Origin of the sequence: Tepidimonas sp. HKU77, from assembly GCF_049728535.1 — a bacterium.
Lineage (GTDB): Bacteria > Pseudomonadota > Gammaproteobacteria > Burkholderiales > Burkholderiaceae_C > Tepidimonas.
Map to the genome: position 1 here is coordinate 2,456,907 of NZ_CP187300.1, position 224,435 is coordinate 2,681,341.

211 protein-coding genes, 6 tRNA genes, 1 other RNA gene and 15 pseudogenes (2 of these 233 cut by a window edge) are annotated in these 224,435 nt (G+C 65.1%); 151 read left to right on the forward strand and 82 right to left on the reverse strand.

All coding sequences use genetic code 11. The features are described 5' to 3' along the window. On the forward strand, nt 1–522 hold the 3' end of the coding sequence (gene phoR, locus ACPP3B_RS11840; RefSeq protein WP_424859109.1) for a phosphate regulon sensor histidine kinase PhoR. 801 nt of this gene lie to the left of the window's left edge; only the last 522 of its 1,323 coding nucleotides appear in the window; the start codon falls outside the window, past its left edge; it ends in the stop codon at nt 520–522. Between the two features lie 3 nt (nt 523–525). Here the strand turns inward: phoR and ACPP3B_RS11845 are convergent, their stop codons facing one another. From ACPP3B_RS11845 to ffs, 5 genes are all read right to left on the reverse strand, one after another. Next, nucleotides 526–2,226 (reverse strand): hypothetical protein, encoded by a 1,701-nt coding sequence (locus ACPP3B_RS11845; protein ID WP_424859110.1) that lies wholly within the window; start codon nt 2,224–2,226, stop codon nt 526–528. A gap of 116 nt (nt 2,227–2,342) precedes the next feature. Beyond that, a complete protein-coding gene (locus ACPP3B_RS11850) occupies nt 2,343–2,603 on the reverse strand; it encodes a type B 50S ribosomal protein L31 (RefSeq protein WP_424859111.1) in 261 nt (86 codons plus the stop codon). Between the two features lie 96 nt (nt 2,604–2,699). After that, nucleotides 2,700–3,965, reverse strand: coding sequence for a transcription termination factor Rho (rho, locus tag ACPP3B_RS11855; RefSeq protein ID WP_424859112.1), 1,266 nt, complete (start codon nt 3,963–3,965; stop codon nt 2,700–2,702). 244 nt (nt 3,966–4,209) lie between these two features. After that, entirely contained in the window at nt 4,210–4,542 is a 333-nt protein-coding gene (trxA, locus tag ACPP3B_RS11860; RefSeq protein WP_299022777.1) for a thioredoxin TrxA, read from the reverse strand. A 43-nt stretch (nt 4,543–4,585) separates the two neighbouring features. Then, an RNA gene (gene ffs, locus ACPP3B_RS11865) (signal recognition particle sRNA small type) lies at nt 4,586–4,682 on the reverse strand. A gap of 34 nt (nt 4,683–4,716) precedes the next feature. Here ffs and dnaX point away from each other — a divergent pair. From dnaX to ligA, 5 genes are read left to right on the forward strand one after another with little or no spacing between them, the layout of a single operon-like run. Then, entirely contained in the window at nt 4,717–6,354 is a 1,638-nt protein-coding gene (gene dnaX / locus ACPP3B_RS11870; protein WP_424859113.1) for a DNA polymerase III subunit gamma/tau, read from the forward strand. A 35-nt stretch (nt 6,355–6,389) separates the two neighbouring features. After that, entirely contained in the window at nt 6,390–6,722 is a 333-nt protein-coding gene (locus ACPP3B_RS11875) for a YbaB/EbfC family nucleoid-associated protein (RefSeq protein WP_299022782.1), read from the forward strand. 19 nt (nt 6,723–6,741) lie between these two features. Continuing rightward, nucleotides 6,742–7,341 (forward strand): recombination mediator RecR, encoded by a 600-nt coding sequence (recR, locus tag ACPP3B_RS11880; RefSeq protein WP_299022784.1) that lies wholly within the window; start codon nt 6,742–6,744, stop codon nt 7,339–7,341. Nucleotides 7,342–7,376: 35 nt separating this feature from the next. Further along, a complete protein-coding gene (locus ACPP3B_RS11885) occupies nt 7,377–8,477 on the forward strand; it encodes a hypothetical protein (protein ID WP_424859114.1) in 1,101 nt (366 codons plus the stop codon). A gap of 28 nt (nt 8,478–8,505) precedes the next feature. Then, entirely contained in the window at nt 8,506–10,677 is a 2,172-nt protein-coding gene (gene ligA / locus ACPP3B_RS11890; RefSeq protein WP_424859115.1) for an NAD-dependent DNA ligase LigA, read from the forward strand. Here the strand turns inward: ligA and ACPP3B_RS11895 are convergent. The 5 genes from ACPP3B_RS11895 to ACPP3B_RS11915 form a co-directional block, all read right to left on the reverse strand. Further along, nucleotides 10,664–11,014, reverse strand: a complete 351-nt coding sequence (locus ACPP3B_RS11895; protein ID WP_424859116.1) for a hypothetical protein — start codon at nt 11,012–11,014, stop codon at nt 10,664–10,666. The two genes, ligA and ACPP3B_RS11895, sit on opposite strands and share 14 nt — an antisense overlap. 28 nt (nt 11,015–11,042) lie before the next feature. Then, a complete protein-coding gene (locus tag ACPP3B_RS11900) occupies nt 11,043–13,721 on the reverse strand; it encodes a [protein-PII] uridylyltransferase (RefSeq protein ID WP_424859117.1) in 2,679 nt (892 codons plus the stop codon). Nucleotides 13,722–13,757: 36 nt separating this feature from the next. After that, nucleotides 13,758–14,579: a type I methionyl aminopeptidase gene (map, locus tag ACPP3B_RS11905; protein ID WP_424859118.1), complete on the reverse strand. Its 822-nt coding sequence runs from the start codon at nt 14,577–14,579 to the stop codon at nt 13,758–13,760. Between the two features lie 23 nt (nt 14,580–14,602). Then, nucleotides 14,603–14,679, reverse strand: a tRNA-Arg gene (locus ACPP3B_RS11910). Between the two features lie 17 nt (nt 14,680–14,696). Further along, nucleotides 14,697–14,773: transfer RNA gene (locus tag ACPP3B_RS11915), tRNA-Pro, on the reverse strand. 233 nt (nt 14,774–15,006) lie between these two features. On the opposite strand from ACPP3B_RS11915, the gene rimP reads away from it, so the two are divergent. Genes rimP through ACPP3B_RS11955 form a run of 8 tightly spaced genes read left to right on the forward strand, consistent with a single transcriptional unit; the run spans nt 15,007 to nt 25,221 of the window. Further along, nucleotides 15,007–15,600, forward strand: coding sequence for a ribosome maturation factor RimP (rimP, locus tag ACPP3B_RS11920; RefSeq protein WP_299022797.1), 594 nt, complete (start codon nt 15,007–15,009; stop codon nt 15,598–15,600). A 36-nt stretch (nt 15,601–15,636) separates the two neighbouring features. Then, nucleotides 15,637–17,136, forward strand: a complete 1,500-nt coding sequence (gene nusA / locus ACPP3B_RS11925; RefSeq protein WP_424859119.1) for a transcription termination factor NusA — start codon at nt 15,637–15,639, stop codon at nt 17,134–17,136. A 28-nt stretch (nt 17,137–17,164) separates the two neighbouring features. Continuing rightward, nucleotides 17,165–20,047, forward strand: coding sequence for a translation initiation factor IF-2 (infB, locus tag ACPP3B_RS11930; protein ID WP_299022801.1), 2,883 nt, complete (start codon nt 17,165–17,167; stop codon nt 20,045–20,047). Between the two features lie 9 nt (nt 20,048–20,056). Continuing rightward, the gene (gene rbfA, locus ACPP3B_RS11935) at nt 20,057–20,431 is read left to right on the forward strand and encodes a 30S ribosome-binding factor RbfA (protein ID WP_299022804.1); all 375 of its coding nucleotides are present in this window, start codon (nt 20,057–20,059) and stop codon (nt 20,429–20,431) included. Then, on the forward strand, nt 20,428–21,390 hold the full coding sequence (gene truB, locus ACPP3B_RS11940; protein ID WP_299022808.1) for a tRNA pseudouridine(55) synthase TruB: 963 nt from the start codon (nt 20,428–20,430) through the stop codon (nt 21,388–21,390). Before rbfA ends, truB begins: the two co-directional genes overlap by 4 nt. Beyond that, nucleotides 21,387–23,216 carry a translational GTPase TypA gene (typA, locus tag ACPP3B_RS11945; protein ID WP_299022810.1) on the forward strand — a complete coding sequence of 610 codons (1,830 nt, stop codon included), beginning with the start codon at nt 21,387–21,389 and terminating at the stop codon, nt 23,214–23,216. Before truB ends, typA begins: the two co-directional genes overlap by 4 nt. After that, a complete protein-coding gene (locus ACPP3B_RS11950) occupies nt 23,213–24,091 on the forward strand; it encodes a DMT family transporter (protein ID WP_424859120.1) in 879 nt (292 codons plus the stop codon). The genes typA and ACPP3B_RS11950 overlap by 4 nt, the downstream gene beginning before the upstream one ends. After that, complete coding sequence (locus tag ACPP3B_RS11955; protein ID WP_424859121.1) at nt 24,088–25,221, forward strand: enoyl-CoA hydratase/isomerase family protein; 1,134 nt, start codon at nt 24,088–24,090, stop codon at nt 25,219–25,221. The genes ACPP3B_RS11950 and ACPP3B_RS11955 overlap by 4 nt, the downstream gene beginning before the upstream one ends. Nucleotides 25,222–25,234: 13 nt before the next feature. Here ACPP3B_RS11955 and smpB read toward each other — a convergent pair whose 3' ends face one another. Further along, nucleotides 25,235–25,717 (reverse strand): SsrA-binding protein SmpB, encoded by a 483-nt coding sequence (gene smpB / locus ACPP3B_RS11960; protein WP_299022820.1) that lies wholly within the window; start codon nt 25,715–25,717, stop codon nt 25,235–25,237. Between the two features lie 33 nt (nt 25,718–25,750). Between smpB and ACPP3B_RS11965 the strand changes: the two genes are divergently transcribed. The 5 genes from ACPP3B_RS11965 (at nt 25,751) to ACPP3B_RS11985 (ending at nt 31,292) form a co-directional block, all read left to right on the forward strand. Next, a complete protein-coding gene (locus ACPP3B_RS11965) occupies nt 25,751–26,200 on the forward strand; it encodes a type II toxin-antitoxin system RatA family toxin (protein ID WP_299022822.1) in 450 nt (149 codons plus the stop codon). A gap of 1 nt (nt 26,201) precedes the next feature. After that, nucleotides 26,202–26,519, forward strand: a complete 318-nt coding sequence (locus ACPP3B_RS11970; RefSeq protein ID WP_299022824.1) for an RnfH family protein — start codon at nt 26,202–26,204, stop codon at nt 26,517–26,519. 88 nt (nt 26,520–26,607) lie between these two features. Beyond that, on the forward strand, nt 26,608–28,080 hold the full coding sequence (guaB, locus tag ACPP3B_RS11975) for an IMP dehydrogenase (RefSeq protein WP_299022826.1): 1,473 nt from the start codon (nt 26,608–26,610) through the stop codon (nt 28,078–28,080). A gap of 27 nt (nt 28,081–28,107) precedes the next feature. Next, nucleotides 28,108–29,724, forward strand: coding sequence for a glutamine-hydrolyzing GMP synthase (gene guaA / locus ACPP3B_RS11980; protein ID WP_424859122.1), 1,617 nt, complete (start codon nt 28,108–28,110; stop codon nt 29,722–29,724). 287 nt (nt 29,725–30,011) lie between these two features. Next, nucleotides 30,012–31,292, forward strand: coding sequence for a tyrosine-type recombinase/integrase (locus ACPP3B_RS11985; RefSeq protein ID WP_424859123.1), 1,281 nt, complete (start codon nt 30,012–30,014; stop codon nt 31,290–31,292). Here ACPP3B_RS11985 and ACPP3B_RS11990 read toward each other — a convergent pair. From ACPP3B_RS11990 to ACPP3B_RS12000, 3 genes and pseudogenes are all read right to left on the reverse strand, one after another. Next, nucleotides 31,201–31,434: pseudogene (locus ACPP3B_RS11990) on the reverse strand (helix-turn-helix transcriptional regulator); the annotation flags it as partial. The gene ACPP3B_RS11985 and the pseudogene ACPP3B_RS11990 sit on opposite strands and share 92 nt — an antisense overlap. 36 nt (nt 31,435–31,470) lie before the next feature. Then, nucleotides 31,471–33,234: an ATP-dependent helicase gene (locus ACPP3B_RS11995; protein ID WP_144327683.1), complete on the reverse strand. Its 1,764-nt coding sequence runs from the start codon at nt 33,232–33,234 to the stop codon at nt 31,471–31,473. Next, nucleotides 33,234–33,857, reverse strand: coding sequence for an AcaB family transcriptional regulator (locus tag ACPP3B_RS12000; protein ID WP_144327684.1), 624 nt, complete (start codon nt 33,855–33,857; stop codon nt 33,234–33,236). Before ACPP3B_RS12000 ends, ACPP3B_RS11995 begins: the two co-directional genes overlap by 1 nt. A gap of 471 nt (nt 33,858–34,328) precedes the next feature. Between ACPP3B_RS12000 and ACPP3B_RS12005 the strand changes: the two genes are divergently transcribed. The 24 genes and pseudogenes from ACPP3B_RS12005 (at nt 34,329) to ACPP3B_RS12120 (ending at nt 49,137) form a co-directional block, all read left to right on the forward strand. Then, a tRNA-Asp gene (locus ACPP3B_RS12005) sits at nt 34,329–34,401 on the forward strand. Between the two features lie 756 nt (nt 34,402–35,157). Further along, nucleotides 35,158–36,015, forward strand: coding sequence for a PD-(D/E)XK nuclease-like domain-containing protein (locus ACPP3B_RS12010; RefSeq protein ID WP_424859124.1), 858 nt, complete (start codon nt 35,158–35,160; stop codon nt 36,013–36,015). 10 nt (nt 36,016–36,025) lie between these two features. Next, nucleotides 36,026–36,244, forward strand: coding sequence for a hypothetical protein (locus ACPP3B_RS12015; RefSeq protein WP_424859125.1), 219 nt, complete (start codon nt 36,026–36,028; stop codon nt 36,242–36,244). Nucleotides 36,245–36,262: 18 nt separating this feature from the next. After that, complete coding sequence (locus ACPP3B_RS12020; RefSeq protein WP_132963481.1) at nt 36,263–37,501, forward strand: IS256 family transposase; 1,239 nt, start codon at nt 36,263–36,265, stop codon at nt 37,499–37,501. A 390-nt stretch (nt 37,502–37,891) separates the two neighbouring features. After that, entirely contained in the window at nt 37,892–38,965 is a 1,074-nt protein-coding gene (locus tag ACPP3B_RS12025; protein WP_424859126.1) for a recombinase RecT, read from the forward strand. Nucleotides 38,966–39,198: 233 nt separating this feature from the next. Then, nucleotides 39,199–39,576 carry a single-stranded DNA-binding protein gene (locus tag ACPP3B_RS12030; RefSeq protein ID WP_424859127.1) on the forward strand — a complete coding sequence of 126 codons (378 nt, stop codon included), beginning with the start codon at nt 39,199–39,201 and terminating at the stop codon, nt 39,574–39,576. A gap of 15 nt (nt 39,577–39,591) precedes the next feature. Beyond that, entirely contained in the window at nt 39,592–39,828 is a 237-nt protein-coding gene (locus tag ACPP3B_RS12035; RefSeq protein WP_424859128.1) for a hypothetical protein, read from the forward strand. Beyond that, a complete protein-coding gene (locus tag ACPP3B_RS12040; RefSeq protein WP_424859129.1) occupies nt 39,821–40,075 on the forward strand; it encodes a hypothetical protein in 255 nt (84 codons plus the stop codon). Before ACPP3B_RS12035 ends, ACPP3B_RS12040 begins: the two co-directional genes overlap by 8 nt. A gap of 133 nt (nt 40,076–40,208) precedes the next feature. Continuing rightward, nucleotides 40,209–41,276: a DUF7146 domain-containing protein gene (locus ACPP3B_RS12045; RefSeq protein WP_424859131.1), complete on the forward strand. Its 1,068-nt coding sequence runs from the start codon at nt 40,209–40,211 to the stop codon at nt 41,274–41,276. Between the two features lie 12 nt (nt 41,277–41,288). After that, nucleotides 41,289–41,540: a hypothetical protein gene (locus ACPP3B_RS12050; RefSeq protein ID WP_144327692.1), complete on the forward strand. Its 252-nt coding sequence runs from the start codon at nt 41,289–41,291 to the stop codon at nt 41,538–41,540. Nucleotides 41,541–41,789: 249 nt separating this feature from the next. After that, nucleotides 41,790–42,320: a hypothetical protein gene (locus ACPP3B_RS12055; protein WP_424859132.1), complete on the forward strand. Its 531-nt coding sequence runs from the start codon at nt 41,790–41,792 to the stop codon at nt 42,318–42,320. 4 nt (nt 42,321–42,324) lie between these two features. After that, complete coding sequence (locus ACPP3B_RS12060; RefSeq protein WP_144327694.1) at nt 42,325–42,507, forward strand: hypothetical protein; 183 nt, start codon at nt 42,325–42,327, stop codon at nt 42,505–42,507. A gap of 82 nt (nt 42,508–42,589) precedes the next feature. Beyond that, nucleotides 42,590–42,781, forward strand: coding sequence for a hypothetical protein (locus tag ACPP3B_RS12065; RefSeq protein WP_144327695.1), 192 nt, complete (start codon nt 42,590–42,592; stop codon nt 42,779–42,781). A gap of 395 nt (nt 42,782–43,176) precedes the next feature. After that, the gene (locus ACPP3B_RS12070) at nt 43,177–43,539 is read left to right on the forward strand and encodes a coiled-coil domain-containing protein (RefSeq protein WP_424859133.1); all 363 of its coding nucleotides are present in this window, start codon (nt 43,177–43,179) and stop codon (nt 43,537–43,539) included. 112 nt (nt 43,540–43,651) lie between these two features. Further along, nucleotides 43,652–44,506, forward strand: coding sequence for an ArdC-like ssDNA-binding domain-containing protein (locus tag ACPP3B_RS12075; protein ID WP_424859134.1), 855 nt, complete (start codon nt 43,652–43,654; stop codon nt 44,504–44,506). Next, nucleotides 44,499–44,777: a hypothetical protein gene (locus tag ACPP3B_RS12080; protein ID WP_409786003.1), complete on the forward strand. Its 279-nt coding sequence runs from the start codon at nt 44,499–44,501 to the stop codon at nt 44,775–44,777. The genes ACPP3B_RS12075 and ACPP3B_RS12080 overlap by 8 nt, the downstream gene beginning before the upstream one ends. Continuing rightward, the gene (locus tag ACPP3B_RS12085) at nt 44,774–44,980 is read left to right on the forward strand and encodes a hypothetical protein (protein ID WP_409786005.1); all 207 of its coding nucleotides are present in this window, start codon (nt 44,774–44,776) and stop codon (nt 44,978–44,980) included. The genes ACPP3B_RS12080 and ACPP3B_RS12085 overlap by 4 nt, the downstream gene beginning before the upstream one ends. Beyond that, complete coding sequence (locus tag ACPP3B_RS12090; protein WP_409786007.1) at nt 44,977–45,168, forward strand: hypothetical protein; 192 nt, start codon at nt 44,977–44,979, stop codon at nt 45,166–45,168. The genes ACPP3B_RS12085 and ACPP3B_RS12090 overlap by 4 nt, the downstream gene beginning before the upstream one ends. After that, the gene (locus tag ACPP3B_RS12095) at nt 45,134–45,820 is read left to right on the forward strand and encodes a hypothetical protein (protein ID WP_409786009.1); all 687 of its coding nucleotides are present in this window, start codon (nt 45,134–45,136) and stop codon (nt 45,818–45,820) included. Before ACPP3B_RS12090 ends, ACPP3B_RS12095 begins: the two co-directional genes overlap by 35 nt. Before the next feature lie 89 nt (nt 45,821–45,909). Further along, the gene (locus ACPP3B_RS12100) at nt 45,910–46,503 is read left to right on the forward strand and encodes a JAB domain-containing protein (RefSeq protein ID WP_409786011.1); all 594 of its coding nucleotides are present in this window, start codon (nt 45,910–45,912) and stop codon (nt 46,501–46,503) included. A 421-nt stretch (nt 46,504–46,924) separates the two neighbouring features. After that, nucleotides 46,925–47,173, forward strand: a complete 249-nt coding sequence (locus ACPP3B_RS12105; RefSeq protein ID WP_424859135.1) for a hypothetical protein — start codon at nt 46,925–46,927, stop codon at nt 47,171–47,173. Between the two features lie 162 nt (nt 47,174–47,335). Further along, nucleotides 47,336–48,154: pseudogene (locus ACPP3B_RS12110) on the forward strand (sigma 54-interacting transcriptional regulator); the annotation flags it as partial. 55 nt (nt 48,155–48,209) lie between these two features. Continuing rightward, the gene (locus ACPP3B_RS12115; RefSeq protein ID WP_424859136.1) at nt 48,210–48,578 is read left to right on the forward strand and encodes a YbaN family protein; all 369 of its coding nucleotides are present in this window, start codon (nt 48,210–48,212) and stop codon (nt 48,576–48,578) included. 85 nt (nt 48,579–48,663) lie between these two features. Continuing rightward, nucleotides 48,664–49,137, forward strand: coding sequence for a universal stress protein (locus ACPP3B_RS12120; protein WP_424859137.1), 474 nt, complete (start codon nt 48,664–48,666; stop codon nt 49,135–49,137). A gap of 216 nt (nt 49,138–49,353) precedes the next feature. Here ACPP3B_RS12120 and ACPP3B_RS12125 read toward each other — a convergent pair whose 3' ends face one another. From ACPP3B_RS12125 to ACPP3B_RS12170, 10 genes are all read right to left on the reverse strand, one after another. Further along, nucleotides 49,354–49,899, reverse strand: coding sequence for a TetR/AcrR family transcriptional regulator (locus ACPP3B_RS12125; protein WP_424859138.1), 546 nt, complete (start codon nt 49,897–49,899; stop codon nt 49,354–49,356). 63 nt (nt 49,900–49,962) lie between these two features. Then, nucleotides 49,963–50,307, reverse strand: coding sequence for a hypothetical protein (locus ACPP3B_RS12130; protein ID WP_424859139.1), 345 nt, complete (start codon nt 50,305–50,307; stop codon nt 49,963–49,965). A gap of 192 nt (nt 50,308–50,499) precedes the next feature. Further along, nucleotides 50,500–51,723, reverse strand: a complete 1,224-nt coding sequence (locus ACPP3B_RS12135) for a DUF3322 domain-containing protein (RefSeq protein ID WP_424859140.1) — start codon at nt 51,721–51,723, stop codon at nt 50,500–50,502. Beyond that, nucleotides 51,720–55,133: an ATP-binding protein gene (locus ACPP3B_RS12140; protein ID WP_424859141.1), complete on the reverse strand. Its 3,414-nt coding sequence runs from the start codon at nt 55,131–55,133 to the stop codon at nt 51,720–51,722. The genes ACPP3B_RS12135 and ACPP3B_RS12140 overlap by 4 nt, the downstream gene beginning before the upstream one ends. Beyond that, nucleotides 55,126–55,785: a DUF4194 domain-containing protein gene (locus ACPP3B_RS12145; protein ID WP_424860193.1), complete on the reverse strand. Its 660-nt coding sequence runs from the start codon at nt 55,783–55,785 to the stop codon at nt 55,126–55,128. The genes ACPP3B_RS12140 and ACPP3B_RS12145 overlap by 8 nt, the downstream gene beginning before the upstream one ends. 54 nt (nt 55,786–55,839) lie before the next feature. After that, on the reverse strand, nt 55,840–57,312 hold the full coding sequence (locus tag ACPP3B_RS12150; RefSeq protein ID WP_424859142.1) for a DUF3375 domain-containing protein: 1,473 nt from the start codon (nt 57,310–57,312) through the stop codon (nt 55,840–55,842). A 3-nt stretch (nt 57,313–57,315) separates the two neighbouring features. After that, the gene (locus tag ACPP3B_RS12155; RefSeq protein WP_424859143.1) at nt 57,316–58,941 is read right to left on the reverse strand and encodes a hypothetical protein; all 1,626 of its coding nucleotides are present in this window, start codon (nt 58,939–58,941) and stop codon (nt 57,316–57,318) included. Next, nucleotides 58,938–60,269: a restriction endonuclease subunit S gene (locus ACPP3B_RS12160; protein ID WP_424859144.1), complete on the reverse strand. Its 1,332-nt coding sequence runs from the start codon at nt 60,267–60,269 to the stop codon at nt 58,938–58,940. Before ACPP3B_RS12160 ends, ACPP3B_RS12155 begins: the two co-directional genes overlap by 4 nt. A 53-nt stretch (nt 60,270–60,322) precedes the next feature. Next, on the reverse strand, nt 60,323–62,419 hold the full coding sequence (locus ACPP3B_RS12165; protein ID WP_424859145.1) for a restriction endonuclease subunit M: 2,097 nt from the start codon (nt 62,417–62,419) through the stop codon (nt 60,323–60,325). Nucleotides 62,420–62,433: 14 nt separating this feature from the next. After that, nucleotides 62,434–62,640, reverse strand: a complete 207-nt coding sequence (locus ACPP3B_RS12170) for a helix-turn-helix domain-containing protein (RefSeq protein WP_424859146.1) — start codon at nt 62,638–62,640, stop codon at nt 62,434–62,436. Nucleotides 62,641–62,782: 142 nt separating this feature from the next. On the opposite strand from ACPP3B_RS12170, the gene ACPP3B_RS12175 reads away from it, so the two are divergent. Next, nucleotides 62,783–63,448 (forward strand): DUF3489 domain-containing protein, encoded by a 666-nt coding sequence (locus ACPP3B_RS12175; RefSeq protein WP_424859147.1) that lies wholly within the window; start codon nt 62,783–62,785, stop codon nt 63,446–63,448. 91 nt (nt 63,449–63,539) lie between these two features. Further along, nucleotides 63,540–65,036, forward strand: coding sequence for an IS5 family transposase (locus ACPP3B_RS12180; protein WP_424858771.1), 1,497 nt, complete (start codon nt 63,540–63,542; stop codon nt 65,034–65,036). Nucleotides 65,037–65,294: 258 nt separating this feature from the next. Here ACPP3B_RS12180 and ACPP3B_RS12185 read toward each other — a convergent pair whose 3' ends face one another. The 7 genes and pseudogenes from ACPP3B_RS12185 to ACPP3B_RS12215 all read right to left on the reverse strand — a co-directional run bounded on the left by ACPP3B_RS12185 (nt 65,295) and on the right by ACPP3B_RS12215 (nt 69,820). Then, complete coding sequence (locus ACPP3B_RS12185; protein WP_055424142.1) at nt 65,295–65,618, reverse strand: helix-turn-helix domain-containing protein; 324 nt, start codon at nt 65,616–65,618, stop codon at nt 65,295–65,297. After that, nucleotides 65,602–65,985, reverse strand: a complete 384-nt coding sequence (locus tag ACPP3B_RS12190) for a type II toxin-antitoxin system RelE/ParE family toxin (RefSeq protein WP_072756620.1) — start codon at nt 65,983–65,985, stop codon at nt 65,602–65,604. The genes ACPP3B_RS12185 and ACPP3B_RS12190 overlap by 17 nt, the downstream gene beginning before the upstream one ends. Further along, complete coding sequence (locus tag ACPP3B_RS12195; protein WP_424859148.1) at nt 65,985–66,404, reverse strand: DUF6362 family protein; 420 nt, start codon at nt 66,402–66,404, stop codon at nt 65,985–65,987. The genes ACPP3B_RS12190 and ACPP3B_RS12195 overlap by 1 nt, the downstream gene beginning before the upstream one ends. Continuing rightward, nucleotides 66,397–66,606, reverse strand: coding sequence for a hypothetical protein (locus ACPP3B_RS12200; protein ID WP_241925296.1), 210 nt, complete (start codon nt 66,604–66,606; stop codon nt 66,397–66,399). The genes ACPP3B_RS12195 and ACPP3B_RS12200 overlap by 8 nt, the downstream gene beginning before the upstream one ends. Before the next feature lies 1 nt (nt 66,607). Next, complete coding sequence (locus tag ACPP3B_RS12205) at nt 66,608–67,084, reverse strand: crossover junction endodeoxyribonuclease RuvC (RefSeq protein WP_424859149.1); 477 nt, start codon at nt 67,082–67,084, stop codon at nt 66,608–66,610. 138 nt (nt 67,085–67,222) lie between these two features. Continuing rightward, a pseudogene (locus ACPP3B_RS12210) lies at nt 67,223–69,028 on the reverse strand (phage/plasmid primase, P4 family); the annotation flags it as partial. A gap of 63 nt (nt 69,029–69,091) precedes the next feature. Next, a complete protein-coding gene (locus tag ACPP3B_RS12215; RefSeq protein WP_424859150.1) occupies nt 69,092–69,820 on the reverse strand; it encodes a TorD/DmsD family molecular chaperone in 729 nt (242 codons plus the stop codon). Between the two features lie 211 nt (nt 69,821–70,031). Between ACPP3B_RS12215 and phnC the strand changes: the two genes are divergently transcribed. The 4 genes from phnC (at nt 70,032) to ACPP3B_RS12235 (ending at nt 73,396) form a co-directional block, all read left to right on the forward strand. Next, nucleotides 70,032–70,874, forward strand: a complete 843-nt coding sequence (gene phnC / locus ACPP3B_RS12220) for a phosphonate ABC transporter ATP-binding protein (RefSeq protein ID WP_424859151.1) — start codon at nt 70,032–70,034, stop codon at nt 70,872–70,874. 42 nt (nt 70,875–70,916) lie between these two features. After that, nucleotides 70,917–71,900 (forward strand): phosphonate ABC transporter substrate-binding protein, encoded by a 984-nt coding sequence (gene phnD, locus ACPP3B_RS12225; RefSeq protein WP_424859152.1) that lies wholly within the window; start codon nt 70,917–70,919, stop codon nt 71,898–71,900. Nucleotides 71,901–71,961: 61 nt separating this feature from the next. Continuing rightward, a complete protein-coding gene (phnE, locus tag ACPP3B_RS12230) occupies nt 71,962–72,774 on the forward strand; it encodes a phosphonate ABC transporter, permease protein PhnE (RefSeq protein ID WP_424859153.1) in 813 nt (270 codons plus the stop codon). 19 nt (nt 72,775–72,793) lie between these two features. Beyond that, entirely contained in the window at nt 72,794–73,396 is a 603-nt protein-coding gene (locus ACPP3B_RS12235; RefSeq protein ID WP_424859154.1) for a phosphonate degradation HD-domain oxygenase, read from the forward strand. 10 nt (nt 73,397–73,406) lie between these two features. Here ACPP3B_RS12235 and ACPP3B_RS12240 read toward each other — a convergent pair whose 3' ends face one another. From ACPP3B_RS12240 to phnG, 8 genes are read right to left on the reverse strand one after another with little or no spacing between them, the layout of a single operon-like run. Continuing rightward, entirely contained in the window at nt 73,407–74,546 is a 1,140-nt protein-coding gene (locus ACPP3B_RS12240; RefSeq protein WP_424859155.1) for an alpha-D-ribose 1-methylphosphonate 5-triphosphate diphosphatase, read from the reverse strand. A 37-nt stretch (nt 74,547–74,583) separates the two neighbouring features. Continuing rightward, the gene (phnL, locus tag ACPP3B_RS12245; protein WP_424859156.1) at nt 74,584–75,345 is read right to left on the reverse strand and encodes a phosphonate C-P lyase system protein PhnL; all 762 of its coding nucleotides are present in this window, start codon (nt 75,343–75,345) and stop codon (nt 74,584–74,586) included. Nucleotides 75,346–75,355: 10 nt separating this feature from the next. Further along, entirely contained in the window at nt 75,356–76,150 is a 795-nt protein-coding gene (gene phnK / locus ACPP3B_RS12250) for a phosphonate C-P lyase system protein PhnK (RefSeq protein ID WP_424859157.1), read from the reverse strand. Beyond that, a complete protein-coding gene (locus ACPP3B_RS12255) occupies nt 76,140–76,601 on the reverse strand; it encodes a GNAT family N-acetyltransferase (RefSeq protein ID WP_264892049.1) in 462 nt (153 codons plus the stop codon). Before ACPP3B_RS12255 ends, phnK begins: the two co-directional genes overlap by 11 nt. Further along, entirely contained in the window at nt 76,588–77,457 is an 870-nt protein-coding gene (locus ACPP3B_RS12260; RefSeq protein WP_424859158.1) for an alpha-D-ribose 1-methylphosphonate 5-phosphate C-P-lyase PhnJ, read from the reverse strand. The genes ACPP3B_RS12255 and ACPP3B_RS12260 overlap by 14 nt, the downstream gene beginning before the upstream one ends. After that, entirely contained in the window at nt 77,454–78,623 is a 1,170-nt protein-coding gene (locus ACPP3B_RS12265) for a carbon-phosphorus lyase complex subunit PhnI (protein WP_424859159.1), read from the reverse strand. The genes ACPP3B_RS12260 and ACPP3B_RS12265 overlap by 4 nt, the downstream gene beginning before the upstream one ends. 1 nt (nt 78,624) lies before the next feature. Further along, nucleotides 78,625–79,359 carry a phosphonate C-P lyase system protein PhnH gene (gene phnH, locus ACPP3B_RS12270; protein WP_424859160.1) on the reverse strand — a complete coding sequence of 245 codons (735 nt, stop codon included), beginning with the start codon at nt 79,357–79,359 and terminating at the stop codon, nt 78,625–78,627. Next, nucleotides 79,359–79,847 (reverse strand): phosphonate C-P lyase system protein PhnG, encoded by a 489-nt coding sequence (gene phnG / locus ACPP3B_RS12275; protein ID WP_424859161.1) that lies wholly within the window; start codon nt 79,845–79,847, stop codon nt 79,359–79,361. Before phnG ends, phnH begins: the two co-directional genes overlap by 1 nt. Nucleotides 79,848–79,870: 23 nt before the next feature. Between phnG and phnF the strand changes: the two genes are divergently transcribed. From phnF to ACPP3B_RS12295, 4 genes are read left to right on the forward strand one after another with little or no spacing between them, the layout of a single operon-like run. Continuing rightward, the gene (phnF, locus tag ACPP3B_RS12280; RefSeq protein WP_424859162.1) at nt 79,871–80,698 is read left to right on the forward strand and encodes a phosphonate metabolism transcriptional regulator PhnF; all 828 of its coding nucleotides are present in this window, start codon (nt 79,871–79,873) and stop codon (nt 80,696–80,698) included. Next, a complete protein-coding gene (locus tag ACPP3B_RS12285) occupies nt 80,688–81,380 on the forward strand; it encodes a DUF1045 domain-containing protein (protein ID WP_424859163.1) in 693 nt (230 codons plus the stop codon). Before phnF ends, ACPP3B_RS12285 begins: the two co-directional genes overlap by 11 nt. Continuing rightward, the gene (locus tag ACPP3B_RS12290) at nt 81,377–82,033 is read left to right on the forward strand and encodes a phosphonate metabolism protein/1,5-bisphosphokinase (PRPP-forming) PhnN (protein WP_424859164.1); all 657 of its coding nucleotides are present in this window, start codon (nt 81,377–81,379) and stop codon (nt 82,031–82,033) included. Before ACPP3B_RS12285 ends, ACPP3B_RS12290 begins: the two co-directional genes overlap by 4 nt. A 9-nt stretch (nt 82,034–82,042) precedes the next feature. Continuing rightward, nucleotides 82,043–82,207, forward strand: a complete 165-nt coding sequence (locus tag ACPP3B_RS12295; RefSeq protein ID WP_424859165.1) for a DUF2905 family protein — start codon at nt 82,043–82,045, stop codon at nt 82,205–82,207. A gap of 711 nt (nt 82,208–82,918) precedes the next feature. Here the strand turns inward: ACPP3B_RS12295 and ACPP3B_RS12300 are convergent. Continuing rightward, a complete protein-coding gene (locus ACPP3B_RS12300; protein WP_424859166.1) occupies nt 82,919–83,893 on the reverse strand; it encodes an IS5 family transposase in 975 nt (324 codons plus the stop codon). A 232-nt stretch (nt 83,894–84,125) separates the two neighbouring features. Between ACPP3B_RS12300 and ACPP3B_RS12305 the strand changes: the two genes are divergently transcribed. Next, on the forward strand, nt 84,126–85,625 hold the full coding sequence (locus tag ACPP3B_RS12305) for a transposase (RefSeq protein ID WP_424859167.1): 1,500 nt from the start codon (nt 84,126–84,128) through the stop codon (nt 85,623–85,625). 352 nt (nt 85,626–85,977) lie between these two features. Here the strand turns inward: ACPP3B_RS12305 and ACPP3B_RS12310 are convergent, their stop codons facing one another. Both ACPP3B_RS12310 and ACPP3B_RS12315 read right to left on the reverse strand, forming a co-directional pair. After that, complete coding sequence (locus ACPP3B_RS12310) at nt 85,978–87,861, reverse strand: alkyl/aryl-sulfatase (protein ID WP_424859168.1); 1,884 nt, start codon at nt 87,859–87,861, stop codon at nt 85,978–85,980. 220 nt (nt 87,862–88,081) lie between these two features. Beyond that, nucleotides 88,082–89,129: pseudogene (locus ACPP3B_RS12315) on the reverse strand (IS30 family transposase). A 99-nt stretch (nt 89,130–89,228) separates the two neighbouring features. Between ACPP3B_RS12315 and ACPP3B_RS12320 the strand changes: the two are divergent. After that, complete coding sequence (locus ACPP3B_RS12320) at nt 89,229–90,179, forward strand: LysR family transcriptional regulator (protein ID WP_424859169.1); 951 nt, start codon at nt 89,229–89,231, stop codon at nt 90,177–90,179. Here ACPP3B_RS12320 and ACPP3B_RS12325 read toward each other — a convergent pair. Further along, the gene (locus ACPP3B_RS12325; protein ID WP_424859170.1) at nt 90,164–90,493 is read right to left on the reverse strand and encodes a hypothetical protein; all 330 of its coding nucleotides are present in this window, start codon (nt 90,491–90,493) and stop codon (nt 90,164–90,166) included. The two genes, ACPP3B_RS12320 and ACPP3B_RS12325, sit on opposite strands and share 16 nt — an antisense overlap. Nucleotides 90,494–91,064: 571 nt before the next feature. On the opposite strand from ACPP3B_RS12325, the pseudogene ACPP3B_RS12330 reads away from it, so the two are divergent. The 5 genes and pseudogenes from ACPP3B_RS12330 to ACPP3B_RS12350 form a co-directional block, all read left to right on the forward strand. Next, nucleotides 91,065–92,084 (forward strand): annotated as a pseudogene (locus tag ACPP3B_RS12330) (putative bifunctional diguanylate cyclase/phosphodiesterase); the annotation flags it as partial. A gap of 57 nt (nt 92,085–92,141) precedes the next feature. After that, entirely contained in the window at nt 92,142–92,714 is a 573-nt protein-coding gene (gene pgsA, locus ACPP3B_RS12335) for a CDP-diacylglycerol--glycerol-3-phosphate 3-phosphatidyltransferase (protein WP_424860194.1), read from the forward strand. A gap of 181 nt (nt 92,715–92,895) precedes the next feature. Next, on the forward strand, nt 92,896–93,168 hold the full coding sequence (locus ACPP3B_RS12340; protein ID WP_424859171.1) for an HU family DNA-binding protein: 273 nt from the start codon (nt 92,896–92,898) through the stop codon (nt 93,166–93,168). Nucleotides 93,169–93,196: 28 nt separating this feature from the next. Then, nucleotides 93,197–93,272: transfer RNA gene (locus ACPP3B_RS12345), tRNA-Val, on the forward strand. Nucleotides 93,273–93,416: 144 nt separating this feature from the next. After that, nucleotides 93,417–94,484, forward strand: a pseudogene (locus ACPP3B_RS12350) (SurA N-terminal domain-containing protein); the annotation flags it as partial. A 51-nt stretch (nt 94,485–94,535) separates the two neighbouring features. Here ACPP3B_RS12350 and ACPP3B_RS12355 read toward each other — a convergent pair. From ACPP3B_RS12355 to ACPP3B_RS12385, 7 genes and pseudogenes are all read right to left on the reverse strand, one after another. Continuing rightward, nucleotides 94,536–94,901 (reverse strand): annotated as a pseudogene (locus tag ACPP3B_RS12355) (hypothetical protein); the annotation flags it as partial. Next, nucleotides 94,898–95,413, reverse strand: a complete 516-nt coding sequence (locus tag ACPP3B_RS12360) for a DUF6511 domain-containing protein (RefSeq protein ID WP_126539530.1) — start codon at nt 95,411–95,413, stop codon at nt 94,898–94,900. The gene ACPP3B_RS12360 and the pseudogene ACPP3B_RS12355, both read right to left, overlap by 4 nt. An 11-nt stretch (nt 95,414–95,424) precedes the next feature. Continuing rightward, on the reverse strand, nt 95,425–96,054 hold the full coding sequence (locus tag ACPP3B_RS12365; protein ID WP_126539528.1) for a hypothetical protein: 630 nt from the start codon (nt 96,052–96,054) through the stop codon (nt 95,425–95,427). A 3-nt stretch (nt 96,055–96,057) separates the two neighbouring features. Then, nucleotides 96,058–96,912 (reverse strand): ATP-binding protein, encoded by an 855-nt coding sequence (locus tag ACPP3B_RS12370; RefSeq protein ID WP_126539526.1) that lies wholly within the window; start codon nt 96,910–96,912, stop codon nt 96,058–96,060. A gap of 10 nt (nt 96,913–96,922) precedes the next feature. Further along, nucleotides 96,923–97,528 (reverse strand): hypothetical protein, encoded by a 606-nt coding sequence (locus ACPP3B_RS12375; protein WP_424859172.1) that lies wholly within the window; start codon nt 97,526–97,528, stop codon nt 96,923–96,925. A 292-nt stretch (nt 97,529–97,820) separates the two neighbouring features. Continuing rightward, complete coding sequence (locus tag ACPP3B_RS12380; RefSeq protein ID WP_424859173.1) at nt 97,821–98,300, reverse strand: hypothetical protein; 480 nt, start codon at nt 98,298–98,300, stop codon at nt 97,821–97,823. An 11-nt stretch (nt 98,301–98,311) separates the two neighbouring features. Next, nucleotides 98,312–98,575: a helix-turn-helix transcriptional regulator gene (locus ACPP3B_RS12385; protein WP_008648927.1), complete on the reverse strand. Its 264-nt coding sequence runs from the start codon at nt 98,573–98,575 to the stop codon at nt 98,312–98,314. Between the two features lie 178 nt (nt 98,576–98,753). Here ACPP3B_RS12385 and ACPP3B_RS12390 point away from each other — a divergent pair. Both ACPP3B_RS12390 and ACPP3B_RS12395 read left to right on the forward strand, forming a co-directional pair. Next, nucleotides 98,754–99,611: pseudogene (locus ACPP3B_RS12390) on the forward strand (transposase); the annotation flags it as partial. A gap of 683 nt (nt 99,612–100,294) precedes the next feature. Then, a complete protein-coding gene (locus ACPP3B_RS12395; RefSeq protein WP_424859174.1) occupies nt 100,295–101,791 on the forward strand; it encodes an IS5 family transposase in 1,497 nt (498 codons plus the stop codon). A gap of 211 nt (nt 101,792–102,002) precedes the next feature. On the opposite strand, the gene ACPP3B_RS12400 is transcribed toward ACPP3B_RS12395, so the two are convergent. Both ACPP3B_RS12400 and ACPP3B_RS12405 read right to left on the reverse strand, forming a co-directional pair. Continuing rightward, nucleotides 102,003–103,400, reverse strand: a complete 1,398-nt coding sequence (locus tag ACPP3B_RS12400; protein ID WP_198410697.1) for a coniferyl aldehyde dehydrogenase — start codon at nt 103,398–103,400, stop codon at nt 102,003–102,005. Between the two features lie 73 nt (nt 103,401–103,473). Then, nucleotides 103,474–105,114 carry a GMC family oxidoreductase gene (locus ACPP3B_RS12405; RefSeq protein ID WP_126539542.1) on the reverse strand — a complete coding sequence of 547 codons (1,641 nt, stop codon included), beginning with the start codon at nt 105,112–105,114 and terminating at the stop codon, nt 103,474–103,476. A 148-nt stretch (nt 105,115–105,262) separates the two neighbouring features. Here ACPP3B_RS12405 and ACPP3B_RS12410 point away from each other — a divergent pair. Together ACPP3B_RS12410 and ACPP3B_RS12415 are read left to right on the forward strand one after the other, a co-directional pair. Further along, nucleotides 105,263–105,658 (forward strand): annotated as a pseudogene (locus ACPP3B_RS12410) (transposase); the annotation flags it as partial. Continuing rightward, nucleotides 105,657–105,920: pseudogene (locus tag ACPP3B_RS12415) on the forward strand (transposase); the annotation flags it as partial. The pseudogenes ACPP3B_RS12410 and ACPP3B_RS12415, both read left to right, overlap by 2 nt. 5 nt (nt 105,921–105,925) lie before the next feature. Here the strand turns inward: ACPP3B_RS12415 and ACPP3B_RS12420 are convergent. Genes ACPP3B_RS12420 through ACPP3B_RS12430 form a run of 3 tightly spaced genes read right to left on the reverse strand, consistent with a single transcriptional unit; the run spans nt 105,926 to nt 108,311 of the window. After that, on the reverse strand, nt 105,926–106,414 hold the full coding sequence (locus tag ACPP3B_RS12420) for a hypothetical protein (RefSeq protein WP_424859175.1): 489 nt from the start codon (nt 106,412–106,414) through the stop codon (nt 105,926–105,928). After that, nucleotides 106,411–107,808, reverse strand: coding sequence for a recombinase family protein (locus ACPP3B_RS12425; RefSeq protein ID WP_424859176.1), 1,398 nt, complete (start codon nt 107,806–107,808; stop codon nt 106,411–106,413). Before ACPP3B_RS12425 ends, ACPP3B_RS12420 begins: the two co-directional genes overlap by 4 nt. 29 nt (nt 107,809–107,837) lie before the next feature. Further along, complete coding sequence (locus ACPP3B_RS12430; protein ID WP_424860195.1) at nt 107,838–108,311, reverse strand: DUF2924 domain-containing protein; 474 nt, start codon at nt 108,309–108,311, stop codon at nt 107,838–107,840. Between the two features lie 1,234 nt (nt 108,312–109,545). Here ACPP3B_RS12430 and ACPP3B_RS12435 point away from each other — a divergent pair. Together ACPP3B_RS12435 and ACPP3B_RS12440 are read left to right on the forward strand one after the other, a co-directional pair. Then, a complete protein-coding gene (locus ACPP3B_RS12435; RefSeq protein WP_201739292.1) occupies nt 109,546–109,815 on the forward strand; it encodes a type II toxin-antitoxin system RelB/DinJ family antitoxin in 270 nt (89 codons plus the stop codon). A gap of 90 nt (nt 109,816–109,905) precedes the next feature. Beyond that, nucleotides 109,906–111,219, forward strand: a complete 1,314-nt coding sequence (locus tag ACPP3B_RS12440) for an RNA-guided endonuclease InsQ/TnpB family protein (RefSeq protein ID WP_424859177.1) — start codon at nt 109,906–109,908, stop codon at nt 111,217–111,219. Nucleotides 111,220–111,313: 94 nt separating this feature from the next. On the opposite strand, the gene relB is transcribed toward ACPP3B_RS12440, so the two are convergent. From relB to ACPP3B_RS12470, 6 genes are read right to left on the reverse strand one after another with little or no spacing between them, the layout of a single operon-like run. Next, nucleotides 111,314–111,523, reverse strand: a complete 210-nt coding sequence (gene relB / locus ACPP3B_RS12445; protein ID WP_424859178.1) for a type II toxin-antitoxin system RelB family antitoxin — start codon at nt 111,521–111,523, stop codon at nt 111,314–111,316. Continuing rightward, the gene (locus ACPP3B_RS12450; RefSeq protein WP_161595443.1) at nt 111,495–111,755 is read right to left on the reverse strand and encodes a WGR domain-containing protein; all 261 of its coding nucleotides are present in this window, start codon (nt 111,753–111,755) and stop codon (nt 111,495–111,497) included. The genes relB and ACPP3B_RS12450 overlap by 29 nt, the downstream gene beginning before the upstream one ends. Beyond that, nucleotides 111,745–112,398 (reverse strand): uracil-DNA glycosylase, encoded by a 654-nt coding sequence (locus ACPP3B_RS12455; protein WP_424859179.1) that lies wholly within the window; start codon nt 112,396–112,398, stop codon nt 111,745–111,747. Before ACPP3B_RS12455 ends, ACPP3B_RS12450 begins: the two co-directional genes overlap by 11 nt. Next, nucleotides 112,358–114,253, reverse strand: coding sequence for a phage integrase family protein (locus ACPP3B_RS12460; RefSeq protein WP_424859180.1), 1,896 nt, complete (start codon nt 114,251–114,253; stop codon nt 112,358–112,360). The genes ACPP3B_RS12455 and ACPP3B_RS12460 overlap by 41 nt, the downstream gene beginning before the upstream one ends. Further along, nucleotides 114,253–114,507 carry a hypothetical protein gene (locus tag ACPP3B_RS12465; protein WP_424859181.1) on the reverse strand — a complete coding sequence of 85 codons (255 nt, stop codon included), beginning with the start codon at nt 114,505–114,507 and terminating at the stop codon, nt 114,253–114,255. The genes ACPP3B_RS12460 and ACPP3B_RS12465 overlap by 1 nt, the downstream gene beginning before the upstream one ends. Beyond that, nucleotides 114,504–115,478, reverse strand: coding sequence for a ParM/StbA family protein (locus tag ACPP3B_RS12470; protein ID WP_424859182.1), 975 nt, complete (start codon nt 115,476–115,478; stop codon nt 114,504–114,506). Before ACPP3B_RS12470 ends, ACPP3B_RS12465 begins: the two co-directional genes overlap by 4 nt. 672 nt (nt 115,479–116,150) lie before the next feature. On the opposite strand from ACPP3B_RS12470, the gene mobI reads away from it, so the two are divergent. The 5 genes and pseudogenes from mobI (at nt 116,151) to ACPP3B_RS12495 (ending at nt 120,070) form a co-directional block, all read left to right on the forward strand. Beyond that, nucleotides 116,151–116,648: a conjugative transfer protein MobI(A/C) gene (gene mobI, locus ACPP3B_RS12475; protein ID WP_424859183.1), complete on the forward strand. Its 498-nt coding sequence runs from the start codon at nt 116,151–116,153 to the stop codon at nt 116,646–116,648. A 675-nt stretch (nt 116,649–117,323) separates the two neighbouring features. Continuing rightward, entirely contained in the window at nt 117,324–117,629 is a 306-nt protein-coding gene (locus ACPP3B_RS12480) for an H-NS family nucleoid-associated regulatory protein (RefSeq protein WP_424859184.1), read from the forward strand. 173 nt (nt 117,630–117,802) lie between these two features. Continuing rightward, on the forward strand, nt 117,803–118,672 hold the full coding sequence (gene trfA, locus ACPP3B_RS12485) for a plasmid replication initiator TrfA (RefSeq protein WP_424859185.1): 870 nt from the start codon (nt 117,803–117,805) through the stop codon (nt 118,670–118,672). Between the two features lie 537 nt (nt 118,673–119,209). After that, nucleotides 119,210–119,599, forward strand: a pseudogene (locus ACPP3B_RS12490) (PD-(D/E)XK nuclease domain-containing protein); the annotation flags it as partial. Between the two features lie 66 nt (nt 119,600–119,665). Next, on the forward strand, nt 119,666–120,070 hold the full coding sequence (locus tag ACPP3B_RS12495) for a hypothetical protein (RefSeq protein WP_424859186.1): 405 nt from the start codon (nt 119,666–119,668) through the stop codon (nt 120,068–120,070). Nucleotides 120,071–120,617: 547 nt separating this feature from the next. Here the strand turns inward: ACPP3B_RS12495 and ACPP3B_RS12500 are convergent. Next, nucleotides 120,618–121,577 (reverse strand): annotated as a pseudogene (locus tag ACPP3B_RS12500) (IS481 family transposase); the annotation flags it as partial. 177 nt (nt 121,578–121,754) lie between these two features. On the opposite strand from ACPP3B_RS12500, the gene traD reads away from it, so the two are divergent. The 23 genes from traD to ACPP3B_RS12615 all read left to right on the forward strand — a co-directional run bounded on the left by traD (nt 121,755) and on the right by ACPP3B_RS12615 (nt 141,924). Beyond that, entirely contained in the window at nt 121,755–123,215 is a 1,461-nt protein-coding gene (gene traD / locus ACPP3B_RS12505; RefSeq protein ID WP_424860196.1) for a conjugative transfer system coupling protein TraD, read from the forward strand. Between the two features lies 1 nt (nt 123,216). Further along, entirely contained in the window at nt 123,217–123,720 is a 504-nt protein-coding gene (locus tag ACPP3B_RS12510) for a thermonuclease family protein (RefSeq protein WP_424859187.1), read from the forward strand. Nucleotides 123,721–123,746: 26 nt separating this feature from the next. Beyond that, a complete protein-coding gene (locus ACPP3B_RS12515; RefSeq protein ID WP_424859188.1) occupies nt 123,747–124,688 on the forward strand; it encodes a S49 family peptidase in 942 nt (313 codons plus the stop codon). 81 nt (nt 124,689–124,769) lie between these two features. Continuing rightward, nucleotides 124,770–125,309 (forward strand): DUF4400 domain-containing protein, encoded by a 540-nt coding sequence (locus ACPP3B_RS12520; protein WP_424859189.1) that lies wholly within the window; start codon nt 124,770–124,772, stop codon nt 125,307–125,309. Nucleotides 125,310–125,316: 7 nt separating this feature from the next. Further along, nucleotides 125,317–125,928 carry an EAL domain-containing protein gene (locus ACPP3B_RS12525; protein ID WP_424859190.1) on the forward strand — a complete coding sequence of 204 codons (612 nt, stop codon included), beginning with the start codon at nt 125,317–125,319 and terminating at the stop codon, nt 125,926–125,928. Nucleotides 125,929–126,064: 136 nt separating this feature from the next. Next, a complete protein-coding gene (locus ACPP3B_RS12530; RefSeq protein WP_424859191.1) occupies nt 126,065–126,457 on the forward strand; it encodes a lytic transglycosylase domain-containing protein in 393 nt (130 codons plus the stop codon). A gap of 26 nt (nt 126,458–126,483) precedes the next feature. Continuing rightward, the gene (locus ACPP3B_RS12535; RefSeq protein WP_424859192.1) at nt 126,484–127,089 is read left to right on the forward strand and encodes an OmpA family protein; all 606 of its coding nucleotides are present in this window, start codon (nt 126,484–126,486) and stop codon (nt 127,087–127,089) included. Then, nucleotides 127,086–127,277: a hypothetical protein gene (locus ACPP3B_RS12540; protein ID WP_424859193.1), complete on the forward strand. Its 192-nt coding sequence runs from the start codon at nt 127,086–127,088 to the stop codon at nt 127,275–127,277. Before ACPP3B_RS12535 ends, ACPP3B_RS12540 begins: the two co-directional genes overlap by 4 nt. Beyond that, nucleotides 127,274–127,570, forward strand: coding sequence for a TraA family conjugative transfer protein (gene traA, locus ACPP3B_RS12545; RefSeq protein ID WP_424859194.1), 297 nt, complete (start codon nt 127,274–127,276; stop codon nt 127,568–127,570). Before ACPP3B_RS12540 ends, traA begins: the two co-directional genes overlap by 4 nt. Nucleotides 127,571–127,583: 13 nt before the next feature. Continuing rightward, nucleotides 127,584–127,880, forward strand: a complete 297-nt coding sequence (gene traL, locus ACPP3B_RS12550; RefSeq protein ID WP_424859195.1) for a type IV conjugative transfer system protein TraL — start codon at nt 127,584–127,586, stop codon at nt 127,878–127,880. Nucleotides 127,881–127,901: 21 nt separating this feature from the next. Next, nucleotides 127,902–128,183, forward strand: coding sequence for a hypothetical protein (locus ACPP3B_RS12555; RefSeq protein WP_424859196.1), 282 nt, complete (start codon nt 127,902–127,904; stop codon nt 128,181–128,183). Continuing rightward, nucleotides 128,180–128,773 carry a TraE/TraK family type IV conjugative transfer system protein gene (locus tag ACPP3B_RS12560; RefSeq protein WP_424859197.1) on the forward strand — a complete coding sequence of 198 codons (594 nt, stop codon included), beginning with the start codon at nt 128,180–128,182 and terminating at the stop codon, nt 128,771–128,773. Before ACPP3B_RS12555 ends, ACPP3B_RS12560 begins: the two co-directional genes overlap by 4 nt. Beyond that, complete coding sequence (locus ACPP3B_RS12565; RefSeq protein ID WP_424859198.1) at nt 128,745–129,422, forward strand: TraK domain-containing protein; 678 nt, start codon at nt 128,745–128,747, stop codon at nt 129,420–129,422. Before ACPP3B_RS12560 ends, ACPP3B_RS12565 begins: the two co-directional genes overlap by 29 nt. Next, nucleotides 129,415–130,716 carry a TraB/VirB10 family protein gene (locus tag ACPP3B_RS12570; protein ID WP_424859199.1) on the forward strand — a complete coding sequence of 434 codons (1,302 nt, stop codon included), beginning with the start codon at nt 129,415–129,417 and terminating at the stop codon, nt 130,714–130,716. The genes ACPP3B_RS12565 and ACPP3B_RS12570 overlap by 8 nt, the downstream gene beginning before the upstream one ends. A gap of 6 nt (nt 130,717–130,722) precedes the next feature. After that, on the forward strand, nt 130,723–131,475 hold the full coding sequence (locus ACPP3B_RS12575; RefSeq protein WP_424859200.1) for a DsbC family protein: 753 nt from the start codon (nt 130,723–130,725) through the stop codon (nt 131,473–131,475). Continuing rightward, on the forward strand, nt 131,472–132,023 hold the full coding sequence (gene traV, locus ACPP3B_RS12580) for a type IV conjugative transfer system lipoprotein TraV (protein WP_424859201.1): 552 nt from the start codon (nt 131,472–131,474) through the stop codon (nt 132,021–132,023). Before ACPP3B_RS12575 ends, traV begins: the two co-directional genes overlap by 4 nt. A 7-nt stretch (nt 132,024–132,030) precedes the next feature. Then, nucleotides 132,031–134,589, forward strand: coding sequence for a type IV secretion system protein TraC (gene traC / locus ACPP3B_RS12585; protein WP_424859202.1), 2,559 nt, complete (start codon nt 132,031–132,033; stop codon nt 134,587–134,589). Between the two features lie 88 nt (nt 134,590–134,677). Next, a complete protein-coding gene (locus ACPP3B_RS12590; RefSeq protein ID WP_424859203.1) occupies nt 134,678–135,343 on the forward strand; it encodes an antA/AntB antirepressor family protein in 666 nt (221 codons plus the stop codon). Nucleotides 135,344–135,356: 13 nt separating this feature from the next. Further along, entirely contained in the window at nt 135,357–135,746 is a 390-nt protein-coding gene (locus ACPP3B_RS12595; RefSeq protein ID WP_424859204.1) for a hypothetical protein, read from the forward strand. Nucleotides 135,747–135,752: 6 nt separating this feature from the next. Continuing rightward, entirely contained in the window at nt 135,753–136,577 is an 825-nt protein-coding gene (locus ACPP3B_RS12600; protein WP_424859205.1) for a conjugal transfer protein TraF, read from the forward strand. A gap of 13 nt (nt 136,578–136,590) precedes the next feature. Beyond that, nucleotides 136,591–137,994, forward strand: coding sequence for a conjugal transfer protein TraH (locus ACPP3B_RS12605; protein ID WP_424859206.1), 1,404 nt, complete (start codon nt 136,591–136,593; stop codon nt 137,992–137,994). A 4-nt stretch (nt 137,995–137,998) separates the two neighbouring features. Further along, nucleotides 137,999–138,205, forward strand: coding sequence for a hypothetical protein (locus ACPP3B_RS12610; RefSeq protein WP_424859207.1), 207 nt, complete (start codon nt 137,999–138,001; stop codon nt 138,203–138,205). Further along, complete coding sequence (locus ACPP3B_RS12615) at nt 138,202–141,924, forward strand: conjugal transfer protein TraG N-terminal domain-containing protein (RefSeq protein ID WP_424859208.1); 3,723 nt, start codon at nt 138,202–138,204, stop codon at nt 141,922–141,924. The genes ACPP3B_RS12610 and ACPP3B_RS12615 overlap by 4 nt, the downstream gene beginning before the upstream one ends. On the opposite strand, the gene istB (ACPP3B_RS12620) is transcribed toward ACPP3B_RS12615, so the two are convergent. Beyond that, entirely contained in the window at nt 141,905–142,669 is a 765-nt protein-coding gene (gene istB / locus ACPP3B_RS12620; RefSeq protein ID WP_045786199.1) for an IS21-like element helper ATPase IstB, read from the reverse strand. The genes ACPP3B_RS12615 and istB (ACPP3B_RS12620) overlap by 20 nt on opposite strands. Then, nucleotides 142,666–144,311: pseudogene (gene istA / locus ACPP3B_RS12625) on the reverse strand (IS21 family transposase). Before istA (ACPP3B_RS12625) ends, istB (ACPP3B_RS12620) begins: the two are co-directional and overlap by 4 nt. A 278-nt stretch (nt 144,312–144,589) precedes the next feature. Here istA (ACPP3B_RS12625) and ACPP3B_RS12630 point away from each other — a divergent pair. The 7 genes from ACPP3B_RS12630 (at nt 144,590) to ACPP3B_RS12660 (ending at nt 151,947) form a co-directional block, all read left to right on the forward strand. Next, nucleotides 144,590–144,943, forward strand: coding sequence for a hypothetical protein (locus ACPP3B_RS12630; protein ID WP_424859209.1), 354 nt, complete (start codon nt 144,590–144,592; stop codon nt 144,941–144,943). Between the two features lie 96 nt (nt 144,944–145,039). Further along, nucleotides 145,040–146,284, forward strand: coding sequence for a TolC family protein (locus ACPP3B_RS12635; protein WP_424859210.1), 1,245 nt, complete (start codon nt 145,040–145,042; stop codon nt 146,282–146,284). Beyond that, nucleotides 146,281–146,859: a hypothetical protein gene (locus ACPP3B_RS12640; protein WP_424859211.1), complete on the forward strand. Its 579-nt coding sequence runs from the start codon at nt 146,281–146,283 to the stop codon at nt 146,857–146,859. The genes ACPP3B_RS12635 and ACPP3B_RS12640 overlap by 4 nt, the downstream gene beginning before the upstream one ends. Next, nucleotides 146,856–147,986, forward strand: coding sequence for an efflux RND transporter periplasmic adaptor subunit (locus tag ACPP3B_RS12645; RefSeq protein ID WP_424859212.1), 1,131 nt, complete (start codon nt 146,856–146,858; stop codon nt 147,984–147,986). The genes ACPP3B_RS12640 and ACPP3B_RS12645 overlap by 4 nt, the downstream gene beginning before the upstream one ends. Before the next feature lie 16 nt (nt 147,987–148,002). Then, nucleotides 148,003–151,125: an efflux RND transporter permease subunit gene (locus ACPP3B_RS12650; protein ID WP_424859213.1), complete on the forward strand. Its 3,123-nt coding sequence runs from the start codon at nt 148,003–148,005 to the stop codon at nt 151,123–151,125. Nucleotides 151,126–151,183: 58 nt separating this feature from the next. Next, nucleotides 151,184–151,558: a hypothetical protein gene (locus ACPP3B_RS12655; RefSeq protein WP_424859214.1), complete on the forward strand. Its 375-nt coding sequence runs from the start codon at nt 151,184–151,186 to the stop codon at nt 151,556–151,558. Nucleotides 151,559–151,593: 35 nt separating this feature from the next. Continuing rightward, nucleotides 151,594–151,947, forward strand: coding sequence for a DUF3147 family protein (locus tag ACPP3B_RS12660; RefSeq protein ID WP_424859215.1), 354 nt, complete (start codon nt 151,594–151,596; stop codon nt 151,945–151,947). A gap of 636 nt (nt 151,948–152,583) precedes the next feature. Here ACPP3B_RS12660 and ACPP3B_RS12665 read toward each other — a convergent pair. The 5 genes and pseudogenes from ACPP3B_RS12665 to ACPP3B_RS12685 form a co-directional block, all read right to left on the reverse strand. Continuing rightward, nucleotides 152,584–153,543 (reverse strand): annotated as a pseudogene (locus ACPP3B_RS12665) (IS481 family transposase); the annotation flags it as partial. Between the two features lie 241 nt (nt 153,544–153,784). Continuing rightward, a complete protein-coding gene (istB, locus tag ACPP3B_RS12670; RefSeq protein ID WP_045786199.1) occupies nt 153,785–154,549 on the reverse strand; it encodes an IS21-like element helper ATPase IstB in 765 nt (254 codons plus the stop codon). After that, on the reverse strand, nt 154,546–156,192 hold the full coding sequence (istA, locus tag ACPP3B_RS12675; RefSeq protein ID WP_424859216.1) for an IS21 family transposase: 1,647 nt from the start codon (nt 156,190–156,192) through the stop codon (nt 154,546–154,548). Before istA (ACPP3B_RS12675) ends, istB (ACPP3B_RS12670) begins: the two co-directional genes overlap by 4 nt. Nucleotides 156,193–156,282: 90 nt before the next feature. Further along, nucleotides 156,283–156,687 (reverse strand): hypothetical protein, encoded by a 405-nt coding sequence (locus tag ACPP3B_RS12680; protein ID WP_424859217.1) that lies wholly within the window; start codon nt 156,685–156,687, stop codon nt 156,283–156,285. Nucleotides 156,688–156,936: 249 nt separating this feature from the next. Then, on the reverse strand, nt 156,937–158,067 hold the full coding sequence (locus tag ACPP3B_RS12685) for an RNA-guided endonuclease InsQ/TnpB family protein (protein WP_424859218.1): 1,131 nt from the start codon (nt 158,065–158,067) through the stop codon (nt 156,937–156,939). A gap of 327 nt (nt 158,068–158,394) precedes the next feature. Between ACPP3B_RS12685 and ACPP3B_RS12690 the strand changes: the two genes are divergently transcribed. Further along, nucleotides 158,395–159,891: an IS5 family transposase gene (locus ACPP3B_RS12690; protein WP_424859219.1), complete on the forward strand. Its 1,497-nt coding sequence runs from the start codon at nt 158,395–158,397 to the stop codon at nt 159,889–159,891. Between the two features lie 11 nt (nt 159,892–159,902). Here ACPP3B_RS12690 and ACPP3B_RS12695 read toward each other — a convergent pair whose 3' ends face one another. Then, entirely contained in the window at nt 159,903–160,385 is a 483-nt protein-coding gene (locus ACPP3B_RS12695) for a hypothetical protein (protein ID WP_424859220.1), read from the reverse strand. A 511-nt stretch (nt 160,386–160,896) separates the two neighbouring features. Here ACPP3B_RS12695 and ACPP3B_RS12700 point away from each other — a divergent pair. From ACPP3B_RS12700 to ACPP3B_RS12710, 3 genes are all read left to right on the forward strand, one after another. Further along, the gene (locus tag ACPP3B_RS12700) at nt 160,897–161,115 is read left to right on the forward strand and encodes a hypothetical protein (RefSeq protein WP_424859221.1); all 219 of its coding nucleotides are present in this window, start codon (nt 160,897–160,899) and stop codon (nt 161,113–161,115) included. A gap of 252 nt (nt 161,116–161,367) precedes the next feature. Further along, entirely contained in the window at nt 161,368–162,684 is a 1,317-nt protein-coding gene (locus ACPP3B_RS12705; protein ID WP_424859222.1) for a hypothetical protein, read from the forward strand. After that, the gene (locus tag ACPP3B_RS12710) at nt 162,681–163,604 is read left to right on the forward strand and encodes a nuclease-related domain-containing protein (RefSeq protein WP_424859223.1); all 924 of its coding nucleotides are present in this window, start codon (nt 162,681–162,683) and stop codon (nt 163,602–163,604) included. The genes ACPP3B_RS12705 and ACPP3B_RS12710 overlap by 4 nt, the downstream gene beginning before the upstream one ends. On the opposite strand, the gene ACPP3B_RS12715 is transcribed toward ACPP3B_RS12710, so the two are convergent. Beyond that, complete coding sequence (locus ACPP3B_RS12715) at nt 163,564–164,694, reverse strand: RNA-guided endonuclease InsQ/TnpB family protein (RefSeq protein WP_424859224.1); 1,131 nt, start codon at nt 164,692–164,694, stop codon at nt 163,564–163,566. The two genes, ACPP3B_RS12710 and ACPP3B_RS12715, sit on opposite strands and share 41 nt — an antisense overlap. 184 nt (nt 164,695–164,878) lie before the next feature. Further along, nucleotides 164,879–165,304, reverse strand: a complete 426-nt coding sequence (locus ACPP3B_RS12720; protein ID WP_424859225.1) for a helix-turn-helix domain-containing protein — start codon at nt 165,302–165,304, stop codon at nt 164,879–164,881. A gap of 52 nt (nt 165,305–165,356) precedes the next feature. On the opposite strand from ACPP3B_RS12720, the gene ACPP3B_RS12725 reads away from it, so the two are divergent. From ACPP3B_RS12725 to ACPP3B_RS12775, 11 genes are all read left to right on the forward strand, one after another. Beyond that, a complete protein-coding gene (locus ACPP3B_RS12725; RefSeq protein ID WP_424859226.1) occupies nt 165,357–165,641 on the forward strand; it encodes a hypothetical protein in 285 nt (94 codons plus the stop codon). Further along, on the forward strand, nt 165,641–166,120 hold the full coding sequence (locus ACPP3B_RS12730) for a FlhC family transcriptional regulator (protein ID WP_424859227.1): 480 nt from the start codon (nt 165,641–165,643) through the stop codon (nt 166,118–166,120). The genes ACPP3B_RS12725 and ACPP3B_RS12730 overlap by 1 nt, the downstream gene beginning before the upstream one ends. 65 nt (nt 166,121–166,185) lie before the next feature. Further along, nucleotides 166,186–166,623 (forward strand): S26 family signal peptidase, encoded by a 438-nt coding sequence (locus ACPP3B_RS12735; RefSeq protein ID WP_424859228.1) that lies wholly within the window; start codon nt 166,186–166,188, stop codon nt 166,621–166,623. Between the two features lie 2 nt (nt 166,624–166,625). Further along, on the forward strand, nt 166,626–168,902 hold the full coding sequence (mobH, locus tag ACPP3B_RS12740; RefSeq protein ID WP_424859229.1) for a MobH family relaxase: 2,277 nt from the start codon (nt 166,626–166,628) through the stop codon (nt 168,900–168,902). Nucleotides 168,903–168,973: 71 nt separating this feature from the next. Continuing rightward, entirely contained in the window at nt 168,974–169,600 is a 627-nt protein-coding gene (traW, locus tag ACPP3B_RS12745; RefSeq protein ID WP_424859230.1) for a type-F conjugative transfer system protein TraW, read from the forward strand. Then, nucleotides 169,584–170,642, forward strand: coding sequence for a conjugal transfer pilus assembly protein TraU (traU, locus tag ACPP3B_RS12750; protein ID WP_424859231.1), 1,059 nt, complete (start codon nt 169,584–169,586; stop codon nt 170,640–170,642). Before traW ends, traU begins: the two co-directional genes overlap by 17 nt. Beyond that, nucleotides 170,639–171,352: a type-F conjugative transfer system pilin assembly protein TrbC gene (gene trbC, locus ACPP3B_RS12755; protein WP_424859232.1), complete on the forward strand. Its 714-nt coding sequence runs from the start codon at nt 170,639–170,641 to the stop codon at nt 171,350–171,352. The genes traU and trbC overlap by 4 nt, the downstream gene beginning before the upstream one ends. Continuing rightward, on the forward strand, nt 171,352–172,593 hold the full coding sequence (locus tag ACPP3B_RS12760) for a hypothetical protein (RefSeq protein ID WP_424859233.1): 1,242 nt from the start codon (nt 171,352–171,354) through the stop codon (nt 172,591–172,593). Before trbC ends, ACPP3B_RS12760 begins: the two co-directional genes overlap by 1 nt. After that, nucleotides 172,593–174,206: a conjugal transfer protein TraN gene (locus ACPP3B_RS12765; protein WP_144327713.1), complete on the forward strand. Its 1,614-nt coding sequence runs from the start codon at nt 172,593–172,595 to the stop codon at nt 174,204–174,206. The genes ACPP3B_RS12760 and ACPP3B_RS12765 overlap by 1 nt, the downstream gene beginning before the upstream one ends. A 32-nt stretch (nt 174,207–174,238) precedes the next feature. Then, a complete protein-coding gene (locus ACPP3B_RS12770) occupies nt 174,239–174,961 on the forward strand; it encodes a hypothetical protein (RefSeq protein ID WP_424859234.1) in 723 nt (240 codons plus the stop codon). After that, entirely contained in the window at nt 174,961–175,377 is a 417-nt protein-coding gene (locus ACPP3B_RS12775) for a hypothetical protein (protein WP_424859235.1), read from the forward strand. Before ACPP3B_RS12770 ends, ACPP3B_RS12775 begins: the two co-directional genes overlap by 1 nt. On the opposite strand, the gene ACPP3B_RS12780 is transcribed toward ACPP3B_RS12775, so the two are convergent. Beyond that, complete coding sequence (locus ACPP3B_RS12780) at nt 175,366–176,466, reverse strand: tyrosine-type recombinase/integrase (RefSeq protein WP_409786276.1); 1,101 nt, start codon at nt 176,464–176,466, stop codon at nt 175,366–175,368. The two genes, ACPP3B_RS12775 and ACPP3B_RS12780, sit on opposite strands and share 12 nt — an antisense overlap. Nucleotides 176,467–176,547: 81 nt before the next feature. On the opposite strand from ACPP3B_RS12780, the gene dusA reads away from it, so the two are divergent. Further along, a complete protein-coding gene (gene dusA / locus ACPP3B_RS12785; RefSeq protein WP_299019796.1) occupies nt 176,548–177,594 on the forward strand; it encodes a tRNA dihydrouridine(20/20a) synthase DusA in 1,047 nt (348 codons plus the stop codon). Here dusA and ACPP3B_RS12790 read toward each other — a convergent pair whose 3' ends face one another. Beyond that, nucleotides 177,595–178,242 (reverse strand): GntR family transcriptional regulator, encoded by a 648-nt coding sequence (locus tag ACPP3B_RS12790; protein ID WP_299019798.1) that lies wholly within the window; start codon nt 178,240–178,242, stop codon nt 177,595–177,597. It abuts the gene before it with no gap. A 173-nt stretch (nt 178,243–178,415) separates the two neighbouring features. Between ACPP3B_RS12790 and scpA the strand changes: the two genes are divergently transcribed. Genes scpA through ACPP3B_RS12845 form a run of 11 tightly spaced genes read left to right on the forward strand, consistent with a single transcriptional unit; the run spans nt 178,416 to nt 191,996 of the window. After that, complete coding sequence (gene scpA / locus ACPP3B_RS12795; protein ID WP_424859236.1) at nt 178,416–180,566, forward strand: methylmalonyl-CoA mutase; 2,151 nt, start codon at nt 178,416–178,418, stop codon at nt 180,564–180,566. After that, the gene (meaB, locus tag ACPP3B_RS12800; protein ID WP_424859237.1) at nt 180,563–181,624 is read left to right on the forward strand and encodes a methylmalonyl Co-A mutase-associated GTPase MeaB; all 1,062 of its coding nucleotides are present in this window, start codon (nt 180,563–180,565) and stop codon (nt 181,622–181,624) included. The genes scpA and meaB overlap by 4 nt, the downstream gene beginning before the upstream one ends. Then, nucleotides 181,618–182,406 (forward strand): hypothetical protein, encoded by a 789-nt coding sequence (locus tag ACPP3B_RS12805; protein ID WP_424859238.1) that lies wholly within the window; start codon nt 181,618–181,620, stop codon nt 182,404–182,406. The genes meaB and ACPP3B_RS12805 overlap by 7 nt, the downstream gene beginning before the upstream one ends. 9 nt (nt 182,407–182,415) lie before the next feature. Next, nucleotides 182,416–183,948, forward strand: a complete 1,533-nt coding sequence (locus tag ACPP3B_RS12810; protein ID WP_299019164.1) for an acyl-CoA carboxylase subunit beta — start codon at nt 182,416–182,418, stop codon at nt 183,946–183,948. A gap of 19 nt (nt 183,949–183,967) precedes the next feature. Further along, nucleotides 183,968–186,019, forward strand: coding sequence for an acetyl-CoA carboxylase biotin carboxylase subunit (locus tag ACPP3B_RS12815; RefSeq protein ID WP_424859239.1), 2,052 nt, complete (start codon nt 183,968–183,970; stop codon nt 186,017–186,019). Next, a complete protein-coding gene (locus ACPP3B_RS12820) occupies nt 186,016–186,480 on the forward strand; it encodes a VOC family protein (RefSeq protein WP_424859240.1) in 465 nt (154 codons plus the stop codon). Before ACPP3B_RS12815 ends, ACPP3B_RS12820 begins: the two co-directional genes overlap by 4 nt. A 1-nt stretch (nt 186,481) precedes the next feature. Next, nucleotides 186,482–187,849 (forward strand): adenosylmethionine--8-amino-7-oxononanoate transaminase, encoded by a 1,368-nt coding sequence (bioA, locus tag ACPP3B_RS12825; protein WP_299018585.1) that lies wholly within the window; start codon nt 186,482–186,484, stop codon nt 187,847–187,849. Further along, nucleotides 187,815–189,017, forward strand: coding sequence for an 8-amino-7-oxononanoate synthase (bioF, locus tag ACPP3B_RS12830; RefSeq protein WP_299018587.1), 1,203 nt, complete (start codon nt 187,815–187,817; stop codon nt 189,015–189,017). The genes bioA and bioF overlap by 35 nt, the downstream gene beginning before the upstream one ends. Further along, nucleotides 189,014–189,742 carry a dethiobiotin synthase gene (gene bioD / locus ACPP3B_RS12835; RefSeq protein WP_424859241.1) on the forward strand — a complete coding sequence of 243 codons (729 nt, stop codon included), beginning with the start codon at nt 189,014–189,016 and terminating at the stop codon, nt 189,740–189,742. The genes bioF and bioD overlap by 4 nt, the downstream gene beginning before the upstream one ends. Next, entirely contained in the window at nt 189,739–190,779 is a 1,041-nt protein-coding gene (gene bioB / locus ACPP3B_RS12840) for a biotin synthase BioB (RefSeq protein ID WP_424859242.1), read from the forward strand. The genes bioD and bioB overlap by 4 nt, the downstream gene beginning before the upstream one ends. Beyond that, complete coding sequence (locus ACPP3B_RS12845) at nt 190,776–191,996, forward strand: cytochrome P450 (protein WP_424859243.1); 1,221 nt, start codon at nt 190,776–190,778, stop codon at nt 191,994–191,996. The genes bioB and ACPP3B_RS12845 overlap by 4 nt, the downstream gene beginning before the upstream one ends. A 44-nt stretch (nt 191,997–192,040) precedes the next feature. Here the strand turns inward: ACPP3B_RS12845 and rsxB are convergent, their stop codons facing one another. From rsxB to ACPP3B_RS12860, 3 genes are all read right to left on the reverse strand, one after another. Next, the gene (rsxB, locus tag ACPP3B_RS12850) at nt 192,041–192,733 is read right to left on the reverse strand and encodes an electron transport complex subunit RsxB (RefSeq protein ID WP_424859244.1); all 693 of its coding nucleotides are present in this window, start codon (nt 192,731–192,733) and stop codon (nt 192,041–192,043) included. Further along, nucleotides 192,730–194,115 carry a polyhydroxyalkanoate depolymerase gene (locus tag ACPP3B_RS12855; RefSeq protein WP_424859245.1) on the reverse strand — a complete coding sequence of 462 codons (1,386 nt, stop codon included), beginning with the start codon at nt 194,113–194,115 and terminating at the stop codon, nt 192,730–192,732. The genes rsxB and ACPP3B_RS12855 overlap by 4 nt, the downstream gene beginning before the upstream one ends. A 119-nt stretch (nt 194,116–194,234) precedes the next feature. Next, nucleotides 194,235–195,431 (reverse strand): amino acid aminotransferase, encoded by a 1,197-nt coding sequence (locus tag ACPP3B_RS12860; RefSeq protein WP_299018349.1) that lies wholly within the window; start codon nt 195,429–195,431, stop codon nt 194,235–194,237. A gap of 134 nt (nt 195,432–195,565) precedes the next feature. On the opposite strand from ACPP3B_RS12860, the gene uvrB reads away from it, so the two are divergent. The 13 genes from uvrB (at nt 195,566) to ACPP3B_RS12925 (ending at nt 207,711) form a co-directional block, all read left to right on the forward strand. Continuing rightward, complete coding sequence (uvrB, locus tag ACPP3B_RS12865) at nt 195,566–197,644, forward strand: excinuclease ABC subunit UvrB (RefSeq protein WP_299018351.1); 2,079 nt, start codon at nt 195,566–195,568, stop codon at nt 197,642–197,644. A 59-nt stretch (nt 197,645–197,703) separates the two neighbouring features. After that, nucleotides 197,704–198,357, forward strand: coding sequence for a LuxR C-terminal-related transcriptional regulator (locus tag ACPP3B_RS12870; RefSeq protein ID WP_424859246.1), 654 nt, complete (start codon nt 197,704–197,706; stop codon nt 198,355–198,357). Then, the gene (locus tag ACPP3B_RS12875; RefSeq protein WP_424859247.1) at nt 198,354–200,303 is read left to right on the forward strand and encodes a sensor histidine kinase; all 1,950 of its coding nucleotides are present in this window, start codon (nt 198,354–198,356) and stop codon (nt 200,301–200,303) included. Before ACPP3B_RS12870 ends, ACPP3B_RS12875 begins: the two co-directional genes overlap by 4 nt. A 131-nt stretch (nt 200,304–200,434) precedes the next feature. Then, on the forward strand, nt 200,435–200,968 hold the full coding sequence (gene iscR / locus ACPP3B_RS12880; protein ID WP_299018358.1) for a Fe-S cluster assembly transcriptional regulator IscR: 534 nt from the start codon (nt 200,435–200,437) through the stop codon (nt 200,966–200,968). Between the two features lie 37 nt (nt 200,969–201,005). Continuing rightward, nucleotides 201,006–202,226 carry an IscS subfamily cysteine desulfurase gene (locus tag ACPP3B_RS12885; protein ID WP_299018361.1) on the forward strand — a complete coding sequence of 407 codons (1,221 nt, stop codon included), beginning with the start codon at nt 201,006–201,008 and terminating at the stop codon, nt 202,224–202,226. A gap of 31 nt (nt 202,227–202,257) precedes the next feature. Then, nucleotides 202,258–202,650, forward strand: a complete 393-nt coding sequence (iscU, locus tag ACPP3B_RS12890) for a Fe-S cluster assembly scaffold IscU (protein ID WP_299018363.1) — start codon at nt 202,258–202,260, stop codon at nt 202,648–202,650. Between the two features lie 80 nt (nt 202,651–202,730). Further along, nucleotides 202,731–203,054: an iron-sulfur cluster assembly protein IscA gene (iscA, locus tag ACPP3B_RS12895; protein ID WP_299018366.1), complete on the forward strand. Its 324-nt coding sequence runs from the start codon at nt 202,731–202,733 to the stop codon at nt 203,052–203,054. Then, the gene (gene hscB / locus ACPP3B_RS12900; protein ID WP_299018368.1) at nt 203,047–203,574 is read left to right on the forward strand and encodes a Fe-S protein assembly co-chaperone HscB; all 528 of its coding nucleotides are present in this window, start codon (nt 203,047–203,049) and stop codon (nt 203,572–203,574) included. The genes iscA and hscB overlap by 8 nt, the downstream gene beginning before the upstream one ends. A 27-nt stretch (nt 203,575–203,601) precedes the next feature. Next, complete coding sequence (hscA, locus tag ACPP3B_RS12905; RefSeq protein WP_424859248.1) at nt 203,602–205,497, forward strand: Fe-S protein assembly chaperone HscA; 1,896 nt, start codon at nt 203,602–203,604, stop codon at nt 205,495–205,497. Continuing rightward, on the forward strand, nt 205,498–205,836 hold the full coding sequence (fdx, locus tag ACPP3B_RS12910) for an ISC system 2Fe-2S type ferredoxin (protein ID WP_299018372.1): 339 nt from the start codon (nt 205,498–205,500) through the stop codon (nt 205,834–205,836). A gap of 14 nt (nt 205,837–205,850) precedes the next feature. Beyond that, complete coding sequence (dnaQ, locus tag ACPP3B_RS12915) at nt 205,851–206,579, forward strand: DNA polymerase III subunit epsilon (protein ID WP_299018374.1); 729 nt, start codon at nt 205,851–205,853, stop codon at nt 206,577–206,579. A gap of 38 nt (nt 206,580–206,617) precedes the next feature. Continuing rightward, nucleotides 206,618–206,692, forward strand: a tRNA-Val gene (locus tag ACPP3B_RS12920). Nucleotides 206,693–206,844: 152 nt separating this feature from the next. Next, the gene (locus ACPP3B_RS12925; protein WP_424859249.1) at nt 206,845–207,711 is read left to right on the forward strand and encodes an AMP-binding protein; all 867 of its coding nucleotides are present in this window, start codon (nt 206,845–206,847) and stop codon (nt 207,709–207,711) included. A 5-nt stretch (nt 207,712–207,716) separates the two neighbouring features. Here the strand turns inward: ACPP3B_RS12925 and ACPP3B_RS12930 are convergent. Beyond that, nucleotides 207,717–208,888 (reverse strand): IS3 family transposase gene (locus ACPP3B_RS12930; RefSeq protein WP_424859250.1). Its coding sequence is split into 2 segments (ribosomal slippage): nt 207,717–208,633 and nt 208,633–208,888, totalling 1,173 coding nucleotides; the frame shifts between segments, so codons are not numbered across the junction. A gap of 51 nt (nt 208,889–208,939) precedes the next feature. On the opposite strand from ACPP3B_RS12930, the pseudogene ACPP3B_RS12935 reads away from it, so the two are divergent. The 7 genes and pseudogenes from ACPP3B_RS12935 to zapE form a co-directional block, all read left to right on the forward strand. Then, a pseudogene (locus tag ACPP3B_RS12935) lies at nt 208,940–210,031 on the forward strand (AMP-binding protein); the annotation flags it as partial. A 168-nt stretch (nt 210,032–210,199) separates the two neighbouring features. Next, nucleotides 210,200–211,165 (forward strand): IS481 family transposase, encoded by a 966-nt coding sequence (locus tag ACPP3B_RS12940; RefSeq protein WP_424859251.1) that lies wholly within the window; start codon nt 210,200–210,202, stop codon nt 211,163–211,165. A 218-nt stretch (nt 211,166–211,383) separates the two neighbouring features. Continuing rightward, entirely contained in the window at nt 211,384–211,755 is a 372-nt protein-coding gene (locus tag ACPP3B_RS12945; protein ID WP_424859252.1) for an ArsR/SmtB family transcription factor, read from the forward strand. Nucleotides 211,756–211,954: 199 nt separating this feature from the next. After that, on the forward strand, nt 211,955–214,837 hold the full coding sequence (locus tag ACPP3B_RS12950) for a 2-oxoglutarate dehydrogenase E1 component (RefSeq protein ID WP_424859253.1): 2,883 nt from the start codon (nt 211,955–211,957) through the stop codon (nt 214,835–214,837). Nucleotides 214,838–214,928: 91 nt separating this feature from the next. Beyond that, complete coding sequence (gene odhB / locus ACPP3B_RS12955) at nt 214,929–216,212, forward strand: 2-oxoglutarate dehydrogenase complex dihydrolipoyllysine-residue succinyltransferase (RefSeq protein WP_424859254.1); 1,284 nt, start codon at nt 214,929–214,931, stop codon at nt 216,210–216,212. A 19-nt stretch (nt 216,213–216,231) separates the two neighbouring features. Next, on the forward strand, nt 216,232–217,659 hold the full coding sequence (gene lpdA / locus ACPP3B_RS12960) for a dihydrolipoyl dehydrogenase (RefSeq protein WP_424859255.1): 1,428 nt from the start codon (nt 216,232–216,234) through the stop codon (nt 217,657–217,659). Nucleotides 217,660–217,671: 12 nt separating this feature from the next. Beyond that, a complete protein-coding gene (zapE, locus tag ACPP3B_RS12965; RefSeq protein WP_424859256.1) occupies nt 217,672–218,811 on the forward strand; it encodes a cell division protein ZapE in 1,140 nt (379 codons plus the stop codon). An 11-nt stretch (nt 218,812–218,822) separates the two neighbouring features. Here zapE and ACPP3B_RS12970 read toward each other — a convergent pair. The 3 genes from ACPP3B_RS12970 to ACPP3B_RS12980 form a co-directional block, all read right to left on the reverse strand. Further along, a tRNA-Ser gene (locus ACPP3B_RS12970) sits at nt 218,823–218,913 on the reverse strand. A gap of 28 nt (nt 218,914–218,941) precedes the next feature. Further along, nucleotides 218,942–219,856, reverse strand: a complete 915-nt coding sequence (locus ACPP3B_RS12975) for an SPFH domain-containing protein (RefSeq protein ID WP_299018385.1) — start codon at nt 219,854–219,856, stop codon at nt 218,942–218,944. A gap of 34 nt (nt 219,857–219,890) precedes the next feature. Then, complete coding sequence (locus ACPP3B_RS12980; protein WP_299018387.1) at nt 219,891–220,316, reverse strand: NfeD family protein; 426 nt, start codon at nt 220,314–220,316, stop codon at nt 219,891–219,893. Between the two features lie 142 nt (nt 220,317–220,458). Here ACPP3B_RS12980 and ACPP3B_RS12985 point away from each other — a divergent pair, with 142 nt between their 5' ends. Together ACPP3B_RS12985 and ACPP3B_RS12990 are read left to right on the forward strand one after the other, a co-directional pair. Beyond that, the gene (locus ACPP3B_RS12985) at nt 220,459–222,756 is read left to right on the forward strand and encodes an Orn/Lys/Arg decarboxylase N-terminal domain-containing protein (RefSeq protein WP_424859257.1); all 2,298 of its coding nucleotides are present in this window, start codon (nt 220,459–220,461) and stop codon (nt 222,754–222,756) included. 144 nt (nt 222,757–222,900) lie between these two features. Further along, nucleotides 222,901–223,125, forward strand: a complete 225-nt coding sequence (locus ACPP3B_RS12990) for a YdcH family protein (protein ID WP_299018391.1) — start codon at nt 222,901–222,903, stop codon at nt 223,123–223,125. Nucleotides 223,126–223,158: 33 nt separating this feature from the next. Here ACPP3B_RS12990 and ACPP3B_RS12995 read toward each other — a convergent pair whose 3' ends face one another. Next, a complete protein-coding gene (locus tag ACPP3B_RS12995; RefSeq protein ID WP_299018393.1) occupies nt 223,159–223,749 on the reverse strand; it encodes a C40 family peptidase in 591 nt (196 codons plus the stop codon). A gap of 139 nt (nt 223,750–223,888) precedes the next feature. Between ACPP3B_RS12995 and ACPP3B_RS13000 the strand changes: the two genes are divergently transcribed. Continuing rightward, nucleotides 223,889–224,435 carry the 5' portion of an isochorismatase family protein gene (locus ACPP3B_RS13000; protein WP_299018395.1) on the forward strand. Its footprint extends 47 nt past the window's final position, so 547 of the gene's 594 nt are visible here — the first part of the coding sequence; its start codon is at nt 223,889–223,891; the stop codon falls past the right edge of the window.

Sequence of the window (224,435 nt, forward strand, 5' to 3'; positions counted from 1 at the left end):
CGACTGGAGGGTAGCCCCGCGCCCGATGACTCGCAATGGGTGGACGTGGCCGACCTGTTGGACGAGGCGTTTGCCCAAGCGCAGGCGCTCGCTGGCGTGCTGCACGCCGGACGCCAGCAGCTGGCGCGGGTGCCGGGACCGGCGGCCGAAGTGGCGGGGGCGCGCAGCGAACTGCTCAGCGCCTTGGGTAATCTGCTCAGCAATGCGGTGCGCTACACCCCGGCCGACGGGCGGGTCGAAGCGGGCTGGCGGCTGTTGGGTGAAGGTGATCTTGAGTTTTTCGTCACCGACAACGGCCCCGGCATCGCCGCCGAACATCTGCCGCGCCTGACCGAGCGGTTTTACCGGGTCGACCGCAGCCGTTCGCGCGACAGCGGTGGCACGGGGCTCGGACTGGCCATCGTCAAGCACGTCGCCCAGCGACACGGAGGCCAGCTGCTCATCGACAGCACGGTTGGCGTGGGCTCCACCTTTCGGCTGCGCTTGCCACCAGCCCGCGTGCGGGCCCGGGATCTTGGCTGACGTTCAGCGCCGCTCGAATACCAGCCACCGCTCGCGGTTTTCGCGCAGGCGGGGCACCTCCGTGCGCAGCCGCCAATCGGCGATGTCGATGACTTGCACCAGTGAAGGGTAGTCGCGGGGGTTGACCACCAGCAGGCTGCAGCGCTGCCCGCCGGGTTGCCCAGCGCGCCGCACCTCGAGTCCGCCGTGATGCTGCAAACCGGCGATACGGGCCGCATCCAGCCCGTGCACAAGCACGCAGTCGCCAGCGGGCACCAGCGCGGCGATGCGCTGCGACACCGGGGCCTGGCCCATGCCATGGTTGAGCATCGGCAACCATAGGGTCATGAGCAGCAGCCAGTTGAGGACGGATCCTGCGGCCGAGAGCACGACGCTCTTCCAAAGGGCTGGGCGATGGTGCCCCAGCCGCCATACCACCACGCCCAACCAGGCCAGTGTGGCCGTCAGGGCAGGCAGCCACAGGGCCCAGTGCGTGGTGGGCTCGAAGCCCGGCAGCAGGCGCGCGACGTTGGCGGCTGGCTTCGGCGGCACGCCCGTGTGCACCGCAATCCAGATGATCCAGATGATGAGCGCGGCGCCCGTGAAAAAAAGCACCGCGAACCAATCGATCAGCGCGCTGACGCTGCGGCGCAGCGTCGGCAGGGCAAAGGCGGCCAAGCTGGCCAACGGCGGCAGGGCCAGCAGCAGCGTTCGGTCGTCTCCCGCGTCGAGCCAGGTTGCCACCAGCACGATGACCACCAGGGTCGCGGGCCAGCCGATGTGCGGCTCGCGCCAACGGCCGCGCCAGCGCCACAACGCCCACAGGGCAAACGCGGCCGCGGGCCACAAGAACCATCCCAACAATCGTCCGTAGCTGAGCCAAGTCGCCGGCGTTGTCCAAACCTCCCAGCGCACAGCCGTCCATTCCCCTGTGCGGCCCGCGGCGTTGGCCAGCACCCATGCCGCGGCCAGGGCCGATAGGGTGCCAAGCGCCGCGCCCCAGCGAACGGCGCGTCCGAGCGGCACTCGGTGCCACCACAGCAGGGCGGCGGCGCTGATGGCCAACAGCACCCATGGGGCACCCGACAGCGCCAATCCCCACGCCGCTAGCCACCACCACGCCAGCACCCGCGCGGCGTGACCAGTGCCGGGGGTGTCGTCGATCGCCAGACCGCGCACCACGGCGTAGTGCAGCAGCGCGACAAAGGCCAACTGGGCTGCGGCGGGCGTGACCTCGTGCGCGGGCAGGGCCAGCCCCAAGGTGGCCACCAGCGCCAGCAGCGCGCCGTCGGCCAGTGCGCGGGCGTAATCGGTCGGCCGCGCCTCACCGCCAAACGCCAGCGCCACGGGTTGTGCTGCGGGCTGGCGCGCGAGCCGGTACGTGGCGTACCACGTCGCGGCCAAGGTGCCGAGCAGCAGGGCCACGAATGGCACGCGTGCCGCCAGCTCGGCGGGCAGCGGTAACGATTGCATGGCCAGTGCCCCCAGCCAATAGGGCAGCCACGCCAGGGGCGAGGCCGGCTCGCCCAGTACCTGCGGTGTCCACCACGGGCCGCCGCGCACCATGTCGATCATGACCGCGAATGCCGCCAGATCGTCGGTGCGCCAGGGATCGCGCCCCAGAAAGCCCGGCAGCACGTAGATGGCGATCAGCAGCCACGGGACCCAGCGCGGCAGGCGCCGGGCAGCCTGTTCGGTGACGAGAGCAGGGGTGGATTGCAGCACGTTGGGTGATGGCGGCAAGGGCTGGCGACAGGCGTTAGCCTACACGGGGCAGGCAACAAAAAAGCAGCCTCGCGGCTGCTTTTGTCGTGAGCGCCCGCTGCGGGAACGGCAGCCGGTCAGGACGGCTTGCCCGCGCGCGCATAGCGGTTGCGGAACTTCTCCACGCGCCCACCCATCGTGTCCACGCTCTTTTGCGTGCCCGTGTAGAACGGGTGCGACTCGCTGGAGGTTTCCAGCTTGAACAGCGGCAGCTCGCGGCCGTCGTCGAGCTTGATCGTCTCTTTCGTGTTGGCGCACGAGCGGATGATGAACTGGCTGCCGTTGGACAGGTCCACGAAGCAGACTTCGCGGTAGTTGGGGTGGATGCCTTCTTTCATGATCGCTTTCCTAATGCAGTAGCCACGGCCCGGCCCATCCAGGCAGCACTTGCTGCAAAGCTTGCCATTATACCTTGTCGAATCGACCGCGGTACCTCAGCCGCCGCGCCGCATGAGCTCGAAGAACTCCTGGTTATTCTTGGTCTGCTTCATGCTCTTGAGCACCATCTCCATCGCCTCGATTTCGTCCATGTTGTAGAAGAACTGGCGCAGGATGCGGGTCTTTTGCAGAATCTCGGGCGGCAGCAGCAGCTCCTCGCGGCGGGTGCCGCTGCGGCTGAGCTGGATCGAGGGGAAGACGCGCTTTTCGTACAGGCGCCGGTCGAGGTGGATTTCGCAGTTGCCGGTGCCTTTGAATTCCTCGAAGATCACCTCGTCCATGCGGCTGCCGGTGTCCACCAGTGCGGTGGCGATGATGGTGAGGCTGCCGCCTTCTTCCACGTTGCGTGCGGCACCAAAGAATCGCTTGGGTCGCTGCAGCGCGTTGGCGTCCACGCCGCCGGTGAGTACCTTGCCCGACGACGGCAGCACGTTGTTGTAGGCACGCGCCAGCCGCGTGATGGAGTCGAGCAGGATGACCACGTCCTTTTTCAGCTCGACCAGGCGCTTGGCGCGCTCGATGACCATCTCGGCCACGTGCACGTGGCGTGCGGCCGGCTCGTCGAAGGTGGAGGCGATGACCTCGCCGCGCACGGTGCGCTGCATCTCGGTCACTTCCTCCGGGCGCTCGTCGACCAGCAGCACCATCAGCGTCACCTCGGGATAGTTGCTGGTGATGGCGTGCGCGATGTGCTGCATCATGACGGTTTTGCCGCTCTTGGGCGGCGCCACGATCAGCGCGCGCTGGCCTTTGCCGATTGGGGCGATGATGTCGATGATGCGGCCGGTGATGTTTTCCTCGCTCTTGATGCCCTCACGCTCGAGCTTCATGTGCTCTTTGGGAAAGAGCGGCGTGAGGTTCTCGAACATGATCTTGTGCTTGTTCTGCTCGGGCGGCAAGCCGTTGATCTTGTCGAGCTTGTTGAGCGCGAAATAGCGCTCGCCGTCCTTGGGGATGCGCACGTCCCCCTCGACCATGTCGCCGGTGTGCAGGTTGAAGCGCCGGATCTGACTGGGCGAGATGTAGATATCGTCGGTGCTGGCGGTGTAGCTGGCCGTCGGATCCCGCAAGAAACCGAAGCCGTCGGGCAGCACCTCCAGCACACCGTCCGCGAACACCTGCTCGCCTGCCTTGGCGCGCTTCTTGATGATCGCAAACATCAGCTCCTGCTTGCGCATGCGGCCGGTATTCTCGATCTCGAGCGCCTCGGCCATCTTGAGCAGCTCCGAGACGTGCAGGGCCTTCAGTTCATTCAAGTGCATGGAAATCGACTCCAGACAAGGGAGTGTGCTTGGTGGCTGCGTGGCAGTGGATGCGCACGCGCCAAGACGACATTGGGGAAAACCAACAACGGCCGGAACCATACCGGCGCAATCGGTGCCCGCACGGCTGGTTGGCTACCAACCGGGGCCGGCAGCACGTGGGGCGCTGCCTTTGACACGGATTATGACACCAAACACCCCGGGCAGCCGCACAGAGGCGCCCGCGGTTGGCTGTGCGGCGCTATCAGGCCAGGTACGGCTCGATGAAGGCGGTGAGCTGCTGTTTGCTCAGCGCGCCCACCTTGGTGGCGGCGAGTTGGCCGTCCTTGAACAGCATCAACGTGGGAATGCCGCGAATACCATACTGCGCGGGTACCGTGCGATTTTCATCCACGTTGACCTTGGCCACTTGCAGTTTGCCAGCGTAAGCGGCCGCGATCTCGTCCAGGATGGGCGCGATCATGCGACAGGGGCCGCACCACTCGGCCCAGAAATCCACCAATACCGGCGTCGTCGACTTCAGGACGTCGGCGTCGAAAGTGGCATCGGTCACGTGTTTGATCAGGTCGCTCGCCATGGTGGATGGGCCTCGGGTCGTCGTGTTCGTGTCGAATGTGAGAGGTGACGAGCCTTGACCCCGGCACTGGCTACGCGGTTAGGGCTGCTTGGTTCCCCACCTGACCCGGTTGGCCGCTTCACCATGCGGGAAGGCCCGTCACCCGCCATTGTATGCGACGGATAGAATGCCCGCATGTCGTATTTGGTGCTGGCCCGCAAATATCGCCCCAAAACCTTTGCCGAAATGGTGGGGCAGGAACACGTGGTGCAGGCGCTGGGCAACGCGCTGCGCGCACGGCGGCTGCACCATGCGTACCTGTTCACGGGCACGCGTGGCGTGGGCAAGACGACGGTCTCGCGCATCTTGGCCAAGTCGCTCAACTGCACGGGGCCGGACGGAAGGGGTGACATCACCGACACGCCGTGTGGCGTCTGCGATGCCTGCCGCGAGATCGACGCGGGCCGCTTCGTCGATTACACCGAGCTCGACGCGGCATCCAACCGCGGCGTCGACGAAGTGCAGGCCCTGCTGGAGCAGGCCGTCTACAAACCGGTGCAGGGGCGCTTCAAGGTCTTCATGATCGACGAAGTGCACATGCTCACCAACACCGCCTTCAACGCCATGTTGAAGACGCTGGAGGAGCCGCCGGAGTATCTGAAGTTCGTGCTCGCCACCACCGACCCGCAAAAAGTGCCGGTGACGGTGTTGAGCCGCTGCTTGCAGTTCAACCTGCGGCCGATGGCGCCGGAGACGGTGGCCCAGCATTTGCAGCAGGTGCTCGCGCGCGAGGCGATCGCGGCGGAGCCGGGCGCGGTGCGGCTGCTCGCGCGCGCGGCGCGAGGCTCGATGCGCGACGCGCTGAGCCTGACCGATCAAGCCATCGCCTTCGGTGCCGGGCGTCTGGCCGAGGCGGACGTGCGCCAGATGTTGGGGGCGGTGGATCATGGTTACGTCCTCGGCCTGTTGCACGCGCTCTCAGCGCGCGATGCACGCGCGCTGGTGGCCGCCGTCGACGACCTGCGTGTACAGGGGCTGCCCCCCGCGGCGACGCTGGAGGAGATGACGGCCATCCTGCAACGCTTGGCGGTGCTGCAGTGGACGGGGGAGGCCGCCGTCGACGACGCCGACGACGCACGCCTGCCGGCACTGGCGGCTGCCTTGCCGGCCGATGTCACGCAACTGCTCTACAGCCTGTGCCTGCATGGGCGTGCGGAGTTGGGGTTGGCGCCAGACGAGTACGCCGCGCTGACCATGGTGCTGCTGCGCGCGTTGGCGTTCATGGGTGAGCCGCCCCCGTCGGTGGTCGCCTCCGTGGCGCTCGAGGCACCGGCGGAAAAAAAAACACCGCCAGCGCCGCCCCCCGCCCTTGAGCCGGCCGCCGCGGTCGCGCAAACGTTGGTCGGCCCCGCCGTCGACTCGCCGCCGCTGGGGGACGAGTGGGAACGCATCGTGCTCGCGCTGGTGGCGGGCGGGCACGTGCAGGCGCTGGCGCGGGAGCTGGCGCTGCAGTCCGAGTTGGTGGATCGGCAGGCGCACGCTTGGCGCTTGCGCGTGCCCCAGGGCACACTGGCACAAGACACGCCGCGCGAGCGCCTGCGTGTGGCGCTGGCCCAATACCTGGGGCTGCCCGAGGGATGGCAACTGGCGGTGGAGGTGGGCCCCGCGCCCGACTCGCCCGCGCAGCGGCGTGCCGCTGCGCGCCAGGCACGCCAGCAAGCGGCCGAGGCCGCCATTCAGGGCGATCCGCTCGTGCAGTCTTTGATGCGCGACTGGGGGGCGACCATCGTCCCTGGTAGCATCCAGCCCGTCGACGGCGACCCCGCCGTCTGAACCCATCGACCCCCTTCGAGAGAAAGCACTGACCCATGTTCAACAAAGGACAGCTCGCCGGCCTGATGAAGCAGGCCCAGGCCATGCAGGAAAATCTCAAGCGCGCCCAGGAAGAACTGGCGACGATGGAGGTCACCGGCGAATCTGGCGCAGGACTGGTCAAGGTCGTGATGACCGGCAAGCACGACGTCAAGCGCGTCACCATCGACCCCAGCCTGTTGAGCGATGACAAGGAAATGCTCGAAGACCTGGTGGCCGCCGCGTTCAATGCGGCGGTGCGCAAGGTCGAGGAGACGACCCAAGAACGCATGGCCCAGGTGACCGCTGGCATGCCCGGTTTGCCCGGTGGCATGAAGTTCCCGTTCTGAGCGGACGCGACCGCTGCCCATGGGCAAGTCCGCGTCGCGGCGGCTCGAGCAGCTCATCGCAGCCCTGCAGCGGCTGCCGGGCGTGGGCGTGCGCTCGGCCTCGCGCATGGCATACCACTTGTTGCAGCACGACCGCGACGGCGCGCTGCAGCTCGCGCACGCGCTGCAGGCTGCGGCCGAAGGCGTCCAGCACTGCGCGCTGTGCCACACGTTTTCGGAAGAGGCGATTTGCCCGACCTGCGCCGACCCCACACGCGATGCGGGGCTGTTGTGCGTCGTCGAAACGCCGGCCGACCAGGCGGCGCTCGAGCGCACCGGCGCCTACCGCGGGCGCTATTTCGTCCTGATGGGGCGGCTCAGCCCGCTCGACGGCATTGGTCCTGACCACATCGGCGTGCGGCCGCTGCTGGAGCGCTTGCAGAGTACGCCACCGGTGCAAGAAGTGATTCTGGCCACCAGCTTTACCGCCGAGGGAGAGGCCACCGCCCACGTGGTGGGACAACTGGCGCGCGCTCTGGGCCTGAAAGTGACCCGGCTGGCCCGCGGCGTACCCGTGGGCAGCGAACTGGAGTATGTCGACCTCGGTACGATCGCGCACGCGCTGGCAGACCGGCGCTGACGCCTCCCGGCGGGTGCGGGAATACCCGCTCCGGGATGACCCTGTCGGGGCAGATCCCGATGCGCGGCCCCGATGCCGCGTCTTATCCTGTACGGACATCGTCGCCCGCGCGAGCGGGCGGCATCAGCCGGGGCGGCGACATGGACAGGCGGGGTTGTTTGCGTGTGCTGGGGGGGGCGGTCGTCACCACGACGCTGCCGCCACGTGTGCGGGCCGGGGCAGCAGCCCCGGTGTCGGTGCAGTGGGCGCTGCACACACCACTGGCGGCCCTGCCGGTGCGGCTGGCCGAGCGGCTTGGTTACTTCGCCGCCGAGGGGGTGGCCGTTGCGCTGGCGCCGCACGGCTCGGCCTCAGCGGCTGCACTCGACCCCGACGCGGTCCGGGTTCACGCCGGTGCCTTCGACTTCGTGTTGCGCCAACAGCTGCATGGGCAGCCCGAGCAGGCATTTCTGGCGCTGGTCCGTACGCCACAGCTTGGGTTTGGTTGGCGCCATCCGGCACCCGCGCAGGGTCAAGGGCTCGCCGCGGCGCCCGTGCGGGTTGGCGTGCTGGCGGGTGACCGGATGGCACCTGCGATCGCCGCCCTGGTGCTGCAGGGACAGGGGGTCGCGCCGGGGCAGGTGCAGTATCCGACGCTGGGCGACGTGGCGCATACACAAACGCTGCTGGCATCGGGCACCATCGACGCCGTCTGCTTGGGCGACCCGATGCTGACCCAGCTGCAACGCCAGGGCGCCATCCGTCTGGTGGCCGACACCCGCCACCCGTCGGACAGTCAGCGCTTGCTCGGTGGCCCGGTCTTGTGCGCCTGCCTGAGCGCACCCGAGCCGCAGGTGCGCCGCCACGGCGCCGAGCTGCAGTCCGTCGCCCGTGCGGTGCGGCGTGCGTTGCGCTGGCTGCAGACCGCGGGGCCGTCGGATCTGGCGCGCCACGCCGACCTGGGCGGCTTTGCGGGTGATCCGAGCCTTTTTTTGTCCATTTTGATGCACACGCGGGGGGCGTTTTCACCCGACGGTACGCTGGAGCCACAGGCCGTGCAGCAGGTACTGCGGGTGCTGTACGCGCAACCCCAGGGCATGGATTACGATTCACTCGACCCCACGCGCCTGTACACGACCCGATTGCTGCCGACCTGAGCCGCTTTCGGCGCCGATAATCGGGTCCGTGTCCGCCATCCCGCTTTTCACTGCTCCTGTGCCATCCGATCTGTTCACTTCCGCGAGCGCCGAGGGCGCGACCCACCCTTCGGATGACCCCGAATGGCAGCGTGTGCAGGCGCTGCGCCGCCTGCTGCACCACCACGCGTGGCGCTACTACGTGCTGGACGACCCCGAAATTCCGGACGCCGAGTACGACCGCCTGTTGGCCGAACTGCAGGCGATCGAGGCCCGCCACCCGGATTGGGTGACACCCGACTCGCCCACCCAGCGCGTCGGCGCGCCACCGCTGGAGGGGTTTACCACCGTGCGGCACGCAGTGCCGATGCTCAGCATCCGGACCGAAACCGATACCGACCCGGCCGCTGCGCTGGCATTCGATGCGCGCATCCGCAAAGACCTCGGATTGGGGCCTGACGACCCACCGGTCGAGTACGTGGCCGAACCCAAGTTCGACGGCCTGGCCATTGGGCTGCTGTACGAGCACGGCGTGCTGGTGCGGGCCGCCACGCGCGGTGACGGTGAGACCGGCGAGGACGTGACACAAAACATCCGCACCATCGGGCAGATACCCCTGCGGCTGCGGGGGGCGGGAGTGCCAGTGCCCCGCCTGGAGGTGCGAGGCGAGGTCTACATGCGCCGCGATGCGTTCGAGGCCCTCAATGCCCGTCAGCGTGAGCGCGGCGAAAAGACCTTCGTCAATCCCCGCAACGCGGCCGCGGGCGCAGTGCGCCAGCTCGATCCCACCGTGACGGCATCACGCCCCTTGAGTTTTTTTGCCTATGGCCTGGGAGAGGTGAGCCCGCCGACGCACGGTGGCCCCGACTTTCGCCGCCACTGGGACGTCTTGTGCGCGTTGCGGGACTGGGGATTTCCGGTATCCGACTTGGCGCGCCGCTGTGCGGGCGGTCAAGCGCTGGCCGACTACTACCGTGACATCGGGGGCCAGCGTGATGCCTTGCCGTTCGACATCGACGGCGTGGTCTACAAGGTCGATCGGCTCGACTGGCAACAACGGCTGGGCTTCGTTACCCGCGAGCCGCGCTGGGCGATCGCGCACAAATACCCGGCCCAGGAACAACTCACGCGCGTGTTGGCCATCGACGTGCAGGTCGGGCGCACGGGCAAGCTCACGCCGGTGGCCAAGCTCGAGCCGGTGTTCGTCGGCGGCGTCACCGTCACCAACGCCACGTTGCACAATGCCGACGAGGTGCGACGCAAAGACGTGCGCGTGGGCGACACCGTGATCGTGCGACGCGCCGGCGACGTCATCCCCGAGGTGGTGGCGGTGGCGCCCCCGTTGCCGGAGCCGCGGGGCGCGCCGTTCGAGATGCCCACTGCCTGCCCCGTCTGCGGCAGCGCCGTGGTGCGTGAGCCGGGCGAAGTGGATCACCGCTGCAGCGGCGGGCTGTTCTGTCCCGCCCAGCGCAAACAGGCCATCCTGCATTTTGCGCAGCGGCGCGCCATGGACATCGAGGGCCTGGGCGAAAAACTGGTCGATCAACTGGTGGATGCGAACCTGGTGCGCAACGTGGCCGATCTGTACCGGCTGGGCTTGAACGCGCTGGCAGCGCTCGATCGCATGGGAGAAAAGTCGGCGGCCAACCTGCTCGCGGCGATCGAAGCGTCCAAGTCCACGACGCTGGCGCGTTTTCTGTTCGCGCTGGGCATTCGGCACGTGGGCGAGAGCACGGCGCGCGACCTGGCGCGCCACTTCGGTCGGCTCGACGCGATCATGGATGCGTCGGTAGACGAGCTGCAGGCGGTGCCCGACGTCGGGCCCGTGGTGGCGCGCAGCATCCACACCTTTTTTGCGCAGCCGCACAACCGCGAAGTGGTCGAGCAGTTGCGCGCCTGCGGCGTCCACTGGCCCGAGCACGAGGTCACACCGGCCGCCACACCGCTGCCGCTGGCGGGCAAGACGTTTGTGCTGACCGGCACGCTGCCCACGCTCACACGCGACGAAGCCAAGGCCCGCATCGAAGCCGCGGGGGGGAAGGTGGTGGGATCGGTCAGCCGCAAGACCGACTGGGTGGTCGCCGGTGAGGCCGCGGGCAGCAAGCTCGAGCGTGCCCGAGAACTGGGCGTGCCCGTGCTCGACGAGGCGGGGTTGCTCGCGCTGTTGGGCGAGGCGCCCAAGTCGACGCCCGCGCCCGGAGCTGGCATCAGTCCTGCTTGAAACGGTAGTGGTCGCGGTTGAGGACGGCGGCCACCGCCGTCACTTCCTCGGGCCACAGCTGCAGGTTGAGTATGCTGTTGCACTGCTCGACCATACCGCGTAGCAGGCCCGGGGTGTTGATGCGCCCCAGCGGCCGGTAGATCGCGCTGCCGTCGCCGCCAACCTTTTCCGCATGGCATTGGGCGCAACGGTGCTGCTGGATCAGCTTCTCGCCCTGCGCGAGGTCGGCGTCCCGAAAAATGGTGGGCACGTCGGCCCGTACGCCGGTAGCCGCCGCCAGAGCAAGCCCTAGCACCCCGCATACCGCCCGCGCTGCCGAGAGGGTGTCGTGTCGCATGGTGCCTCCTTGAGCTGTCGTCCGTGCACTATACGGCGGAACCCGCTGCGTCGTCCAGTACCGCCATCAAGTCCTGGGTGAGCTGGGCTTGCTCGCGCGCGACATGCAGCGTCGGCCCCGTGATGACGAAGGTGTCCTCGACCCGCTCGCCCAGTGTCGTGACCTTGGCCAGCTGCACCTGAACCCGGTGCCGCATGAACACCCCTGCGATGCGGTAGAGCAGACCCTTGCGGTCGCTGGCGGACACGCTCAGCAGCCAGCGCTGCCCGCGTTCGTCGGGCTGTAACTGCACCCGGGGCACGACCGGAAAACTGCGCACCCGCCGCGAGACGCGGCCGCGCCCTGGCGTCGGCAATGGGGCCGCGGGATCGAGCGCGCGCGGCAAGCCGCTTTCCACCAGTGCGACCAACTCGCGGTAGTGTTCGGACAAGGTTTCGGTGGCGACCTGGAAGGTGTCGAGCGCACAGCCGTCGGCAGTGGTGTGGATCTTGGCGTCCAGAATCGAGAAGCCCGCTTGGTCGAAATAGCCACAGATGCGCGCGAACAGCTCGGGCTGGTCGGCGCAGTACACCAGCACCTGCAGCCCTTCGCCCGCAGGTGAGAGGCGCGCGCGCACGATGGTTGGCGGGAAGGTGCTACTGGTCTGCGCCAGTGCGCGCGACAGGTGGCGGGTGTGCCAAGCGATTTCGTCGGCACTGTGCCGCATGAAGTAGCCCACGTCCAGCCGCGACCACAGGGCCAGGTGCGCCTGATGGGGTAGGGCATGCAGGGCGAGCGCGGCCAAGGCTTCACGCTTGCGCGCCTCCACCTCGGCATGGGGGTCGGGGGCACCGCCGCCCAGCACCCGCAGCGTGACGCGGTACAGGTCTTCCAGCAACTTGGCCTTCCAGCCGTTCCACACCTTGGGGCTGGTGCCGCGGATGTCGGCCACGGTCAGCAGATACAGCCCGGTCAGTCGCCGCTCGTCCCCAACCAGGCGGGCGAAGGCGCGAATCACCTCGGGATCGCTGGTGTCCTCCCGTTGTGCCACGTGGCTCATGGTCAGGTGCTGCGCGACCAAAAAGCGAATCAGCTCGGCGTCCTCGCGCGCGATCCCGTGCTGGCGGGCAAACACCATCACGTCGCGCGCGCCGATGACCGAGTGGTCGCCGCCGCGGCCCTTGCCGATGTCGTGAAACAGCGCGGCCACGTACAGGATCCACGGCTTGTCCCAGCCGGCGGCGAGCTGCGAGCAAAACGGGTATTCGTGCGCATGCTCTGGCATGAAGAAGCGCCGCATGTTGCGCAGCACCATCAGGATGTGCTGGTCGACCGTGTAGACGTGGAACAGGTCGTGCTGCATCTGCCCGACCGCGTTGCGAAACGGCCACAGGTAGCGCCCCAGGACGGAGGTCTGGTTCATGAGCCGAAAGGCATGAGTGATGCCCTGGGGCTGCTGCAGGATGCGCAGAAAGGTCTGGCGATTGACCGGATCGCGCCGAAATGCCGCGTTCATGATGGGGCGGGCGTTATAGAGCGCGCGCAGCGTACGCGCCGATAGCCCCTTGATGCCGGGGGTCTGCTGGTAGAGCAAAAAGGTTTCCAAAATGGCGTGCGGTTGGTGCCAGTAGAGGTCGTCGCTGGCCACCTCCAGCATGCCACCCCGGTCCAGAAAGCGCTCGTTGATGGGGCGCAGGGGGCCGACGCCGTGCTCATCGCGCTCGAGCCGCTCCTGAATGTTGAGCAGCAAAATCTGATTGAGCTGCGTCACCGCCTTGGCCGCCCAATAGTAGCGCCGCATGAAGCGCTCACTGGCGCGGCGGGCATGGCGTGCCGACTGCTCGCGGCTCCCCTCGGCGCCCAGCTGCGCCTCGATACCAAAGGCCTGCGCCAGCGCGGTCTGCAAATCAAAGACCAGCCGATCCTCGCGTCGACGCGCCAACACGTGCAAGCGGGCGCGGATCAGGCTCAAGAGTGCCTCGTTGGCCTTGAGCTGGCGCGCCTCGCGGGCGGTGGCCAGGCCGCGGCGCGCCAGCTCGTCCCACGTGCTGCCCAGCCCCGCCGCTTTGGCCACCCACAGAATGACCTGCAGATCGCGCATCCCACCGGGCGACTCCTTGCAATTGGGCTCTAGGGCATACGGGGTGTTTTCGTAGCGCTGGTGGCGCTGTTGCATCTCGAACTGCTTGGCACGGCAGAATGTCAGCGCATCGATCTGTTCACCCAACGCGCGTCCGAGGGCTTCGAACTGGCGCCGATCGCCAGCCAGCCAGCGGCTTTCCAGCAGCGCGGTCTGCACCGAAATGTCGTTGGATGCCTCGCGCAGGCAGTCGGCCACCGTGCGCACGCTGGAACCGATCTCCAAGCCCACGTCCCAGCACTGTCCGATGAAGCGCTCGACCGCGCTCTGCCAGGGGGGCGGGGCGTCGGTGCTGGTGTGGTCGGGCAACAGCACGAGCACGTCCACGTCGGAGTACGGAAACAACTCGCCGCGTCCATATCCCCCGACCGCCACCAGCGTCAGCGCGTGGGGTAGGCCGGCGCCGGTCCACAAACGGCGCAAGGTGTCGTCAGTCAGGCGGCTGAGGCGCCGCAGCAGGCTGCGCACCCCGCGTGAGCGCACGTCCAGCGACTCGATGGCCTGCAGAATGGCCGCCTTTTGCGTGCGGTAGTGCTGGCGCAGCGCCGCCAACGGCGCCTCAGGCAGGGGTGCAACGGTGTCGGTCATGGCCCAGTGACAAGCAAGACCGGGGCCAGCCCACGCTCAGGCCGGGGCGGACTGTACGGCCGTGACGAACGCCGGCGGGGCAGGGGTGCCAGCCGATTGGGTGAGCACCTCGTAGCCGTTCTCCGTGCACAGCACGGTGTGCTCCCACTGCGCCGACAGCGACCGGTCGCGCGTGACGATGGTCCAGCCATCGCCCATTTCGCGGATGTCGCGGCGGCCCTGGTTGATCATCGGCTCGATGGTGAAAGTCATACCCGGCTGCAGCTCCATGCCAGTGCCGGGACGGCCGTAATGCAGCACCTGGGGGTCTTCGTGAAAGCGGCGGCCGATGCCGTGGCCGCAGAATTCGCGCACCACGCTATAGCCAGCGCTTTCGGCATAAGTCTGGATCGCGTGGCCGATGTCACCCAACCGCACGCCCGGGCGCACCATTTGGATGCCCTTCCACATCGCTTCATACGTGACCTGGCACAACCGCCTTGCGTGGGGCGCAACCTCGCCGACGAGGAACATGCGACTCGTGTCGCCGTGCCAGCCGTTCTTGATGACGGTCACGTCGATATTGACGATGTCGCCTTTTTTGAGCGGCTTGTCGTTGGGGATGCCGTGACAGACCACGTGGTTGACCGACGTGCAAATGCTCTTGGGGTATGGCTGGTAGCCGTTGGGAGCGTAGTTCAGCGGCGCGGGCACGGCCTGCTGCACGTTCACGATGTAGTCGTGTGCCAGCCGATCGAGCTCGTTGGTGGTGATGCCGGGGCGAACGTACGGGGTCAAATAGTCGAGCACCTCTGCGGCCAGCCGTCCGGCGAGTCGCATGCCTTCGATGCCGGCGGCATCTTTGATGGTGACGGTCATGTCGTGAAATAGAGCTGTTGCGCTGGCCCGTCCGGAGGGGCTCGAACCCCCGACCCACGGCTTAGAAGGCCGTTGCTCTATCCCGCTGAGCTACGGACGGCAGGGGTGTGAATGCATTGGTCGGAGCGAAAGGATTCGAACCTTCGACCCTCTGCTCCCAAAGCAGATGCGCTACCAGACTGCGCTACGCTCCGACGTCGAAGCCCGCATTGTAGCGGCTTGGGCGCACCGCGGCGGCGCCGGGGTGAACGGGCCCCAAGCCGGGGATGATGCATTTCGGAGCATGGGGTGTTAGAATAGCTGGGTCACGACCGAATGGGCGGGTGCATACCGGCCCATTTTTTTTGGTCGAACGTCCAATCACGATGGGTGGCAAGCGTGGGAGCGTGATCAGCGCGCTTTCCCAGAAAGGGCAGATACGAATCGCATGAGCTGGCAGCAGGTGGTCGAGCAGACGGTCGTTGGACTGGGGTACGAGTTGGTGGATCTGGAGCGGTCCGCCGGCGGGCTGCTGCGCGTGACCATCGACTGGCCGTGGGATGCGGCGCAGCCGCAAGAGCGCTTCGTGACCGTGGACGATTGCGAACGCGTCACGCGCCAGCTCCAGTACGTGCTGGAGGTGGAGGGCGTCGATTACCGGCGCCTGGAGGTCGGCTCGCCCGGTATCGACCGCCCGCTGCGCCATGAGCGGGATTACGAGCGCTTCGTGGGCGAAGTCGTCGATCTGTCGCTGCGCACACCGATCGGGGCGGCGGCTGCCGGTGCGGTGGCGCCGACGCGCAAGAAGTTCCGTGGCACCTTGCGCCGTGGCAGCCAGCCGGGTACCTGGCAGCTCGAGCTGATCGACGAGGCGACGCCGTCTGCGCGCGCCAAGCCGACCGGCAAGCCACAGCGGCGCGTGGCGGACCTGGCCACCGTTCAGGTGCTGGGTTTTACGCTCGACGAGGTGCGCGAGGCGCGCCTGGCGCCCATCGTGGATTTCAAAGGGCGCCGCCCGCGCGGCGCCCATGATCCCGCTTGAAACGAATACGCAGGCAGTGAAAGGCAGGCCAGAACAATGAACCGCGAAATGTTGATGTTGATCGATGCCATCTCGCGCGAGAAGAATGTGGAGCCGCGCGTCGTGTTGGCAGCGGTGGAGTCGGCCCTTGCGTCGGCGACCAAGAAGCTGCTCGGCGGCGAGGTGGACGTGCGGGTGTCGATCGATCCGGACACCGGGGCGTATGAAACGTTCCGGCGCTGGAAAGTGGTGCCCGACGAGGCCGGCCTGCAAAACCCGGACGCTGAGGAGCTGTACTCCGACGCGGTGGAAGACCATCCGGGCATTCAGGTGGGCGACTACATCGAAAAGCCGATCGAGAGCGTGCCCATTGGCCGCATTGGCGCCATGGCCGCCAAGCAGGTCATTCTGCAAAAGATCCGCGATGCCGAGCGAGAGATGCTGCTCAACGACTTCCTGTCGCGTGGCGACCGGATCTTCGTTGGTACCGTCAAGCGGCTCGACAAGGGCGACGTCATCGTCGAAAGCGGCCGGGTTGAAGGCCGCTTGAAGCGCAGCGAGATGATCCCGAAGGAGAACTTCCGTACGGGCGACCGGGTGCGTGCCCTCATCATGGAGGTGGATCCCACGCTGCGCGGCGCGCCCATCCTGCTGTCGCGTGCGTCGCCGGAGTTCATGATCGAGCTGTTTCGCCAAGAAGTGCCTGAGATCGAGCAGGGGCTGCTGGAGATCAAGGCCTGCGCGCGTGACCCAGGCAGCCGCGCCAAGATTGCCGTGCTCTCGCACGACCGACGCATCGACCCGATCGGCACGTGCGTGGGCGTGCGCGGCTCGCGCGTCAATGCGGTCACCAACGAGCTCTCCGGCGAACGCGTGGACATCGTGCTGTGGAGCGACGATCCTGCCCAATTCGTCATCGGCGCGCTGGCGCCGGCCAACGTGCAGTCGATCGTGGTCGACGAAGAACGGCACGCGATGGACGTGGTGGTCGACGAAGAAAACCTGGCCATCGCCATCGGCCGCGGCGGGCAAAACGTGCGCCTGGCGTCCGAGCTGACCGGCTGGAAAATCAACATCATGACGGCCGAAGAGTCGGCCCAGAAGCAGGCGCAGGAGCGCCAAGCGCTGCGCGAGCTGTTCATGAACAAGCTCGACGTGGACGAGGAAATCGCCGACATCCTGATCGAAGAAGGCTTCACCAGCCTCGAGGAAGTGGCCTACGTGCCGCTGCAGGAAATGCTGGAGATCGAAGCCTTCGACGAGGACACCGTCAACGAGTTGCGCGCACGCGCCAAGGACGCGCTGCTGACGATGGAGATCGCCAAAGAAGAAAGCGTCGAGGAGGTCTCGCAGGACCTGCGCGACCTGGAAGGCATGAGCACCGACCTGATCGCCAAACTGGCCGAAGCCGGTGTGCACACACTCGACGACCTGGCCGATTTGGCGGTCGACGAATTGATCGAAATCACGGGGCAAAGCCGCGAAGAAGCGACGGCCCTGATCATGAAGGCGCGCGAGCACTGGTTCGCTGGTGATGCGTCGTCCGCGCGTTCGTGAACGGCCCAGCCGAGGAGAAGGACCCCCTATGTCGAGTAACACCGTCGCCGAATTCGCTGCCGAACTGAACAAACCCGTCTCGCTGCTGCTGGAGCAGTTCGCTGCCGCTGGCGTGGACAAGCGTGCGGGCAGCGATTCCGTGACCGAAGCGGACAAACAGCGCCTGCTGGCCTACCTCAAGGCGGCCCACGGCACCCAGGGTCAGGAGCGACGCAAGATCACCCTGACCAAGCGTTCGACCACTGAGATCAAGCAGGCCGACGCGTCGGGCAAGGCGCGCACGATCCAGGTCGAGGTGCGCAAGAAGCGCACCTTCGTCAAGCGTGACGACGAGACCGAGACGCGGGCACCGGAGGTGTCGGAGGCGGAGGAAGCGGCGCAGGCGACGGAGCTGGCGCGCCGCGAGGAAGAGGCGCGCCTGCAGGCCGAGCGCCTGCGCCAGGAAGAGGAGGCGCTGGCCCGCCAACGTCGCGAGCGTGAGGAGGCCGAGGCCCGCGCTGCCGAAGAAGCGCGCCTGGCGCGGGAGGCCGCCGAGGCGCGCGCCCGTGCCGAGCGCGAGGCGGCGCTCGCGCGCGCTCGCAACGAAGCCACCGCCACCGCCGATGTGGCGCCAGCGGCGGCCGAGAAGGCGCCCAACCCGTCCTTGAGCGACGCGGCGGCGCAAGAGGCTGCCGAGCGCCAAGCCGCGCAGCAGGCCGAGCAGGCCCGGCGTGAAGCCGAACGTGCCGCCGAGGAGGCGCGCGCGCGCGAGCTGGAAGAGCGCCGCCGCAAGGCGCTGGCCGAGGCGGAGGCGATTCGCGCCATGATGGCCCAGCCGCGCAAGGTGCTGGTGGCCAAAAAACCGGAGGAGCCCAAACCCGCGGCCGAGGCAAAACCCGGCCTCAAGGGCACGCTGCACAAACCGGCCGGCACGCCCGCGCGTCCGGCGCCGGCACCGGCTGCGCCTTCGGCCAAGAAAGAGGTCAAATCCGAAGCCTTGTCGTCGTCTTGGAAGGACGATGCGGCGAAGAAGAAAGAGCTCAAGACCCGGGGTGACAGTGGCCCGGCTCGTGGCGGCAGCAACTGGCGTGCCGGCCCCAAGGGCAAACCCGGCCGCGGTGGGCGCGACGAGCGCGATGGGCGCGGCCCGTCGTCGCCCGCGACGGCCGAGCAGCGTGTCATCGAGGTCCACGTGCCCGAGACCATCACAGTGGCCGAGCTGGCACACAAGATGGCACTCAAAGCGTCCGAGGTCATCAAGCAGCTCATGAAACTGGGCCAGATGGTGACCATCAACCAGTCGCTGGACCAGGATACGGCCATGATCGTGGTCGAGGAGCTGGGGCACAAGGCCATCGCCGCCTCGCTGGACGACCCGGAGGCGTTTTCGGAAGAGGAGGCCGTGCTGTACCAAGGCGAGCCCAAGCCGCGCCCGCCGGTGGTCACGGTCATGGGTCACGTGGACCACGGCAAGACGTCGCTGCTGGACTATATCCGCCGCTCCAAGGTCGCTGCGGGCGAAGCCGGCGGCATCACGCAGCACATCGGCGCCTATCACGTGGAGACGCCGCGCGGTGTCATCACCTTCCTGGACACGCCGGGCCACGAGGCGTTTACCGCCATGCGCGCGCGCGGCGCCCAGGCCACGGACATCGTGATCCTGGTGGTGGCCGCCGACGATGGCGTCATGCCGCAAACGCGCGAGGCGATCAAGCACGCCAAGGCGGCAGGGGTGCCGATCGTGGTGGCGTTGACGAAGATCGACAAGCCCGACGCCAACCCCGAGAAGGTCAAGCAAGAGCTGGTGGCCGAAGAAGTCGTGCCCGAGGAATACGGCGGTGACTCCCCCTTCATTGGGGTGTCGTCCAAGACCGGGCAGGGCATCGACGAGCTGCTGGAAAACGTGCTGCTGCAGGCCGAGGTGCTCGAGCTCAAGGCCCCGGTGGACGCCAAGGCCAAGGGGTTGGTCATCGAAGCCCGCCTGGACAAAGGCCGCGGCCCGGTGGCCACGGCGTTGGTGCAATCCGGCACGCTGCGCGTGGGCGACGTGGTGCTGGCGGGCCAGACGTACGGCCGGGTGCGCGCCATGCTCGACGAAAACGGTCGCCAGGTCAAGGAAGCGGGCCCGTCGATCCCGGTCGAAATCCAGGGGTTGGCGGAGGTTCCGCTGGCGGGCGACGACTTCATGGTCATGGCCGACGAGCGGCGCGCGCGCGAAATCGCCACCTACCGCGCGGGTAAGTACCGCAGCACCAAGCTGGCCAAGCAGCAAGCGGCCAAGCTGGAGAACATGTTTGCCGACATGACCGCGGGCGAGGTCAAGACCCTGCCCATCATCATCAAGGCCGACGTGCAGGGCTCGCAAGAAGCGCTGTCGACGGCGCTGCTCAAGCTCTCCACCGACGAGGTGCGTGTGCAGTTGGTCTACGCGGGCGTGGGCGGGATCAGCGAGTCCGACGTCAACCTGGCGATCGCCTCCAAGGCCATCATCATCGGCTTCAACGTGCGCGCCGATGCGAATGCGCGCAAGTTGGCCGAGTCGGCCGACGTCGAGATCCGCTACTACAACATCATCTACGACGCGGTCGACGAGATCAAGGCGGCCATGGCCGGGCTGCTGTCGCCCGAAAAGCGCGAAGAGGTCATCGGCATGGCCGAGGTGCGCACGGTGTTCGTGGCGTCCAAAATCGGCACGGTCGCCGGTTGCATGGTCACCCAGGGCTACGTCACGCGCTCGGCTCATTTCCGGCTCATCCGCGACAACGTCGTCGTCTACACGGGCGAACTGGAGTCGCTCAAGCGCTTCAAGGACGACGTGCGCGAGGTCAAGGAAGGCTTCGAGTGCGGCATCAAGCTCAAGAACTACAACGACATCAAGGAAGGTGACGTGCTGGAGTTCTTCGAGATCAAGGAAGTGGCGCGCACGCTGTAAGGAGCCCACATGCCCCCCCGCAAAGGTCCACACCGCAGCCACCAAGTGGCCGACCAAATCCAGCGCGACTTGAGCGAGCTGATTGCCCGCGAGCTCAAGGACCCGCGCATCGGCATGGTCACTATCCAGTCGGTGGAGGTGACGCCCGACTATGCGCACGCCAAGGTGTATTTCAGCGTCTTGGTGGGCGATCCGGCAGAGACCGAAGAGGCGCTCAACCAGGGCGCGGGTTTTCTGCGCAACGCGCTCTTCAAGCGTCTGCACATCCACACCGTGCCGACCTTGCATTTCGTGTACGACCGCAGCATCGAGCGCGCCGCCGACCTCAACGCCCTGATCGCCAAGGCGGTGGCATCGCGCGGCAAGGACGAGGACCCCGCATGACCGCCGAGCCCCGTGCACGGGTGCCGCGGCGCCCCGTGCATGGGGTGCTGCTGTTGGACAAGCCGCTGGGGCTCAGCGCCCAAGCGGCGGTGGCCAAAGTCAAGTGGCTGCTGGCAGCCGAAAAAGCGGGCCATACCGGCACGCTCGATCCGCTGGCCACGGGCCTGCTGCCCATCTGCCTGGGAGCCGCCACCAAGCTGGCCCAGGTGCACCTGGACGCCGACAAGGGCTACGAGGCGGTGCTGCGTCTGGGCGTGCGCACCCGCACCGGCGACGCCGAAGGCGAGGTGGTGGCGCGCGCGCCGGTGGATCCCGCGCTGCTCACGGCCGAACATCTGGACCGGGTGGCGCGGCGCTTCACGGGCGAGATCGAACAAATCCCGCCGATGCACAGCGCACTCAAAAAAGACGGGCGTGCCCTGTATGAATATGCCCGTGCCGGTGTCGAGGTCGAGCGCCCTGCGCGGCGCGTGACCATCCACGCGCTGACACTCGCCCCCGTGCCCGACGACCCGTCGGCCCTGACGCTGCGCGTGCGCTGCAGCAAGGGTACCTATGTGCGCACACTGGCCGAGGATATCGGCCAGGCGCTGGGGTGCGGCGCGCATCTGATCGCGCTGCGGCGTACCGCTACGGGCGGACTGAGTCTGTCCGACGCCATCACGGTCGATGCGCTGCAAGCCCTGCCACCGGACGAGCGGCGGTGCGCCGTGCGGCCGCCCGAGGTGCTGTTGCACGGCTGGCCCGAGATCGTGTTGAACGAGCGGGAAGCCGCGCGGTTTTTGTCGGGCCTGCGCCGTCGTGGCCCATGGCCCGACGCGGCGCATGTCGCCGTCTTCGGGGAACGCCCCCGTGCTTTGCTGGGCATCGCCCATTGCCAAGGGGGTGAGCTCATCCCCGACCGGCTGCTGACCCCCATCGAAATTGCCCAATGGCTGACCCAAGTTTCCCCATCATGAGCCGACCCATTCGCAACATCGCCATCATCGCCCACGTCGACCACGGCAAAACCACGCTCGTCGACCAACTGCTGCGCCAAAGCGGCACCTTCCGCGACAACCAACAGATCGGTGAGCGCGTGATGGACAGCAACGACCTCGAGCGCGAGCGCGGCATCACCATCTTGGCCAAAAACTGCGCCGTGCGTTGGAAGGACACGCACATCAACATCGTTGACACGCCCGGCCACGCCGATTTTGGCGGCGAGGTGGAGCGCGCGCTGTCGATGGTCGATGGCGTGCTGCTGCTCATCGATGCGCAGGAGGGGCCGATGCCGCAGACGCGCTTCGTCACCAAAAAAGCGCTGGCGCTCGGGCTCAAGCCGATCGTCGTCGTCAACAAGGTGGATAAACCCGGCGCGCGCCCGGACTACGTCATCAACGCCGCGTTCGATCTGTTCGACAAGCTGGGGGCCACCGACGAGCAGTTGGATTTTCCGGTGGTGTACGCCTCGGGCCTCAACGGCTGGGCGTCGCGTACCGAGGGTGAGCCCGGGCAAGCGTGGGGGACCGACATGGCCCCGCTGTTCGAGACCATCGTGCAGCACGTACCCGTGCACCAGGGCGACCCGAATGCGCCGCTGCAGCTGCAGATTTCGTCGCTGGATTATTCGTCGTACGTGGGGCGCATCGGGGTAGGGCGCATCAACGCAGGCACCATCCGCCCTGGCATGGAGGTGCTGGTGTGCGAAGGCCCCGACGGACCGCGCCGCAAGGGGCGCATCAACCAGGTGCAAACCTTCCAGGGCCTGGAGCGCGTGCTGGCCGACAGTGCCGGCCCGGGCGACATCGTGCTCATCAACGGCATCGAGGACATCGGCATTGGCGTGACGGTGTGCGACCCGCTCGATCCGCGTCCGTTGCCCATGCTCAAGGTCGATGAGCCGACGCTGACGATGAACTTCTGCGTCAACACGTCGCCGCTGGCGGGCCGCGAAGGCAAATACGTCACCAGCCGCCAGATCTGGGACCGCCTGCAGCGCGAGCTGCAGAGCAACGTGGCCCTGCGCGTGCGCGAGACCAGCGAAGACGGGGTGTTCGAAGTGTCGGGCCGCGGCGAGCTGCACCTGACCATTCTGCTGGAAAACATGCGCCGCGAGGGCTACGAGCTGGCGGTGTCCAAGCCGCGCGTGGTGTTCCAGGACATCGATGGCGTGCGCCACGAGCCGATCGAGCTGCTCACGGTGGATATCGAGGAGCCACACCAAGGGGCGGTGATGCAGGCGCTGGGCGAGCGCCGCGGGGAGCTGGTCAATATGGAGCCGGACGGGCGCGGGCGCGTGCGGCTGGAGTACCGCATTCCGGCGCGCGGCCTGATCGGGTTTCAGACCGAGTTTCTCAACCTCACGCGCGGCACGGGCCTGATGTCCAATATCTTCGACGGGTATGAGCCGTACAAGGGTGAGATTGCCAGCCGCAAGAACGGCGTGCTCATCAGCCAGGACGATGGCGAGATCGTGGCGTACGCGCTGGGCAAGCTCGACGACCGTGGGCGTATGTTCGTGCGCCCGGGCGATCCGGTCTACGAGGGCATGATCGTGGGCATCCACAGCCGCGACAACGACTTGGTGGTCAACCCGGTGCGCACCAAGCAGCTGACCAATTTCCGCGCCAGCGGCAAGGACGACGCCATCAAGCTCACGCCGCCCATCGAGCTGACGCTGGAGTACGCGGTCGAGTTCATCGAAGACGACGAGCTGGTCGAGATCACGCCCAAGAGCATCCGCCTGCGCAAGCGCTACCTGAAGGAGCACGAGCGCAAGCGCGCCAGCCGGGACGCGGCATGACGCTGCGTCACGGCCAGGCCGTCGTGTTGATGGTGGCGGTCGCGTTGCTCTGGAGCACGGCGGGTGTCGTCACGCGTCAGCTCGAGCAGGCGCAGGCGTTCGAGATCACGTTCTGGCGCAGTGCATTTACCGCGCTGTCGCTGGCGGTGATCCTGCCTGTGTGGCAAGGCGCTGACGTCTGGCGCCGTCTGATCGGCAGCGGCGCCGCGCTGTGGTTGTCGGGCTTGTGCTGGGCGGTGATGTTTACCGCGTTCATGGTCGCGCTGGCGCTGACCAGTGTGGCCAACGTGCTCATTACCCTCGCCGCCGGGCCACTGCTGACGGCGCTGGTGTCGCGGCTGTTCTTTGGTCAGCGGCTACCGCCGCACACCTGGGCTGCGATTGCGGTGGCGGGCGCGGGTATTGCCTGGATGTTCGCCCAACAGCTCGGCAACGGCGGTTGGCTGGGCAGTTTGGTGGCGCTCGGTGCACCGTTGGGGGGCGCGTTCAACTGGAACCTGGTGCAGCGCAGCCAGCGCGAGGGGCAGGGGGTCGATCTGGTGCCGGCGGTGCTGCTGGGGGCGTTGCTGTCGGCCGCCGTCACCCTGCCGCTCGCGTGGCCCTGGCAGGCCAGTGCGCACGATGTGGCCTGGCTGGCCGGGCTGGGGCTGTTTCAATTGGCGCTGCCTTGCGTGCTGGCCGTGGTGTGTGCGCGCGTGCTCAAGCCGGCCGAGGTGTCATTGCTGGCGTTGCTGGAGGTGCTGTTTGGCATCTTGCTGGCGTGGATCGGCGCGGGCGAAGTGCCGTCGCCCGCCGTGTGGCAAGGCGGCGCGCTGGTGCTGGGGGCCTTGTTGGCCCATCTGGGCTGGACCTACCGGAAGGAGACCTTTTCATGACGGCGAGTTGGAGCGATTTCATCCAAGCGGAGCGCACGGCCAATGGGGTGGGGCGCATCACGCTGAACCGCCCGCGCGCGCTCAACGCGCTCGATCTGGACATGGTGCGGGCGTTGACGGCGACCTTGCTGCAATGGCGCGATGACCCCGAGGTGCGCGCCGTGGCCATCCGCGGCATGGGGCGGGACGGGCCTTTCGGCGCTTTTTGTGCCGGCGGGGACATTCGGTTCTTCCACCAGGCGGCGCTGGCGGGCGACGCGCGGCTGGAGGATTTCTTCACCGAGGAATACACGCTCAACCACCTCATCTTCACCTACCCCAAACCCTATGTCGCATTCATGGATGGCGTGGTCATGGGCGGCGGCATGGGGATCAGCCAGGGGGCGGCATGCCGCATCGTCACCGAGCGCACCAAAATGGCGATGCCGGAGACGAATATTGGTCTGTTTCCAGACGTGGGCGGCGGGTTTTTTCTGAGTCGCTGCCCCGGGCACGTGGGCGAGTACCTGGGCCTGACCGGTGCCGTGATCGGCGCACCGCAAGCGCTGGCTTGGGGCTTGGCCGATGTGGTCGCGCCCGCCGACGATCTGCCGCGCGCCTGGGAGGCGCTCGCCACCCTCGACGCGGCCACGCCGCCAGCGTGGCTCGCGGCATGGCAGGAGTGGATGGCGCGTGCCGGCTGGCAGCCAGCGCCCGCGCAGCGCACGGTAGCGCCCCTGCCCACCGAGGTGGAGTCGGCCTTTGGCGAGCCGACGGTGGCGGCCATTGTGCAGCGCCTGCAGGCCGCCGACACCGAGGCGGCCCGCCAGACCAAAACCCTGCTGCGCCAGCGCAGCCCGTTGATGCTGCACGTGGTGCTGGCGCAGATTCGCCGCGCGCGCCACCTGTCGTTGGCCGATGACCTGCGCCTGGAGCGCGACTTGGTACGGCATTGCTTCCATCCGCTGCACCTGGGGCGCACGCCCGCGCAGAGCGAGACGGTCGAAGGCATTCGCGCGCTGGCCGTCGACAAGGACCATCAGCCGCGCTGGAACCCCGGCTGCATCGAAGACGTCACGCCCGAGATGGTGGCGCCGTTTTTCGACAGCCCCTGGCCCGCGCATGCGCATCCGCTGCGGGCCTTGGCGTGAAGCGCGGCGGGCTTTAGCGCAGCCGGTGCTTCATCGCCCGCTCGACCTCGCGTTTGCCCTCGCGTTCCTTGATCGTGTCGCGCTTGTCGTGCTGCGCCTTGCCGCGCGCGAGCGCGATCTCGCACTTGACCTTGTTGCCCTTCCAGTGCAGGTTCAGCGGCACCAGGGTGTAGCCTTTTTGCTCTACCTTGCCGATCAAGCGCCGGATTTCGGCTTTGTGCATCAGCAGTTTGCGCGTGCGGTCGCTGTCGGCGCGGATGTGAGTGGAGGTGCTGCGTAAGGGGTGGATGAGGCAGCCGATCAGAAACAGCTCGCCGTCGCGCACGACCACGTAGCCCTCGGTGATTTGCACCTTGCCTTCGCGGATGGCTTTGACCTCCCAGCCCTGCAGCACGATGCCGGCCTCGTAGCGCTCCTCGATGTGGTAGTTGAAGAACGCCTTTTTGTTTTCGGCGATGCGGCTGGCAGTGTGGGCGTGGGACGGCTTGCTCGGCATAGAAACTACAATCCAGACAGGGCCGACGATTGTATGAAACCGAAAACCGTACGCAAGTCCGTGCTCGTCTGGCACAGCCCGCACGAAATGTTCGAGCTGGTCAGTGACGTGGAGCGCTATCCCGAATTTTTGCCTTGGTGCGATGCCGGCCAAGTGCTCGAGCGCACGCCGGACGGCATGGTCGCGTCGATCGGGATGCACTTTGGCGGCGTGCACAAGCGCTTCACCACGCGCAACGTGCACGAGGCCGACCGCCGCATTCACCTGCGCTTGGTGGAGGGGCCCTTTTCCGAGCTGGAGGGGGTATGGGAGTTCCAGCCCGTGGGCGACGGCACCCAGCGCGCCTGCCGCATCGAGTTCACGCTGCGCTACGGCTTTTCCAGCAGCGTGCTCGCCGCCCTCGTGGGGCCGGTATTCGATCGCATCGCCAACACCTTAGTCGACGCGTTCGTCAAGCGCGCGGACCAGATCTACGGGGCCTGAGGTGCGTGTCACCGTCGTTTGGGCGCCCGCGGCGCGCACTGTCCAGGAAGCAATGCTGGAGCTGCCGGAGGGCACGACCGCTGCGCAGGCGCTGGCCCACACTGGCTGGGCCGATGCGCAGGACGTGGCGCAGCGCGACCCGCGCGCCTTGAGCGTGTGGGGCCGCGCCGTGGCTCGTGATGCGCCCCTGCGCGACGGCGACCGGCTGGAAGTCACTCGGCCCCTGCGCGTCGACCCCAAGGTCGCCCGACGCGAGCGGTTTGCCCGGCAGGGCGCGCGTGCCCCGGGGCTGTTCGCGCGGTCGCGGCGCCCGCGGTGATCGAGGTCGATCCGGTCCATCCACGGGCCGCCTTGGGTCTTGGGCCGCGCAAGTGGCCGCATACAATAGCGCTTTTGGAGCCAACCCCATGCGCCTGCTCGGAAAAGCGTTGACCTTCGACGATGTGTTGCTGGTCCCCGCGTATTCGCAAATCCTGCCCAAGGATACGTCACTCGCCACGCGCCTGACGCGCGACATCACCCTGAACCTGCCACTGGTGTCCGCCGCCATGGACACCGTCACCGAGGCGCGCTTGGCCATCGCCATCGCGCAAGAAGGCGGTATCGGCATCGTGCACAAAAACCTGTCGGTGCAGGAGCAAGCCGCTCACGTGGCCAAGGTCAAGCGCTACGAGTCTGGCGTGTTGCGCGACCCAGTGGTCATCAGCCCTGAGACGACCGTGCGCCAGGTCGTTGAGCTGTCGAACGAGCTGGGCGTATCGGGCTTTCCGGTCGTCGAGGGTGGCAAGGTGGTCGGCATCGTCACCGGTCGCGACTTGCGCTTCGAGACGCGCATGGACATCCCCGTGCGCGAGATCATGACCCCGCGCGAGCGGCTGATCACCGTGCCCGAAGGCACCACGCCCGAGGCGGCCAAGGCGTTGCTCAACAAGCACAAGTTGGAGCGGCTGTTGGTGGTCAACGACGCCTTCGAGCTCAAGGGGCTCATCACGGTCAAGGACATCACCAAGCAGCTCAACTTCCCCAACGCGGCCCGCGACGAGAGTGGCCGCTTGCGTGTCGGGGCGGCCGTGGGTGTGGGCCCCGGCACCGAAGAGCGCGTCGAGGCCCTGGTGCGCGCGGGCGTGGATGTGATCGTGGTCGACACCGCCCATGGGCACAGCAAAGGGGTGCTGGACCGGGTGCGCTGGGTCAAGCAGAACTACCCCCAAGTGCAGGTCGTGGGCGGCAATATCGCCACGGGCGAAGCGGCGCGGGCCCTGGTGGAAGCGGGGGCCGATGCGGTCAAGGTGGGCATCGGCCCCGGTTCGATCTGCACCACGCGTATCGTGGCCGGCGTGGGTGTGCCGCAGATCACGGCCATCGACAACGTGGCCCAGGCCCTGAAGGGCACGGGCGTGCCCCTGATTGCCGATGGCGGCATCCGCTACAGCGGCGACATCGCCAAAGCACTGGCCGCTGGCGCCCACGCCGTGATGATGGGCGGCATGTTTGCCGGCACCGAAGAGGCACCGGGTGAAGTCATCCTCTACCAGGGCCGCAGCTACAAGAGCTACCGTGGTATGGGCTCGATCGGCGCCATGAAGGCGGGCAGCGCCGACCGTTATTTCCAGGAAAACGACGAAACCGCCAACCCCAACGCCGACAAACTGGTACCCGAGGGTATCGAGGGGCGGGTGCCGTACAAGGGTTCCGTGGTGGCCATCATTTTCCAGATGGCGGGCGGTATCCGCGCGGCACTCGGCTACTGCGGTTGTGCCAATATCGATGAGCTGCACCAAAAGGCGGCCTTCGTGCAGATCACGGCCGCGGGCATCCGCGAGAGCCACGTGCACGACGTGCAGATTACCAAGGAAGCGCCCAACTACCGGCTCGACTGATCACTGGCTCGACGGATGGCCGCCCCGATGGCACACGACAAAATCCTCATTCTCGACTTCGGCTCGCAAGTCACCCAGCTCATCGCGCGCCGCGTGCGCGAGGCGCACGTGTATTGCGAGGTCCATCCGTGCGATGTCAGCGACGACTGGGTGCGGGCCTATGCAGCCGACGGGCGGCTCAAGGGCATCATCCTGTCGGGCAGCCACGCCAGCGTGTACGAGGTGGATGACCGCGCGCCCGATGCGGTGTTCGAGCTCGGCGTGCCGGTGCTGGGCATTTGCTATGGCATGCAAACCATGGCCCAGCAACTGGGGGGCAGGGTCGAGGGCTCGCCCACGCGCGAGTTTGGCTACGCCGAGGTGCGTGCGCGTGGCCACACCGCACTGTTGCGCGATATCGCCGATTTCCACACCCCCGAGGGCCATGGCATGCTCAAGGTGTGGATGAGTCACGGCGACAAAGTGGTTGAGATGCCGCCGGGCTTCAAGCTCATGGCCAGCACCGATGCCTGCCCGATCGCCGGCATGGCCGACGAGACGCGGCGCTTCTATGGCGTGCAGTTCCACCCCGAGGTCACGCACACGGTGCAAGGGCGCGCGATCCTGGAGCGCTTCGTGCTCGACATCTGCGGCGCGCGGCCGGACTGGATCATGCGCGACCACATCGAGGAAGCGGTGCAAGCGATCCGGCAGCAAGTGGGCGACGAGGAAGTCATCCTGGGACTGTCGGGTGGCGTGGACTCGTCGGTGGCCGCGGCGCTGATTCATCGCGCCATCGGCGACCAGCTCACTTGCGTCTTCGTCGACCATGGTCTGCTGCGGCTGCACGAGGGGGACATGGTGATGGACATGTTCGCCGGCAAGCTGCATGCCAAGGTCATCCGCGTGGACGCAAGCGACCTGTTTTTGCGCGAGCTCTCGGGCGTGACCGACCCGGAGCAAAAGCGCAAAATCATCGGCCGACTGTTCGTGGACGTGTTCAAGGCCGAAGCCGAAAAACTCAAGGCCGCGCGCCCCGGCTCCAAAGGCGCGCAATGGCTGGCGCAGGGCACCATTTATCCGGATGTGATCGAGTCGGGCGGCGCCAAGAGCAAGAAGGCGGTCACCATCAAAAGCCACCATAACGTGGGCGGCCTGCCCGAGCAACTGGGGCTAAAGCTGCTGGAGCCGCTGCGCGACCTGTTCAAGGACGAGGTCCGCGAGCTGGGCGTGGCGCTGGGCTTGCCGCACGACATGGTGTACCGTCACCCGTTCCCCGGGCCGGGCCTGGGGGTGCGCATTCTGGGCGAGGTCAAAAAGGAATACGCCGACTTGCTGCGCCGGGCCGATGCCATCTTCATCGAAGAACTGCGCTCCACCATCGAGCCGCACAGTGGCAAGCCGTGGTATGACCTGGTCAGCCAGGCGTTTGCGGTCTTTTTGCCCGTCAAGAGCGTGGGCGTCATGGGCGATGGCCGCACCTACGACTACGTGGTGGCGCTGCGCGCGGTGCAAACCAGCGATTTCATGACCGCCGACTGGGCCGAGCTGCCCTACAGCCTGCTCAAGCGCGTCTCCAGCCGCATTATTAATGAAGTGCGTGGCATCAACCGTGTGACATACGATATCAGCTCAAAGCCGCCGGCGACGATTGAGTGGGAGTGAGTAGAGGTCTTGCGGCGACTGGCGAAAACAAGCAACAAAGGCCCTGTAAATCATTGATATACAAATAGAAATCGTAAAATTTTCTAGCAAGGTCTGGCAGAGTCGAGCAGAGGCAAGCGGGCAATTTTTGCTGGCATTCTTGCTGGCATCACAAGAGCTGATAACATCGCGTTCAACGGATACCATCAGCCACGCGCAGGGCTCGTGATGGTATCGGAACACGCTAACACGTTGATAAAAAACGAAAAAACGCATGGATTCAGCGTTCTTTCGGTGATGGTATCGACATGCTCTCCGACACCAGACTTCGCAACCTCAAGCCCAGGGAGAAGCCATACAAGGTCGCCGACCGTGATGGTCTGTATGTGGTCGTCACACCCAAGGGGACGATCTCCTTCCGCTACAACTACCGGCTCAATGGTCGCCAGGAAACGCTGGTGCTTGGCCGTTATGGACCCGATGGCATCACACTAGCCGAAGCGCGGGAGCGGCTCCTGGCCGCAAAGAAGCTGGTCAGCGAAGGCAAGTCACCGGCGCGCCAGAAGTCCAGGGAGATGCAAAAGATCAGAGACGCCGAAACGTTCGGCGCGTGGGCTGATCTGTGGCTCAAGCATTACCCGATGGCGGAGTCCACGAGAGACATGCGCCGGTCGGTCTATGAGCGTGACCTGAAGGAACCATTTGGCCGGCTCAAGATGACGGAGATCAGCCACGAAGACCTTCGGGCACTGTGTGACAAAATCGTGGCACGGGGTGCGCCAGCAACAGCCGTTCATGCGCGTGAGGTCGTCCACATGGTGTATCGGTACGCGCTGGATCGCGGGCATCGTTATGAAAACCCCGCCGAACTCGTGCGGCCTACATCCATTGCGCGTTTCGAACCCAAAGACCGAGCGCTGACCCCACAAGAAATCTGGCTGCTCTACCAGTACTTGGAGCGCGTGTCAACCGCGCCGACCATCCGCTTGGCGGTCAAGTTGCTGCTGTTGACGATGGTCAGGAAGTCGGAATTGACCGAAGCGACGTGGGACGAAGTCAACTTTACCTTGGCGACCTGGACCATACCAGCGGAACGGATGAAGAGGAAGCGTCCGCACGTGGTGTACCTGTCCCGCCAGGCATTGGATATTTTCGTTGCCCTCAAGACGTGCGCAGGCGGGTCGCGGTACGTCTTGCCGTCGCGCTACGATCCTGACATTCCAATGAGCAAGGCCACGCTGAATCAAGTGACGACTCTTGCGTGGAAGGCGGCGCAGCAAGATGGACAGCCGTTGGGAAAGTTCTGCGTCCACGACTTACGGCGGACCGCCTCGACCCTGCTTCACGAGGCCGGATACAATACGGATTGGATCGAGAAGTGCCTCGCCCATGAGCAAAAGGGAGTACGAGCGATTTATAACAAGGCTGAATATGCCGAGCAGCGGCGCATCATGCTTCAGGACTGGGCTGACATGATCGACCGCTGGGTACAGGGCGACCCGGCGCTTTGGGCCGTTGTGCCGCCGCCTTCCTCGCCTCTATCCATGCTTCGACCTCCCTCAAGTCCCACGCCACTGATCGCGGAGTGAGGGTGAATCGTCTCGGAAATTCACCGCGCTTTTCCATATCGAAAATCGTCCGATCCGATAACGGAACGATCTTTAGAAGCTGCTTGCGGTTGATGAGCACCTTCCCAGGGATTTTGAGTTCATCTTCTCGAATGGTGCGCATATTATCTCCGTTACATTCCGATTCTTGCCAGAAAATCTAGGCCACCCATTTAGCATTTTGTGGGGCAAGGGTGCTCGCTTTTGAGTCATTGCGGCCCAACTCGGCTTCCTCCAGAAAGCGAGAAGGCGGGCCTTCCTCCACGGCACTGCTGACCACCAACCGGTTTTTCGCCCGAGTCATGCCCACATACATCAAACGGCGTTCGTCTTCCTCGTCGGAATCGGCGTGAGGCAAGGTGCCATCCTCGCAACCGACAATCCACACGCTGTCGAACTCCAGACCCTTGGATGCGTGCAGGGTCATGATGTGCACATGCGGTGCCCGCCTGCCAGCGGGGCTGGATCGCGTCACGAATGCCAATCGCTGTGCCAGCGAACCGCTCAACTTGATGAGTGCACCTTCGAGCTTGCGAAGCAGGGATGCTTGCGGGGGCGTGCAGTACTCCGCCAGAAATGCGGCGACGCCATGCACCACCAGCGACGCTCGATCTTTGCTCGATTGCTCGCGCCATGCGATCATGCCCATGCGCAGGCCCATCAAGAGCTTGCGGGTGGCATCATCGCTGGCGTGTTCCACGGCAGCATGGAGGCGGGCCACACAGCCACCACGCGAGCGTCGGGAGTGGTCATTGATCCATCCGGCCTGCACACCACAAAACGACAGCGCGTTGGCAATGCCCGTCCAGGAATCATCGAGCACGGATCGCAGCAGCCCACACAGCACGCTGCCGATGGAGTGCTCCCACACGCTCTTACCCCCGGAGCGGGCGAACTCGACGCGAGCGCCCGACAGGCCGACCTCGACCGCATCGAGAATATTGTTCGTTCTGGCGAGAACCGCCCACTGGGTGCCTCGCGGACTCTGGCGGATGGCGTCCACCACCATATCGACCTCGCTCCAGCGGTCGGGGCAACGAATCACCCGAATCTCGCCGTTGTCTTGCCGGTGCGCGATGATTTTCTTGGCTGCCCGATGTTGGTTGTGGGCAATCAGCCGCGCCGCATGGTCCAGGATGTTGGCTGCGCAGCGGTAGTTGATCGGAAGCGTGGTTTCGGTTGCCGACAGCGCCGTCGTGACCCTTTGCAAGCCCGAGTAGCCCAAGGCTTGGCGAAAGGCATACAGGCTTTGGTCATCGTCGCCCACGAGAGTGACTTCGGTGCCAGCGCGGCCATGAAGCAACACCCACTCCATCTGCACCTCATCCATATCCTGGGCTTCATCGACCAGCATCCAGCGCACAGGCAGCGGAGGCAGTTGCCCGCTGGCGATGCGCTGCACGCACGCCAGCAGCAGGTCGGCAAAATCCATGGCGCCTTCGGACGCCAGCAGGTCTTGGTAGGCACGAAACACCGCCTCCTGGGTGGCGTTGGCAAACGGTGCTGGGTACAGGCGGGCCTTCGCGGCGTCGATGGCGCGCACCAGGTCATCGAACGGCTCTTCGCTGCCGTGCTGTTGCCAGCAGCGACGCAGCAGGCTCACGCGCTCCCCTTCAGCGAGCAAGCGCGGGGGCTGGCCCCCTGAAGCGCGTCTCAGGTGCGCCAAGGCCAAAGAGTGAAAGGTGCCCACGGCCAACCGCTTGGCGTGGGCTTCTCCGCACGAGGCGAGGATACGCGAGCGCAGTTCCTGGGCGGCGTCTCGCGTGAACGTCACGGCACAAAGACGGCCCATGTCATGGCTGGCAAGCAACCGTGACGCCCGCTCGGACAGCACCCTCGTCTTGCCCGATCCGGGGCAGGCGAGCACGGTGCAATGACCGCTTGCCTCGACGGCTCGTGCTTGATACGGGTTGAGCACTGACACTACGCGGCAGCTTGTTCGGGATCGACGGCCTTGATCTCGCTGGCCGCCCCTTCTGCAACCTGAACATCGCCCGCTGCATCCTTCTTGCGCGCGGCGATCATGGCTCGGTTGGCGATGCTGCGCACCGAGCCAGCCAGACGGAGCAGGCGGCGCTTCCACTCGTAAATGCTGGCCGAATAGGTGCTGTCTGGGATCACGCCCGACAGCCACAGCGCATCGAGCTTGGAGACCAGTGCATCGAACTCGCGCACGATGCCGACATAGCGCACGGCGCGAGGGGAAGTGATCTTGGCCTCAATGTCCTTTGGATTCGAGTATTCGATACCAGCGAACTCGATACCGTTATTCTCGGCGACTTTTTCCAGGCGGGCGATCTCTGCGCGAATATCCTCGAACGCCTTATTCATCCGCTCGTCGATGATGCCCTCGACTTCGCGCGCTTGCTCTTCGGTGCCGACGATGCGCAGCACGACCGACAGAGAAAAGATTGCATTCGCGCATGTCTCGAATCCACGCTCGAACACTTGCTGTGCGTGGAAGGACTGAAGACGAACTTTCTGGATGAAATACGGGAGACTTTTGCGGTTGTCGGGGGTGTTTCGAGGTGGTTCCTGGGCTGCCATGCCGTGCTCCTTCGCTGATCTTGGCGACAATATCGTACCCAGAGCAGGGCCTTGTGGCTAGTTCCGAAACGCGACCAAAAATGTCACGATTAGAGACTTGACACCGCTGAGCGCCGGTGTAGCATGATCACATCGTTTCGTTGTGCCTAGTGCCGCGAGCGTGTCCTAGCTGGGGACCCTAAACAATCAGCATCAAAGACACGCCGACCGCACCATGCGTGGCGGCGAGTAGAGAAAAGAGAGGGGCGCATCTCGCCCGACCCTGATCCACGGGACATTGTGGTGATGGCTTGGGCGCGAGACCGTAAGACCTCGCCTTGTCCGTTATGAGCGGACGAGGCTTGAGGCAGCGCGCCCCGTGAGCCTGCGTGAAGGGGTTCTCCAAAGAACGGCGGGCGGCTTGGAAGGCCGCCAGCGGACGGTATCCGTGCGTCTGACAAACGCGCATGGCGGATACCAGTTCGTCCGTTGGGGGCGGTAGCTCAATTGGCAGAGCAGCAGGTTGTCACCCTGGCTGGTGCGGGTTCGAATCCCGTCCGCTCCATTCCCCAGACACCACGGGTGCTGTAATATTGGCACCGGCAATAAGGCAGACACATCCGCTGTCAGCGGATGGGGTGACAGCCCCTTCCCCAGAAGGGGTTTGCCGAATAGACTGGGAGCGACGCCCCGCATGTCGGGGCGTTCGTTTGTCCAGGAAGATTTCTCAACCCTGCGGGGGCCGTCACGCTCCCGCAAGGGGCCGTGGTGCCTCCGCGTTTTCTTGGAGGCCATCATGGCACTTGTCATCGTAGCTTGCTGCATCACCGGCTGGGTTCTCTCGCGCCCGATCGTTCGGGCGCTGGGACTCCGGTAAGCAAAAGCGTCTGCGGGGCAATCCCGCAGGCCACAGACCCTTGCAGATGGGGTTTGCGGCCTGCGGGGTTGTCCGGGCGCGCGAAAAGCCGGGCAGCCTTGCGGGTCAGTCCATCTACCCAGCAAGGAAACGCCATGACACTTTTGATCCTCTCGATGTGCGCAGTCTCGGGATACGTCATCAGCCGCCCGATCGTTCGGGCGCTGGGACTGCGCTGATTGAGTCGGGCGCCCCGTACCAGATACGGGGCTTCCCAGGGCATGCTGGAACAAGTGTGCCGTGGAAAGCCAGCTTTGTTGCTCCTGGGTAACCATGAGCCACATGGCGGTAGCTGGCCGCCCTAAACAAACAGCACCAAGGTTGCTCGCGCAAGCGGGCATTGTGTTCAACCCCTGCGGGGCATCTCATCCCCGCAAGGGGATAGGTGTCTCCAGGGATATTTCCATGGAGACCAAAATGAAGATTGAAAACGTAGGCCTGCTATCCATGCCGGCAGGCCAGTACCACGCCTGCCCTGCGGTGGGCCACAGTGGGCTGGTGCGCATCATGCGCAGCCCGGCCCACTACCAGCATTACGCCACAAACCCGCCTGAGCCGACACCGGCGATGGAGTTCGGCACGGCGGTGCATACCGCCATCCTAGAGCCGGACAACTTCGCGCGCGACTACGTAGTCGCGCCGAAGTTCGACCGGCGAACCAAGGAGGGCAAAGCGGCAGCCGAAGCCTGGGAGGCAGCGAACGCGGGAAAAACCCCGCTGACCGCCGACCAGATGGCCGCCATCGAGCAGATGGTGGCGTCCATCAGGGCTCATGCCGGTGCTGCACGGCTGCTTTCCAACGGCCTTGCCGAAATGTCCGGCTTCTGGGTTGACCAGGAGACGGGCATCGAGTGCAAGTGCCGCCCTGACTTCCTGGCGGAGGCGGAAACCTGCCCGGAGCAGGTGACAGCGATCGTCGATGTCAAAACCTGCGTGGACGCCAGCGCCGAAGGGTTCTCGCGAGCCATCGCGACCCTGGGCTACGACGTGCAGGCGGCGTTCTACCAAGACGGGCTCAAGGCCCTGACTGGTCGAACCATCCCGTTCTACTTCATCGCCGTCGAGAAGGACGCGCCCTACGCGGTCGCGTGCTACAAGGCGAGCGACGAGGTGATCGAGATCGGTCGGGCAAAGTACCGCGCAGCGCTTCAGCTTCTGAAGTGGTGTCGGGACAACGACCAGTGGCCGGGCTACCAGCCAAACGGGGAGATCGAAGAGATCAACCTACCGCGCTGGGCAGCCAACTTCGACGCGGATGCGTAGAATGGGTAGCATGAACTTGCCACTCGAAATCTACGACCTGCTTGAGCGGCGACTTGGGCGCGACGATGCGATGGCGGTTGCCAAGAGCATCGAAGCGTCCTTGACACACATCGAAGAGCGTAGCCGGGAGATGGCGGTTCAGCGAAAGATCGAGGCGAAAGAAGAACTTCGCATCGAGCTGCGCAGTGAACGAGGGTGTCAGGATTTTTGTGTGAGGGGCCTACCATGACGACTTCCAGGAGCCCCCATGCCACGCAAGAAGACCACCCCCGCCGCGAAGCCGGACGCCATTCTTCCCGACGAGCTGCTTGAGAAGCTGATCCCCGGACCGATGGACGCCGCCGGCGTCGAGGCCGTGTTCCAGAAGCTGAAGAAGGCCGTGATCGAGCGCGCCTTGGGGGCTGAGCTGGGCGTGCACTTGGCCAGCCCCGAGGGCGGCTGCGGGAACCATCGCAACGGCCGCAGCGGCAAGACCGTGCTGACCGACGGCGGGCCGCTGCGGATCGAGGTGCCCCGCGACCGGGCCGGCAGCTTCGAACCGCAGCTGATCCCGAAGCATGAGCGCCGGTTTGCCGGCTTTGACGACCGGATCATCTCGATGTATGCCCGCGGCATGTCGGTGCGCGAGATTCAGGGCCATCTGGCCGAGATGTACGCCATCGAGGTGTCAGCGGAGTTCATCAGCGCCGTCACCGACGCGGTGATGGCCGAGGTGGGGGCCTGGCAGGCCCGGCCGCTGGAGCCGATGTACCCGGTGGTGTTCTTCGATGCCCTGCGGGTGAAGATCCGCGAGGACGGCGTGGTGCGCAACAAGGCGGTGTATCTGGCCTTGGGCGTGCTGCCGGACGGGACCCGCGACATTCTGGGGCTTTGGATCGAGAACACCGAAGGCGCGAAGTTCTGGATGAAGGTGTTCAACGATCTCAAGACCCGCGGGGTCACGGACCTGCTGATCGGCGTGGCCGACGGCCTGAAGGGCCTGCCGGAGGCACTGGAGGCGGTGTTTCCGGCCACGACCCTGCAGACCTGCATCGTGCACCTGATCCGCAACAGCCTCGACTATGCGAGCTGGAAGGACCGTAAGGCGCTGGCCGCGGCGATCAAGCCGATCTACACCGCACCGAGCGCGGAGGCCGCCGAGCGCGCGCTGGACGCGTTCGAGGCAGGGCCGTGGGGCCAGCGCTTCCCGACCGTGGTCGCGGCCTGGCGGCGGGCGTGGAGCCGGGTGATCCCGTTCTTCGCGTTCCCGCCCGAAGTGCGGCGGATCATCTACACCACCAACGCCATCGAGAGCGTGCATTCGCGGTTACGCAAGATCATCAAGAGCCGCGGGCACTTCCCAAGCGACGAGGCGGCCACCAAGCTGATCTGGCTGGCCTTGCGCAACATCACCGCGGACTGGAAGCGGGCGAGCAAGGAGTGGAAATCGGCGATGAACCAGTTCGCGATACTATACGGCGACCGCTTCACCCTCGCACCACGCTGAACGACACGAGGACAGATTCAGAAACCGCCCCACACACAAAAAACAGGACATCCCCCAGTGAACTCGCCACCAAGGAAGACCTGCTTGCCGTCAAGGAAGACCTACTTGCCGTCAGGGAAGACTTGGCTAAGCCCGAAGGCTCGCTCAGGGAAGACTTGGTGAAGTTGGACAAGAAGTTCTCCATGTACTTCTTGACGACAATCTTCACCGTGATCTTCCTGAACCAAAACGCGCTGGAGTTTCTGGCGCGCATTCTCGGCCTGATCAAGTAAGGCCAAAGGCCGCGAGCGCTGCCAAGGCGTCTCGCACATTTTCAACCCCGAGTCGGGACACACTGTTGGTCCCGACGGGGGCCATGGTGTGTCCTTTTCTTTTCTCAAGGAGCACATCATGGCTTTGCAAGCACTCAAAAACATCAACCGCGCCCAAAGCGCTGTCGAGGCGCCGAAGGATAAGGGCTTCCCGGCCTTGTTGGAAAAATACAAAGGGGAAATTGCAAGGGCGCTGCCCAAGCACATCAACCCCGACCGCATGGTGCGGATCGCCTTGACGGCGTTCCGCATGACGCCGAAGCTGGGAGAGTGCGATCCCCGCTCCGTATTTGCGGCGGTCATCCAGTCCAGCCAGCTTGGCCTGGAAGTGGGCCTGATGGGCGAAGCCCATCTGGTTCCCTTTGGAGACCAGTGCCAACTCATCCCCGGCTACACCGGGTTGATGAAGCTGGCGCGGCAAAGCGGCCTCGTGCAGGACATCTACGCGCACGAGGTGCGCGTAAACGACAAGTTCACGCTCAAGCTCGGGCTGGAGCGTGGCCTTGAGCACGAGCCGCTCACCGGGCCTGGCGGCTTCCCTGCATCTGACGAGGAGCGCGGTGATGTCGTCGGCTTCTATGCCGTCGCCGTCTTCAAGGATGGTTCTCGTACCTTCGTGGCGATGAGCCGCAAGGAGGTCGAGCGCATCCGCGACAACTCGCGGGGCTATCAGGCCGCCAAGCGGTTCAAGAAGGAGTCGGTGTGGGACAGCGACTTCGTGGCGATGGGCTTGAAAACCGCCATTCGGCGGTTGTGCAAGTTCCTCCCCAAGTCTCCCGAGCTGGCAACGGCCCTCGCGCTCGATGCGGTGTCCGAGCAAGGCAAGGCGCAAAACCTGAATCTGAACGATGTCATCGACGGCACCTACGCCCCGGTGGTCATCGATGAGGAAACGGGTGAGGTGCTCGAAGAGAGTGCCAAGCCAACGCCTGTCGCTGCTGAAGCGAAGAAGGACGCGCCTGCGGCGCAAGCTGCGGCGCCGACCGCCAACGGCAAGCTCACCGCCGCCATCAAAGCGATGGAGGGCGCCAAGACGATTGAAGCCTTGGATGAGGTGTACATCCGGGCCGAAGTCGAACTGGAGGGGGCTGATCTGGAGGCGCTGATGCGCGAATATCGTCGCATCAAGGCCAACATCGACAGCCTCATCTAATCCATTCCCCTCGCGCCGAAAGGTGCGGGGGATTTTCAAAGCGGCGCGGCGCGTTGCTCTGAAAATCCTCTGCGCTCCGTAATGGACGCGGGATGAAGGTAGCTGGCCTTCTCAAACAAACAGCATCAAGCAGGCAGTCGGGCAACCGGCTGTCATTCAGAGACCGGCGGGAAACGCCATGTTTCCCGCCAGGGGGCATGGTGTGACCGCCTTTTCTTCAAAAGGAGTCTGTCATGTTGAACAAGGTCCAACTCATCGGCTACCTGGGCGCGAATCCTGAAACCCGGTACACGCCGGAAGGGGAGGCGATTGCCCGTGTCCGTATCGCAACCTCCGAGACATGGAAAAAGAACGGCGAAAAGCACGAGAAAACCGAATGGCACAACCTTGTGTTTTTCGGCAAGCTCGGAGAAATCGCCGACAATTACCTGAAAAAGGGTTCCCTTATCTATGTCGAGGGCCGTCTTCACACGCGCTCTTGGGACAAGGATGGGGAAACCCGCTACACCACCGAGATCGTCGTCGAGAGCATGAAAATGCTCCCCGGCGGTCACGGCAAAGCGGACGATGCGCCTGCTCAACAGGCCGGCGTCGAGGAAGGCCCGTTCTGATGGAGGGTGGCGAAGATGATCATCAACGTCACTCTACCAGCGTGCTGGGCTTCGGCCCTGATCGATGGAGATTGGTCAGGGTTGGAGTTCTACGACCAGGATGAGGCGCTACGCGCCAAGGCGTGGCAACTCGAATCGGGTCTCCATGTACTCTCGTGCAGCGAACAAGCGTTCATGGCGCGGTTCGAGGGCGTCTTGACGGAGTGCCTGGAGTACCAGTGCGCTCCGGCAAAGGAGGTGTGTCATGTCTGACTACACGCCGCCCTCGCCGACCCAGTTCAACGCTGCCCTAGAGCGTATCGAGCGTGGTCTGGCCACGGTAGAAGATGCGGACCTCATCCGGCGCTATGTCGCCGAGATGGAGGAAGTCATCAACTACTACGCCAGTTGCCTCGCGGATGCGAGGGAACTGCTGAGACTGGAGCGCGCATCAAGCGACCGTTACCAGCGGGCGCTGAATGAGGCGCTCAACTCGGGGTCGGGGGCCTATATCCCATGACCCACCAACCCCAGCCGGGGAGTCCTCTCCGGCTGGGGAGGCTCTTCGGCTGGTTTTATTCAACCCTGCTGCGGGGCATCCAAGAGTGCCCTGCGGGGTGCTCCTGGATGTCTCGCAACAGAAAGGAGCAACCATGAAAGCCGAAGAGACCAAAGCAATGGCGCGTGGGCAGTGGGGGGGCATCCTTGCCACCCTCGCGCCGCAACTGCAACCCGCCCTGGAGCGCAAGGGCCGTCACGTCCCATGCCCTGTGCATGGGGGAAGGGACGGCTTCCGCGTATTCAAGGACGTTGATGAGACTGGGGGAGCAGTCTGCAACACCTGTGGGGTGTTTGCGGACGGGTTCGCCACGCTGATGTGGGCGAATGGTTGGGATTTCTCGACTGCCCTCAAAGCGGTCGCCGAGTGCCTCGATGGCCGAGCGCAACGTGTGCCCCCTCGACCGTCCGTGGTTCAGCGGCCAGAGAGCGATGACGAGCGGTTGCGCCAAGCGCTCAACCGGGTGTGGAGCGAGTCGGTACCGCTGTCCAATCGAAGCGCGGAACCGGCCCGTCTGTATCTGGCACGGCGCGGAATCTCCGTCCCGCCGCCCGAGGTTCTCCGGTTCCATCCATCGCTGGCGTACCACGACGGCGACAAGGTGGTCGGGACATTTCCTGCCATCATCGCAATGGTGTCCGGCGCTCAAGGGAATCCGGTGACGATTCACCGGACATACCTGACCACGGACGGCAAGAAGGCGCCCGTCGAGTCGCCAAAGAAGCTGATGAGCTACCCGAAAAACAGGAAGCTCGTCGGCGGAGCGATCCGGCTGGTTGATCCGGGTCCTGTGCTCGCCGTCGCCGAAGGGCTGGAAACGGCCCTGGCGGTGATGGAAGGAACGGGGCTTCCGGTATGGTGTGCGGTCAACGCATACCTGCTGGAGCACTTCGAAGCGCCACCAGAGGTGCGCCGTGTCATTGTCTTTGCGGACAAAGATCGGCCAACCGCCCAACACCCCGGAGGCCACGGACAAGAAGCCGCCAGGCGGCTTGTCCAGCGCCTGTGGGCCAACGGCATCAAAGCATCGGCCATCGTTCCAGCGGGGGAGATTCCGTCGGGCCAGAAATCCCTGGACTGGCTCGACATCCTCAACCGCGACGGGGCGCAGGCCTTTCCAAGCCTGCAATCCATCGATGCGCGGGTGCGCAAGGCGGCGTAAGGAGGCGGAGCCATGTACGGTGCCGTCAACTTTCGTTGCATCAACACCGAACCCGGCGCGGGCACGGCATTCGCGCCACCTGCGGGATTCGAGGGCGATGCCCAAGCGTATGCGCGGTACATGCGCGAGCGCTGGAAGTCCGACCCCGGTGTCCGGCAGCACGTGGCCGTGGCTGGCCGCAGGCTGGTCAGGGGCGACGAAGTGGTTTTCGTGGGGCGCTACGCTGATGAGGCAAGGCGCATCGCGAAGGCCGCTTGGTGCTAAACTTCAAAGCAGGCCCGCCGCCAAAGGCGGGTCTTTTCAGAGCGCGTTCTGAGTCGAGCGCGCTGCGAAAAGACGGTTTTTCTGCTGTCGGTTATGCCGATGGTGAAAAAGTCCTAGCTGGGGACTCTAAACAATCAGCATCAAAGCGCTGCTTGGGCAACTGAGTAGCATCATCAACCGCCCCTGCGGGATGCCTTCGTCCCGCAAGGGGTGAAGCGTCTCCAGGGGTTTTTCACTTCTGGAGACATCATGACTCAAACTCTCATCCTTCTCGCTGCCGTCAGCGGTTCTGTTCTTTATCTCGTCGACAAAATTGCTGCGCTCATCAAGCGCGGCAAGGAGACGAAGGAAAAACGGAGCGAACAGCAGTTGACAGAAGTCCTTCGCCTGAAGGACGCAAAAATCGAGGAACTCCAAGCCCGAATAAGGTTTCTGGAGTCTTCCTTGAGAGACGTGCGCCGTCAACGCGCCGAGCAAATCGCCAGCAGTGCCCGCCCCGCGCGGCCTGCCGATCCGGTTGCTCGGGAGGCCGAGGACAAGGCCGAAGAGGCTATGGCCCAGGCAAGAAACCTGGCCTTAGCGGCCATCGATGCGTCGGGGCGCGAGAAATCGCGCCTCATCGCTCAAGCCCGCAAGCTCGCTGAGCGGGCCAATGAGTATCGCCGCGTTGCGCGCGGCGAACTGCCAACACCCGATCAAGTCCAGGCGCAAGCTCAGGGCTCGATTGGGAAACAAGGCAGCGCTGGGGCTGCGCAGTTCGAGGTTCTTGGCGGGGAGTAACGTCATGCGCTACTACGTCGCTGAGTTCAAGGACGGCAAGCCGATCTGCGTCATCTCCGGTCTCGGAAAAAACCGGGGCCGGTGGGACGCCGACCACTCCAGGTCTGCTGCATACCGTCACGCGCGCATCCTGCGTCAGGAAAACCCCGGCAGGGTGTTCCGCGTGATTTCCATGAGCGTGAAATAGACGCTTTCATCAACCCGGCTGGGGGCGACCTTCACCCCCGGTCGGGGGTGGACGTGCCCAGCTTCTTCTTTAGGAGACAGCAATGGGCATTCTTTTCGATATGGCCGCCTTTTACCGGTGGCTGGAAGAGGCTTCTGAACGCGAGCTATTGGCCCGACGGGATGAGGCGCTCAACATGGAAAACCGCATCAGCGATGTCGATCTCAAGAGTGATTTGCGTCGCTTGGTGCGGATGATCGAGGAAGAGTTGGTGGCTCGGAAGTTTCGAGTCTGAAGCTCTTACGCCGCCCTTTTGCCAAGATGTCGGAAGCATTGCCGCTTCCACTGAAAACGGCAAGCAGGGCGGCGGCCTCGTAGTTTGTCTTGGCCTTGTGCTTGACTCTCGCCAACGCAAGGTCAAAGGCTTCCGCTCGCGACAGTTCGAAAAGCTCGCAGAGCCGATCAAACTCGTCGTGATCGAAGGCCCACGGCTGGTTGAACAGGAGTCGCTTCTTGCGCTCCAGTTCGACCTTGCCGCCCTGGATGACCGTGAAAGCGCGTCTGTGTGGTCTGACCATGCGGCCAGTCTAGCACGGTTGCTCATGACAACCCATGCGGGGGGCGATCCCACGTCCCCGCAGGGGTGTGGGCGCCTTCCGTATCCAACGAAGGAGTCCTACAATGACGGGTATGTTCGCCTTTGACACCCTGGCCTTCGCCAAAAAGCTGCGTGGTGCCGGTTACACCGACGCGCAGGCTGAAGCGCTGGCTGAGGCACAGGTCGAGGTGTTCCAGCGCATGCTGGAATCCACGCTCGCCACCAAGGACGACATCAACGAGGTCAGAGCCGAGATCAACGAGGTCAGAGCCGAGATCAAGGGCCTCAAGACCGAGATCGGTCAGGTCAAGACCCAGCTTCAAAGCGAGATCGGTCAGGTCAAGACCCAGCTTCATGGCGAGATTGCTCAAGCAGTCAAGGACATGAAGATTTGGTTCGGCAGCATGCTGGTAGTGGCCGTCACGGCCATCGCCACGTTGACCAAGGTCCTGTGACCTGAAGCACGAGCGCTGCCAAGGCGTCTCGCACATTTTCAACCCCGAGTCGGGACACACTGTTGGTCCCGACGGGGGCCATGGTGTGTCCCATTTTTCTTTGGAGACCACCATGGAAAAGACCAACAACCGCCCCGACTGGGGCAAACTGTTCCAGGCCGCCCTGCACGAGCCCGGTCGCTTGGGTTCGCACTACCGTCTGTTTCATCGCTACAGCCTGGGCAACCAGCTCCTGGCGGTGGAGCAGATGGTTGATCGCGGTATCCCTGTCGGCCCCATCGCCAGCTTCAACGGCTGGAGAAAGGCCGGGCGCGTTGTCCGCAAGGGCGAGCGCGCCATCGCGCTGTGGATGCCCATCGTCAAGAAGGAGGTTGTCCACGGGGACGACGGAACGGAGAAAGAAAGCGTGCGCCAGTTCTTCATCATGAAGAACAACTGGTTCGCGCTGTCTCAGACCGATCCGTTGCCGGACGCTGAAAACGCCTGCGCCGACGCGCCAGACGCCCCCCAGTGGGACAAGGCGCAAGCGCTGGCGAAGCTGGGCATCAAGGAGGTAGCTTTCGCGCACCCCGACGGTAACTGCCAGGGATTCGCCCGCCCGCATCTTTCCGAGGTGGCAATCAACCCGCTGGCCGCGCTGCCGTGGAAGACGCTTTTCCACGAGATAGCGCATTGCTTGCTGCACGGCAAGGAGGCGGAAGCCGAGTTCGTGGATAGCGGTTACATCGACCGCTCCATCCAAGAAGCCGAGGCCGAAGCTGTTGCCATGCTGTGCTGCGCCACGCTGGAGTTGCCCGGTATCGAAGAAAGCCGAGGCTACATCCAGCACTGGTTGATCGGCGCAGACCGTGAAACCTTCCTCAAGAAGTCGGCAAGTCGGGTGTTCTCGGCGGCGGACAAGATTCTCAAGGCCGGAAGCGCAAAAGCCAACGAAGCCTCGCAAGAGGGGGAGGTGGGCCATGCGTGAACAGTGGCTGATCGAGGATCGCGTTCCTGGAGCGCACATCGGCTACCGGGCCATCGTGGACGCGGAGGGGTACACCATCTGTGAGCCATCCCCGATGGGTGAGGCCAACGCCCGCCTGATCGCGGCGGCCCCGGACCTTTTGGAGGCCCTCGAACGTCTGCTGGTCGAAGTGGAGGCGATCTATGACCGCCAAATCTACGACCGAGACGGAAAGATTGCTGCTGCCATGCAAATGGCGAAGGCGGCGATCAAGAAAGGGGGTGCGGCATGAGCACGCGCCAATCGCTGTACCCCATGCGGGATGCCGACGACCGGCTGATCGCGGCGGCGCCTGCACTACTGGAGAGCCTTCGGGAGCTTCTGGAGTGCATGGACGACGAGGTTCCGGTGTTCGTACTGGAAAACCCCAAAGTCGATGCGTGCCTGGAACGGGCGCGCTCGGCGATCAACAAGGCAACTGGAGGTGAGTCATGAAGCGCAAACTCGATTTCCATCTCGTGGAGAGCGACGGGCTGCTTCTGATTCAGCCCAAGCCTTGGGTCGGGGAGCAGTCCCGTGGGGCATCGGTGTTGACTGGCGTCTTGCGGCTGCTGCTGCGGGTGCGCGACATGATGGTGAGGGGTTGCCATGAACGCTCCGCCGATCATTCGGCTGCCCGCTGAGCAGTGGGGGAGACTGTCTGAGGTCAACTCCTGCCAACTGGCCGCCGAGCACCGGGGCAAGCCCCCGGTGCCGGTGCGGGTGGCGGAGTATCGTGGCTGTCTCTACACAGTGTTTTCTGTGTTGTGGGGCAGCTACGGGGCCGATCCGGAACCCCGCGTAGATGCGTGGCGTCTGCTGCCGCTGCCTTTGTACGAAGGCAAAACGACGACCGCGTACCACGATGAGGAAGCGATCCGCGAAGGTCGTCGCCAACGCGGAGACCACACCGGCCTCATCGTGTCGGTCGGCGGCAAGCCGATGGTGTGCGCGCAGCGGGTGTGGTTCTACGTGGACCCGCCCACCACGCGCCCCATGACGCTGGCCGAGGCCGAGGACTACGACGCCCAAAGCCGTTCATCTGGCTGGCGGTCGTTGTGGTTTCGCGGCAAACAACCAGAGTGGTACTCGTTGCGCGGCCATCCCGTGGCCGTGTACCGGGGCCACGTAACGCTAGGCACGGACCACGCGGTGTTGTTGTGGAAAAAAGCAGACGGAGACGTCCGCGAGCTATCCATCCATCGCAGCGTGGCCCTGGAGCCTGTGAGTCGGCTGCCGGAGCGCCAGGCGTGCGCGGGGAATCCCGTGCTCGCTGGGCAACTGGCGCTGTTTTGAGACGCCCGTACACGCGGGCGAACCATCCCCACGGGGGCATCACTTGCCCCTGTGGGGCAGTGGTGCCCCTTTTCATTCAAGGAGGCACCATGAAAGACTTGTCCAACGCCGACCTGCTGGCCGTGCTGGTGGGGCAGGAATTGGCAACTTCGCTGGCCAACCGACCCCTTGCCGAACTGTTTGGCTTCACCAAGCCAAGGCAGACGGCATTGAACGAAACACCTGCGACCTACATCGTCCATCCGGCCCTGGTGGCGGCAAAGGAGCTTTTCGTTCGCTGCATACGTGAGCGTATGGAGAGCGAAGACCTTTGCTTCTCGTCGCCGGAGACGGTCCAGGCGTTTTTGTGCGCCAACATTGGGCACTTGGAACACGAATCGTTCTGGTGTCTGTGGTTGGATGCGCAACATCGCCTGATAGAGGCCGGGGAATTGTTCCGCGGCACTCTCAGAGAATCAACCGTTCATCCTCGGGAGGTCGTGAAGAAGGCGCTGGCCGTCAACGCGGCGGCAGTGATCTTCGCGCACAACCACCCGTCCGGGATGATCAAGCCATCGCGGGCCGATGAAGTGATAACCGCAAACCTTAAGCAAGCGCTTGCGCTTGTGGATGTTCGGGTGCTGGATCACTTCATCGTCGGCGGAAACAAAGCGATGTCCTTCGCAAAAAATGGGTTGCTATAAGACCTCACCGCGCTTCGGCGCGGTTTTTTTTGCGCCTGTTCCGCGGGATGCTCGGCAGCGGTCGCCGCCGTCGGACCGGGGTTGTTCTGGCCAGAGCCGTTGCCGAGTCAGAGCGCCTTCGCCGACTCGTCTCAGTGGGGACGGTCTGGCCGAGACGGCGCCGTTGTCCACAGATTTTGTGGACAAGTTCTCCAGCACCGAGCGCAACCCCCATGGACAAGAGGGTGAGCGCTGGTTTGCTCAAAAAATGAGCACTCGGCGGGACGCTGCATTCATGATAACTGTCATTATCATGACTGCTATTTTTTGCGTGCAACTCGGCCGATCCAGAAATCCGGGGAGAAAAATCAAGGCGAGACAAGGACTTGGAAAGCCACTTGACGGCTGCTAGCATCGCGCCATGCACCAAGGAGCACGCGCGATGGAAATGATCACTCGACAGCAAGCCGCCGACCGGCTGGGCGTGCCCGCGGCCTGGATCGATGGGATGATCGAGGCAGGCGAGCTGCAATACCACGAAGGACCGGACGGCAAAGTCCTCGTCGATGCCGAGGACATCCAGGCGCTGAGGGGAGCCAGCGAGCCGCCGACCGTGCCGTCGCTGTCTCACGTTCGCGCCATGCTCCGGCGCGTCATGGGCGGCCCCGATAAGGTCGAGCAAGGCCAATAACCGACTGCGCCTGTTTTGCGTGTGGCCGTCCACGTCGGGGGACGGTCACGATCTTGCGCGCTTCTTCGCCTGCGCGCGGCGACATCTCCAACCCGACGCGCCCACCCCCTCGCCGCACTCATTCCCCCACGAACCGCCCGTTTGGTCTGGCTAAACACAGCGGTGCATGTGAACTGCGCCGCCCTGCCCGAATCGCTGGCCGAGAGCGAACTCTTCGGCCATGTGCGCGGTGCCTTCTCCGGCGCCACCACCGACCGCCCGGGCCGCTTCGAGGCCGCTGACGGCGGCACCCTCTTCCTCGACGAAGTGGGCGAGTTGCCCCTCACCGTACAGGCCAAGCTGCTGCGCGCCCTGCAAAACGGCGAGATCCAGCGCCTGGGCACCGACCGCCCGCGCCGCGTGGACGTGCGCATCATCGCCGCCACCAACCGCCAGTTGCGCGACCAGGTGCGCGACGGCCATTTCCGCGCCGACCTCTACCACCGCCTGTCCGTCTACCCGGTGCCCATCCCGCCGCTGCGCGAGCGCGAGCAGGACGTGCTGCTGCTCGCCGGCCGCTTCCTCGAACTCAACCGCGCCCGCCTGGGCCTGCGCAGCCTGCGCCTCACCCCCGCGGCCGAGGACGCCCTGCTGCGCTACCCCTGGCCCGGCAACGTGCGCGAACTCGAGCACGTGATCGGCCGCGCCGCGCTCAAGGCCGTGAGCCGCGGTGCTGCACGCCAGGACATCGTGAGCCTGCCCCCCGAACTGCTCGACCTCGACGGCCCCGAGGCGGCCTCGCCGGGCGCCCCGCCCTCGCCGGCGGCCCCGGCGCCTGCCGAGCCGCTGCGCCCTCTGCGGGAAGCGGTGGCGTGCTTCGAACGTGAACAGATCGCACGGGCCCTCCAGGCCCATGGCGGCCAGTGGGCCGCGGCCGCCCGCACCCTCGGTCTGGATGCCAGCAACCTGCACAAGCTCGCACGCCGCCTGGGGATGAAGTGAGCCCACCCCGTCCGGGCTACCATCGGGCCCACCTCCGCCCGTGTGAGCGCTGCCGATGATCCGACACACCCGCCTCCTGCTCTGGCGCACGCTGGCCAGCGTGTCGCTGCTGCTGGGGCTGGTGGGCGTGGTGCTCCCGGTGCTGCCCACCGTGCCCTTCCTGCTGTTGGCCGCCTGGGCCGGCGGACGTGGGTGGCCCAGCCTGGAGGCCCGGCTGCTGGCCCACCCGCGGCACGGCCCCGTGATCCGTCAATGGCGCGAGCGCGGCGCCGTGCCCCGCCGGGCCAAATGGCTGGCCACGGCCATGATGCTAGGCAGCGCCACCGTCCTCTGGTGGAGCCCCGTGGCGCCCTGGATACGCGGCGCGGTTTACCTCGTCTTGCTGGGCGTGGCCCTGTGGTTGTGGCGCCGCCCCGAGGCCTGAGCGGGGCCTGCTTGATCCCCCTCTGGGCAGGCAAGGGGCTTCTGGGGTAGAAAGGACGCACACCCACAACACCCGGGAGAGCATCATGAAGATCCTGCTGCCTGTGGACGGCTCCGAGCTCTCGCTGTGGGCCGTGCGCCATGCCGTCGAACTGGCCCGCAGCGGCTTGCAGGCCCGCTTCGTGCTGGCCAACGTGCAGGAGCCGCCCACCCTGTACGAGGTGGTCACCGTGCATGACGCCGAGGTGCTCGAAGGTGTGGCCGAGGGCGCGGGCCGTCATGCCCTGGAGGGCGCCGAAACGCTGCTGCGCGAGGCCGGGCTGCCCTTCGACAGCGAAATCGCCAGCGGCGACCCGGCCCACACGCTCATCGAGCTGGCCGAGACCCATGGCTGCCAGGCCATCGTGATGGGCGCCCGCGGCATCGGCGCGCTGCGCGCCGGCCTCTTCGGCTCCGTCTCGCGCGCAGTGCTCGACGACGCCCCCGTGCCCGTCACCATCGTCAAACCCCCCGAACCCGACGCGGCCGCCGAGGCGCTGGACGAGCCAGGCGTGGATTGACGGGTCATCGCGGGCAGTGACGGCCCATTCAACGATGAGCAGACGCTCACAAGCGGCACCGTGGTCGATGCACCCCTGATTGCCGCACCGGCTCCACCAAGAACAATAGCGGCGAGCGTGCCCCCGAAATGCATGTCTGACCTGCCGCCCGAAATGTCCAGTTCTTCACGCCAAAGTCAACAGACCGCTTCGCTGCAAGAAAGGACCGGTGTCCGTTCATGACGCGCTTGCCAGCAGCGCGCGCAACTCGGCTTCGATCGCGCGCCATCGCTGCTTGTTCATCTTCACCAAGCCGAAGTGGCGCAGCATGAACGCGCCTTCGGCAGCCAAGAATGCGATCCAGGCGCGGCGCTGCTCGGCGCTCGTGTGATCGAGTCCGGTCAGCCGTTCCCGATACCACTGGCGCACGCCCTCCAGATCTCGCGGCGACTGCAGCAGCGCAGCCAACAAGCCGGCGGCCTTGGCGCTGGAGAGGTCGTCGGATCCGAAAGTAGCAGCCACGTGGGCACGCACCTTGCCGATGGTCGAGGCGTCGGTGCCCGTCATCTCGCGATAACAACGGTCATAGGCCTGCCCGAATCGCTCGAACAGCGCATCGATCAATGCCGCCTTTGTCCTGAAGCACGACTGGACCCCCCCTTTGCTGATGCCTGCTGCCTGGGCCACGGCATCGATGGTCAGTGCCGAGGCCCCGTGTCGCCGGACCAACATGTCTGCGGCGTCGAGCACCGCCTCTCGGTCAATGGAGCGGGGGCGGCCCATGCCATCGCCTCCTGTCGATATCAATACGGTCGTATGATAACGGCGACACCCCACTCTGAAGCCTCACCGATCGATCCCATGCAAGCTGCCGCTCATCCCTCCTGGGGGCGTCGCACCTGGCCCGTGGCCCTCGTGGGCTGGGTGGGCGTGCTCGCCTTGCTGGGCCAGCCGCTGCCCGCCGTGCCCGCGGATCTGGCCGCACAGTGGGCCGCGCTGCCGCATTGGGCCCAGCGGGCGGTCTTGATCGTCCAGCCCGGGCTGCTGGTGCTGGCCGCCAGCGCGGTGGGGGCGGCCGTGGCCCATCGGGTGGGCTTGCGCAGCGCGCTGGCCGGCACCGGTGCCTGCCCGCGTGGCCAGACATGGGCGGGGGTCGCGCTGCTCGGCGCGTGCGTGGGCGGTCTCGTGCACGGGCTGGATCGGCTCTGGGCGCCGCACTTGGGCACGGCCTGGCTGGCCCTGGCGCACGCCCAGTCGGCCCAGCCCAGTCCCCCGTGGTGGATCGGCCCGCTTTATGGGGGGCTGGCCGAGGAGGTGATCGCGCGCTGGGGCCTTCGGTATTGGTGGCGGGTAGTTTACCCAGCGGAAAAGCGGCTCCCGAGCTTACGAGCGAGGGAACGGGGCCACGGGGGCTCCCGAGGGGAGACAGGCCAGTCGATCGCACAACCAGCCAAACCCCACCCGCTCCTGCTCCAGACGCAGCCGGGGCTGGTGGCGATCGAATCGGAGGTCGTCATAGACCGCCGTCTCCTCGGCCGTGAGACGCGCCAGGTCGTGGCGCGCAGGGTCGGGCTCCTCGCCCCAGTGCAGGCGGTGGGCAAGGAGAGTCTCACGGTCCATGAGGAAGGACGCCGCGTGCGGAAAGTAACCACGCAGATGGTCGAGGATGGCGAAGCCGTGGGTGTCGATGTCGCCCCAGTAGTGCAACTCGCATCGATGCAGCCACGAGGCGCGCGCTAGCGGTTCCCAACCGTAGCCTGCACCGAAGACGACGATGGCACCCGCAGCCGGCGGGAAGGCGAGGAAGTTGGTCTCGTTCTCGGTGATGAAGACGCGCCGGGCCGGTAGCGTCAACGCCGCGAAGCTCGCGGCGTCCAGCGTGATGTCGGGCAGGCTCTGCGGTGAGGATAGGCAGCCCGGAAGGCTGGGCAGCGATGGGTCGAGCAGACGAAACCGAATCCGGACGGGCTTGTCGAGGAAGCCAAATCGGCGCGCGAACTGCGCGACGCCGGTCGCGTCAAGCTCGATGACTTCGGGTGGCAGAGCCAGGTCCAGCAACTCGGCCAAGACGCCTCGGTGGCCCTCGATGAACTTGCTGTCCACGCCGGGCACGTCAACCTGGCGCAGGTACACGCCCGGTCGAGGATGGGCCTGCAGCCATGCGACGACGGCCAGCAGACGCCCCCAGCGGTCGGCCAAGGCCAGCGCCTGCAGCGGCCGCCGAGACAACCAGGCCAGCAACACGGGCTGGGTGGCGGCCGTCTGCTGCCACACGGCCTCGAACCGCTGTGCCTGGCGTGCCTTGCCGATGAAGGCCAAGGCGTCCTGCAGGGTGTCGAGCCAGACGGCCACAGGAAGCCGCTGCGTCCCTTGGACGCGGTGATTCCACTCGCGCCATTCGATTCGGACCTGAGGGGTATCGGCGATGGCGCGCACCCATTCACGAACGGCCTCGAAGCGGTCGGACAGGTCGGCAGACGACGGGATTTTAAGATTCAGGCGCAGCGGCCACAAAACGGTGTCCGTCACCGCCGCGCGCAGCAAGTCGCCCCGATCCCACAAACGTTGGACCTGGGCGCGCAGATCGGCAGGCGTGGTCCAGCTCATAGCGCCGCGCCGTCTCCGGCGGCTTGGGATTCGGCCATCCCGTCCACGGTATCTGCCGCTTTCTGCGCCCGGTACTCCTCGATCGACAGGCAGCGCAGCCGCGAGTCGCGCCCGCCCTCGTTGTGCACGAAACCCACGCTGGCCACGAAGGGCTCGATGATGTGGATCTTCTGCAGCGGCGTGACGATCAACAGCTGCAGCTTGAGCTGCTGGAACAAGCGCAACCCGTACTGCGCCGACTCGTCCGATCCGCGCCCGAAAGCCTCGTCGATCACGACGAAGCGGAACGACCGCGAACGAACGGCGCCCCACTCCAGCCCGAATTGGTAGGCCAGGCTCGCGGCCAGCACGGTGTAGGCCAGCTTCTCCTTCTGACCGCCCGACTTGCCGCCCGAGTCCGAATAGTGCTCGTGCTCGGCCCCGTCGGCGCGCCAGCGCTCGCTGGCCGAGAACAGGAACCAGTTGCGTACGTCGGTGACCTTGGCGGCCCAGCGCCGGTCGGCGTCCGACAGCCCTTCACGACCTCGGAAGCGGTCGATGATGGCCTTGACCTGCAGGAATTTGGCTTCCGAATACTGTTCGTCGGCCGAGCCCGTCATCGCGCCCTCGGTGCACGCCCGCAAATCCTGCTGGAAGTCGCGGATCTCCGCATCCGGGCTGGGCTGGGCCACCAGCTTGATGTACCGGCCGGGGTTGTAGTCGATGGCCTCAAGCGACTGGTTGATGAAATCGACGCGCTCCTTGATCGTCTCGCGCTCGCGGGCGAGCTGGGCGTTGAAATTGGCGATCTCGTTGATCGTGTTGACGTTCAATAGCTCCTTGAAGCGCGCCTCGAATCGCGGCAGGTCATCGCGCTTCAAGCCGTCGAGCATCCGCTCGTATTCCGGCAGCGCCGCCAGTGCAACGTCCATCTCGACGGTCTCGGCCTTGAACTCCTCCTTGAAACCGCGCATGGCATTGACGATGCGCTCGGTGAGCCGCGCCAGGCGCTTGTCCTCGGCGTCGATGTGCTGCTGCAGCCGTTGGCGCACCTCCTGCTCGCGGTTGTCGCAAGACTCGACCGACAGTTGATGCTCGCCCAGCGCCTTCGAACGATATCCATCCAGGTGCTCGATCTGCTCCTCCGTCAGCGGCGAGTCGTTCCAAATGTGGACCGTCTGATTCCGCAGTTCCTGCGCCGTCGCATGCTTGGTTGCGACCTCAGCGCGTTTGTCTCGGGCCTCGTCGCGCTTGCGTTCCGTTTCCGCGAGCCGGCCTTGCGCCGCTTTGAGCTGGTGCCCCAGCTCTTGCAGCGTGTTGGATGCGGCTTCAAGCCGCACGCGCTCCTCGGCGAGCAGCGCGATCTGGCGCGCCGGGCTCATCCAGTCTATTTCGGCAAAGCGCGTGAACTCTTCCAGCTTGCTCAGTGCCTCCAGCCGCCCCCGCAGCTCGTTGCGCGCTTGCTGGATCTCGCCCAGGCGCTGCCCAAGTGTGGCGAGCCTTGCCTCCAGACGCTCCCGCTGGTCTCGCAGGGCCCGCAGCTTGTCGGCATTGCTCCAACCGAGCACATAGCGGCTGCGGTCGTCGATCCGGCTGCGGTCGTCCTTCTCGTGGCGACCGCTCGGGTCCTTGATTTGCCCTGCGCGCGTGATGGCGCGCGCCTCACGGCGAAACTGCTCTCCGGTGTCGCAGCAGGCGACGTCGAAGCGACTCCGAAGCTCCTGTTCCAGCCACTCATAGTGGGGTGAATCGGTCTTGATGGCGAGCTTGCGCACCAGCGACTGCGGATGCAGCGCCGCGCTTTGCACCGGCTTTCGCGGACGCACATGGAAGTACACCAGTCGGGCGCCGAGATGTTGGCGGTCCACCCAGTCCGCCACGGCCTGGTAGTGCGCATCCGGCACCAGCAGAGCAAGACCAAAGCCGCGCAGCAGCCGCTCGGCGGCGCCTTCCCAATCGCGCTGGTCGTCACGCACCTGGATAAGTTCGCCCGCGAAAGGCAGCTCGTCCTCGCCGATGCCCAACGCCGCGCACAACGCCTCGCGAATGCGAGCTTGGGCGGCGTCGATGTTGCTCTTGCGACGCTGGAGACTGTCGATCTCGTCGGACAAGGCCGCGTGCTCTTCGCGGCCCTTGCGAAACGCGAAGTCCTCCTCGCGCTCGCGGTTGTCCAAGTCGGCGATGCGCTCGCGCAAGTCTTCGGCACGCTGGGCAATGCTTTGCTGTTGAGCGAGGAAGCCGGCTTCATCCCCCGGCGCCGTCTCGTCGATGCGCGTCAGCAAGTCGCGATAGCGGTCGGCGCGTTGCTTGCGTTGCGCTTTGTCCTGCTCAAGACGGCGAATCTCTGCTGCCAGTTCCTCCAGGCGATCGCCGCCGTTGTCGCGCAGGGCGCGTTCCAGACGGCCGACCTCGATGCGCTCGGCTTCGCGCTGGGCGTCGAGACGCTCGATCTGCGCATCCAGCCTGGTTGCATCCTGCGCCAGCAGGTCAAGCCGGCGGTCCAGCAGCTCGCCCTTGAGCTTGGCGAAATACGGTCGCAGCTGATCGCGCGCCTCCCGCAAGCCCTGAATCTCGGCGGCCAGCGACTGATGACGATGGCCATCCTCGATCAAGGGCGTGAGCATCTCCACCTGCCGCTTGGCCTTGAGCACCGCCTGATGCGCCCGGTCCAGATCGTCGAAATGGCGGATCAGCGCCTCGATGCGTTGCCCCGAGTCGAAGGGCTCCAGCATGTGGCTGCGCACGAAGTCGGTGAGATTGCCCACCGACTTCATCGAGACGGTCTGGTGGAACAGTTCAAGGGCCTGTTCATGCTCGATGCCGAAGCGTCGGCGGAACCAGGCGCCATAGGGCGGGAAGCTGTCGAACAGCTCGCAGCCGGCGCCGCGCAGCTTCTTGCGCAGGGCGCCGATGTCGCTGCCGAAGCCGCTGAAGTCCTCGGCGATGGCCAGCGCCCGCTCGGCGGTCACGAACAGGCGCGCCGGCTGGCCCTGCGGGTCCTTCAGCCAGAACACCTGGGCCAGCGTCACGGCCTGATCGTAGCCCTCATTGCGGAAGACGCTGAGGATGACCGAGTAGCTCGACGCATCGCGCAGCGCCACAGGCTTGGCCGTGCCGGTCACCTCGTTGCGCTCGCTCTTGTAGTGGCCGAGCACGTAAGAGCGCAAGGAGCGCTCGCGCGCATCCGCCCCGGCGGCCTTGTTGTAGGCCACGCGATGTGCTGGCACGAGCAGGGTGGTGATGGCATCCACCAGCGTAGACTTGCCCGAGCCAATGTCGCCGGTCAGCAGGCCATTGCGTCCGGCCAGCGCCAGCCGCCAGACGCGCTGGTCGAAGGTGCCCCAGTTGAGCACCTCCAGCCGGTCGAGCCGAAAGCCCACCCGGCTGTCGTCGGCGACGAAGTCCAGCCCGAGCGTCGGTGCCTCAAGCATCGGCCTTCTCCTGACGGGCACCAAGACCCGCGCCGCCCGACAGCGCCGTGCGGTAAACCTCCAGCCGCGCATCGAAGTCGGCCAGCCACTGCGCATCCACAAAAGCCTTGAGAATGCGCCGCACTTCATAGCGGCCCGGGTCTTGCGCGCTGCCTGCCGCGGGCTTGAGCCGGCGCAGGAAGCCCAGATCCACCACTTTGGTGATCGTCGCGTCCACCTGGTCCATCAGCCGGGCCTCGTTGGGGCCCTCGGGCAGGAACACCCGCATCATCTCGGCGATGTCCTCGCGCGCGAGCACCAGGCGCGTGTCACCGCCACCCGCATCGAACTCGGCCAGGCGCTTGCGCAGCAAGGCCAGCATCAGGCTCACCGAGTAAGACAGCGGCCGGCGTGCCACCAGCCGCGGCAGGCGTGGCGCGCCCTCCGCTTCGTCGGCGTCCGGGCGGCTCTTCAAAAAGGCATAACCCTCGGCCTCGTCCAGCACCAGATCGAGCAGCAGCACCGCGGCCTGTTCGCGCACCCGCGCCTGCAGGCGCAGCAGGCCGGCCCACAAGCGCTCGTCATCTTCGCGATACAGCACGCCCTTGAGCAACTGCACCATGAGCTGCGACAGCTCGGGCACTGCGGCTGGCACGCCGGGCGGCGTGCCCATCGGGCCGTCGTCATCGAGCGCTTCGTTCATGTTCCTCATTCCCTGCGGCGGACATCAGCGCGTGAAGATCACGCGGGGCAGGCGTGCCGCGCGCATCACGGCGTGGCCCGCAGCATCGGTGCTCTGCCAGCGAATCGTCTCGGGATGGCTATCGTCCACCACGACTCGCCAACCGTTCGCTGTCTCACTGCCATCGGTAGCATGGGCCAGCTCCAGGTAGGCCACCAGCTCGGCCAGGCCCTGGCGCAGCGGCTCGGCCTCCACCAGTTCGCGCAGGGTCACCTGCGGGCGATGGCGCAGCGCGGCTTGCACCGTGGCGCGCAGGCGGGCTTTGTCCACGACGATCTGATCGAACAGGCGTGCGGTGTCAACATCGTCATCACCGGCCAGCACGGCGAGATCGGCCAGACGCGGCTTCAGGCTCGGGGTGAACAAGGGCCGCTCCAGCGGCAGTTCGATGTCGGCCCCCATCGCGTCGATATGCATCACCGTACCGACGGGGGCGGTATCGCGCAGGGCCAGCGCCTGGGTCTCGATGCTGCGCAACAGATCCAGGATGCGGCGGTTCTCCAGAAAGGCCCGGTCGTCGAGGAAGCGGCGCAACTGCTGCGAGAGCATCGCCACCGTGCGCTGCGTGTGCTCGCCGGCCTCCAGCCAATCGTGGTGCACGCGGCGGGTGCGCGGATCGGGTTTCAGTTCTGCCACGGCGGGAAGCCGCAGCACCTGGTCGAGCCGCTCGGAGAGCTCCTCATGCCGACGGCTGGACATCAAAAAGTCCCAGAAGGCGCGGAAGCTGCGGCCCTGGTCGGAGTCGCCGATGGCATCACGCTCGCCCATGATTTCATCGAGCAGCGCGCCCTTGCTGCCCTCCCACAACGCGATCTTCTCGCGCACCTTGCGGTCGAGCCCGCGGAAGTTGTGCTCCACCTCGCGGAAGTCGGCCAAGAGCTCGCGCGCCAGTTGCTGGAACTGCAGGAAGCGGTCTTTGACCGCCGTGTCGTCCAAGAGCGGCATGTCACCGGCCAGCACGCGGGCGATTTCGGCGTCCAGTTCGTCGCGCTTGGCGCGCAGGTCGGCCACGCGCTTGATCGGGTCGGCCTCGGTGCCGGCACTGATCTGCTCCAAGAGCGCGAACAGCGTCAGCAAGCGCGACTCGGTGCCGACGAAGGGCCGCTCGGTGAGCGACACCAGCCAGGCGATGGCCTTCTCGGTGGCCGGCGTCAGATCGAACTGCGCCTCGTCCGTGCCCGGCTTGTAGAACTTGCGCAACCAGCCCTTGTCCGGCGCGGCCCAGTCGTTGAGATACTCCCGCGCCGCTTTAGGGTAGGCTTCTGTCCCCAGTTCCTCGCGTAAAGAGTAAAGCTCGTCCTCCAGCGCTTCGGCCAGATCGGCCTCGCTCATCACGCGCACGTTCGGCGTCACGAACACCCGGTGCAGGAAGCTCGCCACCAGCGGCGCATGCGGCGAGGCCAGCAGCCGCCAGGCGGGGTGGCGGTCGCGCAGGGTGGAGAGGGTGGCGTGGTCCATCGATCATGCGCCCATGCCGCTCAGCCCATAGAAGATCTCGATGCTCTCGGTCAGGGCCTCCTCCAGCTGACGCGTGCTGTCAAAGCGCAACTGCTGCCAGCTCTTGAGGTTGAAGCCGATGTCGCTTTCCAGCTCGGCGCCGCGCGCCTTCTTGTCGGCGATGAGGATGAAGTTCTCTTGCGCCTGGCCCTTGCCCCGGTTCAGCCCCATGAGGTAGCCGATCTCGTGGTAGACGTTGCGGTTGCCAAAGCTCAGGTCGGCGATCAACAGCCCGCAGCCCTCAATCACCTTCAGGATTTCGTCGTCGATGGTGTAGCTGTGGCCCTTGTTGAACTGGTCGATGCGAATCTCGCGCAGCCGGATGTCGAGTTGGTGCTTGTCGTTGATCTGGCGCACCGTCTTCTTGATGGTCTCGAAGGTTTCCTTCGTTTCCTCGCGGAAGGCCATGGAGATGAAGATCTGGCGCTGGCGCGCGGTGAGCACGCTCTCGAACACGTCCACCAGGCTTGCCGCGTCCACGGCCTGCGTGCGGCCCAGGTGGTAGTGGTAGCCCAGGCCGCGCGTGGTGGTGGCCGGGCTCAGGCGGTCGATGCGGTTGGTTTCGATCCAGCGGGCAAAGGCCGCGAGTTGCCGCCCCTCGTTCTTGAGCGCGAAATAGACGAAGGCCGTCAGCACCCCGTGGCAGCCCGCCTCGCGCAGCGCCGCGCGGGTCGGCTCGGCGTAGTGCGCGTTGACGGCGATCAGTGCTTTGCGGATGCGATCTACCTCGCCCTGCAAGCGCGCGGCATCGGCCTCGCTGGCCACCGCCTGCTTGGCCGTGAGGAACTGCGCCAGCCCCAGGGCCAGCGTGTGCCGGTTCTCGAAGTGTTGGCTCAGGCCCCCCAGGAAATCGGCCTGGAACTGCGGCAACAGGTGGCGCGCCAGCCAGTAGGCAGGGCCGAAGCTCGGTCGGGTGAGCAAGTCCTCGTCGCTGAACAGGGCGTCCTCGCCGGTTTGCAGGATCAGGCGCAGGTTCTCCTCCGAGGTCAGCGGGATCTGCTTGGCGTTGATGTTGTGGAAGACCACCTTCTCGAAGCGCCGCTTTTCGGTCGGGTCCTGGTGCAGCACGAGGCAAAATGGCGTCTCCAGACCCCAGGCGGCATCACCGGGCTTGAGGTCGCGCGCCGCGCTCAGGCGGTGGTTGCCGTCGATGCGGAACAGCCGCAGCCCATCGTCGCGCCCGAGCTGTTCCTCGGGGATCTCCAGATAGGCCAGCGTGGGCGCGGCGCTGCCGCCCACCACCTCCAGCCCCTTGGGCAGCTTGGTCTTGACCACGCGCACGGTCAGCCCGTCCACGTTGGACTTGAAGGCCTTGCCCGCGTGCAGGTCCGCCAGCGCTTGAACGTCCCTGGCCTTGCCCCGTGCCTTGGCATAGTCGTAGGCCAGCGCGGCCGACAGCACCACCTCGGGGAAAAACAGAAACTGCTGGTCGGCCAGGAACTGTGCGATCTCGCTGCGGTGGGTTTCGATCAGGTTGCGCTGATAGGCTGGGTCGAAGCGCGAGCAGCGCGCCAGCTCGCCCAGCGGCGCCACACCGCGGATGACGGTGAAGCCGCCCAGCGAGGTGTGCAGGATGCCGGAGAGGATCATGCCGTGGCTCCCTGGAGCAGTTGTTGTTCGAAGCGTTCGCGGGCTTGTTGCCAGACGGTTTCGGCGTGGGCGCGCAGACGAGCCGCCTCAAGCTGGCAAGCCGTGGCTTGATCCACGATGCGCTGCTGCGTCGGCATATCGGCCAGCGGAATGAGCAGATTCACCACATCCTCGTTGGCCAGCCGGGGGTGGGTGTTGCCGGTCATCATGTGCTTGGTCTGCGCCACGATGAGTTGCGTGCGCATCACCACGGCCAGATAGGCGGGCAGCAGCGCGCTGCCGTCACGCACCCGCATCACGTGGAACTCGGTCGAGCACACCCCAGCGAAAGCCGCGAGCCAGACTTTATTGAGGTAAGGGCGCAGACGGCCATACAACACGTCTTGTGGTTCGAAGGCAAAGCACTGCCCGGCGGCAGACTCCACAGCATCGGTCAGCTGCCCGGTGTGGCTGGCCACCGAGGCCAGCCCGATGTAGCGCTGGCTACCCGGTGTGGCCACCAGTTGGCGCTCGAAGCTCACCAGTTGGCCCAGGGGCGCGTTCGACAGTTGGCGAATGGCCCGCAGCGCCGTCATGCGCTCGGGGTGAAAGTAATCGGCCGACAGCGTGGCCGACTGCTTGGCCAGCCCCAGCCGGATGGCGTAGGCCGCTTGAGTGGGCGGCGGCACATCGGGCAAGCCCAGCAGTCGACACACGTGCTGGTCGATCGAGCCCAGCAGACGCTCCGCCTCCGCCAGCGCCCGATCCCGCTCGGCGCGGGCGGCGTCGAGTTCGGCGACAAGGCGGCGTTGGACATCGATGGGGGGAACGGGGATTTCCAACTGCTCAAGAAACGACGCCGGAACGCGCTGATGCCCTGATGATCCGGTAAATGCCGCTTGGGCTGCATAGAGCAAGCGCGGCATGGTGAGCAGGGCCCAGAGGAACGAACACGAGACATCTTCGGCTGCTCTGATGACGTGAAACTCCGTCGATCCGAAACCAAGGCCGTTTACCAAGCCATGCACCACAGCAGCCTTGCCGTTTTGCATGCACGGTGTGATCTTGGCCCACAACACGTCGCCGTCCTGGAAACTGGTATAGCCCTTGCGCACTTCGGCGAGGGGCCTCTCGCTATGGGTAAAACCTCCTGTTCGCTCTTCCACTGCTTCCATGGGAATGAAAGAGACCGTGGCCTCTTCAGGCAAATGCGACAGATCAGTCTTGGGGTTGACACCCGCCACATCGGGCGATCCGAGGCGCTTAATGGGCCATGGCGCTGCACTCAGCGCCTGCCGCAGTTGCTTGAGCGCCATCACCTGCGGACTGACGGACAGCGCTTGCTCCACTGCTTCCCCCCGCCTCACCGCAAAGCAAACCGCTTGCCCTGCGGGGGCGGGGGTCAGACGAAAAAAGGTTCGGGGCTTGTCTTGAAGGCCGCGTACTGGCCCAGCAGGCCGCTGCCGGGGATGACCTCGCGGTGGCGCTCGATCCAGCGCCCGGGCTTCTTGCCCTCGCCGGGCACCCAGTCGAAGCTCACTTTCCAGTCGAACAGGTCGCAGCGCTGGCGCTCCACGCGGCTGAGCCCCGGCACTTCGCTCAACACCTCCACCTGGTAGGTGGTGCGGCCGGTGGCGTCGTAGCCGATGTTCTCGGCCATGGCCATGAAGATGGCTTCGTCGTCGCTGGCGGGCTGGCCGGGCTGGCGCTTTTCCAGGAACACCACGCTGCTCTTGACGCCGGCGCCGAAGTGGGCAAAGGCAAACTGCGGCAGGCTCACCACGGCCAGCACCTTGAAGCGCTCCAGCAGCCAGTCGCGCACGCCTTGCAGGCTGGCGTTGGTGAGCAGGCCGTCGGGCAGCACCACGGCGGCCTGGCCGCCGGGTTTGAGCAGTTGCCAGATGCGTTCGCAGTAGATGACTTCGGTCTTGACGCTGGCGCGCTGCTTGATGGCCTTTTTGCCGGCCTTGGGGTCGGCGCTGTCGTCTTCGGGGTCGTCCTCGTCTTTGCCGCCGCCCTTGCCCACGTAGCGCGAGAGCTCGTAGCTCTTGAGGTAGCTGTGCAGCTCTTCCTTGATGACGGCGCCAAAGGGCGGGTTGGTGGGGATCTTGCTGAAGCCCTTGCGCTCGTCGCGGCGGAACACGTCTTCGATGCGGCCGGTCTCGGGGTTGAACTCGGTGTCGCGCTGGATGCCCATGATGCGCGCGAAGGCGTCGTTCTTGAGGGCGAGGGCGCCCAGCGGTTCCAGCGCGTCGTGGCCGATGACGTTGGTGTGCCCGTCGTCGTGCACGATCATGTTCATCTTGGCCACGCGGGCGATTTCTTCGTTGATCTCGATGCCGAAGAGGCGTTTTTCCGCGAAGCTGTGCCAGTAGTTGAAATGCTCTTTGCTGTCTTCGTCGTAGTACTGGCTGGCGAGCTTGCGCACGTGGTCCAGCGCGTGCAGCAGGAAGCCGCCTGAGCCGCACGCCGGGTCGATCACGTCGTCGTCGGCGCGGATGTCCAACATCTGGATGGCGAAGGCGATGATGTTGCGCGGCGTGAAGTACTGGCCGAAGTCGCCCTTGAAAAAGCCGTCCATGAACTGCTCGAAGGCCACGCCCTTGGTGTCCAGGTCCGTGGCGGTGAGGTTCACGCCCTCCAGGTGCAGCACCACGTTCTTGAGCGTGATCTCGTCGATCTTGATGTCTTCGTTGAAGACGTCGGGCTCTTTTTGCCGCTCGATGGCGTACAGGGCCTTGATGCGCTCGGCCAGGCGCTTGGGCGTTTCGAAAGTCTTGACCTGGAAGGCGTAGGGCTCACCCTTTTTGCGCGGCGTTTTCTCGTCGCGGGTCTTCAGGAAGATGAGCTTGGTCAGTTCGCCAAAGGCCATGGGGGGCGACAGCCGCCCGCCGCCCCACAGGGTCTGGTGGCACTTGCGGATGGTCTTGATCAGGTCGTCGCGGCTGACGGCGGCGATGTCGGGCTTGCCGGGGGCCTTGTGGTAGTACTTGTATTCCTCGGGCTTGCCGTACTGCGCGGGCAGGTCGGCAATGATGTTGGCCTCGCGCTCGAGCACGCCGAAGCGGTCGGAACAGTCGAAAAAGGCTCGTGTCTGCCCGGCGATGACGCCCACGTACTCGGCGCGGAATTTGTGCGCATGGCCGTTGCCGAAGGCTTGTTCGATGGCCTGCTTGAACTCGGTGTCGGTGACGGCATCGCGCTTGCACTCGATCACGGCAAAAGGCTTGGTGCGCGCCGCGTCGCGAAAGACCACCAGGTCGGCCCGGTCGACCGGGGTGCGGTCGGGCACGGTGACTTCCACGCCGATGCACTCAGGCACGTAACCGTATCGGTAGATCAATTCTGCGTAGTACGCGGCACGGACCTTTTCCTCCGGGTCGGACCACTTTTCCGCGACATTCACCGCCACGTAGCGAATCTTCTCGGTCTTGCCGCTGGCGATGAGCTGCAGGTGACCATCCGCGATGGCGCGCTGGACGAGATCGTTGATTTCCATGTTCGTGATGGCCTTCAGTTGGTTTGTTTATGGGTGTCGGCGGCTTCATCCGCGCCCCCGGCGCGCACCCAGTCGTCCACTTCGGACAGCTTGAACTTCCACAGACGCCCGACGCGGTGCGCCGGCAGCCCGCGGTGTTCCCGCCAGCGGTACACGGTGTCCTTGGCCACGCCCAGGTGTTGCGCGACCTGCTCGACGGAAACCCACGGTTCTGTGGTCATGGTGTCCGCGCTTGCCAACTGGAAGCGCCTCAGGTGGATTAAACCGGATGAAAGTCTATCAGCTGGGAAATGCGCTCCCAAGCTTGGCTTCGGGGCGGAGCTGCGCGTGAATCGGGGCGTAGCGATCACTCCGGAGGCCCCCATGGACACGACCCCCAAGCTCACCCCGACTCAAGCCCTGCTGCTACGCACTGCCGCCCACCGCGCCGATGGACAAGTGATTCCGCCTGAGACGCTGCGCGGTGGCGCACGGGTCAAGGTGCTGACTGCGCTGCTCGATCGTGGCTGGATCGAGCCCGCCGACGGCTACCACGTGCTGACCGACGCGGGCTACGCGGCCATCGGCCAACAGCGGCCTGTTCCGCCGGATGGCGTCGCGAAGTGCGACACCACCGACGACCTCCAACTTCTGGAGGGCATCCCGGTGCGCCCTGGCACCAAACTCGCCGCGCTGGTGGTAGCGCTGCGCCGCCCGCAGGGGGCAACCAGTCTGCAACTGATGCTGGCGACCGGCTGGCAGCCGCATTCCGTGCGCGGCGCGATCTCGGGCCTGCTGCGCAAGCGCCTGGGCCTGAACGTGGTGCTGACGCACAACGCAGCCGGAGAGCGGGTGACCGCATCGGCTGACGGTCAGCCGCGCCGCAAGGGGTCGGAGTTCAGGTCCGGCCCTTGGGGTACGCACGACGTGCGTACCCTGGCCGTCCTTCCGGTCGCTGGCCGTGGCGGCAGCGCTGGCCTGCAAACCGCAAACCCTGCAAACCTCGGTTTGCAGTCTGACGCTAGAAAGTCGCCCCTGAAATATTCATAACCTCATGATTTTTCTTGTGTTATTGTCTGTTTGCGAGTACAATTTCCCCCAGATTTGATGGTCTGATGCGCCGTTTTCTGGGAGTTTTGCGATGTTTGCCTGCCCTGCCACCGAGGACTTCTTCCGCGCCCGGCTCGATCAGATGATCGACCTGCGCCATCCGCTGGCGGTGTTGTCCTCACGCATGCCGTGGCAGGAGTTGGAAGCAAGGCTGTCGCACCTGTTCATGCGCAAAGCGCGCGCAGGTGTCGCGATGCCCGATCTGGACCTCTTTGGCGAATCTCCGGTGCGCGCAGCTCGGGCGTCCAACGCAGGCCGACCCCGCGTGCCGCTGCGCGTGATGATCGCGCTGCTGTATCTGAAGCACGCCTTCAACGAGTCGGACGAAGGGGTGGTCGAGCGCTGGGGCGAAACCCCCACATGGCAGTTCTTCTCGGGGCGGGCGTACTTTGAACATCGCCGGCCGTGCGACGCCACGACGCTGGTGAAGTTTCGCCGGCTGCTGGGCGAGGAGGGGGTGGAAGAACTCCTGGCGCAGACGATCAACGTGGCGGTGGAAACCGGACTCATCAAGCCGCAGGAACTCAAGCGCGTGGTGGTGGACACGACCGTGCAGCCCAAGGCGGTGGCCCATCCGACCGACAGCCGGTTGCTGCAGACCGCACGCACCAAGCTGGTGGAGGCGGCCAAGGCCGCCGGCATCGCCTTGAAGCAGACCTTTGCCAAGGAAGGCAAGGAGCTGGCCCGCAAGGCAGGACGCTATGCGCACGCGCGGCAGTTTGCGCGCATGCGCCGGGTCATCAAGCGTCAGCGCACGATCGTGGCCAGGCTGCAGCGCGAGATCGAGCGCAAGGCCAGCCGCCTGGGGCAGGCCATCCAGAGCGCTCTTGGCCACACCCTCAACAAGGCGGCGCGTCTGGTGGCGCAGACTGCCAACCGAAAGACCGCCGACGGGACTCGAAAGCTCTACGCCTGGCACGCGCCGGAGGTGGAGTGCATCAACAAGGGCAAGGCCCGCTGCCCTTACGAGTTCGGCGTCAAGGTCGGCATTGCCAGCACCCTGAAGCACAGCCTCATCGTCGGAGCCCGGGCCTTCCATGGCAACCCCTACGACGGGCACACGCTGCAAGCGCAGCTGGAGCAGGCCACGATCCTGATGCAGGACAGCGGCATCAAGCCCAACACGGCCTATGCCGACTTGGGCTACCGCGGGGTGGAGGCCGACATTGCGGATGTGCGCCTGGTGCACCGCGGCAAGATCAAGCGCCTGACGCACGAGGAGCGCAGACTGCTCAAGCGCCGCCAGGCCATCGAGCCGGTCATCGGGCACTTGAAGCAGGATCACCGCATGGACAGGTGCCACCTCAAGGGCGAGCAGGGTGACCGGCTGCACGCGGTGCTGTGCGCGGCGGGCTACAACATCCGCTGGCTGCTGCGCATGATCGCCAACAAGGGCGTGCCCTTCTTGAGGCGAGCTTTTTTGCGCCTCATTGCGGCCGTGCGCCTCATCGGCCGGTGGCTCGCCCAGCGGCGGCCAACCGAGACCAGTGGCGCCAACCCTGCCCAGCTGCGGCTAAGGGCGGCGTGAAAATGAATTTTTCAGGGACGACTAGAAAAGCGCCGCGCTCGCGCCCCCCGCATGGGCTATTGGCCAGGAAGGACCCGTCGATGCCCGGGCGGCTTCCTCGACCGACGCCGCTGTCCAGAAGTTAGCCGAGATACTACCCCTGATCGGCCTGCTTTGTTGCACCCCTGAACGACCCCGGATTTGCATCCAGTCCGAAACTGTCTGTCAGCGCGCCCTGCGTTCATCAACGTTGCGCATGGGTTTGGAAGAGCTACCCCATCAGAGCACCGCCTCCAGCCCCTTGCGTTCGATGAGGTCGAGCAGCTTCTGCGAGGGACCGCTGGGCTTCTTGTCGCCCACTTCCCACTTGCGCACGGTCGAGACGCTGGTGTTGAGGACCGATGCCAGCACGGCCTGACTCAAGTGCAGGCGTTCGCGCAAGGCGCGCACTTTCTCAGCGTCGTATTCATGCACCGGCTCCAGGCACAGCGCGTCGTACTTGCGCATCTTGCGCTTGTCGATGAAGCCCAGGCGATGCAGGTCGCGCGCCGTTTCGTGAACGGCTTCGAGCAGGCGGCTCTTGGACTTAGGCTCGTTTGTCATGGCAAATCTCCTGCAATGTTCCGTCGGCAACGGATTCATCCAACTGGCGCGCGGGACGGGCCAGCAGATCGGCGGCCAGATCCTGCAGCGCTTCCAGTTCCTCGTCATCGATGTTGGCCCGCTCGTTTTTCTCGAAGCCGTAGACGAAGAACCAGCGATCGCCCTTGTTGGTGGCGATCAAGGTGCGCGCGCCACCACGCTTGCCGCGGCCAGCCAAGCCCACGCGCTTTTTCACCACGCCACCGCCCAGGTCGGCATCGATGAGGCCCGCGGCCATCTCCTCGACCGCTTGACACAACCCGGCGTCTGTCAGTTCGGTCTTGCGCATCCAACGAGCGAAGTGGCGCGTCTTGAAGACTCTTCTCATTAGCGAAGTATGCCACTTAGTGGCACCATGTGTCGAGAAGTTCCTTGCTCTCCGTTCAGACGGTCGGCCACGATCGAGAGCGCCCGCTGCCACCGCCGCCAGGCGGTGGTCCGGTCGCAGCCGAAGCGGGCGCAGATGTCGCGCCAGCGGTGGCGCTCGGCGCGCATCCACACGAGATGCCGTTCCTCTTCCTCCAGCCACAAGACCCAGCGCATGGTCTCGAGCATCCGCTCGATAGCCTCAGGGCTGGGCGGGAAGCGCCGGATCGCCGGTTCGGCCCCCAGCGTCTCCCAGGGCATGCGCCGGATCGCGGGCCAGGTGTTGAAGTAGCCCTGCACGCGCACGGGCGGCAGGCGGTGGGCGGTGATGGCCGCCTCCCGGAAGCGTTCGTCCACACGCTCGACGGTCCACTCAGCCATGGCGCGCCTCCCGTGCACCGTAGAGCCGCTCGCCGATTCGGCGGATCAGCTCGCGCTCCGTCCAATCGAGCCGGTCATCGTCGAGGCAGACGACGAGCAGGCGTTGCTCGCGCCAGCCGCGGCGTTTGACGGCCTCCACGTCCATCGGCTCGGGCTGCAGGCGCCCCAGCGGGCAGCGGTAGCGAGGAGTCGGGATGTCCATCTCACGCCTCCTGCGCCGCGTCGTGATGCTGGATGGCCCAGTGCAGCAGGGCCAGCGCGTCGGCTTCGTTGTCGTCGGTGGGCAGGTAGCCGCGCGCACGCACGGCCGCCATCATCTCGTCCTTGCTCGCATTGCCCTTGCCGGTGGCGTGCTTCTTGATCGTGCCCACCGGCACGCCCTGGTAGGGAATGCCGTGGTGCTCGCACCAGGCCGTGAGCGTGGCGAGGAACCCGCCGTAGGCGTGGGCCGCGTCGGTCGAGACGTGGCGGCGCACTTCCTCGAAGTACAAAAACTGAAGTTCAGAAACCGATGTCTGAATTTCAGAAATCCAACGGCCAAAGCGCAGGTAGCGCATGCCGCCGCCTTCGAAGCGCTGCGGCTTGAAGGATTGGCTGCCGCTGGTGATTCGGCCCGTGCGGTCGCGCAGCGCCCAGCCGGTGGTGGTGCCCAGGTCGAGGGCCAGAATCGTTGCTGTCATCGTTGCAGTCCTTCGTTCGTGTTCTCATGCCGGTGACCGAAGGTGACCGCCGTGGGGAATATCCCTTCCGCCCGCGCGCGCGTACGCGCGTAAAGAGACTCAATCCTTGGACGGGTCACCTTCGGTCACCGTGGGTGGTCAGTCGTCGCGGTACGGCAGTCGGGTGCCGTAGTCCTTGGGCTTGAGGGCCAGGCCCGCCAGGGCCTTGACGCCGCCGTGGATGCGCGTGCGCTCGAAGCCGCGGTTGGCCAGTTGTTGCGCGAGCCAGCGGCTCGTGCCCACGTACTCGCCGCGCCGGCCGGCCCAGTCCTGCCAGCGCTGGAACACGTCGGCCACGGCCACGCGGGCCTGCGGGTGGCGCTGGGCCTCCTCGTCCAGGAAGTCGCCGACGGCGTCCTCCTCGTCGAAGTACTCGGCGGTGGCCGACACCACGCTGGCCGGGGGCTGGAGCCCCTCGCGCTGCCAGGCCAGACACCCCTCGACCGCCCACGCGAGGATCCCGTCGCGCTCGGCCAGGAGCTTGTCGGTCAGCATGGCGTCGCGCCGCTCGGGCGGGATGGTCACGGTGAAGGGGATCAGGTGCAGCCGGCGCTTCATCGCCTCGTCCACGTTGCGGATCGCGGGCTTGTGGTTGCCGGCGATGACCAGCTTGAACTGGGGCGTGTACTCGAAGAAGTCCTGGCGCATGAAGCGCGCCGAGACCTTGTCGCCGCCGGTGATGGCCTTGACCTTGGACTCGTTCCAGCGCCGGCCTTGCTCGGTCTCGATGGAGGAGACGAAGCGCGCCCCGCGCAGGCCCGCCAGATCGGTCGGATGCCGGTCGCCGCGCGCCTCCATGAAGGTGTCCATCGGCGCGCTGGTGGCGTAGTCGCCGAGGATCGTGGCCAAGGTGTTCACGAACACCGACTTGCCGTTGGCGCCGGTGCCGTAGAGGAAGAACAGCGCGTGCGCCGCCGTCGAGCCGGTGAGGCAGTAGCCCACCATGCGCTGCAGGTAGGCCTGCAGGTCGGCATCGCCCCCGGTGACGTCGGCCAGGAACGCCCGCCAGCGGGGGCAGTCGCCGCGGGGCGTGGCGGTGGCGAGCTTGGTCATGCGGTCGGCGCGGTCGTGTGCGCGCAGGCGGCCCGTCCTGAGGTCGACCACGCCGCCTGGGGTGTTGAGCAGCCAGGGATCGGCGTCCGACTCGGCGGTGGTCGCGGCGTGGCGTCGGTCTGCGCGAGCCAGGCGTTCGACGCCGCCGACGGTGCCGGAGGTGGCCAGCTTGGCCGCCAGCTTCGGGTTGTCGGCCTGGAGGGCCGCGTGTCGGCAGACACCGCGGATCAAGTCGGTGGCCGCCAGCGTCTCCTCGTTGCGCCAGCGCCGACCGTCCCACACCAACCAGCGGCCCCAGGCCGCCACGTAGCGCCAGTCGCGGTGGTAGCGCCGGGTGAAGGCCAGCGCCAGGGCATCTTCGGTACCCCACACCGATTCGTCCGCGCCGATCACCGGCTCGCCGGGGTCCGCAATGTCATGCACCTGCACACGCGGACCGTGGGCGAGGAAGGCCGCGACGTCGAAGCCCTCCATCACGGCGTCCGCCGCGTCCCAGCCGTCCGCCGCTTCCTCGGGCGGGTACAGGATGTGGCAGGTCTTCGCGCCCGCCGACAGAATCGCCTGGGCCGCCTGCACGGCGTACTCCCAGCCCGGCTTGTCGCGGTCAGGCCAGACCAAGACGGCCTTGCCCGCCAGCGGCGACCAATCGGTCTTGTCCACGGGCGCATTCGCCCCGTGCATCGCGGTGGTGGCCACGATCCCGAGCTCGATCAAGGCCTGGGCGCATTTCTCGCCCTCGACCGGCACGACCTGGGCGGCGTCCTGGATCCCCGGCTGGTTGTACAGCGGCCGCGGCGTGGGCCCCTTCGCTGGCGGCGGCGACGGCCAGGGCCGGCGCGCATACCGCGGCCCCGAGAAAGGTGCGTCGGTGCACCAACGCCGGGGGGGCGGCGGGTGCCGGGGGATGGCGCGATGTCATGGTCCTTCTCCTGCGGCAGGCACCGGGTCGGACAGCGGGGATTCATGCCGCCACCCCGATCCGTCCTCCAGCATCCCGAACGCCTCGGTCTCGATATCGAGGAAGGCCCGCTCGAAACGCGCGACGGCCGCGTAGAACCCGGCATCCGGTGCTTGCTCCATGTCGTTCAGGCACTCTGCGTACCAGGGTGCGAGGTGCCGATCGAAGAACTGGCGCTGACGCTCGAGGGGGCGCGCCGGCACGGTCCCGACACCGGTGATGAGGACCCGCATCGTCGCGCACAGCGCCGCGAGGTGGTCTTCGGGCTCGCCGACATGGCGCGCACGCGCAAGGCCCAGCGCCCGCAGGTCCGCGCGCAGGTCCGCAAGGGGCTGATCCATCATGAACCCGCTGCGGTAGACCGAGGCATAGGGATTGAGCCGCGGCGTGCCGATCGAGACGAACAAGGCGTCGAATGCGTCCGCCACTGCGCGGGCCGGGGCGCGCGCAGCCCCGCACAGCGACCGCCACGCATCAGCCAGGACGCTGCCGGCGGGGCGAAGGTCCTGCATCGAGGCCAGCGCCTGCAGCAAGGCCGCGTCGGCGGGGGCGCTCAACAGCCGCGCGGCAAGGCCGTAGCAGTCGGCCCGTCCCTGTTCGACGGGCGAAAGCGGCGGCGCGATCGGTGCCTGCGTGTGCGGCGGGGCATGGACCCCGCTGCGAAGGTCGGTGCTCGTGCGGTGCATGGGTGGCACAGCCGAGCAGATGGCGTTCCCGCTCCGCCCTCGGGGTCGCCTGTCCGCCTTGGAACTGGCCTGGCGCGGAGCCGGCGGGAGGTCGGAAAGACCTACCGTGTAGATCTTGCACGGCCGTTGTCATCGCCCGGTCATGCAAGGTTCATGGACCGGTCATGGGTCGTCTAGATAATCTGCTGCGACGTCCACCCGGAGGAAATCCATGCACGACACGGTGATCGAGGTGCGCGGCCTGCGCAAGACGTTCGGCGACTGCTGCGCGCTGAAGGACGTGGACCTGACCGTGCGGCGCGGCGAGATGGTCGCTCTGCTCGGTGCGTCGGGCTCGGGCAAGTCCACGCTGCTGCGGCACCTCTGCGGGCTGCATCGGGGAGACGAGGGCAGCGAATCGCGCGTGGTGGTACTGGGGCGCCGGGTGCAGCAGGCCGGGCGGCTCGAGCGGGACGTGCGCCGCACGCGGGCGGCCATCGCCACGATCTTCCAGCAGTTCAACCTGGTCGAACAGTTGCCCGTGATGCACAACGTGCTGGTCGGCGCGTTCAACCGCCTGCCGCTGTGGCGCACGGCGCTGAGGCGCTTTCCGGCGCACGAGCTGGAGGCGGCCTGGCTCGCCTTGCAGCGCGTGGGCATCGAACGCTGCGCGTGGCAGCGGGCCTCGACGCTGTCCGGCGGGCAGCAGCAGCGGGCGGCGATCTCGCGCGCCATCGTGCAACGGGCGCAGGTGATCCTTGCCGACGAGCCCATCGCCTCGCTCGATCCGGAGTCGAGCCGCAAGGTGATGGAGCTGCTCGCGCGACTCAACCGCGAGCAGGGCACCACGGTGGTCGTCTCGTTGCATCAGGTGGACTTCGCCTTCGCCTACTGCCCGCGCACGGTGGCCTTGCGACACGGCCAGGTCGTGTACGACGGGCCGACGGCGCAGCTGAGCCGCCAGAGGCTGATGGAGCTGTATGGCACGCAGACCGAGGAGCTGTTCTCCCACCGGGTGGGCGCGCTGCCGGGTGCCGCCCCCCAGTCCGCGGGCGCACTCCAGGCAGCCGCCTGATCCCGCCCGCATTCCACTCACCCCTTGTTCGAGGAGACGACCATGGACCGCCGCGCCTTCACCCTCACCGCCGCCGCGCTGTCGCTCGGCCTGGCCGCCAGCGCCAGCGCCAGCGCCCAGACGGGCGAGATCAGCTTCGGCATCATCTCGACGGAATCGTCCCAGAACCTCAAGCAGGCCTGGCAGCCTCTGCTGGAGGACATGAGCCGGCGCACCGGCTTGAAGATCAACGCCTTCTTCGCGCCGGACTACGCCGGGATCATCGAGGGCATGCGCTTCAACAAGGTGCACCTCGCGTGGATGGGCAACAAGTCGGCGATGGAGGCGGTCGACCGCTCCGGGGCCGAGGTGTTCGCCCAGACCATCTCGGTGGACGGCTCGATGGGTTACTACTCGCTGCTGGTCACGCACAAGGACAGTCCCCTGAACTCGCTGGAAGACGTGCTTCGCCAGCGCCAGGGGCTCACGCTGGGGTTCGGCGACCCCAATTCCACGTCGGGAACCCTGGTGCCCGGTTACTACGCCTTCCAGCAGCACAAGGTCGATCCGCTGAAGGACTTCAAGCGCGTGGTGCGGGCCAACCACGAGACGAACCTGCTCGCCGCGGCCAGCCGGCAGGTGGACGTGGCCACCAACAACAACGAGGCCATCGAGCGTCTGAAGCTGACCAACCCGGCCAAGGCCAAGGACATCAAGGTGATCTGGAAATCACCGCTGATCCCCTCCGACCCGCTGGTGTGGCGTGCGGACCTCGACCCGGCCGTCAAGGCCAGGCTGCGCGAGTTCCTGCTCGGCTACGGCAAGCAGGACGAGCGCGAGCAGGCCATCCTCAAGGTGATCGGCTTCGCCGGTTTCAAGGCATCGAGCAACGCGCAGTTGCTGCCGATCCGCCAGCTCGAACTGGCCCGCGAGCGCAACCGCGTCGAGAACGACTCGTCCCTGTCGGCCGAGGACAAGCAGAAGAAGCTGCAGGAGATCGACGCCCGCTTGGCGGAACTGCAGAAGCTGGTCGCGAGCGCCCGGTGAGCCGCCTGCAAGGCGACGGTTGCGGGCGCGGCATGGACCGCCGGACCAGGAGCTGCCAAAGATGAGCATCACGCACACGCCGCCCGTGGCCGGGGCGCGCCTTGCCGTGCCCGCGCCACCACGCGCCGGCTGGGGACGGCCGGCCTTGTGGGCGCTGTTGCTCGCGGTGCTGGCCGGGTCGTGGCAGGGGGCCGACATGCGGCCCCTCGACCTATGGAACGACTCGGGCAACATGGGCGAATACCTGCGGGGGTTCTTCCCCCCGGACTTCCGGGAGTGGAAGCACTACGCCACAGAACTGCTCGTGACCTTGCAGATCGCCGTGTGGGGAACGGCACTTGCCGTGACCTGCGCGGTGCCGCTGGGCCTGCTCGCCTCGTCCAACATCGTGCCGTGGTGGGTGTACCAGCCGGTGCGTCGCCTGCTCGACGGGTGCCGTGCGATCAACGAGATGGTGTTCGCGCTGCTCTTCGTCGTCGCCGTGGGCCTCGGCCCCTTTGCCGGCGTCCTCGCGCTGTGGGTGCATACGACCGGGACGCTGGCCAAGCTCTTCTCCGAGGCGGTGGAGGCCATCGACCCTCAGCCCGTCGAAGGTATCCGGGCCACGGGAGCCAGACCGATCGAGGAGATCCTCTACGGCGTGCTGCCGCAGGTGATGCCGCTATGGATCTCGTACTCGCTGTACCGCTTCGAGGCCAACGTGCGTTCGGCGTCGGTGGTCGGCATGGTCGGTGCCGGCGGCATCGGCATGGTGCTCTGGGACGTCATCCGAGGATTCCAGTACGGGCAGACCGCCGCCGTGCTCATCATGCTGATCGTCGCGGTGTCGCTGATAGACCTGGCGTCGTCGGCCCTGCGCAAGCGGCTCATCTGACATCCGATCGGAGGCCACCATGCCTTCCCACTCCATCATCGAGCGCATCGACAAGCTGTACCGGCTTCACGGCCAGCGGCTCTACGGCGGTGTGCAGGCGGAGGCGGTGACCGCGCTGGAGCATGCGCTGCAATGCGCGCAGCTGGCCGAGTGGGCCCACGCGGACGACAGTCTCGTTGCTGCGGCCTTGCTGCATGACGTCGGGCACCTGCTGGCGGGAGGCCACACGCCCGACGGCGAGGACGACCAGCACGAGATGCTGGCGTCCGCGTGGCTGTCGCAGGCCTTCGACGCCGACGTGGTCGAACCGATCCGCCTGCACGTGCAGGCCAAGCGTTACCTCTGTACCCGCGACACCGCATACCACGACAGCCTCTCGCCCGCCTCCCGGCATACGCTCGTGTTGCAGGGAGGGCCGATGAGCGAGGCCGAGGCCCAGGCCTTCGAGACCCTGCCGCACGCCGACGCGGCGGTCAAGCTGCGCCGCTGGGACGACCTGGCGAAAGTTCCGGGCCGGCCCACCCCGTCCCTGGACTACTACCTGGTCGTGCTGGCCCGTCTGGTGCAGGACGAGGTCTTGGGCGGAGGCTGGTCCACCGCGGACGGACTGAGCGCGCTTTGACCCGCGCCCTTCAGGCCACGCGCACACCCGCCCGCCAGACCCAGCGCACGACGGGGTGGTCGTGCACCTCGCGTGCACGCACGAGGTCGGCTCGCAAGCCAGGCGCGATCTCTCCCCTGTCCACGAGGCCCGATGCCCGCGCGGGGTTGCGGCTGACGGTGTTGATCGCCTCGCTGAGCGTGTGGCCGCCTTCGCGATGCAGCTTCCATGCGGCGGTCAGCAGGCTCGCGGGCACGTAGTCGGAGGACAGCGCGTCGAGGACGCCGGCACGGGCCAGATCCAGTGCCGCCACGTTGCCGGAATGCGAGCCTCCGCGCACGACGTTCGGCGCCCCGGCGATCGTCGCCAGTCCCCGCGACTTGGCATGGCGCGCCGCCTCCAGCGTCGTCGGGAACTCGCTCATCGACGCGCCCAGCGCGACCGCCTCTTCCACGTGCTCGACCGTGGTGTCGTCGTGGGTGGCGAGCGCGACGCCACGCTGCCGCGCGAACTCGGCGAACCAGCGGCGGTTCGGCGCCGCGTGTCGCGTCTGGCGTTCCGGCGCCGCCCGCAGCTCGGCCTCGAACTTCTCGGCGCTCCAACCCTTCTTGCCGGTGTAGTAGATGCGGGCGTGCTCCACGTCGCTCCACTGGCGCTGGCCGGGGGTGTGGTCCATCAGCGAAATGAGCCTGAGCCGGGGGTGGGCGGCGAAGGGCTCGAACAGTTCGCGCGCGTTGGGTGCAGGCAGCTCGCAACGCACGTGGATCAGGTGTTCGGCGCGCAGGGCGCCCGCCGTCTCTAGCCGGTCGAGCACCCCGAGCAGCTCGCCCTGGTCGCGGGCACGGAAACCCTCGTCGTAGGGGTCGCCGACGCCGATCGCATCGAACACGGTCGTGATGCCGGCCGCCGCGACCTCGGCGTCGTGCGATTGCACTGCCGGCTGTACGGGGAAGTACACGCGCGGGCGAGGCATCATATGACGTTCGAGGTTGTCGGTGTGCAGTTCCACCAGGCCCGGCAGCAGGTAATCGCCTTCCAGGTCCACCGCACCGGGCACGCAGGTCGTGCCGCTGTCGATCGCGTCGATGCGTCCGTCGCGCACCCGTACCGTGCCCGAGATCACCTCGTGCGCGAGCACGACGCGGGCATGCGTGAGCACCAGTTCGGTCATGGGGTTCCTCGAGGTTCGGCAGGCCGGTCCAGGCCCATCATAGGGTGAGGGTGCGCGTGGCGACGCGGTCGCGCACGTCCTCGTCGTGGAAGATGCCGACGATGGCCGCGCCGCGCTCGCGCGCCTGGCGGATCAGGTCCACCACCACCTCCCGGTTCGCTGCATCGAGCGAGGCGGTGGGCTCGTCCAGCAGCAGCACCGGGGTCGGCTTGACGAAGCCGCGGGCGATGTTGACGCGCTGCTGCTCGCCGCCGGAGAAGGTGGAGGGCGCCAGTGTCCACAGGGCGCGGGGCACGCGCAAACGCTCCAGGAGCGCGGCGGCACGGGCGCGTGCGTTCTCCACGTGCTCGTCGTAGCGGGGATCGTCCACGTCGGCCGCGTCGCCCAGCACCAGGCCTTCCAGCAGGCGCTCGGCCACGACGTCCAGTGCGGGCACCCTGGGCACCGCGCGCAGGAACTGGCTCACGTAGCTGACCGTCGATCTGCGCAACGCCAGCACTTCCTGCGGTGTGGCGCGGGCAAGGTCGAGGTAGCGCGGCGCGTTCCCATCCACGCGCACCGCCACGCGTGCGCCGGCACGGCCGTCGTCCTCGCAGCCGTAGTTGCCGTAGAGGCACTTGAGCAGCGTGGACTTGCCGCGTCCCGATGCGCCGACCAGCGCGACGCATTCACCGGCATGGACCTGCAGTGACACGTTCTCGAGGACGTCGAGACGCCGACCGCCCTGCAGATGCAGGGTGAAGCGCTTGCTCAGGCCCTGCACGTCGATCACCGGCCAGGCGTGCGTTTCGATCTTCATGTCCGCTCCTTCAGGGCACGACCACCGACGACACCAGCAGCTGCGTGTACTCGTGCTGGGGGTCGTCGAGGACGCGGTCCGTCAGGCCGTGCTCGACGATACGGCCCTGCTTCATCACGACGATGCGATGGGCGAGCAGACGCGCCACGCCCAGGTCGTGCGTGACGATGATGGCGGCCAGGTGCATGCGCGCGACCAGCAGCCGGATGAGGTCGAGCAGGCGGGCCTGCACCGACACGTCCAGGCCGGACGTCGGCTCGTCCATGAGCACGAGACGCGGTCGCGTCACCAGATTGCGGGCGATCTGCAGCCGCTGCCGCATGCCGCCGGAGAAGTCGCGCGGCAGGTCGTCGAGCCGGCCCGCGTCCAGTTCGACGCGCCGCATCCAATGTTCGGCCTCGGCGCGCAGGTGCCCGTAGTGGCGCACACCCAGCCCCATCAACCGCTCGCCGATGTTGGCCCCAGCGCTCACGCCCATGCGCAGGCCCAGGTGCGCCTGCTGGTGCACGTAGCCCCACTCGGTGCGCGCGAGGAGCCGCCGCTGGGCTTCGCCGAGGGCGTGTACGTCGAGCCATCGGCCGTCGCGCGCCCGGTAGCGCACCTGGCCCTCGTCCGGGCGCTGCAGGCCGGCGATGCACGACAGCAGGGTGGACTTGCCCGAACCCGACTCGCCCACCACCGCCAGCACCTCGCCCGGGTGCAGCTCGAGGTGTGCATCGCGTACCGCCCAGTGGCGGTCGTACCGTCGGCCCAGCGCTCGCACCTGCAGCAAGGGCTCGGTGGCGCAAGGGCTGTCACCGTGCATCGATCGTCACCTTGAAGCTGTAGCCGTGGCGCTCGAAGCCCAGGCCCTCGTAGAAGGCATGGGCGGCGGTGCGCGACTGGTTGGACGACAGCGCCAGCTTGTAGCAGCCGGCGGCGCGCGCCTGATCGAGGGCATGCTCCATCATCCGGCGCCCGATGCCCAGCCCCTGTGCATCCGGATGGACGGCAACGTCCTCGACCAGGGCGGAGGGCGAGCAGCGGTGGCCGAGGTTGGGCAGCACGATCATCGCGTAGGTGCCGACCGCCTGGTCCGCCGTCTCGGCGATCCACAGGTGGTAGTTGGGATAGCGTTGCATCGTCTCGAAGGTGGCACGGGCCTGCCCCTCGTCGTTGGTGCCCGGGGCGTCGAGCCCTGAGGCCTCGTACAGGGCCAGGATGCGCGGCACATCGTCGACGGTCGCGATGCGCAGGCGGATGTCAGTCGCGGTCATGGGCGGCCTCCCTTCGTTCGCGGCACCAGTCGGTGTCCGAGCAGGCCCACAGGCGCTCGCCATGGGCCAGGACCATCTCGTCCAGGTAGCTCGTCGTGCAGCCGCACAGCGCGCAGGCATGGCCCTGCGGCTCCACCCGGAATGGATGGTCCTCGAAATCCAGGCTCTCGACCCTCGTGTAGGGTGGCACCGCGTAGATGCGCTTCTCGCGCCCAGCGCCGAAGAGCTGCAGGGCCGGCATCATGTGCATCTTCGGGTTGTCGAACTTGGGGATGGGCGAGGGCGCCATCACGTAGCGGCCGTTGACCAGCACCGGGTAGTCGTAGGTGGTGTCGATGCGTCCCCATTGCGCGATGTCCTCGTACAGCTTGACGTTCATCAGCCCGTACTCGCGGTGGGCGTGCAGCTTGAGCGTCTCGGCGCGGCGGGGCTCGAGGCGGTAGAGCGGCTCCGGCTGCGGCACCTGGTAGACCAGGATCTGGCGTTCAGTGAGCGGCGCCTCGGGAATGCGGTGGCGCGTCTGGATCAGCGTCGCCTCCCGCGTGCGCTCGGTGGTGCGCACGCCCGTCGTGCGGGCAAAGAAGTGGCGGATGTTCACCGCATTGGTCGTGTCGTCCGAGCCCTGGTCGATGACCTTGAGCACGTCGTCGCGTCCGATGACGGCGGCCGTGACCTGGATGCCCCCGGTGCCCCAGCCGTAGGCCAAGGGCATCTCTCGCGAGCCGAAAGGCACCTGGTGGCCGGGGATGGCGACCGCCTTGAGGATCGCACGGCGGATCATGCGCTTGGTGCCCTCGTCGAGATAGGCGAAGTTGTAGCCGGCAGCCGGCGGGGCGAGTGGCGGTCGGGCGTTCATGCGGTCGGCTCGATGGCAGGGGTCGGGCCCGCAGCAGGCGCGGGGGCGTCGGCGGCAGCGCAGGCAGGCGAGCGGGTCTCGGGGGCTCGCGCGCGCAGTCCGCGCACCAGCTGCAGTTCGCTTTCGAAGGTCACGTAGTGAGGCAGCTTGAGGTGCTGCACGAAGCCCGAGGCTTCGATGCTGTCCGAGTGCGAAAGCGCGAACTCCTGGTCCTGCGCCGGGCTGGTGAGCTCCTCGCCGAACTCGTCGGCGCGCATGACCCGGTCCACCAGCGACATCGCCATGGCCTTGCGCTCGCTGCGACCGAACACGAGGCCGTATCCGCGCGTGAACTGGGGAGGCTGCTCGGCACTGCCGGTGAACTGGTTGATCATCTGGCACTCGGTCAGCACGACCTCGCCCAGCTCGATCGGAAAGCCCAGCTCGTCGGGCGTGAACTCCACCGCCACCGCCCCGACGCGGATCTCGCCCGCGAAGGGGTGGGTGTGCGCATAGCCGCGCTGCGTCGAATAGGCCATGCCCAGCACCCAGCCTTCGTCGCCGCGGGCGAGCATCTGCAGCCGCCCTGCACGGGGCATGGGGTAGGCCGGCGGCTCGCGGGTGATGTCGGGAGGCTGCGGATCGCCGTCGCTCGGTGTGAGCGGCTCCACCAGGCCTTCCGCGGCGAGGGCCTCGAGGGCGCATGGCATGGCCTCGGACAGGGGCTCCCCGGCGGCCACGGCGATCTTCTCGCCGTGCGTGGGCGGTGCCTGGTCGGACGCGCGGAGCAGATCGAAGTCCAGCAAACGTTGCGTGTAGTCGAAGGTGGCTCCCAGCAACTGCCCGCCAGGCAGGTCCTTGAAGATCGCCGAGACGCGGCGGCTGGCGCGCATGCGTTCGGTGTCCAGCGGCTCGCCGTAGCCGAACCTGGGCAGGGTGGTCCGGTAGGCCCGCAGCAGGAACACCGCCTCGACCACGTCGCCCTGCGACTGCTTGAGGGCCAGTGCGGCCAGCTCGCGGTCGTACAAAGAGGCCTCGCCCATCACGCGATCCACCAGCAGCCCGAACTGAGATTCGATCTGCGCGACCTCGATCTCCTGCTGCGCCGGATCGCCCCGGCGGGCGGCGGCGAGCAACCTGCGTGAAGCTTCGATCGCGGACTCGCCACCCTTGACTGCGATGTACATCTCAGCGGCTCCTTTGCACCACGGTCGAGCGCGGCACCGCCGCGATCTGCCCGCCGCAGGTGAAGATGATGTCCACGCCCCGAGGAAAACCCGCTTGCAGTTCCTCGCGCGCCCGCCAGAAGGCCAGGCTCAGCCCCCCCACCGCCAGCCACCTGGCGTGGCGAACTCCCGGGCCCGAGAGCCGCACCCACGGCGTGGGGTCCGCGTCCTCGGGGTGCGCCGGTGGCGCTGCGGCCGCCGCGTCCTCCTCGATCGAGACGATGGAGGGCGCCTCGACGACCAAAGTGGCGCCTTCCTGCGGCGCCTCGTCGCTGCCGCGAGGTAGGCCGAGCAGCAGGGCCTCGGCCGCCGCGTGCGCGGGCGCGAGCGCGTACTGTGACTCCTCGGCACGAGGTACCACCCGCATGCCGGTGTGGAAACGACCGAACGCGAGCACGCCCTCGAGCACTTGCGACGGCGCGAACGCGGGACTCAGCCAGACGGCGGTGTCTGCATCGGCCACGGTGAGCAGTATGGCGGAGGTCGCCACGCCCAGGCCGATCGGATGCGCCAGTCCGTCGCGCGTGCCGGCGTCCAGAGCCTGGAGGCAGCCGGGCCGTGCCATCGCTTCGAGCAGGCAGCGGAAGGTGGTCTGGCTGCCGTGCACCGGATCGGCGAAGCCGCGCGGCAGCGCGGCCGGCGCGCTGGTGCTCCCCGCGTGGGCCGACGCAGAATGGGTGGTCAGGGCGGCGATCATCAGCTGACCTCCGGATGCAGGGTGAAGAACTCGACGCGGCTGGGCGCGACCGCGGCTCGCTCGCGTGCATGGCGCTCGGCGGTCTGCGCCTGCAGGGGTGCGATCACCTGCCGCCACACGTCCGCCTGCCAGGCGGGCTGCTGCAGGCAGGCGTCCACGCAGGCGATCCAGTGCGCCCTTTCGGCGTCCCGGCCGAGGACGTATCCCACGCCCACGCTGGCGTGTCCGTCCGGCCCGCAGAGCGTGAGGGCGCAGCGCGTGACGGTCGCCTCGCCGAGGTTGAAGCGGTCGCCCGTGTTGCCGATGCGGCCGCGCAGCATCACGAGGCCGTTTTCCGGCGGGCGCAACCACTGCCCAGGGTGACGCCTTGCCAACGGCGCGGCGTGGCGCTCGAGCGCCTCGCGGCTGGAGCGCGCCAGCACCGACAACCATTGGCGGCGCGCCTTGGCGTCGCAGCGAAGAACGGGGGACGGGGAGGGCTCTGACATGGATCGGTCATCTAGACGACTCTATGATGTCGCCCAGTGTGCAAGCCATCGATGACAGTTTGTTGAAGCTCGATCCTCCTGCGACCCGCATGCTCCACGACCCAGCCCTGACCCTTGCGGCCGACACCGAGCCGTCCCTGCCGCGCTGGCAGCAGATCGCCCAGGCCCTGCGCGACGACATCGTGGCGGGCCGTTTCCTGCCCGGCGAGCGCATGCCCAACGAACTCGTCCTGGCCGAGCGCTTCGGCGTCAACCGCCACACCCTGCGCCAGGCGGTCAAGGCCCTGGCCGACAGCGGCTTCGTGCGTGTCCTGCACGGGCGCGGCACCTTCGTGCGCGAACTGGTGCTGGACTACGCCTTGCAGCGGCGCACCCGGCTCACGCAGAACTTGGCCGAGTCCGGCGAGCGCGCGCAGCGCGAGCTGCGCCATGCCGAGGTCGTGGCGGCCGGCACGTGGGCAGCGCCGCTGCGTCTGCAAGCGCGCGAGAAGGTCGAGGTGCTGCACACGCGGGCCATCGTGCGCGGGCGGGTGATTGGCGTCAGCGTCAGTGCCTTCCCGTGGCGCCGCTTCGAAGGCGTCGCCGCCGCCTTCGCGCAGACGGGCTCGGTGACCGCTTCCCTGCGGCGCTATGGCGTGAGCGACTACACCCGCGCGCGCAGCGTCGTCTCATGCCGCATGCCGACCGCCGACGAGGCCGACGCACTGGCGCGCCCGACCTCGGCCCCTGTGCTGGTCGTGGACTACGTCAACGTCGACGCGCAGGGCGTGCCGGTGGAGGCGGGCACGACGCTGTTCGCCTCGGACGCGGTGCAACTGAGCGTGAGCCCGGAGGACTTCCATGCGGATTGAGTCCGCGCACCGTCTGGCCGTGTACTACGCGCCGCCTGCGGACCATCCCCTGTGGGATGCCGGCTGCACTTGGCTGGGTCGCGATGCGGCGCAGCCGCAGCGGGCCTTGGTGCCGGTGTGCGCGTGGGCCGCGGCGCCCCGGCGCTACGGTTTCCACGCCACGCTCAAGCCCCCGTGCCGGCTGCGGGAGCCGGCGCGGGCCTCCGCCTTCGTGGAGGCCGTCGCGCAGCTGGCGTCCACCGTCGAGCCCTTCGAGATGCCGCCGCTCGATGTGGGCTGGTTGGGCGACTTCATGGCCTTGCGTCCCCGCGAGCCCTTCGACGGCGCGCACCCGATCGTCGCGCTCGCCCGGCGCTGCGTGATCGACCTCGATCCGTGGCGTGCGCCGCCCTCCGAGAGCGAGTTGCGCCGGCGCGAGCGGGGGTTGACGCAGCGGCAACAGACGCTGCTCCAACGCTACGGCTACCCCTACGTGCTGGACGAGTGGCGGTTCCACATGACGCTGACGGACGGCCTCGCTCCTTTGCCTGCCTGGCGTGATGAACTCACCGTCCGCGCACGGCGGCACTTCGCCGCCGCACTGGCCCGACCGCTGCATTGCACGGACCTTGCGATCTTTGCGGAGCCGGCCGCAGGCGAGCCTTTCGTGCTGGTGCAGCGTTGTCCGCTGGGGACGCGATGAGCGAACGCCCGCAGCTCACGGCGCGAGGCGCGGGCCGGGACGCCACCCCGATGCCGGCCCTGGGCGACGGCGAACGCCTGCTGTACGTGATGGGGCCTTCGGGGGCCGGCAAGGACAGCGTGCTGGCGGCCGCACTTGCCATCCTGCGGCGCGAAGAGCCGCTGCGGCTGGCGCGGCGCACGGTGGCCCGGCCGCACGGTGGCGCGAGCGCGGCAGACGAGACGGTCAGCCTGCCGGAGATGCGGCGGTGGCTGTCCGAAGGTGAGTTCGCGTTGCACTGGGAAGCCCATGGCTGCCTCTATGGCATCCGCTGGGCGGCGCTGGAGCCGTGGCTCGCAGGGGACTGGGTCCTCATCAACGGCTCGCGGGCGCATTGGCTGCGTTGGGGCCCCCAGGTGCCGGCCGCGCACAGCATCTGCATCACCGCGCCCGAGCACGTGTTGCGCGAGCGGCTGCTGCGCCGGGGCCGGGACAGCGGGTCGCAGGTCGAGGCGCGCATGGCCCGCTATCGCGAGTTCGAGGGGCTGCCCGCGGACCTGGTGCTGCGCAACGAGGGCGACGTGGCCCGCACCGCCCAGGCCTTGGTCGCCTGGTGGCGCGGCCTCCTGGACGGCAAGACCGGGCGGGCAGCGAGGGCTCGCTCGGCTGCGTAAGATGCCCGCATGCAGCGGTTGCTCATCGTCCTTGGCGTGCTTCTCGTCCTGGCCGGGCTCGCGTGGCCGTGGATCTCCCGCCTGCCGTGGGGCCGGCTGCCCGGCGACCTTTCGGCCAGCGAACCAGGCGCTTTGGCGCTCGTGGCGGAATGCGCAGGCAAACCCCTTGCGTGAGTAGCCCAGTGTGGCCACAAAGAGGAACACCCGTACCGACTCGCCGCCGATCATCACGCGCGTCTGCCCAAAGTCGATCTGCATTTGCTCACCCGGCGCGGTCTCGAAGCGGATCGTCGCACGGCGACTCGCTTCGAGTTCCTGGCGGAACCCTCGGCACGCGCGCTCGACCGTGCGCAGGCTCGTGTCGATCCCAAGCTCCTTGCTCAACTGCTGACGCACCACGTCGCAGTTACCCCGGTGCTGCAGGAAGCGCTCCCGCAGCCATGCTTCATGACCGACCAAAACGCCGGTGCGCTGTGGCCGCTTATACGGCACCGGCCCACCCGCGTTCAGATACCGCCGCACCGTGTTGCGCGCGACGCCCAACGTCCTGGCGATCCGCTTCGCGCCCCACCCCGACTGCCCCAAGCGAACGATCGTCGTGATCGCTTCCGGCTCCAACATCTCCTGCACTCCGCAAACCACACGGCGCACAGGATCTACCTCAATGTGCTTCGTTTCCAACGATGGCCTCCTTGCGAACGAGGGGGTCAGTTCCTCGTGTCGCTAGGGGGTCAATTTACGGTGTCGCCTGACACCTAGGGAAACGCTGATCAAGTTGCAGCAGGGGTAGCGATGCGGGCTGTACGGGCTTGGGCGGCACGATTTTGCTCGCTCTGGCGGCCCCTGCGGGCCCGTTTTCGGGCCACCTGGCCCGCATTGGGCGCACTATGGGCGCACCAACGCCGGCACGCGCCGCGCGGCCATATACAGATTGACCATCGCTAGCGCCGTGAAGACGCGGTTGGCGTTCTTGGCGAGTCCGCGGTAGCGCACCTTGACGAACCCCCACAGGCGCTTGAGCACGTGAAACGGGTGCTCCACGCGCGCCCGAGCGCGGCTCTTGGTGCGGTTGCGCAGCCGCTCGGCCTCGTCCTGCCCGTCGGGCTTGCGCACGCGCCGGTTGGTGAAGTCGCGCGCCTGGGGTGCTGCCGCCTTGATGATGTCGCGGCAGCCCTGGTAGCCGCGGTCGCCGTAGACGCGCTTTTCCGCACCGTGCAGCAGATCGGGCAAGGCATGCTTGTCATGCACGTTGGCACTGGTGACCACGGCGCTGTGCACCAGCCCGGTCTTGCTGTCGGCACCCACGTGCACTTTCATGCCGAAGTACCACTGCTTGCCCTTGCGCGTCTGCTTCATCTCGGCGTCGCGCTGCTGCTCGGCGTTCTTGGTCGAGCTCGGCGCGGCGATGATGGTGGCGTCCACGATCGTGCCCGCGCTCAGGCGAAGCCCTCGCTCCTGCAGGATGCGACCCACCTCGGCGAAGATGGCCTGACCCAGATGGTGACGCTCCAGCAGGTGGCGGAACTTGAGAATCGTGGTCGCATCGGGCACCGGCTCGCGCCCCAGGTCGATGCCGGCGAAGGCGCGCAGCGCCGCCGAGTCGTACAGCGCTTCCTCGCACGCGGCGTCAGCCAGGTTGAACCAGTGCTGCAGCAGGTGGATGCGCAGCATGCGCTCCAGCCCGATGGGCGGGCGGCCGTTGCCGGGCTTGGGGTAGTGCGGCTCGATCAGCGCCACCAGCCGCGCCCACGGCACGATCGTCTGCATCTGGGCCAGGAATGCGTCGCGGCGCGTAGGCTTACGAAAGCGCTCGAATCCCGCCGACGCATCGGCCGCCGCTGCCAAGGTCATCTGCTTCATCGTCATCCTCGCATCCCGCGTCGACACCTTCAACGCACGCAACTACGATACGGTGGACTTGATCAGCGTTTCCCTAGGGTGAACGACGGACTCCCGCCGGGGCTGGCCTACCCCAACCGGCTGCACCCGGTGGAGGGCCATCTTCTTGCACCCACAAGCCCGACCGAAGGGCGATGGCGAGTGCAGGGCGATGCTGGGACGGTAGAGGTCCCCATCGAGTCCTCTGCATGCCGTGCACGCCGCCCGCCAGCCCGGTTCCTTACCCGGCTTGGCCAGCCGGCTCCACTACGAACGCCACCGACCGGAGCAGACCACGCTGTACCGCCTGGTCCAGCAGCATGCGGCCAGCTTCATCGCCCACACCGAGGCCAGCACGGACGCCGAGTTGCCGCGGTTCATCAAGGACGAGTTCGACGCCTTCCTCGAGTGCGGCATCCTGGCGCATGGATTCCTGCGGCTACGCTGCGGCGAGTGCGGCCACGACAAGCTGCTGGCCTTCAGCTGCAAGCGCCGGGGATTCTGCCCCTCTTGCGGCGCCCGGCGCATGTCGCAGACCGCTGCGCACCTGGTCGACCACGTCATCCCGCACGTGCCGGTGCGGCAATGGGTGCTGTCGCTGCCGATCCCGCTGCGCGTGCTGCTGGCCGCGCAGCCGGAACTGGTCACGCCGGTGCTGCAGGTGGTGCAGCGCGTGGTCACGCGACATCTGCTGCGGCAGGCGGGGCTCAAGGCTGACGAAGGTCACGGCGGCGCCGTCACGCTGATCCAGCGCTTTGGCTCGGCCGCCAACCTCAACATCCACCTGCACTGTCTGGTACTGGACGGGGTGTACTGCTGCGACGCCGATGGTTCGCCGGCCTTCATTGAGGCGGATGCGCCCACCGACGACGAATTGCACGCGCTGCTGCAGACCGTCATCGCCCGGCTGATGAAGATGCTCACGCGCCGGGGCGTGCTGGTCGAAGACATGGGCCAGACCTACCTGGCCGAGCCGGATGCCGACGGCGAGGAGGCGCGCACGCTGCGGCCGCTGCAGGCCGCGGCCATCACCTACCGAATCGCCTTCGGGCCGCGCGCCGGGCAGAAGGTGCTGACCCTGAGAGGCGCGATGCCGCGCGAGGACTGGGCCCGCCAGCCGCTGTGCGCCGACATCGACGGATTGAGCCTGCACGCCGCGGTGCGGGTCGAAGCCCATGACCGCAAGCGGCTGGAGCAGCTGTGCCGCTACATCACCCGGCCGGCGCTTTCCGACGAACGGGTGCAGGTCAATGCCGCCGGGCAGGTCGAGCTGAAGCTGAAGACACCGTGGCGCGACGGCACGACGCATCTGGTCTTGAGCCCGCTGGAGTTCATGCAGCGGCTGGCGGCGCTGGTGCCGCGGCCGCGGCTGCACCTCATCAGGTTCCACGGCGTGCTGGCGCCGAACGCCAAGCTGCGGGCGCTGGTGGTGCCGCAAGGCCCGCCAGCGCAAGCACAGGTGGCAACCGAGGCCGCCGCCGCCGAGTGCGAAGTCCAGACCGTCCAGGTCCGGCCGCACCACATCAGCTGGGCGCGGCTGCTCAAGCGCGTGTTCGACATCGACATGCAGCACTGCCCGAACTGCGGCGCCGGGGAACTGAAGATCATCGCGGCCATCCTGGAGCGAGCGGTCGTCGAGAAGATCCTCAGCCATCTGGGGCTGGATCCGCAGCCGCCACCCCGGGGACGGGCGCGCGAGGCAGGGCAAGACTGAAGCTGCCTGAGCCGCGCCGGCCGTCACAAACACCTCGCCCCAGGCCCTCAGGCTGCCCTGCCAGCGGCAGCCAGGATGGCGCTGCGCCGCATGCCGGGGCGATGCCCACGGACTCAGGGTCAACCCTGATACCAAGGCCCAGCGAGCCCCGAGCGATCCGTCAGGGGCCAGGCCGAATCACGACAAGACGATGTCGCAGCCGTCAGTTCCAAGCCATCCAGGCCGGTATCGGCCGGCCACCCATGCATCAGTCGGGCTTTCCAGAGGCCAGAGGCAGGCCAGAGGCCGTTTGAAATTCCTATGCGCCGCGCGCGGCGTGGTGCCGATCACCCCGGCTTGATCAGCGGGGCACTCACCGCGTGACGATCGGGAACACCCCCGTCGGCTTGTCCAGCAATCCGAAGAAGCGCCCCAGCGCCAGGCGGCTGCCATCGATGCTCGTTTCATTCGAGGTCAGCAGCGCCATCGCGCCGGCCTGGCCCGTGACCATGCGGATGAAGAAGGGGTGCGTGACCGTGAGCGTGGCGTCGGCATCGGCCACCGGCTTGGCGGGGTCGATGGCCTCGTGGCGCAGCACGCCGTTGGCCACGCGCAGCACGTAGGCCTGCTTCAGGTCAGAGAAGACCATCTTGATCGTCAGCTTGCCGTCGCCCGCTTTCTCGGCGTTCAGCGAGGCGGCCATCGATTCCAGAAAACGCTCGATGGGCGTGTGCTGCAGCAGGTCGGCAAACGCCACGCGCGACTGCGCCTGCGTGGGCGGGCCGTCGCGCAGCTCCAGCGCGCCGCTGAGGTACACGTTGCGCCACGACGCCGACTCGGCCAGGTAGCCCAGTTGCTCGAAGCTGCGCGCCAGCAGCTCGCGCGAGGCGGTGTCCTTCGGGTCGGCATAAACGGCATGCTTGAGCAGCTCGGCCGACCAACGGAAGTCGCCCGCGTCAAAGGCCTTCTGCGCGGCGGCGCGCAGCGCATCGGCCCCGCCGGCCAGCGCCACGTAGCGCTTGGCCGCTTCAACCGGCGGCAGCGGGTCCAGGTTGGCCGGGTGAGCGTCGTACCAGCCCAGGTAGTACTGGTACACGGCCTTGACGTTGTGCTTGACGGTGCCGTAGTAGCCGCGCACCGCGAAGTCTTGCTGCAAGGCGGTTGGCATCTTCAGGGTCTCGGCGATTTCAGGCGCGGTCAGGCCCGCGTTCATGCCGCGCACCGTCTGGTCGTGGATGAACTGGTAGGCGTCGCGCTGGTGCTCGATGAAGCGGCGGATGCGCTCGGCGCCCCACACCGGCCAGTGGTGCTGGGTGAAGACCACCTCGCTGCCTTGCACCTGCGCCAGCGCCTCGTTCAGGTAGCCGGCCCAGCGCGTGGCGTCGCGCACCTTGGCGCCGCGCAGCGTGTAGAGGTTGTGCAGCGTGTGGCCCATCAGCTCTGCGCCGCAGTAGGCCTTCAGGTCAGGCAAGGCGAAGGTGAACTCCGAAGGCGCCTCGCTGCCCGGCACGTTGAAGAACACGAAGCGCACGCCGTCGATCACGTGCTCTTCCCTGGGCTTGTGCACCAGCAGCGTGGGCGGCAGGATGCCGACGCGCCCGAACGGCACGGCCTTGCCCAGGCCGTTGTCGACCACGCCGGTGGCGTTGGCCGGCAGGCGGCTGCCGTACATGTACATGGCGCGGCGGGCCATGGCCGTGCCCATCAGCACGTTCTCTCTGGTGGCCTCTTCCATGAAGCCGGCCGGCGCCACGATGGGCACGTTGCGGGCCTTGGCCTCCTCGGCCGAGATCACGCCCAGCACGCCACCGAAGTGGTCGACGTGGCTGTGCGTGTAGATCACCGCCGAGACCTGCTGCGCGCCCAGGTGCTGGCGCGCGAAGGCCAACGCCGCCGCAGCGGTTTCGCGCGAGGTGCCGGTGTCGACCACGATCCAGCCCGTCTGGCCCTGGATCAGCGTGATGTTGGAGAGGTCGAAGCCGCGCAGCTGCCAGATGCCTTCGCGCACCTTGAAAAGCCCCGTCTGGTTGTTGAGCCGGGCCTGGCGCCACAGGCTGGGGTTGACACTGTCCGGCGCAGCCTCGGCCTGCAGGAAGGCAAAAGCGTCGTAGTCCCAGATGACCTGGCCGGCTTCGTTGCGCACCTGGCCGCTGGGGGCCGCGATGAAGCCGCGTCGGGCGTCGTCGAAGTCGCTGGCGTCGGCGTGTCGGAGCTGCTGCGCCACCTCGGCTTGCGCGCGCTGCACAGCCGGGTGCACCGGGCCAGTCGATGAGATGGATGCCGTACCGGAGGTGGTGTCGGAGGAGCTGCAGCCAGCCGTGATCAAGCAAAGGCCAGCGAGCAAGCTGACGGGCAGGGTGCAGGATCGAAGCGCCATGTATGTCTCCAAAGATGTGACGAGTCAGTCGGCATCCTGGGTCATGCTCAATCATGTGTCAAATGCATGGCGGTGTCAAGCACCAAGTGCAACGGTGGAATCACTGAAGGGAGCTGCTGGCTTGGGTGAGCTTCTGCAGCATGGCCTGGTAGACGGCGATCGGAGGGTAGAAGCCGTGGATGGCACGCGGGCGGTTGTTGAGCCGGTCGGCGATCGCATCAAGCTCCTCCTGGCTGTAGACCGACAGGTCCGTGCCCTTGGGCAGGTACTGGCGCAGCAGGCCGTTGATATTCTCGCAACTGCCCCGCTGCCACGGACTGCGCGGGTCGCAGAAGTAGACCCGGATGCCGGTGGCCTCAGACAGCTCCGGGTGGCGCGCCATTTCCTTGCCGCGGTCGTAGGTCAGGGTCTTGCGCATCGGCTTGGGCATCTTGCGCAGCTTGGCGGTGAAGCCCTCCAGGGCCGAGGCTGCGGTGGCGTCCTTGAGTTTGGCCAGCATCACCAGACGCGAGCTGCGCTCCACCAACACGCCCACCGCCGAGCGGTTGGCCGCCCCTTTGAGGAGGTCGCCTTCCCAGTGCCCAGGAAAGGCCCGATCGTTGGCCTCGGGCGGACGCAGGTGGATGCTGACGGCCTCGGGCAGCTGACCGCGCCGGTCCTGACCTCGAGACCGGGGCATACGCTTGGCCTGCGCACGCCGCAGGCAGGCGATGAGCTCCTTGCGCAGCTCACCGCGCGGCATCGCGTAGATGCAGTTGTAGATGGTCTCGTGCGAGACGCGGCGATCCAGATCGTCGGGCCACATGCGCCTCAAGTGTGCCGGCAATCTGAGACGGCGACCAGCCCTCCAGCAGGAAGTGATGCACCACGCCGAAGAGCACCCCATCCTGGCGCAGCTTGGGGCGGCGGCGCTTGAGCCGCATCACGCAGGCGCGCGCACCAGCCGCGCGCGCATCGTAGGTGCCGCTGCTCGCCGGCACGAAGGCCAAGCGCTGCGGCCAGTCCAGCGCTCGCCGGATCTCGCGCGTCACCGTCGACGGCGAGCGTTGCAGCGTGCGGGCAATGCTGCGAGCCGAGCAGCCCTGCTGCAGCATGATCATGATGGTGGCGCGCTCTTCGGCGCTCAGGTGCTGGTAGTGGGTTCCCATGGGTCGGCGGCAGGGTCAGGTGCAAGGAAGATCAGGGGTGTTGCACTTGATTATTGACTCCGCCCATTATTCTCATTCTATTGATGAGTGGAGTGCATCGTGATTGATCTCAAACGCCTGCGCCACCTCACCGCGTTGGTTCAGCATGGCAATTTCCATCGCGCGGCGGAGGCCTTGCATCTGACCCAGCCAGCCTTGTCGAGAAGCATCCAGGCGCTAGAGGCTCACGTCGGTGCGCCGCTGCTGATGCGTCACCGCACAGGGGTGGAGCCCACTGAACTGGGGCGGCTGATGCTGCGCCATGCCAGCGAGCTTGAGTGCCAGGTCCGCGACCTCGACCGCGAGCTGCGCCTGGCCAAAGGCCTGGCGCTGGGGGAGCTGAGGGTGGGCGTGGGCCCCTGGGGGGGCTCGGTGCTGGTCGGCCCGGTGGTGGGTCGGCTGAATGCGCAGCACCCGGGTCTGCAACTCAAGCTCGTGCTCGCCCCCTGGCGGGAGCTGCCCGAGCGCGCCCGCGCCCGCGAAGTCGACGTGGTGCTCGGTGAACTGCGCGAGATCGAGCAGCTGCCCGATTTCGAATGCGCGCCCCTGAGCACGCATGCGGTGTGTGTCGTCGCCCGGGCCGACCACCCGTTGACGCGTCGGCCCCGGCTGCGTGCCGCCGACCTGTTCGACTGGCCCCTGGCCGGACCCCACCTGCCCGACGACGCCTTGCAGACACTGCTGGCCCTGGCGCAGACCGCAGGGGTGCCGGCCGAGCGCCTGCGGCCCGGTTTGCTGGGCGTGACCTGCGACAGCTCGGGCATCCTGCGCGCGGTGCTGCAGCAAAGCGATGCCTTGTCCTTCATGCCGCGTTTCATGGTTGACGAGGACCTGCGTTCAGGTCGGCTGGTGAGCCTGCCCATTCCCGGCTTGACGCCGACCGTGCGGTTTGGCGCGGCCTGGTTGCGGGGGCGGGTGCTGGGCGGGGCCGGCGAGAAATTCGTGGCCTTGCTGCACGCGCACGATGAGGCCTTGCAAGGGGCCTCGGCCTGGGCTCACTCGTCGCCTTGACCGATGGCGCCACCGAAGGCGCGGGTGAACGCCGCCCCGAAGGCCTCGGTGCCGCTCAACGACAGGCTCACCGTCACCCAGTTGCTCTCTTGGCTGACCTGCAGGTCGTGGCACCAGCTCGCGCCGTCGTCGAGGTCGCCCGGGCCATCCGGGAAACGCCGCTCGGCCCAGGCCAGCACCGCCTGCGCCTCGGCGTGCACCTCGGCGTGGCGCTCGGCCGAGGTCGACGCCAGGGCGTCGAAGGTGTGCACGCCGTCCGTGTCGGTGCTGGCGTCGAAACTCAGGAAGGCGAGGTCGGGCGGGGGAGCAGGCATGGGGCGAATTTGTACCACCCCGTGGCCCACCTGCCCTCAATTTGCCGCCAGCCTGGGCCGATATCCACCCATGGCTTCTGAACCGACCCCCACCCCCTCTGCCGAGCCCGCTGCGCCGGCCGCCCCGGTTTTGCTCGATCCGGCCGTCAAGCGCGGTTGGTTGCGCGCCACGCGCGTGACCGTGGTGCTGACCGTGGTGTTCTGTCTGCTCCTGACGGGCTTGCGCTGGCTGGACGCACAACGACAGGCCCGAGCGGTGGGCGCTGCCGTGGTCAACCTGGTCGATGCCGCCCAGGGTGTGACGTCTGTCACGCAACCGGTGGTCGCCGCCGCCGTCGAGCCGCAGGTGTCGGTGCAGTCGGTGGCCCATTGCCCTGCCAACACCCCGGGGCAGTGCGAAACGCTTTTTGCCCGCGACGGCGCCACGGCCTGCGCGACGGGCTTCAGCCTGACCACCCTGTGCACAGCCGTGCCTTCGCTTTCGCGACCGGAAGACGCCGTTCGGGTGGGCTTTGCCTTGGGGGCCACCTGGCTGGCCGCGGCCGAGCAGGCCGTTGCCTGTCTGGTGCTCATGGTCGGGGTGTTGCTGGCCTTTGCCCGGGTGCGCACCTCGCGGGCCTCGTCGGCCACCAGCCAGGCGTCGGCGCCGGCCGAGGGCGCCGCCCCAGGGGGAGGGCCCAAGTCCAACGAGCGCGATGCGCTCACGGGCCTGCTCAACCGTGTGGCCTTCGAGGCCGCCCTCAAGCGCCACAACGAGGCCGAGAACCTCAGCGCCCTTGAAGTCGATGGCTGCCTGATGTACTTCGACCTCGACCGCTTCAAGCTCATCAACGACACCTATGGCCACATCGCCGGCGACACCGTGCTGCGCACCGTCTCGCAACGCCTGCGCTACACCCTGGGTGGCGGGGTGCTGATCGGTCGCCTGGGGGGTGACGAGTTCGCCGCCCTGATCACCGATGTGTCCTCGAAGGGCAACATCGAAACCATCTGCCGCGTGCTCATCGAGCAGGTCTCCAAGCCCATTCCCATCGACGATGTCAAGGAATGGGTGGGCCTGAGCATCGGGGCCTACATGATCAAGCGAGGCACGCTGACGGTGGGCGAGATGCTGCACCGCGCCGACCTGGCCATGTACGAGGCCAAGCGCGCCGGCCGCGGGAGGCTGGTGTTCTATCACGAGTCCATGGAAGACTCGGCCCGCAGCCGCGCCCAGATCCAGGGTGAGCTCAAGCAGGCCATCGATGCACGCCAGTTCTTCCTGGTCTACCAGCCGCAGTTCGACGGCAAGGACCAGATCCGTGGTGTGGAAGCCATGGTGCGCTGGCGTCACCCGGTGCGTGGCCTGATCCCGCCGGATGAGTTCATGTCGATCGCCGAACAGAGCGGCCTCATCGTGCCGCTGGGCAAGCACGTCATCGGCCTGGTCTGTGAAGACCTCGTGAACCTGCGCAAGGAGGGCCTGGTGCTGCCTTACGTCAGCCTCGACGTCTCGATGCGGCAACTGGCCGACAAGGCCCTGGTCGAGGACCTGCAGGAAACCTTGCAACGCCACGGCCTCACCGCCGCCGACCTCGAGTTCGAGGTGACCGAAGGCACGACCATGGTCGGTCAGGTCAGCAAGGAAAACGCCACGCTGCGCCAGTTGCTGTTCTTCAATCTGCCCACGCTGCTGACCTGGGCGCGCATCGTCGCCATCCCGCTCATCGTCGGCATCTATGCGCTCGACCTGCCCGCCGCCCATGCCAACCTGATCGCCACGGTGCTCTTCATCGTGGTGGCCTTCACCGACTGGCTGGACGGCTGGCTGGCGCGCCGGCTCAACCAGACCTCGTCCTTCGGCGCCTTCCTGGACCCGGTGGCCGACAAGTTCCTCGTCTGCGCGTCGCTGCTGATCCTGGTGCAGCTCGGCCGCGTGCATGCCATCCTGGCGCTGATCATCGTCGGCCGCGAGATCGCCATCTCGGCCCTGCGCGAGTGGATGGCGCAGATCGGCGCGTCGGCCAGCGTGGCGGTGCACATGCTGGGCAAGGTGAAGACGGCCGCGCAGATGGTGGCCATCACCTTCCTGCTCTACGACGGCCGTCTGGCCGGCGCGATCGACACGCGCGCCTGGGGCACGGTGCTGCTGGTCATCGCCGCGGTGCTGACCATCTGGTCCATGGTCTATTACCTGCAGCGCGCGCTGCCGGCCATCCGCCGCTCCGCGGCCGGTCGCTAAAGCGGCGGATACCGGCCAGCTTCCCAGGGCAAGCGGGCCAGGCACGGCGGCATAGAATCGGCGCCGCATTTGCGCCCGCAACCGGCCGTCCTGTGCCGTCACGTGCGGCCCGCACACCGGTGCGCAACTCCGTTCAAGTCGTAGCCGCGCGCCCCGCGCGGTGTCCAAAGAGGGTTTCTTCGTGAACAAGTCCGAGCTGATCGAACACATTGCCAAGCAGGCCGACATTTCCAAGGCGGCCGCCGCGCGCGCGCTGGACGCCGTGATCGGCGGCGTGAAGGTCACGCTGAAGAAGGGCGGCAGCGTGTCGCTGGTCGGCTTCGGCACCTTTGCCGTGACCAAGCGCGCCGCGCGCACCGGCCGCAACCCGCGCACCGGCGATCCGGTCAAGATCAAGTCGGCCAAGATCCCCAAGTTCCGTCCGGGCAAGGCGCTCAAGGACGCGCTGAACTGATCTCTTGTTTTCGTCACCGGTTTCGGCCGGGTGCTTAGCTCAGCTGGTAGAGCGGCGCCCTTACAAGGCGTAGGTCGGCGGTTCGATCCCGTCAGCACCCACCAGGCCCCGCAGCAGCGGCGGGGCGGCGGCAAGGTCGGTGGCCCAGGCCCCTCCAGCGGGCCTCTCCAGGCAAGGCGGACCCCGGTTCGCCTTCGCTACTTCTTGAGCCAGGCGTGCGCCTCCAGCGGCACGTGTGAGGTCCTCCGATGTTCAGTTTCGTGCGCAACAAGACGCGAGTGGTGCAGGTCGTGATGTTCGTCCTGCTGGCCCTGATCGCGGTGTCATTCGTCCTGGGCGGACTGGAGGGCTTCCTGCAGTTCCGCAGCAAGGACAAGGGCCTGGCCCACGTGGCCGGCCAGCCGATCACGCAGTCGGAGTTCGACAACGCGCTGCGCCAGCAGGCCGACGTGGTGCGCCAGCAGATGCCCGGCATCGGCGCGGCCTTCTTCGACACGCCCGCCTTCAAGCAGCGCGTGCTCGACGACCTCATCCGCCAGCGCGTGCTGCTGCATGCGGCGCAGGACCTGCGCCTGGTCACGCCCGATGCGCGCCTGGCTCGCCTGATCGTCTCCGACCCGCAGGTCGCTCCCTACATCAAGCCCGACGGCAAGTGGAACACCGAGCTGCTGGCCGCCGAGGGCCGCGACCCGCTGACCATCGAGGCCCTGCTGCGCCAGCAGTACTCGCTGCGTCAGGTGCTGGCCGGCATCGCCGACACCGGCATGGTGCCGCAGGCCGCCAGCCGCGTTGCGCTAGACGCCGTCTTCCAGCGCCGCGAGGTGCAGATCGCCCGCATCGACGCCCAGCCCTTCGCGGCCCAGGTGCAGCCCACCGAGGCCCAGCTGCGCGCCTACTACGACGCCCCGGCCCATGCCGCGCAGTTCCAGGCGCCCGAGCAGGCCAGGGTGGAGTACTTGGTGCTGGACCAGGCCTCGCTCAAGAGCGGCATCAAGCTCGCGGCCGAGGACGTCAAGGCCTACTACGAGCAGAACGCCGCCCGCTTCGCCTCGCCCGAGGAGCGCCGTGCCAGCCACATCCTCGTCAAGGTGGATTCGTCAGCCACGCCGCAGCAGCGCCAGGCCGCGCAGGCCAAGGCCGAGTCGCTGCTGGAGCAGGCCCGCAAGGCGCCGGCCTCCTTTGCCGAGCTGGCCAGGAAGAACTCCGACGACGTCGGCTCCGCACCCAACGGCGGCGACCTGGACTGGTTCGGCCGCGAGGCCATGACCAAGCGCTTCGAGGAGGCTGCCTTCGCCCTCAAGCCCGGGCAGATCAGCGACGTGGTGGAGACCGAATTCGGCTACCACATCATCCAGCTCACCGGCGTGCGCGGCGACGAGCACCCCATCGACGTGGCCCTGCAGGCGCCCGTCGAGCGCCGAGAAGCCGAATTGCTCCCCCGCGTCGTCGCGCGTGCGCAACTCGAAGCCCGCCGCGCGCAGCCATCCGACCATGCAGTCCTCGATGACGTGGCCGCGATCGAAGACGCGCAGCAGGCGGCCGTCGGTCTCGCGACCCGGATCGACCGGGGCGTCGGCAAACTCGTACTGCAGCGCGCGCTCGCAGGCGACCCCGAGGCGCGAGGCGCCCAGGTAGGTGCGGCGAGGCTGCGCCGCGCGAGACTGCTGCAGCCCGGCGTCGATCAGCGCCGTGATCTGACCCGACAGGCTCTTGGAGGCGTTGAAGTCCATCATCGCCGCGCCTCCTTGGGTGCTGCCGTGCGTGCCGTCTGCGCTTGAGCCTTCGGCTCCTCCCACGGCAGGTCGTCTTCCAGATCGGCGAAGGGATCGGACACCGGGCGCTTCAGCCCGCGCACCGGCGGGTACTTGGTCGCCTCGTGGTGCTCGACCATCGCGTCCGTGTAGCAGGTGACGATGGCGTCGATCACCTGGAGCGCCTCGGCCTCGGAATACTCGCCCAGCGGCTTGTCGAAGCCGATGCTTTCTGCCGCCGCGCCGAAGGCCTTGAGGCACTTCCTCATCGCGGCCAGTTCGACGTCAGACGGATCGATCATGGCCACCTCCGTTTTGGACGTGCGTCCTTCCTGCACGCGCAGCCACTGGCCGTAGAGCGCGTGAAACGCCTGCTGGCAACGCCGCGAGCAGAACACCCAGTCGATCGGATAGCGCCGGGCATCGCCCACCGGATGCCGAAGGTCCGAGTGGCCGTAGCCGCGCGCCTGTCGTTTGCAGACCCAGCACTTCACTGGCCCTCCTCTCACTGCGCCCAGGCGGGCTTACCCGGCACGGCGGGGGGTTGCGGGGCGGCTGGCGCAGACATCGCACGGGGCGGGGTGAGCGCCGCCGGCGCACCGCTGGAGCCGCTGCCAGGGTTCTTCGGCGGCACGCCCATCAGGCGGGCATACTCCGGGTGGTCGGGCTCGACGGCGCTCTTGACGACGTTCTTCAACTCGCCGCGACCGTCCTTCTCGACGTCGATGCGGGCGAGGAACTCGATGCCGTCGAGCTCGTGGAAGCCCTGGATGCGCCGCGCGGCGGCGGCCTGCGGCCCGTTGTCCTGGGGATGGACGTTGCGGGCGCTGTTGAGGATCGCGCGCACGAAGCTGCGGCCCATCTGGCCCCAAGCCGGGCCCTTCGGGGAATGCAGGCCGATGTTGCTCCAGAGCTTGCGCCGGGCGTACTCGCCCTCCAGCACGACGAACTCGGCCGCGAGATACACCGAGCCGGTCTCAAAGCTCTGCGTGGCGTAGCCGCCGGTCCACCCCTGGGCCGGGTCATCAAAGCCCCCGGGCTTGAGGGTCATGCGCACGCGGGCGAGCGTGCCCTTGGGGATGAGGTCGAAGCTGGTCTGTTGTTCGGCGTCGTTGAAGTCGTTCCAGGCGGTCATGGATCACTCCTTGGATGCGTTGAGGTCGGTTGAATGCGACAAAGCGCTGGCGTGTGCTGCGGCAGTGCGGCCGAGGCACTTGGCAATGAGCTTTCCGAGGTGGGGTTCTTCGATGGGGGCAAGCCGTCCCGAGCGGTCCTTGCTCGGGAAGCCCCAGGGGTTGTCCGCGCCGGTGACGAACGCGCGGTATGGCGTGCCGTCGTCGGCCTTCAAGATGGCCAGCGTGATGACTTCATCGAGCACACCAGGCAGCTCGGCCGAGGTCTTGGCGCCTTCGAGCTGCAGCTGGTAGATGCGGCGGTTGAAATCGTCCAGCTTCTCTTCCAGGATGCAGACGTAGATGACGTGCTTGTCCCTCACGTGCTGCAGGTGCGTGAGGGCGCCGATCATCTCGGTGCCGAGCAAGCCATAAGCGCCCCGGGTGTCGGGCTTGCCGGTCTTCTCGGAGAATGCGGCCGGCTGGGTCTTGCACCAGGCCAGGCACATCCGCGAGAGCACGGTCAAGGAATCGACGAAGTAGGTGTCGTACTTGGCCAGCTGCGCCGGGTCGCCGTACTTCTGGCAGACGTGATCAAAGTGGGCCTGCGAGAAGGCCTGCTCGGGTGTGGCGCTCGGGCTGGGTCCTGCCAGGAACACCACCAGGTCCTTGAACTCCGGCCAGGTGCGCGGGCGCAGGGTGTCCCCGCCCCAGTCGAGGATGGACAGATCGCCGGCCTCGGTGTCCACCAGTAAGGTGCGTTCGGCATCGAGCGTGCGGATCTGGGAGGTCTTGCCCACCCCGGGCGCACCGACGAGGGCGACCTTGGCGCAGCGTTTTTCGACGAGTCTTTCGTTGGCCGTCACGATAGGCAATGGCATGGCCGACTCCTCATTCGAACGAGACGACCGTGAAGCGGCCGAAGGTGGGACGGAAGTCACCCACGCCGATGAGTCGGCCTGCCATGTCCAGGCTGTCCTTGATCCAGGCACGGTCGAGGTATTCGGGCAGCACCACCATCAGATCGAACTCGGCGCGCCAACCCGCACGCATGGCAGGCCGCACCCGATTGACGCCCGCGCGTTGCACCACCACGCGGCGGCGGTCTTCGTAATCCCAGCGGTCGGTCCCCAGGCTGGCCAGGTGGGTGAGCGAAACCACGCCGGCCTTGGTGATGTCCTGCGCCGATTTGCGTGGACTCCTGGGGTCCTGCTTGAACTTGGCCGCACCGATCAGCGCCTGTCGCAGATACTCCCCGGGCAGGCACAACTGGCCCTGGTTGTCGCGATAGACGTAGCTCTCGATGTCGTCGGTTTTTTTGGCGGCGCTGTTCTTGGTGGCCTTGGCCTTGGCGTCGACGGCCTCGCAGTTCCAGCGGTGGAACAACAAGTCCGCCACGCCTTCGATGACGACACGGACGCTGTACGGCGCCCCCGTCAGGATCGCCGACTCGGCACCGTTGCCGAGCGCATCCTCGTTTCTCAAAAGGGTTTTCATCGTCGAATCTCCAGAAATCGAAAGTTCCTTGCCACATCGGGCCCAGCCTTGCCTAGCCACGCCAAGCCAGTCCGAACCGAGCCCAGTCACAGTTCGCTTGGGCCTTGCCGCGGCTTGCCCCGCCATGCCATGCCACAGCGCGCCGAGCACAACCCGGCCATTGGCTTGCCAAGATCAAGGACGTCACGAGGATGAAGGGGCGTCATCACGCCACCTCCTTCAGCCGCTCGGCGACACGGGGCGGAATCGAATTCCGGCCCTTCTCTTTCACTTTCAGTTCGGTGGGCATGGTTCAGTCCTCCGAGGTCAAGGTCAGCCGAAACGTCGGCTTGCCGGGCTTGACGGTGCGCGCCGGCTCGAACTGCGCGCGCAGCGCCGCGGGCCAGTGGTTGAAGCGGGACTCGGACACCGAGTACTCGACATCGAGGTAGTCCTCGACGCGCTCGCCGGCGGCGGCGATGCGCCGGGCAATCGCCGCCAGTTGCACCTGGTCCCAGGACACGCGCTTCGGGACATCGATCGTCACGCGAAGCAGCCCGTCCTTCAGGTGCACGACGCCGAAGTCCTTGCCCGCCTCGAGGCGGGCAGCACGGGCCTGCTCGCCGTAGGCGGCCTCCAGCGCAGCGTCGAACTTGGCGCGGGCCTGCTTGAGCCAGGCGAGCGCTTCGTCCAGGTGGCGGCTGATCTCGGCCTTCTGGGCGGGCGGAAGTTGAGCCAGCTGGCCGACGGACATCGCGGCGATGTCGGCGGGGTAGAGGGTCAAATCGCTCATCGCATCCCCCTTCAGCGCGCCGCGCGCTCGGAGGTCGAGTCGTGCAGGGCACCACGCTCGAACTCGATGACCGACTCCAGGGGGTAGCTGACGCGCTTGGACAGCTTCAGGTAGCGCGGGCCACGCCCTTCGCTGCGCCAGCGCTGCAGGGTCTTGGGGCTCAGGCCCCAGCGCTGCGCGAGCTCGTTCTCGTTGAGGACCCGACGATCGCCGGGAGACAGACCGTTGATCGCATCGACCGGCGACCGGGTGATGGTGCTTGCCGTTGTCGGCATGGAAGCCTCCTATGACGCTGTTGAGGAACAGGTGTCATTGCAGGCTTCGGGTGGCGAACATACGAGGGACGCAATGGCGAACCACGCGCAAACTTCGGGTTCGCCAATCCGCACGCGTCCATGCCAAAACGGCGAGCACGCGGCTCGCCGTTCTTGGGGACAGGGGGATGGTCAGCGGCCCACATCGGCGCAACTGACGGAACTGGCCGGCACCATCGCGCATCGCGTGTGCCGGCACCTGACGCGCAAAGGCTGGCTGGAAGGCGAGGACGAATCCGTGTTTCTGTCCGACAGCGCGGGTAGCGACGACGGCATGGACGCGCTGCGGATGAGTTCGATCACCTACCGCATCGCCACCGGTCGCGACGCTGGCCGCAAGGTCGTCACCCTGAAAACGCTACCCGGTGATGCGGGTTCTCTGGACGGCGACGCCGGCAAGGTCGGCGGCTTCTCGCTGCATGCCGGCGTGGCCGCGGAAGCACACGAGAGCCACAAGCTCGAAAAGCTGTGCCGCTACATCACGCGCCCGGCGATCAGCGAGCAGCGGCTGTCGATCTCACCGCAGGGTAGGGTGCGGTATCAGCTCAAGACGCCGTGGCGAAATGGCACCACGCATGTCGAATGGGATGCGGTGGACTTCATCGCCAAGCTGGCGGCACTGGTCCCGCCACCTCGCGCGCATCTCACCCGCTTCCACGGCGTATTCGCCCCGAATGCAAACCTGCGCGCGCAGGTGACGCCATCGGGGGGCGGCAAGCGGCCTGCGGGCGATGCGGCGCCAGTGGACGTCAGCGCCCACGACGAGCCGCGCAGCCCCGAGCAGAAGCGCCGTGCGATGAGCTGGGCGCAACGGCTCAAGCGGGTCTTTTCCATCGACATCACCACCTGCGCCCACTGCGGCGGCGCGGTACGGATCGTCGCCAGCATCGAGGAACCCACCGCCATCCGCGCCATCCTCGCCCACTTCGAGAAACACGGCGCGCTGGAGCAAGCGCACTGCCGGCCCGCAGCGCGCGCCCCGCCGCCGGCCGCGTGACGAGGTGCCGGCCACTCAACCGGAAGCGAAAGCAGAATCCGATCCGATGCGGCCACGACCCCGCAGGGCTGCGCTCGGCCCTGTGCCGGGATTCGGTGAGAAATGGCTACGCACTGAGCCGCTGCGTGGCCCCGCGATGTCGAAAACCCACGCATGAACCCCCGATCTGTGCCCGATCTGTGCCCAAAGCGGCGCTTGCGCGGCCGCTGCCTACCCGCCAGACTCGCCAAAAAGGGCGGTTGAACTTCCTATACCCGGTGGAAATTCTCGGCACGCGAGCCCGCCAATCCGTGGAATTCTCGTTTGCATTCTCGTCGAATACAGACCAGAATTATCCCCGGCGGTCCGGGAAGACCGCCAATCAGAACCTATCCCACGTGGATACCTCTCTGTTCTGATACCCACAACCCGTTTGAGCCCGCGTCTCCCCGCGGGCTTTTCTTTTCCCTCGCCGCTCGTGCTCGCCAGCGCGCCGCACGGACCGATCGAACCGCCTTCTTTGCCGATATCAAAACAACCGAACTCGGAGGAGTCCGAAAGAACGAACGTTTCGGCGCGCGCAGCTAAATAGTCGCCCCTGAAATATTCATAACCTCATGATTTTTCTTGTGTTATTGTCTGTTTGCGAGTACAATTTCCCCCAGATTTGATGGTCTGATGCGCCGTTTTCTGGGAGTTTTGCGATGTTTGCCTGCCCCGCCACCGAGGACTTCTTCCGCGCCCGGCTCGATCAGATGATCGACCTGCGCCATCCGCTGGCGGTGTTGTCCTCACGCATGCCGTGGCAGGAGTTGGAAGCAAGGCTGTCGCACCTGTTCATGCGCAAAGCGCGCGCAGGTGTCGCGATGCCCGATCTGGACCTCTTTGGCGAATCTCCGGTGCGCGCAGCTCGGGCGTCCAACGCAGGCCGACCCCGCGTGCCGCTGCGCGTGATGATCGCGCTGCTGTATCTGAAGCACGCCTTCAACGAGTCGGACGAAGGGGTGGTGGAGCGTTGGCGCGACACGCCGCGCTGGCAGTACTTCTCGGGTCTGGCCTACTACGAGGACCGGCTGCCGTGTGACGCCACGACGCTGGTGAAGTTTCGCCGGCTGCTGGGCGAGGAGGGGGTGGAAGAACTCCTGGCGCAGACGATCAACGTGGCGGTGGAAACCGGACTCATCAAGCCGCAGGAACTCAAGCGCGTGGTGGTGGACACCACCGTACAACCCAAGGCGGTGGCGCACCCCACCGACAGCCGCTTGCTCGAGACCGCGCGCACCAAGCTGGTGCAAGCAGCCAAGCAAGCCGGCATTGCACTGAAGCAGACCTTTGCCAAGGAAGGCAAGGAGCTGGCCCGCAAGGCTGGGCGCTATGCGCACGCGCGGCAGTTTGCGCGCATGCGCCGGGTCATCAAGCGCCAGCGCACGATCGTGGCCAGGCTGCAGCGGGAGATCGAGCGCAAGGCCAGCCGCCTGGGGCAGGCCATCCAGAGCGCTCTTGGCCACACCCTCAACAAGGCGGCGCGTCTGGTGGCGCAGACTGCCAACCGAAAGACCGCCGACGGGACTCGAAAGCTCTACGCCTGGCACGCGCCGGAGGTGGAGTGCATCAACAAGGGCAAGGCCCGCTGCCCTTACGAGTTCGGCGTCAAGGTCGGCATTGCCAGCACCCTGAAGCACAGCCTCATCGTCGGAGCCCGGGCCTTCCATGGCAACCCCTACGACGGGCACACGCTGCAAGCGCAGCTGGAGCAGGCCACGATCCTGATGCAGGACACTGGCATCAAGCCCAGCACAGCGTTTGCCGATCTGGGCTACCGCGGGGTGGAAGCCGACATCGCGGATGTGCGCCTGGTGCACCGCGGCAAGATCAAGCGCCTGACGCAGCAGGAGCGCAAGCTGCTCAAGCGCCGCCAGGCCATCGAGCCGGTCATCGGGCACTTGAAGCAGGATCACCGCATGGACAGGTGCCATCTCAAGGGCGAGCAGGGTGACCGGCTGCACGCGGTGCTGTGCGCGGCGGGCTACAACATCCGCTGGCTGCTGCGCATGATCACGAAGAAGGGCGTGCCCTTCTTGAGGCGAGCTTTTTTGCGCCTCATTGCGGCCGTGCGCCTCATCGGCCGGTGGCTCGCCCAGCGGCGGCCAACCGAGACCAGTGGCGCCAACCCTGCCCAGCTGCGGCTAAGGGCGGCGTGAAAATGAATTTTTCAGGGACGACTAAATACTTCACAAAATTTTCGGGCAATTATCACAAAACCAACCCTCGCGAACGGGACCGCCGGTGCATTCCATGCCCATCCAGGCGGCAACGATCGCGAGCGGCGCCCGGCGAGCGCGCCGGCGCGTTTTCGAACGGGAGCGATAGGAAGGGACGTCCGCCCCGGTTTCAGGGCGGACACCGCGGGGCCTAGCGGATGAAGAGCCGATAGATCAGCTTGTTGACGAGACCGTACGGCGGATAAGCGAAGCGCGCGCCGTTGAAGCGCGGCTTCACGTACACGCTCTTGGCGTGCGAGAAGGTCAGGAAACCCTCCTTGCCGTGATAGCGACCGATACCCGACGGGCCGATGCCGCCGAAGGGCAGGTCGTCCTGGGCAATGTGCGAGAGCGTATCGTTGATGGAGACACCGCCCGCGTGCGTCTGCTCGAGCACCCGCCGTTGCCGCTGCTTGTCGTAATCGAAGTAGTACAGGGCCAAGGGGCGCGGATTGCGCCGCACGTACTCGAGCGCCTCGTCGAGACTGTCGTAGGGCACCACGGGCAGCAGCGGCCCGAAGATCTCCTCCTGTCGCACCAGCATGTCTTCCGTGGTGTCGAGCAGCAGCGTGAGCGGCAGCTTGCGCACGTCCTCCAGTTTCTCGGAGGCGGGGTTGATCTCGACGATACGCGCCCCCTTCTCGCGCGCGTCGCGCAGATACCTCGTCAGACGCTCGTACTGCCGGTCGTTGACGATGGCGGTGAAGTCCGGGTTGTCGCGCAGCGTTGGGTACATGCGCGAGACCCGGCGCTGGAAGGCCTCGACGAACCCGTCCACCCGGTCCGCGGGACAGAGCACGTAGTCCGGGGCGATGCAGGTCTGCCCGGCGTTGAGCGCCTTGCCGAAGGCGATGCGCTCGGCCGCGTGATCGAGCGGGACCGTGTCCGAGACGATCGCCGGCGACTTGCCGCCGAGCTCGAGGGTGACGGGGGTGAGGTGCTCGGCGGCGGCGCGCATCACCTGCCGCCCCACCGCCGTCGAGCCGGTGAAGAGCAGGTGATCGAAGGGCAGGCGCGTGAAGGCCTGCGCCACCTCCGCCTCGCCATGCACCATGGCGACGTGATCCTCGGGGAAGACCTCGCCCAGCATGGCCTCGAGGGTCTTGTTGGTGGCCGGGGTGAACTCGGACACCTTGATCATCGCCCGGTTGCCCGCGGCCAGCGCGGTCGCGAGCGGCTCCAGCACCAGCTGGATCGGGTAGTTCCAGGGCGCGATGATGCCCACCACCCCCAAGGGCTGGTACTGGACGAAAGCCTTGGCCGGCTGGAAAGCGGCCCCGACATGGCGCCGCTCGGGCTTCATCCACCGCCGGACGTTCTTGAGCTGGTAGTTGATCTGGCTGACCGTCGGCATGATGTCCGCGAGCATGGTCTCGTCGCGCGAACGGCAGCCGAAGTCTTCGTTGACGGCATCGGCCAGGCGCCCCTGATAGCGCAGGATCGCCGCCTTGAGCCGACGAAGGTTCTCGCGACGAACCTCGGCCGACGGCATGGGATCGCGGTCGAAGGCTCGCCGCTGGCTCTGGAAGACCTCCTGCATGCGGTCCATCTCGGACCGCGTCCGCTGGGCGTTCAGCGCCGTCACGCTCATCGTCGTTCCTCCCGCCAATCCACAGGTTCCCTCACTGGGCCGCCGCGACCGCCACGGTCGCGCTCGGCTCCCGGCCGCGCTTGCGGTCCTCGAGAATCATCTCCGCGCCCTTCTCGGCGATCGCGATGGTGGGCGCGTTGGTGTTGCCGCCGACGAGCGTGGGCATGATGGAGGCGTCGATGACGCGCAAACCCTCCATTCCGCGCACCCGCAGGCGCTCGTCGACCACGGCCGAGTCGTCCTGTCCCATCTTGCACGTCCCCACGGGGTGGTAAATGGTGTTCGCCTTCCGGCGCACGAAATCCCGGATCTCGTCGTCGCTCCGGACCCGTTCGCCGGGGAAGATCTCCGCCCCGCGGTAGGGATCGAAGGCCGGCTGAGCGAGCACCGCCCGCCCGACCTTGACCGCGCGCACCATCTTCTCCATGTCCTCCGGCGCCTCGAGGTAGTTGGGCTGGATGTGCGCCGGCTCGGCCGGGTCGGCGCTATTGAGCGAGATGTAGCCCCGGCTCTTCGGGCGGAGCTCGCAGATGTGCAGCGAATAGCCGTGGCCGAAGAGGAAGGGCAGGTTCAGGCCGTGGTTGTCGAGGCGCATCGCCGTGAGGTGGAACTGCAGATCGGGTATGGCCTGGTCGTCGCCGCTGCGCACGAAACCGCCGGCCTCGGCGCCGTTGGTGGCGAACATGCCCTGGCGCTTGCGCAGGTACTCGAACAGCGCGAAGACCCCCTTGTACAGGGAATCCAGGGCGAACCCGTACGAGACCGCCTTGCGGCACTTGTGCACGATCATGACATCGAGGTGATCCTGGAGGTTGCGGCCGACCCCCGGCAGCGAATGCCGGACCTCGATGCCGTGCCGCCGCAGCTCCTCGGCCGGCCCGATGCCGGAGAGCATCAGGAGCTGCGGCGAGTTGATGGCGCCCCCCGAGACGATCACCTCGGCGGCGGCGCGCAGGGTCTGCCGGACCCCGCGACGCCGGAGCTCGACCCCCACCGCGCGCCTGCCCTCGAGCAGGATCCGCGTGACCAGCGCGTCGGTGACGATATCCAGATTGGGACGGCTCTCGGCCTCGCGCAGGTAGGCCTGCGCCGCGCTCCAGCGCCGGCCGTTCTTCTGGGTGACCTCGTAGAGGCCCACCCCCTCCTGCTCGGGACCGTTGAAGTCGTCGTTGCGGGGATAGCCGGCCTGCACCCCCGCCTCGACGAAGGCCTTGGAGAGCTCGTTGGGCTTGCGCAAGCGGGCGACGTTGAGCGGCCCGCCGGTGCCGTGGTATTCGTCGCCCCCGGCCTCGCGGTTCTCGGCCTTGCGGAAGTAGGGCAGCAGCTCCTCGTAGCTCCACCCCCGGTTGCCCAGCTCGGCCCAGTGGTCGTAGTCCCAGCGGTGACCGCGGGTGTAGATCATCGCGTTGGTGGAGCTCGAGCCGCCCAGGGTCTTGCCGCGCGGCCAATAGAGGCGGCGATTGTCGAGATGGGGCTGTGGCTCGGTGTAGTAGCGCCAGTTCAGCTTGCGGCTCCACATCAGCGACAGGATGCCGATCGGCGTGTGGATGAGCGGGGACTTGTCCTTGGGCCCCGCCTCGATCAGACACACCCGCACGCTCGGATCCGCGCTGAGCCGGTTCGCCAGCACACAGCCCGCCGAACCCGCGCCGACAATGATGTAATCGTACATCGGCCTCCTCCTCCCATGGGGTATACGGATTTAAGGACACGCTGAACAAATCAGCATTTTACTGGAAATGAGCGAGAGTGACCGCATCCCTTGAGGGTGTCAGGATTTTTGTGTGAGGGGCCTACCATGACGACTTCCAGGAGCCCCCATGCCACGCAAGAAGAACCCCGCTGTCGCGAAGCCGGACGCCATTCTTCCCGACGAGCTGCTTGAGAAGCTGATCCCCAGACCGATGGACGCCGCCGGCGTCGAGGCCGTGTTCCAGAAGCTGAAGAAGGCCGTGATCGAGCGCGCCTTGGGGGCTGAGCTGGGCGTGCACTTGGCCAGCCCCGAGGGCGGCTGCGGGAACCATCGCAACGGCCGCAGCGGCAAGACCGTGCTGACCGACGGCGGGCCGCTGCGGATCGAGGTGCCCCGCGACCGGGCCGGCAGCTTCGAACCGCAGCTGATCCCGAAGCATGAGCGCCGGTTTGCCGGCTTTGACGACCGGATCATCTCGATGTATGCCCGCGGCATGTCGGTGCGCGAGATTCAGGGCCATCTACCCGTTGCGCTTCCTGTTCGCCAGCAAGCCTGAGGCGATCGGCCCGGTGCTGGGCATCGTGCATCGTGTGATCGCCGGTTGGCTTGCCGATCAGGCCGGCGTGCCGCGGGATACGGCGCAATGCGGTGCGGTGACCCTGATCCAGCGCTTCGGCAGCGCGCTGAACCTGAATGTTCACTTCCACATGCTGTGGCTCGACGGCGTGTACGAGGACACCACCGAGCGTCCGCAGCGCAAGCCGCGCCTGCACCGCACCCGTGCGGCCGGTCACTGGGCCGGTGGCGGAAAACCCAGCAGCCGGCGCTGTTCGGCCCATTCGCGGGGCAGCAGATCGTGCCGGCCACGCAGGGTCTGCAGGTTCAGATGGCGGGGCTGGCGTCCGTCCAGGATGGCCTCGACGATGTCGGGGGCCAAGAGGGTCAGGCGCAGCACCTCGGCCACCCAGCCGGGCTCCAACTTCAGGGCGCGGGCCAGGTCGGTCGTCGTGGGATAGCGCCCCTCCTCGAGCAGCCGCTTCCAGTAGAAGGCCTTGCCGAGCGTCTTGATCATCGGCGCATCCAGGCCGCCCGCGGTCGCAGCGGCGGACTCGGGCGTCGGCGGGATCAGGAGCTTGCGGTTCTGGCGGCGCTTGATCGTCAGCGGCACCAGCGTGACGCGCTGGCCATCGCTGACGTAGCTGCGGGCATCGGTTCCGACCTCGACGCGGATCGCGCGACGGCGGGAGTTCGGCGTCGGATCGGGAGGCGACCGGGTCATGCCAAGACCTCCTCGGCAGGCGTGCGGCACTCGCCGACCAAGGGATGCGCGCCGATCTCGGGCCCCAATCCCAGCCAGCCGTCCTCGCGCCACAGGATGTCGATGCCGTGCTCGTGCATCTGCACGCGCTCGATCAGCAGCCGCGCGATGCGTTGCTGCTCGGCCGGAAACAACTGCGCCCACACATCGCCGATGCGTCGCATCGCCACCACCACCTGCGCTTCATCGAGGGCAGCACCGGCCGGGTGGCGCTGGCACGCCCGCCAGGTGCCGATCAGCACCTCCGGCGCCGAGAGCGCCGCGTGGATCTGCGTCAACACCGCGTTCTCGATCTCGGCCGCGGGCAGATGCCCGACGTCCGGGGCGTCCGGCGCCAGGCTCGCGCCCGCGTTGCGGCGCTTGTGCAGGTAGGGGACGTAGTAGCGGTAGGTGCGTCCGCTCTTCTTCTTGACGAAGGTGTGCAGCATGCGCTGCCCATCGGGCGCGAACAGCAGCCCCGCGAGCAGGGCCGGATGCTTGGCGCGGTGCTCGCGCGGCGCCTGCTTGCGGCGCGCGATGAACGCGTGCGCGGCGTCCCACAGGTCTTGCGGCACGATCGCTTCGTGTTGGCCGGGATACCACGTGCCGTGGTTGCGGATCTCACCCAGGTAGATGCGGTTGCGCAGCAGCGCGAAGATGAACTGCTGGTCGATGGGTCGGCCCGTGCGCCGGCGCCCGCCTTGGGTCACCCAGGCCTTGGTGGTGTGCCCCTCGACCGCCATCTCCCGCACCAGCCGTGCAGCCGAGCCATGCTCGGCGTAGCGCCGGAAGATGTCACGCACGAGTGCGGCCTCGCGCTCGTTGACGACGAGCTTGCGATCGACGACGTCATAGCCCAGCGGCGGCATGCCGCCCATCCACATGCCCTTCGCCTTGGAGGCGGCGATCTTGTCGCGGATGCGCTCGCCGGTGACCTCGCGCTCGAACTGCGCGAAGGACAGCAGGATGTTGAGCGTGAGCCGCCCCATCGAGGTGGTGGTGTTGAACTGCTGCGTGACCGAGACGAAGGAGACGCCGTTGCGGTCGAACACCTCCACCAGCTTGGCGAAGTCCGCGAGGCTTCGCGTCAATCGGTCGATCTTGTAGACGACCACGATGTCGATCCTGCCGGCCTCGATGTCGGCGAGCAGCCGTTTGAGCGCCGGGCGGTCGAGATTACCGCCGGAGTAGCCGCCGTCGTCATAACCCTCCTCGACGGCGATCCAGCCCTCGTGGCGTTGGCTGGCGATGAAGGCCAGCCCCGCGTCGCGTTGGGCCTCCAGGCTGTTGTACTCCTGGTCCAGTCCCTCGTCGGTGGACTTGCGGGTGTAGACCGCACAGCGCCTCGATGGCGTGACGGGACCAGGCGTCGGCATGGTCGACGGGGATGCGGGCCATCGTGATCTCATGCCGGCTCCTTCTGGCCGTGCTTGGTCTTGAGGCCGAAGAACGCGGGGCCCGACCAAGGCGTGCCGGTGATGTGGCGGGCAATCGCCGTCAGGCTCTTGAACCGCTGCCCCTGATACTCGAAGTCATTGGGCCCGCGCACCAGCACCCGGTGCTCGACGTCGTCGAAGATCCGTGTGAGCACGGTGCCCGGCAGCAGCCGATTCGCGTCGTGGCGAAGCTGGCGCGGCAGGATGCCCGTCTCACCGATCTCCTCGAGCTTGCGGCGGGTCGCGGGCTTCAATCCGCCGAAGGCGCGCTCCTGGATTCGGTAGGCGAGCCGGCTTTCCAGCCAGGTGCGGTGGTGATGCTTGGGCCGCTCCTCGAAGTACTCGTCCCACAGCGCCCAGAGGCTGTCCATCGACAGGTGGGGCAGCTGCGCGACGCGGGCGGCGACGGTGGTCGGGTCTGCAGGGCTTGCGTGTGTCCTCATCGGCGAACTCCTCGTGCGTGATCGGGGTTCGCATTCACGCGCTGTGGCCCGCACAAGCCAAGGCCAACCGAGTCGCTGTCGGTGGCGATATGGCCAGATGGCGGAAAGGGGCGTGCGCGCAGCCGCAGCAGGGCGCAGGCCAGCAGATCGACGATCTCTTGGTGCGCGTGCCGAGGCCGATCGGCCTCGGGAGCCAGGACGAAGGGTTCGGGTTCGTGCATGGTCGGCGTTTTGATGGAAAACGCCGCTCATGCTAGGAATCGAGGGATCTCGGCGTAACGTGTTTGAGAGGGAATGCGCGATGCCAGCGAACCAGGCGCTTTGGCGCTCGTGGCGGAATGCGCAGGCAAACCCCTTGCGTGAGTAGCCCAGTGTGGCCACAAAGAGGAACACCCGTACCGACTCGCCGCCGATCATCACGCGCGTCTGCCCAAAGTCGATCTGCATTTGCTCACCCGGCGCGGTCTCGAAGCGGATCGTCGCACGGCGACTCGCTTCGAGTTCCTGGCGGAACCCTCGGCACGCGCGCTCGACCGTGCGCAGGCTCGTGTCGATCCCAAGCTCCTTGCTCAACTGCTGACGCACCACGTCGCAGTTACCCCGGTGCTGCAGGAAGCGCTCCCGCAGCCATGCTTCATGACCGACCAAAACGCCGGTGCGCTGTGGCCGCTTATACGGCACCGGCCCACCCGCGTTCAGATACCGCCGCACCGTGTTGCGCGCGACGCCCAACGTCCTGGCGATCCGCTTCGCGCCCCACCCCGACTGCCCCAAGCGAACGATCGTCGTGATCGCTTCCGGCTCCAACATCTCCTGCACTCCGCAAACCACACGGCGCACAGGATCTACCTCAATGTGCTTCGTTTCCAACGATGGCCTCCTTGCGAACGAGGGGGTCAGTTCCTCGTGTCGCTAGGGGGTCAATTTACGGTGTCGCCTGACAAGCCTCGGCAGCCCATCGTCGCGCGGGCCGATCGTTGTACCGCCAGCGAACCGCCCGTGACTCTGCTGGACGAGACGGCGGCATAGCTGTATCGCCAGTGAACCGCCAGTGAATCACCAGTCGCAGCCGCGCCCGGCTCCATGTTCAACTGCTGCACCGTCTGTGCACTGCCAGTGACCTACCGCACTCTGGGCGGAGGGGCTTGCCGAGTGCTCGGTCAAGAATGGGGCGGCTTGCATCGTAGTCACAGTGTGACTACAATATCGGCATATGAACCTTTGCCTGGAGTTCATCATGAGCACCGCCGATACCTACGTCCGCGCCCGCATCGACACCAACACCAAGGAGCGCGCTGCTGACGCGCTCAAAGCAATGGGCCTGTCCATCTCGGACGCCATCCGCTTGCTGATGCTGCGCGTAGCCGATGAGCGCCGCTTGCCCTTCGACGTGAAAGTACCCAACGCCACCACGCGCAAGGCTATTGCCGAGCTGGAAGCGGGCAAGGGCAAGAAGTTCGCCAACGTGGATGATCTGATGGCGGATTTGCATGCGGACGATTGACCTGGTGCGCGGCAGGCCTCGGCCTTCAGGCCGGGGAAGGATAGCGCGGACGCCGTAAGCGTCCCATAGGCCAAGCGTATCATTTCGCCCATGCAACGTCTGCAAGCCTTCAAATACGAACTGATGCCGAGCGGCGAACAGCAGCGCCAGATGCGCCGCTTTGCCGGGTCGTGCCGCTTCGTCTACAACAAGGCGCTGGCGTTGCAGAAGGAACGCTACGAGCAAGGCGAGAAGAAGCTCGGTTACGCCGGCCTGTGCAGGCTGCTCACCGAGTGGCGCAATGGGCCTGAAACGCCGTGGCTGGCCGATGCGCCTGTGCATCCGCTGCAACAGGCGCTGAAGGATCTGGAGCGCGCCTACGCCAACTTCTTCGCCAAGCGGGCCGGTTTCCCGCGCTTCAAGAAGAAGGGCCAACACGACAGCTTCCGCTATCCCGACCCGAAACAGATCAAGCTCGACCAGGCCAACAGCCGCATCTTCCTGCCCAAGCTCGGCTGGCTGCGCTATCGCAACAGCCGGGAGGTACTGGGCGAGATCAAGAACGTTACTGTGAGCCTGTCGTGCGGCAAATGGTTCGTGTCGATCCAGACAGAGCGTGAAATTCAAGCCCCAGTGCCCAAGGCCACCAGTGCCGTGGGCATCGACATGGGCGTGACACGCTTCGCCACGCTCTCAGACGGCACGTTCTACGCGCCGCTCAACAGTTTCAAGCGGCACGAAACCGCATTGCGCAAGGCGCAGCAGGCGATGAGCCGCAAAACGAAGTTCAGCAACAACTGGAAGAAGGCGAAAGCCCGCGTCCAGAAGATTCACGCCCGGATCGGTAACGTCCGCCGCGACTACCTGCACAAGGCCACGACCACGATCAGCCAAAACCACGCGATGGTGTGCATCGAGGACTTGCAGGTGCGAAACATGTCCAGGTCGGCGGCAGGCACAACCGAGAATCCGGGCAAGAATGTTCGGGCCAAGTCCGGTCTGAACAAAGCCATCCTCGACCAAGGCTGGTTCGAGTTCCGCCGACAACTGGACTACAAGCTGGCATGGGCCGGCGGGCATCTCATCGTCGTGCCGCCGCAGAACACGTCGCGGACGTGCCCGGCCTGCGGCCATGTGTCGGCGGACAACCGCCAGGCGCAAGCCCGGTTTCTGTGCGTCGAATGCGGTTTCGAGGAAAACGCCGATCTGGTCGGCGCGATCAACATCCTTTCTCGCGGGATGCAACTGTTGCGAGACGAAGGGCAGGACACGCCGCACGCTTGCGGTGGGATGGAGGCGCTTGCCTCTGTCAGCCCGGATGGCCTGTGGATCGAACCGCACAGGCGGTCGGAAGCAGGAACCCACCGAAGCGACTCATTCCGGCTCGATGCCGGGGTGAGCGCCGTAGGAATCCCCCGACTTTAGGCGGGGGAGGATGTCAACAACGTCAGTGCGCACCACCGGGTGCGCCTGGGCAGCGTCCAGACCGGCCAAGTCGCGCTTGGCCTTGTCGTCGATCTCAATCCGCCAGGCCAACATCGCGCTCCACTTCTTCCAGCGTATGGGTGCGGCTGCGGCCTGCACGGATGTCGATCAGGCGTTGCTCTGCAAGGTACAGGTCTTCGAGGTCGTCCAAGTGCTCAAGAATGGCTTCGCGGGCATAGAACGTCTTGGTGCGTCCGGTGGCCTTCGCCAGTGCTTCAAGGCGGGCTTCCACTTCGGCGGGCATATTGGCATCCAACCGCCACGGACAGCAGACGGTATCCGTGCCGCTCACGCACGCGAGCAAGGCGCTCGACCTCTGCCAGCGCCCGTTGTTCGTCGTCGAACACCTGGCGTTTCGTCCCTCCTCGCCGGTTGTAGAGGCCATACCAGCGCCGATGCAGCACGAAGGCTCCGAACAGGTCGCGTTCCAGCCACATGGTATAGCCACGCCGGTCGGTCCTGAACTCAAGCAGCATGCGATAACTCCAGGCATTCGACGGCCAGTTCAACCTGCTCCTTACCAATATCGCACCACCTGCGCCCGTCGAGCGCCTTGCGGTTCCAGGCCATGCCGGATGTATGAGGCATCGGAACGGCATAGACGGGGCCTGCGACGTGCAGCAAGTGGCGGATGGCGGGTTTGAGAGCATCGTGGGCATCTTTCGCCAACACCAGTGCCGACGCGCGCGAGCGCTCGATTTGCCACCACAGCGCGCCGCTGCCAAGAAAAACCTCCGTGGCCGTTGTGCCAACCAGCAGCAGTACACGAGGCCGGCACATCAGCAAGAACTCGCCCAGTTTGGGCAGGCAGTTGGCGATCTCGTGGCGGCCTGGCGCGCGGTTGTTTTCAGGACGACACCGAACGATGTTGGCAACGCCGTAGTCGCGATTGCGCTCCAGTCCGTGCTGCACGAGCAGGGCATCGAGCACGCGCCCGGCCTGCCCGACGAAGCCTTCCCCGATTTCGTCTTCCTCGGCGCCAGGTGCCTCACCGATTGCCAGCAGTCCGCCAGGTGGACAAGGGGTCGGCTGCACGATGCAACGGCGGCTCAAAACAAGCCGTTCGCACAAGCGGCACTCAGGCGCGTGACTCGACCTCGATCCATAGTCGTTCATCATCGGTCTCCGTGTAAATGCTGGTGGTCGCCAGACTCGCGTGACCCAGCAGTTTTTGCACGAGGTTGACGGGCACGCCACTGGAGGCCAAATGAGCGCCGCAGGTGTGGCGCAGCCAGTGCACTGTGGCCCGCTCAAAGGCTTTGGCTTCCTGCTCCAAGCCTTGTGCAACCAGTTGTTGCGCGGCGTCGTGAAACACCGCCCGCAGCATCTTGTACAGTGCGCTGCCGCTGACCGGCGCCAGGCTGCCAAGCCGGGTGATGAGCGGCGTGTCGGCAGGGTTGCGAAGGGGGTCGGCATCGAGTCCGCGCCACGTCAGGTATTGGCGCAGTCGATCCACGACCGCCGTGGGGACGGGAACCGCACGCCATCGCCCCCCTTTGCCTAGCACCTTGAGCATCCAGCGCATACCCAAATCGTCTTTCAGCGGCATGGTGTAGAGTCGGCCCACGGTGGCATCGACCAACTCCGACAGGCGCAAGCCCGTAGCGTGAGCAAAGGCAAGCACGAACTGCATCCGCGCCACTGCCTCGCTGGCTGGCATGGCGTCGATGTGGGCCATCAGATACTCCCACTGCGCCACAGAGAACACGCGGGACAGCTCGACATCTGGTGGCGCATCCCCGCTTGCCGCTAGCTTGCGCCCCACGGCGCTCCAAGGGTTGAACGCGCAGTACTGAACCTGCACCAACCATTCGAACAGACTGGAGACAACCGTCAGCGCCTGGCGCACGCTGGTTGCCGACAGCGGGCCATCGAACGGACGCCACTCGGGGCTGAAGCGCGGCGTGTTGCGCTTTCCGATCCATGCCGACTGGGGTAGTCGATACGGCCAGTGCTCAGGATCGGTGCGGCCCAGCGCTGAGAGCCAATCGCGGTAGGCCGCGCAGTCCTCGACGGTGAGGTCGGACAGCGCTTTCTGGCGCTCGATGACCGCCCAAAGCAACAACCGTTCCGCCTCCTTGCGGTACGCACGCAGGGTGTGCGGGCTGCCCGACTTGGTGGTCAGCCAAGCATCAATGGCCTGCTGGTCGTTGCCGGCCTGAATCCGGGGTGGTCCAGGATAGCGGTTGGAAGCCGCTTCGCCCGACAGCGACGAAGGCACGGCCAGCGCCTCGATGGGCACGATGGCCGTCTCCCTGGCGCGTAATGGGACGACTTCTGCTGAGGGTTTGTGGCGTGCAGGCGCGCAGGCGTAGGAGGGCAGGGGGCCGACCGATGCCTCATAGCCCCGAAGCCACTCGACGATGCGCTGGGCGCCCTTTTCGCCGAGTTTGGGAACGGTCGTCCACCAGCGCTGGCCCCGCCGACGGATGCGCTCGATGAGGTCGGCAATGGTGACGATATTTGCGCCCGCCAAGCGCTCGGCCAACGTCTCATCGAACCACGCCGACACGGGGTCAGCGGGCACGGGCTCAGTGGTCAGCAGGCGCTCGATCACGTCCAGGGCGCGCAACTGCCGCTCGATGAGTCGTTGGCGCTGTCGGGTCTTGCGGTCAAGCACGCTTGGGAACGTCTGCACGTATAGCCGAATGAGCTCGTCCTCGCGGTAGAACCCATCCGGGTCGTGCGCTTGGCGAAAGTCCTCCAGCGACGGCGGCAACGATACCGCACTCGATGCCGTTCGAGGCGCCAGGTGCAAGCGCAGCAGGCGCGCTTCGCCTTTCTTCCCATGCCGCAAGGCCGCTTGGCTGAACGTGTCGCGCAACCACGCCAGCGTGGACTTGGCAACCCGCAAATCGAGGCCCGTTTCCAGATACCGATCCGCCAGCGCCTTGAGCTCAAGGCCCTGAAGCCACCCCCGGTAGAACGCGACGTGGTGTCGCCCGATCCTGCGATCACGGCGCGATCGTTCCATCACAAATCCTCGCCGAGCGACTTGGCAAAGCTCACTGCGCGCCCGGCTCGCACTGGCGCGGTATCGGGAGCCTTTTCGGCTGGGGCCGGGTTGTCGCGCGGACGGGGGGCGGCACCGGTCGCGAGCGCCGCCAAACCCAGCGTTGCCAGCGTGCGAATGCGCTCCGCCCGCATGCGAGCGGGAATATCCTTCAGTGCCGCGAAGAGCTCGGGGCTCGATGGCGTCACTGTAAGGACGACGCGAATCCCGCTCACAGCGACATCCCCATCAGCCAAAACCCGCGCGCGTTGGCATAAACCGGCTCCTTGGGGGAGACGACACGAAGCCGTGGAAATGCGGATTGAATCGCCGCCCGGAAAAACCCCGCCCCACCGCCAACCAGTACGACAAGATCGAATCCGCTGCCTTCCGTGCGCAATGACTTCAGCAGCGCTTGAGTCACCACGTCGCCAACGGTTTGGGATGCCTGCTCCAGATAGGGGGCTAGTTCCACACGTTGGCCCAACACCAAAATGCTGCTCTTGCCTGCACGCATGGCGTTTTCGAGCGCCTCTGTCGCAACGGTTGCGCCATGATCCTTCGCCATCAGTCGCGCGGCTTCTTCCAGCACGACCGAAGACGCATTGAGGCTGGTTCCCGAGGAATGGCGGTGCAGGTCTTTGTTGGCGATGACCACCCAGTCCACGGAGAAGAATCCGGGATCGACCACGAGAACGCGGGCATCTTCGATGTCGGCGTCTTCCTGGGAGATGTAGTCCAATAGCCCCCCCACGGGTTGAGGGATGACTTTGACTTTGCGGACGTGAATAGAGCGCTTTGGCGTGACTTGATGATCGCCTTGCATTTGTTGAGTGAGCGCGGCCCTGCGTTGGTCATCGAGATACTGTGACACAGGCAAGCCCGTGACCAGCGCATCGATCGTGTCCATTTCCGACAACAGCAAGCCAGCGTGAAAGAGCGCCTTGTACGACGGCGTAGCAGGATAGTCAGCGTGCAGCGAGCGGCTCCACATTGCGGCGCGGTCCGGTGAGACGCCCGCGACGAACTCCTGCCCATCGACTTGCACATGAAGAAAGTCGTCCTGGGCACGCTCGTCGAACCGCGAACCAAACCGATCTGCGGGCGCGGCCCCGGCTGGGCGCAACAGCGTGCGGGGCGTTTGCGCAGCATTACCCGCTGCGAGCTTGAGGTTCGAGTAACCAATGTCGATTCCGATGACGTTCACTTGCAACTCCGTGATCAATACCCAATCGAAAAACGCCTTCCGGTGTCAATGCCAGAGGCACTGCACTGTCAGTGAACCACCAGTGAACCGGGGCGACCAGCGCTGGCTGCTCCTTGGTCACGACTGCACCGGCAGCGCACCGTCAGTCAACAATAGCAGGACATTGACCAAAAAGCTAGTTCGAAATGCGACACGTAGAGCCTCGATTACGACAACACTTGGACGCGCTCTTGGTGTAGATTATGTTCTGTCCGCGCTTCCTATCCATTCGAACAAGGAATCGCCGACAGGTCGCCAGAGGAAGGCGGCGCGGGCAGTGCGGTTCACCGGTTCCTCTCCATTCGAATGGAGAGGAAAACGACGCGGTTTTCTAAAGTATGAAGGGAACGGTATGGTTCATCGGTTTGAGCGCGGCATAGCGGGCGTTCGCAGCACGGGATGCGACCGGCGGCTACGTTCCTCTTCATCCAAAGAAGGAATCGCAGACAGGTCGCCGGAGGGAGGCGGCGCAGGCAGTGAGGTCCGCCGGTTCCTCTCCATTCGAATGAAGAGGAAAGAGCGACATGTTCCTTTAGTGTGTACGGAAAGAGGTGCCTATCGGCTCGTGATGCTCGGCGCCCTATATAAGGAATCGATGAGTGCTACCTATCTGGTAAAGAAAGGAGACTGGCTGTGAGCGACAAGCATGACCTGGAGGCCGTCAAGGCGGCCCTGGAAGGCTACATGGAAGAGCTATACCGCAGGGCGACGGCTGCGGCGGAGGGCTACTACGGCTTCAAGAACGAGCGCAACCCACAAACGGATTGGCCGAAGAAGAGCTCGCTCAAGCCTCGGGTTCGGCAGCTTGGGAACTCCATCGCGATGGAATGGTATGACAAGCGCTGGTATGGGTCTGCACAGAAAGGAAACCGCAGGCCGTTCGTTACCTACATCGCAAAGCCAAGGGGTGCCGTCAACTACACCATGAGCAAGCTGCTGGGGTACGCCCAAGACTGGGAGCGCGACAAGGTGATCGAGACGGAGATGGAGTTTGCGAAGATTCGACACGAGGCGGCCTGTGTGATGAAGGCGCTCACCTATGTTCGCAAGGCCATGCAGCACCCGAAAACCCCGAGCGTTGCTGCCGACGAGGACAAGCAGCCCGCAAAACGGCGGGCGGCGGCTTCATAACCTGGCGCAGCGATGGTGTGATGTCTGGATAAGCCTATAACAGGGCATCCGATGATGGAACGATGGTGTTCTGCGATAACGAGCCTCTCGATCCTTGGCTTGGCTCGCTTTGTGTTGAGGTGGGCCGCAACCGGTGCTACAAACGAGCATCGCCCCGCTCCACCGACGAAACACGGTCGCCCATGGCGCGCCATTGTCTATGGGAAGTGCGCCGAACTGCTTCCGCCTGCATCTGTTCGAGGGATCGGTCTGAGGCGGGACGGGATATTTTTCGCTGTTGGCCGAACCATCGACATAGCAGGCGACCGCTGGATGCCGCTGGCCTTCGATGAGGCCGGCATCCTTGTTACCCATCCCCGCTGGTGGGATGCTGGCTACGTATGGCGCATGCAGCCGGTTGGTTTGCGCCAATCGGCTCTCGCCGTGTTAGACGTGGATCGAGAGCCGGAAAACCCGTGGCCACCGTCCGAGTGGCGCTGGCTGCTCCAGCGACTTGATCTGTAGTGGCTGCGCTGGACGGGACCGCTTTTCGTAGTCCTCTCCAGCGATGCTGATACCTGTTGCTTGCACGAGACGCAAGGCCATCCCTTGATACCCGTGCCATTTGTTATCAGTTGCATCCGTCTGTTTGGTGCGCCTATAATCGCGCCGTGTCAAACAACAGTAGGAGTATCTATGCCGACATACCAAGAACTGAAGGCCCAGGCTGAGGCGCTGCTTCAACAGGCAGAGGAACTGCGCAAGCAAGAGTTGCGTGGCGTGATCGCTGAGATCAAAGCCAAAATGGCCGACTATGGCATCACGGTAGAGGAGCTGGCGGGCACTGCCGGTCGTGGCCGTGGCCGTGGCAAGGGTGTACCGAAATACCGAGGGCCGAACGGCGAAACCTGGTCGGGCGGGCCTGGCCGCAAGCCTGCATGGGTGCAGCAGATTTTGGCCGCAGGCGGCGACATCGAGCGCTACCGCATTCAGCCCGCTTGATTCTGGGTGGATGCGAACGGGAAAGCCGGGCGATGCTCGGCTTTTTTGTTGTGCGTACTGCGCCGCTGGAAGCAATAACCGTGCCAGAATCCAGAAAACCCTGTTCTCATAGACGACACGAGAGGGCGTTTATCGGAGCAGGTTTTGAGGCGTTGGTTTGCTAGAAAGGAGGGATGGATGATCCCGCGCAAAAACCGCAGAGCACGGACGATGGTAAGAGCGACAAGCCTGCGGCGGGTAGCCTCGAAGCCAAGCTCCATCAAATACTCTCCCGCCACGAGCAGCAACTGATCGATGCTGGACTGCCCGTGACCACCGATGGCAAGCCCCTGCCCAACCACTTGCTGAGGTCGGCCCTGTTCGGCGTCACGGCCAAAGTGTTCCGCCGAGAGCAGGAAATCGCCTCGGTGGATGGCATCCGCGTGTACATCGCGCGTGGCTACCGTCCTACGCAAGCCCATCTCGACGTGTGGGAGCACTGTCTAGCCCTGGCGGGCAAGCAAGGCACGGGCAAACAAATCCGCTTCAGCGCCTACTCGTTTCTCAAGGCGATAGGTCGAACGCCCAACGGTGGCAGCGAGCGCAAGTGGCTTCACGAAGCACTGCTCGACCTTGCGGGGTGCATCATTCGCGTATCCGACGGGCGCTACAGCTACTTCGGGCCGCTGCTCGAAGAGGGCTTCAAAGACGAAAAGACCGAGCAGTACGTCATCAAGGTCAACCCCCGCCTGGCGGTGCTCTTTGCAGGGAGCAACTGGACGGCGCTGGACACCAAGCAGCGCGCTGCCCTGCGGCGGCATCCCCTGGCCCAGTGGCTGCATGCGTTCTACTCCACGCACGCCAAGCCGCACACCTACAAGGTCGAGACCATTCAGCGGCTGTGCGGCAGCGAAACCGAGGAGCTCTGGAGGTTCCGGCAGCTTCTGAAGCGCGCGCTGGACAAGCTGTCGCAGGCGACGGGGTGGTGCTGCTTCATCGACGAAGATGACGGCGTGGTCGTCCAGAAAAAAGCAAAGACCATGCCAGACCCCCTAGAGGGATAGCGGGTAGGTCAAAAATCGCTAGTTATCCACAGCGTATCCACAGAAGCGCAGTTATCATGAATGCGACTAGAGGGATAGCGGGTAGCGACTAGAGGGATAGCGGGTAGGTTTGGGGGGGGCATTTAGAGGGATAGCGGGTAGGGGGTAGAGGGATGGCGGGTAGAAAAGTAGAGGGATAGCGGGTAGAAAAGTAGAGGGATAGCGGGTAGGTTGGGGGCTGTGGAAAACATATCTAAGTCGTTGAAATATCAGGCGAAAAAAGTTTGCGCCGAGGCCCCCTAATCTTTCTATAATCTTTCTATAATCTAAAATGACTCAAGGAATCGCCAATCGCGTTCGGCACACCTTGCAGACCAGACAACCGTCGTGCTTCTACAATGGCCCGCAGAGCCACCAGATCGCGCTAGGAGCCTTCGACGAAGAGGGGCGGCTACCTCGGGCTCTACCAGCAAGAAAAAAACGCTCACACGGCCTCTACGCAAGCCGAAAGCCAAGGCTGCCCCCTGATCCTGTAGGTCGGTCTCGACGCCCGAAGACGTCGCGAACGAAGGCCGCATCGGCCTGACGGTCAAGCTCCCTGATCGCATCGACCTGTTCGAGCTCAAGGTGGTCGAGCCGCAGCCCGAGGGCAAGGCGCCGGCGCAACTCAAGGCCAAGGATTACGCGGCCAAGCATCGCGCAGCAGGTGCCCCCATCCGCCTGGTCGGCACCAAGTTCAGCCGGGAAAGCCGTCGTGTTGGCAGGCGGCCCCGAGCACAGCGGTTATCGGGTGGGCAGCCACTCAAAACCGTTGCTTGCGCTTTTGTCTTCGCGAACAGCCACGGCCAGGTCGCCTGTTCGACCTTTTGGCGCCGCAAGCGCTGCCAAGCACGGAAAACGCCGGGTTTGTACCAAAACAGTGCACCGAGCGTCTCGTTTTCGATCTAGCCAGACGCTGTGATGGTGCGTATCCTTCTTGGTACAGCGCCAAGCGCTGAACACAGGACGCTAAAGATGGATGCAATGGATAAACAAACCGGTATTTGGACTTATGCGGGAAGCCCCGAGTTGGTGTCTGTCGCTGTGGAGTGCGGCACTCCAGAGTCGGGTGGCTACGTGTTGGCGATGCAGCTCAGCAACGGCAACATGCGCCTAGCTGCCACGCGGCACCCGAGCAAATACCTGTCTGCGTGGAAGCATGGCGTTCGCCAATATGGCGCACCAGAGGTAACGCGAGTGTATGTTTCCAAGCCCTACATTCGCTACGAGCCGATCAAGAGGATGATCGCTGAATCGCTAAAAGACTTCAAGGTGGAAGAATCGGATCAATACCATATTGATGCCGAGACACTGGAATGCAAAGCAGGCGAAATACTCGAGTCGGTGAAACAATATGCCGAAGCCAAAAATTATCCGTGACTGGTTGGCGGCAATGGTCACCGGGTCATTGATCGCAGCCTCACAGGCGTCGGAGCGCGACGCGAGCATGCCGCGCGCGGCCATCGACCGGGAACAGCGCGCCGCCATGCTGCAAGCGGCGTATGCCTGCAACCGTCCCGATAAAAGCCCACAGCAGCAGCGCGAGTGTGAAGCGCTCTACGAGCAACTGCGCAGGCAAATAGCCCAGCGCACGGCAGACGCGCACATGCAAGCGCGCCCGCACGTGGACGCCTTGATCAAGCAATTGCCACAGCGGTAAAGCGCGATGTTCGAGTCGGTTGACTTCGAGGAACCGTGGCGCCCGGTACACGAATGGCCGATGGCCTTGTCGTGGTTGGCTGCCTCGGCCATAACGCTGGCAGTGACTGCAACGTTGCCAGTGCCGAACAAGGCCGGGGTACTCGCAGCCATCGGATGTCTTGGTGTGGCTGCCTGGCGGACGAAGCAAGCGCTGGAGCGCAGCCACGCTCGCAAGCGCGCCGTCGAAAAGACCCGCAAGCAATTCATCACGGCCAAAGACCTGACTGTCAGGTCCCGGACGATTACGTGGTTTGAAGATGAAAAGATCGGGGCGTTGAGCGTACCACTTTTTCAAGGCCTCCAGAGGTGTTATGTGTCCGATTGCCTTCTGGGGTAAATGATGGTTGTACAGCCAAACATAACGGGTCAAGGTAGTCTCGAGGTCCTCGGCGCTGTTGAAGTGATGGGTGGCAAGGACCTCGGCAATACGGCCGTTGAAGCGTTCGACCATGCCATTGGTCTGAGGGTGTCTGGGCTTGGTGAGGCGATGCTCGATGCCAAGGGCCTGGCAGAGCTGATCGAACTCGTGCTTCCCGGACGGTGCGCGCGCGCCTGAGGCGAAGAGGCGATCCGTGAACTCCTTGCCGTTGTCGGTGAGGATGTGCGTGATTCTGACCGGGCAGGTCTTGTGCAAGGCCTTCAGGAAGCTTCTGGCCGCGGCTGCGGTCTTGTTTGGCTTAATCTGGATGAAGACCCAACGGGTGGCGCGGTCAATGGCGACGAAGAGATAACGCCTCTGATGTTCGTCGGGCATCTGCGGCAGGTACTTGACGTCGATGTGCAGGTAGCCCGGCATGTAGGTCTTGAATGGCTTGGAAGCAGGCGCATCCTTGGCTTCACTGGGCAGTTGGGATAGGCCATGGCGCTTGAGCAGACGATACAGCCCAGAACGTGAGGCCCGGGGGTTGATGAACTCCCGTGTGACCACCAGCAGATCGTCAAGGGGTAGCTGGAGGGTCTTGCGCAGCTCCACCACCAAAAGCTCCTGCGCCGGGGTGAGCGTCGTCTGCAAACGATGCGCGGTATGCGGGCGATCTTCCACAAAGTCCCGACGCTTCCAGCGGCGGATGGTGTCTTCGGATACGCCCAACTCGGCTGCCAAGGCCGCAACCGACAAGGACGAGGACTGGATGTAGGCGCGGGTGGCGGGGGTTGTGGTGGCGTTTTTGTGTAGGCGAATAATCATGGTTGAGCGCTCCGGAGGTTGTCGATCAGCTCTCGCATCACTGCGCGACTAACGAAGAGTGCACGACGCGAAGGATCTATGCAATCGTCCGGAACCCTACACCTGACGACAAAGCTCAAGGAAGGCCGTTTTTGGCTGGGCCGGGGCTTTACCTGGACCGACATCGAAGCGCGCAAGATGCACGCCCTCATCGGCAAAGGGGTAGCGGAGACCTTTGGCAAGGAGTTCATCAGTGACGGGGCGCACTGGCTCCACGGGCTCGCTAGAGAAGAGGACGTGTACGCCGAATTGTCGCTGCTGGAAGGGCACACGCTCATCGTTGGCAGCACGGGGGTGGGCAAAACCCGCTTGTTCGACTTGTTGATCGGCCAGGCGATTGCGCGGGGAGAGCCCGTCATCATCATCGACCCCAAGGGCGACCACGGCCTGGCTTCCAACGCCCGCAAGGTGTGTGAGGCGCTTGGGCAGCCGGATCGGTTCGTCTATTTCCACCCTGCCCATCCTGAGAAGTCCGCTTGCATCGATCCCTTGCGCAACTGGAACCGCAAGACGGAGCTCGCAAGCCGGATCGCGGCGCTGATTCCCTCCGAAACGGGCGCAGACCCGTTCACGGCCTTCGGCTGGAAGGTGCTCAACGATATTGTCAACGGCCTCATCGCCACTGGACAGCGCCCCAATCTCGTGCAACTGCGGCGCTACGTCGAGGGCGGGCCGGACGACCTGTTGCTCAAAGCGCTGCGGCGGCACTTCCGCGAGCGTGTGAACGACTGGGAAAGCCGCATCAGCGGTTTCGTCAAGCAGTACAAGGGCAATCAGCTACTCGCCTACATCAGCTTCTACAAGCAGGTCGTCATCCACGAAGCCCAAAACGTCGATCTGGACGGCTTGATCTCGACCTACGAGCACAACCGCGAGCACTTCCAAAAGATGGTGGCCTCGCTCATTCCCATTCTCTCCATGCTGACGAGCGATCCGCTGACGGAGCTCCTGTCACCCGATTTCGAGCCAGGGCACGACCGGGTGGTTACGGACATGGCGCGCATCATCCGCGCCGACAAGGTGATGTACGTGGGTCTGGACTCGCTGGCCGACTCGACGGTGGGCAGTGCCATTGGTTCCATTCTGCTGGCCGACTTGACGGCAGTTGCTGGCGACCGCTACAACTACGGCATCAACTCGATCAAGCCGATCAATGTTTTCGTGGATGAAGCAGCGGAAGTCATCAACAACCCCACCATCCAACTTCTGAACAAGGGGCGCGGGGCGGGGTTTCGAATGGTCATCGCCACGCAGACATTCGCTGACTTCGCATCGCGCCTGGGAGACGAGAACAAAGCGCGCCAGGTGCTGGCGAACACCAACAACAAGATCACCTTGCGCGTGCAGGATGCGGAGACGCAAAAGTACATCGCGGATGGTATCCCAAAGATCAAGGCGCGATCGATGATGGTGCGCTATGGTCACAACGTGGACACCGCCCTTCACGATACCTACAGCGCGTCTTATCAAGAGCAAGCGATGGAAGAGGAAGCGGACCTGATTCCGCCAGCGATTCTGAGCGAACTGCCGCCCCTGCATTACTTTGCAAGACTGTCCGGGGGGCGTACAATAAAGGGGCGCATTCCGATCTTGGTTTGATATGTGGGCGAAAGTTTTACCGATCGCAGCATTGCTACTGGCATCGGCTGGCGCCGGTGCCACGCCGATTACTCTGAAAGGACGGATCGTTTCCGTCCATGACGGGGATACCGTCACGCTGTTGGATCGTAACTGGAAGTCACATCGAATCCGTCTGTCCGGTATCGATGCGCCAGAAATCGGACATGGCCGTGACCAGCCTTCACAGCCGTTTGGGCAGGCGTCCAAGCAATCGCTGGCGGAACTGGCCTTCGGCAAGGAAGCCGATGCGGTTTGCGAACAAACCGACCGCTACGGGCGGCAGTTGTGCACCTTGTATGTCGATGGGCGAAACATCAACATCGAGCAAATCAGGCGCGGCATGGCCTGGGCCTACGAGCAGTATTCCATCGCGCCAACCTACCATCTAGAGCAAGCAGAGGCAAGGGCATACCGGCGCGGCCTTTGGCGCGACGACAACCCGCTGCCTCCGTGGACATACCGACGACTCAAGGTCAGTCATTGAGAATCGCGAAACGAATCACAACGAACATGCAGCCCGCCATTCAGCAGGAATACTACGATTTGGCACTCAAAGAGCTACGCCGCCGTCGCCGCATGCGCTGGCTGCGCAACATGGCCCTTGGATTGGCGGCTGTGTTCGTGGCTGCGCTTGGCGTGCAGATCGCGCGCGAACGGGCTGCGCCCCCATCGGGCCGGGTAGTCCCCGTCGTTCGGGTTGGAGGGGAGATCGGTGCGGCCATCGATCTACAGGATTTGACGGCGCGCGTGGAAAAGGCTTACGAAGTCGCGCGCGCCTCGGAGACCGGAAAGAAGGTACTGATCCTGTCCATCGACTCTCCCGGGGGCGATCCGACCCTGGCGCAGCGCATCAACGCGCGCCTGCGCTACCTGCGCTCGAAAAACCCTGATGTACGGGTGGTGGCGGCCTGCGAGCGGATGTGCGCCTCGGCGGCCTACATGATCGCCATACAGGCCGACGAAGTGATTGCGGGTCCGTATTCGTTGGTGGGCTCCATTGGCGCCGTCATCACGGCCTTCAACGTCAGCGAGGCGCTGGCAAAACTGGGTGTTCAGTACAAAGCCTACGGCTCGGGAACATCGAAGGCCATGCTCAACCCGTTCGTTCCGGCGACACCGGGCGACGAGGCCAAGGCACGGCAGCTCGTCGAGACGCTGGGGGCGTTTTTCGTCCAAGAGGTGCGGCAGCGCCGCAAGCTCGATGACTCGGTTGCCATCGACAGCGGTGAGGTCTGGACGGCGGCGGATGCGCTCAAGCTCGGGCTGATCGACCGCGTAGCCGTCGTCGAGGATGTGGCGTTTGGCGATCTCGATGGTGCCGCCCCGCTCATCATCGAAAACCCCAAGCCATACCCTCTTGGCCCGCTGGTGCGCACGGGACTGACGACATTGATGGACTGGGTGCTGGCGCGCGTTGCCGCATCGGCGACGGATGTTGTCGCTCGCCAGTAATCGCGCAAGGAAGGCAGCATGGCCGGTAGAGCGCATACCCAGCAGTCCCAACAGTGGGCAGGGATGTTGGCGGTACTCATCATGGCTGGCCTGGTCGCCGCATGGGCGCTGATTCCGTCTGTCGTGCTGGAGCAGACATGGCAGGCCGAGCGCGCCCAACTCCGCGCTTGGGCGGGGGAGAGAACGGAGCACTGGATCGCCACCCAGGCCCTGCCAGCCATCGCTCGCATGGCAGAGGATGCCGTAAAAACGGCGGGCGGCCTGGGCAGCAGCGGCATCGAGCGCTGGCTTGCAGATCGCACCTACGCCAGCGTGCTTTGGTTGAGCATCGTGACGTACCGCGCGTATGCGCTCGTGATGTGGCTGCTGCTTGGTATCCCGCTGCTGCTCGCCGCAGCAGTGGATGGTTTTTACGTGCGCGAAATCCGAAAAAACGCCTTCATCTCACAAAGCCCGATTCGGCACAAGATCGGTGTGCACTTCATGCGGATCGTCGGCATTGCGGCAGTCATCTGGCTGATGTTGCCCGTCCCCATGCCGCTGATCGTGGCGCCCACGGTCTTGCTGTTCAAGGCGCTGTCGATATGGCTATGGATGGGCAACCTGCAAAAGCGCCTGTAAGTTACGCATGGATCGCGCCAAGATTCAGCCGATTGTCGATTCGGAAACGCACGAATTGGTGGCGCTGGAAGTTCTGTCTCCGTATCCGGTGCCGTTGCACGATCCGACAGCGATGATCGAGGTCGATCTTGCGGCACTCAGACATGCGGCGCTACTCAGGCAAAAGCTGGGTATTCGGGTGCATAGCAACATCGAATACTCGACCATTCTGGAAGCATGGGAAGAGGTGATCCCGTTTGCGCCATCGGGCGTCGTGCTGGAGCTGGTAGAGAGAGGGGCTGCGCTAGAACGAGAGCGGGCGGTCGCCAAAGTACTGGCCTCGATGAGAGAGTGGCGAAAGGGCGGGGGGCTCATCGCCTTCGACGACGTACCAATGCGCGACGGTAAACTGTTGTCGATGATTGGCATGGTGCAGCCCGACTTCGTGAAGGTGGAAAGCCTGCGCGGTATCGCGGTTCTGCGCGCGCTCAGCGGCGGCGCAACGGTCGTCGTCGAGCGCATCGAGACCCGGCGGCAGGCGAAGCGGGCGAGAGCGGCGGGCGCGGACGAGCTACAAGGCTTTTACTTCGACCGCGTGCAAGCTATTCCGACCGCCAACTGTGGTGCGCTGTCGGAATAAAGCACCCAAGAGCGGCGAGACGGGCGGATGTTGCTAAACGAGACATTTGCTGTCGCTTTTTGGGCAAGACTTTTGGCGCGCGATGGGCTAGCATAGGCGCATGTGCTGCTATCGATGGTCTCTGGCTTTGCCCCTCTTGTTTGCGGCGCTCACGACGCGCGCCGCATGCTTTGAAGAGGCGGCGGCCCGCTATCAGGTGCCGGTCGCTCTACTCAAGGCGATTTCGAAGATAGAGTCGTCCGGCAATCCGCGCGCGCTCAATCGAAACCGAGATGGCAGCTACGACATCGGGCACATGCAGATCAACAGCCGCTGGCTGCCGGTGCTAAGCAAGCACGGCATCCGCGAAGTGGACCTGTGGGATGCCTGCACGAATACGCACGTGGGCGCATGGGTGCTGGCGGGCAACATTCGCCGCTATGGATATACCTGGGAAGCGATTGGCGCCTACAACGCCGCCAGCCCGGACAAGCGCATCGTGTATGCGCACAAGGTTGCACAGGTTCTCAAGAAGTGGGGTCACTTGTGATGTTCAACTGGATGTGGATGTGGGGTGTGAGCGTTGTTACCGTGCTGTCGGGCTGCGCCAGTCAAGTAACGGTGGAGCCAACTCCCCAAACTCATCAAAAGAACGAGAGACTCATCGAATGGGTGGGTGAGCGTTGGGCGTTGTGCGATGAGCCCGATTGCCCCCAGCGCACGCCGAAGACGGTGGAACTGCTGGCGCAAGCGCCCGTCATGCCGCGCGTCTCGATGCCCACGAAAACGCCTGAGCGCCCAGCGGTGCCGCCGGTGGAGCGGCAACAGCAAGAACAACGGCAGCAACCGCCAGTGGTGGTTCGGTTTGCCTTCGCGAAGGCGGACATGGTGGGAGATTGGCGGTCGGCCATCGACGCCATCGCCGAAAGCGTGCGGCCCAACGACTTGCTGCTCATCAAAGGGTACACCGACGACGTAGGGGGAGCGGCCTACAACGACCGGCTGGCATTGCGGCGAGCCGAAGCGGTGGCCGACGCTCTCATGCGTCGAGGCATCAAGAATCCGATGCAAATCGAGGCGCAGGGCAAGTGCTGTTATATCGCCTCGAACGCCACGGAGCAAGGGCGCGCAGAGAACCGTCGCGCGGAAGTTCACTTCGTCAGCAAAGGAGATCGCATGTGATCGCAAAAACCAAACAGGCCGTGTACGACATGCTCATCGCAGCGGCGTTCATCACGATGGGCGTGCTGCTGCCAGGATCGCTACTCGACAGCGGGTTTGAAGCCCACATAGGCGGCATCGCCTTGGGGCTTGGAATCGGCTGGTTCTTGAAGTCTTACATCCAACACTCGAAAGGAGTTCAACCATGAAAAACCTCAACCGCAACATGAAGCTCGCCCTGTTCGGTGCTGCGCTCTGCCTGATGGCGGGTGGCGCAATGGCCGGCACGACCGGCACCGAGTTCCAATCGCTCTACACCTGGATCAACAACGTGGTGACCGGATATTTCGGTCGAGCGGTGGCGGTGGCGGCGGTAGGCATTGGAGCGATTCTGTCGATCGCGCGGGTCAATCCCATTCCGATTCTGGCGGGCGTCGGCTTTGCGATTTTCTTGCAATACACCCCAACGATCATCACCGGCATCTTGACCGCTCAAGTGTGACGGGAGCAATGGCGTGAACAGCGACGAAACCGGGTACATTCCAAAATCGCTCGATGCGCAAGAGCGTTTCCTGTGGTGGGAAATGGATCAAGCCATCATCGCCATCATGCTCGTGGGCATGGGTGTCATTGCGGGAGCCATGCTCATCGGGCTCGCGGCGGGCGCGGCGGCGGCCTGGCAATATGGCCGGCTGAAAGCTGGTCGTCACCCCAAGTTTGCGGTTCACGCCATGTATTGGTGGCTGCCGAGCGGACTCTTCGTCAAGCCTCGGGTGACGCCGCCGTCCAACGTTCGATACTTTTTGGGTTGATGTGACAAAAGGAGGGTTTCCATGAAAAAAGCCATGATCGCTGCTGCTGTGATGTCCGCGCTGGCCGCCACGGCATATGCACAATCACAGGAAACAAAGAAGGACGTGCAGCGTGACGTGTGCAGCGCGCGCATTCTGCACTCGATGGCGACTTCGAACTATCGGCTGTCGTGTCTGAACCTCAACGAAATCAGCATCGACAATCTGCTGCGCGCCGGGTATCGCGTCACGGCCACCATGACCCTGCCTGGCAGCGACCGGCATGAGTCGTACATTTCGCTGTTCGTTGAGAAATCGCAATGATTTTCAAGGAATACACGGACCGCATCGCCAACGCGAGCGCGGAAATCCGCTTCTTGCGTTGGCTGGCTGGCGGACTGGCAGCGCTGGCGCTGCTGCTGGTCATAACCACACTCCGACTGATCGGGTCGGAGCGGGTGGTATTGCTGCCGCCGGAGGTCAACCGCACCATGTGGGTGTCCGGCTCACAGGCGTCAAAAGAATACCTGGAGGAAATGGGATTCTGGTACGCGGGTCTGGCACTCAACATCACTCCCGCAACGTCGGAATACCAAAACAGCCTGTTCCTCAAGTTTGCGGCCCCCTCGGAGTACGGGCGGCTACAAGCCGAAATGGGCGCGCGCGCAGAGTTTTTGCGTAAAAACAACGTCTCGACCCAATTTGCAGTGCGCAGTATCTCGGTCGATGCACCGAACAATCGCGTGGCGCTCCACGGCACGTTGTACACATGGACCTCTGACAAAAAGGCGGGGGAGCGAAGCGCGGTGTACATGGTGGGGTTCAAGTTGATCAACGGGAGACTCTATGTTTCGGATTTCAGGGAAACATCCGACCAGGATCCTTTTGGCGGCACTGCTGCTGGCCGGACTTGAGGTACGCGCGGCCCACGCGGCCCAAGTGCTGACGGGAAAACCGGACGACACGCTCAGCGCCACCGTATCCCGTACCGAGCCCACGCTTATCCGCATCGAGGACCAGCGCATACGTCGCGTCTTTGGTGCCGAGGGCGACTTCTCGGTGGTCGCGGACAAGGACGCGGGCACGGTGTTTATCCAGCCCACGACGGACAAGACCGCGTTCAGCGTTTTCGTGGCGGACGAAGCAGGCCGAACCTGGCGTCTGCTGCTGGCGGTAGCGGACGGGCCGTCGGAATCGATCCTGATCAAAGGTCGCTCGACACCCGCGATGGCAAAGACGGCGGGCCGCGCGGCAAGCCGTGTGCAAGCGATCAAGCAAACCGTGTTGGCGCTGGAGTCGAGCGACGAGGGCGGATTTGACGCGCGAGAAACCAACGAGCTCGTGCCGCTATGGAAAGAGGCGATGTTCGTCCTCGTGAAAGTGGTCAACGGCCCTCTGCGCGGCGAGAAGTACTTGCTGACCAACGTATCGGACAAGCCGATGGTCATCGACGAGCGTGAGCTATACCGGCGCGGCGTGCTGGCGGTATCGGTCGAGCGCCCGGAACTCAAGCCTGCTGAGACGACTGCGGTGTACGTGATCTCGGAGGCATCCCATGATTGAGCGCGCATCAACGCCGCTGTCCGAGCGACTCAAAACGATGTCGCCGAAGGCGAAGCAGTATCTGATGCTGGGAACGCTTGGCACCGTGTTCCTTGGCCTCGTCTTTGGCAGCGTCGCAGTATGGAATGAACAGCCCTCTCTGACGCCGCAGACGCCAACGGATGCGGCCACGACCAAAAACATCGCCGCTCCCGGCTCCCAAGTCGATCCGCGCGACGTCTGGATGGCGCAATCCTCGCAGCAGATGAAGGAGATGGATGCCGTCATCCAAGAACTTCGCCAAAAGCTGCAAGAGGTCGAAAACAAGCATGCCGCGTCGGCTGAGCCCAATCCGTCGCCCCAGCCGCCCCTTTTGCCTTCCTTGCCCCCGCCACCCCCGCCACCGGCGCCGGCACCGGCACCGGCACCGCCCGCACCGGCGGCGCAAGCGACTTCGCCTGCGCAACCGGAGCCTGTTGCGCCCGTACCCGCTCCCGTCGCGCCACCCAAGCCGGGAATCGCCGTCTTTGAGGTAGGGCAAGCCGACGTCAGTGACAAGCCGGCCACTGGGCAAGCCGGACAGCAGGGCGCTCAGGACGCCCCGGAGCAAGGCAAAACCTACATTCCCTCCGGCTCCTTCATGCGCGCAGTGCTGCTCGGCGGGCTGGATGCGCCGACTGGCGGCCAGGCGCAAAACAACCCCTGGCCGGTTCTGCTGCGCGTGCAAGACCACGCCTTCCTGCCCAACCGCTTTCGGGCCAAGGTCAAGGAGTGCTTTCTTCTTGGCTCAGGGTACGGCGACATCAGCTCCGAGCGCGCCTATCTTCGCCTGGAGTCGCTGTCGTGCGTCCTCAACAACGGGGAGGTGGTCGATACCGCTGCCAAAGGATATGTGGTCGGCGAAGACGGCAAGGCAGGCATGCGTGGCCGACTCGTCAGCAAGCAGGGGCAGGTGCTGGCGAATGCGCTCCTGGCAGGCGTCGCATCTGGCATTGGACAGGCGTTCCAGCAAAGCGCGACGACCTACTCGACCAGCCCCCTGGGATCGATCGGGACGGTGGAGTCCGGCAAGGCGCTACAGGCGGGCGCGGGCGCGGGTGTCGGCAAAGCGCTCGATCGCCTCTCGCAGTACTACATCAACTTGGCAGAAAAGATGTTCCCGATCATCGAGGTCGATGCGGGGCGCGTCGTGGATGTGGTGCTGACCAAAGGGATCACGTTAGGACTGAACCCGAGCGCCGATGAGGGCGACTTCACGGACATCTGGAAGCGTGGCCGCCAGATCATGCGTAAATCCTTGAATCCATTGGAGTAATTCGCAATGAGCAAGAACGCTGTGAAACGTTGGTTGGTTTCGGCGGTGGCGCTGGCCGCTGCAACGGCAACCCTTGCCAATCCGGCGCTGGTCGAGCGCCGTCTTGGCGAGCAATATCCCGCCACCAAGATCACGTCGGTGCGCGAAACCCCCGTCAAGGGCATCTATGAAGTGGTCATGGGCCGCAACATCGCCTACACGGACGAGACGGGGCGCTTCATGATTTTCGGACACCTGTACGACATGAAAGAACAGGTGGACCTCACGGCGCAGCGGCAAGACGAGATCAACCGCATCGATCCCTCCATCCTGTCGCTCGGCGATGCAATCAAAGTCGTCAAGGGCAAAGGATCGCGGGCGTTGTATGTGTTCTCCGATCCCAACTGCCCCTACTGCAAGCGCCTGGAAGCCGAGCTCGCCAAGCTCGACGATGTGACCATCTACACCTTCCTCTATCCCGTGCTGGGCAAGGATTCCGAGCAAAAGTCACGCGCCATCTGGTGCGCCAAGGATCGCGCGAAAGCGTGGAGCGACTTCATGGAGGGGGGCAAGCTACCGGCTGCGCCATCCGCCGAGTGCAGCGACCCCGTGCAGCGCAACATCCAGCTTGGGCGGGAACTGGGCATCAACGGCACCCCCACCATCGTGTTTGGCAACGGCGCCATCGCTGCGGGCCTGTTGCCTGCGGCGGAACTGCAACGGCGGCTGTCCGACAGCGCGGCGCAGCGGGTCAGCGCCGCCAAAGGGGGTGGGCGATGAAAACGTTGCCGTGGGCCGTCGTGCTCAGTGGTGCTGTGCTGTCCGGGTGTGCCAGCACCATGTCCGGGCTAGACGGCGACACCAAGTTCGCTTGCAAGGCCCCCGAGGGGGTCAGTTGCGCCTCGCTGTCGGGCGTGTACGCCAACGCAATCGCGGACAACCTCCCCGGGTTGCGCAAAGACAAGCCCGCGCCGACGGTGGCGCAGCAGACGCCAAGCCCCATCCAGGGTCGTGCGCCGTCTTCTGGCGAGCCGATCCGCACCGCCCCCAAAGTGCTGCGGCTGTGGATCGCGCCCTGGGAAGACGCCGACGGCGACCTGCACGACCAATCCTACGTGTATGTGGTGGCCGATCCGGGCCGCTGGGTGATCGAACATAACCAGCGTCGCATCATCGACCGCTACCGGCCTACTTTCATCCAGCCCCAAGCAAAGAAGGAAGCACCAACGCCGCCATCCAGCGCAACCACGGTGAACACACCAGCGGGAACCGTGGTTCTGCCTGGCGCCCAGGGATACGGGCCGATGCCGCCAACGGATTCGGAGTGATACCGCCATGTTGGACGCGCTCAAATTGCTGTTTTTCGGCGAACGCTTCGCCCCCGCCGATGCCGTGCCGCGCTCGCTGCTGGAGAGCATCGCGCAAATCCCGCGGCTGACGGGCCTGCTGCCCTACCTGGGCTGGATGCCGCAAGAAAAGCTCTTCGTGCTCGACAACGGCGCGTTCGGGCAGTCGGACGAGTACAGCTTGGGCTTTTGCATCGAGACCATGCCGCAAACCGGCGCCAACGAAGAGATGGAGCGGGTGCTGGCGAGTCTGTTCATGTCGTGCCCGCCGGGAACGGGGATTCAGATCACGCTATACGCCACACCGCACATCCTGCCCGTGCTGCGGCAGCAGGCCAACATGCTGCCCGTCGATCCAGACCGGGACGACAATGCAGTGGATCGAAGAAACAAAAACATCTACCGCGCCCTGGCGCGCCGTCGCATCGACCACTACCTCAAGGGGACGAGCAAGTCGCTGTTCAGCCATCACGTGTACCTGCTGCGCGACTACCGGTGCGTCATCTCGATCACGATGCCGCTGCATCCCGACAAACCGGCGGATGTAGAAGAGGCCATGCGCATCCGGGAAAGCGTGCATGCAACCCTGCGCTCGGCGCATCTACCCGGCACGGACTGGGGGCCGCAGGAACTTATCAACTTCGTCGCGGACTTTTTCGACCACGAGCGCATCTTTGGTCGGGGTGGCGACCGCGTATTGGATTACGACGACACCAGGCCGCTGCGACAACAGGTCTCCAACCTGGAAGTGGCGTCCGCCGTGGCCGACCACCTCATCAAGTTCCAAAAGGCCGGGCAAGAAGAAACCGCGCTGCAATGCTTTTCCGTGCGGCAGTACCCCAAGTACTACCGGCTGGGCGCGATGGGTGCCCTCATCGGCGACTACTACCAACTGGCGCTCGCCATCCCTTGCCCGTTCCTGATCACGATGGGGGCCATCATCCTTGACTACGAGTCGGCCCGCACCAAGGCGCAGATGAAGGCCGCGCGCGCCACGCAAGCCGCCGGTTCCTACATGGCCCACTTCCAGCCCGACCTACAAGACCGCAAGCGCGACTGGGACATGGTGCTGCGGGCATTCGACAACGGGCGCAACGTCGTTCAGATGTACCACCAGATGGTGCTGGTGTCGCGCCTGGAGGATGCCTCGCGCAGCGAACACGCGGTGCGGGCCGTCTGGCGCGCGCGTGGCTTCGATCTTGCCAAGGACTTCTACCTCCAGCACCAGGCGCTGGTGGCGGCCATGCCGTGCACGCTAACCCCTGGGTTGCAGAAAGACTTGCGCCTCTTCGGGCGCGCGGGCACCAAGACGGCAGACAACGCCGTCATGACCTCGCCGCTCATCGCCGAATGGAAAGGCACCGAGACGCCCATGATCACCCTGTTCGGGCGGCGCGGGCAGATCATGACATTCGACCTGTTCGACAACAAGGGCGGCAACTACAACTTCGCGGTCGCCGCGCTGTCGGGGTCGGGCAAATCGGTGTTCGTCAACGAACTGGCGTTTCGCTACATGGGGGCGGGCGCCAAGGTGTGGATCGTCGATGTTGGGCGCTCCTACCGCAACCTGTGCGACCTGATCGATGGCGAGTTCATCGAGTTTTCTGATGAGCGCAAAAACACCATCTGCCTGAACCCGTTTTCCATGATCGTGGACATCAACAACGACATGGAAATGCTGCTGCCACTGCTGGCGCAAATGGCATCCCCTCGGGAGCCACTGGACAACTACAGCTACTCGGCGCTCGCGGCGGCCACCAAGCGCGTGTGGGACACCAAAGGCAAGCGCGCCACCATCACCGACGTGTACGACCTGCTCAAGACCGGACGGCTATCGGACGACGCCGAGCACGAGCGCGACCTTGCCCGTCTGGCGACGTCACTGGAGCCCTACACGCGCTACGGCGTCTATGCGAGCTACTTCGAAGGCGAAGCCAATATCCAGTTTCACAAGAACTTCGTCGTCCTCGAACTCGAAGAACTCAAGAGCAAGAAGGACTTGCAAGCTGTCGTGATGCAACTGATGATGTATCGCATCACGCAGGAGATGTACTTTGACCGCTCACGCCGCAAGCTCGTCATCATCGACGAGGCGTGGGACTTGATGGGCAGCGGATCGAGCGCTTCGTTCATCGAGGCCGGCTACCGACGCGCGCGCAAGTATGGCGGCGCGTTCGGCACCATCACACAGTCGGTCGAGGACTATTACAAAAACGAGGCCACCAAGGCCGCCATTCAGAACGCCGACTGGCTATTTCTGCTCAGGCAGAAACCGGAGTCGATCGAACGGCTTGGCAAGGAAGGCAAGCTGCATGTGGACGAGTGGATGAAGCGCCAGTTGTCCAGCGTCACGACCGAGCACGGGCACTATTCGGAGATATTTGTGCACGGCCCTGTTGGATCGGGTGTGGGCCGCCTCATCCTCGACCCCTTCTCGATGATGCTTTACTCGACGCGGGCCGAGGACTTCCAGGCGATCAAGGCGCTCAAGGAGCAAGGGGCGTCGCTGGTCGATGCCATCGATACCCTGCTGGCGCAACGAGGCTGACGGTAAAGAGAGCATTTTGTGACCCGTTTAGGGTATCGATTCCGGCCACTGGTTTTGCTATCTTCGATAGCGCTGGAAGGAAAGCCTGATGTCAGACAACACTCCTGTTGCGCAAGCGCCCACGGGCGACCTCATACCGGTCTTCGTCGGCTGCATCGGCGGCGTCGAGCAGTACGTCTGCAACGCCCGCGATCTACACGCCTTCCTTGAGATTGGGAAGGACTTCACGACGTGGATCAAGGACCGCATCGAGAAGTACCAGTTCGTTGAAAATCAAGACTTTGGGGATTTTTCCCCAGATTTGGGGAAAAATCCCCGAGGCCGTGGGCGCCCCAGTTCCGAGTACCAGCTAACCCTCGACATGGCAAAGGAGCTGTCGATGGTGGAGAACAACGACAAGGGGCGCATGGCCCGACGGTACTTCATCGAGTGCGAGCGTCGGGCGCTGGCCGGGGCGGTTGCGCGCGAACAACTGCCACTGGAGGTTGAGGAAGCGTGCGAGATTCGGGCATGGCGGCTGGCTGAAGAATGGCGCAGCATGGGCGCAGCGCTGCTCGGCCCACATCCACGGCCTGAAAACGTCGAGACCCTATGGATGGCTGCGGGCACGGTCAAGGCGCGCGCGAAGGAGCGCCTCGTCACGCTGTCGAACGACATGCTCAAGAAGGGGCACGGCGCGGCCAGGGTATCGGCCTGGATTCTCAACTGGCAGCCCCCTGGCTACTCGACTTGGAACCAGGTTTCGTGGCACTGAGCGAAGGGGGGATATGAAAGGCCACATCATCACCTGGGCGCTCTCGGTCGCGTCCGCATGTCTCGTGGGCTGGGCATGGGTGTACACCCACCCGACGCCCAAGCTGGCTGCCGTCAATATCCAATCGCTCGTTCACGAGCACACCCAGGCACTGACGGCGGCCATCAAACCGGACACCCCGAAAGAACAGCAGGAAGCCGCCATCCGGCGCGCTGCCGAGTTCGGCCAGCACCTCGATGCCGCACTGGCGGTCACGGCCAAGGAATGCGGCTGCGCCATCGTCAACGCAGCGGCGATCGTGGCGATGCCGAGTGCGGCGCAACCGATTGCAGACATCACGGAGCAGGTGCGGGCACGTCTTCAGCCCGGCCTGCCTGGCGCATCCAAACGTGCCGGGGGGTAAGCGGTGTTGGCAGGCATCAACGACAGAGGGGGTGTCGCCGTGCTGCTGGCGGGCGTGCTCGCGCTGCTGGCGGGCGCGCTCCCGGCGCGCGCGGCCATCGACTACCCGTCTGCCTTCGCCTGCGATGCCGCCAAGTTCAACTGGTACTGCGACGAGGAACCGCAAAAGAAGCCAGACGCACCAGCCAAGCCGCAAGCGAAGGCCCCAAAGCAGAAACAGCCCGACCAGTCCACAGCGTTGCAACGGCTGGAGGCCCTACAGCAGCGCCTAAAGGAGGCGCGCGCCAAGGCCGTTCTGGAACCAACGCCTGAGCATGTGGCCGAGTACATCCGACTGCAAAACGAAGTTGGGCAGATGGCGGGGGTGTTTTCCGATGTATGGCGGCGCGTGATTTGGCAAAACCCGGAGCTCAACTACGAACTCAAGCGCCCGGTCAACAATGCCGCCATCGACACCTACAACAAGGAGCGCTTCAAGAAGGAGATGCGGGCGCTCGACGCCATCAAGAAAGAGTGGGGGATATTCTTCTTCTTCCGCTCCGACTGCCCGTTTTGCCATCGCATGGCACCGACCTTGCGCTTCCTGAGCGACACATACGGTTTGACTGTTTTCCCCATCAGCATCGATGGGCGCGGCATCCCCGAATATCCCAATCCGCAGCCGGATAACGGATTGGCTGAGCGCCTGTCGGTGAAGAGCGTTCCCATGCTTGTGCTGGGCAACCCCAAGACGAAGCAGTTGATTCCGCTGGGTTCTGGCGTGATTTCGGCTCAAGATGTCATTGAGCGAATCTACATCCTGACCAGCACGCGCCCAGGTGACCTCTACTGAGAAAGGACGGCCTATGTTCAAGAAAGCCCTCGTTGCCGCAGCGGTGTCACTCGCTCTGACTGGACCGGCTTCGGCAAACATAAACTCCGAGATGCAGTCTTTTTTCAACGAACTTGGCGCATACGGAAACGTATCTGGCCCGCAGATACTAAAAGGGCAGACGGGCACCGCATTCGCTGGCGGCAGCCTGTACATGCGTGCGCCGCAGCGCAACTACAACCTGTTTAGCCTGGCCCCGCCCAGCGTCAAAGCCGGATGCGGCGGCATCGATCTGTTTGCCGGGTCGTTTTCTTTTTTGAATGCAGAGCAACTGACCGCGTTATTGCAGAACCTGGCAAACAACGCAATCGGTGTGGCGTTTCAGCTTGCCATCGAGTCCATTTCACCAGAACTGGCGGGATTGCTGAAGTGGGCGCAGGATCAAGCATCCAAGCTCAACAATTTCAACCTCAACTCGTGCCAGCTTGCCACGGGCCTTGTCACGGCAGCATGGCCGGATCAGGAAGTGGCGCAGCGCTACGCGGCGAAATCGGGGCTTGACCCGGCCTACAACTTTGCATCCGACTCCTGGAAGTCGCGCTGGAACCTGTTTACCCAGCCACCTAGTACTACCAACGCCCAGACGAACACCCAGATCAACGCCGACGCCCGCAACAAGGAGCGTCTGGCAGATGTCAATGTCGTGTGGCAGGCACTCAATCGGATCAATATTGGCGACTCGGAAATGAAGGAGATGATGATGAGCCTGGTGGGCACCGTCATCATCCGGCGCAACAAGAGCGACGACAGCAAACCCGACATTCAGTTTCGCGGGCCGCCACAGAAACTCACATTCAAGGACTTCATTGGTGATCCGGCCAGCGCCTCGACGACGATCAAGGTGATGAAGTGCCCAGACTATGATTGCCTCAATCCTGGGGAAGCCAGCACCACGGCATTGTCGTTCGCCAAATACTCGCGAGACAAGCTACAGGGCATCGTCGCAAAAATCAACTCACGCACGGCGAACACCCTGACGGCGGATGAATACAAGTTCCTTCAGGGGACATTTGTTCCGGTTTGGAAAATCGTGACGATGGGCGGAGGTCTATCCGAACCGATGGTGGACAGTATGTCTCAACTGATTGCGATGGACTTGGCGTTTTCGTTCTTCAACGAGGTGTCCAAGGAGCTACAGAAAGCGCTCTACAACAACAAGAGCACCGATTCGACGGTCGCCAAAGAAAACCTTGAAAAAATGAGCCAACGCCTGGCGGAGCTGCGACAAGAAGCGCACGCCATGATGACAGCGGAAGCCGCCAGGGTAAGCACGCTGCTCAATATGCAGCAGTCTGTCGCGCGCATCCATACCGAGCTACGGCGCGGCCTCTCCGAGCCGGTGCGGGTGTCGATGCAGGCGTTCCCTGGCGCGCGGTGATGCCATGTGGATACAGCGCTGGGCCAAGGCGCTGCGTGAGCCGCCTGGCAATCCGCGTCCAATTTTGGTGATATTCGGCATTTTGGTTTTGGCTTCGTCGGCAGAAAGCGACCCAATCTTCGGCCTTTTGTTTTGGTGTGGAATTGGATTGCTCATCGAGTGGACGCTGCGCGTGGAAAAGAAACACGAAAAAAGGGGTGATGGCGAATGAGCATCGCATATGAGGTTTATTCGTACTGGAACATTCTTGAATTGGAGGGGGCATTCAATGCCATCGCCTCCCTCACCAATAGCAACAATTTCACCGGTCTGCTGCGGGTATTGGCGCTTATTGCCATCCTGTCGCTAGCGCTGGCGGTGCTGGCTGGCCGAGCGCGGCACGAAGATTTCTGGCGCTGGGTGGTCATGGTGGCCCTGGTCAACGGGTTGATGCTCGTGCCCAAGACCAACGTCATACTCGTCGATAAGACGGGGGCAGAGCCCAACCGAACGGTCGCCAATGTCCCGATTGGGTTGGCAGCGCTGGCGCACGGAGCCAGCACGATTGGTGACTGGCTCACGCGCGCTTATGAGACGGTGTTTTCCCTGCCGGATGACCTGAAGTTCCAAAAACGCGGCCTCATGTTCGGGCATCGCATCCTCGAAGAAACCCAGGTCATGTCAACCGACATGGTAAGTGGCACGTGGCAGCGGGACTTCCAGGAATACATGCGCGAGTGCGTGGCCCCTGACCTCATCAGTGGATACCTGTCCATCGACACGCTGCGCAAGTCCACCAATCTTTGGGCAGCGCTGGGCAACACCAACCCGGCTCTCTACGTCACGCTCTCGACGACGGGAACCGTCGCGTGCTCGCCGACCGCGTACCAGGATTTGACCGACAGGCTCAACAACGCAGTGGTTCCGGCCATCATCACGAGCTACGGGCTAAAGCTCTTTCCGGGTGATACGCAGGCAAACGCCAAGACGCAAAACGCCATCGTCACCGCATACAGCCACGGCCTGGGGACGGCCAGCACCGCCCAGAGCATCGTCCAGCAGGCGGCGATCCAGACCGCTTTCGTGCAAGCGTACTGCGGGCTGTTTGCGCAGGCGGGGGACAGCAACCGCGCGGCCCTGTGCTACTCGGTCGGCATGGGGGCCTACCAAACCAACCAGACCTACGAAGTTCTCGCCAAGATCGCCGAGTCATCGATGCCCAAGCTCAAGTCGGCCATCGAGATCATCCAGTACGCGATATTCCCCATCATCGTGGCGTTTGCCGTCGTGGCCGGCCATCTGTCGATCCCGGTGCTCAAGACCTATGCGATGAGTCTGGTATGGGTTCAGCTCTGGCCGCCCTTGTACGCCGTGGTGCACTACATCATGACGGTCAAGATGCAAACCTACCAAAACGCGCTTGGCGCGGCGGCGGCAACACTCGAAGGGGCGGGGCAGCTCGTGAGCATGGCGGTATCCGACCAAGCGGTCGCGGGAATGCTGGTGGTTGCGATCCCTCCGCTGGCAGCGGCCCTCGTCAAGGGGGGCGAAGTGGGATTGCAAGCGGTCGCAGGCCTGGTCAGTGCGCCCCGCACGGCGGAGCGTCAGGCAGCCGATGTTGCCAAGGGCAACGAATCTGTGGGACAGTGGCGCACAGCCGGTATGGTGGAATACTCGACCACGCCCACACCCGTATTGGCGCACCGGAACGCGGACGGGTCATTTACCTACGCGAATCCAGACGGGTCGGCGACGTTCAACGTTGGCACGGCGCTGGATAGAGCGTCGTTCCGTGTCTCATCCGCAGGCCGTGAAGCGCGGGCGCTCACACAGCAATCGGAAACGGTGGAGACGGCGGCCATCTCACAGACGCTGAGCGCTGGCCGGGAAATCGCGGCGGCCTACAGCCGCGTGGGGGACTTTGTCCGCTCGCACGGCAAAGGGGCAAGCAGCGGAACCGGCTATACGGACAGCGATGCGGCCCGCATCAGCAAAGCGTACAACGAGGCCCAAGATGTGGCCCGGCGTTTCGCCACGAAACATGGCCTGACCGAAGAGCAGTCGGCGCAGTTACTGGGCTCGGTACAAGCCAGCGCCGGACTTGAAGCCCTTGGCTCCGGCATGGCCGCGCAAGCGAAGTTTATTGGTAACGCTAACGCAGCGGAATCCATCGGCAAAGACAAGGAAAACGCCTTCAAGGAAGCCTTGGCGTTCCAGCAGGCGATGGAGCGCGTGCGTCAAGTGGCGCGCGAGGAAAAGTTCAACACTGGCGAAACGTCGGAAGCCAAGGCGATGCGCGGCGTAAGGGCAAGCCTGGACGAGGCCAAGCGCCAGTCGGATCAGGCGGCGGCCAACTGGCAGCAATCCTTGGCATACAAGGAGCTGGCGGGATATGCCCGCGAAGGATCGCTGACCGTCGATCAAGACTTGACCAATCGCATCATGGATCGCCTCGCCACGGAGAGAGCCACCATCGACGGCCACACCTACAACGGATTCCGCCGGGATGAAGTCGATGCCCTCATGCGCACGAACAGTCCTGAGATGAGGGCGCTCGTGGATCGCATCGCCAGCGAAGAAACCGCCAAACTGCTGCAAGAGCGATATGGCAACCTCAAGTCGCCAGAGGATGTGCGCGCCTTCTTCAAGCAGGGCCTGAATCAGGTGGACGAACGAGACGGTGTGGCCGCTCAAGGCAAGCAGTGGCTGGGCGATGTGCGGCAACAGGGGAAAGCGGCAGGCGTTGACCCGGACAAGAGCGTCACCAGCCGTCTGCCAGGGCGCGTCAACGAGCAGATCGGCAAGGTCGAGGCAGGTGTCAACCAGGGGCGGACACACGTGGGCGGCGCCGGACAAGGACTACGGACGAACGTAGAAAACGAACTCAAAGACCCATCGTTGGCGGCCCGCGCGGCGTCGAATGCGTCGAACGCCATTCTTCCGAAAGGTACAGTATTCCTTCTCGACAAAATCGGCATGGCCCCCGGCTCGTTTGCGCAGCGCACGGCACAGAATTACGAGGGAACGGCGTGGCAGGCGGCGGGTGAAACGTTTCTATTCGCGGCAACGACTGTTGCCGGGGGGCCTTTGGGCAGAGCCGCAGGCAAAGCCGCCGCACCATTTGTCGGACGAAAAGCGATACGCGAAGCCGAGGAAAAGATCATCGCGGAAAATGCAACCAAATCAGTTGGGTACCATTACCCCGGTTTGGTGCAACTGGAAGCACAACAAGCGGGCAGGGAAAAACTCGCCGAGATCAGTGCTGCTGCGGCACGGGATGGACGCTTATTAGGCGTCGGCGCAGGCGCCGTAGTCGGCAATTATGCTGCTGAGAATTGGCAAAAGCCCGTGGTGCTGCTTCAGGGAGCATGGCAGCAAGGTGAGCAATGGGCGTCTGGATTGCTCCCTGGGCAACCCCAGCAACCGCAGCGCACTGAAGCGGGCCTGCCGCAACCGCAACCCCAGCAGCGCACTGAAGCCGGTGCGGTGCAGCAGCCGCAGCGTGCCGAAGCGGGCCTGCCGCAACCGCAACCCCAGCAGCGCACTGAAGCCGGTGCGGTGCAGCAGCCGCAGCGTGCTGAAGCGGGCCTGTCGCAGCCGCAACCCCAGCAGCGCACTGAAGCCGGTGCGGTGCAGCAGCCGCAGCGCGCTGAAGCGGGCCTGTCGCAGCCGCAACAACCGCAGCAGCCGCAGCGTGCTGAAGCCGGTATCGGGCAGCAGACCGAGCAGCGCACTGAAGCGGGCCTGCCGCAACCGCAACCCCAGCAGCGCACTGAAGCCGGTGCGGTGCAGCAGCCGCAGCGTGCCGAAGCGGGCCTGCCGCAACCGCAACCCCAGCAGCAGCCGCGCATTGAGCAGCCGCAGCCCCCGATGGCCACCCCAAACTGCCCCACTTGTGGCCGGTCAAACTGCTCCAGGCAGGACGGTCGAATTATGAGGCTTCAGGGCTGATGGCGATGCGCGCGGCGGCCTCCTTGAGGCGGTAGCTCTTGCCCTCGAATTCCAGCATCGCGCAGCGGTGCATCAGGCGGTCCAGGATGGTGGTGGCCATGGTGGCGTCGCCCAGATACTTACCCCAGTCCTGCACCACCCGGTTGGAGGTCACCACGATCGACCTGCGCAACTTGTAGCGCTGGTGCACGATGGCCTGCAACACCTCGGCGGCGTGCTCGCTGATGCGCCGCGCCAGGAACAGGTCATCCAGGACCAGCAGGTCGGGCTGCACCCACTCCTTGAGCAGTGAGCCCCGCTCGGTGGCATTGCCCAGCGCGTAGCGGCCAAACTCGGTGTCCGCCTCCAGATAGCGCACATCGTGACCGGCCAGCGTGGCCTGGTAGGCCACCGCCTTGGCCAAGTGGCTCTTGCCCGTGCCGGGCTTGCCCACGATCAGTGCATTGGCGCCCTCTGCGATGAACTTGAGCGTGTGCAGCTCAAAGCAGGCCGATCTGGGCAGCTTGGGGTTGAAGCGCCAGTCAAAGTCGGCCAGCGTGACCTTCTCATCCAGCCCCGAGCGCTTGTAGCGGCGCTCCATCAGGCGCGTTCGGCGCCGGTCCAGCTCGTCTTGCAGCATGGCGGCGAAGGTCTCCAGGAACGGCTCCTGGCTGGCCTGGGCCTGCATCACGCGGGTCGACAGGGTCTCGGCAATGCCCGAGAGGCGCAATTCGCGCAGCGCGCGTTCGATCTCGGCCAGGTTCATGCCAGGCTCCCCGGTGCGGTGGTGGTGGCAGCGGTGGTACTGGATACGGTTGCCGTGGCCGTGGCTGCGGCGTGCGCGAAGAGATCACCGTACTCATCGACATCGCGGATGAGCCCGTGCTGCTGGGTCAGCTCTGGGGTGGTGAGCACCGCGCCGTTGTCGCGCTGGCATGGGCTTCAATGGCGGCGAGCGCCTGGGCAAAAAGACCCTCGCTCAAAGCCAGCACGCGCTTGTAGCTGTAGATGCCCTGCTCCAGGGCCTGGGCACAGGCGGCGTTGACGCAGTGGGCCGGGTAGCGCCGCACCAGAGCCACGATGCCCCAGAGCTTGCGCTGCCCGACCCGCCCCTCGATGGCAAAGAGCAGCTCACACAGACGGGCCGCATGTTCGCCGATCTCGCTGGCCTGGCGCAGGATGTAGCGGGTCTCGCGCGAGGGGTTGAACACCCGCTCGTCCTGGGGCAGCACGACAGAGCCAGGACGCTCGGCCTTGGGGTGGGTGCGCAGCAGATCGCCCGTGCTGGCCTCACGGATCTCGATGCGCTGGGCGTAGATGCGCACCAGCACCTTCGATCCGATGGCCGCCGGGCGCGCGGCGTAGCTGCTGTGCGCGACGCGCACGCAACTGTCATCGCACACCGTGCGCTCGACCTCGCTGAAATACTGCATGCCCAACAGCGGCAGCGCCTTGAGGTAGGCGCGTTCTTCCTCGAACATGGCCTGCACCTGGCGCCGCTCGGTGCCGTGGATGCGCTTGGCCGCCCAGTTCTTCTCCCAGTGCGCCAGGAACTCGTTGTGGGCCTCGATGGACTCGAAGCGCCGGCCCTTCAAGGCCGTGGCCTGGGTGTGGCCGATAGCGTGCTCGACCGTGCCCTTGCGGTTGGGGTCGCGTACCCGGGCTGGGTCGGCCACCACATGGTAGTGCGCCAGGGTGGCAGCGTAGACCTTGTTGAGTTCGGGTTCGTACAGGTCGGGCGTGATGACGCCTTCCTTGAGGTTGTCCAGCACCACGTACTGGGGGCAACCACCAAAGAAGCGAAAGGCCCGCTCGTGCAGCTCGGCCCAGATCTGGTGGCTGGACTTCCAGACCACGCAGCGAAAGCTTGCCCGCGAGTAGCGCAGCGTGGCCACGAACAGGCGGGGTTTGCGGTACCGATCAGAACCCGGCACCCGGGTGGGAGCGCCTTCGCCGTAGTCGACCTGCATCTCCTCGCCGGGCAGGAAGCTCAGGCGGTCGAACTGCTCGGGCTCCTTCTGGCGCAGTCGGGCCACGAAGCGTTTGACGGAGTTGTACTGGCCGGCAAAGCCGTGCTGGTCGACCAGGTCCTGGAAGATGGCCATGGCGTTGCGCTTGAGACGCAACTGCGCCTGGATGAACTCACGGTGGGGTTCGCACAGGGAGGAAGCCAGTGGCGCAGGGGCAACAGCAGGAGCCGGTGGCCGGGGTGGGGCAGTTTGACTGGCCACCGCCTCAGAGCCGGTGGCCACCCCGGGGCAGTTTGCCCGTTCGGCCGCAAAGCGTTGCTGGTAGGCGCGGATGGTGTGACGGGAGATACCTGTGACCCGCTCGATCTCTCGCTGGCTGGCGTTGGCCTCCAGCAGCGTCCATATGGTGGTTTGCAAGTGTGGCTTCAAGACGTTCACTCCGGTGGTCCCCTCGTTGGTGAGGGGGTGAAAGTAACGTCCTGCCTGTCGGCCAGCGGGCGACCAACATGCCAAGCTCAATGCATCAGGTCACCACTGGTCAGGTGGAGCAATTTGGGTGGCCATAAGTGGAGCACTTTGGGTGGCCGCCGGGGCCTCGTGGACATGTGCACAGGCCGGCCAGCGGCCTGCACACATGCCCACCGGGCTCGACGACCAGGAGTCATTGTGACTGTTGGGTTCCACACGAAATGACGAAGAGCCGGTACACTTCCCACATGCCTCGCCGGCTTGTCGCCTTCATTCTCAGTCTCGTGCTGTCCTGCTACGGCTTCGCCGCCGTGGCGAAGGCGCTCGTGCTGACAAGCGGCGATGACCACGCCGTGGCGCACCTGCTGGAGCAGGCCCACCACCACCACGACGACGGCAGCGTGCACGTCGATGACAGCGACGAGTCGGTGCAGCACGTGATGGTCGACCAGTGGCTGGGCGCTCCAGCCATGCCGGCAGAGCCTCCCGCACTGCCGCACCTGCGCTTGGTCGCCGCGTCGCCCCCCGACCATTCCATCTCACGCATACCTACGCCCTACCTCGAAGGGCCCAGGCGACCTCCACGCTCCTCCGCTGACTAGGCTTCAAGTCGCGCTGCGGCATCGCGCCGCAGTGACTTTGGTGTCGCGCCTTCCCGTGCCGCTTGGCGCTGGAGGGCCACGAGTCAACGGAACACCGTGAAACCCCTTCTTGCACGGGCCGTGCGCAGCTTGCGTGCGATACCTCTTGCGCTGGCCGTCCTCGCTGCCAGTGCTCAACAGCCGGCGCCTTCGGCCTCTGCGCTGCGCACAGCTGTGGACGCGGCATGGCAACGCGCCCAGGAAGCCGCCGAGGCACAGGGCCAGGTTTTAAGGGCCGAAGCCAGTCGAGCAGCGGCCTCCAGCCTGTTGCCGGCTGTCCCGGCGATCGAGCTGTCGCACCGCGATGAGCGGTGGCTAGAGCGCGCGCCGGGCGCCGGCCGCGAAACCGAGCTGGCTGCGGCGCTGCCCTTGTGGATGCCCGGGCAGCGGGCCAAGCGGACCGCGGCCGCTGAAGCGCAAACCGCCATGGCCCAGGCTGCTGCCGCCTTCAGCCGTTGGCAGATTGCCGGCCAGGTGCGCGAACTCGCGTGGCGGGTCGTCGGGGCGCGGGCAGAGCTGCGGCAGGCGCAAGCCCAGCGGGACATGCTTGAGCGGCTGGCCGCAGACGTGGACCGCCGGGTCCAGGCCGGTGACCTGGCGCGTTCCGACGCGCTAGCCGCCCGGGCCGAAGCGCTCTCGGCAGTCGCCTCGGTGCGCGATGCGCAACTCCGCCTGACCGAGCTGGAACGGCAGTGGGTGGTGCTGGCGGGCATGCCGGCGCCGGCCGCAGAACAACTGGACGAGCCTGTGCCGGTCTCAGCGGCGGGGACTGGGTCTCACCCACATCTGCAGTTGGCCGAACGCCAGGTCGAGCACGCCCAACGTCAGCAGGCTGCAGTCGCAGCCGACCGGCGCGACCCGCCGGAGTTGCTGCTGCGCTACCGCCAGGAAGCGGGCGGTGTCGATTCACAGGCCCGCAACAGCGTCGGTGTTGGCGTGCGAATTCCGCTGGGCGGTGACGTGCGCAACCGGCCGCTGGAGGCCGCGGCGTCCTCCACGCTGCTGGTCGCGCAGCGGCAACTGGAGGTCGTCCGCGCCCAGGTGGACGCCACCCTGAAACAAGCCGAGGACGCCCATGTCGCCGCGCTGGAGCGGCTGGCTGCCGATCGCCAGCGCCATGCGCTCGTCAGCGAGCGGGCGGCGCTCGTCCAGCGCGCCTTCAACGCCGGCGATCACAGCCTGCCGGAACTGCTGCGCGCGCTGGCTGCCTCCGCCGCGGCCCAAGCCGACCTCGAGCGCTCACAGGCGGCGCTCGGCTTGGCCCGTGCACGCCTGCTCCAAGCACAAGGAATCACCCCATGACCCGCATCTCCGCGCGGCGCTGGCTCGCCGCCCTGTTGCTCGCCCCGTGGCTGGCATTGGCCGCGCCCGGCGCGCATGGCCCCAACGGTGAACACCTGGACGGTCCTGGCGGCCACGCCCATGGTCCCGCCACCGACGCACCGCGCGTCGAAGCGCACTCGGACCTGTTCGAACTGGTTGCCACGCTGGCCGATGGAGAGCTGTCCCTTCTGATCGACCGCTACGCCACCAACGAGCCGGTGCTGAACGCCAAGGTAGAGGTGGAAGCCGGCAAAGCCAAGGCGGTGGCGAAATTCCACGCCGACCACGGCGACTACGCGGTGGCAGACGAGGCATTTCTGAAGGCGATCTCGCAGCCCGGCGAGCACCCCTTGGTCATCACGATCACCGCAGCCAACGACAACGACCTGCTCGATGGCGTGCTGAAGGTGACGCCGGCGGAGCACAAGGATCACGCTGCCGCGACCTGGCAGAGCTGGGCGTGGGCAGTCGGGGTGCTGGTGGCGGCCGTGCTGCTTGGCCTTGTCTGGTGGTCCCGCAGGCGCGGGTCTTCGTTGTCCAGGAGCGCCGCATGACCTGGTTGCGTCGTAGTCCCCGCGGCTTCGTGCTGGTGACGCTGGTGTCCCTGCTGACCGCCGCGCATGCGGCTCCCGGCGCCCACGGACCAAACGGCGAGCACTTGGACGGCCCCGCTGCGTCCACCGGCTCCGGGCTGATGCGGCTGCCCGACGGTAGCGTCAACGTGCCGAAGCTGGCGCAGCGCCGGATGCAGCTGCGCACGGTGCTGGCGCCGATGTCGCAAGCCGCCGCCACGGTGGAGCTGAACGGCCGGGTCATCGTCGATCCGAACGCCGGTGGCCGTGTGCAGGCGATCCATGGCGGCCGGGTCGAAGCCGGACCACAGGGACTGCCGGTGGCCGGCCAGGCGGTCAAGCGCGGCCAGGTGCTGGCTTATCTGCGCCACCATGCCGAGCCGTTTGCCGAAGCCAACCAGCGTGCGGAACTGGCAAAACTGCGCGCCGACCGACAGATCGCCGAGCAGCGGGTGCGGCGGCTTGAATCGCTGGAAGGCACGACGCCGCGCAAGGAGATCGAGGCGGCGCGGGCCGAGCTGGCCAGCCTGAGGGCACGCGAGGCCAGCATCGGCGGCAGCCTGCGTGCACGCGAAGCGGTCGTCGCGCCGGTGGCGGGCGTGATCGCGCGTGCCGATGTGCAGACCGGCCAGGTCGTCGAGGCGCGCGAAACGATGTTCGAGATCGTCGACCCGTCGCGGCTGATGGTCGAGGCGACGACGGCCGATCCGGGGCTCGCCGGCCGCCTGCGCAGCGCGCAGCTTGCCGGGTTGCCGGCCTACCGGCTGCAGCTGGTAGGCGCGGCAGCCTCGTTGCGCGAAGGTGTGCTGCCCCTGACCTTCAAGGCCACCGCGCCAGCTGGCACTGTGGCGCTGGCGGTTGGTCAGCCGGTCACCGTGATCGCGCAGCTCACCGAACAGGTCAAAGGCGTCGTGCTGCCGGCGGCGGCCGTGGTCCGCAGCCCAGCCAACGAACCGGTGGTGTGGATCAAGTCCGGCGCCGAGCGCTTCATCCCGCAGCCCATCGAGGCCCGCCCGCTGGACGCGAACACGGTGATCGTGACCCGAGGCCTGGCTCCCGACAACCGCGTGGTCGTGCAGGGCGCGGCCCTGGTCAACCAGATCCGCTGAACGGCACGGGGCGACGATGTTCAACTGGATCGTTCGTGCCAGCCTGGCCAACCGGCTGTTTGTGCTGGCGGTGGCCGTGCTGTTGATGGCCTATGGCGCGCTCACCGCCACCCGCACGCCGGTGGACGTGTTCCCCGCGCTCGACAAGCCACTGGTCACGGTGCTGACGGAGGCCGGCGGCATGGCGCCCGAGGAGGTCGAGCAGCTGGTGACCTTTCCGATCGAGACGGCGCTCAACGGCATGCCGGGCGTGACGCGCGTGCGCTCCACCTCGGGTGTGGGTCTGTCGATCGTCTATGCCGAGTTCGATTGGGGCACCAACCAGTACCTGAACCGGCAACTCGTCGCCGAGCGGCTGGCGTTGGTGCGTGAGCAGCTGCCGGCCGGCATCGCGCCTGTCATGGGCCCGGTGTCGTCGATCATGGGTGAGGTGATGCTGGTCGCGTTGCCGATCAGCGCCCCTGCAGGGGCCAAGGTGGCGCCGGCCACGCCGATGCAGGCGCGCGAGTACGCGGACTTCGTGCTGCGCCCGCGGCTGCTGTCGATTGCCGGGGTTTCGCAGGTGATTCCGATCGGTGGCGAGGTGCGGCAGCTGCGCGTGGAGCCCGACACCGCGCGGATGGCGCAGTTCGGCGTGACGCTGCAGCAGGTCGAGGACGCGCTGCGCGGGTTCGCGGCCAACGCGGGCGGCGGCTTCATCGACCTGCACAGCCGCGAGTACCTGATCCGGCACATCGGCCGCACCACGCGGCCTGAGGACCTGGCCGGCGTTGCGGTCGCCTTCCGCGAGGGACGGCCGATCCTGCTGGAACAGGTGGCCGCCGTGCGCTTTGCGCCAGCGCTCAAGCGCGGCGACGCCGGCTACAACGGCGCACCAGCAGTGATCGTCAGCGTGCAAAAGCAGCCCACCGCCGACACGGTGAAGCTCACCCGCGAGATCGAGGCTGCACTCGCCGAACTGCAACCCGGCCTGCCGCCAGGCCTGGCCGCGCCGAAGGTGCTGTTCCGCCAGGCCGACTTCATCCGCGCCTCGATCACCAACGTGGCCGAGGCCTTGCGCGACGGCGCGGTGATGGTGGCGATCGTGCTGTTCGCCTTCCTGCTGTCGGCCCGCACGACACTGATCTCGCTGCTGGCGATCCCGCTGTCGCTGGCCGTCACCGCCTTGATCTTCAAGCTGCTGGGCCAGTCGATCAACGTGATGACGCTGGGCGGGCTGGCGATCGCGATCGGCGAGCTGGTGGACGACGCGGTGGTCGACGTCGAGAACATCGTGCGGCGGCTCAAGCAAAACCGGGTGGCGGCCCAGCCGCTGCCGGTGCTGGAGGTGGTGCGTCAGGCCAGCGTCGAGGTGCGCTCGGGCATCGTCTACGCGACGCTGATCGTCGTGCTGGTGTTCGTGCCGCTGTTTGCGCTGCCGGGCATCGAGGGGCGGCTGTTTGCACCGCTGGGCATCGCCTACATCGTCTCTATCCTCGCGTCGATGCTGGTGTCGATGACGGTGACGCCGGCGCTGTCGGCCTACCTGCTGCCGAAGATGAAGCGGCTTGAACACGGCGACAGCCCGCTGGTGGCATGGCTGAAGCGCCGCGACGAGCGCCTGCTGGTGTGGTCGTTTCCGCGGGCTCGCCTGTTGATTGGTGCGGCCGCCGTGGCCGCTTTGATCGCGGCGGCCAGCGTCCCGTTCTTTCCACGCAGCTTCCTGCCGGCATTCAACGAAGGCTCGCTAGTGCTGTCGCTGCTGTTGAACCCTGGTACCTCGCTGCAGGAAGCCAACCGCATCGGCGCTGTCGCCGAAAAGCTGATCGCCGAAGTGCCGGAGGTGGTGCAGGTCGGCCGCCGCACCGGGCGCGCCGAGCTGGACGAACACGCCGAGGGGGTGCACTCGGCCGAGATCGATGTGGACCTGAAACGCTCGGAGCGCGGCCGCGAGGCGGTGATGGCGGACATCCGCGACCGGCTCGCGCAGCTGCCGGCCGCGGTGGCCATCGGCCAGCCGATTTCCCACCGCCTGGACCACTTGCTGTCCGGTGTGCGTGCACAGATCGCGCTCAAGCTGTATGGCGACGACGTGGACACGCTGCGCGGCGTCGCCGAGCAGCTGCGGCAACGGCTCGGCACGGTGCCCGGGCTGGTGGACCTGACCGTCGAGCGGCAGGTGCTGATCCCGCAGATCAAGCTGCGCATCGACCACCGCAAGGCCGCGCAGCTTGGGCTGTCCCCAGGTCAGGCGGTCGAAGCGCTGCAGACGCTGACCGACGGACGCGAGCTGGCCCAGATCGTCGACGGCGCCCGCCGCTACGAGCTGGTGCTGCGGCTGCCCGACGAGCGCCGAGGGCCGAAGGACCTGGCCAACCTGGTGGTGGACACCCCCGCTGGCCGCGTGCCGGTGTCGAGCTTCGCCTCGGTCGAGGAAGGTGACGGTCCGAACCAGATCGGCCGCGAGAACGGCCGCCGACGCATCGTCGTCTACGCCAACACCGACGGCTCCGACATGAGCCGGGTGGTCGGCGACATCCGCCGGGCGGTGGCCGAGACCAAGCTCCCCGGCGGCTACTTCGTCAGCCTGGAAGGCCAGTTCCAGGCACAGGAGCAGGCCACCCAGCTGATCGTGCTGCTGTCGCTGGTCTCGCTGGCGCTGATCTTCCTGGTGCTCTACACCCGCTACCGCTCCGCGGTGCTGGCCGGCGTCATCATGGCCAACATCCCGCTCGCGCTGATCGGCAGCGTGCTGGCGATGTGGATCGCCGACGTGAGCCTGTCGGTGGCCTCGATGGTGGGTTTCATCACGCTGGCCGGCATCGCCACGCGTAACGGCATCCTGAAAGTCAGCCACTACATCAACCTGTGCAAGTTCGAAGGCGAGACCTTCGGCCAGCCGATGATCGTGCGCGGCTCCTTGGAGCGGCTGACGCCGGTGCTCATGACGGCGCTGGTGGCGGCCTTTGCGCTGACGCCGCTGCTGCTGGCCGCTGATGCGCCCGGCAAGGAGATCCTGCACCCGGTGGCGGTGGTGATCTTTGGCGGCTTGATCAGTTCGACACTGCTGGACACCTTGATCACGCCGCTGATGTTTGCCGCCGTGGGCCGTCGTCCGTTGGAGAGGCTGTTGCAACGCGAGGACGCCGAGGCGTTCTGAGGCATGAATGGGCCAACGCAGCGACGCCTTAAAGACGCTGCCAAGAAGGAGAAATCGCATGAACAGACTGCTGAACACCCTGGCCGCCGCCGCGGCGGTGCTGGCCCTGAACACCGCGCACGCCCACGGACCTGGCGAGGCCAAGCACGGCGGGATCGTGCAAAGCGCGAACGACCTGGGCTTCGAGCTGGTGGCCAAGGATGGCAACGCTACGCTGTACGTCGAAGACCATGGGAAGCCTTTTGCCGTTCAGGGCACCACCGGCAAGCTGACCGTGCTCAACGGCAGCGACAAGAGCGAGGCAGAACTGACGCCGGCGGGTGACAACAAGCTGGAGGCCAAGGGTGTGAAGCTCAACGCCGGGGCGAAAGTGGTGGCTGCCTTGACGTTGCCGAGCAAGAAGGTGGTGACGGTCCGCTTCACCGTGAAGTGACTGGACACGACGGCGGAACAGCGGGAGCAGACGCGATGGGCTGGATTGCGGTGAAGTACCTCATCACGGCCGCGGTGGTCGTGCTGGTCTCCGAAGCTGCCAAGCGCAGTGACCGGCTAGGGGGTCTGATCGCGGCCCTGCCGCTGGTCACCATCCTCACGCTGATCTGGCTGCAGGTTGAAGGACGCCCGCCCGCGCAAATTGGCAACCACGCGAAATACACCTTCTGGTACGTGCTGCCGACGCTGCCGATGTTCCTGCTGTTTCCTGCGCTGCTGCAGCGGCTGGGCTTCTGGCCCACCTTGGCCGTCTCCGCGCTCGTGACGGTCCTGTGCTTTGCTGTTCTGGCTTGGGCGGTGCGCCCCTTCGGCATCGACTTGCTGCCGTGAAAGGGCCAGCGCCCTTATCTGCATTTACCGTGGATCTTCCAACCCTGATCTGCTTCATTTGCGCGGGGACACAAGCGCTTCCGTGCCGACGATCCTTGCCCGCAATTGACGGGATGGAGCGGTGCGCCGCTAATTGCGAGTGACGCGCGATCCGTGCTCATTGAACTTCCGCTTGCCGACGTGTGGGTCGTAACGGGCGTCGAGCATGTCAGTGCTAAGGTAAAGCAGGGCGATGACCTCACCTGCGCGGCTTGGCATACAGCACTCCAGCATCTCGTATTGGTCTGCGTCCAAGTTCTCAAACCACACTTCGGCCGGCTGTTTGCCCGGGCTTGGGTGCGGTTTACCATTGCGCAGTAGGTCGTACGCGAAGCTGTCGTCATCTAGATGCTGTCGAAGCCACCAGCGCCCATTCACGTCCGCAGCAACCTTTCGCCAACGAAGATCGCCATGCGCTCCATAACATGCAAGGATGACTGGCAGCGTGTTGATATCCGCGATTCGCATGCAGGTCGCCAAAATGCTCGTCGCGAACACCTCCGACAAATCCTCGATCTCGCGAAAGCCAGGGTTACCCAGGGCCCTAACGCGGGGGTTGAACATCGAGGTGGGCATCAACAGATGAGATGCGTAGGTGTCAGGTCCCGGACGATTACGTGGTTTGAAGATGAAAAGATCGGGGCGTTGAGCGTACCACTTTTTCAAGGCCTCCAGAGGTGTTATGTGTCCGATTGCCTTCTGGGGTAAATGATGGTTGTACAGCCAAACATAACGGGTCAAGGTAGTCTCGAGGTCCTCGGCGCTGTTGAAGTGATGGGTGGCAAGGACCTCGGCAATACGGCCGTTGAAGCGTTCGACCATGCCATTGGTCTGAGGGTGTCTGGGCTTGGTGAGGCGATGCTCGATGCCAAGGGCCTGGCAGAGCTGATCGAACTCGTGCTTCCCGGACGGTGCGCGCGCGCCTGAGGCGAAGAGGCGATCCGTGAACTCCTTGCCGTTGTCGGTGAGGATGTGCGTGATTCTGACCGGGCAGGTCTTGTGCAAGGCCTTCAGGAAGCTTCTGGCCGCGGCTGCGGTCTTGTTTGGCTTAATCTGGATGAAGACCCAACGGGTGGCGCGGTCAATGGCGACGAAGAGATAACGCCTCTGATGTTCGTCGGGCATCTGCGGCAGGTACTTGACGTCGATGTGCAGGTAGCCCGGCATGTAGGTCTTGAATGGCTTGGAAGCAGGCGCATCCTTGGCTTCACTGGGCAGTTGGGATAGGCCATGGCGCTTGAGCAGACGATACAGCCCAGAACGTGAGGCCCGGGGGTTGATGAACTCCCGTGTGACCACCAGCAGATCGTCAAGGGGTAGCTGGAGGGTCTTGCGCAGCTCCACCACCAAAAGCTCCTGCGCCGGGGTGAGCGTCGTCTGCAAACGATGCGCGGTATGCGGGCGATCTTCCACAAAGTCCCGACGCTTCCAGCGGCGGATGGTGTCTTCGGATACGCCCAACTCGGCTGCCAAGGCCGCAACCGACAAGGACGAGGACTGGATGTAGGCGCGGGTGGCGGGGGTTGTGGTGGCGTTTTTGTGTAGGCGAATAATCATGGTTGAGCGCTCCGGAGGTTGTCGATCAGCTCTCGCATCACTGCGCGACTAACGAAGAGTGCACGACGCGAAGGATCTATGCAATCGTCCGGAACCCTACACGTAGGTATCGGCCTCCTTCTCGAGGAGGACATCCGAGGCCCAGTTTTGGTCAGGATCGTCGACACGGCATCGACCCCGATGGCCACCCCAAACTGCCCCACTTGTGGCCGGTCAAACTGCTCCAGGCAGGACGGTCGAATTATGAGGCTTCAGGGCTGATGGCGATGCGCGCGGCGGCCTCCTTGAGGCGGTAGCTCTTGCCCTCGAATTCCAGCATCGCGCAGCGGTGCATCAGGCGGTCCAGGATGGTGGTGGCCATGGTGGCGTCGCCCAGATACTTACCCCAGTCCTGCACCACCCGGTTGGAGGTCACCACGATCGACCTGCGCAACTTGTAGCGCTGGTGCACGATGGCCTGCAACACCTCGGCGGCGTGCTCGCTGATGCGCCGCGCCAGGAACAGGTCATCCAGGACCAGCAGGTCGGGCTGCACCCACTCCTTGAGCAGTGAGCCCCGCTCGGTGGCATTGCCCAGCGCGTAGCGGCCAAACTCGGTGTCCGCCTCCAGATAGCGCACATCGTGACCGGCCAGCGTGGCCTGGTAGGCCACCGCCTTGGCCAAGTGGCTCTTGCCCGTGCCGGGCTTGCCCACGATCAGTGCATTGGCGCCCTCTGCGATGAACTTGAGCGTGTGCAGCTCAAAGCAGGCCGATCTGGGCAGCTTGGGGTTGAAGCGCCAGTCAAAGTCGGCCAGCGTGACCTTCTCATCCAGCCCCGAGCGCTTGTAGCGGCGCTCCATCAGGCGCGTTCGGCGCCGGTCCAGCTCGTCTTGCAGCATGGCGGCGAAGGTCTCCAGGAACGGCTCCTGGCTGGCCTGGGCCTGCATCACGCGGGTCGACAGGGTCTCGGCAATGCCCGAGAGGCGCAATTCGCGCAGCGCGCGTTCGATCTCGGCCAGGTTCATGCCAGGCTCCCCGGTGCGGTGGTGGTGGCAGCGGTGGTACTGGATACGGTTGCCGTGGCCGTGGCTGCGGCGTGCGCGAAGAGATCACCGTACTCATCGACATCGCGGATGAGCCCGTGCTGCTGGGTCAGCTCTGGGGTGGTGAGCACCGCGCCGTTGTCACCGCTGGCATGGGCTTCAATGGCGGCGAGCGCCTGGGCAAAAAGACCCTCGCTCAAAGCCAGCACGCGCTTGTAGCTGTAGATGCCCTGCTCCAGGGCCTGGGCACAGGCGGCGTTGACGCAGTGGGCCGGGTAGCGCCGCACCAGAGCCACGATGCCCCAGAGCTTGCGCTGCCCGACCCGCCCCTCGATGGCAAAGAGCAGCTCACACAGACGGGCCGCATGTTCGCCGATCTCGCTGGCCTGGCGCAGGATGTAGCGGGTCTCGCGCGAGGGGTTGAACACCCGCTCGTCCTGGGGCAGCACGACAGAGCCAGGACGCTCGGCCTTGGGGTGGGTGCGCAGCAGATCGCCCGTGCTGGCCTCACGGATCTCGATGCGCTGGGCGTAGATGCGCACCAGCACCTTCGATCCGATGGCCGCCGGGCGCGCGGCGTAGCTGCTGTGCGCGACGCGCACGCAACTGTCATCGCACACCGTGCGCTCGACCTCGCTGAAATACTGCATGCCCAACAGCGGCAGCGCCTTGAGGTAGGCGCGTTCTTCCTCGAACATGGCCTGCACCTGGCGCCGCTCGGTGCCGTGGATGCGCTTGGCCGCCCAGTTCTTCTCCCAGTGCGCCAGGAACTCGTTGTGGGCCTCGATGGACTCGAAGCGCCGGCCCTTCAAGGCCGTGGCCTGGGTGTGGCCGATAGCGTGCTCGACCGTGCCCTTGCGGTTGGGGTCGCGTACCCGGGCTGGGTCGGCCACCACATGGTAGTGCGCCAGGGTGGCAGCGTAGACCTTGTTGAGTTCGGGTTCGTACAGGTCGGGCGTGATGACGCCTTCCTTGAGGTTGTCCAGCACCACGTACTGGGGGCAACCACCAAAGAAGCGAAAGGCCCGCTCGTGCAGCTCGGCCCAGATCTGGTGGCTGGACTTCCAGACCACGCAGCGAAAGCTTGCCCGCGAGTAGCGCAGCGTGGCCACGAACAGGCGGGGTTTGCGGTACCGATCAGAACCCGGCACCCGGGTGGGAGCGCCTTCGCCGTAGTCGACCTGCATCTCCTCGCCGGGCAGGAAGCTCAGGCGGTCGAACTGCTCGGGCTCCTTCTGGCGCAGTCGGGCCACGAAGCGTTTGACGGAGTTGTACTGGCCGGCAAAGCCGTGCTGGTCGACCAGGTCCTGGAAGATGGCCATGGCGTTGCGCTTGAGACGCAACTGCGCCTGGATGAACTCACGGTGGGGTTCGCACAGGGAGGAGGCCAGTGGCGCAGGGGCAACAGCAGGAGCCGGTGGCCGGGGTGGGGCAGTTTGACTGGCCACCGCCTCAGAGCCGGTGGCCACCCCGGGGCAGTTTGCCCGTTCGGCCGCAAAGCGTTGCTGGTAGGCGCGGATGGTGTGACGGGAGATACCTGTGACCCGCTCGATCTCTCGCTGGCTGGCGTTGGCCTCCAGCAGCGTCCATATGGTGGTTTGCAAGTGTGGCTTCAAGACGTTCACTCCGGTGGTCCCCTCGTTGGTGAGGGGGTGAAAGTAACGTCCTGCCTGTCGGCCAGCGGGCGACCAACATGCCAAGCTCAATGCATCAGGTCACCACTGGTCAGGTGGAGCAATTTGGGTGGCCATAAGTGGAGCACTTTGGGTGGCCGCCGGGGGCCGCAGCAGCCGCAGCGTGCCGAAGCGGGCCTGCCGCAACCGCAACCCCAGCAGCGCACTGAAGCCGGTGCGGTGCAGCAGCCGCAGCGTGCCGAAGCGGGCCTGCCGCAACCGCAACCCCAGCAGCGCACTGAAGCCGGTGCGGTGCAGCAGCCGCAGCGCGCTGAAGCGGGCCTGTCGCAGCCGCAACAACCGCAGCAGCCGCAGCGTGCTGAAGCCGGTATCGGGCAGCAGACCGAGCAGCGCACTGAAGCGGGCCTGCCGCAACCGCAACCCCAGCAGCGCACTGAAGCCGGTGCGGTGCAGCAGCCGCAGCGTGCCGAAGCGGGCCTGCCGCAACCGCAACCCCAGCAGCAGCCGCGCATTGAGCAGCCGCAGCAGCCGCAGGTACAGCCGCTCTTCGCGGATCAGGGAACCGTCTTCGCGGGGCAGTCTGGCAGATCAAGCATAGAGAAACTGTTGGGCGGCCAAAAAGCAACGCCGCCACAGGCGCAACCTGCGGCGGCGCAGCAGCCAAGCATCAAGACCGAGGATTTGCCGAAACCAAGGTCAACTACCCCCGACTGAAGTCGGGGGCTTGTCCCTGTACTACGCAACCAGAAGGTCCTGATGCGGTTCCGAGACTTTAGGCGTATTGACAGACGCCCTGGCGAGGCAACGGATGTTCCTCGCCGCGTTCACGTCTGCGTGGTCGGCGTGCCCACAGGCCACGCAGCGAAACTCCGTTTGCGATGGGCGGTTGGCTTTGGATACATGCCCGCAAACCGCGCACGTCTGGCTGGTATAGGCAGGGTTGATGTAGACGACCTCAACGCCTGCCAGCCTGGCTTTGTATTCGACAAATGCACGAAGTTGCGCAAAAGCCCACCCACCCATCTTCGCCCGCTGCGCCTTGCGAAACCGTGTCCGGTTGCGGATGCCCTTGAGTTTCTCCAGGGCAAGCCCGCGACCGGTGCCTTTGGCCTTAGCAACGAGCGATTTGGCTATGCGATGATTCTCGTTGGCGCGAAATCTCCTTTCCTTCCCGCTCAAGCGCTTGAGCTTGCGCCGGATGTTCTTCGGACGCATGCCTCGCCGCTTTTTGGCAGAAGCAGCCCTCTGGAGACTGGCGCGCAGTGTGTACTGCCTACTCCTGACGGCTTCGACCGCATCGCCGCTGTAGTGCTGCCCGTCGCTGTCGGTGGCGATATTGGCCACTCCGAGATCGACGCCGATGAAGTCGGTCGTTGGCGGCTTGGTGCCGTCTGGCAGATCGACGGTCACAAGCAGGAACCACTTGCCATCCTTGCGCAGGACGAGATCACATTGCCCCTTGGCGGCGGTAAACCGTTCTTGCTGATACTTGCCCATGACCATGGGCACGAGAATGCGACCCGAGAGCGTCAAAAGCGACACGCGGTCAATGCCCTTGAAGCTCATCAACCGCTGGTCATAGGGGACAGCGGCAAGCGGACGAAACTGCGGTCGCTTGGACCTGTCCCGCTTGTAGGCTTCGCAGACTTGCGCAATGCAGCGCACCGCCATCTGGGCCGACAGCCCGAATCTCTCGCGCAACTGAGCGTAGCAGAGCTTTTGCAGCAGGATTTTGTTGGCGGTCTTTCTTGCAAACGCCTCGCCGGCCAACCAGTTGGCTGCTTCGTTGAAGGCGCGCATGGTCGCCTCGAGCAAAGCGGCTTGCTCCGAGGTAGGCAGAAGCTGCGTCTGCAAGGTCAGTTTCATGCCTATAATTATAGGCGGATTGGTTCAATATGTCAACCCATGGAGCAGCGCTTCCTCCCCCGACTGAAGTCGGGGGCTTCCGCGCCGGTGATGCTGTGAACAAATCGTTAGCTCGATACTCGGCCTCGACACTCAAGATCATTGCACAGGCTACCAGGGAAGATCGTGATGTCTTCAGGGGGGACATTTTTGTTCTTCCTGTTTTCCTTATTTGGTCGCCCCTGAAATATTCATAACCTCATGATTTTTCTTGTGTTATTGTCTGTTTGCGAGTACAATTTCCCCCAGATTTGATGGTCTGATGCGCCGTTTTCTGGGAGTTTTGCGATGTTTGCCTGCCCTGCCACCGAGGACTTCTTCCGCGCCCGGCTCGATCAGATGATCGACCTGCGCCATCCGCTGGCGGTGTTGTCCTCACGCATGCCGTGGCAGGAGTTGGAAGCAAGGCTGTCGCACCTGTTCATGCGCAAAGCGCGCGCAGGTGTCGCGATGCCCGATCTGGACCTCTTTGGCGAATCTCCGGTGCGCGCAGCTCGGGCGTCCAACGCAGGCCGACCCCGCGTGCCGCTGCGCGTGATGATCGCGCTGCTGTATCTGAAGCACGCCTTCAACGAGTCGGACGAAGGGGTGGTCGAGCGCTGGGGCGAAACCCCCACATGGCAGTTCTTCTCGGGGCGGGCGTACTTTGAACATCGCCGGCCGTGCGACGCCACGACGCTGGTGAAGTTTCGCCGGCTGCTGGGCGAGGAGGGGGTGGAAGAACTCCTGGCGCAGACGATCAACGTGGCGGTGGAAACCGGACTCATCAAGCCGCAGGAACTCAAGCGCGTGGTGGTGGACACGACCGTGCAGCCCAAGGCGGTGGCCCATCCGACCGACAGCCGGTTGCTGCAGACCGCACGCACCAAGCTGGTGGAGGCGGCCAAGGCCGCCGGCATCGCCTTGAAGCAGACCTTTGCCAAGGAAGGCAAGGAGCTGGCCCGCAAGGCAGGACGCTATGCGCACGCGCGGCAGTTTGCGCGCATGCGCCGGGTCATCAAGCGTCAGCGCACGATCGTGGCCAGGCTGCAGCGCGAGATCGAGCGCAAGGCCAGCCGCCTGGGGCAGGCCATCCAGAGCGCTCTTGGCCACACCCTCAACAAGGCGGCGCGTCTGGTGGCGCAGACTGCCAACCGAAAGACCGCCGACGGGACTCGAAAGCTCTACGCCTGGCACGCGCCGGAGGTGGAGTGCATCAACAAGGGCAAGGCCCGCTGCCCTTACGAGTTCGGCGTCAAGGTCGGCATTGCCAGCACCCTGAAGCACAGCCTCATCGTCGGAGCCCGGGCCTTCCATGGCAACCCCTACGACGGGCACACGCTGCAAGCGCAGCTGGAGCAGGCCACGATCCTGATGCAGGACACTGGCATCAAGCCCAGCACAGCGTTTGCCGATCTGGGCTACCGCGGGGTGGAAGCCGACATCGCGGATGTGCGCCTGGTGCACCGCGGCAAGATCAAGCGCCTGACGCAGCAGGAGCGCAAGCTGCTCAAGCGCCGCCAGGCCATCGAGCCGGTCATCGGGCACTTGAAGCAGGATCACCGCATGGACAGGTGCCATCTCAAGGGCGAGCAGGGTGACCGGCTGCACGCGGTGCTGTGCGCGGCGGGCTACAACATCCGCTGGCTGCTGCGCATGATCACGAAGAAGGGCGTGCCCTTCTTGAGGCGAGCTTTTTTGCGCCTCATTGCGGCCGTGCGCCTCATCGGCCGGTGGCTCGCCCAGCGGCGGCCAACCGAGACCAGTGGCGCCAACCCTGCCCAGCTGCGGCTAAGGGCGGCGTGAAAATGAATTTTTCAGGGACGACTATTTGCTTCTAACACCTCATCAACCCGCTTCTTCAAGGGCATGAGCAAGTCGGCACGTTGCTGAGGCGTGAGCCGTTGGAGTTGCTCTATCTCGTGCTTCGGAACGCCAGCTTGCTCAAGCAAGTCCCAGCGGCCTTGGATCGCAGCATCGACGATGCTGAAACGGCGCTCGCTAACCGGGTGCTTGCTTGTTTTCAGCCAAAACAGCCCGGTAATAATGGAGATGACAGCGAGAAAAAGGAACATGAATACATAGCCTTCTGTCTGCAATGTTGCACCAACGGTAGCCGGGTTCAATATCGTTTCAACGCTAGCCACGATACTAGACAAGGCAACCCCAAACGACAAGAAAGCACCGAAAATCCCGCCAAACGTATAACGCTCAAGCAGGCGCGGCCAGAACGGGATGGAAAAGATCAGAGGCACAAAAAAGCTCGCAAAGAACGCCGAAATGAATTGCTTCTCCGTCATGATGACGTCCTCCAAAAAGAGTCGTTATAGGCATCATAACGCATCTCGCGCATGGGTACAAGGGGTTGTGCGGCACTACGCAGAGCGGGCGGCGGGCGACCTTGCCGTTACGCAAAGGCGGGTCGCTGCGGACCATTCTGGCCCCGCTGTTCAAGCAGCCCGCATCGCGCGCCCTGACATCCTCTTCGCCCCGTAGGCCAGAGATTCCTAAGGCGACCCGGCAAGGCTGGCCCTGAACGGTGGGGCTTGCCGCGCACCGGCTCAGCGCTATTCCGTAGCGCGAGCACGGCAGCAACGAAACGACTGCTGCGGCGAAAAAGCCGCCCTTCCAGAGTACGAGAGGGGTGCCGCTGGGAATCCGACGAACGGTCGATCGCCGCTATTTATATATATACGGCTTCCTCCCCCCAACCCGAGCAATCAATGCTACCGCCAGCCCCCCGGTAAAGCACTTGCGCGCCGCCGAAATGTGCCTATAATGGGCGTCATTCACGAACGGGAGCTGTCAGCCATGTTTGAATACACGCCTAACCACATTGACCTGATCGACCGTGAGCACCGGGTCTTTACGGCCTTTCAGACTGCTATCGCACTCATCGATCCACAGGCGAAGCGCGAACCGCTAGCCGTGGCAGAGTTGCTCGAACTGCTGCTGGATGAGTACCGCAAAGTGCGCGAGGATATACAGCGCGCGCTCGACGCGCAAGGAAAGGCTAAAGGGCGTCAGTGATGCGAGCACGCCCCGCATTCGGTCGTCTCGCGGCTGCCGGGCTGGTGGCATCGATAGCCGTGGTCGGCTGCACCGAAAACCCCGTCTCTCGGGCCGCGAAAGGCGCATGGGACCAAGGTGAGCGGGTGGCAGGGAAAATGCTGGAGTCGGTGGGCCTGGGTCGGCATTCGACCACGGCAGGAAAAGCGCAAGAACAAACGGGCCAGCAAGCCCGAGAGTAGTAGATCGGATAGCTTATCTCGGGAGAGTGTCGTGAAAAGAACCGTTGTTTTGTCCACGATAGTCGGTCTCATCGCCGCAAACCCAGCACACGCTTTCGGCGTTGGCGACCTGATTGGAATCGGCCTGCGTGCGGGCGCCGAGCTTGCGGGGGCCGCCGTCAGTAAGGCGGTCGATAGCGTAAAGGAATCGATGCGCGATCCAGAGGCGGAGGCCAAGGCAAAGGCAGAACAGGAGCGCAAACTGGCCGAGGCATTTCAAAAGCAAGTAGAGCAAATCGAGGCCGAGCGCAACTTGCGCCCCATCGACCGGGAACGCCTGATTCTCAAGCTGCGTCGCCAGCAGCAGTGGGCGCAGCAGGTGCAAGCGATGGCGGAGGCCGCAGAGGCTCGACAGAAAGCCGAGCGGGACAAGATTTTTACCACCAGCGGCTTTCTTGGTGTCGTGGCCGATGCCGCGATGAGCAGCCCGAGTGCCGTGGTCGCCCAAGCCAAGCTGATGACGGAAAACCCCCTCTGGCGCGCGCAGCAGCGCTTGAACAACGAGATCATCTTCGCCCAGGCCAACGCCCAGGTTGAGGCAGGCATCCCGCAGGCCAAGGCAAAGGCAGTCTTGGCGCAAGCAGACATGTTGCAGCAAACGGGCGCTCAGAAAGCGGCGACCCAGGCGGTGGTCGAGGCTGCCAAGGAAATGGCGCAAGCCGGCACCGACATCAACGAGGCTGCGGTGGCGATCGAGTCTGCGTCCGATGCCGCAGATGTCGCCAGACCTCGTTTGGAGAGATCAACCGTCACCAGCGAGTCAACCGCAGCCGCTGTGCAGGCTGAGCCAAACGCCTTCACCCCCGACCTTGGGCGTCGTATCTTCATCGAGTTCGTCGGTTCCTCTGAGGAAACGAGCAAACTTCGGCAGCGGCTAGCAGCCAACGGACACCGTGTCGTCGAAACGAAAGAAGACGCCGACGTGGTGTACATCGTGGAGGGCGAGTTTTCGATTCCTGAGACCAAAAACCACGAAGGCATGACCCTGGCGTTTGGCAACCTTCTCCAGTCGCCAGACAGGGCGATCGAGCCGCCCGCCAAGAAAATCACCGGCACCCTCTCGCAGGGATTGAGCCGCTTTCTTCTTGGCGCGGCGGCTGCTCAGGGGCAACCGGCGCCTGCGGGCGCGGTTCAAAAGAGCGGTGGCTATCAGCAAGAAGCGCTACTCGTGATTGCGCGACAACCCAAAGATGGCAAGGAAACACGTCACTCGGTGTTCAAAAGCGCCAATAGCGAGTCCATCATGGCGGCCACACTTGCGCAAGAGTTGGTCGGCGAGCTTTACGTCGCGCTGGGGATCGAGCAGTGAACGCTGCGATGGATAGCGAAAGCGCGGCTACGACGGAAGTCGTTGGTCGAGGCATGCGCAGGATCGTACTGTCCGATTATCCGGGCCAGTTGGCGCACAAACTACGACATGCGCGTATCGCGCAGTACGAACAACAGGTGGCCGCGCAGGCTGCCATGGCGAACGCATTCGATCAGCGGCGACGAGAGTACATAGGTGGACTCAAGCAAGCCTTGCTGCGGTTGCAATTGCTTCAGGCTTGGCAGCAGTGGAGGCGGGTCGCCAGGCTGGAAAAATCGCTGCGCGAGATTCGGGACTACAAACCTGCTCCCCTTCAAACCAGCGTTGAAGAGATGCAGGCCCAGGCAGGCAGCGAAGCCGAGTGCCGAGTCGATGCGTTTTTGGCGTCAGCGCTGGGTGAGCGCTGGACACTGATCGCCGGTTATCGTGGGCCTGGTGGGGAAATCGACCGCATCCTTATCGGCCCGTATGGAATCTACGCCATCGAGATCAAAGGCAACCGAGGCGTGATCGAGTCCGACGGACGAAACTGGTGGGCCAAGCGCTATGGGCGTCGTGGCGACTTGCTAGAAATCAAGACGCTGCCGCGCGCCCCAGACATGCAGCTTCTCAAGGCCGCCACGCCGCTGCAACGCTGGCTGGATAAAAACGGCATCGAGCAAAGGATCACGACGGTGGTGCTCTTTGCTGCCGACGATACGCGCATCGGGCGCATGGACGGTTCGTGCGCCGATGTCGTCACGACACTTGACACGCTCGACCTCGGGCTGTTGTTTGATCCCGAGTCGGATCAAGAAAGGCTGACGGCATCGCTGCGTGAGCGTATCGTGAGGCTGGCCGTCAACTACCCCCGACTGAAGTCGGGGGCTTGTCCCTGTACTACGCAACCAGAAGGTCCTGATGCGGTTCCGAGACTTTAGGCGTATTGACAGACGCCCTGGCGAGGCAACGGATGTTCCTCGCCGCGTTCACGTCTGCGTGGTCGGCGTGCCCACAGGCCACGCAGCGAAACTCCGTTTGCGATGGGCGGTTGGCTTTGGATACATGCCCGCAAACCGCGCACGTCTGGCTGGTATAGGCAGGGTTGATGTAGACGACCTCAACGCCTGCCAGCCTGGCTTTGTATTCGACAAATGCACGAAGTTGCGCAAAAGCCCACCCACCCATCTTCGCCCGCTGCGCCTTGCGAAACCGTGTCCGGTTGCGGATGCCCTTGAGTTTCTCCAGGGCAAGCCCGCGACCGGTGCCTTTGGCCTTAGCAACGAGCGATTTGGCTATGCGATGATTCTCGTTGGCGCGAAATCTCCTTTCCTTCCCGCTCAAGCGCTTGAGCTTGCGCCGGATGTTCTTCGGACGCATGCCTCGCCGCTTTTTGGCAGAAGCAGCCCTCTGGAGACTGGCGCGCAGTGTGTACTGCCTACTCCTGACGGCTTCGACCGCATCGCCGCTGTAGTGCTGCCCGTCGCTGTCGGTGGCGATATTGGCCACTCCGAGATCGACGCCGATGAAGTCGGTCGTTGGCGGCTTGGTGCCGTCTGGCAGATCGACGGTCACAAGCAGGAACCACTTGCCATCCTTGCGCAGGACGAGATCACATTGCCCCTTGGCGGCGGTAAACCGTTCTTGCTGATACTTGCCCATGACCATGGGCACGAGAATGCGACCCGAGAGCGTCAAAAGCGACACGCGGTCAATGCCCTTGAAGCTCATCAACCGCTGGTCATAGGGGACAGCGGCAAGCGGACGAAACTGCGGTCGCTTGGACTTGTCCCGCTTGTAGGCTTCGCAGACTTGCGCAATGCAGCGCACCGCCATCTGGGCCGACAGTCCGAATCTCTCGCGCAACTCAGCGTAGCAAAGCTTTTGCAGCAGGATTTTGTTGGCGGTCTTTCTTGCAAACGCCTCGCCGGCCAACCAGTTGGCTGCTTCGTTGAAGGCGCGCATGGTCGCCTCGAGCAAAGCGGCTTGCTCCGAGGTAGGCAGAAGTTGCGTCTGCAAGGTCAGCTTCATACATGCAATTATAGGCGGATTGGTTCAATATGCCAACCCATGGGGGCCGCGCTTCCTCCCCCGACTGAAGTCGGGGGCTTCCGCGCTGGTAATGCTGTGAAGGACCATCACCACTGGCAGTCCAAGCGCCAACGGCGACGGCATGCAGTACCACTTGCAAGCGCGACGCAAGCGCGGGACGGCATCAGCCGAACCGCTGGTTGAGCTCCTGCACGATCCGTTCGAGACGCGCCATGCGGATAGCGTCGCGGGCGCGGGCGATGGCGTCATCGAGTACGACGCTGCGCCTTTCCTCGTCCAGGGAGGCGACGACCTCCTTGAGTGCTTCCAGCTTCCCTTTCCACTCAACGTCGCCGGACTCCGAGGGCTGAGCACGCATCTCGCCCCGTCCCAGGACCAGCCAGTCGAGACTCACGCCCGTGGTGCCGAACGCGGCCAGTGCTTCACTGCCGGGCAAGTTGATGGACAGCTCATACTTGCGCAGCGTTCCGATGTTCATCTTTAGCAAATCGGCGAACTGCTGCTGGTTGAGCCCCAAGTGATCGCGCCACACCTTGAGACGCTCCCCGAGCGATCGGGGTAAGGGAGTGCATTTTTGGTCGCTTTTCACTTGTAAGATTCCGCAAACGGTATATAATGGCGCAGACCGCCGGAGATGCGCCATGGAAGACAGTGTTTCGATCACTCGATCTTTTTTGATTATGGCAAGAGAAGCTGCGCGCGCAGGAAAAGATTGCGCGCAGATCGCCACCGGTCTATCGCCTCGGGCGCTGGAGCGTATAGCGGCGATGACCCTCGACGAGATCGAGGAACTGGCGCGGTCGATGGGAGGCGTCAGCCTCATCACACTGCGCCTGGACGACGCCGCGCTCGATCGTCTCGCGTCGTTGCCACCCAGCGCCCGCGGCGCATACGCAGTGTCGGTGCTGGCGGGGGAGGTGGCCTGATGGTGGCATTGGCAGAGCTCTCCAACCTCGATCTGGCTCACCGCTTGGTGCGCGCAGGCATGCGGCTGTCCGTCATCACCCACATGACAGGTGTTGGCGTGCGCACGCTGAGGGCGTGGTGGAAAGAAATCCATGGCACGCGACCTAGCAACGGGAAGCTACCGGATTCGGTATTGGCCTTTATCGAAAGTCGTGGCGACGCGGCAACACTCGCGGCATTTGCTTGCTTTTATCGCGCGGTGTATGGGGCGGCAGTCAAGGGTGACCACCTGCTCGATGCCTGTGAGCGGTTTCGCTGGATATGCGGCCCCATCGACATCAACGCCGCCTACTACGCAGTGCGCGATGTGCGCGCGGGCATCATGCGCCTCGTGCGATGCCCGCAGTGTGGCGCAAGATACCTGTACGACGAGCACCGTCGGCGCCACGGTGACCGCTGCGCCTTCTGCGGCGCTCGCCCCAAGGGAGAGCCCGCATGACAAGCGTTGCGGATCGCGTCTATGTCCACCTGAGCAAGCGGGCGCCACTGTACGCCTGGCTACTGGTGGCCATCATCGTCCTTGGCCGGAACTTCTACCTCAGCATCAACGTGTCCCACTCGATACCTGGGACGTTGTTCCTCGTCCACAAGGGGGCCATGCCTCAATTGGGCGATATGGCGGCGTTTCGCCATACTGGCGGCGGGGGGTACGTGGCAGGGTCGCTGTTTTTGAAGCGCATCGCGGGCGTGCCCGGCTCGATGGTGACCGCCAAGGACTCAGGGGCGGGTTTTCGAGACTACTTCGTCGATGGTCGGTTCGTCGGGCGCGCCAAGCCTGTATCACGCAGCGGCGAACCCTTGAAGCCCGGCCCAGAAGGGGTGATCCCACCAGAGCACTACTACATGGCAGCGGATCACCCCGACAGCTTCGACTCGCGCTACGATGCAATCGGTTGGGTGGCGCAGGACCAAATCGTGGGCAAGGCGTACCGCCTGTTCTGAGTATGCTGCTGTCCTGGCTCAAGAAGAAGAACCGGGCACCGGTGCAGCGCACGGTGGAGCCGATCTACCACTGGTCGGCTGATGACATCCCGCGCTACCCGCCCTTCATGAAGGGGCTGCCCGCAGTGCCCCCGGATCGCATCTTGGAGACGCAACAGGAACTGATAGAGCGCATCGCTAATACCTCTGTCTTGCCGCCGGAGGATTTTCGGCGCCTGTTCCTGCCTGTTATCGAGCGCTTCGCGTCATTCGTACACCTGCTGCCCGCATCGCAGGCCCACCATCATCGAGGGGCAGGGGGGCTGTTTCGGCACTCGTTGGAAGTCGCGTACTGGGCGTTGCAGGCGGCGGACAAAGTGCTCTTGGACATCACGGGCACGCCGTCGCAGCGGCGCGAACGGGAACCTCGCTGGCAGTTCGCGGTGTTTGTGGCGGCGCTGTGCCACGACGCGGGCAAGCCTGTGACGGATGTGATCGTCACCAATAGCGACCGATCGCAGACGTGGAAGCCGATACGGGAGGACCTCTACACCTGGGCCGCGCGCACGGCTACCGACGCGTACTTCCTGGAATGGCGAGACGGGCGGGCAAGACAACACACAGCGCTCTCCAGCATGATCGCTGACCGCATCATCGGTGTTCAGGCCCTGGAGTGGATTGGCGAGACAGGCACCGACCTCATCGTCTGGCTGATGGAGTCACTCACCTGCAACCCAAGTGCCGCCAACCGGCTTCACGATCTGGTGGTCAAGGCCGACCAGACCAGTGTCGAGCGCGACCTTCGCACGTTGGGAGTGGCGATGGCAGGCTATGACATCGGCGTGCCTGTCGAGAGGCATCTGACCGATGTCATGCGGCGCTTCGTGCGAGAGGGCGTGTGGCTGGTCAACGAGCCAGGTGCGCGGCTTTGGAACATCGGCGGCCACGTCTATCTGGTGTGGCCCGCTGGGGGTGAAGACCTTGCCAGACAGGTTCGCGAAGATGGCATACCCGGCATACCACGGACACCCGACGGGATACTGGACATGCTCGTCGAGCGCCAAATTGCGTTCCTGAGAGAGGGTGCTGCGCCTGAAGATCGGCTCTGGAAAATCGCTCCTGCCTGCCTTGCCGCCAAAATACCGGACATCAAGCTCTACGCCATCAGGCTGCGCGATGACGCGATGGTGTCGTCTGTGCCCATCCCGCCGATCGAGGGCAGGATCATCGACGACACCGCGCAGACCGACAGTGTGGAGCATCCGCCCACGGCTGATGAAGAAGCGCCCGCTGCGCAGCAGGCTGACGAGACGGGCGGCCCGGCGGATGAGCGGGCATTCGCAGAGACGCAAAAGCCCGCAGCGCATCCGCAGCGCCCCAGCGCTACAGTGCCAGCGCGGGGGAAACAGAAAGCAAAAAGCGGCGTCAAGCTGCCATCGTCATCGCCCCGGCTGCGCGAGGGCCAATCTCATGGTGGTCAGGCGGACGACATCTCCCTCGATGGTCCGGCGGGCGAGGCCCTCAAGGCGCTCCTGCAAGACCTGGCTGCGGGAGCGAAGTCATGGGGACGAGACGCGCTGCTCGACGAGCAGGGCCGCTTGTTGCTGCGCTGGCCGGACGCATTCGCGGGTTACGGGTTGACGCCCAAGGCGATACTGGACGAACTCACAGCCAACGAGTGGCTGTGGATCGACCCGTTGGCGCCGCTGAAGAAGGTGCAAGAGGCCACCTTCGGAGCGGAGTCGGTCAAGTGCATAGCCCTGACGCCAACGATCAGCAGAGCACTGACCGCAAGCAGGCCCGCGCAGGCGCAGCGACCAGGCGATGAAGAGCAGGCAGCCAAACCCGGCCCCAGGCCCGCTTCGGCAGACGCCGCCGTGAGCGCACAAGGCGCATCGAAGCCGGAATTGACCCAGCATCTGGCAGTGGCGCACGAGGCGGCAACGCCGACCGCGACCAATCTTGCCTCCATCGCCAACCACGCGGAGCAGCCCCCGGCTGAGGCCACAGCCGCGCGGCGAGCCCCGCAAAGCCCGACCACCGGCTCGCCAGCAAAAAAGAGTGCCGATGACCGACGGACAGAAGAAGAAGTGTCACTTGAAGACTTGATTGCCGTGATCGTTACCGATCTGCAAGCCCAGGTGCAGGCGGATGGCAGCATCCAGACCACAAGGCATCTTGTGATGGATGCCTGCAAGCGCCGTGGGTTGCGCATTACACATCGCCGCCTTACGGATTTGATCAAGGAATCGCAGGGGCGGATTGGTATGGACGGCCTGACCCTTCGAGTGCGCCCTTGATCCGAAAAGCGACCGGAAATGTCTCGATTTGACTGTGGATTTATGGTGTCGGTTGTGCCAATATCGGGCGCATGCACGCACGATCCACGATTGTCGCCGCAACCCTCTGGGCTACACTCGGGGGCTCCCTCTTCGCCCAAGACCTGGGCGTCATTGGCCCGACCTACGACATCGCCGAGCGCGACCTGATCGAGGCCATCCAAAGCCGTCTGCGGCAGATGCAGGCGACGGGTGAACTGGCCCGCCACGAAGAAGAGTATCGGCGCCGCGTGATCGAGGGCATCGAAAAGCCCCGACCGGTTTCCGGTATCAAGCCAACGGAGACCGCTCGCACGTTCTACATCGATCCCACCTACACGCTGGATCGGCACATCCAAGACGAACACGGGCGCATTCTGTTCCCCGCCGGGACCAAGGTCAATCCATTCGATTACGACCGCATGTCCAAGGTGTTGCTTTTCTTCGATGGGTCGAAGAAAAATCAGGTCGAATTCGCCAAGCGGTACATGGCGCAATCGAAAATGCCCGTCAAGCCTATTTTGGTTGGTGGCGAGCCGCTCAAACTGATGCGGGAATGGAAGCGCGAAGTTTTTTACGACCAGGGTGGGGCACTATCACAGCGCTTTTTGATCAAGCAGACCCCAGCCGTGGTCAGTCAGGAAGGCAAGAGGATTCGCGTCGATGAAGTTCGTCCATAAGGCATTGACAACGCTCAGCGTCGTTCTGGCGTGTATCACGGCACAGGCGGCGACTTGCAAGGGCAAGTTCGCCAATCCGATCACGGATATTTGCTGGTCGTGCATCTTCCCCATCCGCATTGGCGGGGCGACCCTTATTTCGTCGGGGCAAGAGGACACACAAAATCCCGGCGGCAATCCACTTTGTTACTGCAAAAACCCGCCGAAGATCGGAATGAAAGTCAGCTTTTGGGAGCCAGTACGCCGGGTTGATGTTTCGCGCGAGCCGTTTTGCATGGTCAGTCTCGGCGGCATAAAGCTAAATCCTGGCTTTGACGCGCCGGAGGCGAAGCAGGAAAGGCGCGACGGCGGTGATCAGTCGTCTTTTTACCAGGTGCATTGGTATGTCGATCCGATCATGTACTACATTCAAGTCGTGCTCGATAGCGGCTGCCTGGAAAACACCGGGTTCGATCTCGCGTACCTGACGGAGCTCGACCCGATGTGGAAGGACGATGAACTCACGCGCATCTTGAATCCCGATGTCTATCTGTTTGCCAATCTCCCTGCACGCGCTGCCTGTGCAGCCGATTGTGTGGCGGCGTCGGCGGGATTTCCAAATAACCTATTCTATTGGTGCGCAGGCTGCCAGGGGTCGATGTACCCTCTCAATGGTAACGTCGGGGCGCACGTGGGTGGCGTGCAGGCATCGTCCTTATTGTTGCAGCGCATCATCGGGAAAATGCACCGCGAGGGCCTGATGTGGGGCGCGCACGGCAATGACGGGCTATGTGGATACTATCCCATCCCCATCATGGACAAGACTGCCTATAAATATCACATGCTGTACCCCATACCCCAAACCAGCAAGACCCCTGGTCCCCCTGGAACAGGAAAAACCCTGGTGAGTCGCTGTTGTCAGCCGCTGGGCCGCACAACCGCGCTTTGGGGTTCGGGGCGCGAATTTCCCTACAAAGGGGAGGATTTCGCCTACCAAATCTTCCGCAAGCGCAACTGCTGCCAAGGGGCGTTGAGCATCGCTGATGGAGTGCCCCCGCGATGAGAGCAATCGTTTCGCCATCGTTGCTTGCGCTCGTGGTTGGTGCGCTGTGCCACCATGCCGCTGCCCAGTCATCGAGCGCGGCGCCGGTACCGACCACCGAAGCCGTCATGCGTGCCCAGCAAGCCGCCCGAGAGGCGATGAGTCGCTTGCCTGGGGCCGCAGCAGCGCAGGAAGCCTATGGGGGCGCGCTGCCCAAAATCGACGCCATTCCTCAGCCGCCGGTGGCTGCGCCTGACCTCGCATCTATCGCGCAAAAGTACCAGCACTTGAGCAAGCCGCAAGCCCCGACGTCGGCGCAGCCCGATCTTTTGGTGCTCGTCTCCCTGTCCATGCCGAAGCAGGCGCTGGAGCGCATCATCGAGCAAGCCGAACGCGCCGGTGCGACGTTGGTGTTTCGGGGCCTCAAGGATGGCTCGATGAACCGCATGGGCGAAGAGCTTCAAAAACTCATCGGTCAGCGCAACGTATCCGCCGCCATCCACCCGCCAGCGTTTCAGCAGTTCAGCGTAACCCGTGTACCGGCGGTGGTGATTGCCGGGGCGGAAGCAGGGGAGGTGCTCGAAAACGGCTGCGCGCGACCGGAGACCTTTGTCAAGGTGACGGGCGATGTCACTCTTGACTACGCCTTGGACTACATCGAGCGCAAAAGCCCCGCCTGGGCAGCGTGGGCCAAGCACTATCGCAGCAAGATCGTTGGGGGAATTCGCTGATGCGAGTCATCGTCGCAGTGTTGTCTGGGCTAATGGTCGGAATCGCCGCAGCAAGTACCGATCAAGCATTTCAGGCTGGCAAGACACTCGGAGCAGGATCGAGGCAGCAAGCGGCATCGCAAATCAGCGCGGGCAGCGCCACGGGCAAGGTGCCATCGTATGGAGCAAGCGCGCCTGAAACCAATTACTTCCAAGGCGGACGAGGCGAGCTGTCGGGTCACGGAATCACCAAGATGCAGACCTGCGCGACGGCCACGCCGGATTCCGATCCCATCAAGCGCCAGGAATGCGAAGCCGTCAACTTTCTAGCTCGCAACCCCAACACCCGCCCGCAGTTCGACCTGAGCAACAACCCGATGTTCGCTAGAGCGAAGAACATCCGCAACAACGCGGAAAACATCTTCGCCTCACTCGGCATGGGCGGCACGGGCAGCACCACGCAATGTGTGCCGCGCACCATCACGACCCCCGCCCAATACAGCACGGACACATGTTCGTCGATCCGCGAGGTTGGGGAACAGCAATGCACGATGGGGCGGGTCATCAAGATTGATGCTGACTCAAACTTCCAATGCGATCAGACCATCAACGCATACGAAACGCTGAAGTGCAGAAGGACTTATGAAGTCAGTTGTACCGGCGGCGGTACAGGATGCGCTCCATCCGGCATAAATACTGGAACAGCGACGATCAGCGGTTTTGGACGAATTTTGCTCCATCAAGCTGGAAATAACTATTGGTACCTCTCTGCTGGCACGATAGCGCCGGACGGATCATGGATAAACAACTACATGTTCAGTGGCACATTCCTTCAAATCTTTCAGTCGGATATATATTTTGATATAACGAACAAGGACAATATTGCGACGTTTTTTCTGGATCAGATTTTATATGACGACAACATCGCGGTTTGGTTGAATGGCAACCTCATTTATCACAGCACCGGCGGAAATGACTTCAATTACTGCACTGTTACGGAAGATGGCATTACCTATCAACATATAACTGACGGGCGAACATGCAGCAGTAGTTTTTTTGAAGGCGGGTCCAATATTTACTCTTACGGAGGGGCGGAACTGAAACATCTGCTGGTAAATGGGACAAATCATGTCCGACTAAAGCTGGTTGTAGGAAAGAACGGCGACGGAATCGTCCGATTCAAAACATTGGCATACTGCCCCTTGAATTGCAGCGCGATTCTGCGAAATGGCTGTGCAGGTCTTGAGGCGAGGGCACGATAATGTTTCGCTTGCTAGGCTTGGTGTTCGTGTTGATCGTTTCATGGGGCAGCGCCATTGCTGGCGACTGCAAGCGCACCGGTTCTGTGTGCGTAGATTCTACTCCGTGCAAGACGATTTCTGGCGCACAGGTTTGTTTGTCGCAATTGAATATCTCGTGTTGGGAATACGAGGATACTTACACCTGCCTCAAGCCCAACGCAATCAACTACTGCCAACCCTTGATCAATGCTGGTTGCTGGCAGACAAATTCAACATGTGCCCAGTGGGACAGCATCCTGGGCTCAGGCTGCATGAAATATACGCAGACCTATCGTTGTAGCGATCCGTCGCAACCAACGCCGCCAAACACGATCCGTCTCGATGATACCTATACGCTCATATCGAGCAATTACGATCCAGGCCCATGCCAGTCGCTCGACACGAATACCAACTGTCAAATCGCGGAGAGCAGATGTGTATCGACCACTCCGCCGTTTCCCCTGCCACCAGGCATCAGTCCATCGCAGGTCGCTCCCGATGGCTGCTATCAGAAGCAGAACACCTATGCGTGCCTGACCGGTCGCGTAGATTCGTCTGACTGCGATAGCTACTCGACCAATCCAAGCTGCACCCTGCAATCGACGCAGCCCTGTGCCCCTGAAGACGTGGTTGCGGGCAAGTGCATCGATGAGAAAAAAACATATCGATGCGTGTCGCGGCCCGAGCAAAGCACGACCGTGACCGATTGCTCGGGCCAGGCGTTCTGCAGGGACGGCCAATGCTTTGATACTGGCTACGAGAATGACGACGATTTCGCCAAGGCAATCACCGCGATGGAAGCAGCCAGGCAGGCCGGGACATACATGGACCCCAATTCGCTGGAGATTTTCAAGGGCTTCGACTCACGATGCAAGGTCAAGCTATTTGGACTGGTCAACTGCTGCAAGAAAAAAAGCGGTGGCGCCGGCATGAGTAACGCATCGATGGCGCTTGGGGCTGCGGTGCAGGGAGCCAAGTTTTTTGGGTCGCCGTATGTGTACGATGCAATGTTCGCGTCTGACATACCGTTTCTCGTCAATCGCGCCATTGATGCGTGGAGCGCGACCGCGTGGACATCGACCGCCAGCTTTTATGGGGTGACGTTCTCCTATTCGGCGACGGCGGGGTTGCAATTTGTTAGCTTTGATCCGGTGTCCTTCGCTATCCAGGTCGGGCTCATGATCCTGCAAGACATCTTGAGTTGCGATCAAAGCGAGCAAATTCTTGCGCTGAGGCGCGGGCAAAACCTGTGCGTCGAGATTGGTGATTATTGTTCGAAGCGTTTGCCAATCGTGAAAACCTGTATCGAGAAAACGAAATCGTATTGCTGCTACAACAGCCGACTTGCTCGGATCATCAACGTTCAAGGTCGTGCTCAGATCGGTAAGTCGTGGGGCAACCCAAGGAATCCAGATTGTTCTGGATTCACGCCCGCCGAGTTCGAGCGGCTGGACTTCTCACAAATGGACCTGTCAGAGTTCATGGCCGAGGTGATGGCAAACGTGAAGATGCCGGATGTGGGCGCAATGGGGCAGGGCGTACAATCAGAGGTGCAGCGTCGAGTCCAAAACTACTATCAGCGGGGAAGCCAGTAATGCCAAGGATCGGTGCCCTTCTTTGTTTGGTCGTGGCCGCATCCGGTGCTGCGCATGCACAGGGAGAGAACGACACGTCCACGGCCTACAAAGGGCCTCCCGTCACCATGCTGCGAGACGGGGGCCTCGGGGCCATCGACCTGGCAGGAAAGCGCGCCTACGTCGAGTTCCAAAACAGCCCCAGGCTCTCGACACTTCTCGCGCGCCGTGCACAGTCGCTCGGCGCGGTTGTCGTGACGACCGGCAGTGAAGCAGACGTTTGGATAGAGGCGAAAGGCGAGTTCAAGGCCGCACGCGAGTATGGAAACCGGCGCGCGCAGGCCGATGTCGGCGAGGTATTCGAGAAGGCGGGGGCCGTGCAGACGACAGGGCTGCGTCAAGACGTGATGTTTTCTCATGGAGGGGCAGCGCTCGATGCGGCGCAAGCCACAGTTGCGGCGAACCTTCTGAGCGCCGTTGCAGATGCGAGCGGTTTTCGTGGGTGGTTCAACAACCTGGTCGCGGGCGATCCTGATGGATTCTGCTTCCGGGGCTGCGAATACAAGCAGACAGCCGCCATCACGCTGTCGGTGCGGCAGGCCAGCGGAGCGCCCTTGGGATCGCTATCAGTGGCGGCCTCGACATCGGACAGGAAGCTGTTGCCGCTGCCACTCGTCGAGGCGGCGCTGGCGGAGGCGCTCGGCGAGCTGGATCGCGCAAACGCCTCGCCGCCTTCTGCAGCAAGTGGACGGGAGCCCAATGGAGTAGAGAAATAATGGTCAACGCTTATCGCGTGATCGCATGCGCTGCGGCGCTCGCATGCGTCGCAACTCTGGCAAAGGCCGCCCAGTACGACAGCCCCAAAGCCCTGCTCATGCAGGCCATCGATGCGCCCGACGGCAAGGCCAGCGGAGAAATCGTGGGGCCGGTGGCGGAGCGGTTCCGACAGGCGACCGGCTCCAGCGCGCCCGTCCTGGCCGAAGTCAGCACCATCAAGAGCTTCCAGCAGGAGGGGTGCAAGCGGCTTCAGCTCCGGTTGCGTCAGGGAGACGTGACCGACAAGGAAGGCAGGCGAGGGGAGATCGCATTCACCTACGACTTCAACCTGTGTCGGGACGGCACGCCGCCGACCGAGGGGATGGACTTGGGGCGGGTGAGCGAGGTGTTGCGTTCGCGTGATCTAGCTCGGTAGGCCTTTGCCTTGCTGGTCAATGAGGGATGTTCGCAACGGATTCCAGCGCCAATCCGCATACTTGTCCCCGGACTGCCGGATGTGGGTATAGCGCTTGAGGCTGGCCCACGTTCTGTGTCCGCTGACACATGCGACTTGAGGAATCGTCCATCCAAGCTCGAACAGGCGACTCACCCCTTCGTGTCGCAAGTCGTGAAAGTGAAGGTCTTCGATCCCAAGCAAGGCACAAGTGCGGGTAAAACTGGTGCTGATGCTGTCGCTGTTGAAGGGAAAAATGCGGCCCGAGCGGGTAGGCTGCTTTTCGATGAGGGCCATGGCTTCGGGTGTGAGCGTGCAGCGCACGTCGTTTCCGATCTTCTCGCCGGGGTTTTTCATGTCGCGGACCACGACTTCCAAGTTGACCCGATCCAGGTCCTCCCACGTGATGCGGGTAATCTCGTCGAGGCGGCGCGTGCTGAAAATCGCAAAGCGGATGATGTCGGTCATCGGGATCGCATCGGATCGCTTGGCTTGCATCACGGTGTAGTGATCCATCAGCCGGTCTAGTTCTTCGAGGGTGGGACGCCTGTTGCGGGTACGGGCGTTGGAGATGAGACCGATCCGCTTGGCGACGGTGCGCGCATCATCAATCGCCTGCTTATCGAGAGGATAGCCCCACGCGGGCCGCGCCACGGAAAACACCGCCGCGAGGTGGCTGAGGTAGTTGGCTACCGTCTGCGGCTGAACGCGAAGGTTTTGGGCGAACGATACGATGTGCGGACTCTGAAGTTCCGAGCACCGTATGGCCCCAAGCTCCGACGCTTGGATCGTGCGCAGCACCTGCACCTTGGTCTTGCCGTAGTGACGGCGGGACTCCCCGAGATACCGATCGATGACCTCGGCCAGGGTAGGGTCGGATGCCTTCAGCTTGTCGAGCGCACCCGGTGTGGCCAACTCCGACTCGCGGCGCTTCAACCACAGCATGGCGGCGGGGCGTCGGTCAAAGGTCTGGCTTTCTGAGTGAACCACCTGGCCGTCGCGCTTGATCCGTATCTGCGCCGTGTAGCCGACCGTGCCGTCCTTGCGCTTCCGTGCTGTAATCGTACCCATCGGGGGTGCTTGGTGCTACAAAAAAAGCTGTAGCACGGATTGTAGCACTCTACAACACAAAACAAGCCGAAAATAGCCGAAATGAACGTAAACGAGACTGTGCAAAAATCGACGCAAGCCGTTGAAAAGTCTGTAACATCTTGTTCTGATTCAAGGTGGCGCCTGTCGGTCGCGCCGATGATGCAGTGGACGGATCGCCACTGCCGTTGGTTTCACCGACAGCTCACGCGGCACACGCGCCTGTACACCGAGATGGTGACCACTGGCGCGCTGCTGCATGGTGATGTTGCGCGGCACTTGGGGTTCGATGAGATCGAGCACCCGGTGGCACTGCAGCTGGGGGGCAACGATCCCCGCGAGTTGGCGTTGGCGGCCCGGATGGGGGAGGTGTGGGGCTACGACGAGATCAACCTCAACTGCGGCTGTCCCAGCCCGCGCGTGCAGCGCGGCGCGTTTGGCGCCTGCCTGATGGAGCACCCGCGCCTGGTGGCCGACGCGGTGCGCGCCATGCGCGACGCGGTGCGCGTGCCCGTCACGGTCAAGCACCGCATCGGCATCGACCGCGTCGAGGACTATGGTTTCGTGCGCGACTTCGTTGGCACCGTGGCCGAGGCAGGTTGTCAGGTATTCATCGTGCACGCGCGCAACGCCTGGCTCGATGGCTTGAGTCCCGCTGAGAACCGCACGGTGCCGCCACTGCGTTATGGGGTGGTGCACCGGCTGAAAGCGGATTTTCCCCATCTCACCATCGTCGTCAACGGGGGGATCACGACGGACGCCCAAATCGCGGAGCAACTGGCGCTGCTCGATGGGGTGATGGTCGGGCGCGAGGCCTACCACCACCCTTGGTGGCTGGCGTCGTGGGATGCCACCTACTTCGGCATTTCGGCGCCCGGCATCGACCGCGATGAGGTCGAGGCGCGCATGGTGGACTACATGGCGCGGGTCGGCCCCCAGTTGCCCGGCGGCTGGTACGCGATTGCCCGCCACATGCTGGGGTTGCGCCATGGGCAGCCGGGTGCGCGACGCTGGCGGCAGGTGTGGAGCGATCACCGTCTCAAACACTTGTCACCGCACGAGGTGGCGCGCCGTGCCCAGGCGGCACTGCGCGGCGCCGTCGTCGCTTGATCAGACCGCAGCCTGCAAGCCGTTGGCAAAGTGCACCCGCACCGCTTGTGCTGCCGCGCTCGCATCGCGCCGGCGCAGCGCATCCAGGATCGCACGGTGCTCGGCCAGCGACTCGGCGATGCGCCCTTGCTTGAACAGCGAGCCGTGGCGGTTGAGTTTCATGACTTTGCGCAAGTCGTTGACGAGCTGCTTGCGCCAGCGGTTTTGCCCCAGGTCCAGCACGCGCATGTGAAACGCTTCGTTGAGCTCGAAGAAGCGCTCGCGCGAACCGCGCTCGGGGTCGGCCGCCGCTTCCAGCTCGGCGTGTAGGCGCTCGAGCTCTTCTAGATCGGCGTCGGTGGCGCGCCAACAGGCGGCTTCGGCGGCGTCGGCCTCCAGTAATGCCAGCAGCTCATAGACCTCGCGCAGGTCCTGCTGCGACACCTCGGTGACGTAGGCGCCGCGGCGCACTTTCATCGTCACCAGCCCTTCGGCGGCCAATACCTTGATCGCCTCGCGCAGCGGGGTACGGCTGATGCCCAGCTCCTCGGCGATCTTGAGCTCGTCGATCCAGGCGCCGGGGGGCAGTTGCCGGCTGAAGATGCGCTGCCGCAGCAACTCAGCCACTTCTTCATACAACGCGCGGGACAGCAGGGGAACGGCGGTCATGGCCGCGATCATACGGCATCAAAGATTCTGCATCAATAATTATGAATGCGCTACACTTCGGCTTTGCCGATGTTTGTGCCACCATGGCGGCCTGATTCGTGCCGCTGACGGCAAGGCGTTCTGCCCTTGCCCGTCATCGATGAGCCGCCGATCCGTCGTCACACGGGGAACCCATGTCCAAGTCCGAATTTCGCACCGCCACCCTGGCCGACTGGGAGGCCGCCGCCCGCCAATCGATCAAGGGTGCCCCGCTCGAGCAGCTCAACTGGGTCACGCCAGAGGGCATCACGGTCAAGCCGCTCTACACCGCGGCGGATATTCGGGATTTGCCCTACACCGACACGCTGCCCGGCTTCGAGCCTTTCATCCGCGGACCCCAGGCGACGATGTATGCCGTGCGGCCGTGGACGATCCGCCAGTACGCCGGCTTTTCGACGGCGGAAGAGTCCAATGCCTTTTACAAAAAGGCGCTGGCCGCCGGGGGCCAGGGGGTCAGCGTGGCCTTCGACTTGGCCACGCACCGAGGGTACGACTCGGACAACCCGCGTGTCGTGGGCGATGTCGGCAAGGCCGGGGTGGCCATCGATAGCGTGGAGGACATGAAAATCCTGTTCGATGGCATCCCGTTGGACAAGGTGAGTGTGAGCATGACCATGAACGGCGCGGTGCTGCCGGTGCTGGCGGGCTACATCGTCGCAGCCGAAGAGCAGGGCGTGCGTCAGGACCAACTGAGCGGCACCATCCAGAACGACATTCTCAAGGAGTTCATGGTCCGCAACACCTACATCTACCCGCCCGAGCCGTCGATGCGCATCATCGGCGACATCATCGAGTACACGGCGCGGCACATGCCCAAGTTCAACTCGATCAGCATCTCGGGCTATCACATGCAGGAGGCGGGTGCCAACCAGGCGCTGGAGCTGGCCTTCACGCTGGCGGACGGCAAGGAGTATGTCAAGACCGCGCTGGCCAAGGGGCTGGACGTCGACGACTTTGCCGGGCGGTTGTCGTTTTTCTGGGCGATCGGGATGAACTTCTACCTCGAGATCGCCAAGATGCGCGCCGCGCGGCTGCTGTGGTGCCGGATCATGAAGGGCTTTGGCGCCAAGAAACCCAAGAGCCTGATGCTGCGCACGCACTGCCAGACCTCGGGCTGGAGCCTGACCGAGCAGGACCCCTACAACAACATCGTGCGCACCACCATCGAGGCGATGGCGGCCGTCTTCGGTGGTACGCAGAGCCTGCACACCAATTCGTTCGATGAGGCGATCGCGCTGCCCACGGAGTTTTCGGCGCGCATCGCGCGCAACACGCAACTCATCTTGCAGGAGGAGACGCACATCACCAACGTCATCGACCCCTGGGGCGGCAGCTACATGATGGAGGCGCTGACGCAGCAGATGGCCGACAAGGCGTGGGCGCTGATCGAAGAGATCGACGCCATGGGAGGCATGACGCGCGCGGTGCAGAGTGGCTGGGCCAAGCTCAAGATCGAAGCCAGTGCCGCCGAAAAGCAAGCCCGCATCGACTCGGGCAAGGACGTCATCGTCGGTGTCAACAAATACCGGCTGGCCAAAGAGGATCCGGTGGAGATCCTCGAGGTGGACAACCTCAAGGTGCGCGAGGCGCAGATCGCCCGCTTGCAGCACATCCGTGCCACGCGTGACAACGCGGCCGTGCAGCGCGCGCTCGACGCGTTGACGGCGTGCGCGCAAAGTGGGCAAGGCAACCTGCTGGCCTTGACGATCGACGCGGTACGCCTGCGTGCCACCGTGGGTGAGGTATCCGATGCGCTGGAGAAGGTCTTTGGGCGCCACCGCGCCGACACACAAAAGGTGACCGGGGTGTACGCTGCCGCTTACGATTCCGCCGAGGGCTGGGAAAAGCTCAAACAGGAAATCGCTGCCTTTGCCGAGCAGTACGGGCGCCGCCCGCGCGTCATGATCGCCAAGCTGGGCCAAGACGGGCACGACCGTGGCGCCAAAGTGGTGGCCACCGCTTACGCCGACCTCGGTTTCGACGTCGATATCGGGCCGCTGTTCCAGACGCCCGAGGAGTGCGCGCGCCAGGCCATCGAAAACGACGTGCACGCGGTGGGGATCTCGACCCTGGCCGCTGGACACAAGACGCTGGTGCCCGCCATCATCGAGGCGCTGCGCCAGCAAGGGGCCGACGACATCATCGTCTTCGTCGGTGGCGTGATTCCGCGGCAGGATTACGAGTTTCTGTATGAGGCGGGGGTCAAGGGCATTTATGGCCCCGGCACGCCCATTCCGGCCAGTGCCAAAGACGTGCTGGAAAAAATCAAGGAAGCGCTGGCGTGAGCGACGCGGCGTGCGCAGCGCCAGCCCAGGTCTGGCTGCAGGGTATCCTGCATGGCGATGGTGCCACGCAGCGGCGTGCCGTTGCCAAGGCGATCACGTTGTTGGAGTCGACCCGCCCCGACCATCGGCGCGAGGCCGACGCGCTGCTCAACGCGCTGCTGCCGCACGCCGGGCGCGCTTTTCGCTTAGGGATCAGCGGCGTGCCCGGGGTGGGCAAGAGCACCTTCATCGAGGCGCTGGGCCTGCACCTGATCGGCCTGGGGCACCGGGTGGCGGTGCTGGCGGTGGACCCAAGCAGCAGCGTCTCGGGCGGCTCCATCCTTGGTGACAAAACGCGCATGGAGCGGCTCTCGACGCACGAGCGCGCCTACATCCGTCCCAGCCCGAGTGGTGGCAACCTCGGCGGTGTCGCCGCCAAGACGCGCGAAGCGATGCTGGTGTGCGAGGCGGCCGGCTACGACGTCGTGATCGTCGAGACGGTAGGCGTGGGGCAGAGCGAAACCGCCGTGGCCGGCATGACCGATATGTTTTGCGTGTTGCAGCTGCCTAACGCCGGTGACGACCTGCAGGCGATCAAAAAGGGCATCATGGAGCTGGCCGATTTGGTCGTGATCAACAAGGCCGACCTCGACGCCGATGCCGCGACCCGCGCCCAGGCGCAGATCACGTCGGCGCTGCGCCTGCTTGGCCTGCACGGCCGACCCGACACCGCGCACCACGACGAGGCGCTGTGGCATCCGCGCGTCATCCAGCTCAGTGCCCTGTCGGGGCAGGGTGTGGCCGAGTTTTGGCGACTCGTCAGCGAATTCCGGCACCTGCAGCAGGCCAACGGCCGATGGCAGGTGCGCCGCCAGCAGCAGGCCAAAGCGTGGATGTGGGAGCGCATCGACAGTGGTCTGCGAGAGGCTTTTGCCCAACACCCGGCCGTCCAGGACCGCCTGCCTGCGCTCACCGCCGAGGTGTTGGCCGGACGCGTGGTGGCGTCGGTGGCGGCGCGGCAGTTGTTGCAGGCGTTTGCGATACCGTGCGTGACAGATACCGGAGCGCGTGCATGCTGAGCGTGGAATCGGTGCAGCGCATCGAAATGTCACCCGGTTGGCGGCGCCATCGCGTCGAGATCCTCGACGTGGCCGAGGGGCGGGTCGTGGTCAAGGGGCAGCGCCCACCGCGGTCGGCGGCACGCTTTTGGCTGATGTCCTCGCTGGCGCGTGTTGTGCGCCACCCGCTACTGCGCCCCGTACCGGCGCCGGGCGGTGCCGCTGCGCAAGCGACCGAGCTGCGGCGACTGCAGGCGCTGGCCCGCAGCGGGGTGCCCGTGCCTGCGGTGCTGCATCAAGCACCAGACTTCATCGTGTTGTCGCATGTGGACGGTGTGCCGTTGAGCGCCCTGTTGACCGACACGCCGGAGGTGGCGCTGCCGGCGTTTGAACGTGGCCTGCGCGGCCTGGCGCAGGTTCATGCTGCGGGTCAGTACCTGAGCCAGGCGTTCGCGCGCAACATGTTGCTGTCCGATCCAGGGGTGGTCTATCTGGATTTCGAGGACGATCCGCTGGAGGTCATGTCACTGGCGGATGCCCAGGCCCGGGATTGGCTGGCCTACCTCTTGTCGGCGCTGTGGTGTGTGAACGTGCCACGCGCACAGGTGCTTCAGGCGTGGTCCGAGGTGCAGGCCAGCATCTCGGTGGAGGTGCGCCAACGTATCGGCGGCGCCATCGAACGCTTGGCTTGGTTGCGCCACTTGCCCAATCGCCGCGATCCCTGGGGGCGCAACATCATCAGTCTGCAGGCGCTGGCCGATTTTTTGACGGATTGGCACAGCTCGCACTCCGTTTCATCCTAGGAGCTCATCATGCAAGAGATTCTCGAACAGCTCGAGCGCAAGCGCGCCGCTGCCCGCCAAGGCGGCGGGCAAAAGCGCATCGACGCCCAACACGCCAAGGGCAAGCTCACCGCGCGCGAGCGCATCGAAGTGTTGCTCGACGAGGGTACCTTTGAAGAGTGGGACATGTTCGTCGAGCACCGCTGCACCGATTTCGGCATGGCGGACCAGAAGATTCCGGGTGATGGTGTCGTGACCGGCTACGGCATGATCAACGGGCGGTTGGTGTTCGTCTTCAGCCAGGACTTCACCGTCTTCGGCGGTGCGCTGTCGGAGGCGCATGCCGAGAAGATCTGCAAGATCATGGACCAGGCGATGAAGGTCGGCGCGCCGGTGATCGGTCTCAACGACTCGGGCGGCGCGCGCATCCAGGAGGGTGTGGCGTCGCTGGGGGGCTACGCCGAGGTGTTCCAGCGCAACGTGCTGGCCTCGGGCGTGATTCCACAGATCAGCGTCATCATGGGCCCGTGCGCGGGGGGCGCGGTGTACTCGCCGGCCATGACCGACTTCATCTTCATGGTCAAAGACACGTCGTACATGTTCGTCACCGGCCCCGAAGTGGTCAAGACCGTTACACACGAGGAGGTCACCGCCGAGGAGTTGGGCGGCGCTGGCACGCACACCACGCGCAGTGGCGTGGCCGACCGCGCCTTCGACAACGACGTCGAGGCGCTGTTGATGGTGCGGCGTCTGTTCAACTACCTGCCGCTGTCCAACCGCGAGAAAGCACCCCTGCGCCCCAGTGGCGACCCCGTCGATCGCGCCGAGCTCAGTCTGGACACGCTGGTGCCCGATAACCCCAACAAACCCTACGACATGAAGGAGCTGATCCTCAAGACGGTCGACGACGGCGACTTTTTCGAGATCCAGCCCGACTACGCCAAGAACATCATCGTGGGCTTTGCGCGCATGGATGGGCAGACCGTGGGCATCGTGGCCAACCAGCCGTTGGTGCTGGCAGGCTGTCTGGATATCAAAAGCAGCATCAAGGCGGCGCGCTTCGTGCGCTTTTGCGATGCGTTTCACATCCCGGTCATCACCTTCGTGGACGTGCCGGGCTTCATGCCGGGCACTGCGCAGGAGTACGGCGGCATCATCAAGCATGGGGCCAAGTTGCTCTACGCCTATGCCGAGGCGACCGTACCCAAGATCACCGTCATCACCCGCAAGGCCTACGGTGGTGCCTACGACGTGATGGCCTCCAAGCACCTGCGCGGTGACGTCAATCTGGCCTGGCCGAATGCCGAGATCGCCGTCATGGGCGCCAAGGGCGCGGTGGAAATCATCTTCCGCGAAGACAAGAAGGATCCGGCCAAGCTGGCCGAGCGTGAGGCGGAGTACAAGCGGCGCTTTGCCAACCCCTTCGTCGCCGCCGAGCGCGGCTACATCGACGACGTCATCCTGCCGCACGAGACGCGCAAGCGTATCTGCCGCTCGCTCGTCATGCTCAAGGACAAGAAGCTCGACAACCCGTGGCGCAAGCACGGCAACATTCCGCTGTGAGGCAAGGGGAGCGCACACCATGTTCAAAAAAATCCTGATTGCCAACCGCGGCGAGATCGCCTGCCGCGTCATCGCTACCGCGCGTAAGATGGGCATCGCCACCGTCGCGGTGTACTCCGAGGCGGATCGTGAAGCCCGCCATGTCCGTCTGGCCGACGAGGCCGTGCTGCTCGGGCCTGCGCCCAGCCGCGAGAGCTACTTGGTCGCCGACAAAATCATTGCCGCGGCCAAGGCCACGGGAGCCGAGGCCATTCACCCTGGCTACGGTTTCCTGTCCGAAAACGAGGAGTTCGCCCGCCGCGTCGAGGAAGAAGGGCTGGTCTTCATCGGCCCGAAGCACCACTCCATCGCCGCCATGGGCGACAAAATCGCCTCCAAAAAACTGGCCAAGGAAGCGGGTGTCAACACCATCCCGGGCTGGAACGACCCGATCGAGACGCCCGAGCAGGCGGTCGAGATCGCGCGTGGCATCGGCTATCCGGTCATGATCAAGGCCAGTGCCGGCGGTGGCGGCAAGGGGCTGCGCGTGGCCTACAACGACAAGGAAGCGTTCGAGGGCTTTACCTCCTGCCGCAACGAGGCGCGCAACAGCTTCGGTGACGACCGCGTCTTCATCGAGAAGTTCGTCGAGGAGCCGCGCCACATCGAAATCCAGGTGCTCGGCGACGCGCACGGCAACGTGCTCTACCTCAACGAGCGCGAATGCTCGATCCAGCGCCGCCACCAAAAGGTGATCGAGGAGGCGCCGTCGCCCTTCATCAGCGATGCCACGCGCCGTGCCATGGGTGAACAGGCCGTGGCGCTGGCCCGGGCCGTGCAGTACCAGAGCGCGGGCACGGTGGAGTTCGTGGTCGGCAAGGACCAGAACTTCTACTTCCTGGAGATGAACACCCGTCTGCAGGTCGAGCACCCGGTCACCGAGTGCATTACCGGGCTGGATCTGGTCGAGTGGATGATTCGCATCGCGGCCGGTGAGCGCCTGCCGATGACGCAAGCCGACGTCAAGCGCGAGGGTTGGGCGATCGAATGCCGCATCAATGCCGAGGATCCGTTTCGCAACTTCTTGCCCTCCACGGGTCGGCTCGTGCACTTCAAGCCCCCGGTCGAGACGATGTGGCAAGCCGACACCGAGCATCGCTGGGGCGTGCGCGTGGACACCGGCGTGTTCGAGGGCGGCGAAATCCCGATGTACTACGACTCGATGATCGCCAAGCTCATCGTGCACGGCAAAGACCGGGCGGAGGCGATCGACAAGATGCGCGACGCGCTCAACGCCTTCGTCATTCGCGGCATCAGCAGCAACATTCCGTTCCAGGCGGCGTTGCTGGCCCACCCCGACTTTATCGCGGGGCGCTTCCACACGGGTTTCATCGCCCAGCACTATGGCGGCGGCTTTCGCGCCGAGGACGTGCCGCACGAGGACGAAGACTTCCTGATCGCGCTGGCGGCCTTCGTGCGCCGCAAATCGCGCGAGCGCGCGGCCGCCATCAGCGGGCAGCTACCGGGATTTGGCGTGAAAGTCGGCAAGGACTACACCGTCATCCGCTTGGCCGCTGATGGCCAGCATCGCTACGTGCCCGTGCACGTCGATGAGTTCGTGGGGGAAAGTGGTCAGGCCACGGTGCTCGTTGGGCACAAGCGCTATCAGATTCGCTCGCCCTCGCGCCTGAGCGACATCGTGATCACCGGCGAGGTCAACGGACGGCCCTTCACCGCGCAGATCGAGCGCGGTAGCGCCAAAAACCCGCTGGCGCTGGTGGTGCAGCACAACGGCACCCGCATGGAGTGTCTGGTCGTCTCCCCGCGTATGGCCGAGTTGTACCGCTTGATGCCCTATAAGGCGCCGCCGGACATGAGCCGCTACGTGCTGTCGCCCATGCCAGGGTTGCTGGTCGATATCTGTGTGCAGCCTGGTCAGAAAGTGCAGGCGGGCGAGCGCGTCGCCGTCATCGAAGCGATGAAGATGGAAAACGTGCTGTTTGCCAGTGCCGACGGCGTGGTGGCCAAGGTGCTGGCCAGCAAGGGCGAAAGCCTGGTGGTAGATCAACCCATCGTGGAGTTCGAGAAATGAGCCAGCGCCCATTCAAGGTACTGGGCATCCAGCAGATTGCCATCGGCGGCCTGGACAAGGCGCGGCTGCGGCGCCTGTGGGTCGATCTCTTCGGCCTGGAAGTCACCGGCACCTTCGTCAGCGAGCGAGAGAACGTCGACGAAGACATTTGCGCCCTCGGCTCAGGCCCCTTCAAGGTCGAAGTCGACTTGATGCAGCCACTGGACCCCGACAAAAAACCCGCCGTGCACACCACGCCGCTTAACCATGTGGGCCTGTGGGTGGACGACCTGCCCCGGGCGGTGGAGTGGCTGAGCGCGCAGGGCGTGCGCTTTGCGCCGGGCGGCATCCGCAAGGGGGCGGCGGGTTACGACATTGCCTTCCTGCACCCGAAATCGAACGACGAGTTCCCGATCGCGGGAGAGGGGGTGCTGATCGAGCTGGTGCAGGCACCGCCCGAAGTGATCCAGGCGCTGGGCTGACGTGGTACAAGGTAACGCCGACTGGCAGGCCCGCAGCCAGGCCAGCGTGTGGCACCCCTGCACGCAAATGCAACGCGCGGCCGTGGTGCCGCCGCTGCCCATCGCCCGCGCCCATGGCCCCTGGTTGTACGACCAGGAGGGCAACCGCTACTTCGACGCCAACAGCAGCTGGTGGGTCAACCTGTTCGGTCATGCCGACGAGGGCATCGTCAACGCGCTCAAGCAGCAACTGGACGTATTGCCCCACGTGATGCTGGCCGGGTGCACCCACGCGCCCGCCATTGAACTGGCCGAACGGCTGTCGGCCCGCACGGGTGGCGTGCTGGGCCACGCCTTCTACGCCAGCGACGGTGCGTCCGCCGTGGAAATCGCGCTCAAGATGAGCTTCCACCACTGGCGCAACGTGGGGCAGGGCGGCAAGCGCGAATTCATCTGCGTGCGCCAGGGTTACCACGGCGAAACGCTGGGCGCCCTGGCCGTCACGGACGTGCCCGTCTTCCGCGACGCCTACGACCCGCTGCTGATGCGCTCGCACCAGGTAGCTTCGCCCGACGACCGCCAGGCCGCTGAAGGCGAGGACGCTGCGGCTGTGGCCCAACGCGCCGCTGCCGATCTGGAGGCGCTGCTGGCCGAACGCCACGCGCACATCGCCGCCGTCATCGTGGAGCCGCTGGTGCAATGCGCCGCAGGCATGGCCATGCACCATGCGTCCTACCTGCAACGGGTGCGCGCGCTGTGCGACCGGTACAGCGTGCACCTCATAGCCGACGAGATTGCCGTGGGCTGTGGCCGCACGGGCACCTTCTTCGCCTGCGAACAGGCGGGCATCTGGCCCGATTTCGTGTGCCTGTCCAAGGGCATCACTGGCGGTTTTCTGCCGTTGTCGCTGGTGTTGTGCCGCGATGCCATCTACCGCGCCTTCCTGTCAGATGACGTGGCGCGCGGCTTCCTGCACTCGCATTCCTACACCGGCAACGCGCTGGCCTGCCGGGCGGCGCTGGCCGTGCTCGACCGTTTCGACACCCAGGACGTGCTGGGCCGCAACGCCCAACAAGCGGCCTTGCTCGACCAGGCGCTGGCACCGCTGATGGCATACCCCGGGGTGGAGCACCCGCGCCGCCGTGGCATGATCTGGGCCTTTGACGTCAAGGCAGAGCTTGCCCAGGGCCGCTTTGCCGAGGCGTTTCACCTGGCGGGTCGCCGCCACGAACTGCTGGTTCGCCCCATTGGGCGCACCGTGTACCTGATGCCCCCCTACGTGCTCGACGGGGACCTCTCGCGCTGGTTGTCCGAGCGCTTGCAGGCCACCCTGCACGACACGTTGCAACAGCCCGATGCTGATCGAACACATCAACCGTCAACTGCTTGACATCGACGCTGCCGCCCTGCGCAGGCGCCGCAGGGTGGGTGCGTCGCCGTGCGGCCCGCACCAGCAATGGCAAGGCGGTGGCAGCATGCTCGCCTTCTGCAGCAACGACTACCTTGGTCTGGCCAACCATCCGGCCCTGACCGCAGCGCTGGCCGAAGGCGCCCGCCTGTGGGGCGCGGGCAGCGGCGCGTCGCACCTCGTGAGCGGCCACAGCCAGGCGCATGCCGCGTTGGAATCCACCCTCGCGCAATGGTTGGAACCACACATTCCCGGTGCACGTGCGCTGCTGTTCTGCAGCGGCTACATGGCCAACGTGGCGTTGATGACGGCACTGGGCGACGAGCAGGCCACCATCCTGTCCGACAAGCTCAACCACGCTTCGCTCATCGACGGCGCCTTGCTGGCCCGCGCCAAGCTGTTGCGCTACCCCCATGGGCAGCTCGACGCGCTGGAGCGCCAACTGCGTGCCTGCACCACCCCGGTCAAGCTCATCGTCACCGACGCCGTCTTCAGCATGGATGGCGACGTGGCCGACCTGCCAGCGTTGCTGCGCCTGGCCGAGCAATACGACGCCTGGCTGGTCATTGACGATGCACATGGCTTTGGTGTGCTGGGTGCGCACGGCCACGGCAGCCTGGAACATTTCGGCCTTTGCAGCGAACGCCTGATCTTCATGGGCACGCTCGGCAAGGCCGCCGGGGTGTCGGGCGCCTTCGTGGCCGCGCACCCCGTCATCGTCGAATGGCTGGTGCAGCGCGCCCGACCTTACATCTACACCACGGCCATGCCGCCCGCGTTGGCGCATGCGCTGGGGCATTCACTGGCGCTGATCGAAGGCCCAGAAGGCGTGGAGCGGCGCGGGCGGCTCAACGAGCTGATCACCCAGCTGCGCACCGGTCTGGCTGCCTTGGCAGAGCGCCACCCGGGCCTGTCGCTGCCAGCGTCCTTCACGCCCATTCAACCCCTCATCGTGGGCGACAACGCACGCGCACTGGCACTGGAGGCCGCGCTACAAGCGCGTGGCATCCGTGTGCCCGCCATTCGCCCGCCCACCGTGCCCGTGGGCACGGCACGTTTGCGCCTGACGCTTTCTGCCAGCCACACCGCAGCCGATGTGGACCAACTGCTGGGCGCGCTCACCGAAACCCTGAACGAGGAGCAAACATGAAAGGCTGTTTCGTCACCGGCACCGACACTGAAGTGGGCAAGACCCGCGTCAGTGCCGGGCTGCTGCACCGTGCCGCGCAGGCCGGCCTGCGCGCGGCCGGCTACAAGCCCGTGGCAGCAGGCATGGACAACATCGCCGGGCAATGGGTCAACGAAGACGTGCACACCCTGTGGGCTGCCAGCAATATCGAACTGCAACCTGAAGAGGTGGGCCCTTGCCAGTTGCGCCAACCCTGTGCGCCGCATCTGGCCGCCCAGGCCGAAGGGCGTGTGATCGATCGAGACACGCTGGAGCAAGGCGCCCGCCAACTCGCCCAGCGCGCTGATCTGATCGTGGTGGAAGGTGCGGGCGGCCTGTGTGTGCCGCTAGGCCCCAACTGGGACAGCTCGCACCTCATGTGCGCGCTGAACCTGCCGGTGGTGCTCGTCGTCGGGCTGCGGCTGGGCTGCATCAACCACGCGCTGCTCACGGCAGAGGCCATCGTTGCCCGCCGCCTGCACCTGGCGGGCTGGGTGGGCAACACGCTGGACCCGGCCATGCTGCACTTGCAAGACAACATCCACACCCTCACGCAAGAGTTTGAGCGGCGTTTTCACGTGCCTTGCCTGGGTGTCGTTCCCCATCTGGAAAGCCCAGACGCGGCCTCCGTCGCACCGCATCTTTCTACCGCTGGCCTGCAAACCCTGTTCGGCCTGAAGCAACCCTCTTTTGAAGTGACACCATGACCACCGTCGCACCCATCTCTCTGTCGTCCCTGCGCCGCGCCAACGTGGGCGTGCCCGAAACCCGCTGGACCGTGGCCGCCGTGGAAGCGCTGTACGACCTGCCTTTCATGGACCTGCTGTTCCGCGCCCAGCAGGTGCACCGTGAAAACTTCGATCCCAACGAAGTCCAGCTCTCCACACTGTTGTCCATCAAGACCGGTGGCTGTGCCGAAGACTGCGGCTATTGCCCCCAGTCCTCGCATTTCGACACCGGGCTGCAAGCCAGCAAGATCATGCCGCTGGACGAGGTGCTTGACGCAGCCCGCGCCGCCAAGGAGCAGGGCGCCACGCGCTTCTGCATGGGCGCAGCCTGGCGCAGCCCCAAGGAGCGCGACATGGAACGCGTGGCCGCCATGATCGAAGGCGTTCGCGGCCTGGGCCTGGAAACCTGCATGACGCTGGGCATGCTCGACGGCGACCAGGCCCGCCAGCTCAAGGACGCCGGTTTGGACTACTACAACCACAACCTAGACACCTCGCCAGACCACTACGGCAGCATCATCAGCACCCGCACCTACCAGGACCGGCTCGACACGCTCGACAACGTCCGCCAGGCGGGCATCAACGTGTGTTGTGGCGGCATCGTGGGTATGGGCGAGACGCGCACCCAGCGCGCAGCCCTCATTGCCCAGCTCGCCAACCTCGACCCGTACCCCGAGTCCGTGCCCATCAACAACCTCGTCGCCGTGCCTGGCACCCCGCTGGCCGACGCCGAACCCATCGACCCCTTCGAGTTCGTGCGCACCATCGCTGTGGCGCGCATCACCATGCCCACCACCATGGTGCGCCTGTCGGCAGGCCGCGAACAGATGGACGACGCCCTGCAAGCCCTGTGCTTCGCGGCGGGTGCCAACTCCATCTTCTACGGTGACCGCCTGCTCACCACCACTAACCCCCAGGCCCAGCGTGACCGCCGCCTGTTCGAGCGCCTGGGCCTCAAACCCCTGGGCGAGCGCCCCGAAGTGAAGGGCACCGAGGTAGCGGGCGCCGAAGCATGACACTGGCCGAGGCCGTCACGGCACCGTCGATAGACGAAGCCTTCCTCGACAACCCGTACCCCGCCTACCAGGCGTGGCGCGAAGAGGGCGCCATGCTGTGGAGCGACGAATTCTTTGGCGGCGCGTGGCTGCTCACCCGCCATGCCGATGTTGAGGCGGCCTTGCGCGACCCGGCGCTTTCCGCACAGCGCACGGGCGGCTGGGTCATGGCCGCCGCGCAGCAAGGCCGGGCCGAACTGCGCCCCTTCCAAAGCCTGTTCGCGCGCGCCATGCTCTTTCTGGACGCGCCCGACCATGGCCGTCTGCGCCAGATCCTCATGCCCGCCTTCCGGCCTGATGCCTTGGCCCAGATGCAAGCCTGGATGGACGTTACCGTGGCCGAGCGTGTGCTTGCGCTCGATGGCCCGTTCGACTTCATGGCGCAGATAGCGCGGCCGCTGCCCGCGCGCGTCATCGGCCGTTTGATGAACGTGGACCCAGCGCTGGACGCCACCTTCATGCGCTGGTGCGACGACATCGCGGTATTCATTGGCGCTGCGCAGCCTGAGCATGCCCAGCTGCTGCGTGCCCAGCGCAGGCTGCTGGAGATGACCGCGTACTTCGAGCGCGAACTGTTGCCCTGGCGCCGCCAGCACCTGGGCGACGACCTGGTGAGCCGCCTGTTGCAAGCTGAAGCGCAGGGGCAGATCGAATCCAGCCTGGAACTGCTGGCCCAGTGCGCCATGCTGCTGTTCGCCGGGTATGAAACCACCCGCAACCTGCTGGGCAACGGCCTACACGCCTTGCTCTCGCACCCCGGCCAATGGCGCCTGCTTTGCCAGCAACCAGAACTGGCGGGCAACGCCGTGCGTGAATTGCTGCGCTTCGACAGCCCCGTGCAGTGGACCGGCCGCCGTGCCACCCGCGCCATGACGCTGTGCGGCCAAGCCGTTCAGCGGGGCGACCTGATCCTGCCGTTGATCGGCTCCGCCAACCGCGACTCTGCCCGCCACAGCAACCCTGACGCCCTGCAAATCGACCGCGCCAACCCTGGCGCCCTGTCGTTCGGCAGCGGTGCGCACATCTGCATAGGGGCTGCGCTCACGCAAATGGAAACGCAAGCCGTGTTGCGCGCGCTGGCCGTGCACAAGCCCGGGCTGCAACTCGATGGGGTGCCGCTGCGCAACCGCAACCCGCTTTACCGGGGGCTGGCCGCGCTGCCTTTGCGCGTGGCCTGACGCAGCCCAAGCGCCCGAATCGGCTCGGGCGCGCCACAAATGGTTTAGCTCTTGGCCTGCCGCGCCGCACGCGCACGGGCCAGGGCTGCTTCGATCACGGCGCGTTTCTTGTCCAGCATGGCCGGATCGGTGTGCTTGGAATGTTCTTCCAGGTTGGCCAGTTTGTCCTGGGCCTTCTTGTCCTGCCGGTCCTGGTGTTCGGCAGCGTCGCGCTGGGTGCGCTGCAAGTGCCACTGGTAGCGTGAACGCGCCAAGTCCGCTTGCTTGGGCGACCACGCTGCCCAGCCCGTGGCCGCGCCGCTCACGTTCTCCAGGCTGATGCAGTCCACAGGGCACACGGGAATGCACAGCTCGCAACCCGTGCAATAGGGCTCGATCACGGTGTGCATGCGCTTGTTGGTGCCCACGATCGCATCGGTTGGGCAGGCCTTGATGCAGAGCGTACAGCCGATGCACCAGTCCTCATCGATGACCGCGACCCCCAATGGCCCTTCGCTTCCGCACGACGGGTCCAGCGGCTTGGGTGCGCGCCCCGTCAGACGGGCCAAGCGGGCGACGCCCTCTTGACCGCCGGGTGGGCACCGATTGATGTCCGCCTCACCGCTGGCGATGGCCTGCGCATAGTGGCGGCAGTCCGGGTAGCCGCAGCGCGTGCATTGCGTTTGTGGCAGCGCGTCGTCGATGCGGTCGACCCACGCGACGGGGGCGGGGTCAGCCACCGGCGCCCCCGGCTTCATGCGTCTGGCAGCGCCTTGCGGTGGCGGCTGCGCGTCTCGGCGGCGTCGTCACGCCGGATGGCGGCGGCCATCAGGTCCGCTTCGGCCCGAACCGCTGCTAGATCGGCCCCACCACTGCTGGGTTGGTGCGCCAGGATGAAATCGCGCACTACCGGGTAGACCTTCTCGCGCCAGCGTCGGCCGCTGAAGATGCCGTAGTGCCCGGCGCCCTCGACTTCGAAGTGCGCGCGCTGCGACGCGGCGATACCGGTGCACAAGTCGTGCGCCGCGCGCGTCTGCCCGCTGCCGGAGATGTCGTCCAGCTCGCCTTCGACCGTCAGCAGCCCCGTGTTCCGGATGTCCTGCGGGCGCACCCGCTCCAGCGTGCCATCGGGTGCGCGCACGTCCCAGGTGCCGTGCACCAGCTTGAACTCCTGGAACACCGTGCGGATGGTCTCCAGGTAGTAGTTCGCGTCCATGTCCAGCACCGCGTTGTACTCGTCGTAGAACTGGCGGTGCGCCTCGGCGCTTTCGTTGTCACCCTGGATCAGATGCTGGAAGTAGTCGTAGTGGCTGTTGACGTGGCGGTCCGGGTTCATGGCGATGAAGCCAGCGTGCTGCAAAAAGCCCGGGTACACGCGCCGTCCTTCACCGGGAAACCCTGGCGGCACGCGGTAGATGACGTTGTTTTCGAACCACTCGTAGCTGCGCTGCACGGCCAGATTGTTGACTGCCGTGGGCGAGCGTCGGGCGTCGATCGGCCCGCCCATCATCGTCATGGACAAGGGGGTTTTTTCGCCGCGGCTGGCCATCAGCGACACCGCCGCCAGCACCGGCACCGTCGGCTGGCACACGCTCATGACGTGGCACTGGCCATAGGTCTTTTGCAGGTAACGAATGAACTCCTGCACGTAGTTGACGTAGTCGTCGAGGTGGAAATCCCCCTGCGACAGCGGGACCATGCGCGCATTTTTCCAGTCCGTGATGTAGACCTTGTGGTCGCGCAGCATGGTGCGCACCGTGTCGCGCAGCAGCGTGGCGTAGTGACCCGACAGCGGGGCCACGATCAACACCACCGGCTGCTCTTTCAGACGCAGCAGGGTTTGCGGGTCGTCGGCGTAGCGTTTGAAACGTCGCAACTCGCAAAACGGCTTTTCGATCTCCACCCGCTCATGGATGGCGACGTGCACGCCGTCGATGTCGATGTGACGGATGCCGAACTCGGGCTTTTCGTAGTCTTTGCCCAGACGGTGCAGCAGGTCGTAGCCTGCAGCGATGCGTTGCGAAAACGGCGTCTGCGCCAGCGGAGAGCTGGGGTTGGCGAACAGCTTGGCTGCCACCTGCGCGAAGTCGGAGAAAGGCTCCATCAGGGCGCGCTGGGCTTCGTAGAGGTGATACAGCATGGCCGTCGCTCGGAATTGTTGCGGTGCAGCAAATATAACAGGAAGTGCCTCCGCCTGCCATACGGCTCATCCCCGATGGCGGGTCACATCGGGGACAGCCGTCGGCGCGACTTGGTGGGTCAGAGCACCGCCGCGATCGACTGGCAGACGTGGTCGATGTTGCGGCTGTTGAGCGCGGCCACGCACATGCGGCCGGTGTCCGTGCCGTAGACGCCAAACTCGGTGCGCAGGCGCACCATTTGCTCCTTGCTCAGGCCGGAGTAGCTGAACATGCCGATCTGCTGCGTGATGAAGGACATGTCCTGCCGCACACCAGCGGCCGCAAGCCCATCGACCAGCCGCTGCCGCATGGCCTTGATGCGGGTGCGCATCTCGCCCAGCTCTTGCTCCCACAGGGCGCGCAGCTCGGGCGTGTTGAGCACCGTGGCCACCACGGCCGCGCCGTGTGTCGGGGGATTGGAGTAGTTGGTGCGTACCACGATCTTGAGCTGCGACAGCACACGCTCGGCTTCGTCTTTGCTCGCGCACACGACCGACAGCGCCCCCACGCGCTCGCCGTAGAGGCTGAAGCTCTTGGAAAACGACGTGGCGACGAAGACATCCAGCCCCGCTGCCACGAACTTGCCCACCACTGCACCGTCTTCTGCGATACCGTGGCCAAAGCCCTGGTATGCCATGTCCAAGAAGGGCACCAATCCGCGCTCACGCACCACGGCGATGACGTCGTCCCACTGGGCGGGCGTCAGGTCGTAGCCCGTGGGGTTGTGGCAGCAGGCGTGCAGCACGACGATGGTGCCAGGCTCGGCGGCGCGAAGGCTCGCCAGCATGCCGTCCAGGTTCACGCCGCGGCGCGCGGCGTCGTAGTAGGCGTAGGTGTCGACCGTGAAGCCGGCATTGGTGAACAGGGCCCGGTGGTTTTCCCAGCTCGGGTCGCTGATGAGCACGCGTGCGCCGGGGTTGAGTTTGTGCAGAAAGTCCGCCCCGATTTTGAGGCCGCCCGTGCCGCCCAGGGCCTGTACCGTGGCCACACGGCCGTCGCGAACCGCCGCGCTGTCGGCGCCAAACACCAAGGCCTTGACCCCGTTGTCGTACGCGGGCATGCCGTCGATGGGCAGGTAGCCGCGCGGCGTCGGCTTTTCCATCAGGCGCTGCTCTGCCGTCTGCACGCAGCGCAGCAGCGGCAGTTTGCCATCGTCGTCGTAGTACACGCCGACACCGAGGTTGACTTTGTTGGGCCGGGGGTCGGCGGCAAACTGTTCGTTCAGACCCAGAATCGGGTCGCGCGGGGCCATTTCGACGGCAGCAAACAGGGACATGACAGCAACACCTGGGTGGTTGGGACAAACCCCTCATTGTATCGGGCAGACGGGCACTGCGCGTGCGTCTGGACCATCGGGGTGTGCCCGTACACTTGCCGCCATCGATCGTTCATTTCGCCAGGAGTGCCCCCTTGAATGCCCCGGTTACTGGCCAGCTCGTCACCTTCGAAGACTCGCCATTCGTGCTGCACCAGCCTTATCCGCCCGCTGGTGACCAGCCGGAGGCGATCGAGCGGTTGGTCGAAGGTGTGCGTGAAGGCGAGGTATTTCAGACCCTGCTGGGGGTGACGGGGTCGGGCAAAACCTTCACCATGGCCAACGTGATCGCCCGCCTGGGGCGCCCGGCCATCGTCTTTGCGCCCAATAAAACTTTGGCTGCACAGCTTTACAGCGAATTTCGCGAGTTCTTTCCGAAGAATGCCGTCGAATACTTTGTCAGCTATTACGATTATTACCAGCCCGAGGCCTACGTTCCCCAGCGCGACCTCTACATCGAGAAAGACAGCGCCATCAACGAGCATATCGAACAGATGCGCCTGTCGTGCACCAAAAGTTTGCTGGAGCGGCGCGACGTGGTCATCGTCGCCACGGTCAGTGCCATCTACGGCATCGGCAAGCCCGAGAACTATCACCGCATGATCCTCACGCTGCGCCGGGGCGACCGCCTGGGACAGCGCGACATCATCGCCCAGTTGGTGCGCATGCAGTACCAGCGCAACGAGCAGGAGTTCGTGCGTGGCAAATTTCGGGTGCGCGGCGACACGATCGACGTCTTCCCGGCCGAACACTCCGAACTGGCGTTGCGCATCGAGCTCTTCGACGACGAGGTCGAGTCGCTGGCGCTGTTCGACCCCCTCACCGGGCACGTGCGGCAAAAGCTGGCGCGCTTTACCATCTACCCCAGCAGTCACTACGTGACGCCGCGCGAACAGGTGCTGCAGGCCGTCGAGAGCATCAAGCTCGAACTCGACGCCCGCCTGAAAGAGTTGGTGGCCGCCGGCAAGCTGCTGGAGGCCCAGCGGCTGGAGCAGCGCACGCGCTTCGACCTGGAGATGCTGGTCGAGGTGGGCCACTGCAAGGGCATCGAAAACTACACCCGGCACCTCTCGGGGGCCGCACCCGGGGAGCCGCCCAGCACGCTGACCGACTATTTGCCGCGCGATGCGCTGATGTTTCTGGACGAGAGCCACGTCATGATCGGCCAGCTCGCCGGGATGTACAACGGCGACCGCGCGCGCAAGCAGACGTTGGTGGACTACGGTTTTCGCCTGCCCAGCGCGCTGGACAACCGGCCGCTGAAGTTCGAGGAGTTCGAGCAGCGCATGCGGCAGGTCATCTTCGTCTCAGCCACGCCGGGCGACTACGAACTGCGCCGCTCCTCGCAGGTGGTGGAGCAGGTGGTGCGACCGACCGGCTTGCTCGACCCGGTGGTCGAGGTGCGGCCGGCCACGCACCAGGTCGACGACGTGCTGCACGAAATCCACCTGCGCGTGCAGCGCAACGAGCGGGTGCTGGTGACCACGCTGACCAAGCGCATGGCCGAGCAGCTCACCGACTACCTAACCGAAAACGGCGTGCGCGTGCGCTACCTGCACTCCGACATCGACACCGTCGAGCGGGTCGAGATCATCCGCGATTTGCGCCTGGGCGCGTTCGATGTGCTGGTGGGCATCAACTTGTTGCGGGAAGGGCTTGATATTCCAGAGGTTTCCCTGGTGGCCATTCTGGACGCGGACAAGGAAGGGTTTTTGCGTGCCGAGCGCAGTCTGATCCAAACCATCGGCCGCGCGGCGCGCAACCTCAATGGCATGGCGATCTTGTACGCGGACACCATCACCGACTCGATGCGCCGCGCCATCGACGAGACCGAGCGCCGCCGCGCCAAGCAACTGGCCTACAACGCCGCGCACGGGGTGACGCCGCGCGGGGTGACCAAGCGCATCAAGGACCTGATCGACGGCGTCATGAGCGACAAGGCGATGGAGGCGGCGCGCCAGGAAGCCGCGGTGCACGCCGCCGAGGCGTGGGTGGAGGAGATGGACGAAAAAGCCTTGGCGCGCGAAATCAAACGGCTGGAAAAGCAAATGCTCGAGCACGCGCGCAACCTGGAGTTCGAAGCGGCGGCGCGGGTGCGCGACCAACTGGCGCGGCTGAAAGATCGGGTGCTGGGCGCGCACGGGACGGAAAACGTCACGCCGCCCACCGTCTGATGGCAGCCTCCCCCGTTTGGGGGAGGCGAAGGCGGCGCCGAATTGTCCACAATGCACGCATGTCGGACATCACGAGGATCTATCTGATCGAGGACGACCGCACCATTCTGCGCTTCGTCGAGAGCGCCCTGCGGCAGCGGCCCCAGTGGCGGCTGGTGGGGTATTCGGATACCTTCGCCCACGCCGAGATGATGGCTCCGCGCAGCCTGGCCGACGTTTTTCTGGTCGACCTCGGACTGCCGGATGGGCGCGGGGAAGATATATTGCGCCTGCTGGCCGAGGTCAAACCCGAGGCCGAGCTGTTGGTCTTGACCGTTTTTGGTGACGAGTCGCGTCTGATTCGCGCCTTGCAGATGGGCGCCACCGGCTATGTGCTCAAGGGCTGCACCGAAGACGAGTTGATCGCGGCGATTGAGCAGATCCGCGAGGGGGGCGCGCCCATCTCGCCGTTGCTGGCGCGCATGCTGCTCAAACAGTTTCGCGCCATCGACAGCGATGCCACGGCCACCAAAGGGCCTGCCCCCGTGCTGTCCGAGCGCGAGACGGACGTGCTGCGCCTGGTGGCGCAAGGCTACGTCAACAAGGAAATCGCGCAACGGCTGGGCATCGGCGTGGCGACGGTGAGTACCCACATTAAAAACCTGTACCGCAAGCTGGCGGTACGCACGCGCGTACAAGTGGTGCGCGCCGCGCAGGCCCGGGGGTTGCTGTGAGTGCCACCACCGGGCAGCCACCTCGCCCGACCGCAGACGCCGCCCAGGGCAGTGTGGCGTGGTGGGTGGGGTTGGTGTTTTTGCTGTTGCTCGGGGCGCTGCACTGGGTGTCGCAGCCGGTGCCTCTGCCGGGGGTCTATCGAATCGCGCACGCACAGGCCAGCTTGCCGCTGGATCCGCACGTGCCCCCGCGGGCCATTGCCCTGCCGCACGTGCTGGATGACGAGAGCCCCGCCTGGCGCGAACGGGTCGATTACCAGCTCGAGTGGCCCGAGGGGCTCGCGTATGCGTCACCCGAGGGTACGCGGTTGGCACTGCTGCTGCCGCGCGTGGGCACGCGGTTTCGGGTCCTGCTCAACGGGCACGAGGTGTTTCAGTTCGGCTGGTACGCCCCCCGGGATCGCACCGTGCTGGCGGCATCGCAGCCGCACCTGGTTGCGTTGCCATCGGCCTTGCTGGCGTCCGGCGCACGCGACAACGTCTTGCGTGTCGAGGTGCAGGGGCGTTTTCTCGAGCGCAGCGGACTGTCGGCCGTGCAGTTGGGGGATCACGACGCACTGATGCAGCGCCACCGCGTGCTGATGCTGTGGCAGTCCACGGGGTCGTGGATCATGGCGGCGCTGTCATTCTTCGTGGGCGGGTTGGCGCTGTTTCTGTGGCGCGCGCTGCGTGAACGGCTGTTCATCCTCATCGCGCTGGCGGCCCTGGCGCATGCGATGCGGACCGTGTTGCTCGCGGTGGTCGAGCCACCCTTGTCGCACGAAATGGTGTTCTTCTGGCACCGCGTCATGTTTGCCGCCTTCGTCGGCTTTTTCATCCTGACGGTGGAGCATCTGTTCGGGCATCGCCTGCGCTGGGTTCGGGTGGGGGCGTGGCTCGCCATTGCCGCAACGCCATTGTGGATCATTTGGGCGCTGTGGACGCAGGATTACGACTATGTTCGCCTCTGGGCGGGGGCGTTGACGGTGTTTGCCGCGCTCGCGCTGCTGGCGGGGGTGGTGGACGTGGCGCGGCGGCGCGCTTATGACGACAACCAAAGGTTGGTGACGCTGGCGGCACTGTTCACGCTGGCCACTGGCGTGCGCGACTTTCTGGTCGTGCAGCTGAACTTTCCCGGCGATGGGGACCTGCGCTGGATGTCGGTGGGAGGCGCCGCCCTGATCCTGACCATGGGGTGGGTGCTGGTCGAGCGTGCCACGGCTTGGGCGCGCACGGTGCACCGGCTCAACGAGACGTTGTCGCAGACCGTGTCGGTGCGCGAAAACGAGCTGCGTGCGGCGTTCATGCAGTTGCAGGCGGCCGAACGTCAGCGCGCCGTCGAGGCCGAGCGCCAGCGCCTGATGCGCGATATGCACGACGGTTTGGGCAGCCAGTTGGTGCAGACGCTCAACCTGGTGCGTAACCCGTCTGCCCAGCTCGACCGAGAGGCGTTGGCCTCCATGTTGCGCCAAGCGCTCGACGAGCTACGGCTGACGTTGGACTCATTCGAGCCCATGGAGGGGGATCTGCCCGCCATTCTGGGCACCTTGCGTCGGCGCCTCGCCCCCGCACTAGAAGGGGTGGGCATCGAGCTGCGCTGGGAGGTGCAAGAAGTCGCCCCCCTGGAGCAGCTCGACGCGCGCGGCGTGCTGCACCTGTTTCGCTGTCTGCAGGAGATTTTTGCCAACGTCGTCAAACACGCCAAAGCCCGCCGCATCACGGTCAGCACCTGGCAGCGCGACGACCAGGTCATCCTCTCGATCGAGGACGACGGGGTGGGCTTGCCGCCCCCAGAGGTGCGCAACAGCACTGGCCGCGGCTTGCGCAACGTCTTGACGCGCGCGGCCAAGATCGGCGCGAGCGTGCGCTTCTACGATGCCCATCCCGGCACCGGAATCGAGTTTGCCTTTGCGGTGCACGCCCGCCCCGCGGAGGTGGATACCGACTGGCTGCAGCCGAGCGCCTGACGCCACCGATCGCCCCGGCTGGCGGTAGGGTCGATTCCCGACCAAAACATTCGGCTTTTGGTATACTCGAGCGAAACAGTCGGGAATGCACGCACATTCCCTCATCCGTCGGGTCTCACCAGGAGTTTGCCATGCGCCTGACCACCAAAGGCCGATTCGCCGTCACGGCGATGATCGATCTGGCACTGCGCCAGGCCAGCGGTCCCGTGACGCTGGCTGCCATCAGCCAGCGTCAGCACATATCGCTGTCCTATTTAGAGCAGTTGTTCGGCAAACTGCGTCGGCACCGCCTCGTGGAGTCCACGCGCGGCCCCGGTGGCGGCTATACGCTCGGGCGCAAGGCGTCCGAAATCACGGTGGCCGACATCATTCTGTCGGTCGATGAGCCGATCGACGCCACCCAGTGCGGTGGCAAGGAAAACTGCCACGGCGACGGCCAGCGTTGCATGACGCACGATTTGTGGGCCGAGCTCAACGACCGTATGGTGGAGTTTTTGCGCTCGGTCACGCTGCAAAAGCTGGTCGATGACCAGCTCGCCAAAGGGGTGGCGGTGGAGCCGCCGCCGTCCATCAAGCGGGCCATCTCGCCCAACCCCGTGGTCAAGCCGCTGCGGGTCAACGCCCCCAACTCCGTGTTTGCGCTGGCCACGGCCGGTGCGAAGTGACCGCGGTTGGCCGAGTAACCGATTTTTGGAGTTTTCCATGAGCAAGACCCCGCACTTTCCCATCTATCTGGACTACAGCGCCACCACCCCGGTGGACCCGCGCGTGGTGGACAAGATGGTGCCCTGGCTGACCGAGCACTTCGGCAACCCCGCCTCGCGCAGCCACGCCTGGGGTTGGGAGGCCGAAAAGGCCGTCGAACACGCCCGCGAGCAGGTGGCCGACTTGATCGGGGCCGATCCGCGCGAGATCGTTTGGACCAGTGGCGCCACCGAATCGAACAACCTCGCCCTCAAGGGGGCGGCGCACTTCTATCAAGGCAAGGGCAAGCACATCATCACCGTCAAGACCGAGCACAAGGCGGTGCTCGACACCTGTCGCCATCTCGAGCGTGAGGGCTTCGAAGTCACGTATCTGGACGTCGATCAGTACGGCTTGCTGGACTTGGACGCGTTTCGGGATGCGATCCGGCCTGACACCATCTTGGCCAGCGTCATGTACGTCAATAACGAAATTGGCGTCATCCAGGACATCGAGGCCATCGGGCGCATCTGCCGCGAAAAGGGTGTGATCTTCCACGTCGATGCGGCCCAGGCCACGGGCAAGCTGCCCATCGACCTGCAGACGTTGCCGGTGGATCTGATGAGCCTGGCCTCGCACAAAACGTACGGCCCCAAGGGCATTGGCGCCTTGTACGTGCGGCGCAAACCGCGCGTGCGGCTGGAGGCACAGATGCACGGCGGCGGGCATGAGCGCGGCCTGCGCTCCGGCACGCTCGCCACCCACCAGTGCGTGGGCATGGGGGAGGCATTCGCCATCGCCAAGGCTGAAATGGCCACCGAGTTGCCCCGCATCCAGCGCCTGCACGATCGGCTCTACGCCGGCCTGAGCCAGATCGAGCAATCTTTCCTCAACGGTCACCCGACCCGGCGTGTGCCGCACAATCTCAACATGAGCTTCAACTTCGTCGAGGGCGAGTCGCTCATCATGGGCATCAAGGGCGTGGCCGTCTCGAGTGGCTCGGCCTGCACCTCGGCCAGCCTCGAGCCCAGCTACGTGTTGCGCGCGCTCGGCCGCAGCGACGAACTCGCCCACAGCAGCCTGCGCATGACCATCGGTCGCTGGACGACCGAGGAGCAAATCGACTACGCCATCGAGGCCATCAAGGCCAACGTCGAGAAACTGCGCGAACTCTCGCCGCTGTGGGAGATGTACAAAGAAGGCATCGACCTCAACAGCATTCAGTGGGCCGCGCACTGAGTCCGCGGTATACCCTCCAGGAGAACACACCATGGCATACAGCGACAAGGTCATCGACCACTACGAACACCCGCGCAACGTCGGTAGCTTCGACAAGAGCGACGACAACGTCGGCACCGGCATGGTGGGCGCGCCCGCCTGCGGTGACGTGATGAAGCTGCAGATCAAGGTCAATCCCGAAACGGGCGTCATCGAGGACGCGCGCTTCAAGACCTATGGCTGCGGCTCGGCCATCGCTTCCAGCTCGCTCGTGACCGAATGGGTCAAGGGCAAGACGCTGGACGAGGCGGTGCAAATCAAGAACAGCCAGATCGCCGAGGAGCTGGCATTGCCGCCGGTGAAGATACACTGTTCGATCCTGGCCGAAGACGCCATCAAGGCGGCGGTCGAGGATTACAAGAAGAAGCACGCCACCACCGCCTGAGCGCGCTTGCCAAACGCCGGGCGTGCCGCGGCGCGCTCTGGCAGCGTTTTTTTCGACCGCATCGAATACCCCATCACGACATGGCCGTCACCATTACCGAAGCCGCCGCGCGGCACGTCTCCAAATACTTGGCCCGTCGGGGCAAAGGGGTGGGCGTGCGCCTGGGGGTCAAGACCACGGGCTGCTCCGGCTTGGCCTACAAGCTGGAGTATGCCGACGACATCTCGCCCGAGGACGTGGTGTTCGAGGCGCACGGGGTCAAGATCCTGGTCGATCCCAAGAGCCTGCCGTACCTCGATGGCACCGAGCTCGATTTCGTGCGCGAGGGGCTCAACGAGGGATTCAAGTTCAACAACCCGAACGAGCGGGATCGCTGTGGCTGTGGCGAGTCGTTCCGTGTCTGAGGCCGCGCCGTCGCTGCACGACGACGACTTCGCACTGTTCGGGCTGCCGCGGCGCTTTGCGCTGGATCGCGCCCAGATCGACGAGCGCTGGAAACAGCTGCAGCGGCTGGCGCACCCGGATCGTTTTGCCCACCAGGCTGCTGCCGCACAGCGCATCGCCATGCAGTGGTCGGTGCGCATCAACGAGGCGTATCAGCGTCTGCGCGACCCCTTGCGGCGTGCCGCCTATTGGTGCGAATTGCAGGGCGTGCCCGTCGATGCCGAGTCCAACACCGCGATGCCGGCGGACTTTCTGATGCAGCAAATGCAATGGCGCGAGGCGCTCGACGAAGCGCAAACGCCAGCGCAGCTCCACCGCTTGCTGCAGGAGGTCGAAGACGAACGCGCGCGGCGTCTGGCCCTGCTGGCCGAAGCCATCGATCAGCGTGGCGATGCACGCGCAGCCGTCAGCCAGGTGCGTGCGCTCATGTTCATCGAGCGGTTTGCCGATGCGCTGCAGGCGCGCTTGGAGTCGGCCTGATGGACGCCGCACCACCGGAATACACCCATGGCTTTATTGCAAATTTCCGAACCGGGCGCGTCGCCCGACCCGCACCAGCGGCGCATTGCCGTCGGTATCGACTTGGGCACCACCCACTCGCTCGTGGCCGCGGTGCGCCACGGCGTGGCCGAATGCCTCCCCGATGCGCAGGGCAGGGTATTGCTGCCGAGCGTTGTCCGCTACCTGCCAGCGGGCAGCCAGCCGTCGCGCCAGATCGGGTACGAAGCGCTGGCGGCCCAGGTCGATGATCCGGCCAACACCATCAGCTCGGTCAAGCGGCTGATGGGGCGCTCGCTGGCCGACCTGCAGGCTCAGGGTGTTGCCGCGCGTCTGCCGTACACGTTGGCCGATGGGCCCGGCGGCATCGTGGTGCGTACCGTCGCCGGCGACAAGACGCCGGTGGAAATCAGCGCGGAGATCTTGGCGACCTTGCGCCAGCGCGCCGAAGACACCTTTGACGCCGACCTGTACGGCGCGGTCATCACCGTGCCGGCGTATTTCGACGATGCTCAGCGCCAGGCCACCAAAGACGCGGCGCGGCTGGCGGGCCTGAACGTGCTGCGCCTGCTCAACGAGCCGACGGCCGCCGCCATCGCCTATGGCCTCGACAACGGCTCCGAGGGACTGTACCTGGTCTATGACCTAGGCGGCGGCACGTTCGACGTGTCGCTGCTGCGCCTGACCCGCGGCGTGTTCGAGGTCGTGGCCACGGGCGGCGACTCGGCCCTGGGCGGCGACGATTACGACCGCGCCCTGGCCGACTGGGCACTGCAGCAGATCGAGCCGGGCAAGGCCCTGGCGGCACTGCCCGCCGGGCAGCGCGCGGCGCTGCTGGCCGAGGCCCGGCGCGCCAAAGAAGCCCTGAGCGCCTGCGCCCAAGGTGAGCGCGTGACCTTGTTGGTGCCCCGTGGGGCTGCCGCGCAGACACTGGCGCTGGGGATGACCGAGTTCGCCGATCTGACCCGTTCGTTGACCGAGCGAACCATGGCGGCCGTGCGCCGCGTCTTGCGCGATGCGCGTGTTGCCCCCGACGAGGTGCAGGGCGTCGTCATGGTGGGGGGCTCGACCCGCATGCCGGTCGTGCGGCAGGCGGTCGCGCAGTTTTTTGGACGCGAGCCCCTGATCGATTTGAACCCCGACGAAGTGGTGGCCATCGGCGCGGCCATCCAGGCCAACCAGCTCGCCGGCAACGACCCGAACGGCGAGCTGCTGCTGCTCGACGTCATCCCGCTGTCGCTGGGCATCGAGACGATGGGCGGGCTGGTCGAGCGCATCGTGCCGCGCAACACGCCGATCCCCACAGCCCGAGCGCAAAATTTCACCACCTACCGCGATGGCCAGACGGCGCTGGCGCTGCATGTGGTGCAAGGCGAGCGTGATCTGGCGCAGGACTGCCGCAGCCTGGCCCGCTTCGAGCTGCGCGGCATCCCGCCGATGGCTGCGGGCGCGGCGCGCATCCGCGTGACGTTTACCGTGGACGCTGACGGTCTGCTGACCGTCAGCGCCCGCGAGCTCACCTCGGGTGTGGAAGCGCACATCGACGTCAAGCCGTCGTACGGCCTCAGCGAAGACCAGATCGCCCGTATGTTGCAAGACAGCTTCGCCACCGCCGAGCAGGACATGCAGACACGCGCGCTGATCGAAGCCCGGGTCGAGGCGGAACGGATGCTCGAGGCCACCCGCAGCGCGCTCGCCGCCGATGGCGATTTGTTGGACGAAGGCGAACGCCAAGCGATCGAGGGCTTGCTGCAAGCCGTCGAGTCGGCCCGCTCCGGCACGGATGCGGGAGCGATCGAGGCCGCCACCAAAGCCTTGGCCAAAGGCACGGAAGACTTCGCTGCCCGTCGCATGAACCGCAGCATCGCCCAGGCCCTGGCGGGCCGGCATGTGGAGAATCTTTGAATGCCCGTCATCACCGTCTTGCCCCATCCCGAGTGCTGCCCGCAGGGCGCCGCCGTCAAGGCGCCCACTGGCACCTCCATTTGTGAGGCGCTGCTCGACAACGACATCCCCATCGAGCATGCGTGCGAGATGAGCTGCGCCTGCACCACCTGCCACGTCGTGGTGCGCCAGGGCTACGAATCCCTCAACGAGCCCAGCGAAGAGGAAGAGGACATGCTCGACAAGGCGTGGGGGCTGGAGCCCCACTCGCGCCTGAGCTGTCAGGCACGCCTGGGCACGCAGGACGTCACGATCGAGATCCCGCGCTACTCCATCAACCACGCCCGCGAGCGGCACTGACCTTGGTGTGACCCATGCGCCAGATCGTGCTCGATACCGAAACGACCGGCCTGTCGCCGCAGGACGGCGACCGCATCATCGAGATCGGCTGCGTCGAGCTGGTCAACCGCCAGCTCACCGGGAACAACCGGCACTTCTACCTCAACCCGGAGCGCGACATCCACGAGGACGCGCTGCGCGTGCACGGCATCACGCTCGAGTTTTTGGCCGACAAGCCACGCTTTGCCGACATCGCGGCCGAGCTGGCCGACTATCTGCAGGGCGCCGAGCTGATCATTCACAACGCCCCGTTCGACCTCGGCTTTCTGGACGCGGAATTCGGCCGCCTGGGGCTCGGGCCGACGCGCCGCCTGGTGCGCGGGGTCATCGACACCCTGGTCATGGCCAAGGAGATGTGGCCGGGCAAACGCAACGGGCTCGATGCCCTGTGCGACCGCCTGGGCGTGGACAATTCCGGCCGTCAGCTGCATGGCGCGCTGCTCGACGCCGAGCTGCTGGCCGACGTGTACATCTACATGACGCGCGGGCAGGAGTCACTTGTCATCGAGGTGCCGATGCCCGGGGCGGGTGGCGATGCGCTGGCACGCCGCGACCTGTCCACCTTTGCCCTGCCGGTGCTGCGCGCCAGCGATGCGGAGTGTGCCGAGCACGAGGCGGTGCTGACTGCGCTGGACAAAGAGTCGAAGGGCCGCACGGTGTGGCGTCGCCTGGAGCCCGCCGCCCAACCGGCCGCGGGTGGCTGAAAAAGTCGGCTATAATCACGCCTATCGACATAACGACCGGGTGATTAGCTCAGCGGTAGAGCACTGCCTTCACACGGCAGGGGTCGTAGGTTCAAACCCTGCATCACCCACCAACCCCATCTCGAAAGCCAGCCTATGTGCTGGCTTTTTTCATGGTGTCCGGCTGGCCCGTGTGGGGCGGCCGCATCCACTCCGTGCGTCAGTCCCGTGCAAGGCGCAGCGCCATAATGGTGCACGATTGACAACGCCAAGCGAGGAGACCCCCATGGCCGAGCGCTATGCCGATTTTTATCGTCGTTCGATCGATGACCGGGATGCTTTTTGGGCCGAGCAGGCCCGCCTCATCGACTGGCACCAGCCTTGGTCGCGCGTGTGCAACACCGACCATCCGCCGTTCGTGCGTTGGTTCGAGGGCGGGCTGACCAATCTGTGTCACAACGCGGTGGATCGGCACGTCGCCACCCGCGGTGACCAAAACGCGCTCATCTACGTCTCCACCGAAACCAACACCGAGCGTGTCTATACCTACCGCGAGCTGCAAACCGAGGTGCAGCGCATGGCGGCGATTTTGCAATCGCTGGGGGTGGCCAAGGGTGACCGGGTCTTGATCTACATGCCGATGATCCCGGAAGCGGCGTTTGCGATGCTGGCTTGCGTGCGCATCGGTGCCATCCACTCCGTGGTGTTCGGCGGCTTTGCCAGCCACAGCCTGGCCACGCGCATCGACGACGCGATGCCCAAGGTCATCGTGAGCGCCGATGCCGGCATGCGCGCCGGCAAGGTGGTGCCGTACAAGCACCTGCTCGACGAGGCGATACGCCTGTCGCGCCACCAGCCCGAGCGCGTCTTGATGGTCAACCGGGGGCTGGCGGCGCTGGATCCGGTGGCCGGCCGCGACGTGGACTACGCCGCGCTGCGCGAGCAGCACCGGGATGCGCAGGTGCCTTGTGAGTGGGTGGACAGCACGCACCCCAGCTACATCCTCTACACCAGTGGCACGACGGGCAAGCCCAAGGGCGTGCAGCGGGACACGGGCGGCTACGCGGTGGCGCTGGCCGCCTCCATGCGCCACATCTACATGGCCAATCCCGGGGAGATGACCTTGCCCGCGAGTTCCGGATCCCATAGCTGAGACCGTTACGCAGCCTGCCTTTTCTGGGCGGCAAGCCAAGCCCGTTCGAATTGCATCGGACTGACATAGCCCAACGACGAATGAAGCCGCCGGTGGTTGTAGAACGTCAGCCAGTCGACGATCTCGTCCATGGCGTCGCGCCGGGTCTTGAAGCGTTTGCCGTGCAGCCTGCCCACCTTGAGCGAGCCCCACAGGCTTTCCGTGGGCGCATTGTCCCAGCAGTTCCCCTTGCGACTCATCGAGCTGCGCATGCCGTAGCCGGTCAGCGCCTTCTGGAAGTCGGCACTGCAGTATTGGCTGCCGCGATCGCTGTGGCATATCAGTCCCGGCGGCGGATGGCGGCGGAACCAGGCCATGTGCAACGCGTCAATCACCAGCTCGCGCCGCATGTGCGGCTGCATCGACCAGCCCACGACCTGGCGGCTGAACAGGTCGATGATCACCGCCAGGTACAGCCAGCCCTCGTCGGTGGCCACATACGTGATGTCGCTCGTCCACACGGCGTTCGGCGTGGCCGGCTTGAACTGCCGATCCACAAGGTTCGGCGCCACCGGCAGCTTGTGGTTGCTGTCGGTCGTAGCCTTGAACTTGCGCTTGCCTCGGGCGCGGATGCCGTGCAGGCTCATGAGCTTGCGAACGCGCTCCTTACCCACCCGAATGCCGCGTGCCAGCAGTTCCTTCCAGATCCGCGGCCAGCCGTACTCGCCACGCGTTTCGGCATGGATCGCTCGGATATGAACCAGCAGAGCATCGTTGCTGATCCCACGTCGTGGTCGTGCCTGGCGCACACGGTGGTCGTGGTACCCACTGGGGCTCACCCCCAGAACTGCGCACGCCACCGACACGGGCCAGCGCTTGCGGTTACGCTCGATCCAGGCGTACTTCACCCCCGCTCCTTCGCGAAGTACGCCGTCGCTTTTCCCAGGATGTCGCGCTCCATCTTGACCCGCGCCAGCTCCGCGCGCAGCCTGGCGATCTCCATCTGCTCTGGGCTCACCGGCTTGCTTCCAGCCCCCGCCAGACGACCGTCTCGGTCCGCACGGATCCAGTTGTGCAGCGTCTGTTGCGCAATGCCCAGGATCTTCGCCGTCGCCGCCATGCTCTGGCCAGCCTTGACCAGCCTGACCGCTTCCAGCTTGAACTCCAGCGTGTAGCGCGCTCTCGTTGCCTTCGTCACTTCCGTTCTCCTTGCCTGTATTCAACCACTCAGCAAGGGATCCGGTTTCCAGGGGCAAGGTCAGAGACGTATTTCTCCACCAGCGACATCGGCTGGGTCGTCGGGCACAGCTACATCATCTATGGGCCGCTGATCAATGGCATGGCCACCATCATGTACGAGGGCACGCCCATCCGGCCCGATGCCGGCATCTGGTGGCGGCTGGTGCAGGACTACCGCGTCTCGATCATGTTTACCGCGCCGACGGCCGCGCGTGTGCTCAAAAAACAGGACCCGGCTTACCTGACACGCTACGACCTGAGCAGCCTGCGCGCCTTGTTCCTGGCGGGTGAACCGCTGGACGAGCCGACGGCCACCTGGATGGCGCAGGCGATCGGCAAACCCGTCATCGACAACTACTGGCAAACCGAGACCGGCTGGCCGATCCTGGCCATCTGCAACGGCGTCGAGCCCGCTCCCACCAAATTCGGCTCGCCGGGGAAAGCGGTCTATGGCTACGACGTGCGTTTGATCGACGAAAACACCGGCGAAGAGATCTCCGAGCCCGACCGCAAGGGCGTGATCGCGGTGCAGTACCCGCTACCGCCGGGCTGCCTACAGACGGTCTGGGGGGACGATGCGCGCTACGTCAAGACGTATTGGTCCAGCATTCCGGGGCGCCAGATGTACAGCACCTTTGACTGGGGGGTGCGTGACGCGGATGGTTACTACTACATCCTGGGCCGCACCGACGATGTGATCAACGTCGCGGGGCATCGCCTGGGCACGCGCGAGATCGAGGAGAGCATCTCCAGCCACCCCGCCGTCGCCGAGGTGGCCGTCGTTGGGGTGGCCGATGCGCTCAAGGGTCAGGTGGCCATGGCGTTTGCCGTGCTCAAGGACCCGACGCTGGCCGCGACCGAGGCCGACGCGCTGCGGCTCGAGGGCGAGATCATGAAGGTGGTGGACGAACAGCTCGGGGCAGTGGCGCGGCCGGCTCGTGTGCGCTTCGTCCCCCTGTTGCCCAAGACACGCAGCGGCAAGCTGCTGCGGCGGGCCATCCAGGCGGTGTGTGAGGGACGTGACCCCGGCGACCTGACCACGTTGGATGATCCCAGCGCCCTGCAGCAGATTCGTGACCTGGTTCAGACGCCAAACACCTGAAAGAGGGCCGGAGTCGGCTGGTTCAGAACCAGCGGCCGCTGAGACGAGGCGTGCCCGCTTGCCTAAGTGTAGGGTTCCGGACGATTGCATAGATCCTTCGCGTCGTGCACTCTTCGTTAGTCGCGCAGTGATGCGAGAGCTGATCGACAACCTCCGGAGCGCTCAACCATGATTATTCGCCTACACAAAAACGCCACCACAACCCCCGCCACCCGCGCCTACATCCAGTCCTCGTCCTTGTCGGTTGCGGCCTTGGCAGCCGAGTTGGGCGTATCCGAAGACACCATCCGCCGCTGGAAGCGTCGGGACTTTGTGGAAGATCGCCCGCATACCGCGCATCGTTTGCAGACGACGCTCACCCCGGCGCAGGAGCTTTTGGTGGTGGAGCTGCGCAAGACCCTCCAGCTACCCCTTGACGATCTGCTGGTGGTCACACGGGAGTTCATCAACCCCCGGGCCTCACGTTCTGGGCTGTATCGTCTGCTCAAGCGCCATGGCCTATCCCAACTGCCCAGTGAAGCCAAGGATGCGCCTGCTTCCAAGCCATTCAAGACCTACATGCCGGGCTACCTGCACATCGACGTCAAGTACCTGCCGCAGATGCCCGACGAACATCAGAGGCGTTATCTCTTCGTCGCCATTGACCGCGCCACCCGTTGGGTCTTCATCCAGATTAAGCCAAACAAGACCGCAGCCGCGGCCAGAAGCTTCCTGAAGGCCTTGCACAAGACCTGCCCGGTCAGAATCACGCACATCCTCACCGACAACGGCAAGGAGTTCACGGATCGCCTCTTCGCCTCAGGCGCGCGCGCACCGTCCGGGAAGCACGAGTTCGATCAGCTCTGCCAGGCCCTTGGCATCGAGCATCGCCTCACCAAGCCCAGACACCCTCAGACCAATGGCATGGTCGAACGCTTCAACGGCCGTATTGCCGAGGTCCTTGCCACCCATCACTTCAACAGCGCCGAGGACCTCGAGACTACCTTGACCCGTTATGTTTGGCTGTACAACCATCATTTACCCCAGAAGGCAATCGGACACATAACACCTCTGGAGGCCTTGAAAAAGTGGTACGCTCAACGCCCCGATCTTTTCATCTTCAAACCACGTAATCGTCCGGGACCTGACACCTAAGGTCTACCACGGCCATTGGGACGCGCATAGGTCATATGCCGGTTTTATCGTGCGTCCAGTAGAAGATAGCTGAATCGCGTGACGCGGGGCGATGTACCGGCGCGTGCGGCCCTGGTCTTTCACGGTGACTTCCACAGTGCACGTGTGCCTGGTCTGATGTTGTTGGTGTTTGTGCGATTCGTGGGTATGATCGAAACGATCCGACCTGTTGCTTCAAGATGCAAACATCGACTGATACCGACGCCATCGTCGACAAAAACCGGGTTTTCGAGCTAGCGGCCGAGCTTTTCGGGATCTTGGCCACGCCGACCCGGCTGCGCATCCTCAACGCCCTGTGCGACAAGGAGAAGTCGGTGTCGGAGCTATTGGCCGAAATCGACACGACGCAGCCCAACCTGTCGCAGCACCTCAATCTGCTGTACCGCGCGGGCGTCTTGGCCAAGCGCAAAGAGGGCACCCAGGTCTACTACCGGGTTCAGAGCGAGCAGGCAGTTGCCCTGTGTCGCACCGTCTGCACGCAGATCGCGATCGAGCTCGATGAGCCGGGGGGTGTGCCGGCCGAGCAGCGGCTGTCACCGCGGCGAACTTGACGATTGCGATACCCGCTGGAGCCGTTGGCGGCGGGAAAAGTTGTCTTTTTTTTGACAGGCCCGCGAGCTTTGGTGGCACAATGCGGCCTGCACAGTTCCTTCCAGTGTCACTGTCGCGTCCGCCAACCGGTTCAGCCGTGTCGCGGAAGGTTGTTCCAACCAGCAAGTCTCCTGCAGGGAGACGGAGGTCAGCGATTCCATGAGCGAGACGACGAGCGTCTACCAGGCCTTCAATGGCAACTCGTACCTCTTTGGCGGCAACGCGCCGTACGTGGAGGAGATGTACGAGAAATACCTCACCGACCCTACCAGCGTGCCCGAATCGTGGCGCGATTACTTCGATGCGCTGCAGCACGTGCCGGCGGTCGATGGCAGCGACGCTCGCGACATCCCGCACATGCCGGTGATCGCGGCGTTTGCCGAGATGGCCAAGCAGGGCGTCGTGCAGCCCGTGGCGGCCCAGGGGGCGGATTCCGACATCGCGCGCAAGCGGGTGGCTACCCAGCAGTTGATCGCGGCCTACCGCAACATCGGCGTGCGCTGGGCCAACCTCGATCCGCTCAAGCGCTCCGAGCGCCCCGAGATCCCCGAGCTCGAACCCTCGTTCTACGGCTTCACCGACGCCGACCTCGAAACCACATTCAACGTCTCCAATACCTACTTTGGCAAGGAGACGATGTCGCTGCGCGAGCTGCTCAACGCGCTGCGCGAGACGTACTGCGGCACGATCGGCGCCGAGTACATGTACATCACCGACATGGCGCAAAAGCGCTGGTGGCAGGAAAAGCTCGAGCGCATCCGCAGCAAGCCCAACTTCACCGCCGAACAAAAGAAGCACATCCTGGAAAACCTCACCAAGGCGGAAGGGTTGGAGCGCTACTTGCACACCAAGTACGTCGGGCAAAAGCGCTTCTCACTCGAAGGGGGCGAGAGCTTCATTGCCTCCATGGATGAGCTCATTCAGCAGGCGGGCGCTGCCGGCGTGCAGGAGGTCGTGATCGGCATGGCCCACCGCGGGCGCCTCAACGTCCTGGTCAACGTCATGGGCAAGATGCCCAAGGACTTGTTTGCCGAGTTCGAACACAAGGCGCCCGAAGACCTGCCGGCCGGTGACGTCAAGTACCACCAGGGTTTCAGTTCCGACGTCTCCACACCTGGCGGCCCGGTGCACCTGAGCCTGGCGTTCAACCCGTCGCACCTCGAGATCGTCAACCCCGTGGTCGAGGGATCGGCCCGCGCGCGTATGGACCGGCGCGGCGACAAGCGCGGCGACCAAGTGCTGCCGGTACTCGTGCACGGCGACGCCGCGTTTGCCGGTCAGGGTGTGGTGATGGAGACGCTGGCACTGGCGCAAACGCGCGGCTACTACACCGGCGGCACGGTGCACATCGTCATCAACAACCAGATCGGCTTTACCACTTCGGACCCGCGCGACAGCCGCTCGACGCTGTACTGCACCGACGTCGTCAAGATGATCGAAGCCCCGGTGCTGCACGTCAACGGTGACGATCCGGAGGCCGTGGTGTTGGCGACGCAACTGGCGATCGAATACCGCCAGACGTTCCGCAAGGACGTCGTCATCGACATCGTGTGCTTCCGCAAGCTGGGCCACAACGAGCAAGACACGCCGTCGCTGACCCAGCCGCTGATGTACAAAAAGATCGCGCAGCACCCCGGCACACGCAAGCTCTACGGCGACAAGCTGGTGGCGCAGGGCATCCTGCCGCCGGAAGGGCCGGACGAAATGGTCAAGGCGTACCGTGCCATGCTGGATGAAGGGCGCCGTACCGTGGATCCGGTGCTGACCAACTACAAGAGCAAATACGCGGTGGACTGGACGCCGTTCCTTGGCAAGAAGTGGACCGACGCGGCCGACACTGCCATCCCGTTGTCGGAGTGGAAACGCCTGGCCGAGCGCATTACCACGGTACCGGACAACATCACGCCGCATCAGCTCGTCAAGAAGGTGCTGGCCGACCGCGCCGCCATGGGACGCGGCGAGATCCCCGTCGACTGGGGCATGGGCGAGCATATGGCGTTTGCCTCCCTGGTCGCCAGTGGCTACGGCGTGCGGCTGTCGGGTGAGGACTGCGGCCGCGGTACGTTCACGCACCGCCATGCGGTCATCCACGACCAGAATCGCGAGAAGTGGGACGAAGGGACCTACATCCCGCTGCAAAACGTCGCCGACAACCAGGCACCGTTCGTCGTCATCGACTCCATCCTGTCCGAGGAAGCGGTGCTCGGGTTCGAATACGGCTATGCGTCCAACGACCCGAACACGCTGGTGATTTGGGAGGCGCAGTTCGGTGACTTCGCCAACGGGGCGCAGGTCGTCATCGACCAGTTCATCGCCTCGGGCGAGGTCAAATGGGGCCGCGTCAACGGCATCACACTGTTCCTGCCGCACGGCTATGAAGGACAGGGGCCCGAGCACAGCTCGGCGCGCATCGAGCGCTTCATGCAGCTGGCTGCCGACACCAATATGCAGATCGTGCAGCCCACCACAGCCAGCCAGATTTTCCACGTGCTGCGCCGGCAAATGGTGCGCAACCTGCGCAAGCCGCTCATCGTCTTCACACCCAAGTCGCTGCTGCGGCACAAGGACGCGGCGTCGCCGTTGTCCGAGTTCACCAAGGGGGGCTTCCAGACCGTCATCCCCGAGCAAAACGCCGACGTGATCAAAAACGCGCAGCGTGTCAAGCGCGTCATCGTCTGCTCGGGCAAGGTGTACTACGACCTGACCAAAAAACGCGAAGAAAAGGGGGCCGACGACGTCGCCATCGTGCGCATCGAGCAGCTCTACCCGTTCCCCCATCGGGCCTTTGCCGCCGAGCTCAAGCGCTTCCCCAACGCCACCGACATCGTGTGGTGCCAGGACGAGCCGCAAAACCAGGGGCCGTGGTTTTTCGTGCAGCACAACATCCACGAAAACATGCTCGACGGCCAGCGCCTGGGCTACGCGGGCCGCGCCGCATCGGCGTCGCCGGCGGTGGGCTACGCGCACCTGCACCAGGAGCAACAAAAGGCATTGGTCGAAGCCGCCTTCGGCCGACTCAAGGGCTTCATCCTGACCAAGTGAGACGTCACGGCGCAATGGCGCGCCCGAGCCGTCGTGGGTGCGCCGGTCCTGTCATCCCCCTTTTCAAGCATTGATCGAGGAAGAACACACCATGGCCATCGTTGATGTGAAAGTGCCGCAGCTGTCGGAGTCGGTTGCGGAGGCCACCCTGTTGCAGTGGAAGAAAAAGGTCGGCGACCTCGTGGCTGCCGACGAGATCCTGATCGAAATCGAGACCGACAAGGTCGTACTGGAAGTGCCGGCGCCCGCTGCCGGTGTGCTGGCCGAAATCGTGGTCGGTGACGGCGGCACGGTCGTGTCGGAGCAAGTGATCGCCCGCGTCGATACCGAGGGCAAGGCAGCCGCCGCGGCACCGGCGGCCGCGCCCGCCGCGACACCGGCCCCGAGCGCAGCGCAGGCGCCGGCTGCCGCCGCGCCTGCCGCGGAGGGCGGTCGTATGGTCGGGGTGGCGATGCCTGCTGCCGCCAAGTTGATGGCCGACCATGGCCTGGCACCGGGCTCTGTGGCCGGCACCGGCAAGGATGGTCGCGTCACCAAGGGTGACGTGCTGGCGGCGGTGGCGGCGCCCAAGCCCGCCGCGGCGGCGGCCCCGGCGGCCGCCATCCCCACGGGGGCGCCCACTCGTGTGCTGCCCCCCGTCAGCGCGCCGGTTGGCTTGCCCGCCGATCTGGCCAACCGGCCCGAACAGCGCGTGCCCATGACGCGTCTGCGCGCCCGCATCGCCGAGCGCCTGCTGCAGTCGCAGGCCACCAACGCCATCCTGACCACCTTCAACGAGGTCAACATGGCGCCGGTCATGGAGCTGCGCAAGAAGTACCAGGAGCGCTTCGAAAAAGAACACGGCGTCAAGCTCGGCTTCATGAGCTTTTTTGTCAAGGCCGCGGTGCACGCGCTCAAGAAGTTCCCCATCCTCAACGCCAGCGTGGACGGCAACGACATCGTCTACCACGGCTACTTCGACATCGGCATCGCGGTGGGTTCGCCGCGCGGTCTGGTCGTGCCCATCCTGCGCAATGCCGACCAGTTGAGCTTTGCCGAGATCGAGAAAAAGATCGCCGACTTTGGCAAGCGCGCGGCAGAAGGCAAGCTGGGCATCGAGGAGATGACCGGCGGGACGTTCTCTATCTCGAACGGCGGTGTGTTCGGCTCCATGTTGTCCACGCCCATCATCAACCCGCCGCAGTCGGCCATCCTGGGCGTGCACGCGACCAAGGAGCGCCCTGTGGTCGAAAATGGCCAGATCGTGATCCGTCCGATCAACTATCTGGCCATGTCGTACGACCACCGCATCATCGACGGGCGCGAGGCCGTGCTGGGCTTGGTGGCAATGAAGGAAGCGCTGGAAGACCCCGCGCGCCTGCTGTTCAACATTTGACGCGACGGAGCAGTGACACATGGCACACGCATTTGACGTCGTCGTCATCGGCGCCGGCCCCGGCGGCTATATCGCCGCCATCCGCGCGGCGCAGCTCGGCTTCAAAGTGGCTTGCATCGACGAATGGAAAAACGCCGCCGGCGGCCCCGCCCCGGGCGGCACTTGTACCAACGTTGGCTGCATCCCTTCCAAGGCACTGCTGCAGTCGTCCGAGCACTTCGAGCACGCGCAGCTCCACTTCGCCGAGCACGGCATCAGTACCGGCCCCGTCAAGATCGACGTGGCCAAGATGATCGCGCGCAAGGATGCGGTCGTGAAGCAAAACAACGACGGCATCCTCTACCTGTTCAAGAAGAACAAGGTTACGTTCTTCCATGGGCGCGGCTCGTTCGTGCGGGCAGTGGAGGGCGGCTACGAAATCGCCGTCAGCGGTGAGCAGACCGAGACTCTGGTGGGCAAGCACGTCGTCGTTGCCACCGGCTCCAGCGCCCGGGCGCTGCCTGGCGTGCCGTTCGATGAGGACAAGATCCTGTCCAACGACGGCGCGCTGCGCCTGGGTGCGGTACCCAAAAAGTTGGCGATCATCGGCTCGGGTGTGATCGGGCTGGAGATGGGCTCGGTCTGGCGCCGCCTGGGGGCTGAGGTCACCATTCTGGAGGGAATGCCCACCTTCCTGGCCGCGGTCGACGAACAGATTGCCAAGGAGGCCAAGAAGGCGTTCGATAAACAGGGCCTCAAGATCGAGCTGGGCGTCAAGGTCGGCGAGGTCAAGACGACCCGCAAGGGGGTCAGCATCGCCTACACCAACGCCAAGGCCGAGGCGGTGACGCTGGAGGCCGACAAGCTCATCGTCTCCATCGGCCGCGTGCCCCATACGGCAGGGCTCAATGCCGAGGCCGTGGGTCTGAAGCTCGACGAGCGCGGCGCCATCGTGGTGGACGGCGAGTGCCGCACCCACCTGCCTGGCGTGTGGGCCGTGGGCGACGTGGTGCGCGGCCCCATGCTGGCGCACAAGGCCGAGGAGGAGGGCGTGGCCGTGGCCGAGCGCATCGCGGGTCAGCACCCCCACGTCAATTTCAACACCATTCCGTGGGTCATCTATACCAGCCCCGAGATTGCCTGGGTGGGACAGACCGAGCAGCAGCTCAAGGCCGCCGGGCGCGCGTACAAGGCGGGTACGTTCCCTTTCCTGGCCAATGGCCGCGCGCGCGCGTTGGGTGACACCACCGGCATGGTCAAGGTGCTGGCCGATGCCACCACGGACGAGATCCTGGGCGTGCACATCGTGGGGCCGATGGCCTCCGAACTGATCGCCGAAGCCGTGGTGGCGATGGAGTTTCGCGCCAGTGCCGAGGATATCGGCCGCATTTGCCACGCCCACCCCTCGCTGTCCGAGGCCACCAAAGAAGCCGCCTTGGCCGTGGACAAGCGCACGCTCAATTTCTGAGCGGGTGGTTCGATGCAGGCACGTGCCGAAGCGCCGGCACCGGACCCCTCGTGGGGGCCGGTGCGGCGCGCCTACGAGGCGGAGCTGGCCGCACGCGGCTACCACAGTGACCCGGCGCAGCTGCGCGCGGTGCAGGCGCTGGAGCGTTGCGCCGCTGAGTGGGCGCACTTCAAGCAGCGGCGCTCGAATGCGCTCAAAAAGCTGATCAACCGCCTGCCGATCCCGCGCGGCGTGTACATGTACGGCGGGGTAGGGCGCGGCAAAAGCTTTTTGATGGACTGCTTCTACAACGCCGTGCCCCTGCGGCGCAAGACGCGGCTGCATTTTCACGAGTTCATGCGGGAGGTGCACCGCGAGCTCACGAATCTGCAGGGCACGGTCGACCCCCTCGACGCGCTGGCTCGGCAGATGTCGGTGCGCTACCGACTCATCTGCTTCGACGAATTTCACGTGGCCGACGTGACCGACGCCATGATCCTGCATCGGCTGCTGGAGGCGCTGCAGAAATACGGCATCGGGATGGTGACGACCAGCAACTTTCATCCGGATGGGTTGTACCCGGACGGCCTGCACCGCGATCGCATCCTGCCGGCCATCGAGCTGCTCAAGCGCACGATGGAGGTGGTCAACGTCGACCACGGCATCGACTATCGGCGCCGCACGCTGGAGCACGTGCGGCTGTACCTGACACCGTTGGGCGAGGCCACCGAGCGCGAAATGGAGGCGACCTTCGAGCAACTGGCCGAGGCGCACGACGAAGACCCCGTGCTGCGCATCGAGGGGCGTGAGATCCGCGCCATTCGCCGCGCGGGGGGCGTTGTGTGGTTCGACTTTCGCACCCTCTGTGGCGGCCCACGCTCACAAAACGATTATCTGGAACTGGCCACCCAGTTTCACACCGTGCTGTTGAGCAATGTGCCGCACATGCCGGTCAACATGGCGTCGGCAGCCCGGCGCTTCACTTGGTTGGTCGACGTGCTCTACGATCGCCGCGTCAAGCTGATCGTTTCGGCGGCCGTGCCGCCGGAGCAGCTCTACACCGAAGGGCCGCTGGCGCACGAGTTTCCGCGTACCGTTTCGCGACTGCACGAAATGCAGTCCCGCGAGTACCTGGCGCTGCAGCGGCGCGAGGTGGATACCCGGCTGACGTGATTTCGGATTCGTGGCGGAGAGAGGGGGATTCGAACCCCCGAGGGGCTGTTAACCCCTACACGCTTTCCAGGCGTGCGACTTAAACCACTCATCCATCTCTCCGTGGCAGCCGCGCATTGTACACCGCGGCTCAGTTGGTCTTGACCGTACCCACCATCTTCATGGCGGAGCCGATCAGGGCCGAGACTTCGGTCATGTTGCTGGGCACGATGAGCGTCGTGTCGGCATCGTGTGCGACGCGGGCGTAGGCCTCGACAGCCTTTTCGGCGACCTTCAGTTGCACCGCTTGCTCACCACCAGGTTGGCGGATGGCCGCCGCCACGCGCTCGATGGCCTGGGCGGTGGCCTCGGCCACCTCGCGGATGGCGGCAGCCTCGCCCTGCGCCTGGTTGATGGCGGCTTGCTTTTCGCCCTCGGACTTGGCGATGAACGCCGCACGTTCGCCCTCGGCCAGGTTGATCTGCTCTTGCCGCTTGCCCTCGGAGGCGGCGATCAGCGCCCTTTTCTCGCGCTCCGCGGTGATCTGCGCCTGCATGGCGCGCAAGATTTCGGCGGGGGGCGTCAGATCCTTGATCTCGTAGCGCAGCACCTTCACGCCCCAGTTCAGCGCGGCTTCGTCGATGGCGTTGACCACCTGGGCGTTGATCATCTCGCGCTCTTCGAAGGTTTTGTCCAGCTCCAGCCGGCCAATGACGCTGCGCAGGGTGGTTTGAGCCAGCTGCGTGATCGCCAGCACGTAGTTGGACGAGCCGTAGCTGGCACGCATGGGGTCGGTGACCTGGAAGTACAGGATGCCGTCTACCTTGAGCTGGGTGTTGTCCTTGGTAATACAGATCTGTTCGGGCACGTCCAGCGGGATTTCCTTGAGGCTGTGTTTGTAGGCGACCTTTTCGATGAACGGGATGACGAAGTTCAAGCCTGGCGCCAGCGTGCGGTCGTAGCGCCCGAGGCGCTCGACGACCCAGGCGGTTTGCTGTGGCACGACCTTGATGGCCTTGGCCACGAAGATCACGGCGATGACGAGTAGGAGGAAAGCGATTTCCATAAAGCCTCCGGTGTGAGAAAAAGTGCCGATGGGGTCAGGCAGGCTCGACGACCAGGCGATTGCCGATGACGGCGGTGATGCGCCAGGCGCCGGGTGATGGTGACGTTCCAGCAGCCGCTTGGGCCACCCAGTCCGCCCCGCGGTAGCGCACGTGGGCAGTGCCATCGGTATTCCAGGCGGGCACGTGGATGATCTGGCCGATGTCGAGCACCACGTTGGGGTCGGACTGTGGCGCGGGGCCCTTGGGGTGGCGGCGGCGCCAGCGCATCCATACTGCCACCGCGCCACCGCCGACGAGTGCCGCCGTCACGAGCTGCCCACTCAAGCCCAAACCGGCATGCGCGGCCAGTGCACCGGCGGCGGCCCCTAGGGCCAACATGAGCAAGAAGAATGTACCGCTGGTCAGCTCGGCCGCGACGGCCACGCCGGCCAGCAGCCACCATACCGTCGAATCTGCCATGATCAGGTCCTTCGCTGCCTCAGTGCGCGGTGAATGAACCCCGAGCGCGTGTTTGGGTTATACAACGCCTGCGTGACGCCGTTCATTATTTTCTCGTGTGGAGTCATCCGCCGCCCACCGGTTGTTCGTACACTTGCGCCCCATGAAATTCCGCTTTCCCATCGTCATCATCGACGAAGACTACCGTTCCGACAACACCTCGGGCTTGGGCATCCGGGCGCTGGCGCAGGCCATCGAGGCCGAGGGCTTCGACGTGGTGGGCGTCACCAGCTACGGCGACCTCAGCCAGTTCGCCCAGCAGCAAAGCCGCGCCAGCGCCTTCATTCTGTCGATCGACGACGAGGAAATCAGCGGCAACCCGGAAGACGACCCGGCGGTGCAGAACCTGCGCGCCTTCATCCAGGAGGTGCGACGCAAGAATGCCGAAGTGCCGATCTACGTGTACGGTGAGACGCGCACCAGCCGCCACTTGCCCAACGACATTTTGCGCGAGCTGCACGGCTTCATCCACATGTTCGAGGATACGCCGGAGTTCGTCGCGCGCCACATCATCCGCGAGGCCAAGGCGTACCTGGAGTACATCCAGCCGCCCTTTTTCAAGGCGTTGCTGGACTATGCCGAAGACGGCTCGTATTCGTGGCACTGTCCTGGGCATTCGGGTGGGGTGGCGTTTCTCAAGACACCCGTGGGTCAGATGTTTCACCAATTCTTTGGTGAAAACATGCTGCGCGCCGACGTCTGCAACGCGGTGGAGGAGCTGGGCCAGCTGCTGGACCACAACGGCGCCATTGGCGAGAGCGAGCGCAACGCCGCGCGTATCTTCAACGCCGACCACTGTTTCTTCGTCACCAACGGCACCAGCACCAGCAACAAGATGGTTTGGCACCACACGGTGGCGCCAGGCGATGTGGTGCTGGTGGACCGCAACTGCCACAAATCCATCCTGCACAGCATCATCATGACCGGGGCCATCCCCGTGTTCCTCAAGCCCACGCGAAATCACTACGGCATCATTGGCCCGATTCCGCGCAGCGAGTTCGAGCCCGACAGCATCCGCGCCAAGATTGCGGCGCACCCCTTGCTGCAAGGCGTGGATCCCGCCAGCGTGCGGCCCAAGATCCTTACGCTGACCCAATCCACCTACGACGGGGTGCTCTACAACACCGAGACCATCAAGCAGCTGCTCGACGGTTACGTGGACAACCTGCACTTCGATGAGGCGTGGCTGCCGCACGCGGCGTTTCACCCGTTTTATGGCACTTTCCACGCCATGGGGCGCAAGCGCGCACGGCCGCAACATTCGGTGGTGTACTCCACGCAGTCCATCCACAAGCTGCTGGCCGGCATCAGCCAGGCGTCACAAGTGTTGGTGCAGGACTCGCAAACGCAGCGCCTGGATCGCCACCTGTTCAACGAGGCGTATCTGATGCATACCTCGACCAGCCCGCAGTACAGCATCATTGCCAGCTGCGACGTGGCCGCCGCGATGATGGAGCCGCCGGGAGGCACGGCGCTGGTGGAGGAGAGCATCGCCGAGTCGCTCGACTTCCGGCGCGCCATGCGCAAGGTGGATGCCGAATTCGGACCTGACGAGTGGTGGTTCCAGGTTTGGGGGCCGGAGGAGCTGGCGGAAGAGGGCATTGGCCGTGCCGATGACTGGGTGCTCAAGCGCACCGATGCCGCCGGCGTGCAGACCGCCGACGGCGAAGATGCCTGGCATGGCTTCGGCGACATGGCGCCGGGCTTCAACATGCTCGACCCCATCAAGGCCACCATCATCACGCCGGGCCTCAACCTCAAGGGCGACTTCGCGCCCACGGGAATCCCGGCCAGCATCGTGACCAAGTTTTTGGCCGAGCACGGCGTGGTGGTGGAAAAGACAGGCCTGTACTCGTTTTTCATCATGTTCACCATCGGCATCACCAAGGGCCGCTGGAACACGCTGCTCACCGCCTTGCAGCAGTTCAAGGACGACTACGACCGCAACCAGCCCATGTGGCGCGTGATGCCGGAGTTCTGCCGCAAGCAGCCCCGCTACGAGCGCATGGGTCTGCGCGACCTGTGCCAGTTCGTGCACGAGATGTACGCCCGCTACGACGTGGCGCGGCTGACCACCGAGATCTACCTGAGCGATCTGACGCCGGCCATGAAGCCCAGTGACGCCTACGCGCAGATCGCGCGCCGCAACACCGAGCGCGTGCCGATCGACGAGCTGGAGGGGCGCATCACCACTGCCCTCATCACGCCGTATCCGCCTGGCATTCCGCTGCTCATCCCGGGTGAAGTGTTCAACCGCCGCATCGTGGACTACCTGAAGTTTTCGCGCGAGTTCAACGAACGCTGCCCGGGGTTCGAGACCGACATCCATGGGCTGGTCATCGAAGAGACGTTCGATGGTGGCAAGCGCTACTTCGCTGACTGTGTTCGGCGCGATGGATGAGGCTGTGGCGAGCGCTGTACCTGGGGCGGGGCGGTTTGCGTTGCGTCAAAAAGCGCGCCACTGCTGGCAGCCTTCGCCGGGAAGGTGCGCTGGGCTCGGTTACAGTTGATCCATCGATCGTTGACCACTGACACAGGAGAGATCATGTTCCCCGAGTACCGCGACCTGATCAGCAAACTCAAGCACCACAACCACCATTTCACGCGTCTGTTCGACAAGCACAACGAGCTGGACGAACGCATCCAGCGCATGGAGCAGGGCATCGAGCCTGCGACGCACGAGCAGATCGAAACGTTGAAGAAAGAGAAGCTGCGCCTCAAGGACGAGCTGTACGACATTTTGCGCAAGGCCGCTGCCGCTGCGGCATGACTGACCGGGGCCGGGTGTGGCCAGCGGTCGCCGTCAGCCGCTGGCCGCGCCACCAATGACCCGCCGCGCCCCGTCGAAACGGGAGCGCCAGTAGCGGTCGTCGAGCCGTTCCAGCCGCACCTGCGCCCCCGTACGTGGGGAATGGATGAAGCGCCCTTGGCCCACGTAGATCCCGACGTGGCTGAACGACTGCCCTTGGGTGTTGAAAAACACCAGGTCGCCGGGTTCCAGCGCGTCGGGCTCGATCGCTTGCGTGGCCTGGGCTTGTTCGACCGAGCGCCGTGGCAGGCGGATGCCCGCGCTCTCCCAAAACGTCACCTGCACGAAGCCGCTGCAGTCCACGCCCTGTTCGAACCCGGTGCCACCCCGCTGGTAGGGGACACCGACATACGCCATCGCATAGACCAGTGCGGCAGAGCGACGGCCCGGCTCGTCATCTCGGCGGAAAACACCCGGGGTCGAGGCATTGGGCGTGCCGCCCTCGGAATCACCGATGGGCTCGCCCACGACCGACGCGGCTGCGGCGGCAGACGGCACCACCCCCCGCGCCGCCAGCAGCTCCATGATAGGATCGCGGGCCTCGGCGACGGGCAGCCAGCCACTGGCCGCGATCAACGCGAGCACGGCCGCCCAGCGCCTGCTGCGTGCCGACGATCGCATACACGGTGCCGAATAACCGCTCGTTCTGGTCATGGCGGTGACATTACGGCCAGATGGTGCGGCTCGTCAATGGCCGCCCACGCATCAGCGAGGAAAACCCCCCATGTTGTTGGATCTACGCGACTGCCAGCTCGTCCTGGTGGACTACCAGCCCCGTTTGATGGCCGCGATCGCCCACGGCGATGACGTGCTGCAGCGGGCTACCGTGCTGGCCCAGCTGGCCCAGTTGCTGGATGTGCCGGTGTGGGGCACAGAGCAGGCCCCCGAGCGCCTGGGGGCGTTGCCCGCCGAGCTGCGCAGCCGCTGCCGGCAGGTGTTTGCCAAAACCGCGTTCGATGCCTGTGACAGCGGCCTGTTGGCGGCGCTGCAGGCGCCCGTGCGCCCCACGGGCAACGCACGCAGCCTGCCCAAACACCTGCAAAAGCCCGCAGTCCCCGCGCGCCAGACGGTCGTGCTGGCCGGTTGTGAGGCGCACGTGTGCTTGCTGCAAACAGCGCTCGGTCTGCTCGAGCACGAGCTGGACGTGTGGGTCGTGACCGATGCCTGTGGGTCGCGTCGGGAGCGGGACCGAGACGCCGCGTTCGACCGGTTGGCCAGCAGTGGGGTGGAGTTGGTGACCGTCGAGATGGTGGGGTTCGAGTGGCTGCGCG

Bases quoted from the DNA above. Each gene is read 5' to 3' on its own strand.
- ACPP3B_RS11850 (WP_424859111.1), bottom strand. From the start codon at position 2,603: ATGAAAGAAGGCATCCACCCCAACTACCGCGAAGTCTGCTTCGTGGAC.
- rho (WP_424859112.1), bottom strand. From the start codon at position 3,965: ATGCACTTGAATGAACTGAAGGCCCTGCACGTCTCGGAGCTGCTCAAG.
- trxA (WP_299022777.1), bottom strand. From the start codon at position 4,542: ATGGCGAGCGACCTGATCAAACACGTGACCGATGCCACTTTCGACGCC.
- dnaX (WP_424859113.1), top strand. From the start codon at position 4,717: ATGTCGTATTTGGTGCTGGCCCGCAAATATCGCCCCAAAACCTTTGCC.
- ACPP3B_RS11875 (WP_299022782.1), top strand. From the start codon at position 6,390: ATGTTCAACAAAGGACAGCTCGCCGGCCTGATGAAGCAGGCCCAGGCC.
- recR (WP_299022784.1), top strand. From the start codon at position 6,742: ATGGGCAAGTCCGCGTCGCGGCGGCTCGAGCAGCTCATCGCAGCCCTG.
- ACPP3B_RS11885 (WP_424859114.1), top strand. From the start codon at position 7,377: ATGACCCTGTCGGGGCAGATCCCGATGCGCGGCCCCGATGCCGCGTCT.
- ACPP3B_RS11895 (WP_424859116.1), bottom strand. From the start codon at position 11,014: ATGCGACACGACACCCTCTCGGCAGCGCGGGCGGTATGCGGGGTGCTA.
- ACPP3B_RS11900 (WP_424859117.1), bottom strand. From the start codon at position 13,721: ATGACCGACACCGTTGCACCCCTGCCTGAGGCGCCGTTGGCGGCGCTG.
- map (WP_424859118.1), bottom strand. From the start codon at position 14,579: ATGACCGTCACCATCAAAGATGCCGCCGGCATCGAAGGCATGCGACTC.
- rimP (WP_299022797.1), top strand. From the start codon at position 15,007: ATGAGCTGGCAGCAGGTGGTCGAGCAGACGGTCGTTGGACTGGGGTAC.
- nusA (WP_424859119.1), top strand. From the start codon at position 15,637: ATGAACCGCGAAATGTTGATGTTGATCGATGCCATCTCGCGCGAGAAG.
- infB (WP_299022801.1), top strand. From the start codon at position 17,165: ATGTCGAGTAACACCGTCGCCGAATTCGCTGCCGAACTGAACAAACCC.
- rbfA (WP_299022804.1), top strand. From the start codon at position 20,057: ATGCCCCCCCGCAAAGGTCCACACCGCAGCCACCAAGTGGCCGACCAA.
- truB (WP_299022808.1), top strand. From the start codon at position 20,428: ATGACCGCCGAGCCCCGTGCACGGGTGCCGCGGCGCCCCGTGCATGGG.
- typA (WP_299022810.1), top strand. From the start codon at position 21,387: ATGAGCCGACCCATTCGCAACATCGCCATCATCGCCCACGTCGACCAC.
- ACPP3B_RS11950 (WP_424859120.1), top strand. From the start codon at position 23,213: ATGACGCTGCGTCACGGCCAGGCCGTCGTGTTGATGGTGGCGGTCGCG.
- ACPP3B_RS11955 (WP_424859121.1), top strand. From the start codon at position 24,088: ATGACGGCGAGTTGGAGCGATTTCATCCAAGCGGAGCGCACGGCCAAT.
- smpB (WP_299022820.1), bottom strand. From the start codon at position 25,717: ATGCCGAGCAAGCCGTCCCACGCCCACACTGCCAGCCGCATCGCCGAA.
- ACPP3B_RS11965 (WP_299022822.1), top strand. From the start codon at position 25,751: ATGAAACCGAAAACCGTACGCAAGTCCGTGCTCGTCTGGCACAGCCCG.
- guaB (WP_299022826.1), top strand. From the start codon at position 26,608: ATGCGCCTGCTCGGAAAAGCGTTGACCTTCGACGATGTGTTGCTGGTC.
- guaA (WP_424859122.1), top strand. From the start codon at position 28,108: ATGGCACACGACAAAATCCTCATTCTCGACTTCGGCTCGCAAGTCACC.
- ACPP3B_RS11985 (WP_424859123.1), top strand. From the start codon at position 30,012: ATGCTCTCCGACACCAGACTTCGCAACCTCAAGCCCAGGGAGAAGCCA.
- ACPP3B_RS12000 (WP_144327684.1), bottom strand. From the start codon at position 33,857: ATGGCAGCCCAGGAACCACCTCGAAACACCCCCGACAACCGCAAAAGT.
- ACPP3B_RS12010 (WP_424859124.1), top strand. From the start codon at position 35,158: ATGGAGACCAAAATGAAGATTGAAAACGTAGGCCTGCTATCCATGCCG.
- ACPP3B_RS12015 (WP_424859125.1), top strand. From the start codon at position 36,026: ATGAACTTGCCACTCGAAATCTACGACCTGCTTGAGCGGCGACTTGGG.
- ACPP3B_RS12020 (WP_132963481.1), top strand. From the start codon at position 36,263: ATGCCACGCAAGAAGACCACCCCCGCCGCGAAGCCGGACGCCATTCTT.
- ACPP3B_RS12025 (WP_424859126.1), top strand. From the start codon at position 37,892: ATGGCTTTGCAAGCACTCAAAAACATCAACCGCGCCCAAAGCGCTGTC.
- ACPP3B_RS12030 (WP_424859127.1), top strand. From the start codon at position 39,199: ATGTTGAACAAGGTCCAACTCATCGGCTACCTGGGCGCGAATCCTGAA.
- ACPP3B_RS12035 (WP_424859128.1), top strand. From the start codon at position 39,592: ATGATCATCAACGTCACTCTACCAGCGTGCTGGGCTTCGGCCCTGATC.
- ACPP3B_RS12040 (WP_424859129.1), top strand. From the start codon at position 39,821: ATGTCTGACTACACGCCGCCCTCGCCGACCCAGTTCAACGCTGCCCTA.
- ACPP3B_RS12045 (WP_424859131.1), top strand. From the start codon at position 40,209: ATGAAAGCCGAAGAGACCAAAGCAATGGCGCGTGGGCAGTGGGGGGGC.
- ACPP3B_RS12050 (WP_144327692.1), top strand. From the start codon at position 41,289: ATGTACGGTGCCGTCAACTTTCGTTGCATCAACACCGAACCCGGCGCG.
- ACPP3B_RS12055 (WP_424859132.1), top strand. From the start codon at position 41,790: ATGACTCAAACTCTCATCCTTCTCGCTGCCGTCAGCGGTTCTGTTCTT.
- ACPP3B_RS12060 (WP_144327694.1), top strand. From the start codon at position 42,325: ATGCGCTACTACGTCGCTGAGTTCAAGGACGGCAAGCCGATCTGCGTC.
- ACPP3B_RS12065 (WP_144327695.1), top strand. From the start codon at position 42,590: ATGGGCATTCTTTTCGATATGGCCGCCTTTTACCGGTGGCTGGAAGAG.
- ACPP3B_RS12070 (WP_424859133.1), top strand. From the start codon at position 43,177: ATGTTCGCCTTTGACACCCTGGCCTTCGCCAAAAAGCTGCGTGGTGCC.
- ACPP3B_RS12075 (WP_424859134.1), top strand. From the start codon at position 43,652: ATGGAAAAGACCAACAACCGCCCCGACTGGGGCAAACTGTTCCAGGCC.
- ACPP3B_RS12080 (WP_409786003.1), top strand. From the start codon at position 44,499: ATGCGTGAACAGTGGCTGATCGAGGATCGCGTTCCTGGAGCGCACATC.
- ACPP3B_RS12085 (WP_409786005.1), top strand. From the start codon at position 44,774: ATGAGCACGCGCCAATCGCTGTACCCCATGCGGGATGCCGACGACCGG.
- ACPP3B_RS12090 (WP_409786007.1), top strand. From the start codon at position 44,977: ATGAAGCGCAAACTCGATTTCCATCTCGTGGAGAGCGACGGGCTGCTT.
- ACPP3B_RS12095 (WP_409786009.1), top strand. From the start codon at position 45,134: ATGAACGCTCCGCCGATCATTCGGCTGCCCGCTGAGCAGTGGGGGAGA.
- ACPP3B_RS12100 (WP_409786011.1), top strand. From the start codon at position 45,910: ATGAAAGACTTGTCCAACGCCGACCTGCTGGCCGTGCTGGTGGGGCAG.
- ACPP3B_RS12105 (WP_424859135.1), top strand. From the start codon at position 46,925: ATGGAAATGATCACTCGACAGCAAGCCGCCGACCGGCTGGGCGTGCCC.
- ACPP3B_RS12115 (WP_424859136.1), top strand. From the start codon at position 48,210: ATGATCCGACACACCCGCCTCCTGCTCTGGCGCACGCTGGCCAGCGTG.
- ACPP3B_RS12120 (WP_424859137.1), top strand. From the start codon at position 48,664: ATGAAGATCCTGCTGCCTGTGGACGGCTCCGAGCTCTCGCTGTGGGCC.
- ACPP3B_RS12125 (WP_424859138.1), bottom strand. From the start codon at position 49,899: ATGGGCCGCCCCCGCTCCATTGACCGAGAGGCGGTGCTCGACGCCGCA.
- ACPP3B_RS12135 (WP_424859140.1), bottom strand. From the start codon at position 51,723: ATGAGCTGGACCACGCCTGCCGATCTGCGCGCCCAGGTCCAACGTTTG.
- ACPP3B_RS12140 (WP_424859141.1), bottom strand. From the start codon at position 55,133: ATGCTTGAGGCACCGACGCTCGGGCTGGACTTCGTCGCCGACGACAGC.
- ACPP3B_RS12145 (WP_424860193.1), bottom strand. From the start codon at position 55,785: ATGGGCACGCCGCCCGGCGTGCCAGCCGCAGTGCCCGAGCTGTCGCAG.
- ACPP3B_RS12150 (WP_424859142.1), bottom strand. From the start codon at position 57,312: ATGGACCACGCCACCCTCTCCACCCTGCGCGACCGCCACCCCGCCTGG.
- ACPP3B_RS12155 (WP_424859143.1), bottom strand. From the start codon at position 58,941: ATGATCCTCTCCGGCATCCTGCACACCTCGCTGGGCGGCTTCACCGTC.
- ACPP3B_RS12165 (WP_424859145.1), bottom strand. From the start codon at position 62,419: ATGGAAATCAACGATCTCGTCCAGCGCGCCATCGCGGATGGTCACCTG.
- ACPP3B_RS12170 (WP_424859146.1), bottom strand. From the start codon at position 62,640: ATGACCACAGAACCGTGGGTTTCCGTCGAGCAGGTCGCGCAACACCTG.
- ACPP3B_RS12175 (WP_424859147.1), top strand. From the start codon at position 62,783: ATGGACACGACCCCCAAGCTCACCCCGACTCAAGCCCTGCTGCTACGC.
- ACPP3B_RS12180 (WP_424858771.1), top strand. From the start codon at position 63,540: ATGTTTGCCTGCCCTGCCACCGAGGACTTCTTCCGCGCCCGGCTCGAT.
- ACPP3B_RS12185 (WP_055424142.1), bottom strand. From the start codon at position 65,618: ATGACAAACGAGCCTAAGTCCAAGAGCCGCCTGCTCGAAGCCGTTCAC.
- ACPP3B_RS12190 (WP_072756620.1), bottom strand. From the start codon at position 65,985: ATGAGAAGAGTCTTCAAGACGCGCCACTTCGCTCGTTGGATGCGCAAG.
- ACPP3B_RS12195 (WP_424859148.1), bottom strand. From the start codon at position 66,404: ATGGCTGAGTGGACCGTCGAGCGTGTGGACGAACGCTTCCGGGAGGCG.
- ACPP3B_RS12200 (WP_241925296.1), bottom strand. From the start codon at position 66,606: ATGGACATCCCGACTCCTCGCTACCGCTGCCCGCTGGGGCGCCTGCAG.
- ACPP3B_RS12205 (WP_424859149.1), bottom strand. From the start codon at position 67,084: ATGACAGCAACGATTCTGGCCCTCGACCTGGGCACCACCACCGGCTGG.
- ACPP3B_RS12215 (WP_424859150.1), bottom strand. From the start codon at position 69,820: ATGCACCGCACGAGCACCGACCTTCGCAGCGGGGTCCATGCCCCGCCG.
- phnC (WP_424859151.1), top strand. From the start codon at position 70,032: ATGCACGACACGGTGATCGAGGTGCGCGGCCTGCGCAAGACGTTCGGC.
- phnD (WP_424859152.1), top strand. From the start codon at position 70,917: ATGGACCGCCGCGCCTTCACCCTCACCGCCGCCGCGCTGTCGCTCGGC.
- phnE (WP_424859153.1), top strand. From the start codon at position 71,962: ATGAGCATCACGCACACGCCGCCCGTGGCCGGGGCGCGCCTTGCCGTG.
- ACPP3B_RS12235 (WP_424859154.1), top strand. From the start codon at position 72,794: ATGCCTTCCCACTCCATCATCGAGCGCATCGACAAGCTGTACCGGCTT.
- ACPP3B_RS12240 (WP_424859155.1), bottom strand. From the start codon at position 74,546: ATGACCGAACTGGTGCTCACGCATGCCCGCGTCGTGCTCGCGCACGAG.
- phnL (WP_424859156.1), bottom strand. From the start codon at position 75,345: ATGAAGATCGAAACGCACGCCTGGCCGGTGATCGACGTGCAGGGCCTG.
- phnK (WP_424859157.1), bottom strand. From the start codon at position 76,150: ATGCACGGTGACAGCCCTTGCGCCACCGAGCCCTTGCTGCAGGTGCGA.
- ACPP3B_RS12255 (WP_264892049.1), bottom strand. From the start codon at position 76,601: ATGACCGCGACTGACATCCGCCTGCGCATCGCGACCGTCGACGATGTG.
- ACPP3B_RS12260 (WP_424859158.1), bottom strand. From the start codon at position 77,457: ATGAACGCCCGACCGCCACTCGCCCCGCCGGCTGCCGGCTACAACTTC.
- ACPP3B_RS12265 (WP_424859159.1), bottom strand. From the start codon at position 78,623: ATGTACATCGCAGTCAAGGGTGGCGAGTCCGCGATCGAAGCTTCACGC.
- phnH (WP_424859160.1), bottom strand. From the start codon at position 79,359: ATGATCGCCGCCCTGACCACCCATTCTGCGTCGGCCCACGCGGGGAGC.
- phnG (WP_424859161.1), bottom strand. From the start codon at position 79,847: ATGTCAGAGCCCTCCCCGTCCCCCGTTCTTCGCTGCGACGCCAAGGCG.
- phnF (WP_424859162.1), top strand. From the start codon at position 79,871: ATGATGTCGCCCAGTGTGCAAGCCATCGATGACAGTTTGTTGAAGCTC.
- ACPP3B_RS12285 (WP_424859163.1), top strand. From the start codon at position 80,688: ATGCGGATTGAGTCCGCGCACCGTCTGGCCGTGTACTACGCGCCGCCT.
- ACPP3B_RS12290 (WP_424859164.1), top strand. From the start codon at position 81,377: ATGAGCGAACGCCCGCAGCTCACGGCGCGAGGCGCGGGCCGGGACGCC.
- ACPP3B_RS12295 (WP_424859165.1), top strand. From the start codon at position 82,043: ATGCAGCGGTTGCTCATCGTCCTTGGCGTGCTTCTCGTCCTGGCCGGG.
- ACPP3B_RS12300 (WP_424859166.1), bottom strand. From the start codon at position 83,893: ATGAAGCAGATGACCTTGGCAGCGGCGGCCGATGCGTCGGCGGGATTC.
- ACPP3B_RS12325 (WP_424859170.1), bottom strand. From the start codon at position 90,493: ATGCCTGCTCCCCCGCCCGACCTCGCCTTCCTGAGTTTCGACGCCAGC.
- ACPP3B_RS12365 (WP_126539528.1), bottom strand. From the start codon at position 96,054: ATGACCGCCTGGAACGACTTCAACGACGCCGAACAACAGACCAGCTTC.
- ACPP3B_RS12370 (WP_126539526.1), bottom strand. From the start codon at position 96,912: ATGCCATTGCCTATCGTGACGGCCAACGAAAGACTCGTCGAAAAACGC.
- ACPP3B_RS12375 (WP_424859172.1), bottom strand. From the start codon at position 97,528: ATGAAAACCCTTTTGAGAAACGAGGATGCGCTCGGCAACGGTGCCGAG.
- ACPP3B_RS12380 (WP_424859173.1), bottom strand. From the start codon at position 98,300: ATGAGCGATTTGACCCTCTACCCCGCCGACATCGCCGCGATGTCCGTC.
- ACPP3B_RS12385 (WP_008648927.1), bottom strand. From the start codon at position 98,575: ATGCCGACAACGGCAAGCACCATCACCCGGTCGCCGGTCGATGCGATC.
- ACPP3B_RS12395 (WP_424859174.1), top strand. From the start codon at position 100,295: ATGTTTGCCTGCCCCGCCACCGAGGACTTCTTCCGCGCCCGGCTCGAT.
- ACPP3B_RS12400 (WP_198410697.1), bottom strand. From the start codon at position 103,400: ATGGACCGCATGCAGGAGGTCTTCCAGAGCCAGCGGCGAGCCTTCGAC.
- ACPP3B_RS12405 (WP_126539542.1), bottom strand. From the start codon at position 105,114: ATGTACGATTACATCATTGTCGGCGCGGGTTCGGCGGGCTGTGTGCTG.
- ACPP3B_RS12420 (WP_424859175.1), bottom strand. From the start codon at position 106,414: ATGACCCGGTCGCCTCCCGATCCGACGCCGAACTCCCGCCGTCGCGCG.
- ACPP3B_RS12425 (WP_424859176.1), bottom strand. From the start codon at position 107,808: ATGCCGACGCCTGGTCCCGTCACGCCATCGAGGCGCTGTGCGGTCTAC.
- ACPP3B_RS12430 (WP_424860195.1), bottom strand. From the start codon at position 108,311: ATGAGGACACACGCAAGCCCTGCAGACCCGACCACCGTCGCCGCCCGC.
- ACPP3B_RS12440 (WP_424859177.1), top strand. From the start codon at position 109,906: ATGCAACGTCTGCAAGCCTTCAAATACGAACTGATGCCGAGCGGCGAA.
- relB (WP_424859178.1), bottom strand. From the start codon at position 111,523: ATGCCCGCCGAAGTGGAAGCCCGCCTTGAAGCACTGGCGAAGGCCACC.
- ACPP3B_RS12450 (WP_161595443.1), bottom strand. From the start codon at position 111,755: ATGCTGCTTGAGTTCAGGACCGACCGGCGTGGCTATACCATGTGGCTG.
- ACPP3B_RS12455 (WP_424859179.1), bottom strand. From the start codon at position 112,398: ATGATGAACGACTATGGATCGAGGTCGAGTCACGCGCCTGAGTGCCGC.
- ACPP3B_RS12460 (WP_424859180.1), bottom strand. From the start codon at position 114,253: ATGGAACGATCGCGCCGTGATCGCAGGATCGGGCGACACCACGTCGCG.
- ACPP3B_RS12480 (WP_424859184.1), top strand. From the start codon at position 117,324: ATGCCGACATACCAAGAACTGAAGGCCCAGGCTGAGGCGCTGCTTCAA.
- trfA (WP_424859185.1), top strand. From the start codon at position 117,803: ATGGATGATCCCGCGCAAAAACCGCAGAGCACGGACGATGGTAAGAGC.
- ACPP3B_RS12495 (WP_424859186.1), top strand. From the start codon at position 119,666: ATGGATGCAATGGATAAACAAACCGGTATTTGGACTTATGCGGGAAGC.
- traD (WP_424860196.1), top strand. From the start codon at position 121,755: ATGCACGCCCTCATCGGCAAAGGGGTAGCGGAGACCTTTGGCAAGGAG.
- ACPP3B_RS12510 (WP_424859187.1), top strand. From the start codon at position 123,217: ATGTGGGCGAAAGTTTTACCGATCGCAGCATTGCTACTGGCATCGGCT.
- ACPP3B_RS12515 (WP_424859188.1), top strand. From the start codon at position 123,747: ATGCAGCCCGCCATTCAGCAGGAATACTACGATTTGGCACTCAAAGAG.
- ACPP3B_RS12520 (WP_424859189.1), top strand. From the start codon at position 124,770: ATGGCTGGCCTGGTCGCCGCATGGGCGCTGATTCCGTCTGTCGTGCTG.
- ACPP3B_RS12525 (WP_424859190.1), top strand. From the start codon at position 125,317: ATGGATCGCGCCAAGATTCAGCCGATTGTCGATTCGGAAACGCACGAA.
- traA (WP_424859194.1), top strand. From the start codon at position 127,274: ATGAAAAACCTCAACCGCAACATGAAGCTCGCCCTGTTCGGTGCTGCG.
- ACPP3B_RS12555 (WP_424859196.1), top strand. From the start codon at position 127,902: ATGAAAAAAGCCATGATCGCTGCTGCTGTGATGTCCGCGCTGGCCGCC.
- ACPP3B_RS12560 (WP_424859197.1), top strand. From the start codon at position 128,180: ATGATTTTCAAGGAATACACGGACCGCATCGCCAACGCGAGCGCGGAA.
- ACPP3B_RS12570 (WP_424859199.1), top strand. From the start codon at position 129,415: ATGATTGAGCGCGCATCAACGCCGCTGTCCGAGCGACTCAAAACGATG.
- ACPP3B_RS12575 (WP_424859200.1), top strand. From the start codon at position 130,723: ATGAGCAAGAACGCTGTGAAACGTTGGTTGGTTTCGGCGGTGGCGCTG.
- traV (WP_424859201.1), top strand. From the start codon at position 131,472: ATGAAAACGTTGCCGTGGGCCGTCGTGCTCAGTGGTGCTGTGCTGTCC.
- traC (WP_424859202.1), top strand. From the start codon at position 132,031: ATGTTGGACGCGCTCAAATTGCTGTTTTTCGGCGAACGCTTCGCCCCC.
- ACPP3B_RS12590 (WP_424859203.1), top strand. From the start codon at position 134,678: ATGTCAGACAACACTCCTGTTGCGCAAGCGCCCACGGGCGACCTCATA.
- ACPP3B_RS12595 (WP_424859204.1), top strand. From the start codon at position 135,357: ATGAAAGGCCACATCATCACCTGGGCGCTCTCGGTCGCGTCCGCATGT.
- ACPP3B_RS12605 (WP_424859206.1), top strand. From the start codon at position 136,591: ATGTTCAAGAAAGCCCTCGTTGCCGCAGCGGTGTCACTCGCTCTGACT.
- ACPP3B_RS12610 (WP_424859207.1), top strand. From the start codon at position 137,999: ATGTGGATACAGCGCTGGGCCAAGGCGCTGCGTGAGCCGCCTGGCAAT.
- ACPP3B_RS12615 (WP_424859208.1), top strand. From the start codon at position 138,202: ATGAGCATCGCATATGAGGTTTATTCGTACTGGAACATTCTTGAATTG.
- istB (WP_045786199.1), bottom strand. From the start codon at position 142,669: ATGAACCTGGCCGAGATCGAACGCGCGCTGCGCGAATTGCGCCTCTCG.
- ACPP3B_RS12630 (WP_424859209.1), top strand. From the start codon at position 144,590: ATGCCTCGCCGGCTTGTCGCCTTCATTCTCAGTCTCGTGCTGTCCTGC.
- ACPP3B_RS12640 (WP_424859211.1), top strand. From the start codon at position 146,281: ATGACCCGCATCTCCGCGCGGCGCTGGCTCGCCGCCCTGTTGCTCGCC.
- ACPP3B_RS12645 (WP_424859212.1), top strand. From the start codon at position 146,856: ATGACCTGGTTGCGTCGTAGTCCCCGCGGCTTCGTGCTGGTGACGCTG.
- ACPP3B_RS12650 (WP_424859213.1), top strand. From the start codon at position 148,003: ATGTTCAACTGGATCGTTCGTGCCAGCCTGGCCAACCGGCTGTTTGTG.
- ACPP3B_RS12655 (WP_424859214.1), top strand. From the start codon at position 151,184: ATGAACAGACTGCTGAACACCCTGGCCGCCGCCGCGGCGGTGCTGGCC.
- ACPP3B_RS12660 (WP_424859215.1), top strand. From the start codon at position 151,594: ATGGGCTGGATTGCGGTGAAGTACCTCATCACGGCCGCGGTGGTCGTG.
- istB (WP_045786199.1), bottom strand. From the start codon at position 154,549: ATGAACCTGGCCGAGATCGAACGCGCGCTGCGCGAATTGCGCCTCTCG.
- ACPP3B_RS12685 (WP_424859218.1), bottom strand. From the start codon at position 158,067: ATGAAACTGACCTTGCAGACGCAGCTTCTGCCTACCTCGGAGCAAGCC.
- ACPP3B_RS12690 (WP_424859219.1), top strand. From the start codon at position 158,395: ATGTTTGCCTGCCCTGCCACCGAGGACTTCTTCCGCGCCCGGCTCGAT.
- ACPP3B_RS12695 (WP_424859220.1), bottom strand. From the start codon at position 160,385: ATGACGGAGAAGCAATTCATTTCGGCGTTCTTTGCGAGCTTTTTTGTG.
- ACPP3B_RS12700 (WP_424859221.1), top strand. From the start codon at position 160,897: ATGTTTGAATACACGCCTAACCACATTGACCTGATCGACCGTGAGCAC.
- ACPP3B_RS12715 (WP_424859224.1), bottom strand. From the start codon at position 164,694: ATGAAGCTGACCTTGCAGACGCAACTTCTGCCTACCTCGGAGCAAGCC.
- ACPP3B_RS12725 (WP_424859226.1), top strand. From the start codon at position 165,357: ATGGAAGACAGTGTTTCGATCACTCGATCTTTTTTGATTATGGCAAGA.
- ACPP3B_RS12730 (WP_424859227.1), top strand. From the start codon at position 165,641: ATGGTGGCATTGGCAGAGCTCTCCAACCTCGATCTGGCTCACCGCTTG.
- mobH (WP_424859229.1), top strand. From the start codon at position 166,626: ATGCTGCTGTCCTGGCTCAAGAAGAAGAACCGGGCACCGGTGCAGCGC.
- traW (WP_424859230.1), top strand. From the start codon at position 168,974: ATGCACGCACGATCCACGATTGTCGCCGCAACCCTCTGGGCTACACTC.
- traU (WP_424859231.1), top strand. From the start codon at position 169,584: ATGAAGTTCGTCCATAAGGCATTGACAACGCTCAGCGTCGTTCTGGCG.
- trbC (WP_424859232.1), top strand. From the start codon at position 170,639: ATGAGAGCAATCGTTTCGCCATCGTTGCTTGCGCTCGTGGTTGGTGCG.
- ACPP3B_RS12760 (WP_424859233.1), top strand. From the start codon at position 171,352: ATGCGAGTCATCGTCGCAGTGTTGTCTGGGCTAATGGTCGGAATCGCC.
- ACPP3B_RS12765 (WP_144327713.1), top strand. From the start codon at position 172,593: ATGTTTCGCTTGCTAGGCTTGGTGTTCGTGTTGATCGTTTCATGGGGC.
- ACPP3B_RS12775 (WP_424859235.1), top strand. From the start codon at position 174,961: ATGGTCAACGCTTATCGCGTGATCGCATGCGCTGCGGCGCTCGCATGC.
- ACPP3B_RS12780 (WP_409786276.1), bottom strand. From the start codon at position 176,466: ATGGGTACGATTACAGCACGGAAGCGCAAGGACGGCACGGTCGGCTAC.
- dusA (WP_299019796.1), top strand. From the start codon at position 176,548: ATGAACGTAAACGAGACTGTGCAAAAATCGACGCAAGCCGTTGAAAAG.
- ACPP3B_RS12790 (WP_299019798.1), bottom strand. From the start codon at position 178,242: ATGACCGCCGTTCCCCTGCTGTCCCGCGCGTTGTATGAAGAAGTGGCT.
- scpA (WP_424859236.1), top strand. From the start codon at position 178,416: ATGTCCAAGTCCGAATTTCGCACCGCCACCCTGGCCGACTGGGAGGCC.
- ACPP3B_RS12805 (WP_424859238.1), top strand. From the start codon at position 181,618: ATGCTGAGCGTGGAATCGGTGCAGCGCATCGAAATGTCACCCGGTTGG.
- ACPP3B_RS12810 (WP_299019164.1), top strand. From the start codon at position 182,416: ATGCAAGAGATTCTCGAACAGCTCGAGCGCAAGCGCGCCGCTGCCCGC.
- ACPP3B_RS12815 (WP_424859239.1), top strand. From the start codon at position 183,968: ATGTTCAAAAAAATCCTGATTGCCAACCGCGGCGAGATCGCCTGCCGC.
- ACPP3B_RS12820 (WP_424859240.1), top strand. From the start codon at position 186,016: ATGAGCCAGCGCCCATTCAAGGTACTGGGCATCCAGCAGATTGCCATC.
- bioF (WP_299018587.1), top strand. From the start codon at position 187,815: ATGCTGATCGAACACATCAACCGTCAACTGCTTGACATCGACGCTGCC.
- bioD (WP_424859241.1), top strand. From the start codon at position 189,014: ATGAAAGGCTGTTTCGTCACCGGCACCGACACTGAAGTGGGCAAGACC.
- bioB (WP_424859242.1), top strand. From the start codon at position 189,739: ATGACCACCGTCGCACCCATCTCTCTGTCGTCCCTGCGCCGCGCCAAC.
- ACPP3B_RS12845 (WP_424859243.1), top strand. From the start codon at position 190,776: ATGACACTGGCCGAGGCCGTCACGGCACCGTCGATAGACGAAGCCTTC.
- rsxB (WP_424859244.1), bottom strand. From the start codon at position 192,733: ATGAAGCCGGGGGCGCCGGTGGCTGACCCCGCCCCCGTCGCGTGGGTC.
- ACPP3B_RS12855 (WP_424859245.1), bottom strand. From the start codon at position 194,115: ATGCTGTATCACCTCTACGAAGCCCAGCGCGCCCTGATGGAGCCTTTC.
- ACPP3B_RS12860 (WP_299018349.1), bottom strand. From the start codon at position 195,431: ATGTCCCTGTTTGCTGCCGTCGAAATGGCCCCGCGCGACCCGATTCTG.
- ACPP3B_RS12870 (WP_424859246.1), top strand. From the start codon at position 197,704: ATGTCGGACATCACGAGGATCTATCTGATCGAGGACGACCGCACCATT.
- iscR (WP_299018358.1), top strand. From the start codon at position 200,435: ATGCGCCTGACCACCAAAGGCCGATTCGCCGTCACGGCGATGATCGAT.
- ACPP3B_RS12885 (WP_299018361.1), top strand. From the start codon at position 201,006: ATGAGCAAGACCCCGCACTTTCCCATCTATCTGGACTACAGCGCCACC.
- iscU (WP_299018363.1), top strand. From the start codon at position 202,258: ATGGCATACAGCGACAAGGTCATCGACCACTACGAACACCCGCGCAAC.
- iscA (WP_299018366.1), top strand. From the start codon at position 202,731: ATGGCCGTCACCATTACCGAAGCCGCCGCGCGGCACGTCTCCAAATAC.
- hscA (WP_424859248.1), top strand. From the start codon at position 203,602: ATGGCTTTATTGCAAATTTCCGAACCGGGCGCGTCGCCCGACCCGCAC.
- fdx (WP_299018372.1), top strand. From the start codon at position 205,498: ATGCCCGTCATCACCGTCTTGCCCCATCCCGAGTGCTGCCCGCAGGGC.
- dnaQ (WP_299018374.1), top strand. From the start codon at position 205,851: ATGCGCCAGATCGTGCTCGATACCGAAACGACCGGCCTGTCGCCGCAG.
- ACPP3B_RS12925 (WP_424859249.1), top strand. From the start codon at position 206,845: ATGGCCGAGCGCTATGCCGATTTTTATCGTCGTTCGATCGATGACCGG.
- ACPP3B_RS12940 (WP_424859251.1), top strand. From the start codon at position 210,200: ATGATTATTCGCCTACACAAAAACGCCACCACAACCCCCGCCACCCGC.
- ACPP3B_RS12945 (WP_424859252.1), top strand. From the start codon at position 211,384: ATGCAAACATCGACTGATACCGACGCCATCGTCGACAAAAACCGGGTT.
- ACPP3B_RS12950 (WP_424859253.1), top strand. From the start codon at position 211,955: ATGAGCGAGACGACGAGCGTCTACCAGGCCTTCAATGGCAACTCGTAC.
- odhB (WP_424859254.1), top strand. From the start codon at position 214,929: ATGGCCATCGTTGATGTGAAAGTGCCGCAGCTGTCGGAGTCGGTTGCG.
- lpdA (WP_424859255.1), top strand. From the start codon at position 216,232: ATGGCACACGCATTTGACGTCGTCGTCATCGGCGCCGGCCCCGGCGGC.
- zapE (WP_424859256.1), top strand. From the start codon at position 217,672: ATGCAGGCACGTGCCGAAGCGCCGGCACCGGACCCCTCGTGGGGGCCG.
- ACPP3B_RS12975 (WP_299018385.1), bottom strand. From the start codon at position 219,856: ATGGAAATCGCTTTCCTCCTACTCGTCATCGCCGTGATCTTCGTGGCC.
- ACPP3B_RS12980 (WP_299018387.1), bottom strand. From the start codon at position 220,316: ATGGCAGATTCGACGGTATGGTGGCTGCTGGCCGGCGTGGCCGTCGCG.
- ACPP3B_RS12985 (WP_424859257.1), top strand. From the start codon at position 220,459: ATGAAATTCCGCTTTCCCATCGTCATCATCGACGAAGACTACCGTTCC.
- ACPP3B_RS12990 (WP_299018391.1), top strand. From the start codon at position 222,901: ATGTTCCCCGAGTACCGCGACCTGATCAGCAAACTCAAGCACCACAAC.